Below are 223,255 nucleotides of genomic sequence, written 5' to 3' on the forward strand. Positions count from 1 at the left end.
CAGCTGCTTCTCGCCGGCGCTGACGCCGGTGCCCTCGTCGTCGATGACGGTGTCGTAGCCGTCCGGGAGGGTGCGGACGAAGCGGTCGACGTGGGCGGCCTTGGCGGCTTCGACGACCTGTTCGCGGGTGGCGCCCTGGGCGCCGTAGGCGATGTTGTCGGCGATGGTGCCGCCGAACAGCCAGGTGTCCTGGAGGACCATGCCGATGCCGGAGCGCAGGTCCTCGCGGGACATCGCGGAGATGTCGACCCCGTCGAGGGTGATCCGGCCGGAGCTGACCTCGTAGAACCGCATCAGCAGGTTGACCAGGGTGGTCTTGCCGGCGCCGGTGGGGCCGACGATGGCGACGGTCTGGCCGGGTTCGACCTTGAGGGAGAGGTCCTCGATGAGCGGCTTGTCGGGGTCGTAGCGGAAGGAGACGTCCTGGAAGGCGACCCGGCCGTGGACGGTGTCGGGCTTCTCGGGCATGGCGGGTTCGGGGCTCTGCTCGGGGGCGTCGAGGAGTTCGAAGACGCGCTCGGCGGAGGCGACGCCGGACTGCACCAGGTTGGCCATGCTGGCGACCTGGGTGAGCGGCTGGCTGAACTGCCGGGAGTACTGGATGAACGCCTGGACGTCGCCGATGGACAGCGCGCCGCCGGCGACCCGCAGGCCGCCGACGACGGCGACCAGCACGTACTGCAGGTTGCCGATCAGCATCATCGCGGGCTGGATGATCCCGGAGATGAACTGGGCCTGGTAACTGGCTTGGTAGAGCGCTTCGTTGTGCTCGCGGAAGGTGGCGGCGGCCTCGCGCTGGCGGCCGAAGGCCTTGACCAGGGTGTGGCCGGTGTACATCTCCTCGATGTGGGCGTTGAGCTGGCCGGTGGACTTCCACTGCTGGACGAACTGCGGTTGGGCCCGCTTGCCGACCCGGGTGGCGACGACCACCGAGAGCGGGACGGAGACGAGGGCGATCACGGCGAGCAGCGGGGAGATCCAGAACATCATCGCGAGCACGCCGACCACGGTGAGCAGCGAGTTGACGACCTGTCCCATGGTCTGCTGCATGGACTGGCCGATGTTGTCGATGTCGTTGGTGACCCGGCTGAGCACTTCGCCGCGGGGCTGCTTGTCGAAGTAGCTGAGCGGGAGGCGGGCGAGTTTGGCCTCGACGTCCTGGCGCAGCCGGTAGCTGGCACGCTGGATGGCGGTGGTGGCGAGCCGGCCCTGGAGGATGCCGAAGACGGCGGAGGCGACGTAGATGCCGAGGACCCAGAGCAGGACGGAGCCGATGGCGTCGAAGTCCATGCCCTGGCCGGGGGTGAAGTCGACGGCGGCGAGCAGGTCGGCGATGCCGTTGTCGCCGTGGGCGCGCAGGCCGTCGATAACCTGGGCCTTCGTGGTGCCGGGGGCGAAGCGGGCGCCGACGACGCCGGCGAAGATCAGGTCGGTGGCGTCGCCGAGGATCTTGGGGCCGATGACGGCGCAGCCGATGCCGAGGACGCCGAGGAGCAGGACGCCGAGGAGGATGGTGCGTTCGGGGCGCAGCAGGCCGAGGACGCGTTTGCCGGAGCCCTTGAAGTCCATGGACTTCTCGGCGCCCTGGCCGCCCATGAAGCGGCCGGGGCCGGCGGGGCCGCGGCGGGCGGCGGCGGCTTGGGAGTCGCTGGGCAGTTCGGTGTCGGGTTCTCTCCGGTCGGTCCTTCCGCCGCTCTTGTGCAGGTCGGCTTTCCCACCGCTCTTGTGCAGGTCGGCTTTCCCGCCGTGCTGGTGGGGGCCGGCCTTCGGGGTGTCCGTCGGGGGCTTTCCGGGGGTGGTCACGCCGCCTCCTGCTCGGTGAGCTGGGAGAGCACGATCTCCCGGTACGTCGGGTTGTCGGCCATCAGTTCGTGGTGGGTGCCGGTGCCGACGACGGCGCCTTCGTCGAGGACGATGATGCGGTCGGCGTCGCGGATGGTGGACACGCGCTGGGCGACGATGAGGACGGTGGCGTCGGCGGTCTCGCGGGAGAGGGCCTTGCGCAGTCTGGCGTCGGTGGCGTAGTCGAGCGCGGAGAAGGAGTCGTCGAAGAGGTAGACGGAGGGTTTGCGGACCAGGGCGCGGGCGATGGCGAGGCGTTGGCGCTGGCCGCCGGAGACGTTGCTGCCGCCCTGGGCGATGGGGGCGTCGAGGCCTTCGGGGAGTTTTTCGACGAAGTCCTTGGCCTGGGCGATCTCCAGGGCGTGCCAGAGTTCCTCGTCGGTGGCGTCGGGCCGGCCGTAGCGGAGGTTGCTGGCGACGGTGCCGCTGAAGAGGTAGGGCTTCTGGGGGACGATGCCGACGGTCTCGGCGATGGTGTCGGCGGCGAGTTCGCGGACGTCGACGCCGTCGAGGAGGACCTGGCCGGAGGTGGCGTCGAAGAGCCGGGGGACGAGGCCGAGGAGGGTGGACTTGCCGCTGCCGGTGGAGCCGATGATGGCGGTGGTCTCGCCGGGGCGGGCGGTGAGGTCGATGCCGCGCAGGACGGAGGCTTCGGCGCCGGGGTAGCGGAAGTCGACGTCGCGCAGTTCGAGGTTGCCGCGGCGCAGGACCTCGGTGACGGGTTCGGCGGGCGGGACGACGCTGGAGTGGGTGGCGAGGACCTCCTGGACGCGCTCGGCGCAGACTTCGGCGCGGGGCACCATCATGAACATGAAGGTGGCCATCATGACGCTCATCAGGATCTGCATGAGGTAGGAGAGGAAGGCGGTGAGTCCGCCGATCTCCATGTCGTGGCTGTCGATGCGGTGGGCGCCGAACCAGAGCACGGCGACGCTGGAGACGTTCACGACGAGCATGACGGCCGGGAACATGACGGCCATCAGCCGGCCGACGCGGCGGGCGACGGCGGTGAGGTCCTCGTTGGCGCCGGCGAAGCGGGCCTGCTCCTGGTCGTCCTTGACGAAGGCGCGGATGACGCGGATGCCGGTGATCTGTTCGCGCAGGACGCGGTTCACGGTGTCGATGCGCTCCTGCATGCTGCGGAACTGGGGGCGCAGCGCGCGGACCAGGAGGATGACGACGACGGCGAGGGCGGGGATGACGGCGAGCAGCAGGCCGGACAGCGGGACGTCCTGGTTGAGCGCCATGATGATGCCGCCGACGCACATGATGGGGGCGGCGACCATGAGGGTGAAGCTCATCAGGGCGAGCATCTGGACCTGCTGGACGTCGTTGGTGGTGCGGGTGATCAAGGAGGGGGCGCCGAACTGGCCGACTTCGCGGGCGGAGAAGCTCTGCACGCGGTCGAAGACGGCGGCGCGGACGTCCCGGCCGAAGGCCATGGCGACGCGGGCGCCGATGTAGACGGCGCCGATGGAGCAGGCCGCCTGGACGAGCGTGACGCCGATCATCACCGCGCCGATGCGCAGGATGTAGCCGGTGTCGCCCTTGACCACGCCGTCGTCGATGATGTCGGCGTTGAGTGTCGGCAGGTAGAGCGCCGCGAGGGTGGACACCAGCTGGAGGGTCACCAGCAGGGTGATCGGTCGGGAGTAGGGGCGCAGGTACGCCCGCAGCAGTCTGATCAGCACTAGCACACTCTTGTCGTCGCCGGTCGGGTTCGCACCCCAATTCTCGGTGTTCTGTAGCGTCGTACAGGCCATTCGGCGTGCGGGAACCGGAGGTTTGCCGGGCTTTTGCCGTACGGTCCGATTGGTCGCCGGGCGGTTCGGCGCGCAGTTCGTCCGTGCTTCGCCCGGGGCGCCTCACGGGGTGTGCCGGCCGGTGCGGCGCGCCCCGCGGGGCGGTCACCCCGGCGGTGGGGGCGTGCCGACCGGCTCCGCCCCCTTACGGAATGACCGGTTTCCCCCTAGGCTGCTGGTTGCCCCCTTGTTACTGACCGGTACCGTTCAGGTGAACCGGGGCCCGGCGACCGCCCCCACGGCCGCCGCGACATTCCCTCAGACGGCCACCCGCCCCCGGAGGTCCTCGTTGAGTTCCGCGCAGTCCCTGATCGACTCCGGCAGGCCCGACCTCGTCGCCGGGCGCCCCGCCTCCGTCGCCCACCTGTTCCTGGAGCGGGTCGCCGCGACCCCGAACGCCGAGGCCTACCGCCACCCCGCCCCGGTCGACGAGCACGCCGCGGACGGCGCGCCCGGCGCCGAGCAGTGGCGTTCGCTGACCTGGGCGCAGACCGCGACCCGGGTGAAGGCGGTGGCGGCCGGCCTGATGGCGCTCGGAATCCAGCCGGAGGACCGGGTCGCCCTGGCCTCCTCCACCCGGATCGAGTGGATCATCACGGACCTGGGCGCCATGTGCGCGGGCGCCGCGATCACGACCGTCTACCCGAGCACCAACGCGGACGAGACCGCCTTCATCCTGTCCGACTCCGGCTCCCGGGCGCTGTTCGCGGAGAACGCCGCCCAGCTGGCCAAGGCCGTCGAGCAGCTCGACCGGCTGCCCGGGCTGCGCACCGTGATCCTCTTCGACGCCCCGGACGGGGCCCCGGAGGCGCCCGGCCTGGACGTGATCACCCTCGCCGAGCTGGAGCGCCGGGGCACCGAGTACCTGGAGCAGCACCCGGACGCGGTGGAGAAGGCCGTCGACGGGCTCGGCAAGGAGCAGCTGGCGACCCTGATCTACACCTCCGGCACCACCGGCCGCCCGAAGGGCGTGCGCCTGGTGCACGACTGCTGGGCGTACGAGGGCCGGGCGCAGGAGTCCAGCGGGCTGCTGCGCTCCGACGACGTGCAGTTCATGTGGCTGCCGCTGTCGCACGTGTTCGGCAAGACGCTGATCTCCGGGCAGATCGCGACCGGGCACGTGATGGCGGTGGACGGCCGGGTGGACCGGATCATCCACAACCTGCCGGTGATCCGGCCGACGATCATGGCCTCGGCGCCGCGCATCTTCGAGAAGGTCTACAACGGCATCGCGGGCAAGGCCCGGGCCGAGGGCGGCGCCAAGTACAAGATCTTCCTGTGGGCCGCCAGGGTCGCGCGCGAGCACGCCCGGGCGGTCCAGGAGAGCCGGGTCGCCACCGGCACCGGCACCGCCCCGCTGGGCCTGCGGGTGCAGCACGCGCTGGCGGACCGGCTGGTCTACGCGAAGATCAGGGCGGCGTTCGGCGGGCGGCTGCGCGGCGCGGTCTCCGGCAGCGCCGCGCTGGCCCCGGAGATCGGCTTCTTCTTCCTCGGCGCCGGCGTGCCGATCCTGGAGGGCTACGGCCTGAGCGAGACCAGCGCCGGTTCCTGCGTCAACCGGGAGGAGGACGTGCGGATCGGCACGGTGGGCCGGCCGCTGCCCGGCACCGAGGTGCGGATCGCCGAGGACGGCGAGATCCTGCTGCGCGGCCCGGGCGTCATGCGCGGCTACCACAACCTGCCGGAGAAGACCGCCGAGGTGCTGGAGGCGGACGGCTGGTTCCACACCGAGGACATCGGCGAGCTCAGCGCGGACGGCTTCCTGCGGATCACCGACCGCAAGAAGGACCTGTTCAAGACCTCCGGCGGCAAGTACGTGGCGCCCAGCGAGGTGGAGGGCAAGTTCAAGGCGATCTGCCCGTTCGTCAGCAACATCCTGGTGATCGGCAACGGCCGCAACTACTGCACCGCGCTGATCGGCCTGGACGAGTCGGTCCTGCTGCCGTGGGCCGCCGAGCACGGCCTGGCCGGCAAGTCGTACGCGGAGCTGGCCGCCGAGCCGGCCGTCCACGAGCTGATCGAGGGCTTCGTGAAGCGGCTCAACGCGGGGCTGCAGCGCTGGCAGACGATCAAGAAGTTCCACCTGCTGCCGCGCGACCTCGACATCGAGCACGGCGAGCTCACGCCGAGCCTGAAGATCAAGCGCCCGGTGGTCGAGCGGACCTACGCGGACGCGGTCACCGCGATGTACGCGGGCGCCAACGAGGCCTGATCCGCCCCGCTCCCGTACGGCTCACCGGTTCGGGTGAGCCGTACGGGACAATGGGGTCATGCCCTCCGCACTCCCCGACGGCGAACCGGTGCCGTCCGACGGTTCCCTGCCCGCGCACGCCCTCGACGGGCTCGGCGGCCGGCCGTTCGGTTTCTACCTGCACGTGCCGTACTGCGCCAGCCGCTGCGGCTACTGCGACTTCAACACCTACACCGCCACCGAGCTGCGCTCCTCCGGGGCCGTCGCCTCCCAGGAGACGTACGCGGACAACGTGGTCGCCGAGGTCCGGCTGGCCCGGAAGGTGCTGGGGGACGCCGACCTGCCCGTGCGGACGGTGTTCCTCGGCGGCGGCACGCCCACCCTGCTGCCCGCCCGGGACCTGGTGAAGATGCTCGCCGCGATCCGCGAGGAGTTCGGGCTCGCCGACGACGCCGAGGTCACCACCGAGGCCAACCCGGAGTCGGTCGACCCGGCGTACCTGGCCGAGCTGCGCGAGGGCGGCTACAACCGGATCTCCTTCGGCATGCAGAGCGCCCGCCCGCACGTGCTGCGGCTGCTCGACCGCCACCACACCCCGGGCCGCCCCGAGGCCTGCGTGGCCGAGGCCCGCGCGGCCGGGTTCGAGCACGTCAACCTCGACCTGATCTACGGCACCCCGGGCGAGTCCGACGACGACTGGCGGGCCTCCCTGGACGCCGCCATCGGCGCCGGGCCGGACCACGTCTCCGCGTACTCCCTGATCGTCGAGGAGGGCACCCGGCTGGCCGCCCGGGTCAAGCGCGGCGAACTGCCGATGATCGACGACGACGTGCACGCCGACCGCTACCTGATCGCCGAGGAGGCGCTCGCCGCCGCCGGCTACTCCTGGTACGAGGTCTCGAACTGGGCCACCACCCCCGAGGGCCGCTGCCGCCACAACGAGCTGTACTGGACCGGCGCCGACTGGTGGGGCGCGGGCCCCGGCGCCCACAGCCACGTCGGCGGCGTCCGCTGGTGGAACGCCAAGCACCCCGCCGCCTACGCCCGGGCCCTCGCCGAGGGCCGCACCCCGGCGCTGGGCCGCGAGGTCCTCGAGGAGGAGGACCGCCGGGTGGAGCGCATCCTGCTGGAACTGCGCCTGGTCGACGGCGTCTCCCTCGACCTGCTCACCGGCACCGGCCGCGAGGCCGCCGCCCGCGCCCTCGCCGACGGCCTGCTCGCCCCCGGGCCGTACGCCGACGGCCGCGCCGCGCTCACCCTCCAGGGGAGGCTGCTGGCGGACGCCGTCGTACGTGACCTGGTGGACTGAGTGTCGTTAACGTGGTGTCAGCCGTCGGAGGGAGCGCGCAATGACCGCCATCGATGACCGGGTGACGGGGATCTTCGAGAACCTGGAGGTCCCCGAAGGCTTCAAGGCCGAGCTCATCAGGGGGGAAATCGTGATGACGGCCGGGCCGGACATGGTCCACAACCTCATCATCCGGGCCATCCAGCACCAGGCTCCGTACGCCCGGTGGAATGCTCTGACCACTCAGGATCTGGCTTTTTCCGGCGATGCCAGCGAGCCCCAGCCGGACCTGGTCGTGTTCGAGCGTGGGGCGGTCGAAGAGAGCGGCCGGTTGCTGCCGGCACCTGCGGTCACTCTGGTGGTCGAGGTGGTGTCGAAGACCAGCGTGCTCCGCGACTACCGGACCAAGCGGGAGCTGTATGCCGAGGGCCCGATTCCCGCCTACCTGATCGTCGACCCGATCAAGGGGCTCTGCGTGCTGCTCACCGAACCCGGTCGATCGGCCGCGTCGGGGCTGCCGGACTACGCCGTGGAGCGCACCGCCAAGTTCGGCGAGCCCGTCCCGCTGGATCTGCTCGGCATCACGCTCGACACCTCGGAGTTCCGGACCTACTCCTGACCCGGCAGGGCTACGAAGTCGATCAACTCCTCCACCCGGCCCAGCAGTTCGGGCTCCAGGTCCTTGTAGCTGTCCACCTTCGACAGGATGTGCTTCCAGGCCGCCGGGGTGTCCACCGGCCAGCCGAGGCGGCGGCAGGTGCCCTCCTTCCAGTCCTCGCCGCGCGGCACGGCGGGCCAGGCGGGGATGCCGACGGAGGCGGGCTTCACGGCCTGCCAGACGTCGATGTAGGGGTGGCCGACGACGAGCACCGACTCCCCGGTGACCTGGGCGGCGATGCGGTGCTCCTTGGTGCCGGGGAGCAGGTGGTCGACCAGGACGCCGAGGCGGCGGCCGGGGCCGGGGGCGAAGTCGGCGACGATCGCCGGCAGGTCGTCGATGCCGCGCAGGTACTCCACGACGACGCCCTCGACGCGCAGGTCGTCGCCCCAGACCCGCTCGACCAGTTCGGCGTCGTGGCGGCCCTCGACGTAGATCCGCGACTCGCGGGCGACCCTGGCGCGGGCGCCGGGCACGGCGATCGAGCCGGAGGCGGTGCGGGCCGGGGTGCGGGGGGCCGCCGGGCCGGCGGGGCGGACCAGGGTGACGACCCGGCCCTCCAGCAGGAAGCCGCGCGGGACCAGCGGGAAGACCCGGTGCTTGCCGAAGCGGTCCTCCAGGGTGACGGTGAACCCCTCGGCGGTCTTCTCGCAGCGCACCACCGCCCCGCAGAAGCCGGTCGTGGCCTCCTCGACCACCAGGTCCCGCTCGGCGGGCACCTCCGGGGCGGGCGTCCGCTTCTTCCACGGCGGGGTCAGGTCGGGTCCGTACTGGCGGCTGCGCATACGGGTGATCATAGGGACGGCGGACGGGCCGTCAGAGGCCCGGCGCGCCCCACACCGGGAACCAGCGGCTCAGGTCCTTCTCCAGCCGCAGGTCGTTCCCCAGCATCGCGTTGACCTGCAGCTCCAGCGGGCTGTTGCGCTTCTCCCCGCCACCGGGCACCGGGGCGAAGGGGTAGAAGGTGCCGCGCTTGTAGAGGTAGACCAGCGCCAGCGACTGCCCCTCGGCGTCGCGGAAGCCCACCAGCGAGCAGAGCAGCTGCGGCCCGAAGCCGTTCGCCTCCAGCTCGCTGTTGACCGCGTGCAGGTCGTTGACCAGCTCCGGCAGCTCCTCGGGGGTGTGCCGGGCGAGCAGCCAGGAGTACCCGTAGTCGTCCTTGGAGGCCTCCACCGGGACGCCGCCGCGCTCGGTGTCGGCGTCCAGCAGGGCCCGCACCTGCTGTTCGACCTGGACGAAGGCGGCGCCCTCGACGGCCGCGAAGCACACCGAGCCGAGCCCGGTCGGGGTGAAGCCGGCGCCGGCCTCCAGGGTGAGCGCGGCGGACGGCACGCCGAACAGCTGGTCGAGGTCGGGCCTGACGGGCTTGGTGCGGCCGAACAGGGCGTCCAGGAATCCCACGGCGGTCCTCTCGGGTCACGTCATCGGGTCGGTCACGTCATCGGGTCGGTCACGTCATCGGGTCGGTCACCGCGAGGGGCTCGGGCTCAGCGGCCGAGCTGCGCGGAGATCCTCGCCAGCTGCTCCAGCCGCTTCTCCAGCGTCGGGTGCGTGGACAGCAGCTGCGAGGCGGTCTCCCGGGCGCTCAGCGCGGGGGCGAAGTAGAAGGCGTTGTACGGCTGCGCCTGGCGCAGGTCCTTGCTGGGGATGGCGGCGATCTGTCCGGTCACCTTGGTCAGGGCGGAGGCGAGGGCGCTGGGCCGTCCGGTGAGCTGGGCGGCGGCGCGGTCCGCGGCCAGCTCGCGGTAGCGGGAGAGCAGCCGGGTGAGCAGGAAGCTGATCGCGTAGACGACCATCGAGACCAGCGGGATGAGCAGCGCGACGATGGCCGCGTTCTGGTCGTTGTTGTTGCGGCCGCCGCCCATGAAGCCGCCGTACACGGCGATCCTGGTCATCGCGCCGGCGAGCACCCCGAGGAAGCCGGCGATGGTCATCACCGCGACGTCCCGGTGGGCGACGTGGGACAGCTCGTGCGCGAGGACGCCCTCCAGTTCCTCCGGCTCCAGCCGGCGCAGCAGGCCGGTGGTCACGCAGACCACCGCGTTCTGCGGGTTGCGGCCGGTGGCGAAGGCGTTGGGCATGTCGTTGTCGGCGACCGCCACGCGGGGTTTGGGCATGTCGGCCAGGGCGCAGAGCCGGTCGATCGTGCCGTGCAGCTGGGGGAACTCCTCCGGGGACACCTGGTGGGCGCCCATCGCCCGTTCGGTGATCTTGTCGCTGAACCAGAACTGGGCCACGAACAGCCCGCCGGAGATCAGGACGATGAGCGGCCAGGCGCCGCGCAGCAGCGCGATCAGCAGACCGGTGAAACCGACGTACAGCAGCCCGATCACGAACATCGTCGCGACCATGCGGCCGGTCAGGCCGCGATCGGGTGCGAAGCGGGTGTGCTGGCCCGAGCTCGACATCGCTTGCTCCTCCATTCGCCGTCGCCTTCGATGCTGCCACCCGGACGGCCCGGGGGCACCACCCCCGCGCCCGGGAACCGTGAACGGTCGCCGCCGTGCGGGCCGTACCCGGAACTGCGGGAAGGATCACCCCGGTCGGGCCGTTCCTGCCGTAGGACCCGGGCCTTACACTGGCAGGTACGGTTTTGGCACTCGCGTGTTCAGAGTGCCAAGGGCGGGGCCTCCCGGAGCGGCCCCCGCCAGGACAGGCAGTACCAGAGGGACACAGACGGACAACGTGCGAAGACGGAGGTGCGTGCCCCATGGCCGGTGAGGTCCGCCAGCTGGACGATCGCAAGCTCGCCGTGCTCCGTGCGATCGTGCAGGACTACGTCGGCACCGAGGAGCCGGTCGGCTCCAAGGCCCTGGTGGAGCGGCACAACCTCGGGGTCTCGCCGGCGACGGTCCGCAACGACATGGCGGCGCTGGAGGAGGAGGGCTACATCCACCAGCCGCACACCAGTGCGGGGCGCATCCCGACCGACAAGGGGTACCGCCTCTTCGTCGACAAGCTCGCCGAGATCAAGCCGATGAGCGCCCCCGAGCGCCGGGCGATCCGGCACTTCCTGGACGGCGCGGTCGACCTGGACGACGTGGTGGCGCGCACCGTGCGGCTGCTCGCCCAGCTGACCCGGCAGGTCGCGGTGGTCCAGTACCCCTCGCTGACGCGCTCCACGGTGCGGCACATCGAGCTGGTGGCGCTGGCCCCGGCGAAGGTGATGCTGGTGCTGATCACCAACACCGGCCGGGTCGAGCAGCGGATGGTCGACTGCCCGGGCACGGTCGGCGAGACCGTCCTGGCGGACCTGCGCACGGCGCTCAACGCCAGGGCGGCCGGCCGCCTCCTGCCGGAGGTCCCGGGGCTGCTGGAGGAGCTCCCGGCGACGTTCGAGGAGGCCGACCGGCCGATCGTGGCCACCGTCCTGGCGACGCTGTTCGAGACGCTCGCGGAGCAGAACGAGGAGCGGATCATGCTGGCCGGCACGGCCAACCTGACCCGCTTCGGCCACGACTTCCCGCTCACCATCCAGCCGGTGCTGGAGGCGCTGGAGGAGCAGGTCATCCTGCTCCGCCTCCTGGGTGAGACCAACGACGCCGCGATGACGGTCCGGATCGGGCGGGAGAACGCCTACGAGGGGCTGATTTCCACCTCGGTCGTCTCGGTCGGTTACGGTTCGGGGGACGAGAGCGTGGCCAAGCTGGGCGTGATCGGCCCGACCCGGATGGACTACCCGGGCACAATGGGGGCGGTGCGGGCGGTGGCGCGGTACGTGGGCCAGATCCTGGCCGAGTCGTAGCAATACGACCGCGCGCCCCACCGGTGACGCGCGGTGACCAGTCGCAGCACTACTACAGGCGGAACAAGCGGAGCATTTGGTGGCCACGGACTACTACGCGGTACTCGGCGTCCGACGGGATGCGGGGCAGGACGAGATCAAGAAGGCGTTCCGGCGCCTGGCACGCGAACTGCACCCGGACGTCAACCCGGACCCGAAGACGCAGGAGCGGTTCAAGGAGATCAACGCCGCCTACGAGGTGCTCTCCGACCCGCAGAAGCGCCAGGTCTACGACCTCGGCGGGGACCCGCTGTCCCCGGGCGGCGGTGGCGGTGCGGGCGGCTTCGGGGCCGGTGCGGCGGGCTTCGGCTTCTCCGACATCATGGACGCCTTCTTCGGCGCCGCGGCCGGCCAGCGCGGCCCGCGCTCGCGCACCCGCCGGGGCCAGGACGCCATGATCCGGCTGGAGATCACCCTGGAGGAGGCCGCGTTCGGCACCACCAAGGAGCTCCAGGTCGACACCGCCGTCACCTGCACCACCTGCAGCGGCGAGGGCGCGGCCCCCGGCACCTCCGCGCAGACCTGTGACATGTGCCGCGGCAAGGGCGAGGTCTCCCAGGTCACCCGGTCCTTCCTGGGCCAGGTCATGACCTCCCGCCCCTGCCCGCAGTGCCAGGGCTTCGGCACCGTCGTGCCGACCCCGTGCCCGGAGTGCGCGGGCGACGGCCGGGTCCGCGCCCGCCGCACGCTGACCGTGAAGATCCCGGCCGGTGTCGACAACGGCACCCGGATCCAGCTGGCCGGCGAGGGCGAGGTCGGCCCCGGCGGCGGCCCGGCCGGCGACCTGTACGTCGAGATCGCCGAGACCACCCACACGATCTTCCAGCGGCGCGGGGACGACCTGCACTGCACCGTCACCATCCCGATGACGGCGGCCGCGCTCGGCACCCAGGTGCCGCTGCAGACCCTGGACGGCCTGGAGGAGGTCGACATCCGGCCCGGCACCCAGTCCGGCCAGTCGATCCCGCTGCACGGCCGGGGCATCACCCACCTGCGCGGGGGCGGCCGGGGCGACCTGATAGTGCACGTCGAGGTGAAGACGCCCACCAAGCTCGACGCCGAGCAGGAGGAGCTGCTGCGCCGCCTCGCGGTGCTGCGCGGCGAGGAGCGGCCCTCCGGCCAGTTCGCGCCGGGCCAGCAGGGCCTGTTCTCCCGGCTGAAGGACGCCTTCAACGGCCGGTAGCCGTCCGCGCGGGGGTGCCGGGGGCCGACCCCCGGCACCCCTTGCGCGTCTCCTCCCCGCCGCGGCCGCGCGCCGGCGGGGCCCCCACCGGAAAGGTTCCTCCGCATGACCGCGCCCGTCTTCGTCGTCGACACCGAGCGGATCGCCGCCGCCGCGCCCGGCAGCGTGGTGCGCCTGGACGGCCCGGAGGGTCGGCACGCCGCCGCGGTGAAGCGGCTGGAGGCGGGCGAGGCGATCACCCTGGCCGACGGGCTGGGGCTCGGCGTGGACGGGACGGTCGCCGAGGTGCTCGGCAAGGACGCCGTCGACGTGACGGTCGCCGCGGTGCGCCGGGAGCCGCGGCCCGCGCCGCGGATCGTCGTCGTCCAGGCGCTGCCCAAGGGCGACCGCGGCGAGCTGGCCGTGGAGACCATGACCGAGGTCGGCGTGGACGTGGTGATCCCCTGGTCGGCGTCCCGCTGCATCACCCAGTGGAAGGGCGAGCGCGGCGCCAAGGCGCTCGCCAAGTGGCGGGCCACCGCCCGCGAGGCCGGCAAGCAGTCCCGTCGGCTGCGCTTCCCCGAGGTGCGGGACCCGATGACCACCAAGCAGCTGGCGCCGCTCCTGGCGGGCGCCGCGTTCGCCGCCGTCCTGCACGAGGAGGGCGCCGAGCCGCTGGCGCACGCCCCGCTGCCCGCGGACGGGGACCTGGTGCTGGTGGTCGGCCCGGAGGGCGGGGTCTCCCCCGAGGAGCTGGCCGTCTTCGCCGCCGCGGGCGCCGAGCCGTACCGTCTGGGCCCCTCGGTGCTGCGCACCTCCACCGCCGGGGTGGCCGCCGGGGCACTGCTGCTGGGCCGCACCGGCCGCTGGGCGTAGGACCTGGCCCGGACCGTCCCCGGACCGTCCCGGGAGCGGCCCGTACTACGGCGCGGCGCGAGGGTCCAGCGGGCTCGCCCGGGGAGCCCGACTCTGCCGAAAAGCGCGGCGGCCCGTCCGCGCGGGTGCCTACGCTGGCCGCGTGACGGACTCCCTGAGCACCTCCGCGGGCGCCTACCTGCGCCACCCCCACCTGCACGGCGACCTGGTCGCCTTCGTCGCCGAGAACGACCTCTGGCTCGCCCCGCTGGACGGCGGACGGGCCTGGCGGCTCACCGCCGACCACCGGCCGGTGCACGATCCCCGGTTCTCCCCGGACGGGCGGCACATCGCCTTCACCTCCACCCGGGACGGCGCGCCCGAGGTGCACGTGGTGCCGGTGGACGGCGGACCGTCCCGCCGGCTCACCCACTGGGGCGGCGGCCAGACCCGGGTGCAGGGCTGGACGCCCGACGGCCGCCCGGTCGCCACCACCGCGGCCGGGCAGGCGACCTTGCGCCGCACCTGGGCGCACGCGGTGCCGCTGGACGGCGGCGAGCCGGTGCGGCTGCCGTACGGGCCGGTCGGCGGGATCGCCTTCGAGCCGGGCGGCGAGCGGGTGCTGCTGGCCAGCGCCGCGATCCCCGAACCGGCCTGGTGGAAGCGCTACCGGGGCGGCCGGGCCGGCAAGCTGTGGCTGGGCCGGGACGAATTCGCCCGGGTCCACGAGGAGTTGGACGGCCAGCTGTCCTCACCGCTGTGGGTGGCCGGTCCGGACGGCGGACCGGGCGCCCGGATCGCCTTCCTGTCGGACCACGAGGGCGTCGGCGAGCTGTGGTCCAGCCTCCCGGACGGGTCCGACCTGCGCCGCCACACCACCTGCGCGGACGGCTTCTACGCCCGCAACGCCGCCACCGACGGCACCCGGGTGGTCTACCACCGGGCCGGTGACCTCTGGCTGCTGGAGGACCTGGCCGGCGCCGAGCCGCGCCGCCTGGACGTCCGGCTGGCCGGACCGCGCAGCGGCCGCCGCCCCCGCCCGGTGACCGCCGCGCACTGGCTGGAGTCGGTCGCCCCCGACCGCACCGGCCGGGCCGGCGCCGTCGTGGTGCGCGGCAGCGTGCACTGGCTGACCCACCGCGAGGGCCCGGCCCGGGTGCTGGACGAGACGCCGGGCGTGCGCGGGCGCCTGGCCAGGGTGGTGCAGGGGGAGGACGGCGCCCAGGGCGTGCTGTGGGTGTCCGACGCCGAGGGCGAGGACGGCCTGGAGTACGCGCCCGCCGTGCACGGCGCCGAGCGGCGCCGGCTGGCCGCCGGGCAGCTCGGCCGGGTCAACGCGCTGGCCGTCTCCCCGGACGGCAAGCAGGCCGCGCTCGGCGTCCACGACGGCCGGGTGCTGCTGGTGACGCTCGCCGACGGCACCGTGCACGAGCTGGAGCGCAGCACCGACGGCGAGGTCAGCGGGCTGGTGTTCAGCCCGGACTCGGCCTGGCTGGCGTGGTCGCGCCCGGTGCCGGGGCTGGGCCCGTACTCGCTGCGCCAGATCGTGCTGGCCAACCTGGCCACCCGCACCGTGAGCGAGGCGACCCAGCAGCGCTTCATCGACACCTCGCCGGCCTTCACCGCCGACGGCCGCTACCTGGCGTTCCTGTCGGTGCGCAACTTCGACCCGGTGTACGACTCGCACGTCTTCGACCTGTCCTTCCCCAACGGCTGCCGCCCGTACCTGATCACGCTGGCCGCCGACACCCCGTCCCCGTTCGGGCCGCAGCGCGCCGGGCGACCGCTCGGCGGGGAGGAGGACGAGCCGCGGGCCAAGAAGGCGGACGGCGAGGAGGGCGGCGACGCGGCCGCGCCGGTGACCAGGGTGGACCTGGACGGCATCGCGGACCGGATCGTCCCGTTCCCGGTGGAGGGCGGGCTGTTCGGCACCCTGCGGGCGGCCAAGGACGGCGTGCTGTGGACCAGGGTCCCGCTGCTCGGCGAACTCGGCGACGAGGCGGCCTCGTTGGAGGACGAGCGGCCCCGGCCGGTGCTGGAGCGCTTCGACCTGCGGAAGCGTCGGGTCGAGCAACTGGTGCACGACGTCGACGGGTTCGCGGTCAGCGGGGACGGCAGCCGGGTCGCCGTGCTGGACGAGGGCGAGCTGCGGATCGTCCCGGCCGACCACAAGGCCGGCGGCGAGGACGACGAGGTCACCGTGGACCTCGCCCGGCTGCGGGTCACCGTCGACCCGGCGGCCGAGTGGCGGCAGATGTACGCCGAGAACGGCCGGCTGATGCGCGACAACTTCTGGCGCCCCGACCTCTCCGGCGTCGACTGGGCCGGCGTCCTGGAGCGCTACCGGCCGCTGGTGGAGCGGGTCGGCTCGCACGACGACCTGATCGACCTGCTGTGGGAGGTGCACGGCGAACTCGGCACCTCGCACGCCTACGTCGTCCCGTACGGCCCGCACACCGAGCCCGCCCGGCGCCAGGGCCTGCTCGGCGCGGACCTGGTCAAGGAGGGCGGGCAGTGGCGGATCGCCCGGATCCTGCCCGGGGAGTCCTCCGACCCGAGGGCCCGCTCGCCGCTGGCCGCGCCCGGCGCCGCGATCCGCCCCGGCGACGCCGTCCTGGCGGTCGACGGCCGCCCGGTGGACCCGGTCACCGGGCCGGCGCCGCTGCTGGCCGGCACCGCCGGGCAGCCGGTCGAGCTGACCGTGGCCGGCAAGGACGGCACCGACCGGCGCCACCCGGTGGTCGTCCCGCTCGCCGACGACGAGGCGCTGCGCTACCACGACTGGGTGTCCGGGCGGCGGGCCGCGGTGCGCGAGCTGTCCGGCGGGCGCCTCGGCTACCTGCACGTCCCCGACATGCAGACCACCGGCTGGGCCCAGATCCACCGCGACCTGCGCTCGGAGATGGCCAAGGAGGGCGTGATCGTCGACATCCGGGAGAACCGCGGCGGCCACACCTCGCAGCTGGTGATCGAGAAGCTCGCCCGGCGGATCGTCGGCTGGAACGTCAGCAGGGACACCGACAGCCCGGTCCCGTACCCCGGCGACGCCCCGCGCGGGCCGGTCGTCGCGCTCGCCGACCAGGACTCCGGCTCGGACGGCGACATCGTCAACGCGGCCATCCAGGCGCTGGGCATCGGCCCGGTCGTCGGCACCCGCACCTGGGGTGGGGTGATCGGCATCGACAGCCGCTACCGGCTGGTCGACGGCACCCTGGTCACCCAGCCCAAGTACGCGTTCTGGCTGGAGAACTACGGCTGGGGCGTGGAGAACCACGGCGTCGACCCGGACGTCGAGGTGCCGATCGCCCCGCACCACTGGGCGGCCGGCGAGGACCCGCAGCTGGCCGAGGGCGTCCGGATCGCCCTGGCCGCGCTCGCCGAGACCCCGGCCCGCACGGCGCCGCCGCTGCCCTGGCGCTGACGGCCGCGCCCGCACGGGAAGTCGGACGGGCCGACTTCCCGTGCCGCGGCCTGGGTAGGATGCGGGGCTGTTTCTTGATCCACAGCTCACGGGGGAACCACCATGGCGCAGGGCTACCCGCCGCCGCAGTACGGCCAGAACCCTTACGCACAGCCGCAGTCACCACCGCCGGCCCCGCCGCAGCCGCAGGCGTACCCGCCGCCCCCGCCGTACGGGCAGCCGCAGGGCCACGGGCAGGGGTACGGGCAGGGGTACGCGCCGCAGCCGGCCCAGCCGTACGGGCAGCCGCAGCCGTACCCCCACCCCTCGGCGCAGCAGCCGCCGTACGCGCAGCAGGCCCCGCGGCCGCAGCGCGCCGCGTTGCCGCCGTGCCCCAAGGAGGCGGGCGGCGGCCGGCGCTTCCTGGCGATCGTGCTGGACTTCCTGTTCGCCGTCACCCTCGGCTTCGCCGCCGCCAACGCCGCCGGCCGGCCGAAGGTGCGGCAGGCGGCCGGGCACACCGTGCACAGCGGCGGCCCGGCGGTGCCGTACTTCGTGGCGCTGGTCGTCGTCGGCCTCCTCGCGTCCTTCCTCAACCAGGTGGTGCTGGCCCGGCTGACCGGCTTCAGCGTCGGCAAGGGGATCCTGGCGATGCGGGTGGTGCGCCGCAAGGGCGTGATGCGGCCCAACACCTGGCGGCTCACCAGGCGCTGGCTGATCGGCTTCGTCATCCTCGCCGTCGCCTTCCTCACCGAGGACTACGACACCGACGACGGCGACGTCGTCGGCATGCGCGCGGTGCGCTGGAAGCACCTGCGGCAGTACCAGCAGGCCGTGGCCGGGCTCGGCTAGGCTGCGCCCGTACGGCCCCACCCACCCGACGCACCGATCCCGAGGAGAAGCCGATGGCCGGTGAGCCGCAGCCCGACTGCCTGTTCTGCAAGATCGTGGCGGGCGAGATCCCGGCGACGGTCGTGCGCAAGACCGAGCGCACCCTCGCCTTCCGCGACATCGCCCCCAAGGCGCCCGTGCACGTCCTGGTGATCCCGCACGCCCACTACCCGAACGCGGCCGCGCTGGCCGCCGCCGAGCCGGAGGTCGCCGGCGAGCTGCTCGCCGAGGCGGGCCGGGTGGCCGAGGACGAGGGCATCGCCGACTACCGGCTGATCTTCAACACCGGGGCGGGCGCCGGGCAGACCGTCTTCCACGCCCACGTCCACGTGCTCGGCGGCACGCACATGACCGAGAGCATGGTCTGATCCCAGGTGTCCCAGCGCGAACTCGTCGTCCTCGGCACCGCCAGCCAGGTGCCCACCCGGCACCGCAACCACAACGGCTACCTGCTGCGCTGGGACGGCGAGGGCCTGCTGTTCGACCCCGGCGAGGGCACCCAGCGCCAGATGCTGCACGCCGGGGTCACGGCCACCCAGATCACCCGGATCGCCGTCACCCACTTCCACGGCGACCACTGCCTGGGCCTCGCGGGGGTGATCCAGCGGATCAACCTGGACCGGGTCCCGCATCCGGTGGACGTCTACTTCCCGGCCTCCGGCGAGGTCTACTTCGAGCGGCTGCGGCACGCCACCGCCTACCACGAGACGGCCGTCCTGCGGCCCCGGCCGATCGACGAGCCGGGCCCGCTGCCCGCGCCCGGCGCCCGCTTCGCGCTGGACGCGGTGCGCCTGGACCACCCCGTGGAGTCCTTCGGCTACCGGCTGTCCGAGCCGGACGGCCGCCGGCTGGTGCCCGAGCGGCTCGCCCGGCTGGGCGTCCGCGGCCCGGCGGTGGGCCGCCTGCAGCACGAGGGCGCGGTCGAGGTGAACGGCCGCCGGGTCACCCTGGACGAGGTCAGCGAGCCCCGGCCGGGCCAGAGGTTCGCCTTCGTGATGGACACCCGGCTCTGCGAGGGCGTGCACGCGCTCGCCGAGGGCACCGACCTGCTGGTCGTCGAGGCCACCTTCACCGACGCCGACGCCCGCCTCGCCGAGGAGCACGGCCACCTCACCGCGGGCCAGGCCGCCAAGGTCGCCGCCGAGGCCGGTGCGCGCACCCTGGTGCTGACCCACTTCTCCCAGCGCTACCCGGACCTCGGCCAGCACCTCGCGGACGCCCGCAAGCACTTCGACGGGGAGCTGGTGCTGGCCGCCGACCTCGCCCGGGTGCCCGTGCCCGCGCGCAGCCGGCCGTGAGGCGCCCGGCGGTGGGACCGGCCGTCCCGGGTACCCGCGGGAAAAAGGGTTCGCGCCGTCCCCCGAACTGCCGCAGCATCGACGGGTGCGGCCCCGCCGCCCGCCGCGGCGATCACGCTCGCGGCGTACCCTGGTGCCCCGGACAGACCGAGCGGCACACGACACCACGGATGGGATGAGGCAGGCCCCAGCGCCGACCTATGAGTGACACATCGCAGACCCGTACCGACGGACAGTCGCGCCCCGAACCGGCCGAGGACGGCCGTGTCAGCGCCCGGATCGTCATCCCCGAGAAGCATCCGATGGTCACCCTGCTCGGCACCGCGGACTCGCTGCTGCGCGTGATCGAGCGGGGCTTCCCCGCCGCCGACATCCACGTCCGCGGCAACGAGGTGACCGCCACCGGGGAGCGGACCGAGGTCGCCCTCGTCAAGAAGCTGTTCAACGAGATGATGCTGGTGCTGCGCACCGGCCAGCCCCTGACGGAGGACTCCGTGGAGCGCTCCATCGCCATGCTCCGCAGCCAGGAGCAGGACCCGGACAGCCCGGCGCCGTCCGAGGTGTTCACCGCGAACATCCTGTCGAACCGGGGCCGCACGATCCGCCCCAAGACCCTCAACCAGCAGCGCTACGTCGACGCGATCGACAAGCACACGATCGTCTTCGGCCTCGGCCCGGCCGGCACCGGCAAGACCTACCTGGCGATGGCCAAGGCCGTCCAGGCCCTGCAGGCCAAGGAGGTCAACCGGATCATCCTGACCCGTCCGGCGGTCGAGGCGGGGGAGCGGCTGGGCTTCCTGCCCGGCACCCTCTACGAGAAGATCGACCCGTACCTGCGCCCGCTCTACGACGCGCTGCACGACATGATGGACCCGGACTCCATCCCGCGCCTGATGGCGGCCGGCACCATCGAGGTCGCGCCGCTCGCGTACATGCGCGGCCGCACCCTCAACGACGCCTTCATCATCCTCGACGAGGCCCAGAACACCTCGCCCGAGCAGATGAAGATGTTCCTCACCCGCCTCGGGTTCAACTCCCGGGTGGTCGTCACCGGCGACACCAGCCAGATCGACCTCCCGGGCGGCACCAGGAGCGGCCTCAAGGTCGTCCAGGAGATCCTGGCCGACGTGCCCGACATCCACTTCTCCGTCCTCACCAGCACCGACGTGGTCCGCCACAAGCTGGTCGGCCGGATCGTGGACGCCTACGAGCGCTGGGACGCCCGTCAGGAGGCCGAGGAGCCCTCCCCGGCCGCCCGCAAGCCCGCCCAGCGGCGCCCGGGCAAGACGACCGCGCCCCGCGCACCCCGACAGTCCCACCGCACCGAAAGCTGAGCACACAGCCCGTCATGTCGATCGACATCGCCAACGAGTCCGGTTGGGAGGCCGACGAGGAAGCCATCCTCGACGTCGCCCGCTTCGCGCTGGACAAGATGCGGATCCACCCGCAGTCCGAACTGTCCGTGATCCTGGTGGACAGTGCGGCGATGGAGGAGCTGCACATCCAGTGGATGGACCTGCCCGGCCCCACCGACGTGATGTCCTTCCCGATGGACGAGCTGCGTCCCGGCAAGGAGGGCGAGGAGCTGCCGCAGGGCCTGCTCGGCGACATCGTGCTGTGCCCCGAGGTCGCCGAGCAGCAGGGCAAGGCCGCCCCCTCCCAGCACTCGATGGACGAGGAGCTGCAGCTGCTCACCGTGCACGGCGTGCTGCACGTCCTCGGCTACGACCACGAGGAGCCCGAGGAGGAGGAGGAGATGTTCGCCCTCCAGAAGCGCATCCTGGACGACTGGCGGGCGGGCCGCGGCCTCGGCGGCATCTCCCCGGCCCCCACCACCCACTGAGCGCGGAGCCCGAACCCCTGTGAGTGGTGAGAGTACGAGCTTCATCCTCGGTGCCGTCCTGCTCGTCGTGCTCGGCTGGCTGGCCGCCTGCGCGGAGGCGGGCATCTCCCGGGTCTCCCGGTTCCGGGCGGAGGAGGCCGTGCGGGTCGGCCGGCGGGGCTCCGCCCGGCTGCTGACCCTCGCCTCCGACCCGATCCGCTACCTCAACCTGGCCACCCTGATCCGGGTGGCCAGCGAGATGGCGGCGGCCGTCCTGGTCACGGTGGTGTGCGTGCGCAACGTGACGCCGACCTGGCAGGCCGTCCTGCTGGCGTTCGGCGTGATGGTGCTGGTGTCCTTCGTCGCGGTGGGGGTCTCGCCGCGCACCATCGGGCGCCAGCACCCGCTCACCACGGCGACCGCGGCCTCCTTCGTGCTGCTGCCGCTGGCCGCCGTGCTCGGTCCGATCCCGCGGCTGCTGATCCTGCTCGGCAACGCGCTGACCCCGGGCAAGGGCTACCGGGAGGGTCCGTTCGCCTCCGAGGCGGAGCTGCGGGCCCTGGTGGACCTCGCCGAGAAGGACGACCTGATCGAGGACGAGGAGCGCCGGATGGTGCACTCGGTCTTCGAGCTGGGCGACACCATCGTGCGCGAGGTGATGGTGCCGCGCACCGACCTGGTGATGATCGAGCGGCACAAGACCGTCCGGCAGGCCCTCACCCTGGCACTGCGCTCCGGCTTCTCGCGGATCCCGGTGGTCGGCGACAACGAGGACGACGTGGTCGGCATCGTCTACCTCAAGGACCTGGTCCGGCGCACCCACATCAACCGGGAGGCCGAGGCCGAGGAGGTCGGCGCGGTGATGCGCCCGGCCGTCTTCGTCCCGGACTCCAAGCCGGCCGGCGACCTGCTGCGCGAGATGCAGCAGCGCCGCTCGCACGTCGCGATCGTGATCGACGAGTACGGCGGCACGGCCGGCCTGGTCACCATCGAGGACATCCTGGAGGAGATCGTCGGCGAGATCACCGACGAGTACGACCGGGAGATCGCGCCGGTGGAGGACCTCGGCGACGGCTCGTACCGGATCACCGCCCGCCTCCTGGTGGAGGACCTGGGCGAGCTGTTCGGCATCGAGCTGGAGGACGAGGACGTCGAGACCGTCGGCGGCCTGCTGGCCAAGCACCTCGGCCGGGTGCCGATCCCCGGCTCCGCCTGCGAGATCCCGCTGCCGGAGCCGGTCGAGGACGGCCTGACCGGCATCCTGCTGACCGCCGAGTCCTCGGCCGGCCGCCGCAACCGGATCGGCTCCATGGTCGCCTCCCCGGTCCGCGCCACCGACGCTCCCGAGGAGCCCGCGGGCGAGTAGCGGGTGGGCGGTCGCCGAGCGACCATGGAGGGCATGACGCACAAACTTCGCGCGGAGTACGGCCCGCAGGGGGCGGCCGGCGGAGTCAAGTCCTGGCACGTGGTGCGGGACGAGGACCCGTCGACGGCGCTCTGCGGCCGGACCATGACCGACGACGCCGAGACGCGGCCCGAACAGGAGTGGGGGACCGGGCTGCGCTGCTGCCAGCAGTGCGGCTCGCTCTACCTGCACGAGACGCCCCACATGCAGGGGAGCCATCCCTACAGCTAGGCCGTGGCTGAGCTCTGGAGGTCGCCATGAAGCTGCAAGACGAACTGCCCCTCGACAACCGGCTCGTCACGGTGTGGCGGATCGGGGCGGGGCTCGGAGGGATCTTCCTGATCGTGTTCGGCTGCCTGGGGCTCGCCGACCACCCGGGGTTCCTGGACACGCAGGGTGATCGGATCGCGGGGCTGTCGACCAACGGCGCGCTGGCCATCCTGTCCATCGTGGCGGGCGCGATCCTGGTCCTCGGGGCGGTGATCGGGGGCAACTTCGCGTCCAACCTGAACATGGCGGTGGGCGTGCTGTTCGTCCTGTCCGGCTTCTACGGCCTGACGGTGCTCGGGCGCCCGGACGCCAACATCCTCAACTTCCGGATGTCGAACGTGCTGTTCGCGTTCGTCTTCGGGATCATCCTGACCACCTTCGGGATGTACGGCCGGGTGAGCGGCCATCTGCCGCACGACAACCCGTTCTGGCGGCGGCGGATCGAGCGCGAGGAGCCGCTGCCGTCCGGGCCGAAGACCTTCGTGAAGGTCATGAACCCGAACCGGGGCCGGACCCACCCGGTCGGCCACTGAGGGGGCCGGGGTGCCTATGCTCGGCGGCATGAGTGACATCGTCGAGCTCGACCCCGAAGACAAGAAGATCATCACCCTGGCCCGCTCGGCCCGCGCCCGCAACGGCGTGGCCGAGGGGGCCGCGGTGCGTGACGAGACCGGCCGCACCTACGTGGCCGGGACGGTCGCGCTGGAGTCGCTGCGGCTGAGCGCCCTGCAGACCGCGGTGGCGATGGCGGTGGCCAGCGGTGCCCGGTCGCTGGAGGCGGCGGCCGTGGTGAGCGAGGCGGAGCAGCCGACCGAGGCGGACCTGGCGGCCGTGCGGGACCTGGGCGGTGCGGGGACCCCGGTGCTGCTGGCCGGTCCGGACGGGGTGCTGCGGCTGGCCGCGCAGGCGCGCTGAGGGGCGGCGGGCGGTCGGGGCCGCGGTGGGGCGCTTCCCGGCCGGGTGGCCCGGCGTGGTCGCCCCCCAGGGTTCTGCACCACGGTTCTGCAGATAATCTCACCGGGGGAGTGGACTCGGTGAGGGGGGCTGGGGCATGGGGGCGGTGGCGTTCTTCGCCGGGCTGCTGCTGTTCGTCATGGGACTGGGCAAGTGGCAGGAGACCGGTTCGCCGGTCTGGTTGTTCGGCTCGCTCGGGTTCCTGCTGGTGCTGGTGGTGGTCTCGCTGATCCCCGGGAACGGCAAGGGCGGCAAGTAGCGCCGGGCCCCCGCGAGGCCCCTCGGGCGACCCCGGGCGGCGGGGCTCCTGTGATCAGGGAGAATGGAGCCCATGAATGCCCCTTCCTCCTCGTACCGCTCCGGGTTCGCGTGCTTCGTCGGCCGGCCCAACGCGGGCAAGTCGACCCTGACCAACGCCCTGGTGGGGACGAAGGTCGCGATCACCTCCGACCGCCCGCAGACCACCCGGCACACCGTGCGCGGCATCGTGCACCGCCCGGACGCCCAGCTCGTGCTGGTCGACACTCCCGGTCTGCACAAGCCGCGCACCCTGCTCGGCGAGCGCCTCAACGACCTGGTCCGCACCACCTGGGCCGAGGTCGACGTGATCGGCTTCTGCCTTCCCGCCGACCAGAAGATCGGCCCCGGCGACAAGTTCATCGCCAAGGAGATCGCCGGGATCAAGAAGACCCCGAAGGTCGCCATCGTCACCAAGACCGACCTGGTGGACTCCAAGCGCCTGGCCGAGCAGCTGATCGCCATCCAGCAGCTCGGTGTCGAGCTGGGCTTCGAGTGGGCCGAGATCATCCCGGTCTCCGCCGTCGGCGACAAGCAGGTCGACCTGGTCGCCGACCTGCTGACCAAGCTGCTGCCGGAGGGCGACCAGCTCTACCCGGACGGCGACCTCACCGACGAGCCCGAGCAGATCATGGTGGCCGAGCTGATCCGCGAGGCCGCGCTGGAGGGCGTGCGGGACGAGCTGCCGCACTCGCTGGCCGTCGTGGTCGAGGAGATGCTCCCGCGCGAGGGCCGCCCGGCCGACCGGCCGCTGCTGGACATCCACGCCAACGTCTACATCGAGCGGCAGAGCCAGAAGGCGATCGTGATCGGCGCCAAGGGCTCGCGGCTCAAGCACGTCGGCACCACCGCCCGCAAGCACATCGAGGCACTGCTCGGCACGCCGGTCTACCTCGACCTGCACGTCAAGGTCGCCAAGGACTGGCAGCGCGACCCGAAGCAGCTGCGCAAGCTCGGCTTCTGACACGGGAGTTCGAGCGCCCGGGGGAGAAGGACCGGGACGGCCGTGGAAAAACGGGGGCCCGTCCGGACGCGCGGCGTCCGGACGGGCCCCCGTTCGTGGAGGAGGGTGACACCGCGTCAGGCGGTGCGCGGGGCGGCTGAGTCGGCTTCCGCGGGTGCCGGATCCGGCGTCGGGGTCAGGCACCCTCGCGCAGCACCAGGGACACCAGCTCCCGCTGCGAGTCGGTGAGCTTGGGGTCCGCGCAGTGCACCGTCCGGCCGTCGACGGTGATCTCGTAGTGGAAGCCGTCCGGCACGCCGTACGACGGGGCGCGCAGCCCGCCCGCGACGGCCTCGCGGGCGAGTGCGTGGACGTGCGGGGCGTCCGTGCGCTCGGCGGTGTCGAGTTCCGCGTGGCGGACGATTCCCGCGAAGCCGCCGGTCCGGGTCACCTGGATACGCATGGTGTCCATGGTGCTACCCGGGGAAGGCCCGTGCGGCGCTTTTCCCGGACCGTGACCTCACGCGCCCCCCGACCCGGTCCGACCGGTGCCGAGCAGGGCGTGCGGCGGGACGGCGGAGCGGAACGGCGGTCGGCGGGTGACCGGGGGTGAGGGCCCGGTGGCCGCCTGCCACGGATCGGGCGTGCCCGGTCGGCGTCTCAAGGAGTGGAACGGAAGCCCGGATCACTTCGGGGGCGCGCGGCCCTGGGTTACGCTGGCTCTCATCATGCGCAACGGGCTGCTTCTTCTTAGCTGCCGCGTCGAGGGCCTGTAGTCCACGGGGGCCGGCTCCCTCGCCGCGGGGAACGAGCTGTGCGCGAATTCGGCGATCCGACGGCGGGTCGCGAGCGGCAGCCGAGGCCGGCCAGTCGGTGTTGATCCCTCCCGACCCGCCCGCTACCCAGCATCCACAGGAAGCCGAGAGTCATTTCCATGACCGAGCAGACCTCCGCCGCGTCCATCCCCGCCGCTCGCCCCTTCGTCGACCGGCCCACCCCGATCACCGCCGCCTCCGTGCGCCAGCGGCCCTCCGGCATGCGGTACGGGCGCTACCTGCCGTTCGGCACCGTGGAGCTGCCGGACCGCACCTGGCCGAGCAAGGTGATCACCAAGGCGCCGCGCTGGCTCTCGACCGACCTGCGGGACGGCAACCAGGCCCTGATCGACCCGATGTCCCCGGCCCGCAAGCGCAAGATGTTCGACCTGCTGGTCGCGATGGGCTACAAGGAGATCGAGGTCGGCTTCCCGTCCTCCGGCGCCACCGACCACGCCTTCGTGCGGTCGCTGATCGAGGAGGGGGCGATCCCCGAGGACGTCACCATCTCGGTGCTGACGCAGGCCCGCGAGGAACTGATCGAGAAGACCGTGGAGTCGCTGGTCGGCGCCCCGCGCGCGACCGTCCACCTGTACAACGCGACCGCGCCGCTGTTCCGCCGGGTGGTGTTCCGCAACGACAGGGCGGCCACCAAGGCGATCGCCACCGAGGGCACCCGGCTGGTGATGGAGTACGCCGAGAAGCTGCTGGGCGAGGACACCGTCTTCGGCTACCAGTACTCGCCGGAGATCTTCGTCGACACCGAGCTGGACTTCGCGCTGGAGGTCTGCGAGGCGGTCATGGACGTCTGGCAGCCGGGCGAGGGCCGCGAGATCATCCTGAACCTGCCGGCCACCATCGAGCGGGCCACCCCCAACGTCCAGGCCGACCAGTTCGAGTGGATGTCGCGCAACCTGTCGCGCCGCGAGTTCGTCTGCCTGTCGGTGCACCCGCACAACGACCGCGGCACCGCCGTCGCCTCCGCCGAACTGGCCTACATGGCGGGCGCGGACCGCATCGAGGGCTGCCTGTTCGGGCAGGGCGAGCGGACCGGCAACGTCGACCTGGTGACGCTGGGGATGAACCTGTTCTCGCAGGGCATCGACCCGCAGATCGACTTCTCCGACATCGACGAGGTGCGCCGCACCGCCGAGTACTGCAACCAGATGGAGGTGCACCCCCGCCACCCGTACGCCGGCGACCTGGTGTACACCTCCTTCTCCGGCTCGCACCAGGACGCCATCAAGAAGGGCTTCGACGCCCTGGAGGCGGACGCGAAGGCGGCGGGCGTACCGGTGGAGGAGCACACCTGGGGCGTGCCGTACCTGCCGATCGACCCGAAGGACGTCGGCCGCACCTACGAGGCGGTCATCCGGGTCAACAGCCAGTCCGGCAAGGGCGGTGTCGCGTACGTCCTGAAGAACGACCACAAGCTGGACCTGCCGCGCCGGATGCAGATCGAGTTCTCCCGGATCATCCAGGCCAAGACCGACGCCGAGGGCGGCGAGGTCACCCCGGCGGAGATCTGGCGGGTCTTCGCGGACGAGTACCTGCCGACCACCGACAACCCGTGGGGCCGCCTGTCGCTGAGCGGCTCGCGCACCCTGACCACCGAGGACGGCCGGGACGCGCTGACCGCCGAGGCCCTGGTGGACGGCGCGCCCGTCACCCTGAGCGGCACCGGCAACGGCCCGGTCTCGGCCTTCGCGGACGCGCTGGCCCGGATCGGCTTCGACGTCCGGGTCCTGGACTACGCCGAGCACGCGCTGAGCGAGGGCGGCGACGCCCAGGCCGCCGCGTACGTGGAGTGCGCGGTGGACGGCAAGGTGCTGTGGGGCGTGGGCATCGACGGCAACACCGTGCTGGCCTCGCTGAAGGCGATGATCAGCGCCGTCAACCGTTCGCAGCGCGGGTAGTTCGTACGAGTGGCACGCGGCGGGGCCGTCCTGCGGGGCGGCCCTTCGCCGTGCCCCGGCACTCCGGCGGGGGTGCTGTGGCCTGCGCCACATTTTTTGGGATCGGAAGCCGTTCGAGGTACTGACACGTGCCGGTAACCGTGGCAACATCGATCCACCGGAAAGCCGGGTCGGTGGGACGGCCCGTCGTCCGGTCGCGTGACCTGCCCAGTGTCGAGCAGGCCGCCTGCCATGTCTGGGGAGTGGCGCCGTGACCAGGTTGTGGGGTGTTCGCCCGCGGTGGCGGACTGACGTTCTCGGTGACTTCTTCTGCCCGGGCTGCGGCGGGGACCGCAACTACCGCCGGCAGCACGGCCGGCGGTGGCTGCGGTTGCTCGGGACCCCGGTGGTCCCGCTCGGACCGGTGATCGGCAGCGTGCAGTGCACCAGCTGCCACGGCCGGTACGGCGTCGAGAGCCTGGAGCAGCCCACCTGCGTGCGGCTCGGCGCGATGCTGCGGGACGCCCAGTACACCATCGCGCTGGCCCTGCTCGCGGCCGGCGGCACCGCCCACCGGGCGGCCCGCGAGGCGGCGTGCGCGGCGGTGCGCGAAGCCGGGTTCGAGGACTGCGGCGAGGCCCAGGTGCTGGCCGCGCTCGCCGCGCTGTCCGGGCTCGGCGGCGAGCTCTACGACGCCCACGGGATGGCGGGCGGCCTGGCCGTCGAACTGCACGCGGTGCTCGAACCGCTCACCCCCCACCTCGCCCACCAGGGCCGTGAGCGGCTGCTGCTGCAGGGCGCGGCGATCGCGCTGGCCGACGGGCGCTACCTGCCGCAGGAGCGCGAGGCGCTGGCCGCGGTCGGGCGCTGCCTGGACCTGCCGCAGGCGCGGGTCGGGGCGCTGCTGGAGGCGGCGACCAGGACGCCGTACAAGTAGCCGTCGCGCCGGGAGGCGCCGGCCGCCGTCGGCGGACCCCCTTCCTGGAGCCCCTTCCTGGACCGCCTCCCCTTGACGCCCCGAAGACCTGGACCGCCTCCAAAGCGCCGGACCGTCTCCGAGACCCCCACAAAACGGGCCCGACCCCCTCCGGGCCCGCCGTGACCCGCACCGCTTGGGTCCTCCCCCACGGCCCCGGTGCGGGCAACACGGCTGTCCGCCGCTGGGGGAGAATGGTCTGCATGAGTCTTTTCCGGGACGACGGCGTCGTGTTGCGGGCGCAGAAGCTCGGCGAGGCCGATCGGATCATCACCCTGCTGACCCGCCAGCACGGCAAGGTGCGCGCGGTGGCGCGCGGGGTGCGGAAGACCAAGTCCAAGTTCGGTGCCCGCCTGGAGCCGTTCTCGCACGTGGACGTGCAGTTCTTCAGCCGGGGGAGTGAGTTGGTCGGCCGCGGGTTGCCGCTCTGCACCCAGGTGGAGACCATCGCGCCGTACGGCGGTTCGATCGTGACCGACTACGGCCGCTACACCGCCGGCACCGCGATGCTGGAGACGGCCGAGCGCTTCGCCGAGAACGAGGGCGAGCCCGCCGTCCAGCAGTACCTGCTGCTGGTGGGCGGGCTGCGGACGCTGGCGGCCGGCTCGCACGAGTCGCACCTGGTGCTGGACGCCTTCCTGCTGCGCTCGCTCGCGGTGAACGGGTACGGCGCGAGCTTCACCGACTGCGCCAAGTGCGGCCTGGAGGGGCCGAACCGTTTCTTCTCGCTCCCGGCGGGCGGGGTGCTGTGCACGGACTGCCGAGTGCCCGGATGTGCCGTACCCTCCCCTGAGACACTGGTACTGCTCGGGGCGCTGCTGTCAGGGGACTGGCGGACGGCCGACGCCTGCGAGCCGCGGTACTGGCGGGAGGGCAGCGGCCTGGTCGCGGCCTATCTGCAGTGGCACCTGGAGCGGGGCATCCGCTCGATGAGATACGTGGAGAAGTGAGCACATGGCAGCGCGACGGCTCTTCGGCGGCGGCAAGCAGCGGGCGTACGCGCCCCCGACCCCGCACCCCACCGGTGCCCAGCCCCCGAAGATCCCCGGCGAGCTGGTCCCGGGCCACGTCGCCATCGTGATGGACGGCAACGGCCGCTGGGCCAAGGAGCGCGGTCTGCCGCGCACCGAGGGCCACAAGGTCGGCGAGTCCGTCGTGCTGGACGTCCTCGCGGGCGCCATCGAGCTCGGGGTCAAGAACATCTCGCTGTACGCCTTCTCCACCGAGAACTGGAAGCGCTCCCCCGACGAGGTGAAGTTCCTGATGAACTTCAACCGGGACGTCATCGCCCGCCGCCGCGACGAGATGGACGCGATGGGCGTGCGGATCCGCTGGGCCGGCCGGATGCCCAAGCTGTGGAAGAGCGTCGTCCAGGAGCTGCAGGTCGCCGAGGAGCAGACCAAGGGCAACGACGCCGTCACGCTCTACATGTGCGTCAACTACGGCGGCCGGGCCGAACTGGCGGACGCGGCGCAGGCGATCGCGCGCGATGTCGCGGCCGGGAAGCTGGACCCGAAGAAGGTCAGCGAGAAGACCCTCTCCAAGTACATGTACCACCCGGACATGCCGGACGTGGACCTCTTCCTGCGCCCCAGCGGCGAGCAGCGCACCTCCAACTTCCTGCTCTGGCAGTCGGCTTACGCCGAGTTCGTGTTCCAGGACGTGCTCTGGCCGGACTTCGACCGCCGGGACCTGTGGCGCGCCTGCGAGCAGTACGCGATGCGTGACCGGCGCTTCGGCGGGGCGATCCCGAACGAGCTCCCGGGGCAGCGGCCGTCCCAGCGCTGACGAACGCCCGACCGGGCCGCCGGTCCGGCCGGGCCGCCGGTCCGGCCGGGCCCGACCACGCGAAGGACCCACCGGGACGTGCCCGGTGGGTCCTTCGCGTTGCTCCCGTCGCCCGTGGCGAAGCGCGGCCGGTTCAGGCCTTCTTGGCGCACTCCGCGCAGGTGCCGAAGATCTCCAGCGTGTGCGCGATGTCGCTGAACCCGTGCTCGGCGGCGACCGAGTTGGCCCAGCGTTCCACCGCGGGGCCCTCCACCTCGACGGTGGCGCCGCAGTGCCGGCAGACCAGGTGGTGGTGGTGTCCGCTGCTGCACCGGCGGTAGACGGCCTCGCCGTCCGCGGTGCGCAGCACGTCCACCTCGCCGGCGTCCGCGAGCGACTGCAGGGTGCGGTAGACCGTGGTCAGACCGACGGAGTCCCCGCGGTGCTTGAGCAGGTCGTGGAGCTCCTGCGCGCTGCGGAAGTCCGCGATCTCGTCCAGGGCCGCCGAGACGGCGGCACGCTGCCGGGTCGAGCGGGCGCGCGGCGACGGGCCTGCGGTGGTCACCGTGGGTCCTCCTGGGGTCGTGGGCGTCTCGCACATCATTGTGCCAGTCCCGCCCGCCCCTCAGGCGTGCTCGTGTCAGAGGAAGTCCGCTCCGGTGACTGCGACGGCAGCCGGACGTCGCAGACCCGGGGTCCGTGCTCGGTGTCGCCGCGGTGGCGGCGCCGGGCGAGCGGTGCGGCGAGCGCGCTGAACACCGCGAAGACCGCGATGGCGAGCAGCACGATGGCCGGGCCGGAGGGCACGTCGAGGTGGTAGGAGCCGGTGACGCCGGCCAGCGAGACCACCACGCCGAGCGCGATCGAGGCGGCCTGGGTGGCCGCGAAGGAACGGGTGAGCTGCTGGGCGGCGACCACCGGGACCACCATCAGGGCGCTGACCAGCAGCAGCCCGACCACCCGCATGGCGACGGTGACGGTGACCGCGGCCATCACGGCGAGCAGCAGGTTGAGGGTGCGCACCGGCAGGCCGGTGACCCGGGCGAAGTCCTCGTCCTGGCAGATCGCGAAGAGCTGGCGGCGCAGGCCGACGGTGACCGCGATGACCACCGCGCCGAGCACCGCGATGGCGGCCAGGTCGGCGGGGGCGACGGTGAGGATCGAGCCCCACAGGTAGCTCTCCAGCGAGCCGGCGCCGGCCTGGGCGGAGAGCGAGACGAGCAGCTTGCCGCAGGCCATGCCGCCGTAGAAGAGCATCGCGAGGGCGATGTCCCCGCGCTGGTTGCCGCGCGAGCGGACCAGCTCCATGGTGACGGCGCCGAGCACGCAGACCAGCACGGCCATCCAGACCGGGCTGGTCTGGAAGATGAAGCCGAGGCCGACGCCGGTCATCGCGACGTGGCCCATGCCGTCGCCCATCAGGGCCTGGCGGCGCTGCACCAGGTAGATGCCGACGGCCGGGGCGGTGATCCCCACCAGGACGGCGGCGAGCAGGGCGCGCTGCATGAAGTCGTAGGACAGCATCTCGGTCATGCGAGCAGCCTCGGCGGGGTCAGGTCGGCGTGCGGGTGGACGTGGTCGTGGCCGGGCAGCGCGTGCAGGCCGGTGTTGGGCACGGGTGGGCCGTCGTGGGCGACGCAGCCGTCCCGCAGCACCACGGCGCGGTCGATCAGCGGTTCCAGCGGGCCGAGTTCGTGCAGCACGAGGAGGACGGCGGCGCCGCGGCCGACCTCGGCGCGCAGGGTGTCGGCGAGCACCTGCTGGCTGGCGGCGTCCACCCCGGCCATCGGCTCGTCCATGATCAGCAGGTCGGGGGTGCCGACCAGGGCGCGGGCGATCAGCACCCGCTGCTGCTGGCCGCCGGACAGGTCGGCCACACCGTCCCCGGCCCGCTCCAGCATGCCGACGGCGGCCAGCGCGCGGTCCACCGCCGCGCGGTCCTTGCGGCGGAACGGCAGCAGCCGGTGCTGCGGCAGCCGTCCGGTGGAGACCACCTCGCGGACGGTGGCCGGGACGCCGGAGGCGGCGGTGGTGCGCTGCGGGACGTACCCGATGCGGTGCCAGGCGCGGAAGGAGCCGTACGGGGTGCCGAACAGCTCCAGGGTGCCGCGTTCCAGCGGGACGGAGCCGATGACGGTCTGGACGGTGGTCGACTTGCCGGAGCCGTTGGCGCCGAGCAGGGCGACGACCTCGCCGGGGCGGACGGTGAGGTCGACGCCGCGCAGCACCGGCCGGCCGCCGCGCGCGGCGACGGCGTCACGGAGTCGGACGGCCGGGGGTATCGGGTGGGTCATGGTGTTCCGTCCCGTCAGCTGGTGGCGGCAGGGGTGGTGGCGTCGGGGGTGGCAGGGGCGGTGGCGTCCGGGGTGGCCGGGGCGGCGTCGGGGGAGCCGAGGGCGGCCCGGAGGTTGGCCAGGTTCTGCTTCATGACGGTGAGGTAGTCGTCCTTGGCGGGGTCCTTGACGCCCTCCAGCGGGTCCAGCACGGCGGTCTTGAGGCCGAGGTCCTTGGCGACGGTGTCGGCGAGCTTGGGGCTGACCAGGGTCTCGAAGAAGACGGTGGTGACGCCGTTGTCCTTGGCGGCCTTCTGCACGGCGGCGAGGCGGGCCGGGGTGGGCTCGGAATCCGGGTCGACGCCGTTGATGGCGACCTGGGTGAGGCCGTAGTGGTCGGCGAGGTAGCCGAAGGCGGCGTGGCTGGTGACGAAGGTCTTGGTCCGGGTGGACTGCAGACCGGTCCGGAAGTCCTGGTCGAGCGCGGTGAGCTTGGTGACCAGTTCGTCGGTGTTCTTGCGGTAGTCGGCGGCGTGGGCCGGGTCGGCCTGGGCGAACGCGTCGCCGACGCTCTGGGCGATGGCCGCGTAGCGGGTCGGGTCGAGCCAGATGTGCGGGTCTCCGGCCGGGCCCTCGTGCTTGTGGCCGCCGTCGGAGCCGTGGCCCTCGCTCTCGGTGCCCTCGTCGAGGTGGTGGTCGACCAGCGGGCTGGCGGCGGTGGCGTCGATCTTGTGCTTGCTGGACGACTGCGCGACGGCCTGGTCGACGGTGGGCTGCAGGCCCTTGAGGTAGACGATCGCGTCGGCCTTCTGGACGGTGCCGACCTGCTTGGCGGTGAGCTCCAGGTCGTGCGGCTCGACGCCGGCGGCGGTGAGGTCGGTGACCGCGACGTGCTCCTTGCCGATCTGCTGGGCGAGGAACTCCATCGGGTAGAAGGAGGCGACGACCTTCAGCTTGCCGTTGCCGCTGTCGGCGCTGCTGCTGCCTCCGCAGGCGGTGAGGGCGAGGGACGAGGCGAGGGCGGAGGCGGCGAGGGCTATGGAGCGGAGGGTTCGGCGGCGAGCAAGTCCGATCATCATGACAATCATTCTCATCTCAGATGGAAATGATTGTCAACTCACTCGAATGGGTGAACAGAGGGTGACGATGGGTGGGGGCGGCCGGACGATACCGATTTGAATCACGTACCCATATGGCCGGTAACCTGAGGTATTCGGGTACGCGCAACCAGCCGTGCCCTGACCGTGCCGTACGTACTGAAGAGAGCACTGTGGCCGCCGACAAGATCGACACGATCGTCAGCCTGAGCAAGCGCCGTGGCTTCGTCTACCCCTGCAGCGAGATCTACGGCGGCACGCGTGCCGCCTGGGACTACGGGCCGCTGGGCGTCGAGCTCAAGGAGAACATCAAGCGCCAGTGGTGGCGCGCGATGGTCCAGGCCCGTGAGGACGTCGTCGGACTCGACTCGTCGGTGATCCTCGCCCGCGAGGTCTGGGAGGCCTCCGGCCACGTCGCCACCTTCAACGACCCGCTGACCGAGTGCCTCTCCTGCCACAAGCGCCACCGGGCCGACCACCTGGAGGAGAAGTACGAGGCCAAGCACGGCTTCCCGCCGCCGAACGGCCTCAAGGACGTCAACTGCCCCGACTGCGGCACCAAGGGCCAGTTCACCGAGCCCAAGGACTTCTCGGGCATGCTGAAGACCCACCTCGGCGTCACCGAGGAGGCCAGCGGCCTGGCGTACCTGCGCCCCGAGACGGCCCAGGGCATCTTCACCAACTTCAAGGCCGTCCAGACCACTTCGCGCAAGAAGCCGCCGTTCGGCATCGCCCAGACCGGCAAGAGCTTCCGCAACGAGATCACGCCCGGCAACTTCATCTTCCGGACCCGCGAGTTCGAGCAGATGGAGATGGAGTTCTTCGTCAAGCCCGGCGAGGACGAGCAGTGGCACGAGTACTGGCTGCAGCAGCGCTGGGACTGGTACGTCGACCTCGGCCTGCGCACCGAGAACATGCGCTTCTTCGAGCACCCGAAGGAGAAGCTGTCCCACTACGCCAAGCGCACCGTGGACATCGAGTACCGCTTCAACTTCGGCGGCTCCGAGTTCTCCGAGCTCGAAGGCATCGCCAACCGCACCGACTACGACCTGACGGTGCACAGCAACGCCTCCGGCCAGGACCTGAAGTACTACGACCAGGAGAGCGGCGAGCGGTACTTCCCGTACGTCATCGAGCCGGCGGCCGGTCTCAACCGCGCCATGCTGGCCTTCCTGATCGACGCCTACTTCGAGGACGAGGCGCCCAACGCCAAGGGCGTCATGGAGAAGCGCGTCGGCATGCGGCTCGACCCGCGCCTGGCCCCGGTCAAGGTCGCCGTCCTGCCGCTGTCGCGCAACGCCGAGCTGTCGCCGAAGGCCCGCGGCCTGGCCGCCGACCTGCGCACCGCGTGGAACGTCGAGTTCGACGACGCCGGCGCCATCGGCAAGCGCTACCGCCGCCAGGACGAGATCGGCACGCCGTTCTGCGTCACCGTCGACTTCGACACCCTCGAGGACAACGCGGTGACCGTCCGCGACCGCGACACCATGTCGCAGGAGCGCGTCTCGCTGGACCAGGTCAAGGCGTACCTGGGCGCGCGTCTGATCGGCTGCTAGGCCGGGCCTTCCCGGCCGGGGAGCCCCCGTCCGCCCTCGAAGGGGCGGACGGGGGCTCCCCGTCGTTCCGGCGCGTTGTCGTTCCGGCACGTCGGCACGTCGGCGCGTCGGCGCGCCGGGACGCGGTCGCGGTTCGGCTCCGGCGGGGGCGACGGCGGTCTGCGGTTCGGCCGCGGTAGGGCGAGGTGGGGGCGCGGTGGGGTCTGCGGTTCGGCCTCGGTAGGGCCGCTACCTCCGGCCCCAGCGGGAGCGGGGGGCCGTGGGCGGGGCGGTCGGCAGGCCGGCCGCGCGGAGGGCGGCGAGGGTGGTCCGGTGCCGGGCCTCGTCGACGAGCAGCGCGCCCAGCAGCTGCCCGTACAGGTCCCGGCTGCCGGCGCCGTCCAAGGCGGACGCCAGGCGGACCAGTTCGACGGGCGGGCGGAGGGCCACCAGTTCGTGCAGCAGGGCGGTGGCGAGTGCGGGCGGCAGCTCGGCCGCGAGCGCGGTGAGGTCCGCGGTGGGCCGGCCCGCCGCCTGGCGCAGCAGGGTCCGGACGTCGCCGTTGCGGCCGTGCTGCTGGAGGCAGGCGGCCAGCGAGGTCAGTTCGGTCGTCGGTGCCGAGCCCCACTCCCACAGGAGAGTCGCTCCGTCGGCGTTCTGCCCGGCCCGCTCCAGTGCCGAGAGCAGCCCGGGCACGGACGCGGCCGGGTAGGCCCAGAAGGCGTGGAACAGTTCGGCGGCCTCCTCGGCCAGGCCCAGTTCGCGTAGCTCCGCCAGGACGGCCGCCGCCTGGTCGGGGGCAAGCCGGGCGGCGTTGCGGGCGAGGTGGAGCGAAGCGCCGGTCGGGCCGTACTGGGCGAGCATGCCGACCAGCAGCCCGGTGTCGGCGGGGGCGAGGAGGGCGGCGGCCTGGTCGAGCAGCGTCGTGGCCTCGGCGAGGGCGCCGGTGCGGTGGAGGGTGGTGATCCGCTCGGTGAGGGCGCCGATGTCCGGGCGGGCGGGGGGTGGCGGGGCCGGCTGGGGCTCGGGCTCCGGCCGGTGCTGTGGGGGCTGTGGGTGCTGTTGGTGTGGGTGGTGCGGCGGTGGCTCCTGCTGCTCGTGTCTCAGGCGTGTCTCCAACGCCACCAACCGGTCGCTGAGTTGGCGGCACCGGGCGGCCAGTCCCTCGCGGAGGGTGCGGGCCTGGGCGAGCTGCCGCAGCAGATCGCCGTCCGGCCGCCGGCGCCCCGGGCTCGCCCGGATCGCCTCGTTCAGTCGCCGTTCACGCTGGCTCGCGTAGCGGCTCGCACGGAGTAACTCGTCCAGCTCTGCGCGGAGTTCGGCGGCTTGTCGCTCGCCCTCCTGCTGCTGGCCTGCGGATTGTGCCGTCGGCCGCATGCGCATGATCGCCCCAACCTGTCCATCCAGACCCTGACTGCAGGACATCCTGGCGTCGTCATGTGGCTGGCGAGTTAAGAGCGCACGACCAGTCGTGCCCGAGTGGTGTCAAGGAGCGCGCAGAGGGCGGTCGCGGCGAGAAGTGCGCCGGTCGCGCTCCGGAGGAGCGTGGCCTCGCCGGCGGGGCCGGGGGCGAGCGCGGCCTCCGGTGCGAGGACGAGGGGCGCGACGGCCGAGACCGGCACCGTCCCGTCCAGCAGTGGTGCGACCGTGCTCATGCGCTCAGCCGGGCCCGCGCCTCCATCAGTGCGAAGCCCAGCAGGTTCAGCCCGCGCCACTCGGAGGGCTGCTGCGCCCGGATGTCGTCGGCCGCGAGCCCGATGCCCCAGATCCGGTCCACCGGGCTGGCCTCGACCAGCACCCGGCTGCCGGTGCCCAACAGGTACGCGCGCAGCGCCTCGTCCTGTCCGAACTTCGCCACGTTGCCCGCCACGACCAGCTCGAACCGCCCGGCCACCCAGGTCTCGTCGTCGAAGCCCTTCACCAGGCGGCCCAGCTTCTTGGCCTCGGCCGGCGTCCGGGCCGCCAGCACCCGCTGCGCGATGTCCTCGTCCCCGAACATCCGGGCCTTGCCGGCCATCATCCAGTGCTCGGCGGAGGCGTACGTCACCCCGTCGACGGTGAACTCCCCGGGCCACCACTGGCTCAGGCACTCCTGGCGGTGGCCGCCACCCTTGCGGGCCGTGTGCCCCCAGAACATCACCCACTTCGGGTGCACCCCGTCGGCCATCAGCGCCGCCAGCTCCTCGCGGCTGCGGACGGCGGCAGGGTCCCCCACATGCATCTCGCTCATATCGTCATAGTGACACAAAGGGTCGCGGGGCCGCGAACCGATTCCCCGGCCGTTCGGCGCCTGGTCCTCGGCGTACGGCTCGGGCCGGCGTCGCGCCGTTCCCGCCGGACGCGGCGCCGGCCCCCGTACTGCGCCCACCGGTTCAGGGCCCGAGGGGCTGGGGCCGGTAGTACGTCTCGATCGGCTGCCGGGCCTCCTCGTACAGCGCCGGCCCCTCCGTCGGCACCGCCGGCCAGGCGCCCGACTGCGGGTTGAGGGCGACGAGTTGCTCCGTCGACAGCGCGTACACGACCCGGCCCAGGCCGGAGCGGACGATGCCGCCGTGGCACATCCCGCAGGGCTGGCAGCTGGTGTACATCGTGGTGCGGGCGGCGGTGTCCGGGTCGAGTTCGCGGGCCGCCCAGCGGGCGAGCTTCAGCTCCGGGTGGGCCGTGATGTCGTCGTCGCGCCGGACGGTGTTGTGGGCCTCGGCGAGCACCTCGCCGTCCGGGCCGGCCAGCAGGGAGCCGTACGGGGCGTCGCCCAGGGTGACCGCGGTCGCGGCGATGGCGATGGCGCGGCGCAGCAGGGTCCGGTCGGCGTCGGTGATCAGGTCGTGCACGCTGTCCTCCAGTGGGTGGCCACGGTGGTGAGGGCCTGCCGGGCCGTCCGCGGGTGTCGGGTCTCCTCCGGATCCCCGTGGTAGGGGTCGAACACCACGGTCTCGGCGCCGAGGTCGCGCAACTGCCGCAGGTCGTCCAGGACTTGTCCGACGGTGCCGACGCCGGCCGGGCGTTGCGGATCCTCGATCGGGGCGGTGGTGAGCCGCAGGGCGATGCGGGGCGCGAAGCCGGGCACCGGGTGTTCGGCCAGGACCGACCGCATCCGGGCGACCGGCAGCCGCAGCGGGTGCCAGGCGTCGCCGAAGCGGGCCGCGCGGCGGAGCGCCGCCTCGCTGTGGCCTCCGATCCAGACCGGTACGGCCCGGCCCCGCTCCTGCCACGAGCCGCGCAGCGCGGCCAGGTACTCGTCGGTCAGCCGGCCGCGCGCGGCGAACGGCACGCCGAGGGCGTCGAACTCCTGGCGCGCCCAGCCGACTCCGACCCCGAGGACGAACCGGCCGTCGCTGAGCCGGTCGAGGGTGTCGGCCATCCGGGCCACCAGCAGCGGGTTCCGGTAGGGCAGCACGAGGACGGTGGTGCCCAGCCGCAGCCGGGTGGTGATCCCGGCGAGCCAGGACAGCGTGGTGAACGGCTCGTAGAAGGGCTCCGGGTACCGCTCGGCCACGTCCGCGGTGACCGCGACGTGGTCGGAGACCATGAGCAGGTCGAAGTCGAGGTCCTCCGCGGTCCGGGCCCAGTCGCGCAGGGTGCCGGGGTCCGTCCCCGGGCCGAAGTTCGGTACGTTGAGGCCGAGTTGCATACCCCGAGGCTATCCCCGTGATCATGGCGGTCGGAACCCCGTCTTCCCGCCGTGAGGGGTGACCGGCCGTGGTTCTCCCGGTAGATTCGCGGAATGGCCGTGAATCTCGACGACACCGACTGGGCGATCATCGAGCAGCTGCAGCGCGAGGCCCGGATCTCGCTCAGCGAGCTCGGGCGACGGGTGAACCTCAGCCCCTCCGCCACCACCGAACGCGTCCGCACCCTGGAGTCGCTGGGCGTCGTCACCGGCTACCACGCCTCGGTGGACCTGGCGAAGGTCGGCTACCCCGTCCTCGCCGTCGTCCGGCTGAAGTACCCGGGCAGCCGCCACGAGCCGCTGCGCCGACTGCTCGCCGAGCGGCGCGAGATCCTGGAGTGCCTGCGCACCACCGGCGAGGACTGCTACACCCTGAAGCTCGCGGCCACCTCCATGGAGCACCTGGAGACCCTGGTCGACGAGCTGGCCGGCTTCGGCAGCACCACCACCAATGTCGTCTACAGCCGGACCCTGCCGCTGCGCGGGCCCGCCCGGCCGTAGGGGCCGTCGCCGGACCCTCGACCGCGGGGCGACGCCGGGCTCGTGCTCTCAGGCGGGGGTGCCCGCGCCGGTGGCCGCCGCGGCGTTCGCGCGCTCGGTGACCAGGGCCAGCACCCGGCCGGCGGCGGCGAGGTCCTCGGCCGGGATGCCGGCGTAGAGGCGGGCGGTGATCTCCGCGGTCTCGGCGGTGGTGCGCTCGTACCGGTCGCGCCCGGCCTCGGTGAGCCGCAGCCCGGAGGCCTGCGCCGGGTCGTCCGCCAGCAGCTGCCCGGCCGTCAGCTCGTCGATCACCGTGCGGACGGCCCGCGCGTCGGCCTTGAGCGAGCCGGTGACGTCCCGGACGAGCTCCTCCCGGGCGATGGAGCCGCCGGCCACCGCGACGGCCCGCAGCACCACGCTCTGGTGGAACGTGAGGCCGTGGCGGTCCAGCACCTTCTCCAGGAGGGCGCGCGCGGCGTAGTGCGCCAGGGCGATGACCCGGCCGTTCACGGTGGGGGTGGGGGCGGTGGTGCTCATGGTTGCTCCTCGTCGTTCTCGGTGGGCGGATCAAGGGGTGCGTCGAGCAGGGCGGCGAGTTCGGCGGTGAACTGCCGTGCGCGCGGGCCGTCCTGGCCGCCGAGCGGCTCCAGCAGCCGGTCCAGCAGGCCCTGGACCACGGTGATCGCGCGGCCGGTGACCTCGCGGCCCTGCTCGGTGAGCGCCAGTCGCATGGCGCGGGGGTCGTGCGGGTCCCGGGTGCGGGCGACGAGCCCGTTGGCCTCCAGGGCGCGGGCCAGCTTGGAGACGTACAGCGCCTCCAGTCCGGTGTGGTCGGCGAGTTCGCGCTGACTGGGCCGCAGCCCGGAGCGCGCCATGCCGTACAGCGACGCCATCACCGCGTACTGGGCGTGGGTCAGTCCGAGCGGCGCGACCGCCCGGTCGACCGCCACCCGCCACTTCATCGACAGGCGCCAGACCAGGAACCCCGCCGTCGCTCCCTCGGCCGTCGAACTCGCTTCCGTTGTGCTCACGGGAAATACAGTACATGGCTACTATGTCCATGGCTACTGTTTCCCGCGCGAGGGACCGCGGCCCGTTCGTCCGAAGCCGGTGGGCCCGGTGCCCGGACGCCGACGGCCCCGCGATCGACGCGCGATCGCGGGGCCGTCGGCCGCCGCCCGGGGCCGGAGGCCCGGCCGGTCAGCCGATGGAGCGGGGGAGGCGGGTGGTCAGGTAGAGGATGGTGAACGAGCCGAGGAGCTGGATGCCCAGGCAGAGGGCGAGCGCGCGGTCCATGCCCAGGCTGGGGGAGAGCGACAGGTACAGGGTGCCGAGGGTGGCCACGCCGAGGGCGAGGCTGGACTGCTGGCCGGTGGCGAGGACGCCGCTGCCGACGCCGGCCCGGGCGGCGGGCACCTTGGAGAGGACGACCCGGAACAGCGGGGTGCCGATCAGGCCCTGCCCGATGCCCGCGAGGGCGACACCGGGAGCCATCCGCAGCGGGGAGAAGTGCGCCCAGTCGGCGAGGACGGTCACGGCGAGGGTGGCGAGGCCGAGCGCCTGGACGACGGCGCCGGCGCTGAGCACCCGGCTGCCCCAGCGCCCGATCAGGCGCGGACCGGCGAGCGAGGCGCTGAAGTAGCCCACCGCCATCGGGACGAGCGCCCAGCCGGCCGCGACCGGGCCGAGCTCCAGACCCTGCTGGAGGGCGACCGCGATGACGAACATGAAGCCGCCGAAGCCCGCGAAATAGGGGAGGGCGATGCCGAGGCCGCGCCGCATCTCGGGGATGCGCAGCAGGGTCGGCGGCACCAGCGGGGTGTCCCCGCGCCGCTCGGCGCGGCGCTCGACCAGGGCGAAGGCGGCGGCCAGGAGCGGGAACAGCCCGAGCAGCACCCAGGACCAGAGCGGCCAGCCGGCGGCCCGGCCCTCCATCAGCGGGATCAGCAGGGAGAGCAGCGTGCCGGTGAGCAGCACGGTGCCCGGCACGTCGACCCGGGCGGCCTCGGTGGCCCGGCTCTCCGGGACGTAGCGGATCGCGAGCACCACGGCGAGCAGGGCGAACGGCACGTTCAGCAGGAACACCGAGCGCCAGCCGGTGCCGAACAGGTCGGCGGCGACCAGCATCCCGCCGAGCACCTGCCCGATCACCACCGAGATCCCGCCGACGGCGCCGTAGACGCTGAGCGCGCGGCCGCGCCGGGCGCCGTCGGTGGCGGCGGTGATGGTGCCGAGCACCTGCGGGATGAGGAGCGCGGCCGAGGCGCCCTGGGCGGCCCGGGCGGCGACCAGGGACCACGCGTCGGGGGCGAGTCCGCAGGCCAGCGAGGTGAGGGCGAAGGCGGTGGCGCCGACGACGAAGAGCCTGCGCCGGCCGAAGCTGTCGCCGAGGCGCCCGCCGAGGACGAGCAGGACGGCGAAGGCGATGCCGTAGCCGGCGGCGACCAGTTCGAGGACGGCGGGCCCGGCGGCCAGGTCCTTGTCGATGGTGGGCAGGGCGACGTTGACGATGAAGAAGTCGAGCATCGGCAGGAAGGCCCCGAGCAGGACGGTGACCAGACCGGCGGTGCCGAGGGCGGGGGTACCGGGGGCGGGGGCGGCGCCGGCCGCGGTGCCGGGGGTGGTGGCGGTGCGGCGCGGGGCGGGGGCGACGGCGAGTTGTTGGGTCACGGGTCCTACGATCCGCCGCTCCGTACCCTGGTACCAGAGTGTGGTTATCCAGGTATGAGAAGTACCTGGCAACAGGCTGGCGACTGCCGCATGCTGGGAGCATGAGCCTGATGACCCCCGCCGGACAAGCCCGTACGGCCCCCGCGAGCCCGGCCACGCCCGGTGACGCCCGCCGGCACGAGCTGGCCGCGTTCCTGCGCAGCCGCCGTGAGCGGATCGCGCCCGAGCAGGTGGGCCTGCCGATGACCGGCCGCCGCCGTACGCCGGGGCTGCGGCGCGAGGAGGTCGCGCAGCTCGCCGCGGTCGGGGTGACCTGGTACACGTGGTTGGAGCAGGGGAGGGACATCCAGGTGTCCGCCCAGGTGCTGGACGCGGTGTCCCGGGCGCTGCTGCTGGACCCGAGCGAGCGCGCGCACCTGTTCACCCTGGCCGGCGCGGACGATCCGTCGCCGGTGCGGGAGTGCCCGTCGGTGACCGCGAGCGTGCGGCTGCTGCTCGACCAGCTGGCGCCGATCCCTGCCGTGGTGGCCAACTCCCGCTACGACGTGCTGGCGTACAACGCGCCGTACACCGGGATCGTCGGCGACCTCGACGCGATGGCGCCCGAGGACCGGAACCTGATGTGGCTGGCGTTCACGCCCTCGCGCTTCCGCGAGGTGCTGGTGGACTACCGCACCGAGCGCCTCGGCATGGTGGCCCGGTTCCGCTCCGCGATGGCCGACCACAGTTCGGAGCCGGCCTGGAAGGCCCTGCTGGCGCGGATGCTCAAGGCCTCGCCGGACTTCGCCGAGCTCTGGCAGCGGCACGACGTGATGCGGCCGGGCAACGGCGTCAAGCGTTTCCAGGTGCCCGGTGTGGGGCTGCTGAGCTGCGAGTACACCAACTTCTGGCTCAGCCCCCAGCTCGGTACCCGGATGATCACCTACACCCCGCTGGACGACGGGACCCGCGCGCTGATGGAGCGGCTCCCGACGAACGCCCGGACCCGTACGGCCGGTTGAGCCTGCAGGCCGGTTGTACGGCCGGTCGGGACCGCCCGGCCGACCGAGCCCGTGCGGCCGACTAGACCCGGACCGCCGCGTCCTGGCCCGCCGCGTCCCGGCCGAGCAGCAGGCACACCGCCGCGAGCGGCAGCTCGACGCAGCCCGCCATGACCAGCGCCGCGAGCACCGCGTACCCCGGCCCGGCGCAGGCGATGTCGGCGAGCGCGTCCCCGGTGAGCAGCACGGCCACCGCCGCGCCCGCCCACAGCGCGGCGGGGCTGCGCCGGCGCAGCAGCGCGTCCAGCGCGAGCAGGGCGGAGAACTCCACCAGGTCGAGCACGACCCACGGGGTCTCGTGGCAGACCGCGAGGACGGTCAGCCAGGGCAGCAGCGCGACCGCCGCCAGGACGGGCACCCGGGCGAAGCGCGCCGGCAGGACGGACGGGAAGCCGAGGGAGCCGAGCGAGGCGGGGAACGCGGGGGCGGACGGCGCGGACCGGGCGGAGAGGACGGCGGCGCTCACGCCGCACCCCCGGCCGGCCGCGCGGCGACCCGCTCCAGCGGCAGCCGCTCGGCCGGGCCGCCCGCCGGGTGCTCGACCAGCACCGCGTCGACCGGCCCCTCGGCCCAGGCCAGCCAGAACCGCCCGGCCACCGTGACCACCTCGGCCGCGACCCGGTACCCGCGGGGCCGCAGCCCCCGCCGCCCGGTGAACACCACCGCGGGCGCCGTACCGTCCTCCGCCAGCCGCCCCCAGGCGAGCGCGTGCCGGCGCCGCCCGCCGGACGGGCTGCGCCGCGCCCCGCGCAGCAGGTGCGGGGCGAGCCGGGCGGCGACCAGGACGTCGGCCAGCTCGCCGTGCTGGTAGAGCTCCAGCGCGGCCCGGCCGCGGCCGGAGCCGACGCTGCGGACCGACCAGGGCCCGGGCCCGGCCGACAGCGTCCCGTCCGGCTCCGACGCCGGGCGGAGCGCGCCCCCGGGAGCACCCCCGTGGTCCCCGGGGCCGGGCCGCCCGTGCGGCGGAGTGGCGGAGTGCGCTGCGGTGATCGTCATGGCTCAAGCTTTCCTCCGCGGCCCCCGTCCTGTCGGTGGTGTCCCGCCCCGAATCGGGGGTGTAGCCAGGTACACCCCCGGCGGGCACCCCCCTTCATGGCGGCCGGTGATCATCGGGCCCTACGCTGTCGGCCATGCCCTCCACCACGCTGCGCCGAGCGCTCGTCAGGAGCCTCCGGCGTCCACCGTGGTCGCCCGAGGTCTGGCGGGACGTCCGCTTCATATCCGCCGGAATACCCCTGGCCCTGCCGGTCTGGCTGGCCGTCACCGAGTCCAAGATGCTCTTCCTGGTGCTCGCCGCCGTCCTGCTCTGCACCCGGCCGCTGACCGCTCTGCAGCGCGGCCGGCTACGCGCCCTGTACGGGGTGGAGATCCCGCCGCCGCGGCCGGTCACCGGACGCCGGATCCTGCTGCTGGGGGTGACCTGGCGCCAGGTCCTCCACCACCTGCTGGTCGGCCCGCTGCTGGCGGCGGCCGCCCTGTCCGTGGTGTACGCCGCGGCCGGCGCCCTGGTGCTGGTGACCCTGTACGGCTGGATCTGGTTGATGCCGCCCGGCACCGAGCTGCGGTCGGACCTGGCGGGGCTGGACGTCGGGCTCACCGTCGCCGGGGCGCTGCTGCTGGTCGCGGCGCCCTGGGCGGCGGCACTGACGGCCCGGCTGGAGGTGTGGGCGGCGCAGCGGCTGCTCGGCCCGGACCGCGCGGAGGCCCTGGAGCGGCGGGTCGAGGAGATCGCCGAGAGCCGGGCCGGACTGGTCGACGCGGTGGACGCCGAGCGCCGCCGGATCGAGCGCGACCTGCACGACGGCGCCCAGCAGCGCCTCACCTCGCTGGCGATGAACCTGGGCCTGGCCCGGCGCACCCTCAAGGACGTCCCGCCCGAGGTCATGCAGGTGATCGTGGACGCGCACGAGGAGGCCCAGGCGGCCATCGACGAACTGCGCGACCTGGTCCGCGGCCTGCACCCGGCGGTCCTGGAGGACCGCGGCCTGGACGCGGCGCTGTCCGGCGTCGCGGCCCGCGCCCCGCTGCCGGTGCGCCTGGACGTCGAGCTGTCCGAGCCGGTGGCCCCGACCGTCGAGGCGGTGGCCTACTTCACCGTCTCCGAGGCGCTCACCAACGTGGCCAAGCACGCCCGGGCCAGCCGGGTCGACCTCTCGGTGCGGACGGTCGGCGGCCGGCTGTGCCTGGTCATCAGCGACGACGGCGTGGGCGGCGCCGACCCCTCGCGCGGCACCGGGCTCACCGGGCTGCGCAAGCGCACCGCCTCGGTCGACGGGACGCTGTCCGTTCTCAGCCCCCTCGGGGGGCCCACCACCATCACCGTGGAGTTGCCGTGCGCGCTGTGATCGCCGAGGACTCGGTCCTGCTGAGGGTCGGCCTGGTCAAGGTCCTGGAGGCGGTGGGCTTCGAGGTCGTGGCCGCCGTCGGGGACGCCACCGAACTGCTGGCCGCCGTCGAGGAGCACCGCCCCCAGGTGGTGGTCGCGGACGTCCGGATGCCCCCGGGCTTCCACGACGAGGGCGTGAAGGCGGCGATGGTGATCCGCCGGCAGTGGCCGCAGACGGCCGTCCTGCTGCTCTCCCAGTTCGTGGAGGAGCGTTACGCCGCCGACCTGCTGTCGACCAACACCAGCGGCGTCGGCTACCTGCTCAAGCAGCGGGTGGCCAACGTGGACGACTTCCTGGACGCGCTGCAGCGGGTCGCCGAGGGCGGCACCGCGCTGGACCCGGAGGTGGTCGCCCAGCTGCTGGTGCGCCGCCACCGTGACCCGCTGGAGAAGCTGACCCCGCGTGAGCGGGACGTGCTCGCGCTGATGGCGGAGGGCCGCTCCAACGCCGCGATCGCGGCCTCGCTGGTGGTCAGCGACAGCGCGGTGGCCAAGCACATCAACGCGATCTTCACCAAGCTGGACCTGCCGCCGGCCGAGGACAGCCACCGCCGGGTGCTGGCGGTGCTGCGCTTCCTGGAGGTCGGGTGACGGCGGGCACGGCCAAGGGCTGGCGGATCACCGGGTCGGTCGCGGCCGTCCTGGTCATGATCGGCGGCGGACTGCAGACCTGGTCGACGGTGGCGCAGCAGCGGTCGACCGGCTCACGGTCGTACGACCGGCCGGTCCACCGGCTGAAGCTGCAGACCGGCACCGCCGCGGTCACGGTGCGGGCCGGGCGGGCGGACCACGTGGTGGTCCGCCAGCGGCTGGAGTGGATGGTGCGCAAGCCGGTGGTCTCGACCGTCTTCACGGACGACCTCGTCACCGTCGGGGTGCAGTGCCGGCGGCTGGTGCCGGTCGTGGACTCCTGCGGGGCCGAGATCGAGGTGGACGTGCCGGCCGCGACCGAGGTGTCCGGGTCGGTGGGCTCCGGCTCGGTCCAACTGGAGGGCCTGAGCGGGGACGTGGACATGCGGATCACCTCCGGCGAGCTGCTGCTGGTCGACGTCTCCGGGGACGTCTCCGCGCGCGCCACCTCCGGGCTGGTCCAGGGCAGGAACCTGCACGCGCGGCGGGTGGACGTCCAGAGCACCTCGGGCTCGACGGAGCTGGCCTTCACCGACGCCCCGCAGCAGGTGACGACCAGCGCCACCTCGGGTTCGGTGACGATGACCCTGCCGCGGGGCAGCCGCTACGCCTTCTCCAGCGACACCGGCTCCGGCAACGGCCGGATCGACCCGGACCTGGCCGACTCCGACAGCCCGAACCGCATCCACGCGACGGTCACCTCGGGGTCGATCAGCGTCAATCCGTCGTAGCCGGGGCCCGGCGGGACTCCGCGGCCCCGGTCGCAGCGCGGGCCGCTCACCCGGGTGGGGGACAATGGAGAGTCCCGTCCCCCTACCCGAGGTCAGCCGCGCATGACAGCCACGCCCGCACCCACCGCGCCCGACACCGAGTTCGCGCCGCTCGACATCGGCCCGATCCGGGTCTGGCCGCCCGTCGTGCTGGCGCCGATGGCCGGCATCACCAACGCGCCGTTTCGCACCCTGTGCCGGGAGCAGAGCGGCGGCAAGGGCCTGTACGTCTCGGAGATGATCACCACCCGGGCACTGGTCGAGCGCAACGCCAAGACCATGCAGCTGATCAAGTTCGACCCGAGCGAGAAGCCGCGCTCCATCCAGCTGTACGGCGTGGACCCGGTGACGGTGGGCAAGGCCGCCCGGATGATCGCGGACGAGGGCCTGGCCGACCACATCGACCTCAACTTCGGCTGCCCCGTGCCCAAGGTGACCCGCAAGGGCGGCGGCTCGGCGCTGCCGTACAAGCGCAACCTGCTGCGCGAGATCCTGCGCGAGGCCGTGGTCAACGCGGGCGACCTCCCGGTGACCATGAAGATGCGCAAGGGCATCGACGACGACCATCTCACCTACCTGGACGCCGGCCGGATCGGCGCGGAGGAGGGCGTGGCCGCGATCGCCCTGCACGGTCGCACCGCCGCCCAGCACTACGGCGGGACGGCCGACTGGTCGGCGATCGCCCGGCTGCGCGAGTCCGTCCCGGCGCACGTCCCGGTGCTGGGCAACGGGGACATCTGGTCGGCCGACGACGCCCTGCGGATGATGCGGGAGACCGGCTGCGACGGCGTCGTGGTGGGCCGCGGCTGCCTGGGCCGGCCGTGGCTGTTCAAGGACCTGGTCGCGATCTTCGAGGGTGACGTCGACTACGCCCGTCCGGACTTCGGCTACGTGGCGCGGGCGATGGTGCGCCACGCGCAGCTGCTGGGGGAGTGGATCGGGGACGAGGCGCGCGGCGTGATCGACTTCCGCAAGCACGTCGCCTGGTACACCAAGGGCTTCTCGGTGGGCTCCGAGCTGCGGGTGCGGCTCGCCAACTCCTCCTCTTTGGCCGAACTGGCCGAAACCCTGTCCGAGGTGGAGCAGTCCCAGGGCTGGCCGGCCGGTGCGGACGGCCCGCGCGGCCGGACCAGCGGCAACAACCGGGTGGTCCTGCCGGAGGGGTGGTTGGACGATCCGTACGACTGCGCCCGACCGGGTGAGGACGCCGAGTCGGACACCTCTGGCGGATGATCTATACGGACCGTAGAAATCGGCCCTCGCGGGCCGATGGCCACCAGGTCCCGGCCCTCTTGTCCATTCTGGACAGGGGGGCTCCTTTTCGGCCTACGAATGTCACGGAGCGAGCACGTTTCTGGACGCTGTGCGACGATCGGCGGAGGCGGTCTACGCCCGACCGATGAGATGCGCTGGTGACGCTTGCCACATGCTTCGCGGACTGACGCCGGGTCAGTGGACGAAATGGACAGGTCGGTCGTGGATCGCTTCCCGAAGCCGGTCGGCCGGGGATGGGGCGATCCGGGTGCAGGAAATCAAGCCGGGGCAACGCGACGGAAGCGCGACCGCTACCGAGCGTCCGGATCGTGTGATCTTCGCGTTTCTTTGCGTTCAAGAGTTGAACGCTTGCTCGCGTCAGGCGGACGATTTCACCAACAGAGGTGAACGCCTTTATGTGCATTCGATCTAGCGGGTTACCGCTCGGTACCGGCCTCGGGTGGCCTATTCAGGGCAGAGAAGTGCCTTCGAAATGGGTATGTTCTCCGGCGTCAGGGCAACCGCGTACGAGGAGACCGACCCGTGCCGTCCCAGCAGAAGTTTGTTTACTCCTTCACCGAAGGAAACAAGGACCTCAAGGATCTTCTTGGCGGCAAGGGCGCGAACCTGGCCGAGATGACCAATCTGGGGCTCCCCGTCCCTCCGGGGTTCACCATCACCACCGAGGCCTGCAAGGTCTTCCTGGAGACGGGCAGCGAGCCCACCTCGCTCCATGAGGAGATCAGCGCCCACCTGGACGCCCTCGAGGCGGAGATGGGCAAGAAGCTCGGCCAGGCCGACAACCCGCTGCTGGTCTCCGTCCGCTCGGGCGCGAAGTTCTCCATGCCCGGCATGATGGACACCGTCCTCAACATCGGCCTCTCCGACGCGTCGGTGGCCGGCCTGGCCGCCCAGTCCGGCAACGAGCGCTTCGCCTGGGACTCCTACCGCCGCCTGGTCCAGATGTTCGGCAAGACCGTGCTGGGCGTCGACGGCGAGCTGTTCGAGGAGGCCCTGGACGAGGCCAAGCACGCCAAGGGCACCGTCAACGACCTGGACCTGGACGCTTCCGACCTCCGGGAACTGGTCGAGGTGTTCAAGGGCATCGTCGAGCGCGAGACCGGCCGGGCCTTCCCGCAGGACCCGCGCGAGCAGATGGACCTCGCCATCCACGCCGTCTTCCACTCCTGGAACGGCGACCGCGCCCGGCTGTACCGCCGCCAGGAGCGCATCCCGAACGACCTCGGCACGGCGGTCAACGTCTGCACCATGGTCTTCGGCAACCTCGGCGAGGACTCCGGCACCGGTGTCGCCTTCACCCGTGACCCCTCCACCGGCGCCCAGGGCGTCTACGGCGACTACCTGTCCAACGCCCAGGGCGAGGACGTCGTCGCCGGCATCCGCAACACCCTGCCGCTGGCCGAGCTGGAGAAGCTCGACAAGAAGTCGTACGACGAGCTGATGGCGATCATGCAGAAGCTCGAGAACCACTACCGCGACCTCTGCGACATCGAGTTCACCATCGAGCGCGGCAAGCTCTGGATGCTGCAGACCCGCGTCGGCAAGCGCACCGCCGCGGCCGCGTTCCGGATCGCCGTCCAGCTGGTCGACCAGGGCCTGATCGACCTCGACGAGGCCCTGATGCGGGTCACCGGCGGCCAGCTGTCCCAGCTGATGTTCCCCCGATTCGCCCCGAACGCCGAGTCGCGCCAGATCGCCTGGGGTCTCGCCGCCTCGCCGGGCGCCGCGATCGGCAAGGTCGTCTTCGACTCGTACACCGCCGTCAAGTGGTCGCGCTCCGGCGAGAAGGTCATCCTGGTCCGCCGCGAGACCAACCCGGACGACCTGGACGGCATGATCGCCGCCGAGGGCATCCTCACCTCGCGCGGCGGCAAGACCTCGCACGCCGCCGTCGTCGCCCGCGGCATGGGCAAGACCTGCGTCTGCGGCGCCGAGGAGCTGGAGGTCGACACCAAGGCCCGCCGCTTCACCACCGCCGACGGCCTGGTCGTCCACGAGGGCGACATCGTCTCCATCGACGGTGCCACCGGCAAGGTCTACCTCGGCGAGGTGCCCGTCCTGCCGTCCCCCGTGGTCGAGTACTTCGAGGGCACCCTGCACGCCGGCGCCGACGTCCAGGGCGGGCTGGTCCAGGCCGTCCACCGGCTGATGTCGCACGCCGACGGCCGCCGCCGGCTGGCCGTGCGCGCCAACGCCGACAACGCCGAGGACGGCTCGCGCGCCCGCCGCTACGGCGCCCAGGGCATCGGCCTGTGCCGCACCGAGCACATGTTCCTCGGCGAGGAGCGCCGCAAGGAGGTCGAGCACCTGATCCTCGCGGACAACGACAAGGACCGCGAGCTCGCCCTGTCCACCCTGCTGCCGCTGCAGAAGGGCGACTTCCTGGAGCTCTTCCAGGCGATGGACGGCCTGCCCGTCACCGTGCGCCTGCTCGACCCGCCGCTGCACGAGTTCCTGCCGGACATCACCGAGCTGTCGGTGCGCGTCGCCCTCGCCGAGGCCCGCAAGGACCCGAACGAGAACGACCTGCGCCTGCTCCAGGCGGTGCACAAGCTGCACGAGCAGAACCCGATGCTCGGCCTGCGCGGCGTGCGCCTCGGCCTGGTCATCCCCGGCCTGTTCGGTATGCAGGTCCGCGCCATCGCCGAGGCCGCCGCCGAGCGCAAGCTGGCCGGCGGGGACCCGCGCCCCGAGGTGATGATCCCGCTCGTCGGCACCGTCCAGGAGCTGGAGCTGGTCCGCGACGAGTGCGAGCGGGTGCTCGCCGAGGTCGCCCACTCCACCGGCGTCCAGCTGGACATCAAGCTCGGCACCATGATCGAGCTGCCGCGCGCCGCGGTCACCGCCGGGCAGATCGCCGAGGCCGCCGAGTTCTTCTCCTTCGGCACCAACGACCTGACCCAGACGGTCTGGGGCTTCTCCCGGGACGACGTGGAGGCCTCGTTCTTCACCGCCTACCTGGAGAAGGGCATCTTCGGGGTCTCCCCGTTCGAGACCATCGACCGCGACGGCGTCGGCTCGCTCGTCAAGCACGCCGTCGAGGCCGGCCGGGCCACCCGCCCCGACCTCAAGCTCGGCGTCTGCGGCGAGCACGGCGGCGACCCGGACTCGGTCCACTTCTTCCACGAGGTGGGGCTGGACTACGTCTCCTGCTCCCCCTTCCGGATCCCGGTGGCGCGCCTGGAGGCCGGCCGCGCCGCCATCGAGTCGGCGGGCAGCGACTCGCGCTGAGCGAGGGAGGCATCCCCTCCTCACGCGCGGGCACGACTGACCGCTCCCCCTCCCACCGGGAGGGCGTACACCGGAGCTCGGCGCAGGAGAACCGGCGTACGTGACACGGCAGGGCGGGAACGGACAACGGCGTCCGTTCCCGCCCTGCCGTACGTCCGGCGTCCGCGGACGGCAGGGCGGACGACAGGGCGGACGACAGGGCGGACACAACGGCGGGCCGGCGGGTGTGTGGCCGCTGCCACGCCGGCCGTTCGCGCGAGCGGGCCCGGCCGCCTGCCAAGCTGGGGCGCATGACCAGTCGCAAGAACCCGCTCGTCGTCGTGGCCGTGCTGATCCTGGCGCTGCTGGCCGGGGTCGGGTACCTCCTCGCCGACAAGGGGAGCAGCCACCCCAAGGCCACCGCCGGCCCCACCGCGGCCGCCACGCCGGGCTCTTCGGCGCCCAAGCCCTCCGCCCCCAAGCCGTCCGCGCCCGCCGGGGGCGCCACCGCGGCGGCCGGCACCTGGGTCCCCGCCGACCCCGCGCTCGCCGACGTCTGCCGCACCAAGCTCCCCAGCCAGGCCCAGGACACCCTCGGCCTGATCGCCAAGGGCGGCCCCTACCCGTACAGCCGGGACGGCATCGTGTTCGAGAACCGCGAGAGCCGCCTCCCCAAGAAGGCCGACGGCTACTACCACGAGTACACCGTCGTCACCCCGGGCTCCAACGACCGCGGCACCCGCCGGGTGGTCACCGGCAACGCCGGCGAGCAGTACTGGTCCGCGGACCACTACGCGACCTTCCAGGAGATCGACCCCCGCTGCTGAGCCGGCCACCCCGGGCTCCGGGCGGATCCGCTGCGCTCCCCGCACGGGCGTGCTTCCCCACCGCCCGGCGCCCCGTCACCGCGCCCGTCACCCCGTCACCGCGCCCGGCGCCAGGTGATCCTGGAGTGCGGGCCGTGGGGGCCGGTGGTGACCAGCGCGGTCAGTTCGTGCAGGACCGGGGCCGGGTCGCGGCGGAGCTGGACCGGGGTGGTGCGGACCACCGGGAGGCCCGCGGCGGTGAGCCGGTTGGCGCGGGCCAGGCCGCGTTCGTGGTCGGCCGGGCGCAGGTGGTAGGCGCGGGAGTCGATCTCCAGGGCGACGCAGGCGTGCGGCCAGTAGGCGTCCGGGACGGCGAGGAAGCGCCCGTCCAGGAAGAGCACCGGGTTCCACAGCGGTTCGGGCAGGCCCGCGTGCGCCAGCAGTTCGCGGGTCTCGCCCTCGACCACCGAGCGCACCCCGGCGGTGAGGTCCTCCACCACCCGGGCCACCTGCGGCAGCCCGAGCGCTCCCGGCCTGGCCAGCAACTGGTCCAGCAGCTCGCCGAGTTCGCAGTGCCTGCGCTGGACGGCCTCCGCGCACAGCGCCCGGAACCGGCGCTGCCCGGTCTCCCTCGGCGCGAGGTCCGCCAGCGCCCGCGCGACCGTGGTGCTCCACAGCCCGTCGTCCCGCTCGAAGCCGCCCGGCAGCACCCCGCTCGCCCGGTGGATCCGAACGAAATCCCTTTCCCTCACCCGTCGTTGACGGGGGATCAGGACGTCGACGGCATCGAGGTCGGCCGGGTGCCCGGCGCTCGGCAGCCCGGCGTCGGCGAGCACCGTGAAGCCGGTCAGCAGCACTTCCCCGGCGCGCGGCTCGCGCCCCTTCGGCGTCGCGTAGGCCAGGGCGGCCCGCAGTCTCTGATGGACCGTCAACCGCCCGTTCTGCAGGCAGATCACCCGGGGCAGCACCTGTTGCCAGGGCCCGCCCGGCCGCAGCCGGTGGGCGATGGTGCCGGAGGGCACGCCGAGCCGGCGCAGCTGCGCCCGGGTGGCGATGTGCTGCTGGTCGGCGCCGAGCAGGGCGACCGGGTCGAGCGGGTTCGCGGGGGTCATGCCGGGTGTGCTGCCCACCCGGATCGGAGGTATGCGAAACATCCCCAGTCGGGGGCCTCCCGGCAAACGTGTTGACGAGGGGCGGGCCGAGCGGCTGAGCTGGGGCCCATATGACGACTCCGCACCCCGGCCCCGCGCTCGACGCGCTGCAGGGCCTCTCCGTCGGCGACGCCCTCGGCGCCCAGTTCTTCGTCCCCGAGACCGCCCGGGCCCACCTCGACGCCCGCACCGACCCGCCCGGCCCCTGGCCGTGGACCGATGACACCGAGATGGCCTGCTCGGTGTACGCCGCCCACACCGAGCGCGGCACCATCGACGCCTTCGACCTCACCCACGCCTTCGCCGACCGCCACGACTTCGACCGCGGCTACGGCCCGGCCGCCAACCGGATGCTCCGGCTGATCCGCGAGGGCGGCGACGCCCGGGCGCTGGCCGCCGAACTCTTCGACGGCCAGGGCTCGTACGGCAACGGCGCCGCGATGCGGGTCGCCCCGCTGGGCGCGGCGCTCGCCGGGGACCCGGACGAGGTGGTCCGGCAGGCCGCCCGGACGGCGGTGGTCACCCACACCCACCCGCAGGCGGTGGACGGCGCCGTCGCGGTGGCCGTGGCGGCGGCGATCGCGGTGCGGGCCAGGAGCGCGGAGGTGACGCCGGCGTCCTTCCTGGGGTCCGTCCGGCACCACACTCCCGCCGGCGCCGTCCGCGACGGCCTGGACGAGGCGATCGACCTGCTCGCCGAACCGGACCTCCGGGCCGCCGCCCGGGTGCTCGGCAACGGCAGCCGGACCTCGGCGGCCGACACCGTCCCGTACGCGCTGTGGTGCGCGGCCCGGAACCTCACCGACTACCGCGCCGCCGTGTGGGAGGCGATCGCGGCCGGCGGCGACATGGACACCGTCGCCGCGATCACCGGCGGCGTGGTGGCCGCCCGCACCGGCGCCGGGGGCATCCCGCCCGCCTGGCTGGCCGCCCGCGAGCCGCTGCCCGGCTGGGCCTTCCCGGAGCCGGGCGGGGTCGCGGCCGGCGTCGGCCGGGAGGAGATGCTCCTGCCGCGTCCGCACCCCGTTCCCGACGTGGTCTGGACGGACGCGCAGTGGCGGCGGATGCGCACCGGCCCGTCCCTGGCCGCGGTGGACGCCCGCCTGGCGGACGTCCACATCCGCGAGGGCACCGTCCGGATCCGCCACCGGCGGGGCCACGCCGTCTGGGAGCTCGCCGTCCGCCGGGTGCGGCACGGCTGGCGCCCGCTCTCGGCCGTGGTGGAGGCCGCCGGCACCCGCGGGCTCCTGCCCGCGGCCGCGGACCTCGACCACCTCGCCCGCCTGCTGGACCACGCCGCGGGCGGGCCTCCGGCCGAACGGTGACCCGGTCAGGCCGTGATCATCAGCTGCCCGGCGCCGCTGCCGCCTTGTCTAAGGCACTCCTGGTTGATCGCCGGGTCCGGCGCGCTCGGCGAGGTGGCGGCGGCGATCCGCAGCTCGATGATGTCCCGGACGGCGGGCCACTCCTCCCGGAGGATCGAGTAGAACGCGGTGGACCGGACCACCCCGTCCAGCCCGCGCGAGTGGGCCCGGCGCACGCCCTCGGCGGTCGCGCCGAGCCGCTCGATCGCGGCGCGCGAGCGCATGTTGCGGGCGTCCGCGCGCAGCGAGATGCGCTGCACGCCCCAGGTCTCGAAGGCGTGGCGCAGCATCAGCAGCTTGGCCTCGGTGTTGATGCCGGTGCCCTGGGCGCGCGGCGAGAGCCAGGTGTTGCCGATCTCGGCGGCGTCCGGCACGGCGGTGGCCGGATCGCCGAACGGGACGCCGGGCACCGGCGGCCACACCATCGGGCCCTGCCAGTAGTCCAGTTCCAGGAAGCGGGTGGAGCCGACGACCCGGCCGTCCGCGACGTTCACCGTCGCGAACGGCAGCGACCGTCCGGCGGCCTGGTCCGCGAGGGCGCGCGCGATGTAGTCGCGGGCCGCTTCCAGGCCGTGCGGGACGGGGGTGAAGGCGTAGGTCGTACGGTCCTCGGCGCCGGCCTCGGCGATGGCCTCGGCGTGGTGCGCGGCGAGGGGCTCCAGCCGCACGGTGCGGCCGGTGAGGATGACAGGTACGGGCACGGAACCTTCGGTCCTTCATCGGTCGGAGGATGCCTCCCGCGCCGGGGTGCGGCACGGGGTGCGGTGGACTGTTTCGCCCCGGCCCCGACCGTCCGCCGGGTAGCCGTGCACGCCGGAGGATTCCGGTCGGGCGGGGCGGGGGCGGCGGCCCGGAACGGGCGGCGCGGGTGCCGGAACGGACACGGGTCCTCGGACCGGTCCGGCGGGAAGAGCGAGGGGACAGTGTGCGTCCGCGAAATGGCCGAGAAGGAAACGAGAGCGCGAAGGGAAGCAGGCGGCCAGGTGAAGGCAAGATGCGTCGTGGGTGGCTGGCCGAGCACCGGACCGGGACGTGGCCGACGGCGTTACGGGACGACGTGACGACGACGCGACGATGCGAGGCAGCGAGAGGACGATACCCGCCAGAAGGCGGTGCGTCACTTCGCGGCACGCGAATGGCCGCGCGGCCCGCTCCACAGGGCCCGCGAACACGCTACCGCAGGCCTGTGACCAGGGGCTCTTCGGTCGGATGCGATCATGGTCCGGAGCGGTCGGCCACGGCTGTCGGACGAGTCGTCCGGCGTGGCGGGAATTCCGTCGGGGCCCCGCGCGCTGGAGAGGGCGAGAAGCCGGTCGGCCGGGACGAGCAGAGAACGGGGTTGGGTGCGCGGTGCGTGACTTCCAGGCGTTGTACGAGCTGGATCAGCAGGGCGTGGCCGCGGTGGCCGCCGCCACCGAGCAGTTGCGCGACACCGGCGCCGGCCTGGTGCTGCTCCAGCACTTCGAGGGCTTCATGGACGCCGGGGACGCCGGCGGCCAGGTGGTGGCCCACCTGCTGGAGACGGGATCGCCGCAGGTGGTGGCCCGATTCGACCACGACCGCCTGGTGGACTACCGCGCCCGCCGCCCGTCGATGCTCTTCGACCGCGACCGCTGGACGTCCTACGACCCGCCGGAGATCCTGCTCCAGCTCGTCCACGACGCCGCCGGCGCGCCGTTCCTGCTGCTCAGCGGCCCGGAGCCGGACGTCGAGTGGGAGCGCTTCGCGCGCGCCGTCCGCGAGCTCGTGGAGCGCTTCGAGGTCCGCCTGTCGATCGACTTCCACGGCATCCCGATGGGCGTGCCGCACACCCGCCCGGTCGGCCTGACGCCGCACGGCAACCGGCTGGACCTCGCGCCCGGGTACCCGCAGTGGTTCGAGCAGGCGCAGGTCCCGGGCAGCGCTCAAGCGCTGCTGGAGTACCGCCTGGCCGAGGCCGGGCACGACGTCCTGGGCTTCGCCGTGCACGTGCCGCACTACGTGGCCCGCTCGGCCTACCCGGCGGCGGCCGTGCTGATCCTGGAGGCGGTGCAGTCCGCCACCGGGCTGGTGCTGCCCGGCACCCGGCTGCGCGAGCGGGTCGGCGAGGTCTACGCCGACATCGAGGAGCAGCTGACGGGCGGGGACGGCGAGTTGCGCTCGGCGATCCGCGGCATGGAGGGCCAGTACGACGCCGTGGCGGGCGCGGACGGCCGGGAGAGCCTGCTGGCCGAGCCGGCGGACCTGCCCTCGGCGGACGAACTGGGCCGGCAGTTCGAGCAGTTCCTGGCCGACCACGAGCGCGGCGCGGAGTAGCGCGCGGCAGGTCCGGAACGCCCCTCCCGTCGGACGGAGCCACCCCCGCGGGGGTGGCGGGTCCCCCCTTGGGAGGATGTCGCGCAGGCGGGAGTCATCGGGGGCGACCGCTCGTTGGAGCCTGAGGTGCCCGGGGGACGGGCCGCCGTGAGGAGCCGACCGTGACCCGTCACACCCCCGGGGGGATGCCATGTCGAGGACCACACGCCCGGCCGTCGCCGTGACGGCCGGGCTGACCGCGCTGCTGCTGGCCGGATGCACGGGCGGCGGCGGTTCGGACGGCCAGGGGAAGGGCTTCGCGGGCGCGGTGCCCGGCCGCGCCCAGCCCGGCGCGACCGCGTCGCCGACCCCCACGCCGCCGCCGACCACCGGGCCGTACGTCGCGCTCGGCGACTCGTACACGGCCGGGATGCAGCTGCCCCCGCAGACCGGCGAGCCGCGCGGCTGCTCCCGCTCCGGGGCCGACTACCCGTCCCTGGTGGCCAGGGGCCTCGGGATCGCCCCCGGGCAGTTCCGGGACGTCAGCTGCACCGGCGCCACCACCGTGGACCTCACCGCGCCGCAGGACACCGGCAACGGCACCAATCCGGCCCAGCTGGACGCGCTGGGCCCGGACACCCGGCTGGTCACCCTCGGGATCGGCGGCAACGACGCCGGTTTCACGGAGGTGGTGGTCGAGTGCGCCAGGGACAACCTGGTGGACGCGGTGAAGAGCGTGATCAAACCGACCCGCGCCACCTCGCCCTGCCGAGAGCACTACGCCGCCGACGACGGCACCGACCGGGTCCAGCGCAAGGTGGACGAGGCGGGCGACCGGCTCGGCAAGGTGCTCCAGGACGTCAAGCGGCGCTCTCCGCAGGCCCGGGTGTACGTGATCGGCTACCCGGCGCTGTTCCCGGCCGACCCGGCCGGCTGCCTCCCGGTGCTCGGCACCACGGTGGCCGCCGCCGACCTGGGCTTCCTCGCGGAGAAGGAGCGGCAGCTCAACGGGATGCTGCGGCAGCGCGCGCAGGCGGCGGGCGCGGTGTTCGTGGACACCGCCGGCCCCTCGGCCGGGCACGACATGTGCGCGGGCGCGGAACAGCGCTGGATCGAGCCGCCGTTCCCGGCGCGCGGCCTGGCGCCGATCCACCCCAACGCCAAGGGTCAGGAGGCGGTGGCCGGCCTCGTGCTCAAGGCGCTCAGGGGCTGACCGGAGGCGGCCGGCGGGTCGGCGGGACGGCGCGCGGAGCTACGCCGTCCAGGTGGGCCCGGGGCGCCGGAGCGGGCACCGTGGTGCCGCGCAGCGTTCACGCCCCGGCCCGCGCCCCTTCGCGCGCGGCACACCCCGGGTGTCGGGGGCGCGGCGTACCGTGAGGGTCATATGGATGACACCACGCACCGCCTCGCCGCCCCGATCCCGTACGACCACACCGCCGAGGCCCGCTGGGTCCCCGAACCCGACAAACGCCCGGGCCGTACGGCGTTCCAGCGCGACCGCGCCCGGGTGCTGCACTCGGCGGCGCTGCGGCGGCTGGCCGGCACCACCCAGGTGGTCGCCCCGATGCGCAGTGACTTCCCGCGCACCCGGCTCACCCACTCCCTCGAATGCGCCCAGGTCGGGCGGGAGTTGGGCGCGGCCCTGGGCTGCGACCCGGACCTGGTGGAGACGGCCTGCCTGGCCCACGACATCGGGCACCCGCCGTTCGGCCACACCGGGGAGGAGGCCCTCGACCAGGCCGCCGAGGCGTGCGGCGGCTTCGAGGGCAACGCCCAGTCCCTGCGCATCCTGACCAGGCTCGAACCCAAGCGCTTCGCCCCCCAGGAGGAGCCGTCCACCCGGCTCGCGCCCTGGCCCGGCCGCAGCGTGGGCCTCAACCTGACCCGCGCCGCGCTCGACGCCGCCACCAAGTACCCGTGGACCAGGGGCGCCCACCCGACCGACCCGGCCTCGCCCAAGTACGGCGTCTACGCCGACGACCTGCCGGTCTTCCGCTGGCTGCGGGCGGGCTCCCCGGCCGGGCGCAAGTGCTTCGAAGCCACCGTGATGGACTGGTCCGACGACGTGGCGTACTCCACCCACGACGTCGAGGACGGCCTCCAGGCCGGCCACATCGACCCGGCCGCGCTGCGCGCCCCGGGCGAGCGCGCCGAGCTCTTCAAGGTCGCCGAGCGCTACGCCCGCGACGCCGAGCCGGAGGAACTGGCCGCCGCGCTGGACCGGCTGCTCGGCCAGGAGTGGTGGCCCCGTTCGTACGACGGCACCGCCCGCGCCAGGGCCGGGCTCAAGGACCTCACCAGCCAGCTGATCGGCCGCTTCTGCCTGGCCGCCGAGCAGGCCACCCGGGCCCGCTACGGTCCCGGCGGGCTGAGCCGCTACGGGGCCGAGCTGGTGGTGCCCCGGGACGTCCGGCTGGAGTGCGCGGTGCTCAAGGCGGTCGCCGTCCGCTTCGTCATGCAGCGCGACGAGCAGGCCCAGCTGCGGGCCCGCCAGCGGATCGTGATCGCCGAGCTGGCGTACGTGCTCACCCAGCGCGCCCCCGAGGGGCTGGACCCGGTGTTCGCCGCGATGTACCACGAGGCCGAGGACGACGGCGCCGCCGTGCGCACGGTCATCGACCAGATCGCCACCCTCACCGACGCCTCGGCGCTCGCCCTGCACGCCAAGCTGGTCGGCGCCGCCTGGGCGTGAAAGGCGGCGGCCCGCGCCCCGGCCGCCCCAGTAGACTTCCGGGGTGGCCGGGCGGATCAGGGACGAAGACGTGCAGGCGGTGCGCAGCGCACTGCCGATCGACGCGGTGGTCGGCGACTACGTACAGCTGACCAACGGTGGCGGCGGCGAGTACAAGGGCGTCTGCCCCTTCCACGACGAGAAGTCCGCCTCCTTCTACGTGAACCCCGCCAAGGGCGTCTTCCACTGCTTCGGCTGCCAGGAGAACGGCGACACCATCGCCTTCCTGATGAAGATCGAGCACTTCACCTTCGCCGAGGCCGTCGAGCGGATGGCCGCCCAGGCCGGCATCACGCTGCGCTACGAGGAGGGCGGCTACAGCCCCCGCCACCAGCAGGGCGAGCGCACCCGGCTGGTCGAGGCGCACAAGGTGGCCGCCGCCTACTACCAGGAGCAGCTGGCCTCGCCGGAGGCGGAGATCGGCCGCCGCTTCCTGGCCGAGCGCGGCTTCGACGAGGAGGCGGCCAAGGCCTTCGGCGTCGGCTACGCCCCGGCCGGCTGGGAGCACCTGGTGCGCTACCTGCGCGGCAAGGGCTTCACCGACAAGGAGATCCTGCTCGGCGGTCTGGCCTCGCAGGGCCAGCGCGGCGGCCTGATCGACCGCTTCCGGGGCCGGCTGGTCTGGCCGATCCGGGACATCGCGGGCGAGGTGATCGGCTTCGGCGCCCGCCGCCTGCGCGAGGACGACAACGGGCCCAAGTACCTGAACACCCCCGAGACGCCGATCTACAAGAAGTCCCACGTGCTGTACGGCATCGACCTGGCGAAGAAGGAGATCGCCAAGTCGGGCCGCGCGGTGGTGGTCGAGGGCTACACCGACGTGATGGCCTGCCACCTGGCCGGGGTCACCTCCGCGGTGGCCACCTGCGGCACGGCCTTCGCCGAGGACCACATCAAGATCATCCGCCGGCTGCTGATGGACACCTCCCAGTACCGGGGCGAGACGGTCTTCACCTTCGACGGCGACGCGGCCGGCCAGAAGGCCGCGCTGCGCGCCTTCGAGGACGACCAGAAGTTCGCCGCCAAGACCTCCATCGCGGTCAGCCCGGGCGGCATGGACCCGTGCGAGCTGCGCCTGGCCCAGGGCGACGAGGCGGTCCGGCAGCTGATCGACAACCCCGTCCCGCTGTTCGAGTTCGCGCTGAGCACGGCGGTGTCCAAGCACCGGGTCGAGACGCCCGAGGGGCAGGCCGCCGCCATGGAGGAGGCGGCCCTGATCGTGGCGAAGATCAAGGACCCGTCGATCCGGCACGGCTATGCGATCCGTCTGGCCGGCATGCTCGGCGTGAACCCCGGCGACGAGCAGTTCGTGGTCCGCCGGATCGCGCAGCTGGCCCGCTGGGAGCGCGAGAAGCAGCAGAACCCGCGCGGCGGCCGGCAGCGGCACACCGAGCAGCCGGTCGCCCCGGTCCGCCCCGCGCAGCCCGCCTTCCGGCTCAACCCGCGCGACCCGGCCCAGTTCGTCGAACGCGAACTGCTCAAGCTGGCGCTGCAGCACCCGGACCTGGTCAGCCCGGCCTTCGACCACTACGGCGAGGACGAGTTCCCGACCCCGCCGTACACCGCCGTCCGGCAGGCCATCGCCAAGGCCGGCGGCGCCGCGTACGGGGCGACCCTGCCCGACTTCACCAGCGTGGTGCGCGAGGCCGCCCCGGACGACCAGGTGCGCTCGCTGGTCACCGAGCTGACCGTCGAGCCGGTCCGCTCGCTGCGCAAGGCGGACGCGGTCTACGCGGGGGAGTTCCTGGTCAAGCTGCGCCTGCTGGCGGTCGACCGCCGGATCACCGAGGTCCGCGGCTACCTCCAGCGGCTCGGTCCCCGGGCCGACGCCGAGCAGCTGCACGCGGTGCAGACCGAGCTGTGGCAGCTCCAGCAGTACGGGCAGCAGCTGCGCAGCCGGGGCGCCGCGGCCCTGTAGGGCTCGCCGGAGCGGCCGCCGCACAGAAAGTCGGCGCACGAGTCTCGGCCACGGAGCGTGGCGTACCGCACACTGGAGGGCGTCCCACCTCCGTTCAGCGCGGGTCCGCCAGAGTCGCGCCCGCCCCGAGGGGATGCCCGTGGAGCAAGGCCTCGTCGCAGCGACCACCAGTACGAGAGCGGTCCCCGCCGGATCGGCGGGGGAGCGGGAGACCGACCACGGCCGGGCCGGGGCGGCGCCCCCGGACGGCGCGCGGGTCCCCGCACAGGGCCCGGCGGAGGGCCACCCGGACAGTCCCGAGCCCGGACTCGGAGCCGAAGCGGAATTCGACGGCGGCCCCGGTCCCGAAGGCAGCCCCGACGGTGACACCGATGCCGAAGCCGAAGCCGACGGCGACGGCGGCTCCGACGCCGACGCGGCGGACGAGCGCCCCGAGCCCGCCGGGAGCGGCGGACCGGCCGCCGACCTGCTGCGCCAGTACCTGCGGGAGATCGGCCGGATCCGGCTGCTGACCGCCGCCGAGGAGGTCGAGCTGGCCCGCCAGGTCGAGGCCGGCCTGTTCGCCGAGGAGCGGCTGAACGGTTCCCCGCCTCCGCCGGACCCGCTGGCGGGCGAGCTGGACACCCTGGTGGTGCGGGGCCGGATCGCCAAGCGCCGACTGATCGAGGCCAACCTGCGCCTGGTCGTCTCCGTCGCCAAGCGCTACGTCGGCCGCGGGCTGACCCTGCTGGACCTGGTCCAGGAGGGCAACCTGGGTCTGATCCGGGCGGTGGAGAAGTTCGACTACACCCGGGGCTACAAGTTCTCCACGTACGCGACCTGGTGGATCCGCCAGTCGATGAGCCGGGCGCTGGCCGACCAGGCCCGGACGATCCGGGTGCCGGTCCACGTGGTCGAGCTGATCAACCGGGTGGTCCGGGTCCAGCGCAGGCTGCTGCAGGAGCGCGGGCTGGAACCCACGGCGGCCGAGGTCGCCGCCGTCCTGGAACTGACCGAGGCGCGGGTGCGGGAGCTGCTCCGGCTGGCCCAGGAGCCGATCTCGCTGCACACCCCGGTCGGCGAGGAGGACGACGTCGCGCTCGGCGACCTGATCGAGGACGCCGACGCGGCCTCGCCCGCCGAGTCCGCGACCTTCCTGCTGCTGCGCCGGCACCTCGACGCGGTGCTGGCCACCCTGGGCGACCGGGAGCGCCAGGTCGTCCAGCTCCGCTACGGGCTGGACGACGGCCGCCCGCGCACGCTGGAGGAGATCGGCGCGCTGTTCGGCGTGACCCGGGAGCGGATCCGCCAGATCGAGTCGAAGACGCTGGTCAAGCTCCGCGACCACGCCTTCGCCGAACAGCTGCGCGGCTACCTCGACTAACGGTTAGCCCGGCTGGGTGGGCTGGGCCGGCGTGGTCGGCGAACCGGCCGCCGGCTGGGCGGGCGTGTCCGTCGGTGCCGGGGTGGCCGTCACCGCGCCGGCGCCGGTGCCCGGTGGCGGGGAGGCGGGGCCGACCGGGATCGGGGTCGAGGCGACCACGCCCGCCAGGTCGTAGATCTCCGGGGTGCAGCGGTCCCCGGCCGGCTGGTGCCCGCAGACGCGGAACCCGATCGTCGGGTCCGCCGCCGTGAGCATGTTCGAGTAGTTGTCGTAGCCGTAGTGGATGAGGCCCTGCTCGCTGTCACCGGTGCTGTTGACGATCGTGGCGAAGTCGCCCGGCTCGCCCTCGGTGATCGCCGCCCAGGCGGCCCGGCAGTTCTGGCTGTACCGGAGGTAGATGACCACCTTGCCGATGACCTCGGTGTACAGGGTGCGGGCGTCCTTGCCGCAGGCGCTGTACTTCGGGTCCTTGTGGTCGCAGCCGAGGGCCTGGCAGGTCGGTTCGGCCGGGATGGGCCGGGCACTGGTGCTGGTGGGGACCGGGGCGGGGACCGGGGCCGTGGTCGGCGCCGGAGCGGCGAGCGGCCCCGTCGTGCCGTCGTGCCGGGTGGCGCGCAGGCCGGCCAGCACCAGCAGGACCGCCAGCACCGCCGCCCCGGAGACCAGCACCGCCGGGCGCCGCCACCAGGCGACGGGGGCGGGCTCCGGCGCCTGACCCATCACCAGGGCCTCGTCCGCTTCGTCGGCGGGGGGCTCGTCGAGGGACGGCTCGTGGGCCGACAGCTCGTCGGCGGACGGCGCGTCGGCGGACGGCTCGTCAAGGGCCGGCGCCCTCGGCCCGTCGAACGCCGGTCCGTCGGCCGAGGAGCCCCGCACCGGCGGCTCCACCGGGCTCCCGGGGGCCCCCGGTTCCTCCGGTGCCGCCACGGCCCGCTGCCACAGCGCCCGCAGCGCGGCCCCGTCGCAGTCCACCGCCCCGATCAGGGCGTCCAGCGCCTGCTCGGTGACGATCCGCTTGCCGTTCAGCCAGCGCTCCCAGGAGGCGCGGCTGTAGTGGGTGCGAGCGGCGAGTTCGGACAGTGAGAGCCCGGCGGCGTCCTTGATGGCCCGGAGCTCCTCGGCCAGGCGTCTGGCGGGCTCGGGCAGCTCCTCGGGCAGGTTCTTCCAGGCGGAACCCATGCGGCCTTCCAAGAGTGGGGGAACAGGGGGACGGGGACGGCGGAAGGGGCTCCGGCCCGGGCCGTTCGGGTGACTCCGCGTCTCCAACCTCATCGGCCGGGCGTCTCAATCCCCAGGTCATGGCGCTGAGACGGACGGAAGTGTCTCACAAGCCCCTGGGCCGCTCGAACATCCGCGGGATGGTCGGGCAGAGTTCTCTGGTCGGAGCGGCCAGCCGCTCGGCCGGTTCGTTCGGAAACCGGACGGTTACCCACCGTTTCTTCCGAATTCCGTCCCGGCTCCCCCCACGGAGCCGGGGCAGCCTCGCGGGGGGAGGCTGCCCCGGCTGTTCCGGGACGTCCGGCGGGAGGGCGCTTCACCGCGCCCTCCCGCCGTGACCATTCCTCGCGCGCCCTTCCCCGCGCGGCCCCACCTCACACGGCCCCTCCTCAGTGGTGGAAGCCCGAGCGGGCCGGCACCCCGAGCTCCTTGAGCGGGACGGGCTGGCGCAGCAGCTCCGGCAGCAGCCGGTCGAGGTCGGCCAGCAGCAGGTCGGCGAGGTCCCGGGAGAAGCCGTTGCGGCAGACCACCCGGAGCACCGACAGGTCCTCCCGGTTCGCCGGGAACGTGTACGCGGGCACCTGCCAGCCGCGCTCGCGCAGTCGGCGCGAGACGTCGAACACGTCGAAGGGGACGTCCCCGTCGGTGGTGAAGGCGAACACCGGCACCTGGTCGCCGCGGGTCAGCAGCCGGAAGCAGTCCAGCTCCCCGATCCTCCCGGCCAGGTAGGTGGCGACCTCGCGGCAGGCGCCCTGGACGGCCCGGAAGCCCTCCCGGCCGAGCCGGAGCAGGACGTAGTACTGGGCGATCACCTCGGCGCCCGGCCGGGAGAAGTTGAGCGCGAAGGTCGGCATCTCGCCGCCGAGGTAGTTGACCCGGAAGACCAGTTCCTCGGGCAGCGCCGCCCGGTCGCGCCACAGCGCCCAGCCCACGCCCGGGTAGACCAGGCCGTACTTGTGCCCGGAGGTGTTGATCGAGGCCACCCGGGGGAGCCGGAAGTCCCAGAGCAGGTCGGGGTCCAGGAAGGGAGCCACCATGCCGCCGGAGGCGGCGTCCACGTGCACCGGGACGTCGATCCCGGTCCGCTCCTGGAAGGCGTCCAGGGCCGCGCAGATCTCCGCGACGGGCTCGTACGAACCGTCGAAGGTGGAGCCGAGGATGCCGACCACGCCGATGGTGTTCTCGTCGCACAGCGCGACCGCCCGCTCGGCGTCGAGGTGGAAGCGCTCGCCCTCCATCGGCGCGGTGCGCGCCTCGATCTCCCAGAAGGTGCAGAACTTCTCCCAGCACACCTGCACGTTGACGCCCATCACCAGGTTGGGACGGGCCCCGGCCGCGTAGCGCTCGGGGTTGCGGCGCATCCAGCGGCGCTTGAGCGCCATGCCGGCGAGCATGCAGGCCTCGCTGGAGCCGGTGGTGGAGCAGCCGACCGCGGCGTCCGGGTCGGGGGCGTGCCAGAGGTCGGCGAGGATCGCCACGCAGCGCCGCTCCAGTTCGGCGGTCTGCGGGTACTCGTCCTTGTCGATCATGTTCTTGTCGAGGCACTCGGTCATCAGCCGGGTCGCCTGGGTCTCCATCGACGTGGTGACGAAGGTCGCCAGGTTGAGCTTGGCGTTGCCGTCCAGCATCAGTTCGTCGTGGATCAGCTGGTACGCGGTCTCGGCGGGCACCGGGCCCTCGCCGAGCCGGTGCACCGGCGGGGCCAGCTCCATCGCGCCCAGCGGGTCGGCCGTGGCCGCGAACGGACCGATGCTCAGCCGGCGGTCCCCGCCGGCCCCCTTGTGCAGCGCCATGGCGTCCTGCCGCCCTTCGTCGGTGGCCGTGTCCGGTCCCACGCTGCCACCGGGCGCCGGGTGACGCATCTTCACCGGGGGCGGGCCGCGTGACCCGGATGCCGGAGCCCCGTCGGCGTCCCCGGCGTCAGCCGGCCGCCGCCTCCGGGTGGATCTGGTCCCGGGCGGCCCGGTACTGCTGGCGCACCGCCGAACCGATCGCCAGGTCCTGTTCCCCGTCGGGCTCGACGGTCTCGGCGTCCGGCAGCTCCCACGCCGGCGGCTCGGGGGTGCCGGCCAGCGCCCACGCGGCCTGCCGGGCGGCCCCGCGGGCGGCGTGCGCGCCCGGCGGCGGCACCACGACCGGGACGCCGAACAGCATCGGTGCGACGTGCCGGACGGCGGGCAGCCGCCCGGCCGTGCCGAGCAGGAAGACCCGCTTGATCCCGACGCCCCGGGCGCGCAGCACGTCCAGCGCGTCCGCGATGTTGCACAGCATGCCCTCGACGGCGGCCCGGGCCAGGTGCTGGGGGGTCATCGCCTCGGCCCGCAGGCCGGTCAGGGTGCCGGCCGCGTGCGGCAGCGCCGGGGTGCGCTCGCCGTCCAGGTACGGCAGCAGCACCAGCCCGTACGAGCCGGGGGAGGAGTGCAGCGCGAGGTCGCTCAGACCCTCCAGGTCCCGGCCGAGCATCGCGGCGGTGGAGAGCAGGACCTGGGCGGCGTTGAGGGTGGCGACCATCGGCAGGTGGCGGCCGCTGGCGTCGGCGAAGGAGGAGACCAGGCCGGAGGCGTCCACCACGGCCTCCTCGTGCACCGCGAAGATCGTCCCGGCGCTGCCGAGCGAGACCACGGCGTCGCCCGGGCGCAGGCCGAGGCCCAGCGCGGCGGCCATGTTGTCGCCGGTGCCGGCCGAGATCAGCAGGCCCTCGGGGGTGTGCCCGGCGGGCTCGGCGGGGCCGAGGACGTGCGGCAGGCTGAGCGGGTGGCCGAGCGCCAGCTCGACCAGGTCCTGGCGGTACTCGCCGGTGATCGGCGACCAGTAGCCGGTGCCGGAGGCGTCGCCGCGGTCGGTGGTGCGGCGCTTGGGGTGGCCGAGCAGCTGCCAGACCAGCCAGTCGTGCGGCAGCAGCACCTCGGCGACCCGGCGGGCGTTGGCCGGCTCGAACTCGGCCAGCCAGCGCAGCTTGGCGATGGTGTACGTCGGGGCGGGCACGGCGCCGATGGCGGCCGTCCAGGCGGCCGGGCCGCCGAGGGCGTCCAGCAGCTTGGCGGCGGCGCCGCTGGACCGCGGGTCGTTCCACAGGATCGCGGGCCGGACCTGCACCCCGCCCGCGTCCAGGCCGATCATGCCGTGCTGCTGGGCGCTGACGCCGATCGCCCGGACGCCCTCCAGCAGGCCGCCGGCCGCGGCGTCGCCGAGCGAGTGCAGCCAGACCTGCGGGTCGGCCTCGCCGGGGCGCAGGTCCTGGTCCTCGGGGACGGGGTGCGGAGCCTTGCCGGAGCGCAGGACGGCGCCGGTTTCCGCGTCGCACGCGACGATCCTGGTGCGGCTGGTCGAGCTGTCTATCCCCGCGACGATGGCCATGTCGAGATCATGCCTCAGCCCGGCCCGGGACGCGTCCGGGCCGGGTGAGCCGTTGCCGCTTCGCGACCCCGGGGCGGGCCGTTCTCGCCGTGCCGTCACCGTGCCGCCGCCGCGCCGTCACCCAGCGGTCACGGGCGGAAGGTACCCCAGCCGTCGTCCTCCGTCCGGGCCCGGTTGAAGTACGGCACCCGGTCCGTGACGGCCGACGGCAGCCGGTCGCCGACCCGGTCCGCGACCGCGCCCGCGGCCTTCCCGGCGACCGCGCCGGCCTGCTGCCGGGCCCGTTCGGTCGCCCCCTGCACCGCGGGGTTCCGGGCGATCTGCCGGGAGACCTTGGCGATCTGCTCGTAGCGCTCGCGTCCGGCCCGCGAGCCCAGCACGTAGCCGGCCGCGAAGCCCGCGGCCAACGACAGCTTCCACATGATCGGATCCACCCTCTCCTGGCGGCCTTCTGCCGCATTGCCCTACCCGTCCGTCGGGACGGCGAACCGTCCGCGCCCCCAGCATCCCCGGGTGCGGGGCCGGGCGCGCGCCGGGCACGCCGGTCGGCAGCCCCGGGGCGACCGGGGAAAGCGATTGGCGGACCACCCCCCCGAGTGCGCTAATGTATGTCCCGCAGCGAGCGCCGCGGAGCCCGGGAAACCCGGGGCCCGGGGCGGAAGCCGATCCCCCATAGCTCAATTGGCAGAGCAGCCGACTGTTAATCGGCAGGTTATTGGTTCGAGTCCAATTGGGGGAGCTCGGGACGAGGCCCTTCGGGGGCTCGCTTCCCGTGCGTGGTACGGAGGTCGAGTACCGCGATCCCGCATAGCTCAATTGGCAGAGCAGCCGACTGTTAATCGGCAGGTTATTGGTTCGAGTCCAATTGCGGGAGCTGCACCGGGTCCGCCCGGTGACTGCTCAGAGCGAAGGCCCCCCGGTCGACCGGGGGGCCTTCGTGTTGTGGCCGCGCGGGGCCGGCGTCGCCGTACGGTGTCGTGTGCGTCACGCCGGGGCCCCGCCCCCGTGCCGACCGGGAATCAGGTGGTCGCCTTCCGGTAGAGGTCGGCGACCCGCTGGTCGAAGGCGACGCTGTACGAGGTGCTCGGGGTCTCCCCGCCCTCCTGGTAGCCGCCGATCACGCCGACCACCGAGCCCTTCTCGGTGACCCAGGGGCTGCCGCTGGTGCCGTCGGTGTAGCCGCCGCAGTCGAAGCGCTCCTGGGTGGCGCCCTGCGAGCGGGTCCGGACCGAGCAGGTGATCGGCTCGTCGCTGTCGTTCGGGTAGCCGGTCACCGAGACGGACAGCCCGAAGCCCTGCCCGGTGCCGAGCGGGTTGCCGCCGACCGCGTCCTCGATCTGCCGGCCGTCGACCGTGCCGACGGTGACGAACGCCACGTCGTACTCCGGGTCGTCGTCGGTCGCCCAGTGCGGGTCGACGGTCACCGACTGCACCGGCCAAGTCCCGTACGGGGTCGAGCCGTTGCGGTAGCCCGGGGTGAACACCAGGCCGTCCAGCAGGCCGATCCGGCGGCTCTGCACGCAGTGCGCCGCCGTCACCAGCAGGTTGCGCCGGGGGCTCTGCACCACGCTCGCGGTGCACGCCCGGGGCCCCTGCGCGGTGTGGATGGAGAGCGTGCCGATCCGGTCCCGGGCCGGGCTCCGCTGGGCGACCTCGGCGGTGGGCGCCCCGCCCTGGCCTCCGCAGGCGGTGCCGACGGCGAGCAGCAGGGCGGCCAGGGCGGCCGTACGTGCCGTGCGCGCGGTCGGTGCCGGGCGGGGGGCCATCGGGGCTCCGTCTCGTTCCTCGGGGCGGACACCGGGAGGGGTGCGTTCCGCCGTTCGTGAGGAAGATCTACCAGGCTGTGCCGGGCGGCGCCACTGCCGGGTGCGCGCCCGCCCCCGGTCAGCCGGTGGCGCGGTCGTACAGCGCCTGGACGCGGTCGCCGAAGTAGCTGCTGTAGGAGGTGTCCGGGGTGTCGCCGCCCTCCTGGTAGCCGCCGATCACGCCGACCACGGTGCCGGTCCTGGTGGTCGGGTCGAAGTCGGTGACCCAGGGGCTGCCGCTGGTGCCGCCGGTGTAGTCGGGGCAGTCGATCCGCAGCTGGGTGGGGCTCTGCTCGGAGGTGGTGTTGGAGCAGGTGATCGGGACGTCGCTGCTGCCGGGATAGCCGGTGACCTTCACGGGCAGCCGGTAGCCGCGGTTGACGCCCAGTCGGTTGGCGCCGAGCACCTGCTGGACCTGCCGGCCGTTCTGGGCTTGGACGACCGCGAAGGCGACGTCCATGTCCGGGTCGGCGTGGTCCTTCCAGCCGTCGTCCACGGTGACCGCCAGCAGCGGCCAGACGCCGCTGGGGGTCTCGCCGTCCCGGTAGCCGGGGACGAAGACCAGGTCGCCGCGCTGCCCGAGCTTCGGGTCCCAGACGCAGTGCGCTGCGGTGACGATGAGGTTGAGCCCGGCGCTGTCGACCACGCTGGCGGTGCAGAAGTGGTCGCCGTCGGCGTTGCGGGTGAACACCGCGCCGACCAGGCCGTTGAGCACGGTGGGCTTGGCGGTGCGGGTGACCCCGGTGTGGCGGCCGACCGCGCCCTTGAACCGCTGTCGGGTCCAGCCGTGGCTGTCGCCCGAGCCGCCCGCGCCCGCCGAGCCGGACGCGGCCGCCGTGGCCGGCGCCGAGGTGACCGTCGGCGCGCCCCCGCCGGGCCCCGCCGCCGTCGTGCAGCCCGCCGCCGGCACCACCGCCAGCACCGCCGCCAGCACCCCGGCCGCTGTCCCCCTACGTGTCGTCATCCGCCCAGGCTGCCCCGGGCGGGCGCCCCGCCGCCACCCGGGCTGGGCCGCCGGGAGAGGCGCGCACGGTCGCGCACCCAGGTGCGCCCCCGGCGCGCACCACGGGTGATCGACCGGCTATGCTGCCCGGGACGGCCTCGCAGGGGCCGTCTGCTGCTGCCGTGGCGGATCACCGGCGCGCGCGGCGAACCGGGGCGGTAGCTCAGCCGGTTAGAGCAGGGGACTCATAATCCCTTGGTCGTGGGTTCGAGTCCCACCCGCCCCACCTTCTCGTCGCGCGGACGAGGGTCGTACGGACCGTCCGCGGGCAGGCCCCGGAGCCGGAGCTCCGCCGCCTGCGACGACGCAGAGTCTAGGGCGCGGCCACCTCCTTCCCCGTGTGGCGCGCCGGAATTCACCCGCCCGTGGTCATCGGCCCCGGCGTTCCCTGACGGCCCTGCGGCCCCCTGTCGTCGGCCTCCCCGCCGCCTGCCGACCCCTGGTGCTCCGCGCGGAAAAAGTGATATCACTTTGCCATCGGTACGGACGCTCGCTGGAGGAGTCGCTCTCATGCCCACACCGCACATCGCCGTCGAGGACGGCCCTGTCCTGGACCTTCCGGTCCCCAAGATCACCGAACGGGTCATCACCGGTGCCGCCGGGCTGCCGGTGCTGTTCGGCTCGCTGCTCGGCCTGGTCGCCGGGGCCGGGGCGATCGTCGCCGGTGGGGTCCGACTGGCCGGGCACGACCAGGTGTCGGGCGCCGTGCTGATGACCGCCGGGCCGGTCCTGGTGCTGGGCTCGCTGCTGCTGCTGTGCGGGCTGACGGTGATCTCGCCCGGCCAGGCCCGGGTGGTGCAGCTGCTCGGGCGCTACCGGGGCACCATCCGCGCCGAGGGCCTGACCTGGCTGAACCCGTTCACCCGCCGTCGGCCGATCTCGCTGCGGATCCGCAACCACGAGACCGAGACCACCAAGGTCAACGACGCGGACGGGAACCCGATCGAGATCGCCGCCGTGGTGGTCTGGCAGGTCGAGGACACCGCGATGGCGGTGTTCGAGGTGGACGACTACACCGACTTCGTCGCCATCCAGACCGAGACGGCCGTCCGGCACATCGCCACCAGCTACCCGTACGACGCCCACCACGAGGGGCAGTTGTCGCTGCGCGACGGCGCGGACGAGATCGCCCGCAAGCTCTCGGCGGAGATCGCCGCCCGGGTCGCCTCGGCCGGCGTGCGGGTGGTCGAGTCCCGGATCACCCGGCTCGCGTACGCGCCGGAGGTCGCCCAGGTGATGCTGCAGCGTCAGCAGGCCGGGGCCGTGGTGGCGGCGCGCAGGCTGATCGTCGAGGGCGCCGTCGGTATGGTCGAGGAGGCGCTGGACCGGCTCGCCGAGCGCGACGTGGTGGAGTTGGACGAGGAGCGCAAGGCCGCCATGGTCAGCAACCTCCTGGTGGTGCTCTGCGGCGACCGCGGCACCCAGCCCGTCGTCAACACGGGCTCCCTCTATCAGTAAGGCGCGGCAGTGGCGACGGAACGGAAGAAGATCCTGTTGCGACTGGACCCTTCAGTTCACGACGCGCTCGCCAGATGGGCCGCGGACGACCTGCGCAGCACCAACGCGCAGATCGAGTTCCTGCTCCGCCGCGCCCTCACGGACGCGGGCCGGATGCCCAGCGGTGCGAACCGGCTCCCCCGGCGCGGACGCCCGCCCAAGGAGGGCCCGGAGAGCGGCGGTCCCGCGGAGGACTGACCGGCGGCCGGGCACGCGAAGACCTTCGGAGACCGACATGGACCAGCCCGCCACACTTCCCGAGAAGCTCTACCTGCTCGCGTACGACCCGGGGCGCGGGCGGATCACCGCCACCGACCGGCTCGACCTGGTGATGCGGGCGGCGGCGCTCGCCGAGCTCCTGCGGCGCGGACTGATCCGCGAGGACGGCCGGTACCCGGCGGCCGTGGACGGGGGGAAGACCCCCGGCCTCGACCCGCTCACCGCCGCGCTGCTGGCGCAGATCCGGCAGGAGCGCCGACGCTCCTGGCAGAGCTGGATCGGCCGGAACCGGGGCCCGACCGCGCGCGCCGCGCGCGTGGTCCGGGGCGGCCTGGCGGCGGCCGGCCGGATCCGGGTCGAGGAGCACCGGGTGCTCGGACTGTTCCCGCGGGCCCGGGTCACCCTCCCGGAGACCCGGCTGCGCACGTCGCTCGTGCTGTCGGTCGCCTCGGCGCTCGACGGCCCGTTCAGCCGGGTCGACCCGGCGGACGCCGTCCTGGTCGCGCTGCTCGACGCGGCCCGGCTGGGCTCGGCCCTGACCTGGCGGCAGCGGCGCGAGTTCCGGAGCAGGATCGACAAGCTCGCCCCCGCGGCCGGTCCCGTCCCGCGCGCGCTGCGCCGGGCCGTGAACGCCGGCCGGGCGGACGGCGGGGCGGCCTGAACCGCCCCCCCCGCGGCACCTCCGGCGACAAGGCCGGCCGACCCCGAGGCAACCGGGCTCCGTCCGCCAGGGACGCCCCCGCTGCCGGGGCGGATCGGCGGCGGCCGGGCGGGCCGTAAGCTGGCCGGATGCTCGAACCCGCCCTACTGCCGACCCCGCTGGTGGACTGCACCGACGGGTTCCTCGCCCGGGCCGGGGTGGAGCTGCGGCTCAAGCGGGACGACCTGCTGCACCCGACCGTGCCCGGCAACAAGTGGCGCAAGCTCGCGCCCAACCTGGCCGCCGCCGTCGAGCGGGGCCACACCCGGCTGCTGACCTTCGGCGGGGCGTACTCGACCCACCTGCGGGCGGTCGCGGCCGCCGCCGGGGCGCTGGGACTGGAGAGCGTCGGCCTGGTCCGCGGCGAGGAGCTGGCCGAGCGGCCGCGCAACTGGTCGCTGCGGGCCGCCGAGGCGGCCGGGATGCGACTGGAGTTCCTGACCCGGGCCGCGTACCGGGAGGCCACCGGCCGAGCCGCCGGCGAGGGCACCGGGGAGGCCGCGGCCGAACTGCAGCGCCGCTGGGGCCCCTGCCTGGTGCTCCCGGAGGGCGGCTCCAACGCCCTGGCCGCCGTCGGCGCGGCCGCGATCCCGGCCGAACTGCCCGACCTGGGCGAGCGTGACGTGGTCTGCTGCCCGGTCGGCACCGGCGGCACCCTGGCCGGCATCGCGGCGGGCCTGCCCCCGGGCGCGCGAGCGCTCGGCGTGGCCGTGCTGCGCGGCGGCGAGGGCTACCTGGAGGCGGAGGTCGCCCGGCTCCACCGGGCCGCGTACGGACGCGAGTTCGACGGCTGGCGGATCGACCACGCGCACCACGGCGGCGGCTACGGCAAGGTGCCGGCGGAGCTGGCGGCCTTCGCCGAGCGCTTCGAGCGGCGGCACGGCATCCCGGTGGAGCGCCGCTACGTCGCCAAGTTGCTGGCCGCGCTGTTCCAGCTCGCCGGGGCGGGTGCCTTCCCGCGCGGCACCCGCCTCACCGCCGTGGTCACCGGGGTGCCCGACCCCGCGTAGCCGGTGTGCGCGGCGCGGGGCCGGTCCCGGTCAGCCGAAGGTCAGGTTGGCGCACGGGTCGGTGTCGGCGTTGCGGGTGTTCTCCGCTATGCCGGTGGGGATGCCGTTGTTCGGCGTGGCTCCGGACGTGGCTCCGGACGTGGCTCCGGGCGTCGCACCGGGCGTGCCGTCGGCCGCCGTGCCGGGCACCGGGCTCGGGGAGGACACCGAGTCGATCCGGGTGCCGGCCGGCCGGTAGTCGGCGCCGAGCGTGACGGTGATCGACTCCGTGCCGGGCTCCTGGACCGCCTGGGCGCCGGGGAAGAGCGCCACCACCTGGTCGGCGGCGGTCTTCAGGGCGGGGTCGTACGCGACCCGGGTGGTCTGGTGCCCGGGGGAGTTGCTGCCGAGCGTGATGTTCCGGAAGCCCCGGCCCTTGAGCGTCTCCGAGCCGGAGCCGGCCAGGCCGGGGGTGCCGACGCCGTTGACCACGGTGATCGGCGCCGCGGCCTGCTCGGGGCTGAGCGGGGTGTCGGCGCCGGCGCCCGGGGTCGCGCCGGGGGAGGTGGTGACCTGGCCCGTCCCGGCGGTGCTCTGCCCGTCCAGGGTGCGGTCCTCGCGCAGCAGCTTCCAGAGGGTGTCGGCGTCCGGCTGGACCAGCCGGACCCGGTCGCCGGCGAAGCGCCACGGCGCGGTGACGAAGGTGACGTCGGAGAGCTTGATGTCCTGCACCGAGCGGGCGAAGTCCACCAGCTTCATCGCGGTGCCCAGCCCCTCGTCCACGGTGAGCGACTTGGTGGCCGCGTCCGCCAGCGGCAGCAGGGTGGGCAGCGAGAACCCCTGGCTCTGGACCTTCTTGATCATCGAGGAGAGGAAGGCCTGCTGGCGCTTCATCCGGCCTATGTCGGAGTTGTCGCCGATGCCGTGGCGGGCCCGCAGGTAGTCCACCGCGGACTGTCCGGACAGCTTCTGCAGGCCCTTCTTCAGGTGGATGCCGTACTCGTTGACGTCGTTGGGCACGCAGGCCTCCACGCCGCCCACGGCGTCGGCCATCGCGGCCGCGCCCTTGAAGTCGACCACGACGGTGTGGTCGATCCGCAGCCCGGTGAGCTTCTCCACGGTGTTCTGGGTGCAGGCGGGGTTGCCCTTGGGGGCGTCGCCCACGGTGAACGCCGAGTTGAACATCTGGTCGTTCCTGGGGGCCGTCCAGGTGCCGCTCGGCAGCCGGCAGGACGGGATGGTGACCAGGGTGTCGCGGGGGATGGAGACGCCGACGGCGTGCTTGTGGTCGGCGTAGATGTGCAGCACGATCGCGGTGTCCGAGTGGCCGACGCCCTCGTCGCCGCCGCCCAGCGCGTTGTTGCCGTCGTCGCGGGTGTCCGAGCCGAGCAGCAGCACGTTGACCGGGACGGAGGCGCCCGGGCTGGCCGGGACGGGCGCCGGCGGGCGTTCGGTGGCGACGCCGCCGGCGTCGAAGGTGGTGATGTTGCTGTCCAGCCGGTGGTAGAACCAGGCCCCGGCTCCCACGACCGACAGCACCAGAACGGCGGCCAGGCCGATGGCGGTCCGCAGGTACCGGCGCCGGCGCGTGCTGGTGCTCATCCTCCGTGCCCCCCGTTTCAGGTTTCCAGCGTTCGATGATTCGAACGTTAGACGTTCGTGGGGGCGGTTCGGTTACCCCCGATGGGCGAACGGATCGCCCGCCGGGCCTGTGATGCTGGTCACGCCCCGGGTCCGGAGGCGCCCGCGAGCATCCGCCGGAGGAGGTCCCGCAGGACCGTCCGCTCGTCCGGGCCGAGCGCCGCCAGCGGCTCACGGGCGAAGTTCAGCGACTCGCGCAGCTCCGCGGAGGCGGCCGAGCCGGAGTCGGTGGCGGCGACCAGCTTGACCCGGCGGTCCTGCCGGTCGGCTTCCCGGGTGACGAAGCCGCGGGTCTCCAGCCGGTCGACGATGCCGGTGATGTTGGACGGCTCGCAGCTGAGCGTCTGGGCGATCTGGCGCATCGGCATCGGCCCGCGCCGCAGCAGCGCGAGCACCTTCGCCTGGGCGCCGGTGAGCGAGCGGGCCGCGGCGGCTTCCTCGTACTCGCGGTGGAAGAGCGCGACCAGGTTGGCCATCAGGTCGACGACCTCGCGGGTGATCTCGTCGGGCTGCGGCGTGGCGTCCTGGGCCGGCTGAGTGTCCATGCGGAAGAGTCTACCTGAAAAGTTGACAAGGTGAACCTTTTATGTCCATCGTTACTTCAGTTTCTCAACCTTTCATGCGCCTGAATCACAAGGAGCAGCCCATGGCAGAGCAGGCCACCCCCGCGACCGCCCGTGAATGGCACCTCGCCGCCCGTCCGCAGGGCTGGCCGGTGCCGAGCGACTTCGCCCTGGTCGAGGCCCCGGTCCGGACCCCGGGCCCGGGCGAGATCCTGGTCCGCAACGTCTACCTCTCGGTGGACCCGTACATGCGCGGCCGGATGAACGACGTGAAGTCCTACCTCCCCCCGTTCTGCCTCGGCGAGCCGATGGACGGCGGCGCGGTCGGCTACGTGGTGGCCTCCGAGGCCGAGGGCTTCGCTCCGGGCGACGCCGTGCTGCACGGGCTCGGCTGGCGCGAGTACGCGACCCTGGACGCCAAGCGCGCGGTCAAGGTCGACCCGTCCGCCGCCCCGCTCTCCGCCTACCTCGGCGTCCTCGGCATGACGGGCCTCACCGCCTACGCCGGACTGCTCGCCGTCGGCGGCCTCCAGCAGGGCGACAAGGTCTTCGTCTCCGGCGCGGCCGGCGCGGTCGGCTCCATGGTCGGCCAGATCGCCAAGCTCAAGGGCGCCTCCCTGGTGGTGGGCTCGGCCGGCTCGGCGGAGAAGGTCGCCAAGCTGGTGGACGAGTACGGCTTCGACGTCGCCTTCAACTACAAGGACGCCCCGGTCCGCGAGCAGCTCGCCGCCGCCGCCCCGGACGGCATCGACCTCTACTTCGACAACGTCGGCGGCGACCACCTGGAGGCCGCGATCGGTGCGCTGAACGTGCACGGCCGTGCGGTGCTCTGCGGCGCGATCGCCCAGTACAACGAGACCACCGCGCCCGCCGCCCCGCGCAACCTCGCGCTCGCCATCGGCAAGCGGCTGCGCCTGGAGGGCATGCTGGTCGGCGACCACAGCGCGCTGCAGCCGCAGTTCGTCGCAGAGGTGGCCGGCTGGCTGGCGTCCGGCGAACTGCGCCACGAGGAGACCGTGGTGGACGGCTTCGAGAACACCGCCGAGGCCTTCCTCGACCTGCTGCGCGGCGTCAACACCGGCAAGATGGTCGTCCGACTTGACGGCTGACGCTGCGTCAGGATCTTGTGTCCGGAAACCGACCGCCCCGCCGCCCGACCCGGGCGAGCGGGGCGGTTCGTCATGGGAAGGTTCGCGGTCGGGCGCGGGGCGCCCGCTCGCACTACCGCATTCCGGCCGGATCCGAAAGTGCGTCAGCCAACCTGCGGGGCGGCGCGGTACGGTGGTCCCGCCCGGCGATGGGGCCGTTCGGGGGAGAGATCCCACCGAGGGGTAGACCTCGTTGCGGATTCGACTAGCATTGAGCGAAAGCCTGTCCGTTTTGCTCAATTTAGTGGCTTAATGTCGGCTAACGTGGGTAACTGTGGATCAACTGCAGGCACGAGGCAGCTGGGGAAGGCGACCCTCGTCCACAGCCTGGAGGTCCCGGTGACGACACGTGGAGTTCTCTACATCCACTCCGCGCCCCGCGCGCTGTGCCCGCACGTCGAGTGGGCCGTCGCGGGGGTGCTCGGTGTGCGGGTGAGCCTGGACTGGATCCGCCAGCCGGCCGCACCCGGGCATTGGCGTGCCGAACTCTCCTGGCAGGGGGAGCCCGGTACGGCCTCGAAGCTCGCCTCCGCCCTGCGCGGCTGGCAGCTGATGCGGTACGAGGTGACCAGTGAGCCCTGCGCCACGGCGGAGGGCGAGCGCTACAGCAGCACGCCCTCGCTGGGCATCTTCCACGCCGTCACCGGCATCCACGGCGACATCCTGATCCCCGAGGACCGGCTGCGCGCCGTCCTGCTGCGCGCCCGCAGCGAGGGGGCCGACCTGGAGGCCGAGATCGCCCGGCTGCTCGGCAAGCCCTGGGACGACGAGCTGGAGCCGTTCCGGTACGCGGGCGAGGGCGCGCCGGTGCGCTGGCTGCACCAGGTGGTCTGACGACGGAGGCACGACGAAGGGGCCGGCGCTCACGCGGAGCGCCGGCCCCTTCGTCGGCCGTGCCGGGCGGGTGGCCTCAGCGGGTGCGGAAGGCCAGCACCACGTTGTGGCCGCCGAAGCCGAACGAGTTGTTCAGCGCCGCGATCCGGCCCTCGGGCAGCTTGCGGGCCTCGCCGCGCACGATGTCCGCGTCCACGTCGTCGTCCAGGTCGTCGACGTTGATGGTCGGCGGGGCGAGCCGGTGGTGCAGGGCCAGCACGGTGGCGACGGTCTCGATACCGCCGGCGCCGCCCAGCAGGTGACCGGTCATCGACTTGGTGGCCGAGACGGCGATGTGGTCGAGGTCCTCGCCGAGCTCCTTGCGGAGCGCCTTCAGCTCGGCGGTGTCGCCCTGCGGAGTCGAGGTGGCGTGCGCGTTGACGTGCACGATCTCGGCCTTGTCCAGCTCGTTGCGCTCGAACAGGTCGGCCAGCGCACGGGCCACGCCGGCGCCGGTCGGCTCGGGCTGGGCGATGTGGTGGGCGTCCGAGGACAGGCCCTGGCCCACGGCCTCGCAGTAGATGCGGGCGCCGCGCGCCTCGGCGTGCTCGATCGACTCCAGGACCACCACGCCGGCGCCCTCGCCGAGCACGAAGCCGTCGCGGGCCTTGTCGTACGGGCGGGAGGCCTGCTGCGGGGCGTCGTTGTTCTTGGACATCGCCATCATGCTGGCGAACGCGGCGATCGGCAGCGGGTGGATCGCCGCCTCGGTGCCGCCGGCCACCACGACGTCGGCGCGGCCGGTGCGGATCATCTCGATCGCGTAGCCGATCGCCTCGGCGCCGGAGGCGCAGGCGGAGACGGGGGTGTGCACACCCGCGCGGGCGCCGACCTCCAGGCCGACGTTGGCCGCCGGGGAGTTGGGCATCAGCATCGGGACGGTGTGCGGGGAGACCTTGCGGGCACCCTTCTCGCGCAGCACGTCGTACTGGTCCAGGAGGGTGGTCACGCCGCCGATGCCGGAGGCGATGACGGTGCCCAGGCGCTCGGGGGCGAGCTTGGAGGACTCGTCGGTGGCGGGGGTCTCGTAGCCGGCGTCGGCCCAGGCCTCGCGGGCCGCGATCAGGGCGAACTGGGCCGAGCGGTCCAGCTTGCGGGCCAGCGGGCGGGGCAGGATCTCGCCGGGCTCGACGGCGGTGCGCGCGGCGATCTTCACCGGCAGCTCCTCGGCCCACTCCTCGGTCAGGGCCGCCACACCGGACTTCCCGGCGACCAGGTTCTCCCAGGTGCTGGCGGCGTCGGCGCCCAGCGGCGTGAAGGCGCCGATACCCGTGACGACCACGGTGCGGTTTTCAGCGGTCACTGGTTTCTTCTTCTCTCACGTGTGCGGGGGTCGGCGGGAGCCGAGGAAGGGCCCGGCCGGGCGCCCGCTTGGGGCGTCCCGGCCGGCTGGCCGGCCCGGCTCGGTGGGAGCCGGGCCGACGGGTCAGCCGTCGGTGGCGTGCGGGACGCCGGACGGGCTGGCCGAGTCGAACGATGTGATCGCTCAGGCGTTGGCGAGGATGTAGTCCACCGCGTCGCCCACGGTCTTCAGGTTCTTCACCTCGTCGTCCGGGATCTTGACGTCGAAGCGCTCCTCGGCGGCCACGACGACCTCGACCATGGACAGCGAGTCGACGTCCAGGTCATCGGTGAAGGACTTGTCGAGCGCGACATCCTCGGTCGGGATACCGGCGATCTCGTTGACGATCTCCGCGAGACCATCCAGGACCTCGTCCTTGGTAGCCATACTGGCTGCTCCTCTTCCGTGTTGAACGTGTCCGGCCGGCGGCCGGGCACAGGCTTGTGGATCAGTGGGGCGAAACGCGCCTAGGGGAGCGTAACGACTGCCGCGGCGTACACGAGACCCGCCCCGAACCCGATGATCAGCGCCAGGTCGCCGCTGTGGGCCTCGCCGCTCTCCAGCATGCGCTCCATCGCCAGCGGGATGGAGGCCGCGGAGGTGTTGCCCGTCTCCGCGATGTCACGGGCGACGGGCACCGACTCCGGCAGCTTGAGCGCCTTGATCATGGCGTCGGTGATCCGCATGTTGGCCTGGTGCGGGATGAACGCGCCGAGCTGGTCGGCGGTCACCCCGGCGGCGTCCAGCGCCTGCTGGGCGACCTTGGCCATCTCCCAGACCGCCCAGCGGAAGACCGGCTGGCCGTCCATCCGCAGGTACGGCCACTTGGTCTCCTCACCCGGGCCGTTGATGGCCGCGGGCTTGGCGAACGCGGTGTCCCAGGCCTCGGTCTGGGTGATCACGTCGGCCTGCGAACCGTCCGAACCCCAGATCAGCTTGCCGATGCCGGGGGTGTCGGACGGGCCGACGATCGCGGCGCCGGCGCCGTCGCCGAAGATGAACGCGGTCGAGCGGTCCGACTGGTCGGTCAGGTCGCTGAGCCGCTCGACGCCGATCACCAGCACGTACTCGGCGTTGCCGCCGCGGATCATGCCGTCCGCCAGTCCCAGGCCGTAGCCGAAGCCGGCGCAGGCGGCCGAGATGTCGAACGCCGGGGCGGTGCCGCAGCCGAGCCGCTCGGCGATCTCGGTGGCGATCGCGGGGGTCTGCTTGAGGTGCGAGACGGTCGCGACGATCACGCCGCCGATCTGCTCCGGGGAGATGCCGGCGTGGGCGATGGCCTTTCCGGCGGCCTGCACCGACATCTCGGCGACGGACTCCTCCGGGCCGGCCCAGCGGCGCGCGGTGATGCCGCTGCGGGTGCGGATCCACTCGTCCGAGGAGTCGATCCACTCCAGGACCTCGGCGTTGGGAATCACCCGGACCGGGCGGTAGCCGCCGACGCCGTGGATGCGCGAGTACTGCGCACCCGAGGCGGGACGGATCTGGGGCTTGGTCATGCGGTGAACTCCTGGTCCTGACCGCCGTGCTCCGCGACGAGCTCGCGGGCCTTGTCCAGATCGGCGGGCGTCTTGAGGGCGAGCGTGGCCACACCCTTGAGGTTGCGCTTGAGCAGACCGGTGAGGGTGCCCGCGGGGGACAGCTCGATCACGGCCGTCGCGCCCAGCTGCCCGAGGGTCTCCATGCAGAGGTCCCAGCGGACCGGGTTGGACACCTGCGACACCAGGCGCGCCAGCACCTCGGCACCGGACTCCACGACCGCGCCGTCCTTGTTGGAGACGTAGCGGACCAGCGGGTCGGCGGCGGTCAGCGTCGGGGCCAGCTCGGCCAGCCGCTCGACGCCGGGAGCCATGTGCTCGGTGTGGAACGCGCCGGCCACCTTCAGGGCGATCAGCTTGGCGCCGGCCGGCGGGTCCGCCCTCAGCGCCTCCAGCTGGGCCAGCGTGCCGGCCGCGACGATCTGGCCCCCGCCGTTGTTGTTGGCCGCGGTCAGGCCGTGCTCGGCCAGCTTGGCCGCGACGACCTCGGCGTCGCCGCCGAGGACCGCGATCATGCCGGTCTCGGTGGTGGCGGCGGCCGCGGCCATGGCCCGGCCGCGCTCGCGGACGAAGGTCAGGGCGTCGTGGGCGCTGAGCACCCCGGCGCCGGCGGCGGCGGTGATCTCACCGACGCTGTGGCCGGCGACGGCGCCGACCAGCTTGCGGGCGGCGTCCTCGTCCGGGAACAGCGCCCGGGCGGTCACCAGACCGGCCGCGACCAGCAGCGGCTGGGCGACGGCGGTGTCCTTGATCTCCTCGGCGGACGCCTCGGTACCGGCGTGCACCAGGTCGAGCCCGGCGACCTCCGACCAGCCGCGCAGGCGGTCGGCGACACCGTCGAGCTCCAGCCAGGGGCTGAGGAAACCGGGGGTCTGGGCACCCTGTCCAGGGGCGACGATTACGAGCACGGTTCAACCCTCTCTCGCCAGGCGCCCAGGGGCGGGTAGGCGACGGTAACGAAGAAAACCATCCGGGATTGTATGGTCCCTACACTCCGGCTCAGCCGGGCTCCCCCGCGGCATCCAGCCGGCCGAGGGCCAGTGCGATCCGCAGAGTGAACGCCGAACGTACGTCGGACGGCGCGTACCCCGTGACGTCGGTCACACGTCGTAGCCGGTAGCGCACCGTGTTGGGGTGGACGAAGAGCATCCGCGCCGCCCCCTCCAGCGAGGAGGCCTGCTCCAGGTAGACGCTCAGCGTCTCCAGCAGGGCGGAGCCGGCCTCGTCCAGCGGTGTGTAGATCTCCTCCACCAACTGGCGGCGGGCGGCCTGGTCACCGGCCAGCGCCCGCTCGGGCAGCAGATCGTCGGCCAGCACCGGGCGGGGCGCGTCCGGCCAGGCCGCGCAGGCGCGCAGACCGGCCGCGGCGGCGTGCGCCGACCGGGTCGCGGAGAGCAGGTCGGGCACGGTCGGGCCGACCACCACCGGGCCCGGCGCGAACTGGCCGATCAGCGCCCGGGCGGCGTGCACCGGCTCCTTGTCGCCCCCCACCACGACCACCAGACGCTTGCCCAGCACCCCGGTCAGGACGTTCAGCTTCGCGTACCGGGCGGCCCGGCGGATCGCCTCGACCACCAGCTCGCTGTCGCCGTCCGGCGCGCTGCCCATCACCACCCGGACCTGGCTGGGCTGGCCCCAGCCCAGCGCCGCGGCCCGGGAGAGCACGCCCTCGTCGGCGTCGCCGGACAGCAGGGAGTTGACCACCAGCGCCTCCAGCCGGGCGTCCCAGGCGCCGCGCGCCTCGGCCGCCTGGGCGTACACCTGGGCGGTCGCGAAGGCGATCTCCCGGGCGTAGACCAGCACCGACTCCCGCATGTCCGCCTCGTCGCCCGGGGCGGCCACCTCCTCGATGGCCTCCTCCATCACCTCGATCGTGGTGCGGATCAGCTCGACGGTCTGGCGCAGGGTGATCGCCCTGGTGAGCTCGCGCGGCGCGGTGCCGAAGACGTCGGTGGAGATCGCCTGGGCCGTGTCGGGACGGCGGTACCACTCGGTGAAGGCCGCGATGCCGGCCTGGGCGACCAGACCGATCCAGGACCGGTGTTCCGGGGGCATCCGCCGGTACCAGCCGAGCTCGTCGTCCATCCGCGAGATCGCCGCGGTGGCCAGCTTCCCCGAGGACTTCTCCAGCCGCTTGAGCGTCGCCGCCCGGCGCTCGGCGCGCTCGGCGGCGTTTCTGCGCTCCTGCGCCGTCAGACGGGGCGCCGCGCGGCCGGGGCGGTCGCGCCCCGCCCGGGGAGCCGGACTCTTCCCGGTCGGTTCGGGTACGGGACTGGGCTCGCTCTTGGAGTTCGAGGAAACGGCTGGCACAAGGACAAGACTGCCTCACGCGAGTGAGTGCTCGTGCACACCCCCCGGCGGGAGCGGCGCGGTGGCAAGGGCCGCTCCCGCTACGGTGCGGCCCGCACCGACTACCGTGGGGCGCGTGACCGACGCCGCTGACCGCCCCCGTGCCGACCTGCGCCGCACCGCCGAGCGCTACCGCTCCACCCCGGCCGAAGGCATCGAGACCCGCCACGCGTTCTCCTTCTCCGGCCACTACGACCCGAAGAACACGCACTTCGGCGCGCTGCTCGCGTGCAACGAGGAACTCCTCGCCCCCGGCTCCGGGTTCGAGGAGCACAAGCACCGGGACACCGAGATCCTCACCTGGGTGCTGGAGGGCGCGCTCGCGCACCGCGACTCCCACGGCCACCACGGAGTGGTCCGCCCGGGGATGGTCCAGCACCTCAGCGCGGGCTCCGGGGTCACCCACACCGAGCGCAACGTCGGCGGCGCCACCGGCCCGGTGCGCTTCGTCCAGATGTGGCTGCAGCCGGACGAGTTCGACGCGGCCCCGGCGTACGGGCTGCGCAAGGTGGAACCGGCGGACGGCGGGTTGACGCTGCTCGCCTCCGGGATGGCGCGCGACGCCGGGACGGACGCCCTGCGGCTGCGCCGCAGCGACGCCGCGCTCTGGCTGGCGACCGCCGGGCCGTGGCAGCCGCTGCCCGAACTGCCCGCCGCCCCCTGGCGGTACGCCCACCTGACGGCCGGCTCGCTCGGGTACCGGACGATCCCCGGGCCCAAGGGCGGCGGGCGCTCGATGGCCCCGGGCGACAGCGTGCGGATCACCGGCGAGGCCTTCGCCGATCCGTCGGCGGGCGAGACCGGCGCGCAACTCCTGCTGTGGGAGATGCACTCGCCGGTCTCGTACGGCTGAGCGGGCCTACCGGAGTTCGGCGAGCACCGCGTCGGAGAAGGCCGGCCAGGCCTCGACCGCCCACGGGCCGAAGTCCCGGTCGGTGAGCGCCACGCAGGCCGCGCCGGCCCGCGGGTCGACCCACAGGAAGGTGCCGGTCTGGCCGAAGTGGCCGAAGGTGGCGGGGGAGTTGGCGGCGCCCGTCCAGTGCGGGGTCTTGCCGTCGCGGATCTCGAAGCCGAGGCCCCAGTCGTTGGGGCGCTGGTGGCCGTAGCCGGGCAGCACCCCGCCGGTGCCGGGGAAGGCGACCTCGCGGGTGGCCCGCCGGACGGTGGACGGGTCCAGCAGCTTGGGGGCCTGCAGCTCGGCGGCGAACCGGGCGAGGTCGGCGACGGTGGACAGGCCGCCGGCGCCGGCCGGGGACTTGTGCGCGGTGTTGATCAGGGTGTCGGCCATCCCCAGCGGCTCGAACACGGCCTCGGCGACGTAGCGGGAGAACTCGATCCCGGCGGCCTCGGACAGCGCCGTCGCCAGGGCGTCGAAGCCCGCGTTGGAGTAGAGGCGGCGCTTGCCGGGCTCGCCGAACACCCGGTCCTCGTCGAAGCCCAGGCCGGAGGTGTGCGCCAGCAGGTGGCGGACGGTCGCACCGGGCGGCCCGGCCGGGTCGTCCAGCTCGAACACGCCCTCCTCGACCGCGACCAGCGCCGCGTACGAGGTGAGCAGCTTGGTCACCGACGCCAGCGGGAACAGGTGCTGCTGCGGGCCGTGCGCCCCCAGCACCGCGCCGTCCGCCCCCCGGACCACCGCCGCCGCGGCGTGGGGCACCGGCCAGTCGTCGATCATGCGCAAGCTCTCCATGGACGTCGACTGTAGTCGGGGCGGGAGGGCGCCGGCGCGGGACCCCGCTGTTCAGCCGGGTGGCGGGGACACCCGGCTGCCGGGCCGGCCGGGCTTGCTTGGAGTGCACTCCAACTCGGTAGCGTCGGTCCCGTCGCGAAGGACCGTCGCGAAGGACCGTCGAGCCGGACGGCCGCGCAGGACAGGGGGAGACGTCCGATGGCCACACCCGCACGGGTCGAGATCGACCTGCGCAGCTGCTCCGAGGTGTTCAACCGGGCGCCCGGCGGCGATCCGGACCGGACCCCGCGGCACACCATCAGCGAGGTCGCTGCGGCGAGCGGACTGACCGCCCACACCCTGCGCTGGTACGAGCGGATCGGCCTGCTGGACCCGGTCGACCGGGCCGCCGGCGGCCAACGCCGCTACTGCGACGCCGACCTGCACCGGCTGGCCTTCCTCGGCCGGCTGCGCCTGACCGGCATGTCGGTGGCGGACATGCTCAAGTACGTCGACATGGCCCGTCAGGGCGAGGGGACGTACGAGGACCGCCGGCAGCTGCTGGTCGACCAGCGCGAGGAGGTCCGGCAGCGGATCGTCGATCTCCAGGCCACCCTCGCCGTCCTCGACTACAAGATCGACCTCTATGCCGGGAAGCTCGCCGACACCGCCGGCGCCCCGGCCGAATGCCGGTACCGCGAAGAGGAAGACCAGAGCGCTTGACATCAGCGCGACGAGCCGATCCGTTCCCCGACCCCGGTCGGGATCCTGTGGAGGTATCCATGACGCACCCCGTCCTCCCCACCGCCGAACTCGGCACCGCCGGCCCGCCGGTGGGCGTCCAGGGCCTCGGCTGCATGGGCATGAGCGAGTTCTACGGGCCGACCGACTCCGACGAGGCGCTCGCCACCCTGGGTGCCGCGCTGGACGCGGGCGTCACCCTGTTCGACACCGCCGACGCCTACGGCTACGGCCGCAACGAGGAGTTCATCGGCCCCTTCGTCCGGGCCAACCGGGACAAGGTGGTGCTCGCCACCAAGTTCGCGCTCGTCCGCAAGGAGGAGGACCCGGGCTACCGCGGCATCAGCAACGACCCCGCGTACATCCGGAGCGCCGTCGACGCCTCGCTGCGCCGCCTCGGCGTGGACGAGATCGACCTCTACTACATGCACCGCCGCGACCCGGCCGTGCCGCTGGCCGACTCGGTCGGCGCCATGGCCGAGCTGGTCGAGGCCGGCAAGGTGCGCCACCTCGGCCTGTCCGAGGTGACGGGCGCCGAGCTGCGCGAGGCGCACGCGATCCACCCGATCGCGGCGGTGCAGTCGGAGTGGTCGGTGTTCGCCCGGGACGTCGAGCGCTCGGTGGTGCCGGCCGCGGCCGAGCTGGGCGTCGCCTTCGTGCCGTACTCGCCGCTCGGCCGGGGCTTCCTGACCGGCGCCTTCCAGGCCGCCGAGCAGCTCGCGGCGGACGACGTCCGGCGCACCCAGCCGCGCTTCACCGGCGCCAACGCGGCGGCCAACACCGGACTGCTGGCGCCGATGCGGGAGATCGCGACGGCCCGCGGGGTGACCCTGGCCCAGGTCGCGCTGGCCTGGGTGCACCAGCGGGCCGAGGTGCACGGACTGACCGTCGTGCCGATCCCGGGCACCCGCAGGCGCGGCCGACTCGCCGAGAACGTCGCGGCGGCGACGCTGCGGCTCTCCGCCGAGGAGCTGGCACTGCTGGAGCCGGTGGCCGGCGCCGTGGCGGGGGACCGCTACCCGGACATGGCCTTCACCTCGGTCGGCCGGGAGTAGCCGACGGTAGCCGGGAGCGGCCGGACGGGCCCGGGGAGTCGGCTACTCCCCGGGCCCGCCGGCGCGTCGTGTTCCCGGGCTCAGACCGCGCGGCCCGTGAAGGCGGCCAGCCGGGTGTGGACGTCGGAGTCCTCGGCGACCGGCTGCACCGGGCCGAACGGGACGCCCTCGACCCGGCCCTCGGGCGGCAGCACGGCCTGGGCGATGCCCAGCGCGGTGTGCGCCAGGGCGTCGTCCAGCACGAAGCCGTTGTCGAGGCTCTGGGCGATGTCCCAGGCGTGGGTGGTCGCCTCCATCACGTAGCCGCCGACCACCATGCCGCCGGGCACCTCGCCCCAGGGGGCGAAGGTCGGGCGGGCCAGCTTGGCGTCGTCCGCCCAGGCGGCCGTGGCGCGGGCGCTCGCCCGGGCCAGCGCGTCCGACCAGCCCTCGTCGGACGGGTCCTCGATGCCGGGCAGGATGTCCGCGGCGCGGCCGCCCTCGCCCATGTACGCGAGGCGGTGGACGCCGCCGACCACGTGGTTGAGCAGCCCGCGCAGGGTGAACTCGGGGCAGGGGGTGGGCCGGTCGAGGTCCTCCGGGGTGATCGTGGCGAACAGCTTCTCCAACTGGCCGAGGGCGAGCAGGTACTGCGGGCGGGCGTCCTGGACGGCGTTCATGGGCGGTCGACTCTCCGTGGTCGGGCGGTGTTTCGGACTCGGAACGCAATCTCCCAGTAAAACCTGACAAGTGCCGTCAGGATTACTGGGATTCTTGGCCCATGAAGGCCGACCGCCTGCTCTCCGTCCTCCTGCTGCTCCAGACCCGCGGCCGGGTGTCCGCCACCGAACTCGCCGAACGGCTGGAGGTGTCCGTCCGCACCGTCTACCGCGACGTGGAGTCGCTCTCCGCCGCCGGGGTGCCGGTGTTCACCGAGCGCGGGCGGCACGGCGGCATCGGCCTGCTGCCCGGCTACCGGACCGACGTCACCGGCCTGACCGCGGACGAGGCCAGGGCGCTGTTCGTGCTCTCCGCCCGGGGCGCGCACAGCGACCTCGGACTGGACGGCGCACTCGGCTCGGCGCTGCGCAAGGTGATGGCGGCGCTGCCGGCCCCGCACCGCCCGGAGGCCGAGCGGATCAGCGAGCGGATCCTGGTCGACCCGGTCCGCTGGATGCACCAGGGCGGGGCGGCCGGCACCGCCGCCGGGCCGGACCTGGGCGAGCTGCAGTACGCGGTCTTCGCCGACCGGCGGGTGCGGCTGCGCTACCGGCACAGCGGCACGCCCGCGCCGGTGGACTACACCGTCGACCCGTACGGGCTGGTGTGCAAGGCGGCGGTCTGGTACCTGGTGGCCGACCTGCACGGCGAGCCGCGGCTGTTCCGGGCCGACCGGGTGCTGGCGGTCGAGACCGCGGAGGAGGCGGTACGGCGCCGGGCCGGGGTGGGCCTCGGCGACGTGTGGACGGTGCTGCGCGAGCAGGTGGAGCGGCTGCCCAAGGAACTGCCGGTACGGGTACGGGTCCGGCGCGGCCGGCTGGACGTGTTCCTGCGCATCCACGGCGGGCGGGTCACCGCGCCGCCGGCGGAGTCGGGCGTCGGGGCGGCCGAGGACTGGGTCGAGGTGGCGATGGCCTTCCCGGCCCCGGCGGCCGTCCGGTCGCTGCTGGCCTTCGGCGCGGACGCCGAGGTGCTCGCCCCGCCGACCGCCCGGCGCGAACTGGCCAGGGCGGCGGCGGAGGCCTTGCGGCTGTACCAGGACCAGCCGCTGTAGGCCGTGCGGACCCTACGAGCCGGGGGTGGTGCGGACGACGGCCTGGTAGTGGCCGAGGGAGATCGCCGCGAAGTTGTGCAGGCTGTCGGTGCCCTCGGTGAAGTAGCCGTTGTGGCCGACCGCGCGGGCCGAGGAGATCTGCTCGGCGCCGAAGCCGCCGCCGGTCGGGTCGGCGCCGTGGCCGAGCTTGCCGACCTCCAGGAACGGGACGTTGCCGATCCAGTCGCTGGGGTTGCGGGCGGCCCAGACGTGGACGCCGTCGCCGAGTTCGGCGGCGCTCTGCACGCCCATGCCGGGGCTGCCGAACACCATCATGTCGGTGATGCCCGAGGTGTCGGACGGGGAGGCCGCCGCGCGCGGGATCTTCGGGGCGGCGGTGCCGCAGACCACCGAACCGTACGAGTGGCAGAGCAGTGACGGGGGCGCGTCCGGGCGGGTGGTCTCCTTGAGCCCGGCGAGCAGCCGCTCCAGCCGGGGCGCGGCGACGTCGGCGAGCCGGGAGGTGGCCGCGTCCGGGCCGAGGCCGGAGGGGGTGACGTAGCCGGTCCAGGAGACCACGGCGGTCCGGGTGCCGGGGGCCTGGCGCTGCTCCTCGGCGTAGAGGGCGCGGGCCATGCCGGCGGGGGAGCGCAGCGGTTCGGCGGTCTGGTCGAAGTGGCCGAGGTCGGCGTCCGAGCCGGGCACCAGGACGGAGATCCGCTCGGCGTCGGCGAGGTCGCCCCAGACCTCGGTGACCAGACCGCGGCCGCGCGGGTCGAAGGCCAGGATCTGCCGGCCGGGGGCGAGCAGGTGCTCGACGTCGTTGGCGCGGGAGACGGCCAGCGCGCGGGTGTCGGAGTCGAGTTCGCGGTCCTGGGCGCGGGCCCGGGCCTTGTCGCGCTCGGCGGCCAGGGCGATCCGGTTGGCGCGGTAGCGCAGGTCCAGCGGGGCGCCGTCGTAGTTGCCGACGACCAGCGGGTAGGCCTGGACCAGCCGGTCGAGCTCGGTGGGCGCCAGCGAGGCGAAGAACTCGGCGGCGGCGGCCGGGGTGGTGGTGGCCGGGTCGGGCAGGGAGCGGCCGAAGGAGTGGTCCTGGACCCAGGCGGCGCTGCCGGCCGGGGGCGTGGAGATCGCCAGCTGCTCGGAGGAGACCGCGGCGGCGGCCGCCGAGGCGCCGGCGTCGGCGAGCACGGCACAACCCGCGAACGCCCCGACCAGTACGCGCTTCCAGCGTCGACGGTTGCGCACCGCACCAACTCCCTTGGGGCCCGTCACCGTTTCACGGGCGGTGCCCGGAGGGTGCGATATGAACTGCTGACTTCCCTGCGCAAGCCTAGGGGGCCCGAAGAGGCCGCGGGCACGCCCAAACTGTGGGATGGATCACATGAACCGGGGGTGTCCTGGCGGCGTCTTCCCGTGGTTGGCGGCGGCCCGTGCGGCCGGGCGCTCAGGAGTCGAACTCGCGCACGAGCCGCTTGGGCGCCGTCCGCCGCCACGCCTCGGTGACCAGGTCGCGCAGCTCCTCCCGGTCCACCCGGTCCAGCCGGACGCTCACCCAGCCGTGCCGCCCGACGTAGGGGGCCGAGGAGAACACCTCGGGCTCGGCGGCGAGGAGTTCGGCCTGGTCCTCGGGGGAGGCCTTGACGGTGACCCGGTCGCCGTCGGGGGCGCCCATCGCGAAGATCCTGCTGCGCACCCGCAGCGTCTCGATCTCCCAGGTCGGCTCCTGGACGGCCTCCGGCAGGGCCAGGGCCATCGCGCGGAACTCCTCGAACGTCACCATGGCGGCAGGTTAGAGCAGGGGGACGACAGCGCGCCTCCGGCGCGCGCGGGGGCGCACCGGGGGCGCGTCGATCGGCGGGGCGGTCCGGCCTGTCGAAGGCCGGGGCGGGTGTCCGGAGCGCGTGGTGGTTCGCAGGCGGATGCACCTCCTCGGGGAAGCGCTCCGGCCGGGGGCGGCGTTCCGGCCGGGGGCGGTGGTCCGGCCGGTCCGGGTCACACCACGCCCAGCGCGTAGGCCGCGAACAGCGCCGACGCGGCGCCGGCCGCCGCCTTGCCGGCCCGGGAGAAGGACGTCCACGGCCCGTCGAACCGCCGGGTGAACCACCCGATCGCCACCAGGGCGCCCGCGAACAGCGGAAGCAGCGCCAGCCGGGCGGCCACCCAGCCGAGCGAGTCCGGCGCGGTGGTCAGCCCCGGGACGGCGCCGAGGCCGGCGGCCCCGGGCACCGCCACCGCGAGCATCGCGCTCTGGTGCCAGCAGAAGATCGTCATCGCCGACAGGTTGACCACCACCACCGGCAGCCACAGCAGCGGACGGCGCGTCAGCAGTCGGCCCAGCCGCTCCCGCAGCAGCACCGCGGCGCCGCACTGGAACGCCGCCAGGGCGAGCACCAGCAGGGACGGCGGGTGCGAGTTGGTGCGCTCGGCCCCGGGCACGCCGACCATGCTGGCCGGGTAGTGGAACACCAGCAGCAGTGCGGCGAACAGCGCCCCGCCGCCGACCAGCAACGCCCGGGCGGCCGGCCGTCCGAGTCGGCCCTGCGCCCAGAGCACGCCGAGCTGGTAGCCGAACAGCCAGCCCGGCAGGATGTTCAGCAGCGCGACCCAGGACGGCACCGCCTGCGCCCACGGCCCGTACCGGAGCAGGTCGACGGCGGCGACCGAGGCCACCAGGAGGCCCGCCGACCAGCCGCCCAGCCGGCGCCCTGCGGCCACGCAGAGCGGGGTCAGCGCGGTCAGTCCCAGGTAGACGCCGATGTACCAGAGCGGCTGCACGACCAGCGTCGCGCCGGTGCGCAGGGTGTCCGCGGGCACGCCGAGCGCGGGCAGCAGCGGGAGCAGCAGCGCCCACACCGCCGTCACCCCGAGCACCGGGCGCAGCAGCCGGACGCTGCGGGCGCGCAGCCAGCCCCCGTACGTCGCGCCCCGGGCGCGGGCCCGGTCCAGCGAGCGGACCGAGGAGTGGCCGCCGACCAGGAAGAACACCCCGAGCATCTGGAGCACCCAGCTGGCCGGGGCGAAGAAGCCGAGCGAGGAGAGCGGGCTGGCGTTGTGCAAGGCGCCGTCGGGGGTGCGGGTGAGGCCGCCGAGCATCCAGTGCCCGACCGGGACGGCGAGCAGGGCGAGGGCGCGCAGCCCGTCCAGGGCTCGGTCGCGGGTGGCGGGCGTCCGGGCGTCGACCTGCCGGGCGGCGTGCCGCAGGGCGGTGAGGGGGTGGGCCATGGTGGTGCTCCTTCCGGTACGGGCGGTGCCGGGGGTGGTGTCGGCGGGAGGGGCGGCGGGGTGATGTCGGCGGGGTTATGTCGGCGGGAGGTGCGGCGGGGTGCCGCCGGTGGGAGGGGCGGTGAGGTGGTGCCGGTGAGGTGGAGGTGGCGGGGCGGTGCCGGCGCGCGGGGCGGTCAGGCGCGGCCGAGGGCGACGGCGGCGTAGGCGGCGAGCGACGTGGTGCCGGGGGCGAAGTAGCCGGTGTGGCCGTGGGATCCCGTGGCGGGCAGCGGGCGGGCGCCGAAGCCGGGGGCGGTCGGATCGGTGCCGTGTCCGAGGCCGAACAGCCGGACCTTGGGCACCTCGCCGATCCAGTCGGAGCCGTTGCGGGCGGTGGCCCAGAGCGGGACGCCCGGGTCGAGCTCGGCGGCCGAGCGGACGCCCATGCCGGGGGAGCCGAGCACCACCACGCCCGAGGCCCGGGCGGGGGTGGGGCGGGCCAGGCCGCAGACCACCGAGCCGTAGCTGTGGCAGTAGAGGGTGGGCGGGGCCTGCGGGCGGGTGGCGGCGGCGAGTCCGTCGAGCAGCCGGGACAGGCGGTCGGCGCCGGCCCGGGCGAGGTCTTCGGTGGCGGCGTCCAGGCCGAGGCCGACCGGGGTGGTGTAGCCGGCCCAGGCGATCACGGCGGTCTGCCGGCCGGTGGCCTCGTACAGCGCGCGGGCCATGCCGGCCGGGGCGCCGTACGGGTCGGCGGTGCGGTCGAAGTCGAGCAGGTCGATGTCCGAGCCGGGCACGATCACGGCGGTGCGGTGGGCGGCGGCGAGGTCGCCGTACACCTCGGCGACCTGGCCGCGGCCGCGCGGGTCGAAGGCGAGGATCTGCTGGCCGCCCTCCAGCAGGGTGCGGTAGCGCTCGGCGCGGGTGCGGGCGGCCGCGTGGTCCTGCGGGGTGCGGGCGGGGTCGGTGGCCAGGGCGAGTTCGCGGGCGCGTTCGGCGGCCAGGGCCAGGGTGTTCGCGCGGTACCGGAGTTCGACCGGGGCGCCGTCCAGGTTGCCGACCACCAGCGGGTGCCGGGCCGCCAGGGTGTTCTGCTGGTCCGAGGTCAACTGGGAGAAGAACGAAGCTACTTGGCCCGGTACGGCGACGGCCGGGTCGGGCAGCGGCAGGCCGAGCGAGGTGTCGGCCGTCCAGGCGGCGCTGCCGGGCGGCGGGCCGGTGAGCGGGGTCTGGGTGTCGGCGGCCCAGCCGCCCGCGCCGAGCACCGCCGCCAGTGCCAGCGCCCCGGCGGCGATCGCGCGTCCGGCCCGGAATCTGCGCATGTCCCTGATCTCCCTCGTCCGTTCGGTCGGTGACGGAGAGGAAGGTAGGAACGCGAAGGCCCCGCGGGCGTCACCCCGCGGGGCCAACTCCCCTGTGGTACCGGGGTATCAGGAGGTTCTCCCTCCTGTCGGAAGGGGGGATAACCCCCGTCCGTCGGGAGGGGAGGGCCGGATCACTGACCGGGGGTCACCAGGCCCGACTCGTAGGCCAGGACCACCGCCTGGGCGCGGTCACGCAGGTCGAGCTTGCCGAGGATGCGTCCGATGTGGGTCTTGACGGTCTGTTCGGCGAGCACCAGCTTCGCGGCGATCTCCTGGTTGGACAGGCCGCGGGCGATCAGCTCCAGCACCTCGGTCTCGCGCGGGGTCAGGCCGTTGAGCCGCACCCTGGGGTCGTGGCGCTTGGGCGGGCGGGTGCGGGCGAAGTCCTCGATCAGCCGCCGGGTCACCGAGGGGGCGAGCAGCGCCTCGCCGGCCGCGACCACGCGGACCGCGGCGATCAGGTCGGCCGGCGGGGCGTCCTTGAGCAGGAAGCCGCTGGCCCCGGCGCGCAGCGCCTCGTACACGTAGTCGTCCACGTCGAAGGTGGTCAGCATCAGCACCTTGGGCCGGTGGGCGCCCGGGACGGCCGGGTCGAGCAGCCGTCGGGCCGCTTCCAGACCGTCCATCACGGGCATCCGGACGTCCATCAGCACCACGTCCGGGTGGGTGCGGCCGACGACCTCCAGGGCCTGGGCGCCGTCCGCCGCGTCCCCCACCACGTCGATGTCGGTCTGGGCGTTCAGCAGGGCGGCGAAGCCCGCGCGCACCATGGCCTGGTCGTCGACGATGATCACGCGGATGGTCATGCGGTGGTCTCCCGGGGAAGGTCGAGGGGCAGGACGGCGGCCACCTTGAAGCCGCCGTCCGGCAGCGGGCCGGTGTCCAGCCTGCCATCCACGAGCCGTACGCGTTCCCGCATGCCGACCAGGCCGTGACCGGTGCCCTCGACCGAGGCCTCCAGCGACTCGGTGCGCTGCGGCGGAGGCGCGTTGACCACGGTCAGCCGCAGCTCCGGGCCGTCCGCCGAGAGCGACACCCAGGTCCGCGCGCCGGGGGCGTGCCGCACCACGTTGGCCAGCGCCTCCTGCACGATCCGGTAGACGGACAGGCCGACGGCCTGCGGCACCCGCTCGGCCAGCCCCTCGTCCACGGCGAGTTCGGCCGGCACCCCGGCGCGTCCCACCGTCTCGACCAGCTGGGCGAGTTGGCCGACCCCGGGCTGCGGGGCCCGCTCCCCGCCGGTCTCCTCGCTGCGCAGCACGCCGAGCAGCCGGCGCATCTCGGCCAGCGACTCGCGCGCGGTGCCGGCGATCGCGGTGAACTCCTCGGCGGCCTCCGCCGGCACCGCGGGGATGCGGTACGGCGCGCTGGCGGCCTGCACCGCGATGACCGACATGTGGTGGGCCACCACGTCGTGCAACTCCCGGGCGATCCGGGCGCGTTCCTCCAGCAGGGTGCGCCGCTCGCGCTCGACCTCGCTGATCTGCTCCTGCTCGGAGAGCAACCGGCGGGCGATGGCGCCTTCCCGGAGGGCGCCGCCGAGGACGAGGACCGCGCCGGTCAGGGCGATCACCAGCAGGCTGTTGTCCCCGCCCCAGTCCCGGACCGAGCCGACCACCGAGAAGACCAGGCTCGCACCGGCGGTGGCCAGCCAGACGGCGATCAGGGTCCGCCGGGGTTCGCGGAGGGCGAGCGGCAGCACCAGCAGCAGGTAGCCGACCACGCTCGTGGCGGGCCAGGGCCAGGAGGGAGAGGTGTTCCGGCCGGTCGTGAGCACCAGCGCGAAGGTCAGCAGGTTCGTCAGCCCGATCATCCACCAGGCGGGCAGTGGCCGGGTGGGCGCGAGGAGCAGGGGCGCGGTCAGGGCCACCGAGAGAGCCGCGGCGAGCCCGGTGTCGAGCCCGTAGTCGTGGGCCAGCACGTTGATCGAGCTGGGTAGCAGTGCCGCGATCGCCGCGACCGCTGCGACGTAGGGCACGTGGCGGAGCCAGGAGATCCGGGACTGCGCCAGCAGCGGGGTGTGGTCGCCGGACGGGTGCAGCAGCGGGGCGAGCAGGCTGCGCGGGGACCGGCCGCGGGGCTGCCCGGTGGACGCGTGGATCATCCCGTCAGCGTAGGGGTGGGCGGCCCGGACGGGATCCGACCGCGGGGCCGGATCCCGGGTAGTACCGGAGTACTACTCCTGCGGCCGCCAGTGGCCGGCCAGGGCGGGGCCGAGCTGGTCGAAGTAGCGCTCGATCACGGCGACCATGCCCTCGGGGCCGGCCGGTTCGTGCTCGGCGGTCCAGGACAGGTGGGCGGAGCGCAGCAGGCTGCCGAAGACGGCGGCGAGCACGACCGGGCGCAGGTCGCGGTCCGGGTCCAACCCCTCGCGTTCGGCGAGCACCCGGCCCACCAGCCGCTCCTGCTCCGTGACCCGGCGCAGGTGGGCGGCGAGCAGCGCGGGCGTCTCCTCGATGATCCGCAGCAGTTCCAGGGCGCTGCTGATCGAGCCGGGGCCGGAGGTCCGGGCGTTCCCGAGGTCGCGCCAGGCCTTGACGATCGAGGCGCGCAGGGCCTCGAGCGGGGTCTCCTCGGCGGGGCGGTTGCGCAGGCACTCGATGAAGTAGTCCTCGGCCTCGGCCATCACGGCGAGTGCGACCTCGTCCTTGTTGGCGAAGTAGCGGAAGAAGGTGCGCTGGGAGACGTCGACGGCGGTGGCGATCTCGTCGACGGTGGTCCGGGCGAAGCCCTGGCTGAGGAAGAGCATGTGGGCGGCTTGGACCAGGGCGTCCCGGGTCTGCTGCTTCTTGCGCTCGCGCAGTCCGGGTGTCCGCCCGAGGTCCTCCGGGGTGCCGGTGGGGCGGGGGGTGTGAGCGGCCATGGCGGGGCCTTCCGGAGCGCGGGTGTGGGCGGGTGGGAGCACAACCTTAGCGTTCTGACAAATGTCAGCCGTGGCCAGAAGTCACTGTTTGCCGAATGTCAGTGGCTGACATAATCTGCCGCGAGTGGCGCCCGTCGGGCCGGGGCACCTGTGGGGACGGGTGGGCCGGGGCGCCACGACCACGTTCCGCACGAGCCACGCCCCCGGAGGGCCCAGATGAGCCAGTCCGTCGTCAAGAACTCCGAGGCGGACGCCCCGCCGCCGACGTCACCGTCCGGGGGCCTCAAGGGGCACCCCTGGCTGACCCTGCTGACCGTGGCGGTCGGCGTCATGATGGTCGCGCTGGACGGCACGATCGTCGCCATCGCCAACCCGGTGATCCAGGAGAAGCTGCACGCGGCGCCCTCCGAGATCCAGTGGGTCACCAGCGGCTACCTGCTCGCCCTGGCGGTCTTCCTGATCACCGCCGGCAAGATCGGCGACCGGTTCGGCCACAAGAACACCTTCCTGGTCGGCGCGGTCGGCTTCGCCGCCACCTCGGCCGCGATCGGCTTCGCGGGCAACATCCAGACCGTGATCGCCTTCCGGGTGCTCCAGGGCCTGTTCGGCGCGCTGCTCCAGCCGGCCGCGCTCGGCCTGCTGCGCGGGGCCTTCCCGGCCGAGCGGCTCAACATGGCGATCGGCATCTGGGGCGGCGTGATCGGCGCCTCCACCGCGGCCGGCCCGATCGTCGGCGGATTGCTGGTCGAGCACGTCAACTGGGAGTCGGTGTTCTTCATCAACGTCCCGGTCGGCCTGATCGCGCTGGCGCTGGGCCTGTGGATCCTCAAGGACGTACGGGCCGAGAACGCCGCCAAGTCCTTCGACGTGCCCGGCATCCTGCTGCTCTCGGCCGGGATGTTCGCGCTGGTCTTCGGCATCATCAAGGCCCCCGAGTGGGGCTGGGGCGACGCCAGGACGCTGCTCCTGCTGGGCGGCGCGGTGCTGCTGATGGTGCTGTTCGCGCTCTGGCAGGGCAAGGCCCGCGAGCCGCTGATCCCGCTCAGCCTGTTCCGCTCGGTGCCGTTGTCGGCGGGCGTGCTGCTGATGGTGCTGATGGCCTTCGCGTTCTTCGGCGCGATCTTCTTCGTGACCTTCTACCTGCAGAACGTGCACGGGATGAAGCCGGTCGAGGCCGGCGTCCACCTGCTGCCGATGACCGGGATGATGATCGTCGGCTCGCCGGTGGCCGGCCTCGCGATCGGCAAGCTCGGCCCGCGGATCCCGATCGTGGCCGGCATGCTGATCACCACCACCGCGATGTTCGGCATGTCCACCCTGGACACCGGCTCCGGCACCGGCGTGATGTCGCTCTGGTTCGTCCTGATGGGCCTCGGCATCAGCCCGGTCATGGTCGGCGCCACCGAGGTGATCGTCGGCAACGCCCCGCTGGAGCTGTCCGGCGTGGCCGGCGGGCTGCAGCAGTCCGCGATGCAGGTCGGCGGCAGCCTCGGGACCGCGGTGCTGGGCGCCCTGATGGCCGCCAAGGTCGGCGACGTGCTGCCCGGCAACTGGGCCGGGGCCGGTCTGCCGCCCGTCCAGGGCGCCGAGGCCGAGGGCCTCAAGCAGGCCGCCCAGCTCGGCATCGCCCCGCCGGCCCCGGCCGGCACCCCGCAGCAGGTGGTGGACGCGATGGCCGGCGCCGTCCACGAGTCCTTCGTCAGCGGCATGTCGCTGGCCTTCGCGGTCGCCTCCGTGGTGGCCTTCGCCGCCGCCGTGCTGGGCCTGCTGACCCGCCGCGGCACCACCGACGCGGGCCCGGCCGTGCACATCTGACGGCCGCCCGCACGCCACGGCCCCGGACTCGGCGGAGTCCGGGGCCGTCGTGGTGCCCGGGGACGGGCGGGTTCCCGGACGGGGCCGTCGTGGTGCCCGGGGGCGTGCCCGCTCGCGGGCGGGGCCGGTGCGCGGGGGGACGACGACGGGCCGGACTCCCCCCGGGGGGAGTCCGGCCCGTCAGTGCCTACCGGCCGATCAGGCGTCGCCGCCGGCGGCGCCCGGGTCGGCCGCCGCGACGTCCAGCAGCTGGTAGCGGTCGATCGCGTCCTTCAGCGCCGAGCGGTCGATCTTGCCCTGCTTGGCGAGCTCGGTGAGCACCGCCAGGACCACCGACTGCGCGTCGATGTGGAAGAAGCGACGGGCCGCGCCACGGGTGTCGGCGAAGCCGAAGCCGTCGGCGCCCAGCGACTGGTACTGGCCCGGGACCCAGCGGGAGATCTGGTCCGGCACCGCGCGCATCCAGTCGGACACCGCGACGACCGGGCCCTCGGCACCCTGGAGCTTCTGGGTGACGTACGGCACGCGCTGCTGCTCCTCGGGGTGCAGCAGGTTGAACTCCTCGGCCTCCACCGCGTCGCGGCGCAGCTCGTTCCAGGAGGTCGCGGACCAGACGTCGGCCTTGACGTTCCACTCCTCGGCGAGGATGCGCTGGGCCTCCAGGGCCCACGGCACGGCCACGCCGGAGGCGAGGATCTGGGCCGGGATCTGGCCGGCGGTGCCCGGAGCGTACTTGTACAGGCCCTTGAGGATGCCCTCGACGTCCACGTTCTCGGGCTCGGCCGGCATCTTGATCGGCTCGTTGTACACGGTGAGGTAGTAGAAGACGTCCTCGCCGTGCGGGTGCTCGGCGCTGGAGCCGTACATCCGGCGCAGACCGTCCTGGACGATGTGCGCGATCTCGAAGCCGTACGCCGGGTCGTACGCGACGACACCGGGGTTGGTCGAGGCCAGCAGGTGCGAGTGGCCGTCGGCGTGCTGCAGGCCCTCACCGGTCAGCGTGGTGCGGCCGGCGGTGGCGCCGAGCACGAAGCCGCGGGCCAGCTGGTCGGCCATCTGCCAGAACTGGTCGCCGGTGCGCTGGAACCCGAACATCGAGTAGAAGACGTACACCGGGATCAGCGGCTCGCCGTGGGTGGCGTAGGCCGAGCCCGCGGCGATCAGCGACGCGGTGCAGCCCGCCTCGGAGATGCCGTCGTGCAGCATCTGGCCGGTCGGGGACTCCTTGTAGGCGAGGAGCAGGTCCCGGTCGACCGACTCGTAGGTCTGGCCGAGCGGGTTGTAGATCTTCGCCGACGGGAAGAGCGAGTCCATGCCGAAGGTGCGGTACTCGTCCGGCGCGATCGGCACGAAGCGGTTGCCGATGCCCTTGTCCCGCATGAGGTCCTTGAGCAGCCGGACGAACGCCATGGTCGTGGCGATGGTCTGGTTGCCGGAACCCTTCTTGACCGCCTTGTACGCGTCGTCGCCGGGCAGTTCCAGCTTCCGCGGGCGGACCTTGCGGGTCGGCACGTAGCCGCCGAGCTCCTGCCGGCGGTCGTGCATGTACTGGATCTCCTCCGAGTCGCGGCCCGGGTGGTAGTAGGGCGGGTAGCCCTCCTCGAGCTGCTTGTCGGTGATCGGCAGGTGTAGCCGGTCGCGGAAGCGCTTCAGGTCCTCGACCGTCAGCTTCTTCATCTGGTGGGTGGCGTTGCGGCCCTCGAAGTTGGGGCCCAGCGTCCAGCCCTTGACCGTCTGGGCGAGGATGACCGTCGGCTGGCCCTTGTGCTCGCGGGCCGCCTTGAACGCCGCGTAGATCTTCTTGTGGTCGTGGCCGCCGCGACCCAGGTGCTGGATCTGCTGGTCGGTCATGCTCTCGACCATCTTGCGCAGGCGCAGGTCGGAGCCGAAGAAGTGCTCGCGGATGTACGCGCCGGACTCGGTGGCGTAGGTCTGGAACTGGCCGTCCACCGTGGTGTTCAGCTTGTTGACCAGGACGCCGTCGCGGTCCTGCGCGAGCAGCGGGTCCCAGCTGCGGTCCCAGATGAGCTTGATCACGTTCCAGCCGGCGCCCCGGAACTGGGACTCCAGCTCCTGGATGATCTTGCCGTTGCCGCGGACCGGGCCGTCGAGGCGCTGCAGGTTGCAGTTCACCACGAAGGTCAGGTTGTCCAGGCCCTCGCGGGCGGCCAGGGAGAGCTGGCCGAGCGACTCGGGCTCGTCCATCTCGCCGTCGCCGAGGAAGGCGTACACCTGCGAGTCGGAGGTGTCCTTGATGCCGCGGTGCTCCAGGTAGCGGTTCATCCGGGCCTGGTAGATCGCGCCGAGGGGGCCGAGGCCCATCGAGACGGTCGGGAACTCCCAGAAGTCCGGCATCAGCCGCGGGTGCGGGTAGCTGGACAGGCCGTACGGGGCCTTCGACTTCTCCTGGCGGAACGCGTCGAGCTGCTGCTCGGTGAGTCGGTCCAGCAGGAAGGCGCGGGCGTAGATGCCGGGGGAGGCGTGGCCCTGGAAGAAGATCTGGTCGCCGGACTCGCCCTCGGCGTCCTTGCCGCGGAAGAAGTAGTTGAAGCCGACGTCGTAGAGCGACGCGGAAGAGGCGAAGGTGGCGATGTGGCCACCGACGCCGATGCCCGGGCGCTGCGCCCGGGAGACCATGACGGCCGCGTTCCATCGCGTCGCGTTCAGGATCCTGCGCTCGATCTCCTCGTTGCCGGGGAAGAACGGCTCGTCCTTGGTGGCGATGGTGTTGACGTAGTCCGTGCTGCGCATCTCGGGCACGGCGACACGCTTCTCGCGGGCGCGCTCGATCAGCCGCAGCATCAGGTAACGGGCACGCTCACGCCCCCGCTCGTCGATGGCCGCATCGAGCGACTCCAGCCATTCCGCGGTCTCCTCGGGATCGAAGTCCGGGACCTGACTCGGAAGGCCGCCAATGATGATCGGGTTGCGATCGGATCCGGAAGCCACGCTGTTCCTTCACTGTCGGTCGAAACTGAGGTGTGTCGCGCCGCCTCCATCGTGCTACCGCGCTCGGAGATCCGTCATCTCTACCGATCGGTAACCGTTCCGCCTGGTGGGCGGGCCGGTCTGGCGGTGCGCTGCGCGGGCGTCTTCGTCCGCTCGCACACCCCCGGGTGTTACGAAAAGAGGTGGTCCGACCTGGTGTCCCGTCCGCCCGATGGCGGGCGGCCGGGGTGAGGGCCAACAGGAGACTCTACGCCCGCGCACGCGCGGACCCCGAATGCCGTTCGCATCTCGGGCACGCGTGCGGCCTGTGGGCCGGGACCACCCGAAGCATCCTTGTCCCACGCAGAGAAGGGCAAATCGGTGTGATTCCCGACACGTGGAAGCGGCGTGTCCCGGTGCGACACGTCAACCTTTGGAGGGGATCGGGGGTCGGGTACTTGCGCGAACCGCCGCGCCCGTGTGGACTACGGCCACAGCCTCGGCACGGACGCCGAGCCGAATACTGGAGGTTATTCCCGTGAGCGCGACCGCGGACCCCGCGGACAAGTCCAACCCGGCAACCCGTCTGGGCTTCGAAGAGGGCCAGATCATCCAGGAGCTGGGGTACGACGAAGACACTGACCAGGACCTCCGCGAGGGCATCGAGGAGATCACCGGGACGGATCTCGTCGACGAGGACTACGACGACGTCGCGGACGCCGTCCTGCTGTGGCACCGCGACGATGACGGGGACCTCACGGACTCCCTCGTCGACGCCCTGGAGTACCTGGCCGAGGGCGGCATCATCTGGCTGATGACGCCCAAGACCGGGCGGGACGGCCACGTCGAGGCCTCCGAGATCAACGACGCGGCCAAGACCGCCGGCCTCTCCCAGACCAGCTCGATCAACATCGTCAAGGACTGGGCGGCCACCCGGCTCGCGACCAAGTCGACGGCGAAGCCGGGCAAGCGCTGAACGGAACCCGAAGACCCGCGCCGGGCCCCGTCGGAGTCACGCTCCGACGGGGCCCGGCGCTTTGCGGTCGCTGCTCACCGGTGGGCCCGGCCGGCCCCCTCCGGGAGTCCGGACGGGGGTTCTTCGCGCCGGGGCCGGGCCGAGGGCCGGGCTGAGAGGCCGGGCTGAGAGGCCGGGCTGAGAGGCCGGGCTGGGGGCCGGAGCGCCGCCCCGTCGCGTTCGCCCAGGGCGAAAGTGATCGGGTGCCGGGCGGGGCCGCGTCATCCGTTCGGCCGAACGGCCGTGAGGGAATGCGAGGATGAGTCCGGCCGCGCCCGCCGCGCGGCGCGGTCGCGTCAGAAAGGTCCCGCCCATGGCCGTCGAGGTCGGCACCCAGGCTCCGGACTTCGAGCTCACCAACCAGCACGGGGAGTCGGTCCGGCTCGCCGACTTCCGCGGCGAGAAGAACGTCGTCCTGGTCTTCTACCCGTTCGCCTTCACCGGCGTCTGCACCGGCGAGCTGGGCGCGATCCAGCGCGAGCTGGCCGGGCTGCAGAACGAGGACGTCCAGGTGCTCGGCCTCTCCTGCGACTCGCAGTTCTCCCAGCGCGTGCTGGCCGACCGGGAGGGTCTGGAGTTCCCGCTGCTGGCCGACTTCTGGCCGCACGGCGAGGTCACCCGGGCGTACGGCGTCCTGGACGAGGAGCGGGGCTGCCCGCTGCGCGGCACCTTCGTGATCGACCGGGCCGGCGTGGTGCGCTGGAGCGTGGTCAACGGCCTCCCGGACGCCCGGGACGAGCAGGAGTACCTCAAGGTCCTCGCCGGGCTCTGAGCCGCCCGGCCGACGCCTCGTGCCGGCGCCTCGTGCCGACGCCTCGTGCCGACGCCTCGTGCCGGCGCCTCGTGCCGACGCGGGGCGTCTGGGCGCCGGGCGGGGGTGCGGCGCGGGGCGGGGGCGATGGGGGCGTCGGCCCGCGGCGCGGGGAGATGGGGCGTCGGCCCGGGGCGCCGGGGGTGCCGCCGCCCGTCCGCCCACGTCCGGCCGGGTGTCGAACGGCCGTGTCCGACCCGAACCGCGCTGCGGACGGGAACCGCGTACTACGCTCGGGCCGTTGGCGGAGTGGGGCGCGGGAGCCGATTCGTCTCCCGGAGTCCCGGACCGCACCACCGGGGGCACCGTGACAGGACGTGCCTCCCGATTCTTGGAGGACACGTGGGAGTCAGCCTCAGCAAGGGCGGCAACGTCTCGCTCACCAAGGAGGCCCCCGGCCTCACGGCCGTGGTCGTGGGCCTGGGCTGGGACGTCCGGACCACCACCGGCGCGGACTTCGACCTGGACGCCAGCGCACTGCTGTGCAACGCCCAGGGCAAGGTCGCCTCGGACGGCAACTTCGTGTTCTTCAACAACCTGAAGAGCCCGGACGGCTCGGTCGAGCACACCGGCGACAACCTCACCGGCGAGGGCGAGGGCGACGACGAGGCCATCAAGGTCAACCTGGCCGGCGTCCCGGCGGACGTCGAGAAGATCGTCTTCCCGGTGTCGATCTACGACGCCGAGACCCGCGGCCAGAACTTCGGCCAGGTGCGCAACGCCTTCATCCGCGTGGTGAACCAGGCTGACAACACCGAGCTGGCCCGCTACGACCTCTCCGAGGACGCCTCCACCGAGACGGCGATGGTCTTCGGCGAGCTGTACCGCAACGGCGCCGAGTGGAAGTTCCGCGCCATCGGCCAGGGGTACGCCTCCGGCCTGCGCGGCATCGCGCAGGACTTCGGCGTCAACGTCTGAGTCCTCGTCGGCGTCCTCCGGCGCCCGTCGGCGTCCTTCGGCACGCGGCGGCATCGGCATCCCGGGGCGGCCCCGGACCACTGAGGTCCGGGGCCGCCCCGGTTCCGTGCGGCGGTCGTTCGTACGATCGGGGTTCGTGCCGTCGGTGTTCGTGCGACCGCTGCTCGTACGGCTGGTGTTCGTACGCCCGGTGTCGTATGCCCGGTGTTCGTCCGGCCGGTGTTCGTACGGTCGGGCGCGGGCCGGTCGGGGGTTCGTCCGATCCGGTGCCGCGGGGGTCCGCCACGCTGCGAGGATGTGAGTTCAGGAAGTTCAGCCGACCAAAGCCGGTCGGCCGGGGGCGCGGGGCATTACACCTGGAAGGCGCGCCCCGGGAGAAGCAAGGGAGGAAGAACGTCATGGTGGTCACGCTCGCCAAGGGTGGCAACGTCTCGCTCACCAAGGCCGCGCCGAACCTGACGCAGGTCCAGATCGGCCTCGGCTGGTCCGCCCGTTCGACCACGGGCGCCCCGTTCGACCTCGACGCGAGCGCCCTGCTCTGCGGTGGCGGGCGAGTGCTCGGTGACGAGTACTTCGTCTTCTACAACAACCTCAAGAGCCCCGAGGGCTCGGTGGAGCACCAGGGCGACAACCTCACCGGCGGCGAGGACACGGGCGACGACGAGGTGGTCCTGGTCAACCTGGAGCTCGTCCCGGCCCAGGCGGACAAGGTCGTCTTCGCGGTCTCGATCTACGACGCCGAGGCGCGGCTGCAGAACTTCGGGCAGGTCCGCAACGCCTACATCCGGGTCGTCAACTCGGTCGACGGCCAGGAGATCGCCCGCTACGACCTGTCCGAGGACGCGTCCGGCGAGACCGCGATGATCTTCGGTGAGCTGTACCGCTACGGGGGCGAGTGGAAGTTCCGCGCCGTGGGCCAGGGCTACGCCTCCGGCCTGCGCGGGATCGCGCTCGACTTCGGCGTGAACGTACAGTAAGGGCGGAAATCGGACCATCGCACCCGACCCGACCATGAGAACCAAGGGCAGTGCGGGGGTGACCTGACCGGGCCGGGCCCGGTCAGGGCGTCTCGGGGACGAGGCCGCCCCCGGCACGGCCAGAACCCGAAAGGTAGCCAACTCCCGTGTTCCTCCGCACATTCGGCTGGTCGTTCGCGATCACCGTCATCGGCCTGATCGCGGCCGGCCTGATCTGGGGGGCTGAAGGCTTCGGCATCGTGCTGATCCTCTCCATCCTGGAGATCTCCCTGTCGTTCGACAACGCGGTGGTCAACGCCACGGTGTTGAAGCGGATGAACCCGTTCTGGCAGAAGATCTTCCTGACGGTGGGCGTGCTCATCGCCGTCTTCGGGATGCGACTGATCTTCCCGCTGCTGGTCGTCGGCCTCACCGCGAAGCTCGCCCCCGCGACCGTCATCGACCTCGCGCTGCACTCCGACAAGACGTACGAGGGCCTCACCTACGCCCAGTACCTGGAAGCGGCCAACCCGGCCATCGCGGCCTTCGGCGGCGTCTTCCTGCTCATGATCTTCCTCGACTTCATCTTCGAGGAGAAGGACTACAACTGGCTGTCCTGGATCGAGCGCCCGCTGGAGAAGGTCGGCAAGCTGGAGGCCTTCTCCACCGTCGTCGCCCTGGTCGCCCTGCTGCTGGCGTCCAACTTCTTCGCCGGGGAGCACGCCGAGACGGTGCTGCTCGCGGGCGTCCTCGGCCTGGTCACCTACCTCGCGGTCAACGGTCTCTCCTCGATCTTCGAGTCGGGCCTGGAGGCCGAGGAGGAGCGTGAGGAGGAGGCGGAGAAGGCCGGCAAGTCGATCGTCCAGGTCGGCGGCAAGGCCGCGTTCTTCCTGTTCCTCTACCTGGAGGTGCTGGACGCCTCGTTCTCCTTCGACGGAGTGGTGGGCGCTTTCGCCATCTCCAGTGACATCTTCCAGATCACCCTGGGCCTCGGCATCGGCGCGATGTACATCCGCTCGCTGACCGTCTTCCTGGTCCGCAAGGGCACCCTGGACGACTACGTCTACCTGGAGCACGGCGCGCACTACGCCATCGGCGCGCTGGCGGCGATCCTTCTGATCGGGATCAAGTACCACATCCCGGAGATCGTCACCGGCCTGATCGGGGTCGCCTTCATCGGGCTGGCGCTCGGCTCGTCGATCCTGCGCAACCGGCGCGAGGGCTCGGACGAGGAGCGGGAGTTGGTCGGCAGCGGGCAGTAGCCCGTACGGCGAGCGGCTTGCCGGCGAGTGCTTCGCCGGGCGAGTGGCTTGCCGGGCCGACGGCTTGCCGGCGAGTGGCTTTCCGGGCCAGTGGCTTGCCGGGCGAGTGGCTTGCCGGGCGAGTGAGAACGGCCGCCTCCGGGGTTTCCCGGGGGCGGCCGTTTCCGTTGTTCCGGCGCGGCGGCGAGCGTCAGCCGAGCTGCTGCTCGATCGCGCGCAGCTTGCGCTCCAGCGAGTCCAGCTTCGGCATCGACAGGGTGTCGTCGTCGGCCGTCAGGTCGATCGACGAGCCGCGGCGGGAGGAGCCGAGGAGGTCGGACGAGGAGGACGAGGAGGACGAGGAAGCCGACGAGGAGGGAGCGGACGTGGAGCTCGACGCGGACGCGTAGGTCGAGGGCGAGGAGTAGGAGGAGTACGAGGAGCCGACGGCGGCACGGGGGCGGCGGCCGGAGTCCAGGGCGGCGGGCTCCAGCGAGGAGGTGCCGGCCGTCGAGGTGGGCGAGGTCGAGGTGGTGGCGTCGGACCCCGTGGCTAGGGCAGGCTCCGTAGCGCTCGGGCCGTCTCCGGCAGCCGTGAGGGCGGGCACCTGGCGGCCCCCGCGGGCCCGGGCCAGCATGCCGCCGCCCTGGCGGGAGATGGCCTTCAGTTCGGCGCGCTCGCGGCGGTCGGCGGTGCGGGCGCGGGCCTTGGCGTCCAGCTTCGCCTGGCGCTCCTCGCGCACCTCCTCGACCGCCTCGTCCAGGCTGCGGACGTTCTCCAGGAGCATCAGCGACCAGGCCGCGTAGGTCTCGCGCGGGGCGCGCAGCCAGCGGACGATGCGGATCTGCGGCAGCGGGCGGGGCACCAGGCCCTGCTCGCGCAGCGCCGCCTTGCGGGTCTGCTTGAGCGCCCGGTCGAACAGGATCGCCGCCGAGATCGACATGCCGGAGAAGAACTGCGGGGCGCCGGCGTGGCCGAAGCCGCGCGGGGCGTGCACCCAGTTGAACCAGGCCGAGGCGATCGCGAACACCCAGACCAGCAGGCGGGAGCCGAGCGCGGCGTCACCGTGGCTGGCCTCGCGGACGGCGAGGACCGAGCAGAACATCGCGGCGCCGTCCAGGCCGAACGGGACGAGGTACTCCCAGCCGCCGGACAGGCCCAGGTTCTCCTTGCCGAAGCCGACCAGCCCGTGGAACGACAGCGCGGCGGCGACACCCGCACAGCAGAACAGCAGCGTGTAGGAGGAGATGCCGTAGATCATCTCCTTGCGGCGCCGACGCTCCTCGCTGCGCTCCCAGGAGTCGGTGGACTCGTCCTTCTTCGAGTTCTTGAAACGCAGCGTCGCCATCAGGACGGCGACGAACAGCAGGGCTGCGCCGCCGACGACGGTCCAGACCAGCTGTATGGAGGTCAGGTTCATTGCGGGTCGGGCCTCGGGTTTCCGAAGGGGACAGGTTCACGGTGCGACACAGGCGGTCAGGTCCCGCCGGGTGGGCACTGCCTGACGGATCGTTCGTCACCGCACGGAGTGCCGACCGCGCCCGCGCAGGGGCGGACGGGACACCTGTGCGGCTAGACGATATCGCGTCCGAAGGGGCGGCATGTTACGGGAGGGCGGTCGAACGGGGCCAATCGACCCGCCCGTTCGTCTCCGGTTCTCCCGTGGTTCGCCTGCCAGTTCGGCTCTCGGGCGGGTGGTCGGGGTGGTCGGTCGGGCCGGGGGCCGGTCCGGTCGTCCGGTTGTCTCCGCTGTCGGGCGGGTGGCGGGCTCGGCTGTCCGGTGGGCCGGCCCGGTGCCCGGTCGAGTGCCCGGTCCGTGCCCGCTCGGGATAGGGCGGGGACGGACGGGGTATCGGTCGGCCGGGCGGATGCCCGATCATTGGTCGGCGGACCGTCAGATCGCCTGGCGGGAGCCGGGGGAGGGGAGAAGCCGGGATGGTCTCGATCTGGGAGTACCTGCGCGGGGACCGGAGCTACACCTTCGACAACCCCGGCGGTCAGCACAAGGTCATACTCACCAAGTCGACCCCGCAGCACGCGATCACCGGGTCGGCCGCCACCACCGGCTACCTCTACGTCAACCTGCACTGGTCGATGCGGGCGGGCTCCGGTCGGCCGAGTACCCGGGAATCGCTCAAGCGGTTCTTCAGCCCGCGGATCCTCAGCCCGCTGGAGCCGGACTCGCCGCAGGGCAACGAGCCGATGAACGTCGACCTCGACCTCGCGTGCATGTACGAGCTCTCCGACGGCTCCACCGGCGTGGTGCAGCCGCTCGGCGGTCTCTTCGGTGACCTCCAGAAAGCGCCGTACATCAAGCTGAGCGGCGACGACCAGTACGGGGCGCCCTCGGGCGAGACGATGTACGTCAACCTGGAGAAGAAGGACAAGTTCAAGCGTCTGTTGATCTTCGTCTACATCTACGACGGCACACCGGCCTTCGAGCAGTCCCAGGCGGTCGTGACGATCGTGCCGCAGACCGGGCCGCGGATCGAGATCAAGCTGGAGGAGCGGGCCCGAGCGGCCCGGTCCTGTGCCGTGGTGCTGATCGAGAACGCGGGGGACAACCAGCTGACCGTGCGCCGCGAGGTGCGGTACGTCAACGGCTTCCAGGCCGACATCGACCGGTTGTACGGCTTCGGGATGCAGTGGCAGCGCGGTTACAAGAACCAACCGGGCGGCGGCGACTGACGCTCGTCGGGTGCCCGCCGCCCGGGTGCCCGCCGCCCGGGTGGGTGCCGTCCCGGGTGGGTGGTGTCAGCCGGCGTGTGCGGTCCCGGGCGGGTGGTGTCAGCTGACGGCTGCTGTCAGCGGGGCTGGAACTGCGGGCCCTGCGGGGGCAGGGCGAACTCCTCGCCGGTGGGCGCCGGCGGCTGGGCCGTCGGGGGCTGGGGCGGGACGGGCGGCTGCTGGCCGGTGCCGGGCTGCTGCGGGTAGCCGTAGCCGCCCGGGTGCGGCGGCTGCTGCTGCGGCGGGACGGGCTGGTTGGGCTGGGGGTAGCCGTAACCGGTGCCCGGCTGCTGCGGGTACGGCTGGGTGGGCTGCGGATAGCCGTAGCCCGCCCCGGGGTGCTGCTGCGGATAGCCGTACCCCGTGCCGGGCTGCTGCTGGGGGTAGCCGTAGCCGGTGCCGGGCTGGTGGGCCGGCGGCTGGGCGGGCGGGACCGGCGGGGCGGTCGGGGGCACCGTCGGCGGAGCCGTGGGCGGCGGCGGGGTCGGCGGCGTGGCGGGCGGGGGGCTGGCCGGGGCGCCCGTCCGTGCTCCCGTCGGGCCGCCGGTGGGGGCGGCGACCGGGGCCGGGGCGGTCGGCGCCGGGGCGGCCGGGGAGGGCGAGGGCGGCTGGGGGACGGCTGGGGCCAGGGTGAAGGTGCCCGGCTCGGGGGCGGACGAGCGCGGGTCCGGCAGCGGGGTGCTGCGCGGGTCCACGGCGCCCGTGGGCGAGGTGGTGGCCCGCGAGCCGGTGGAGGCGGGAGCCGGGGTCGGCGCCGGGGCGGGCGCGGAGTCAGCCGCCTCGTCCTCGACGGTGATGCCGAAGTCGGTGGCCAGGCCGATCAGCCCGGAGGTGTAGCCCTGGCCGATCGCCCGGAACTTCCAGGACCCGGCCCGGCGGTACAGCTCACCCGCGACCAGTGCGGTGACGCTCTCGGCGTCGCTGATCTCGAACTCGGCCAGCGCGGGTGCGCCGTCACCGGCGGTGGCGTCGAACAGCAGCAGCCGCAGGCCCGGCACCATCCGGAACGGCCCGCCCTCGGAGGAGCCGGCCAGTACCACGCGGTCCACGTCGGCGGGCAGCTTGCCGAGCTCGACCTCGATCGTGTCGGTGATCTCGGCGCCGCCGGGGGTCTGCTGCTTGGGCAGGTGGCGGACCAGGCCGGACGGGTGGCGCGGCTGGTTGTAGAAGACGAAGTCGGCGTCCGAACGGACCCTGCCGTCGGCGCCGAGCAGCAGCGCGGACGCGTCCACGTCCGGCGCACCGGGCGCGGCGCTCCAGCGCAGCACGGCGCGGACCGCCGCCGCCGGCAGTGCGATGTTGGCGCCCTTGGCCATCACGTGCGTCATAGCGGACCATCCTGCCTGTTCGCCACCCCTTCGGACAACGTGACCGGACCGGTCCGCGCCGTGGTGGACTTTGCCAAGACTTGCGCTTCGCGGGGTTTGCCGATGCAACCCCCGTGATCGACCAAGTGGACCGGGATGTTCCGGGAGTTCAGTGCCGGGGAACCGGGGACGGCCGGATCCCGTCCGTACGATGGGCGGTCGAGAGGCCCGCCGGGGGTTCGGCAGAGGGGCGCCGACCGGTTCGCACGGCGGGCGTCGACGGCCCGGTGGGACGGCGCCGGCCCGGTAGGACGGTGTCCACCCGGGGGCGGCGCCGGGGGCGTCCACGGCACGGGCCGCAGGCCCGTTCACTTCCTGGAGGAGAGCACCTTGCGCCATTTCGGCCACCTCGCCGAGGACGTACGCGGCCGACTCTTCCTGGAGCAGCCGCGCCCCTTCACCGCGCGCAGCGGGCCCGAAGTGCTCGCCACCGCGCTCGGCGGCACCCTCTACAGCCCCGCCACCAGGCCCGCCCTGGCCGCCGACATCCGCAAACAGGCAGCTCGCGGCGTGGTGTCGATGGTGCTCTGCCTGGAGGACGCGATCGCCGACCACGAGGTGGGCGCCGGGGAGCGGAACCTGGTCGATCAGTTGACTGACTTGGTCAAGGACTTCACCGACTGCACACAGGGCCATCCATTGCTCTTCATCAGAGTCCGCACGGCCTCCCAGATCCTCGACCTGGCCGAGCGCCTCGGACCGGCCGTCGAGCTGCTCAGCGGCTTCGTGCTGCCGAAGTTCACCCCGGAGAACGGCGCCGACTACCTGGCCGCGCTCGCCTCCGCCGAGGCCGCGACCGGACGGCGGCTGTTCGCCATGCCCGTCCTGGAATCGCCCCAGCTCGCCCACCTGGAGACCCGGCGTGAGCAGCTCTTCGGCATCGCCGAACTGCTCGCCGGGCACCGGGAACGGGTGCTCGCCGTCCGGCTCGGCGTCACCGACCTCTGCTCCGCGTACGGCCTGCGGCGCTCGCCCGACCTCACCGCGTACGACGTCGCGCTGGTCGCGGCGGTGATCGGGGACGTGGTCAACGTGCTCGGCCGGGCGGACGGCACCGGGTACACCGTCACCGGACCGGTCTGGGAGTACTTCCCGGTGCAGGAGCGCATGTTCAAGCCGCAGCTGCGCCGCACCCCGTTCGCCGGGGCCTCGCTCACGGCCGCCGGGACGGTCCGGGCCTCCGGCGAGGAGATCCGCCGGCGGATCATCGAGCACGACCTGGACGGGCTGATCCGCGAGGTCGAACTCGACCGGGCCAACGGCCTGCTCGGCAAGACCTGCATCCACCCCAGCCACGTGCCCGCCGTGCACGCCCTGTCGGTGGTCACGCACGAGGAGTACTGCGACGCCCGGGACATCCTCCGGCAGGAGCAGGACGGGGGCGGGGTGCTGCGCTCGGCGTACACCAACAAGATGAACGAGGCCAGGCCGCACCGGGCCTGGGCGGAGCGGGTACTGCTGCGGGCGGAGGTGTTCGGGGTGGCCAGGGAGGACGTGAGCTTCGCCGAGCTGTTGGCGGCCTGTCTGTGCGGGTGAGGTTGGGCCGCCGAGCGGGCGGGCGGGCGAGGTTGGGGCGCCTGTGTGTGCGGGTGAGGTTGGGTCTCCGAGCGGGCGGGCGGGTGGGTGGCCGGTGAGGCCGGGGCGCCGAGCGGGTGGGTGGGCGGGGCTGCGCGGCCGATTCCCCGGGGGAGCGGGGCCTGTTCGTGCGGCCGAGGCCGGCCCGTTCCTCCCAGTTCCCGTACGACCGATAAGACGAACGAACGCACCGACGCACCACCGAAAGCAGGACCAGCAGTGACAGTGACACCGCAGACGTGGACCGGACGATGGGTCGCCGACCGGGCCGGGATCGTGCTGACCGGCTCCGAGCGCCTCCCCGAACTCGTCGGCCTCGCGCTCCGGGAGAACGGCAAGCGCGCCCACCTGCTGGTCTCCAACGTGCTCGGCAAGCACGTGCCGCAGCTCCCCTCGGTGGTCCACGGCGCCGGGGTCGACCTCGGTCGGCGCGTCCGCGAGCTGCTCGGCGAGGCGGCGGCCGCCCGGGCCGTCGTACTCGGCTACGCGGAGACCGCCACCGGCCTCGGCCACAGCGTCGCCGACGGACTCGACGCCCCCTACCTGCACTCCACCCGCCGTCCGGTGCCCGGGCTGACCCCGCTCGGCGGCTTCGAGGAGGAGCACTCGCACGCCACCTCGCACCTGCTGCTCCCCGCCGACCCCGGACTCCTGGCCGGGGACGGGCCGCTGGTGCTGGTGGACGACGAGTTCTCGACCGGGCGGACGGTGCTCAACACCATCCGCGAACTGCACGCCCGCCACCCCCGCGACCACTACGTCGTGGTCGCCCTGGTCGACCTGCGCTCCGCCGCAGACCGGAACACGCTCGACGAGGCCGCCGCCGAACTCGGCGCCCGGCTCGACCTGGTCGTCACCGCCAGCGGCGGCGTCGAGCTGCCCGAGGACCTGCCGGCCCGGGCCGAGCGGCTGATCGCCGAGGCGACGGGCGGGAGCGCGGCCTCTCCGGCGGACACCGCCGGGCAGGGGCCCGCCCCCGCGCCGCTGGTCCGGGTCGCGCTGGACTGGCCCGTCGGGCTCCCGGACGGCGGCCGGCACGGCTTCACCGTCCACGACCGCGCCCGGCTGGACGCCGCGCTGCCCCGGCTGTCCGGGCAGCTGGCCGAGGCACTGCCCGCCGGGGCGCGGCGGGTGCTGGTGCTCGGCTTCGAGGAGCTGATGTACACGCCGCTGCGCCTGGCCGAAGCCCTCGCCGAGCGCCTCGGCGACGACCGAGTCCGCTACTCCACCACCACCCGCTCGCCCGTCCTGGCAGTGGACGACCCCGGCTACGCCATCCGCACCCGGCTGGTCTTCCCCGCCCACGACGACCCGCAGGACGACGCCTCGCGCGAGCGCTACGCGTACAACGTCGCCCCCGGCAGCGACCCGGCTCGGCGCTTCGACGCGGTGGTGCTGGTGGTCGACGACCTCGCCGACACCCCGGCGTTGCACGAGGGCGAGCGGGCACTGCTCGGGCAGCTGCGGGGGGTGACGGACCGGGTGGTGCTCGCGGTGGTGCCGTCGCACCGGCCGGTGCCGGTGGCGGGGGCGGTGGGGGCTCCGGCGGCGGCGTCCGCGGGGGTTCCGGTGGGGGCGGCGTCGGCGGGGGAGGTGGCGGCGGCATCCGCTTCCGAGTCGGCGCTGGCCGTGCCGTCGCTGCCCGTGCGGTCGCTGCCCGTGCCGCTGTACGGGCCGGGGTTCTCGTCGTACCGCGCCGAGGAAGTGGCCTGGTTGCTGAAGGACCTCTCCGGGGTCGCGCTGGAGGCGCCCACCGAAGAGCGCGAGGAGGCCGTCCAGAGCGGCGGTGCGCACTACGCGGAGTCGCTGCCGGTCGAGTACCAGCCCAGCGCCGACTACCAGGAGCTGTTCCACCAGGCGCTGAACGGCTCCTCCCGTCGGATCGCGCTCGCCGTCGGCACCGTCGCCGAGACGCTGCTGCGCGAGCGCGGTCCCGAGCTGGTGCTCGCCTCGCTGGCCCGGGCCGGCACACCCGTCGGCATCCTGATCCGCCGCTGGCTGGCGTTCGCCCACGGCCTGTCCGTACCGCACTACGCGGTCTCGATCGTGCGCGGCCGGGGCATCGACCCCGTCGCGCTGCGCTACCTGGCCGCACACCACCGCGCCGCGGACGTGGTCTTCGTGGACGGCTGGACGGGCAAGGGCGCGATCACCCGCGAACTCGCCGACGCCTTGGCCGGCACCGGCTTCGACCCCGGGCTCGCGGTCCTCGCCGACCCGGGCCGCTGCGTCCGAACGTACGGCACCCGGGACGACTTCCTGATCCCGTCCGCCTGCCTCAACTCCACGGTGTCCGGGCTGGTTTCGCGCACCGTCCTGCGGGCCGGCCTGATCGGGCCGGACGACTTCCACGGGGCCAAGCACTACGCCGAGCTGGCCGGGAGCGACGTCTCCGCGGTCTTCCTGGACGCCGTGGCCGCCTGCTTCGAGGAGGTGCGGGAAACCGCGGTCGAGGGCGCCGACCGGCTGGCCGCCGACCCGGACCGGACGCCGGACTGGGCCGGTTGGGCCGCCGTCGAGCGGATCAGCGCCGAGTACGGCATCGACAACGTCAACCTGGTCAAGCCCGGGGTCGGGGAGACCACCCGGGTGCTGCTGCGCCGCGTGCCCTGGCGGATCCTCGCCCGGCGCGGGGCGGGCGCGGACCTGGACCACGTCCGGCTGCTGGCCGCCCAGCGCGGGGTCGAGGTCGAGGAGGTGGACGGCCTGCCGTACACCTGCGTCGGCCTGATCCACCCCCGCTACAGCCGCGGGGCGACCGGGGCCGACGGGCGGTCGGCGGTGGCCGGGGGCGGGGCGGCTGCGGAGCGGTCGGCGGTGTCCGAGCGGCTGGCGGTGTCGGACGGGCCTGCGGTATCCGAAGGGGCTGCGGTGTCCGAAGGGGCTGCGGTGTCCGAAGGGGCTGAAGTGTCGAGACGGACCGAAGTGGCCGGAGGGACTGGGGTGTTCGTTACGGGGAGGGAATCCTGATGGGTGTTCTGGTGGCCAGCGATCTCGACCGGACGCTGATCTACTCCGACCGGGCCCTCGCCCTGGACGTCCCCGACGGGCTGGCGCCGCGGCTGCTCTGCGTCGAGGTGTACCAGGGGCGGCCGCTGTCCTTCATGACCGAACGGGCCGCCGGGCTGCTGGCCGATCTCGCCCGGCAGACCCGCTTCGTCCCCTCCACCACCCGGACGCCGGAGCAGTACGGGCGGGTCAAGTTGCCCGGGCCGACGCCGGGTTGGGTCCCCGAGTACGCGATCTGCGCCAACGGCGGGCAGCTGCTGGTGGACGGCGTTCCGGACCCGGACTGGCGCACCGAGATCACCGCGCGGATCGCCGCCGACTCGGCCCCGCTGGAGGAGGTCGTCCGGCGGCTCGCGGTGTGCGCCGACCCGGAGTGGACGCACAAGCGGCGCATCGCCGACGAGCTGTTCGCCTACCTGGTGGTCGAGCGCGCCGCCCTGCCGACGGGCTGGCTGGAGGAGCTCACCGGCTGGTGCGCCGAGCGCGGCTGGGCGGTCTCGCTGCAGGGCCGCAAGGTGTACGCCGTACCGGCGCCGCTCACCAAGAGCGCCGCGCTCGCCGAGGTCGTGAAGCGCTGCGGGGCCACCACCGTGCTCGCCGCCGGGGACTCGCTGCTCGACGCGGACCTGCTGCTCGCGGCGGACGCGGGCTGGCGGCCCGGGCACGGCGAACTCGCCGACAGCGGCTGGACGGCCCCCGGCGTCACCGCCCTCGCGGAGGTGGGGGTGACGGCCGGGGAGGAGATCGTCCGGCGCTTCCTGGCGGGGGTCGTGGCGGGTCAGCCCTGACGGGTCGCCCCCCGGGCCTCGGGCGGGGGTGGGCCCCCGGGCTCTGAGCGCGGGTCGGCCCTCGGGCTCTGAGCCCCGGGGTTCGGGCGGCGTGCCGGCGGGGTCGGTCGGGATCAGCCGCAGCAACCGCCGCCGCAGCAGCCGCCTCCACCCCCGCCCCCGGCGGCCGGGCTCGGCCGGGAGGCGGCGGTCGCGCCGGTGACGGCGACGGTGGACAGCAGCTTCACGGTGTCCTCGTGGCCCTGCGGGCAGACGGCGGGGTCGTTGGCCTGCGCCATCGGGCGGCGGAGCTCGAAAGTGGCGCCGCAGGAACGGCAGCGGAAGTCGTAGCGTGGCATACCCGCAGGGTACCGAGCGGGCCCGTCCGGGCGCCCGCCCTCCCGACTGCTGGGGGCTGTTCCTCGTGGTGGCGGTCTTCGCGGTGGCCGTTCCTTGCGGTCACCTGGGCCGGCGCTGGCCGCCCCTGGCGCTGGTCGTCCCCATCGGTGGTCGTTCCTCTCGGTTGCCCGCCCTATCGGTGGCCGTCCCTATCGGTGGCCGCCCAGGTCGCCGCGGATCAGCCCGATCACCCGCGCCGCCGTCTCCCGTACCGCCGCCAGCTCGGTGAGGAAGGCCCAGTAGTCGGGGTGCCGGCCCGCCGCCTCCAGGGTGGCGACCGCGCGGTCCAGCCGGGCCACCGCCTCGTCCAGCGGGGCGGCGTGCCGCGGGTCCGGCGCGCTGCGCCCGGCCATCGCCAGCCGCTGCGCGTCCCGGATCGCGAAGCGGGTGCGCTCGATCTCCCGGTGGGGGTCGTGCTGCACCTCGTTCAGCTGCCGCAGCCGGTCGTTCACCACCGCCACCGAGCCGTCCGCGGTCTCCAGCAACGCGCGGACCGTACCGATCGCTGCGGTGGCGTCCGCCCAGCGCTGCTCGTCCCGGGCCCGGGCGGCCTCGGCGAGCTTGCGCTCGGCGGCGCGCCCGGTCTCGGCGACCTGGTCCGGCACCCGCTGCAGGTCCTGCCAGCAGGCGGTGCTGAACCGGCGGCGCAGCTCGCTGAGGGCGGGCTCGACCGTCGCGGCCTTGGTCTCCAGCGCCTGGATCCTGGTCCGCAGGCTCGCCACCCGCCGGTCGATCTCCCGTGCCCGCTCCGGCAGCTGCCCGGCATCGGCGGCGATCGCCTCGGCGCGCTGCTTCACGTCCTCGGCACGCTGCAGGGTGGCGGCCACCCCGTGCCGGGCCGGCCCCTCGTTCAGCCGGCCGAGCTCCGGCGCCAGCTCGGCCAGCCGGGCCGCCAGGTCGTCCGCCCGCAGGCCGGCGCCGCGCGCCTCGTCCAGCGCGTTGGAGGCCGTGAGCAGCGCGCGCTTGGCCTGCTCGACCGCCGGGGTGACGCGCATCAGCTGCTGCTCGGCATGCTCGACCGTCGGCTGCAGCCGGCGCAGGAAGTCGTTCAACTCGGCGCGCGCGGAGCCGAGCTGGCCCTTCACGTCCTCCAGCCGGTGCTTGGCCTGCGCGGCCGCCCCGACGTCCAGGGCCTCGCTGTCCAGGTTGTGGGCGTCCAGCGCGCTCAGGTAGTTCACGGTGACCTGGTCGACCCGTCCGGAGATCGCCGCCAGGTCGGCCAGCGCCCGCTGCGCCGTCGGCCCGTCCTCGGCCGCCCGGACGGTCTCCAGCGCGAGCTGCACCTCGCGCTGGGTCTCCTCCAGCTCGTAGAACGCCTCCTGCGCCGCGGCCCTGGCCTCCCTGGCCCCCGCCCGTACGCCCTCACCACCGCCGCGCCGACCCCACCAGCCACCGTTCCCGGCCGACGCCAGGCCGACCGCGCCCAGCGCACCCGCCAGCACCACGGGCAGCACCAGCGCGTCCGCCAGCGCACTCCCCGCCCGACGCCGCCCCCGCCCGCTCCCGCCGGCACCCGTCACTGCGCGCTCCCTGCTCCGACCCGCTGATCCGCCCCCATTCTCCCCGATCACCCCGCCGGCCCGTCACCCCCTCCCACCCCTCCCGTCCCGCGCCCGGCCCCCACCACCCCCCGGGACCAGGTACCCTAGGCACTCGTCGTGCGCCCACCGGGCCACGCACGGGGGCGCGTAGCTCAGCGGTAGAGCGCTGCTCTTACAAAGCAGATGTCGGCGGTTCGAAACCGTCCGCGCCCACAGCTGAACCGAGGGCCGGTCCGGGAGATGCGTCTCCCGGACCGGCCCTCGGTCGTTTCCGGGGATGTTCGGCGGCTCTCATCTCCTGAAAACCTCCCGCACGATCATGCCCGTTGGTCCGTGGTGGTCCGGGCGCCTGCGGGCCGCCCCCGGTCGGAACGGGCGGCGGAGCTGGGGGAGGGAGCAGGGGCGCCGGCGTGGGTGCCGGAGCGGAGCCTGTTCGCCGACGACGGGCGGGGTGCCGGGTTGGCGGGGGCGTGGGGGGTAGGTGAGGATCGGGAGGAACCCGTGAGTGTGGATGCCTGAGGGCGGTGGACGGATGGCTGAGCAGGTCGGGGAGTCGCGGGCGGAGTTGTCGGCGCGGCTGAACTGGTTGCGGGCGGCGGTGCTGGGGGCCAACGACGGGGTGGTGTCGACGGCGGGCATCGTGACCGGGGTGGCGGGGGCGAGCGGTTCGCGGACCGCGTTGCTGGCGGCGGGGGTGGCCGGGCTGTTGGCCGGGGCGATGTCGATGGCGGCGGGGGAGTACGTGTCGGTCAGCACCCAACGGGACACCGAGCGGGCCGCGTTGGCGAAGGAGCGGCGGGAACTCGCGGAGGACCCGGAGGGGGAGCTCGACGAACTCACCGACTACTACCGGGGCAGCGGGCTGACGGACGACCTGGCCCGGGACGTGGCGGTGGCGCTGACCGAGCGGGACGCGCTCGGGGCCCACGCGCAGACCGAACTCGGCATCGACCCCGAGGCGTTGACGAATCCGTGGGAGGCCGCTCTGGCCAGCGCCGCCGCGTTCACGCTGGGCGCGTTGGTGCCGCTGCTGGCGGTGCTGCTGCCGCCGGAGTCGTGGCGGCTGGCGGTGACGGTGGTGTCGGTGGTGGCCGCGCTCACCCTGTCGGGCTGGGCGAGCGCCCGGTTGGGCGGGGCGGGGCCGGCGCGGGCGGTGGCGCGCAACGTCGCGGGCGGGCTGCTGGCGATGGCGGTGACGTACAGCGGTGGTGTGCTGCTGGACCGGTTCACGGGTTGACCGGTCCACCGGTTCACCGGCGGAATGCGGCCGGGCTCGACAGGCGGGGTGGTGCGGCCTGTGTTTGTGTGGCTGCAAACCGCTTGGGAGAGGTGAACCGCCGTGACCATGCCCCCGTTCGGATCGAGCGATCCGTTCTCCGATCTGCTCAGCCGGTTCTTCGGAATGAGCCCGATGGCCTCTCCTCCCGCCGTTCAGCGGGTGCCGATCGGGCGGTTGCTCAGCGAGTCCTCGCAGGAGCTGCTCGCGCTGGCGGCGCGGCGCGCGTCCGAGGACGGATCCAGCGACCTCGACACCGCCCACCTGGCTTGGGCGGCCACCCGGGTGGAGCCGTCACGGCGGATGCTGGAGCGGGCGGGGATCGATCCGGACCGGCTGTCCGGAGACCTGGAGCAGGCCCTGCCGTCCGGCAGTCCCGACGCGGTGGACGGCCAGCCGGCGCTGACCCCCTCGGCCAAGCGCGCCCTGCTCGCCGCGCACGCCCGCTCGCAGGAGGCCGGCGCCTCGTACATCGGCCCGGAGCACATCCTCGGCGCGTTGCTGGACCAGGAGCGTTCGGGCGGGGCGGTGGCGATGCGCAACGCGGCGCCCTCGCAGGAGGCGTTGAAGTCGGTGCTGGAGGGGCGTGGCACGGGCGGCGAGCGCGGCGGCGCGGGCGGGCACCCGAGCGAGACGCCGACCTTGGACGAATACGGGCGCGACCTCACCGAGGAGGCGCGTTCGGGCCGGCTGGACCCGGTGGTCGGGCGGGCCGAGGAGATCGAGCAGACCGTCGAGATCCTCTCCCGCAGGACCAAGAACAACCCGGTGCTGATCGGTGAGCCGGGCGTCGGCAAGACCGCGATCGTCGAGGGCCTGGCGCAGCGGATCGTCTCCGGGGACGTGCCGCAGAGCCTCAAGGACAAGCGGGTGGTCGCCCTCGACCTGACCGCACTGGTGGCCGGCTCCAAGTACCGGGGCGAGTTCGAGGAGCGGCTGAAGAGCGTGATCGACGAGGTCACGGCGGCCGAGAAGAGCGTGATCCTCTTCCTGGACGAGCTGCACACCGTGGTCGGCGCGGGCGGTGGCGGCGAGGGGTCGATGGACGCCGGCAACATCCTCAAGCCGGCGCTGGCGCGCGGTGAGTTGAGCGTGGTGGGCGCGACGACGCTGGACGAGTACCGCCGGCACGTGGAGAAGGACGCCGCGCTGGAGCGCCGCTTCCAGCCGGTGCTGGTGCCCGAGCCGAGCGTCGCGGAGACCGTCGAGATCCTGCAGGGCCTGCGGGACGCCTACGAGGCGCACCACCAGGTGCGGTTCACCGACGAGGCGCTGGACGCGGCGGCGGCGCTCTCGGACCGCTACGTCAGCGACCGCTTCCTGCCGGACAAGGCGATCGACCTGTTGGACCAGGCCGGCGCGCGGGTGCGGCTGCGCAGCCTGAGCGGCTCCACCGAGGCGACCGGGGTGCAGGACCGGATCACCAAGCTGAAGCGGGAGCTGGAGGAGGCCGTCGCGGACGAGGAGTTCGTCCGGGCCGCCAACCTGAAGACCGAGCTGCGGCGGACCGAGGACGAGCTGGCGGCGATCGCCGAGTCCCGCGAGGAGGTCGTCGAGGTGACGGCCGACGACATCGCGCAGGTGCTGTCCTCCCGCACCGGGATCCCGGTCGCGGAACTGAACGCGACCGAGAAGGAACGGCTGCTCAAGCTGGAGGACCACCTGCACGAGAAGGTGATCGGCCAGGACGAGGCGGTCACCGCCGTCGCCCAGGCGGTGCGCCGCGGCCGGGCCGGGATGGGCGATCCGGAGCGGCCGACCGGCTCGTTCCTCTTCCTCGGGCCGACCGGCGTCGGCAAGACCGAGCTGGCGAAGGCCCTGGCGGCGCTGCTGTTCGGCGACCCGGACCGGATGATCCGCTTCGACATGAGCGAGTTCCAGGAGAGGCACACCGTCTCCCGGCTGGTCGGCTCCCCGCCCGGGTACGTCGGCTACGACGAGGCCGGGCAGCTGACCGAGGCGGTGCGCCGCAAGCCGTACAGCGTGCTGCTCTTCGACGAGGTGGAGAAGGCGCACCCGGACGTCTTCAACCTGCTGCTCCAGGTGCTGGACGACGGGCGGCTCACCGACTCCCAGGGGCGTACGGTCGACTTCCGCAACACCGTGGTGATCATGACCAGCAACATCGGCTCGCAGCGGATCCTGGACCGCGCGGGGAGCATGGACGCCCGGAGCGGGGTTCCCGACCAGGCCCTGCGGGACGAGCTGATGCGCGACCTGCGGCAGCAGTTCCGGCCGGAGTTCCTCAACCGGATCGACGAGGTGATCGTCTTCCACGGGCTCACCCGGAAGGACCTGCTGTCGGTGGTGGACCTGCTGCTGGAGCGCAGTCGGCGTCGGCTGCGGGCGCAGGACGTCCGGCTGGAGGTCACCGAGGCGGCCAAGGAGTACCTGGTCAACCGCGGCTACCAGCCGGAGTTCGGGGCCCGGCCGTTGCGCCGGACGATCCAGTCCGAGTTGGACAACCGGATCTCCAACCTGCTGCTGGACGGGTCCGTACGGGAGGGGGACACGCTGATCGCGGACGTCAGCGACGGCGAGCTGGTGGTGACGCTGGCGCGGCCGGAGGCCTCGGCGACCTTCGAGGAGGCGGAGGAGAAGGCGCGGGACGCCGCTGCGGGGAGTTGACGGGAGTGGGGCCCGGGGCGGGGCGGGCGTGCTCCGGTCGGTCTCGGGCGTCCCTCGGGTGGGGCGTCCTTGGGGCCGGGGCGGCCTAGTTCGGGTCGGGGCGGGCGTACTCCAGCGGGAGTACGCCCGAACGCCACTGGTGGAGGACGCGCCGGGGCGGAACGCGGGTCTAGCGTTTCGGGCATGATGCCGCCCATGTCCCCGTCACCGGAGCCGTCGGAACCGTCGGAGCCGTCGGAGCCGTCGGTGCGGCCTGGCCCGTCGGTGCGGCCCGGCCCGTCGGCGCGGCGCGAGCCGTCCGAGCCGCCCGAGCCGCCCGAGCCGTGGCGCCCGCCGTGGGTGGGGGCCGGCTTGCCGGTGGGGCTGGCGGCGGCCGTCGCGGTCGTCCAGGTGGTCGGCTCGACCTTCGCCGCGCACACCCAGCCGGGGCGGGCCCCGCTGGACGCCTTCGGCTACGTGCTGCTGCTGCTCGGGCCGGCCCTGCTGGTGCTGCGCAGGCGCCGGCCGATCGCGGTGGTGGCCGGCACCTCGCTGGCGACCGCGGCCTACCTGGCCGCCGGGTACCCGTACGGGCCGGTGTTCCTGAGCTGGCTGATCGCCTGCGGCGTGGCGATCGGCTCCGGGCACCGGCGGGCGGCCTGGGCCGGTCTGGCCGGGGTGTACCTGGTGCACGTGCTGGTGACCTTCGTGCTGCCGGAGAGCTGGCAGCGGGCGCCCTCGCGCGGCGTCGCCTGGCAGGCGGAACTCGGGCTGCTGGCCTGGCTGGCGCTGGTCATGGCCGGTGCCGAGATCGTCCGCTTCCGGCGCGAGCGGATGGCCGCCCACCGGGCCTACCGGCAGCAGCTGGAGGAGCGCCGGGCCAACGAGGAACGGCTCAAGATGGCCCGGGAGTTGCACGACATCCTGGCGCACAGCCTGTCGCTGATCAACATCCAGGCGGGGGTGGCGCTGGCCCTGCTCGACCGGAGGCCGGAGGAGGCCCGCACCGCGCTGGTCACCATCAAGTCGACCAGCAAGGAGGCGCTCGGCGAGGTCCGCCAGGTGCTGGCGACGCTGCGCGGACCCGGGGCGGCCCCGCGCGGGCCTGCCCCCGGGCTGGACCGGCTGGACGAACTCACCGAGCAGGCCGACCGGGTGGGGCTGGAGGTCGAGGTGCTGGAGCGCGGCGAGCGCCGCGCGCTGCCCACCACCGTCGACCTCACCGCCTTCCGGATCGTCCAGGAGGCGCTCACCAACGTCGTCCGGCACTCGGTGGCCCGGCAGGCGGTCGTGGTGCTGGACTGGACGGACCCGGCCCTGCTGGTGGTCCGGGTCGAGGACCCGGGGCCGGCCGTGCTCGGGGACGCGGGCGGTTCGGGCAGCGGGCTGGTCGGGATGCGGGAGCGGGCGGCCGCGTCCGGTGGCACCATCACGGCGGGGCCGGTGCCCGGCGGCGGCTTCCGGGTCCGGGCGGAGCTGCCGACGGCGAAGGCGGGGAGCGAGTGATCCGGGTACTGCTGGCGGATGACCAACTGCTGGTCAGGGCGGGCTTCCGGGCCCTGCTGGACCTGCAGGACGACCTCACGGTGGTCGGCGAGGCGGACGACGGGGAGGCGGCGCTGCAGCTCGCCCGCGAACTCGTGCCGGACGTCGTGCTGATGGACATCCGGATGCCGCGGATGGACGGCCTGGAGGCGACCAGGAGGATCGCCCAGGACCCCGCGCTGTCCTCCGTACGGGTGGTCGTGCTGACCACCTTCGAGCTGGACGAGTACGTCTTCGAGGCGCTGCGCTCGGGGGCGTCGGGCTTCCTGGTCAAGGACACCGAACCGGCCGACCTGCTGCGGGCCGTCCGGGTCGCGGTCGCCGGGGACGCGCTGCTCTCGCCGGGGGTGACCAGACGGCTGATCGGCGAGTTCGCCGCCCGTTCCAAGGCGCCCGAGGCGGCGTCGGAGGGGCTCCCGGACATCTCGGTGCTGACCGAGCGGGAGCGCGAGGTGCTGGCGCTGGTCGGGATGGGGCTGACGAACGAGGAGATCGCCCGGCGGCTGGTGGTCAGCCCGCTGACGGCGAAGACGCACGTCAGCCGGGCGATGGTGAAGCTCGGCGCGCGGGACCGGGCGCAACTGGTGGTGCTGGCCTACGAGTCGGGGCTGGTGCGGCCGGGCTGGCTGGGCTGAGGGAGGGCGGGGTCCGGGCCGTGTTGGCCGGCTCGCGTCGGTGGGTACCTGCTGCCGTGCTGTCCGGCTCGCGCTGCCCGGTGCGTGCTGCCCGGCTCGCGTCGGCCGACTCGTGTTGCCCGCTTCGGGGGACCGGGCCCGGGTGCGGCTGCTTCCGGCCGTGGGGCGTCTGTCTCCGGTCCGGAGGTGGGTGCCTACTTCCGGCCCGGCGTGTCGCGGGCCGCCCGTACTCTCCCGGGAGTACCCCAACTGCCGCTGCTGGGAGGACGCGTGATGAGACCTCTCGGCGGGACGCTCTGGTCACCTCGGGAACCACCCGGGGTCTGGAGGCCCACCGCCGAGGAGATGACCCACCATTTACACGCAGCTGGCCGACTGGCACGGCCCCGGGCCGTGGATCCTGCTGGTCCCCCTGATCTGGATCACCGTGGTGTTCCTGGTGATCCTGGCCCTGCGCCGGACGGTCTGGCGCCGCCGCGGCTGCGGCTTCGGGTACGGCTACGGGGCCGGATCCGCCGCGGAGCACCCGCTGGCCGTCCTGGGCCGCCGCTACGCGGAGGGCGACATCGACGCCGAGGAGTACCGCGCCAAGCGGGCCGTGCTCAGCGAGCCGCACCGGGACGACGCCCGGGGAGGTGGCGCCGCGTGACCACCCTCGACGTCGTGCGCGGCACCGCCGCGCGGGTCGCCGACGCCGTGAAGGTCCACGGCGTCGGCCGCACCGAGGTCCGGGCGCTGGACCACGTCACGGTGGAGTTCCCCGCCGGGCGGTTCACCGCGATCATGGGGCCCTCCGGCTCGGGCAAGTCCACCCTGATGCACTGCGCCGCGGGGCTGGACACGCTCACCGCGGGCCGCGCCTGGATCGGCGACACCGAGCTCGGTCCGCTGAGCGATCGGAGGCTCACCCTGCTGCGCCGGGAGCGGGTCGGCTTCGTGTTCCAGGCGTTCAACCTGGTGCCCACGCTCACCGTCCGGGAGAACATCACCCTTCCGCTCGACCTGGCCGGAGCCGTCCCCGACCAGGCCTGGCTGGAGACGCTGATCGACGTCGTCGGCCTCGGCGACCGGCTGGGGCACCGCCCGAGCGAGCTCTCCGGCGGCCAGCAGCAGCGGGTCGCCGTCGCCCGGGCGCTGGCCGGCCGGCCCCAGGTGGTCTTCGCCGACGAGCCCACCGGCAACCTCGACTCCCGCAGCGGTGGCGAGGTACTGGGCCTGCTGCGCCGCTCGGTGGACGAGATGGGGCAGGCGGTGGTCATGGTCACCCATGACCCGACGGCCGCCGGCTGGGCCGACGAGGTGCTCTTCCTCGCCGACGGCCGGCTGGTCGACCGGATGGACCGGCCCGGCCCCGGGCTGGTGCTGGACCGGATGAAGGCCTTCGAACGGGGGCGGTCATGACGTCCGCCACCCTCCGGCTCAGCCTGCGCTCGCTGCGCGCCCACAAGCGCCGGCTGGCCGGGACCTTGCTGTCCATCCTGCTCGGGGTGAGCTTCCTGACCGGCACGATGGTGCTCGGCGACACCCTGCGGGCCAACTTCGACACCCTGTTCGCCGACGCCAACGCGGGCACCGACGTGGTGGTCCGCAGCGCCGACGTGCTGGACTCCCCGGGCACCGCCGGCGGGGTGCGGGCGCCGGTGGAGGCGGCGCTCGCCGACCGCTTGCGCGCGATCCCCGGAGTTGCGGCCGCGGAGCCGTCCGTCCAGGGCGCGGGCCAACTCATCGGCGGCGACGGCAAACCGATCGGCGGTCAGGGGCCGCCCACCCTGGCGGGCAACTGGCTCGCAGACGGCCGGCTCAACCCGTACCGGCTGGCCGAGGGCCGGGCGCCGGCCGCCCCGGGCGAGGTGGTGGTGAACCGGGGCGCGGCGAAGGCGGGCGGGCTGCACCTCGGCTCGACCACGGTGCTGCGCACCCCCGATCCGGTGCCGGTCACCGTGGTCGGCATCGCCACCTTCGGGGCGAGCGCGGACGGCATGGGGCCGAGCACCTTCACCGCGATGACCTTCGCGGACGCCGAGCGCCACCTCACGCCCAAGGGCGAGGGGCAGGCCAGTTCGATCCAGGTCCGGGCGACGGCCGGGGTCTCCCAGCGGGAGCTGGTGGACCGGATCGCGCCGCAGCTGCCGGGCGGCGTCCAGGCGATCACCGGGACGGCGGCCACCCAGGAGTCCACCCAGCTGCTGTCCGGGCGGTTCCTCACCATGTTCACCACGCTGCTCCTGGTCTTCGCCGGGATCGCGCTGCTGGTGGCGACGTTCACCATCCACAACACCTTCGCCATCGTGGTCGCCCAGCGCAGCCGGGAGAACGCGCTGCTGCGGGCGCTCGGCGCGGTGCGCGGGCAGGTGCTGGGGGCGACACTGGCCGAGGCGCTCGCGGTGGGCCTGATCGCCTCACTCGGCGGGCTGCTCGGCGGGATCGGGGTGGCCGCCGGGCTCAAGGCGCTGTTCTCGGTGCTCGGCTTCGCCCTGCCGACCGGCGGCATGGTGATCAGCGCGGCCGCCGTCCTGCTGCCGCTGTCGGTCGGGACGCTGGTCGCGGTCGGCTCGGCGCTGCTGCCGGCCGTCCGCGCCGGGCGGACGGCGCCGCTGGCGGCCCTGCGGGAGACCGCCGTCGACCTGGCGGCGCGGGGGCGTGCGGGCACCGTCCGGGTGGCGCTCGGCGGACTGCTGCTGGCCGGGGGCGTCCCGGTGGCCGTCCTCGGCGCGACCGTCGGCCCGTCCGTCCTGCTCACGGCGGTGGGGGCGCTGGCGGTGCTCGCCGGCACGGTGGTGCTCGGGCCGGTCGCCGCCGTCTTCGCGGTGCGGACGCTCGGTGCGCCGCTGCCCACGCTGCGCGGGGTCTCCGGGGTGCTGGCCCGGCGCAACGCGGCCCGCAACCCGCGCCGGACGGCGGCCACGGCGAGCGCGCTGATGATCGGGGTCGCCGTGGTCACCCTGTTCACCGTCTTCGGCGCGTCGATCAAGGCCACCCTGGACGACACCGTGAGCACGTCCTTCGCGGGCGATCTCGCCGTCACCACCGCCTCGTTCGGGGCCGGTGGCAGCGGGATCAGCCCCAAGGTGGCGGACGCCCTGGCCGGCCTGCCCGAGGTGCGGCAGACCGTCGGACTCGGCCGGGGCGTCGCCCGGATCGACGGACACGGGCGGACGCTGGACGTCACCGACCCGGCCCGGCTGCCCGGGATCGTCGACCTCGGCCGGATCGACGGGAGGCTGGACGCGCTCGGCACGGACGGACTGGCGGTCTCCCGCAGCGAGGCGCAGCAGCACGGCTGGCGGCTCGGACAGACCGTCACCGTGGCCTTCACGGACGGGGCGAGCGGTCCGTTCACCATCCGCGCGCTCTACGGGGGCGGTGGGCTGGCGGGGGACTACCTGATGACCAGGCAGGCCTGGGCGCCGCACCGGGGGCAGGACGCCGACACCATGGTCGCGGTCGGGCTGCGCGTCGGTGTCTCACCGGCCGCGGGCAAGGCGGCGGTGGAGAAGGCGCTGGTCCCGTTCGGGAGCCCCCAGGTCCAGGACCGCGCCGAGTACTCGAAGAGCGCCGCCTCCGGCGTCGACATGATGCTCTCGGAGGTCTACGCGCTGCTGGCACTGGCGGTGCTGATCGCACTGCTGGGCATCGCCAACACGCTGACGCTGGCCGTCCACGAGCGGACCAGGGAACTGGGGCTGCTCCGGGCCGTCGGCCAGACCAGGGCTCAGCTGCGCGGCATGGTCCGCTGGGAGTCGGTGCTGGTCGCGGCGTTCGGGACGGTCGGCGGGCTGGGTCTCGGGGCCTTCCTCGGCTGGGCCCTGGTGCGGGCCTCGGACAGCGCCGGGACGGGATCGTTCGCGATACCGCCCGTGCAGCTGGCCGTGGTCCTGGCGGCCGGACTGCTGGCGGGCGCGGTGGCCGGCCTGCGCCCGGCGGGGCGGGCGGCGCGGCTGGACGTGCTGCGGGCGATCGCGGCGGAGTAGCGGCCAGACCAGGCCAGACCACGTCACGCCCGGCCATGCCGTGCCAGACCACGTCACGCCCGGGTCGGGTGGGCGCAGGTGGGCCCAGGTGGGCCCGGGTCGGGTCGGCAGGTCAGCAGTCAGCGGGGAAGGAGGGAGGACGACCAGGCGGAGAAGGAGAAGGGAGTCAGTTCGCGGCCTGCGGGAACACCTCGCGCAGCAGTGGGTTCGGCAAGCCGCGCTTGCGCCACTCGCGCGGGTAGCCCAGCGAGACCTCCTCGAAGGGCACGCCGTCGTAGCGGGTGCGGCGCGGGATGTGCAGGTGGCCGTAGATCATCGCCGCGGTGTTGTAGCGGCGGTGCCAGTCGGCGGTCAACTCGGTGCCGCACCACTGGGCGAACTCGGGGTACCAGAGGACCTCGGTGGGGTGGCGGACCAGCGGGTAGTGGTTGACGAAGACCAGCGGGACGTCCGGGTCACAGGCCGCCAGCCGCTCCTCGGTCAGCCGGACGCGCTCGCGGCACCAGGAGTCGCGGTCCGGGAACGGGTCGGGGTGGAGCATCCGCTCGTCCGCGCAGACGATGCCGCTCTCGTAGGCGACCGCCAGGGACTCCTCCTTGGTGGTCGTACCGGGCGCACGGAAGGAGTAGTCGTAGAGGAGGAAGAGCGGGACGATGCGGACCGGGCCGTCCGGGCCCTCCCAGACCGGGTAGGGGTCCTCGGGCGTCAGGACGCCGAGTTCGCGGCACCGTTCGACCAGGTGCTCGTAGCGGGCCACGCCGCGCAGCTGGAGCGGGTCCTCGGGGTGCGTCCAGAGCTCGTGGTTGCCGGGCACCCACACCACGCGGGCGAAGCGCTCGGCGAGCAGGCCCAGGGCCCACTCGATGCTGGTGGCGTGCTCGGCGACGTCACCGGCGACGAGCAGCCAGTCGTCGGGGTGGGTGGGCTGGATCTTCTCCACCAGGTCGCGGTTCTCCTGGTAGGAGATGTGCAGATCGCTCACGGCGAGCAGCCGGCCACCGGTCGGGGCGGGCCGCGCCGGCCGTGCGTCGCTGCGGTTGTCCGTAGTCACTCCTGCCCCCTGGGGTCGCCCGGCCGATGGGGCCACCCTACGTGGCGGGCCGTGGCAGCGGGGCGGGTTGACGGGATCAGGCGTTCGACGTTCGAGGGGGTGGGGGCGGCCGAAGGCGGTCGGGAGGCGGACCCTGCGTGCCCGGTCGAGGACCGGGTGCGGCTCAGGACCGGAAGTCCATCAGCACGCCGTGCGAGGTGGCGGTGGTGACGGCGAGGATCACCAGCGAGGTGACGCCGAGCACCAGACCGAGGGCGGCGCGGCCGCGGCGGCTGGTGCCGCGGACGAGGGCGAGGGTGGCGAGGGTGATGGCGATCGGGCCCAGGACGATGTTGAAGAGCAGCAGGCCCGGGAGGCCGAGCAGGAAGGAGGCGATGGCCAGGTTGTCGGCCTCGGCGGTCTCGCGGCGGGCGGCGCCCTGACGGGTGCTCCCCTGACCGGCGGTGCCCTGATGGGTGGTGACGGTGCTCATGGCTGTACGAGTCCTCTCGGTGAGTGGACGCGGGTGCGGTCCGCGGAGTTCGAGGGTCGGCGGAGTGCGCAGCTCGGGCGGAGTGTGCGGCCGGACGGAGTGTGCGGCTCAGCGGCGGCGCAGGCGGGCGATGCCCTCGCGGGCGCCGAAGGCGAGCAGCCAGGCGGTGATGGCGGCGGAGGCGGCGAGGAAGACCGGGAACGAGGTGTGGGCGGCGGTACCGATCAGGACGGCCATGGCGACGAGGGCGGAGAACAGGATCACGACTGACTCCTTCGACTGCGGCTGTGGGTGCGCCGATTTCGGTTGACAACTGTTCACTGACTTCGACAGCACTCTACTCGGGCTGGCCAAGTTCGGCAAACGAATGTTTACTGAATGGCGTGAGTCACACCGTAGGGGCCAGACAGGCCCAGAAGCAGCAGAGTCGGCGGGCGTTGCTGGACGCGGGTCTGCACCTGCTGGCCGATCAGAACCTGGCGAGCCTGGGGGTTCGCGAGGTCACCCGCGAGGCCGGGCTCTCTCCGGCCGCGTTCTACCGACACTTCCCGGACCTGGCCGGTCTCGGTGTCGCGCTGGTGGAGGAGTCGCTGGCCAGCCTGCACGTGATGATCCGTTCCGTGCTCACCGAGGCCGGCGGTGCGGAGGAGCTGATCGACCGCGCGGTGGACGTGATCGAGCGGCACGTCCGCGAGCACCGGCCGCACGTCCGCTTCCTGGCCCGCGAGCGGCACGGCGGGGTCCGGCGGGTGCGCGAGGCGATCGACGCCGAGCTCGACCGTTTCGCCGCCGAGGTGGGTGCCGCGCTCGCCCTGCAGCCGGTGTCGGACGGGTGGAGCGAACGGGACCTGCGGATGCTCGCCGAGTTGTACGTCGACCACATGGTGTCGACGGCCTCCGCCTTCCTGGAGGCGCTGGAGACCGACCCGGCCCGGGAGCAGCGGATCGCCGCCACGGCGCGGCTGCAGTTGCGTCTGATCAGCCTGGGGCGGAGGCACTGGCAAGGGAGTTGACCGCGCGCCGGGGCGCCGTGGGGGTGGTAACCGGCCAATGCGATCGCGAGGCTCCCTCGGCCCTGCGGTGACTCTTGACAGTGGGTCATGTCCGCGACAGCTTTGGTGGACCCCCACATCGAGAGGTCTCTCATGAAGAAGCCGCTCATAGGAATGCTCGCCACGCTCCTGGCCGCCGGGGCCACCACCCTCGCCGGCGCGTCCCCGGTCCAGGCCGCCCCCACGGCCGCCCCCACGGCCGCGATCCAGACCGCGACCCCGGCCACCACCGGCGGCACCGTCCAAGCCGCCGTCACCCTCGCCGGAGCGGTCGCGCTCAGCAACTGCTCCGGCTCGCTGGTGCGGATGCCCGGCTCCGCCGCGAGCGACCCGGCGCTGGTCCTCTCCAACGGCCACTGCCTGGAGAGTGGCATGCCGGGCCCCGGCCAGGTGGTCCTGAACCAGCCGTCCAGCAGGACGTTCACCCTGCTCAGCGCCACCGGCGGCCGTCTCGCCACACTGCGCGCGACCAAGGTGGTCTACGGCGCGATGACCGACACCGACGTGTCGATCTACCAGCTGAACACCAGCTACTCCTCGATCCAGTCCCGGTACGGGATCGCCCCGTTGACCGTGGCCGCCACCCACCCCGTCCAGGGCACCTCGATCCGGGTCGTCTCCGGGTACTGGAAGAAGATCTACTCCTGCTCGGTCGACGGCTTCGCCTACCGCCTGAAGGAAGCCGACTGGACCTTCAAGGACTCGGTCCGCTACACGTCGGCCTGTGACGTGATCGGCGGCACCTCCGGCTCCCCGGTGGTCGACGCCTCGTCCGGCCAGGTGGTCGCCGTCAACAACACGACCAATGAGAACGGCGAGCGCTGCACCCTGGACAACCCCTGCGAGGTCGACCAGAACGGCGTCGTGACGGTGCGCCAGGGCATCGGCTACGCGCAGGAGACGTACGGGATCCCGGCCTGCTTCGCCGCCGGAAACCGGTTCGACCTCACCCTCCCCGGCTGCGTCCTGCCGCGCCCGTAGGCACCCCCGAGCCGGCCACCACACCCCGCGCCGCCACCGCACTCCGAGCCACTGCAACCCGGCCGACCACCGCACCCCGGCCGACACACCGCACTCCGAGCCACCACCGCACCCCACAGGACCGCGCGAACCCCGATGACCAGCACCTTGACCCCGATGGGCCATCCGCCGACGGCGGATGGCCCATTCGGCCGTCCGCCGGGCGGCCGTGGCATCACCCGCACCGCAGAGTTGTGCCCACGAGGCGGCAGTCATGTCCGTTGACCAGATGGAGAGTTGATGACCACCACGCTGAGAAGGCTGCTGGTTTCCACCCTGCTGATACCGCTGCTCGCGTTCGGCGGCCTGGCCGCCCCGGCGCTGGCCGCCGACGGCCGGGGCGCCGGCGTGGCGGGGGAGGCCGGGGCGGCCCACGGCCGGAGCCCCGCCGACGACCCGAACGCCGACATCAAGACCCGGCTGGCGGCGATCCCCGGGGTGACCATCACCGAGGAGAAGCCGACCGACGCCGACCACCGCTACTTCCTCGCCACCTACACCCAGCCGATCGACCACTTCCGCCCGTGGCTGGGCACTTTCCAGCAGCGTTTCAGCGTGCTGCACCGCGGCTACGACCGCCCGACGGTCTTCTACACCAACGGCTATACCCTGGGCACCAACCCGTCCCGCACCGAGCCGACCCGGCTGGTGGACGGCAACCAGGTGTCCATCGAGTACCGCTACTTCACCCCCTCGCGGCCCGAACCGGCCGACTGGTCCAAGGCCGGCATCCGCCAGCAGGCCGCCGACTCGCACAAGCTGGTGACCGCGCTGAAGCGGATCTACCAGCAGGAGTGGCTGTCCACCGGTGCCAGCAAGGGCGGCATGTCCTCGACCTACTACCGCCGCTTCTACCCGGACGACGTGGCCGGCACGATCGCGTACGTCGCGCCGAACAACACCGACGTCACCGACTACGCGGCGTACACCCGGTTCTTCCAGACCGTCGGCACCGCCGAGTGCCGGGACCGGCTGAACGCCGCCCAGCGCGAGCTGCTGGTGCGGCGGGACCGCCTGGAGGCCCGCTACGTCGCGGACAACAAGGCGGCCGGGTCCACCTTCACCACCCTGGGCACCCCGGACCGGGCGTACGAGGCGGGCGTGCTGGACGTGGTCTGGGCCTTCTGGCAGTACAGCCTGGAGTCGGACTGCGCCAAGGTCCCGGTGGCCGCCACCGCGACCGACGACGAACTCTACGCCTGGTTCGACGCGCAGTCGGGCATCACCGGCAACAGCGACCAGTCTCTGGCGAAGTACACCGCGTACTACTACCAGGCCGCCACCGAGCTGGGCGCGCCGTTCTTCGACGTCTCGCACCTGAAGGACCTGCTGCACTACGACTACCTGGAGCTCTACGCGCCCCGCAGCTACGTGCCGAAGGAGATCCCCACCGTCTTCAACCCGTACGCGATGCCCGACATCGACCGCTGGGTGAAGCGCGAGGGCGAGCGGATCATGTACGTCTACGGCGGCAACGATCCGTGGGGTGCCAAGCCGTTCCGGCTCGGCCGGGGCAGTGAGGACAGCTACGTCTACACCGTGCCCGGCGGCAACCACGGCTCCAACATCGGCAAGCTGCCCGCCGCGCAGTCGGCGGAGGCCACCGCCAAGGTGCTGGAGTGGGCCGGTCTGGGCGACCAGGCCGCTGCCCGTTCGCTGGCCGAGTCGCCGCGGGCGACCCCCGCCTTCGGCCCGCTGGACGTGGAGGGCCAGCGGCTGGAGCAGGAGCGCCGGCCGCTCTGAGCCCGTCGCGCCGCCCGGTCGGACCGGGCCCCGTGAACAGGAGGCCGCCCCGCTGCCCGGGGCGGCCTCCGCCCGTTCGGCAGGGAGCGTCCGAGGCGCGCGGGCCCTCTCCCCGAAGCGCTGAATCAGTGCTTCAATGCTTCCCATGGCCTACCGACGCACGCCCGCCGTACAAGCCCGCCTGGACGCCCAGCGCGAGGCCGTGCTGCAGTCCGCGGTCGGCCTGCTCGCCGAGCGCGGCTACGGCGGCTGCACGATGGCCGCGGTGGCGGACCGCGCCGGGATCGCCACCGGCAGCCTCTACCAGCACTTCGCCAACAAGGCCGAACTGTCGGTGCAGCTGTTCCGCCGGGTGGTCACCCGCGAGATCGACGCGGTCAACGCGGCCGTCGCCCGCCGGGACACCCCGCGCGATCGGATCGCCGCCGTGGTCGAGACCTTCGCCGCCCGCGCCCTGCGCGCGCCCCGGCTGGCGTACGCGCTGCTGGTCGAACCGGCCGACGCGGTGGTGGACGGTGAGCGCCTGGTGTTCCGGCGGGCGTTCCGGGACGTGATCGCCGCCGAGATCGCCGCGGCGGTGGCGAGTGGCGAACTGCCCGAGCAGGACCCGGTGCTGACCGCCGCGGCCCTGGTCGGCGCGGTCGGCGAGGCGCTGGCCGGCCCGCTCGCCGGCGAGTCCGCCGCCTCCCCCGCCGTTGCGGAACCCGCCGTGCCCGCCGTGGCTGCTGGGCCCGGCGTGGGCGCGGAGCCCGCCGTGCCCTCCGCCCCCGCACCGCCACCAGCGCAGGGCGGCCCCTCCGGCCCCTCCGCCCCCGCCCCGCCATCAGCGCAGGGCGGCCCCTCCGGCCCCTCCGGCCCCACCGATTCCCGGGAGGCCACCGCCGAGGTGGTCCCCGCCCTGGTCTCCTTCACCCTGCGTGCCCTGGGAGGACGCGATGACAGCGACGCATGAGGTCACCAACCAGGTGCCCCTGCCGTACGGACACGACACCGCCGCCGACCCCGCCCTGCTCGCCGCCGTGGAGCGGGCCGGCGCGGGCTGGGCGGAGCCCGAACTGCGCGAGCTGGGCCGGCTGGCGGGCTCCGAGCAGGCCGCCGAATGGGGGCGGCTGGCCAACGAGAACCCGCCGGTGCTGCGCACCCACGACCGCTTCGGCCACCGGATCGACGAGGTCGAGTTCCACCCGTACTGGCACGAGCTGATGCGCACCGCCGTCGCCCACGGCCTGCACGCCGCGCCCTGGCGGGACGAGCGGCCCGGCGCCCACACCGCCCGCGCCGCCAAGTTCTTCGTCTGGGGCCAGGTGGAGGCCGGCCACACCTGCCCGATCTCGATGACCTACGCCGCCGTCCCGGCGCTGCGCGCGAACCCCGCGCTGGCCGGGGAGTTGGAGCCGCTGCTGGCGGCCAAGGAGTACGACTACGGGCTGCGCGAGCCGCGCACCAAGCGCGGGCTGATCGCCGGCATGTCGATGACCGAGAAGCAGGGCGGCTCGGACGTCCGCGCCAACACCACCGCGGCCGCCCCGCAGCCGGACGGCAGCTACCGGATCACCGGCCACAAGTGGTTCACCTCGGCGCCGATGTCGGACCTCTTCCTGACGCTCGCCCAGGCGCCGGGCGGGCTCAGCTGCTTCGTCCTGCCGCGGATCCTCCCGGACGGCAGCCGCAACCGGCTGCACCTGATGCGGCTCAAGGACAAGCTCGGCAACAAGTCCAACGCCTCCGCCGAGTTGGAGTACGACGGCGCGGTCGGGTGGCTCGTCGGCGAGGAGGGCCGCGGGGTGCCGACCATCATCGAGATGGTCAACATGACCCGGCTGGACTGCACCATCGGCGCCGCCTCCGGCATGCGCTACGGCGCCACCCGGGCCGTCCACCACGCCCTGCACCGGCGGGCGTTCGGCAAGGCGCTGGTCGACCAGCCGCTGATGCGCAACGTGCTCGCCGACCTGGTGGTGGAGTCCGAGGCGGCCACGACCGTCGCGATGCGGCTGGCGCAGTCCACCGACCTGGCCCTGGCCGGGGACGAGAACGAGGCGCTGGTACGGCGGTTGGGCCTGGCGGTGGCCAAGTACTGGGTGTGCAAGCGCGGTCCGGCACACTCCGCCGAGGCGCTGGAGTGCCTGGGCGGCAACGGCTACGTGGAGGAGTCCGGGATGCCCCGGCTCTACCGCGAGGCCCCGCTGGTGTCGATCTGGGAGGGCTCCGGCAACGTCGCCGCCCTGGACGCGCTGCGCGCCATGGCCAAGCGCCCGGAGAGCGTGGAGGCCTTCCTGGGCGAACTCGACGCCGCCGCGGGTGCGGACCGCCGGCTGGACGCGGCCGTCGCCGGGCTCCGCAAGGAACTCGGCGACCTGACCGACCTGGAGTACCGCACCCGCCGACTGGTCGAGTCGATGGCCCTGGCCTTCCAGGGATCGCTGCTGGTCCGGTACGGCGATCCGGCGGTGGCCGACGCGTTCTGCGCCGGCCGGCTGGGCGGCGACCGCGGGGCCGCCTTCGGCACCCTGCCGACCGGGATCGACACCGGGGCGATCATCGACCGCGCCCGCCCGGTGCCCGCATGAGCGGCCCCGAGGACGGACAGTCGCCGGCCGACCGTCAAGAGGCGCGGGAGATCCGGGCGTTCTGGACGTCCCTGGGCCTTCCGGGGCTGGTCGACGTGCACACCCACTTCATGCCGAAGAGCGTCCTCGACAAGGTGTGGGCGTACTTCGACGCGGCCGGTCCCCTGGTGAACCGGCCGTGGCCGATCACCTACCGGGAGGCCGAGGACCGGCGGGTCCGGCGGCTGCGGGAGTTCGGGGTGCGGGCGTTCACGTCCATGCTCTACCCGCACAAGCCGGGCATGGCCGCCTGGCTGAACGCCTGGGCCGCCGGCTTCGCCGCCCGCACCCCGGACTGCCTGCACACCGCCACCTTCTTCCCCGAGCCCGAGGCGCCCGAGTACGTGGCCCGCGCGATCGAGGACGGCGCCCGGGTGTTCAAGGCCCACCTGCAGGTCGGCGGCTACGACCCGACGGACCGGCGGCTGGACGCGGTCTGGCGGCTGCTCGCCGAGACCGGCACCCCGGTGGTCACCCACTGCGGTTCCGGCCCGGTGCCCGGCCGCTTCACCGGGCCGGGGCCGATCGGGGCGGTCCTGGAGCGGCACCCCGGACTGGTGCTGGTGGTCGCCCACCTCGGCATGCCCGAGTACGCCGACTTCCTGGACCTGGCCGAGCGGTACCCGGCCGTCCGCCTGGACACCACCATCGCGTTCACCGACTTCGCCGAGGTGGACGCGCCGTTCCCGCGCGAGCACCTGCCGCGCCTGCGCGGGCTGCGGGACCGGATCCTGCTGGGCAGCGACTTCCCCAACATCCCGTACCGGTACGTCCACCAGCTGGAGGCGCTGGCCGGGCTGGGGCTGGGGGAGGACTGGCTGCGGGCGGTCTGCCACGACAACGCGGCCGCCCTGTTCAAGCTCAGCTGACCCTCGGCGGGCGCCCCGTAGGCCACGCGCGGGGCCTGCGGACCGTCGCGCGAGGCCTGCGCGTGTGCTCAGCCGACCGCCCGCGCGAGCCCTGCGGACCGCCCGCGCGAGCTCAGCCGACCGTCCGCAGGACCTCCCGCGCCCGCGCGTGCAGCTCGGGCGCGGCGGCGAGGAAACTGTCGGCGCCGGCCGTCCAGGCCGCTCCGGCGGCGTCCGTCACCGCCGCGCCCGCCTCGCTCGCGATCAGCGCGCCGGGGAGCAGGTTGCCCGCGTCCCGCCCGTACTCCCAGAACAGGGCCAGGTGCCCGGAGCCGACCTGCGCCACCTGCAGCGCGGTCGGGCCGAGGTTGCGCACCGCCAGGACGGCGCCCGCCATCGCGGACAGCGACTCGCCCGCCCGGCGCAGCGCCACCGGGTCCCCGGCGACCCGCGGCGGCTGGCTGGTGGCGGCGACGGTGATCGCCAACTCCCGCTCCAGCGGGGCGATCGGACGCCCGTCCAGCTCGGCCCCGCCGCCCAGCACCGCCCGGTAGGTCCGGCCGCCGTCCAGCTCCGGGGCGTGCACCACGGCCAGCACCGCGGCGCCGTCCCGGACCAGTGCGGCGGTGACGGCCCAGTGCGGGTGGCCGAGCAGGTACTGCACCGCTCCGTCGGTCGCGTCGCAGAGCCACCACTCGCCCTCCGCGGGCACCGAACCGTCGAGTTCCTCCGGCACCCAGCCGGCCCGCGGGTGGAGTGCGGTCAGCCGCTCCCGCAGCTCGGCGGCCGCCGGCCCGTCCAGCTCGGCGAACCGGGCCCGGGCGTCCTCGGGGGTCCGCGCGGTGAGGGGTTCGGTGGACCGGCGGGCCGCCAGCTTCGCGCCGACCTCGCGCACCGCGGCCTCCACACCCCGCGCCAACGTCCACAGCTCGTTCGTCACGGTGACTCCATCCCTGCTCCCGGGCCGGTCGTTCCGGCCGCGCAGGACAAGGAGTACCGTCCGTGCTGCCGAACAGGACGCTCAAGCAGCCACAGATGACGGGAATCGGACACCATGGACCTTGCCGCTGCCGATCCGGACACCGTGCTGGACCTGCTCGACCGCCGCCTGGTCTGCGCCCTCCAGGTGGACGGTCGGGCCGAGCCCGGCCGGATCGCCGAGGTGCTGGGCGTCTCCGCCCGCACCGTCACCCGACGGCTGACCCGGCTGCGGCAGGCCGGTGTGCTGCGGGTGGTCCGGATGCCCGACGTCGAGGACGCCGCGGTCGGCGCGCTGCTGCTGCGGGTCCGGGTGCTCAGCGGTCGGATGGACGCCATCGCGCAGGCCCTCGCCGACCGGTCCGACGTGCCCTTCGTCGACGTGATGCTCGGCGGCCACGAGGTCGGCGCCGTCATGCTGACCGATGCCGGGGCCCGCGACCGGCTGCTGTACGGTCAGCTGCCCGCGACCAGTGCCGTCACCGAGACCACCACCCACGCCGTGCTGCACGCCTTCGCCGACGCCGGGCAGTGGCGGGCCGGCCAGCTCACCGAGGAGGAGGCCGCCGCGCTCGCCCGGCCCGCCGTCCCGCGCCCCGCCGTGCCCCCGCCGCTGGACGCCCTCGACCGCGCGCTGCTGGAGCGGCTGGGCGAGGACGCCCGGCAGTCCCACGCCGTTCTGGCCGCGGCGGTGGGCGCGCCCGAGTCGACCGTGCGCCGCCGGCTGCACCGGCTGGACGAGTGGGGACTGCTGCGCACCCACGCCACCGTCGACCCGCGGCTGCTCGGCATGGCGGTGGACGCCAACCTCTGGCTGGACGTGCCGCCCGGCCGGCTCGCCGAGGTCGGTGCGGCGCTGGCCCGGCACCCGCAGGTGCACGGGGTGTTCGCCACCAGCGGCCCGACCAACCTGCTGGCCACGCTGTTCTGCGCGGACCACGGCGAGCTGTACCGCTTCCTCACCGACACCCTCGGCCCGCTGGGAGCCGCCCGGGTCGAGACCACCATCACCGCGCGAGCGGTGAAGCGGGCGGGCGTGCTGCTCCGGCAGCCACCCCGGCGGTCCTGACCGGAAGCGGCCCCGGGCCGGGCGCCGGACGGCGCTCTCTCCGGGAGCCGTCCCTGCCCGAGCGGCGTCCGACCGGGAGCCGTCCCTGTCCGCGTAGCGCCCTGCCCGAGCGGTGCCGTGCCCGAGTGGTGCCGTGCCCGAGTGGTGCCGTGCCCGAGTGGTGCCGTGCCCGAGCGGTGCCCTGGCCGGGAGGACCCTGAGCGGCAGCGGGCTCGTTACCTGCGGGGTCATCGACACCCGCCGCCGGGCCGGGGTGGAGCCACCCCGGCGAGGCCGCCACGGCCCCGGGAGCCCACCCCCGACAGGAGGCGATCCGCCATGTCCGCCCACGCGAACGCCCTGACCCCCGCCCGGCCCGGCTCGGCCTTCTCGCCCCGGACGGTGCGCGGCACGCTCACCCTGGACGCCCTGGTCACCGCCGGCAACGGCCTGGCCTACCTGGCCTTCTCCGGCCCGCTCGGTGACCTGCTCGGCGCCGGCCGTGCCACCGTGCTCGACCTCGGGCTGCTGCTGACCGGCTACGCCGTCGCCGTCGGCGTGCTGGCGACCCGCCGGCAGCCGCCGGCGCTCGGCGTGCGGGCGGTGATCGACGTCAACCTCGCCTGGGTGGTGGTCAGCCTGGTGGCGATGGGGGTGTGGTTGGAGCCGACCACCGCCGGGTTGGTCTGGATCCCGCTGCAGGCCGCGGCCGTGGGCCTGTTCGCCGTCCTACAGTTCACGGCCTTGCGCCGGAGCGGCCGCTCCCGGCGGCAGCGGGCCTGACGGGCTGTCGGCCCCGAGGATCTGCCGTTCTCAGCCCTGACGCTCCGGTCCGACCGCGGACTGCAGGTACCGGACCGTCTCCGCGTCGGCCGGGAGGAAGGTCTCCATGGCCAGTTCGGACACGGTCACGTCCAGCGGCGTGTTGAAGGTCGCGATGGTGGAGAGGAAGGAGAGCACCCGACCGTCATGGCGGATCCGCATCGGCAGCGCGAACGGGAAGGCCTCCGCCAACGGACCGTCGGCCGGGCCGTCCGCCGGTTCGCCGGCCGGCTCCGGGTAGCCGCGGACCTCCTCGTACAGCCGGCGCAGCGGTTCGGCGCGGACCAGCTCCAACCGGTGCTCCATTCGCTCCAGCAGGTGGCGCCGCCACTGCCGCAGGTTGACGATGCGCGGCGCCAGCCCGTCCGGGTGGAGGGTGACCCGGATCGCGTTGAGCGGTGCCTCCAGCAGGTGCGGGGCGACGCCGTCCAGGAGCAGGCCGATCGAGCGGTTGGCCGCCAGCACCCGGAAGCTCCCGTCGACGACGATCGCGGGGTAGGGGTCGTGGGCGGCGAGCAGCCGCTCCATGCCGCCGCGCAGCGCGTCCATCGAGGGGTCGTCCAGCGGGGTCTCCGGGTACTGCGGGGCGTAGCCGGCCGCGAGCAGCAGGGTGTTGCGCTCGCGCACCGGGACGTCCAGGTGCTCGGCCAGCCGCAGCACCAGCTCCCGGCTGGGGCGGGAGCGGCCGTTCTCGACGAAGCTGAGGTGGCGGGCCGAGGAGTCCGCCCGCAGCGCCAGCTGCAGCTGGCTGAGCTGCCGTCGTTCCCGCCAGCCGCGCAGCAGTGGGCCGACGCCGGTTCCGGTGGGGCTGCCCATGCCCGCCATGATCGTCATGGCCCAGGACGGTACTCGAACGAGCCCGGTCCGCGGGAGGGGGCCTCGAGGGTCGGAGGACCTCCGGTCAGCGGCCTCGGGGGTCAGGGGCGGGAGACCGGCGGTGTCGGGACGGGAGGCGTCGGGACCTGGGGGCGTCGGGACCTGGGGCGTCGGGACCGCGGGGCGTCCGGGAGCGGGGGCGGCGCGGGTGCGCGGGGGATCAGACGCCGGTGCTGGAACCCGGCCGGACGACCATCAGCACCACGACCACGGCCCACAGCAGGTTGAACACCCCGGCCGTCATCGGCAGCAGGAGCAGGCCGTTGACGGCCTTGGCGCGCTGCTCGTCCGCCGGGTCGAGGGTGAGCGCGTCCACCGCGGCCTGCTGGCCGGGGAGCACGAACAGCAGCAGGGAGAGCGCGGCGAGCGCGGTGAGCACCATCGAGACGATCAGCCAGGACTGCCCGAGCACGTCCATCACCTGGGCCAGGCCGATGCCCAGCACCGGTACGGCGACCCCCAGGAGCGCGTAGACCTGGGTGATCCGGTGCAGGACGCGCAGCACGCCCGCGTCGGCGGCCTGGTCCGGCCCGGCGGCGAGCGCGGCCTTCGCCCGGCGCGGGAACATGCTGACGGCCACCGCGACCGGGCCTATGAACAGGACCGAGGCGAGGACGTGCAGGCTCAGCAGGAACTTGGCCATGGCGGGGCACCCTTGGAATCCGGTGGGGCAGCGGGGTCGACAGGCGCGCGCGATCGGCGTGCCCACGACCAGGCACGCTAACACCGCTTATGCACGGGCCCGCCGCGCGGGTGGGCTCGAACGGGGCCCGGGGGGTCCGGGGGTCCGGGGGCCGCCGAGGAGGGCTCCAGCGGCGACGGCGCCGAAGGTGGGCCGCCGTCGGCTCCGGGAGTGCCGCTCAGCGCGCCGCCGCGGGCTCCACGAGGGCCACGATCCGCGGTGGCGCGGTGCTGACGGCCGCGACGGCGGCGCCGTGCTCCGGGTCGGTCCAGTCGATCAGGTGCAGGTCCTCGTACCGGCTGCGGACCGCGGTGCCCGGCGGTACGGCGAGCGGCAGGGCGGAGAGGTCGATCCCGCCGAGGGTGTCCAGGGTGGCCCGGCCGATCTTGATCAGTGACTCCTTGCGCACCCACTGCCGCAGGAACGCCCGGTCCGGCTCCGGGGCCGCCTCGACGGCCGCGAGTTCGGCCGGGGCCAGCACCCGACGGGCGACCGCATCCAGCGAGCCGCCCCGCGCGGAGAGCTCCACGTCCACGCCCACCGGCCGGTGTCCGGCGCCCGCGGCGACCACGCCCCGGGTGTGCGAGAGGCTTACGTGCACCCCGGGGTGGTCGGGCAGGTACGGCTTGCCGTGGTCGGCGAGCCCGCAGTCCGGGCACTGCTGGGCGAGCACCAGTCCGGCCACCGGGACGCCGAGCAGCCGGGCGGCGCAGAGCCGGACGAGCAGGTGCCCGGCGGTGAAGTCGATCCGTCCGGACGCGTGCCGGAAACGGCCGACGCGTTCCTGTTCGAGGGCGGTCAACAGGTGCGCGCCCACCTCGGGGTGCCGCAGCACGGCGTCGGCGGAGGCGACGGCGACGATCGGCGCGCCCCGGTCGCCGTCGTCACCGTCGTCGCTGTGGTCCTCGCTCCGGATCCGGCCCTCGGTGGTCATGGCTCCAACCTAGGGCCTGGCGGGCAGCGGAGCGTACCCGGGAGGTCGCTGAGCCGTTCGTGGGGATTCCGGAGCCGATCTGAAGGTCCATAGGGTGTGAATCGCCACCTTTGCGGTTGTATGTCCCGAATTTGTGGGATCGGCAGCAGATAACACGGAACGCGGCAGGTCGTTCGGCCTGCCCTTTTCTCTGCGCGGAGGAATTGTCGATGGATCAGGCCACCGGTTCACCGGATCACCGAACGACCGTCGCGAAAGCCCCCGTCACCCGAGGCCGCCGCGCCGTACGGGTGGCGGTGGCGACCGTCGTCGCCGCACTGCCGCTGGCGGCCGTACTGACGGTCGGTTCGGCCGCTCCGCTGGCCCCGCCGCTCGGCGCCTGCGGCGGGCCCGACTGCCCCGCCACCTGGCCTCCGCCGAACAACGGAGACTTCACCGGGCGCGACACCACCATCAACGTCTTCACCGGCGGCGACTACACCGTGAACGGCCGCGCCGCCGAGGCCGAGGGCAAGATCGTCGCGCTCGGGAAGCTGACCGTCGACAAGAACGGCGGCGGTGTCTACAACATGGGCGTCGTCGGGGTCGGCTCCCGGGTCCCGCCGCCCAACGGCAGCGACTTCGTGACCACCGGCGGCAAGGTCGACGTCACGACCGGCAACCGCATCCTGATCGGCGGCAGCGACTCCAAGGGTCAGGCCTTCGGCAACCTCCGCCACGCGGACACGGTCACCGGCACGGTCGTCATCGACCCCACCGGCCGGTCGATCCCGGACGCCGACGCCGCCGCGCCGTACCGGGACGTCCTGGCCCGGATCGAGGAGGTCTCCGCCTGCGTCGGGCGGTCCGCCCCGACCGGCCAGGTGACGATCGCCTTCGGCACGGCGACCTTCACCGGCGACGGGACCAGCATGCGGCAGGTCTTCAACGTCACCCAGGACCTCGCCTCGCCCACCGGCGGACAGATCGGCCTGGCCTTCACCGGCATCCCGGCCGGCGCCACCGTCGTGGTGAACATGCTCGGGGACAACCCGGTCATCAACACCTACACGGGCACCGGTCTGGCGGGCGACCAGACCACCGGGATGCGCTCCAAGCTCCTGTACAACTTCCCGACCGCTACCTCGGCCCGGATCCTCGGCAGCGCCCAGTTCCAGGGGTCGGTGCTGGCCGGCAATCCGGGGGGCACCACGACCATCGCCCAGGCGGGCATGAACGGCCGGGTGTACCTGGCCGGCAACCTGATCCACACGGGGACGGGCGGCTACGAGATCCACAGCTACCCGTTCGACGGGGACCTGCCGGAGTGCACCGTGTCGCCGAGCCCGTCGCCGACCTCCTCCTCGCCCTCGTCGTCCCCGTCGCCGTCGCCCTCGCCGACGTCTCCCAAGCCCACCTCGCCGTCGCCGACCTCGCCCTCGTCGACCTCGCCCTCGCCGACGTCCCCGAGCCCGACCTCGCCCAAGCCCACCTCGCCCTCGCCGACGCCGACTTCTCCGACGCCGACCTCGCCGTCGCCGACCTCGCCGTCGCCGACGTCCCCCAAGCCCACCTCGCCGTCCCCGAGCCGCCACTCGCCGTCGGCCAGTGCGTCGACGTCCAGCGCGCACCCGGCCCCGACCAGCGAGCACCCGACCGGCCACCCCAGCAGCCACCACCACGGTGGTGGCGGTGAGCTGCCGTCCACCGGCGCGGGCAACGCCCCGGTGGTCTTCGGCCTCGCTGGCGTCGGCCTGCTCGGCCTCGGCGGTCTGGCCGTGATGGCCGCCCGTCGGCGCGGTCGCCACAGCTGAGTCGTGACCGGCTGAACACCTGAACGCCCGACGGCTGAACAGCCTCCTGAACAGCCCGACGGCCGACCAGCTCACCAGCTCACCAGCGGCCCGGGCCGCCCGGGTCCACCCGACCGGGCGGCCCGGGCCGTAGCCGGGCCGCGCGCCGAGCAGGAGGGAAGGGGGGATCCCGTCGGGCCGCCCGGTGGGATCAGCGCGGCGCCGGGTAGTGGGCGAGGCCGGTGGTGAGGAGGCCGAAGGCCCGTTCCACCGCCGTTTCGATCCGGGGCCGCACCTGCTCGGCCGGTTCGCCGGCCACCACGGCGCGCCGGATCTCGCCGAGGACCGCCCGGTGGGCGCCGGCGATGGCCCCGGCCAGGACGCGGGGGAGCGGGTCGTCGTCGGCGGCTCCCGACTCCTCGGCCAGGACGGCCGCGAGCGCGGCTTCGGCCCGTTCGCCCAGTTCGAGCAACCGGGCGCGCAGGGCCGGGCTGTCGGTGACGATCCGCCAGAAGTCGGCCATCCGGGGGTTGAGCCCGACGGTCGGCTCGCCGTCCGCGATCGCGGTCAGCAGGTCGGCCCGGACGGCGTCCGCGGCGGAGGCGCCGGGCGGGCGGTGGCGGACCACCTCGGCCAAGTGGGCGACCACGGCGTCCTGCCGGTCGAAGAACAGGTCCTCCTTGGTCGGGAAGTAGTTGAAGACGGTGTTCGGCGAGACCCCGGCGGCCCGGGCCACCTCGACCACCGTGACCCGGTCGAAGCCGCGCTCGGCGAACAGGCCCATGGCGGTGTCGGCCAGGAGGTCCCGGGTCCGCTGCTTCTTGAGTTCGCGAAGTCCCATGGCGGAATCCTACGGCAGAGTCATGGAGTCACCTCAAACTTGCAGTGACACCAAAAATATCGGCTACGGTGTCGGCATGACGTTCACCTTCGGCATCTATCCGGGCGGCGCGCTCGGCGACGACAGCGGCGTGCTCCTGCCCGTCCGCCCCGACGACCCGGCGCGGATCACCGAGGCCCTGCGCGAACTCCAGGGCCGTGCCGGCGAGTTCCTGGTCCGGGCCTACCGTTCCTACGCCGAGCCGTGGCGAGCCCCCGAACGGCCCGAGCAGTACGTCGGCGAGGGGCGGAAGTCGGAGCTGGTCCTCCAGTACCGGGACCGCAGCGGGGAGTTGGCGGGCTGGCTGGACTTCGTCCGGCACACCGTGCGGACCGAGGGGCATCGCATCGCGCTGCTCCAGATCTGCGAGGAGCCCAACCTCGACCTGCCGCCCGTGGACGGCGGCGTGCCGAACGTCCGCCGGGCGGTGGTCGAGGGCGTGGTCGCCGCCAAGGAGGAGGCGCTCGCTCACGGGTACGGGGAGCTGGCCGTCGGCTTCAACGCGGTGCCGTCCTTCGACCCCCGGGACACCTTCTGGTCCGAGCTCGGGGAGCTCGCCGACGAGCGTTTCCACCGCGCGCTGGACTACGTCGGCCTGGACTTCTTCCCGGACGTCTTCCGACCCGTCCCGCCCGGCCGCCTCGCCGACGCGGCGAGGACGGTGGTCGCCGCGTTCCGGCGGGAATGGCTGCCCCGGGCGGGCATCGGGCCGGACGTTCCGCTGCGGGTCTGCGAGAACGGGTGGCCCACCGGCCCCGGGCGGAGCGAGGTGCGGCAGGCCGAGGTGGTCGAGGAGCTGGTCCGGGCGGTCGTCGGACTCTCCGCCGAACTCACCGTGACCGGCTACGCGTTCTTCGCCCTGCGGGACGCCGACAGCGCCGGCCCGGGGCTGTTCCACCACTTCGGCCTGCTGCGCGACGACTACACGCGCAAGCCGGCCTTCGACGTCTACCGCCGCCTGGTCGGAGAACTGACCAGGTAGGAACGTCCGTTCGCGGCGACGAAGCGGTCCACCGCACGGCGCCGGGCGGCGACGGCGCGGACCCGGCGGCGGGCGGCCCGGTCCGTGCGCAGGCCCTGCGCGCGGACCGGGCGATCGCCGCCGCGCGCTCAGGTCACCTCGCCCCGGCGGGAGAAGCGCTCCGCCCGCCACTCGCCGCCGGCCAGCACCTCGGCCAGCTGCCGGGCGGCGTCCCAGACCTCGGTGTAGGAGAGGTAGAGCGGGGTGAAGCCGAAGCGCATCAGGTCCGGGGCGCGGAAGTCGCCGATCACCCCGCGTTCGATCAGCGCCTGCACCACCGGGTAGCCGTCGGAGTGGCGCAACGCGACCTGGCTGCCGCGCCGGGCGTGCTCGCGCGGGGTCACCACCTCGATGCCGTCCAGGTCCTCGGTCAGCTCGATGAACAGGTCGGTCAGCGCCAGGCTCTTCGCCCGCACCGCCGCGAGGTCGGCGCGCTCCCAGACGTCCAGCGAGGCGTCGAGGGCGGCCTGGCCGAGCAGCGAGGGCGAGCTGGTCAGGAAGCGGCCGATGCCCGGCTTGGGGTCGTACCCGGGCTCGAAGGCGAACGGGCGGGCGTGCCCGAACCAGCCGCTCAGCGGTTGCAGCGGACCGGCCGCCAGGTGCCGCTCGGCGACGTACAGGAAGGCCGGCGAACCGGGGCCGCCGTTCAAGTACTTGTAGGTGCAGCCGATGGCGAAGTCCGCGTGGGCGGAGCCGAGTTCGACCGGCAGCGCGCCGACGGCGTGGCACACGTCCCAGATCATCAGCGCGCCCGCGGCCTGCACCCGGGCGGTGATCCCGGGCATGTCCAGCAGCTCGCCGGTGCGGTAGTCCACGTGCGAGAGGACGACGGCGGCGACGTCCGCGTCCAGGTGCCGGTCCAGCTCGTCTGGCCGGATCAGCGCGCTGCGGGCGCCTTCGACCAGGCCGGTCACGCCCTCGGCGATGTAGAGGTCGGTGGGGAAGGCCGCGGCGTCGCCGAGCACGGTGCGCCGGCCGGGGCGCAGCCGCAGTGCGGCCGACAGCACCTTGAACAGGTTGACCGAGGTGGTGTCGCACACGACGACCTCCGCCGGGTCGGCGCCGATCAGCGGGGCGATCCGCCGGCCGAGCCGGTAGGGCTGCTCGAACCAGCCGGCGTCGTTCCAGCTGCGGATCAGCTCCCGGCCCCACTCCTCCTCGACCACCTGGCGCACCCGCTCGGGTGTGCGCACCGGCAGTGCGCCCAGCGAGTTGCCGTCCAGGTAGATCACCCCGTCGGGCAGGGCGAACTCCTTGCGGAACGCCGCCAGCGGGTCGACGGCGTCCAGCGCCGCGCACTCCTCGCGCGTGGTCGTGCCCATGGCCTCGTGCTCCTCGTTTCCCTCGTCCGCCCGGTTCCGCCCGTGCGCCCGGTTCACAGCTCGTCCCGGATCGTCCACAGCTCCGGGAAGACGTCCTGCTCGGCCGACTTGCGCAGCCAGGTCAGCCCGCTGGAGCCGCCGGAGCCGGGCTTGCCGCCCATGGTCCGCTTGACCGCGGACAGGTGCCGCTGGCGCCACCGGGTGACCCGCTCGGCGACGTCCAGCAGGGCCTCGCCGAGCGGCTGCAGCGCGGCGAACTCCGGCTCGGTGTACACCCGCCGCCAGGCCGCGGCGACCTCCTCGGACGGGCGGTAGCGCTGCTCGGAGGGCACCGGCCGCGGCGCCAGGCCGCGCCGCGCCAGCAGGGCCAGCGCCTCGTCGTACAGACCGGGCGAGCGCAGCGCCTCGACCAGTTCGTCCTGGGTCTGCGGCATGCCGTCGTACATCCTGAGCAGTGCGGCGTTCTTGTTGCCCAGCATGAACTCCAGCCGCAGGAAGGCCGCGGACTGGAAGCCGGAGGCCTCGCCGAACAGTGCGCGGAAGGAGTTGAACTCCTGCGGCGTCATGGTGGCCAGCAGGCCCCAGGACTCCACCAGCACGTCCTGGGCGTGGGTGCCCCGGCGCAGGGCCGCGAGCGCGGCGGGCAGGTCGTCCTCGCGCAGGGACTGCCGGGCGATCGTCCACTCGTGCCACACCAGGTCGAAGAGCAGCTCCATCACCTGGGTGGTGACGATGAACGACAGCTCGGCGGGCTCCTTGCTGAGCGGGTGCTGCAGGCTGTGCAGCTCGTCCAGTCGCGCGTACTCGGCGTACGGGGTGCTCCGACCCGGCGCCCCGCCCCGACCGAACGACAGGTTGGGTGTCTCCACCGTGTCGTGCCCCATTCCCGATCCTCCTGATCCGCTCGGGCCCGTCGCCCGCTCCGGTGCACCAGGCGGACCGCCCGGTTCCACGGGATGCCATTGTGCGGCGGTGGTGGCCCCGGCTTGAATGGTCGACGGACACCGCAACCGCCGTCGGAGCTGTCGTTCGCAAGGCGTTCGGCGGGTTCGGTTTACGAATGAAAATCCCATGATCCCGAATGCCTGGAGAGCCGCCATGGACGCCGTCGACCGCCGCCTGCTGGCCGAGCTGCAGGCCGACGCCCGGCTCTCGTACAACGAACTCTCCCGCCGGGTGAGCCTGTCCGCACCCGCGGTGGCCGAACGGGTCCGCCGCCTGGAGGCCGACGGGGTGATCAGCGGCTACCACGCGCACGTGGACCCCACCCGGGCCGGGCTGCCGATCACCGCGCTGGTGCAGATCCAGTGCTACGGCCCGCGCTGCGTGCTGCGCGACCCCGAGGTGGCGACCTGGCCGGAGGTGCTCCAGCTGCACCGGGTCACCGGCGGGGCCTGCTGCGTGCTGCTGGTCGCGGTGCCGACGATGGCCGAGTTCGAGGCGCTCTGCGACCGGCTCGGCGGCTACGGCCAGCCGGCCAGCTCGATGATCCTCTCCAGTCCGGTGCCCTGGCGGCCGCTGGCGCCGCGCTGAGCGGGGCGGCCGACCGGCCGACCGACCGACCGGCCGACCGGCCGGTGGACCGGGGACTGGTGGACCGGCTGGCCTTGACGCGGACGTCAAGGAGTAGGTTCCGGCCCATGTCGAACGAGCGCCACATCCTGCTGCTGCCGGGGAGCCTGCGGGCGGGCTCCACCAACGAGACCGTGCTGCGCACCGCGGCCGAGCTGGCCGCCGCCGCCCCGGGCCTGCGGACCGCCTACTACACCGGGCTGGCCGGCCTGCCGCACTTCAACCCGGACCACGACCGGGATCCGCTGCCGGAGCCGGTGGCCGGGCTGCGGGCCGCGATCGAGGCGGCCGACGCGCTGCTGGTCTGCACCCCCGAGTACGCCGGGACGCTGCCGGGCTCCTTCAAGAACCTGCTGGACTGGACGGTCGGCGGGGTGGAGATCTCGGACAAGCCGGTCGGCTGGATCAACGCGGCCAACCCGGGCCGCGGCGGGGGCGCCGAGGCCACCCTGCGCACCGTCCTCGGCTACACCGGCGCGGCGGTGGTGGAGGGGGCCTGCGCCCGGATCCCGCTGGGGCGCGGCGCGGTCGGCCCGGACGGGCTGGTCGTCGACCCGGTGGTGCGGGAGCGGATCGGCGCGGTGCTGGCCGCACTGGCCGCCGCCTGAGGCCCGGCCGCGGCGGCGGCCGGCCGGGTTCGGCGCCGGTTCAGTGCCCGGCGTAGGGCAGCGGCACCCCGAGCCCGGACAGGCCCTCCAGGACCAGCTCCACGCCGACCGCCGCCAGCAGCAGCCCGAGCAGTCGGGACAGCACCTCCAGCGAGGTCCGGTGGGTGCGCCGCATCAGCGGGGCGAGCACGGCGACGCAGACGTAGTTGATCACCGCGACGGCCACGTACGCCGCGGCGACGGTGGCCTTCCAGGCCAGACCGCTCCGGTTGAGCGAGGCGACCAGGACGGCGCTCACCGCGAGCGGGCTGGCGATGTAGGGCAGCAGCAGCTCGCGGATGCCGTCCACCATCGGGTTCGGCAGGTGCTCGTCCTCCTCGTCGGCCCCGCTGCCGAGGTGGACGCCGAAGACCAGCGCCACCGCGTAGACGAAGAAGATCAACCCGCCGGCGAGCTGCAGCGACTGGTCGCTGATGTGGAACAGCGAGGTGACCCAGTCCGCCGAGAACCCGAGCACCAGGCCGATCACCGACGAGATGACGGTGCTCCAGGCCGCCAGCCGGCGCAGGTCCCGGGTGCTGCGGGTGGTGGCCAGCCGGGCGAAGGCCAGCAGGGTCTTCGGCGGGCCGACCACCGCGAAGAAGGTGATGAAAGCGCTGCTCAGGTTGAAGACGAACATGGGCCAAGCATGACCACGGCGCCGCGGGCCGCCGGTCCGCCACGCCCCGGGCCGGGCGTGGGCTGCGTCTCCCCGGTTCGGGATCCATTCCCGGTCGTCGGCGAATTCGCCCGGATGGCGGCCCCGGCTCGAACGGGTGGGCGGTCTCGGTTGCTATGGAGGCAGGCCCGCCACGCCGGCGGGCCCACCGGCACCGACACCGGCACCGGCGCTGACACCGGTGGGGCCGCGCCGGGCAGGACCGCTCCGGCCGGGACCACTGCGCCGCGGAAACGAGGATGCGACATGTGCCTGAACCGTAAGGACCTGGGCCTGTTGGCCCTGCGCAGCGCGGTCGGCGGGGTGCTGATCGCGCACGGCACCCAGAAGCTGTTCGGCTGGTTCGGGGGCGGAGGCCTGGAGGGCACCGCCCAGGCGATGGACGCGATGGGCTTCCACCCGGCCCGGCAGAGCGCGATCGCGGCCGGCGCCGGGGAGGCGGGCGGCGGTGCGCTGCTGGTGGTCGGGCTGGCCACTCCGGCGGCCGGCGCGGTGGTGGCCGGGACGATGGCGGGCGCGGTGGCGGTGCACGCCCCGGCCGGATTCTTCGCCATGTCCGGCGGCTACGAGTACCCCGCCTTCCTCGGCGCGACCGGGCTGGCGATCGGCCTGGCCGGGGCCGGGCGGTACTCGCTGGACCACCTGACCGGGCACGTCTTCGACCGTCCGTGGGTCGGCCTGGCCTCCTTCGTGGCGAGCGCGGCCGGCGCGTACGGCGTGGTGGCGAGGCGCCGGCACCTGGTGCGGCTGCGCGAGGAGCGGGCCGCGGTGGAGGCGGACGAGCAGGAGGGCTCGGGGCTGTCCTGAGTCCCTCCGGGGGCGGCCCGACGGCCCCGGGGCGGTTCACCCGGAGGCAGCAGCCCTGCTGGCGCCCGCGTCCGGCCCCCCGGAGGGTGGGCGGCAGGCGCGCCGGGCAGCCCGGCGCCGACCGGAAACGAGGAACCGCATGGACCGCCAGCCGCCCACCCGGGTCACTCCGCCGCGCGCGAGGGTCACCGCGCAGGACCTGGACGCGCCGCCGGTGCGCCGCCGACTCCGCGCCGCGGCAGGGGTGCTGACCGCGGCGGCGGTCGGTGCGGCGGCCCTGGCGGGCTGCTCCTCGGGCAGCAGCGCGAGCAGTGCGGCCTCCGGGGCGGCGTCCGCCGTGGAGAAGGGCGCGAGCGCCGCCGCCTCGGCCGCCTCGGCACTGGCCTCGGCCGCGGGCGGGGCCGGGTCGGCCTTGGCCTCGGTGGCGGGCGGGGCGAGTTCGGCGCTGGCGTCGGCGGAGGCCCGGGCGTCGGCGGCGGTCTCCTCGGCCTCCTCGGCGGTGGCCGGGATCAAGGGCGGGCTGGACGCGAAGGGGGACGTGACGGTCGGGGCGGTGACCACGGGGACGGACGACAAGGCCCAGGTGCAGCTGACCGTCACCAACCACGGGCAGCAGTCGTACCGGTACGTGATCCAGGTGAACTTCACCGACGGGAGCGGCAACGTCCTCGACGCCACCGCGGTGACCGTCCAGGACCTGGCGGCCGGGCAGAGCACCCAGGCCGCCGCGCGCAGCAACCGGGCGCTCTCGGGCACCGTCAAGGCCGAGGTGCCGAACGCCGTCCGCTACTGAGCCGCCGCGGCGGCCCGCGGGACCGGCGACGGACGGGCGCGGGACCTCCCGCGGGCCGCGGCGCGGAACCTTAAGCGGGTCTCAAGGCCCAACGGGACCCCTTGACGGGCGAGTTGGTCTAGTCCATTTTTATGCCCAGGTGCAGGGAGCCCCTGAACCGGCGTCCACGGCCTCGTGCCGGGGGCGCCGGTTCGGCGCATCCCGGTGTCCGTCATGGTCTGATCCGCTCGATTCCCCACCCTTTCCTGTCATGTCCCGGTCGTCCGGCCCCACCCTGGACGCACCTCCCCCGGGACGGCGGCGGGAACCCCCACAACCAGGAGTCACGCACCCATGCTGCGCTCACCCATCGAAAGGGCCGGGGCCCCGGCTCCGCAGGGCGGCCGTCGACGCCGTCCGAAGAGCCTGGCCGCCGTCGCGGCCGGCACCGCCGCCTCCCTGCTGCTCGGCGCGGGCCTCGCGCTGTCCGGCGGCGGCGCGGCCAACGCCGCGACCACCAACAGCACCGGCGCGCCCGCCACCAGCGGCGGCATCAAGGTCGCCTACTTCGACCAGTGGTCGGTCTACGCCAACGGGTACTACCCGAAGACCATCCAGGACACCGGCGTCGCCGGGAAGCTGGACTACCTGATCTACGACTTCGCCAACATCCACCCGAGCGACCTCGGGTGTTTCGAGGCCACCAAGGCCGCCGACACCAACGACAACAACCCCAACGCCGGTGACGGCGCGGGCGACGCGTTCGCCGACTACCAGAAGAGCTTCGGCGCGGACATCGCGGTCGACGGCGTCGGCGACGTCTGGAACCAGCCGATCGCGGGCAACTTCAACCAGCTGAAGAAGCTGAAGGCGAAGAACCCCAACCTCAAGGTCCTGATCTCGCTGGGCGGTTGGACCTACTCCAAGTACTTCTCGTCGGCGGCCGCCACGGACGCCTCGCGCAAGCACCTGGTGTCGTCCTGTCTCGACATGTTCATCAAGGGCAACCTGCCGAGCCAGGCCGGCTACGGCGGCCCGGGTTCGGCGGCCGGCGTCTTCGACGGCGTCGACATCGACTGGGAGTACCCGGGCGGCGGCGGCCACACCGGCAACATCTCCAGCCCGGCCGACAAGCAGAACTTCACGGCGCTGCTGAAGGAGTTCCGCACCCAGCTGGACGCGCAGGGCAAGGCCGACGGCAAGACCTACGCCCTGTCGGCGGCGGTCGGCGCCGGCCAGGACAAGATCATGAACGTCGAGACCGACAAGATCGGTCAGTACCTGACCTTCCTCGACGTCATGACCTACGACATGCACGGCGGTTGGGACCCGCAGGGGCCGACCAACCACCAGGCGCCGCTCTACTCCGGCCCGAACGACCCGTCCACCCCGGCCAAGCCGGGCAACGGCAAGTACTCGATCGACAACGCCATCAAGGCGTGGACGGTCGGCGACGCGCAGTACGGCATCCCCGGCGGCTTCCCGGCCAACAAGATCAACATGGGCGTGCCGTTCTACTACCGCGGCTGGACCGGCGTGCCGAACAACGGCAAGAACGGCCTGTTCCAGTCCGCCACCGGCCCGGCGGCCGGCGCGGCGATGTCCGGCAACGTCCCCGGCATCCAGATGTACAAGGAGCTCGCGGGCTTCGTCGACAACCCGTCCAAGACCTTCTGGGACGACGACGCCAAGGCCACGTACTTCTACGACGGCACCACCTTCTGGAGCGGTGAGGACGCCAGGTCGATCCAGGCCAAGCTCGACTACGCGCACTGCAACGGCCTCGGCGGTTCCTTCGCCTTCTCGCTGTACGACCTGGGCACAAAGACCGCCCTGTTCGACACGATGGTGACCGCCACCAACGGCTCCGCGGCCGGCTGCCCGGCCCCGCCGACCGGCACGCCGACCCCGACCCAGACCCCGACCCAGACGCCGACCGGCACCCCCACCGGCACGCCGACGGGCACCCCGACCGGTACTCCCACCGGCACCCCGACCACGCCGGCCGGCTGCTCGGCCGCCCCGAGCTGGGACCCGAACACCACCTACGCGGCCGGCGGCACGAAGGTCTCCTGGAAGGGCCACTACTACACCAACAAGTGGTGGACCAAGGGCGAGGACCCGACCCTGAGCGGCCAGTGGGGCGTCTGGGCCGACAACGGCCCCTGCTGACCCCCGCACCTCCGGGGCCCGACGGGCCCCGCGCCGGACCCGGGCGGCCCCGGACGAGCACTGATCTCGTCCGGGGCCGCCCGTCGTGTCCGTCCGCTCAGACCTTGGCGTAGAAGACGGAGATCGAGGTCGGCGAGCTGGTGATCACCAGGTTGTGCTCGCCCTTCTCGGCCAGGCCCCCGCCGTCGCCCGTGGAGGTCACCTCGAAGCCGGCGGCCTTGAGCGCCGCCGTGTACGTGGCGTAGTCGCCGGGGGCGGCCTCGCAGGTGATGAGGTAGCCGCCGGTCGTGCCGTTGACCACGGTGATCTTCCCCGGCGGGAGCGGGACGTCGGCGGGCAGGTCGGCCGGCCGGGTCGTGCCGCCGTGAATCACGGTGGTGGGCGCGGCCCCGCCCGGCGCCGGAGCGGCCGGGGGGGTGCTCGGGGCCGCGGCCGTCGGCGCGGTGGCGCTCGGAGTGGCCGTCGCGGTGGCGCCGGGGGTGGCCGTCGCGGTGGAGGAGGCGGCGGGGGAGGCCGCCGCCGCGCTGCTGGTGGCGGCGGTCGGGGCGGCTCCGGACGAGCTGTCGTCGTTGCAGGCGGTGAGTCCGAGGCCGGCCACGACGACGGTGGCGAGCAGCGCGGAGGTGCGCTTGAGCGGTATGAGCGGCATGGAGGAGCCAATCTGGTGACGGCGTGCCAGTGATCTTCGGGCGCCCCGCAGATTGGCACAGGAAAGGCCGGATGCCAACGGAATTTCGCCGACCCGGACCCGCAGCCGCCGGTCCGGGTCGGCGGTCTCGCGCTCGCGCTGTCAGGCCAGGTCGGCGGTGCGGCCGAGGGTGTCGGGCCGGGTGTCCTCGATCCGGCGGAGCATCCGGGCGAGGAGGGCGGCCAGGGCGGTGCGCTCCTCGCCCACGACGTCCTGGAGCAGCTCCTCCTCGAAGACCGCCGCCATCCGCATCGACTCCAGCCACTTGTCGCGGCCGGTCTCGGTCAGCTCGATGATCACCCGGACCCGGTTGGACTCGTCCCGCTCGCGGGTGACCAGGCCGTCGGCCACCATCCGGTCGATCCGGTGCGTCATCGCCGCCGGGGTCAGCCCGAGCCGCTTGGCCAGCTCGCTCGGCCCCAGCCGGTACGGGCTGCCGGCCACCACGAGGGCCTTGAGCACCTCCCACTCGGCGGAGGTGATTCCGAGCACAGTCAGTTGGCGGTCGTATGCCACGCCCATCCGCCGGGAGACCCGGTTGAGGGTCTGCACGATGGTCTCCACCTGGGGGTCGACGGTGGGGAATTCCCGCTGGTAGAGGGCCACCTGCTCGGCGATTCCGAGTTCCAGGGGGGTGGCCGGGGCGGGCTTGTCGGCAGCCGGCGCCGGCTTGTCCGTAGTCATGCGGACCAGTGTCGCACGAGGGTGCACCCCTTAAGCCTTTGACTCCACAGCCTTCTGGTGCTAAGACTTTATCTCGTCAAACTTTAGCTCTGAAATCTTCTGGACTTAAGAGTATCCAGTCGAAACCAGGAAGGGATGTGCACGGTGGCCGGCACGGTGAAGCAGCAGAGGCAGCGGCGTGGAGCGGGCGGCCCGCTGCGCCGCGTCCAGATCGGCAACGCGCTCAGCGCGTTCGGCAGCGGGTTCACGATGCCGTACATGTTCGTGTACGTGGACCAGGTGCGCGGGCTGGGCTCGCTGGCGGCCGGGATGGTGTTCACCGTCTTCGCACTGGCGGCGCTCGCCGTCCTGCCGTTCACCGGGCGCGGCATCGACACGTACGGTCCCCGTCCGGTGCTGCTGGCCGGTACGGCGCTCGCCGCCACCGGTGCGTTCGCCTTCGGCCACGCCACCGGTACCCCGGCCCTGCTGGTCTCCTCCTTCCTGTTCGGCGCGGGCGTCACCACCTGCCAGCCGGCGCTCGCCACGATGATCGTCCGCTGCTCTACGGCGGCGACCCGCTCGCACGCCTTCGCGCTGCAGTTCACCCTGGTCAACCTGGGCATGGGCATCGGCGCGCTGGTCGGCGGGCAGATCGTGGACGTCTCCGACCCGGCCAGCCTCACCCGGCTGTTCACCATCGAGGCGGCGACGTTCCTCGGCCTGGCGCTGGTCACCGGCACCGCCCGGATGCCGCGGTTCCAGCTGAGCCCGGTCCACGAGAAGGGCGACGGCCCGACCGGCCTGCGCGCGCTGGTCGCCGACAAGGCGATGCTGCGCCTCTGCCTGCTCGCCGGGCTGATCTTCTTCACCTGCTACGGCCAGTTCGAGTCCGGGGTCGCGGCCTTCGCCACCGACACCGTCGGCACCGCGCCGTCCACGCTGGGCTTCGCCATCGGCGCCAACGCGCTGACCATCGTGCTGCTGCAGATGTTCATGGTGCGGATCACCGCGCGCCGCCGCCGCACCACCGCGATGGCCGCGGCCGGCCTGGTCTGGCTCGGCGCCTGGGCGATGGCCCTGCTGGCCGGTCTGATCCGGACCGAGACCATGGCCGCCACCGTCGCCATCGTCTCGATCTACGCCCTGTTCGGCGTCGGCGAGTCGCTGCTCGCGCCCACCATGGGCCCGATGGTCGCCGACCTCGCCCCGGCCCGACTGCTCGGCACCTACAACGCCGGGTACGCCCTGGTGAAGCAGATCGCCATCGCGGTCGGCCCGGCCGTCGGCGTGCTGCTGGTCGGCTCCGGCACCTGGCCGCTCTACCTGGCGGCGATGGCGGGCTGCACGCTGCTGATCGTCACCCTGGCGCTGCGGCTGCGCCGGCACCTCACGCCGGAGCAGGACAACGCCGCGCCGGTCGTGGTCCGCACCGCCCCGGTCCGCGAGCTGCAGACCGCCGCGTAGGGCGGGAGCGGGCCAACGCGCGAAACGGGCGCCGACCGGGTCACCTGGTCGGCGCCCGTCGCGCTTGGCTTCACGAGCACCGCCACATAGTGTCAGTGGCTGTTGACCGCCCGGATCCGGCCACGGCGCCCGGGCCCGGGCAGAGCAGACTGGCGAATCGGCGAGGCTATGACGCAAGCGGCCCTCACGCACCCCCCGGCGGCCCCGGCCGCCGAGGCCCCCGCACCGGCCCCGCGCGGGGGCCTGGTCCGCTGGGCGGCCGACCACTCCGGCTGGCTCGGCCCGATCGGCGTGGCGCTCTTCGCGGGTCTGCTGCGGTTCTGGCACCTCGGCTACCCCAACGCCTTCGTCTTCGACGAGACGTACTATCCCAAGGACGCCTGGTCGCTCCTGCGGCAGGGCTACGAGGGCAGCTGGCCCGACCACGCCAACGCCGACATCCTGGCCGTCCCGCAGTCCGTCCCGCTCGGCTCCGCGCCCGAGTTCATCGCTCACCCGCCGCTCGGCAAATGGGTGATGGCGATCGGCGAGCAGCTGTTCGGACTGCACCCCTTCGGCTGGCGGTTCATGACCGCCCTGCTCGGCACCGTCACCGTGCTGATGCTGGCCCGGATCGGCCGCCGGCTCTTCGGCTCCACCCTGGTCGGCTGCACCGCCGCGCTGCTGATGTCGGTGGACGGCCTGCAGCTGGTGATGAGCCGGGTCGGCCTGCTCGACGGCATCCAGATGTTCTTCGTGCTCGCCTCCTTCGGCAGCCTGCTGATCGACCGGGACCACGCCCGCGCCCGGCTCGCCGCGGCGGTGGACGGCGACCGGGTGCGGCTCGGGTGGCGGCCCTGGCGGATCGCCGCCGGGGTGTTCATCGGCGCCGCCTGCGCCGTCAAGTGGAACGGCGCCCCGGTCCTCGCCGCCTTCGGCGTGCTGACCGTCCTGTGGGACCAGGCCGGCCGTCGCGGGGCCGGCGCCCGCCACCCCTGGCGCTCGATGCTGCGCCGGGACGCCGTACCCGCCCTGCTCGCCATGGTCGGCTCCGCCCTGGTGGTGTACGTGGGCGCCTGGGGCGGCTGGCTGCTCAGCGGCGGCAACGGCGAGGGCGGGTACGACCGGCACTGGGCCGACGGCCGGGCCGGGCTCTCCCCGGACAGCTTCCTCGGCATCCCGCTGCCGCAGGTGTCGATGAGCTGGGTGCCCGCGCCGCTGCGCAGCCTGTGGCACTACCACTCGCAGATGTACGACTTCAACACCGGCTTGAGCACCCCGCACACCTACCAGTCCAACCCCTTCGCCTGGCTGGTGGACGGCCGCCCGGTCTCGATGTACTGGGAGCAGGTCCCGAACGGCACCCGCGGCTGCACCTCCTCCGGCGGCTGCGCGGCGCAGATCCTCGGCCTGGGCACGCCGTTCCTCTGGTGGGCGGCCTGCTTCGCGCTGGTCTACCTGCTGTGGCGCTGGTTCTTCCGGCGGGACTGGCGCTCGGGCGCGGTGCTGTGCGCGGTGGCCGGGATCTACCTGCCCTGGTTCCGCTACCAGGAGCGGACGATCTTCTCCTTCTACATGGTCGTGCTGGTGCCGTTCCTGTGCCTGGCCGTCGCCCAGATGCTCGGCGCGATCCTCGGCCCGCCCGGATGCAGCCCCGAGCGCCGCCGGATCGGCGCGATCGGGGCAGGGGCGGTCGTGCTGGCGATCGTCGGCTGCTTCGCCTTCTTCTACCCGCTGTACACGGCGGAGGTGATCCCGATGTCGTCCTGGCAGGACCGGATGTGGTTCACCAGCTGGATCTGATGGAACCAGCGGCGCCGGAGCCGGGGCTGACGCCGGTGTCGGCGTCCGGGGCGGCATCCATATCGGTGTCCGGCGCGGTGTCCCTGGCGGCGTCCGGCGGGCAGCTGCTGCCGGTCACCCCGCTGCTCGGGGTGGTCACCGCGGTCCTGCTGCTGGCCGCCGTCGCGGTGGCGGGGCGGGGACGGCTCGGTCACGGGCCCGCGGTGCTGCGGGCCGGGCTGCGGGCCGTGGTGCAGCTGGCGGCCGTCGCCGCGGTGATCACCTGGGTGGTCGGCTCGCTCTGGTGGTCGGCGCTGTTCGTCGTGCTGATGTTCTCGGTCGCGGTGCGCACCGCGGGGCGCCGGATGACGCCCGGGCCGGGGTGGGCGTGGGCGGCCGCCCCGATCGGCGCCGGGGTGCTGCCGGTGCTCGCCCTGCTGCTGGCGGTCGGGCTGCTGCCGCCCGAGGGCCTGTCGGTCATCCCCGTCGCGGGCATCCTGATCGGGGGTGCGCTCACCGCGACCTCGCTGGCCGGTCGGCGCGCCCTGGACGAGCTGCGGCAGCGGCGCGGCGAGGTGGAGGCGGCGCTGGCGCTGGGCTTCGAGGAGCGCGAGGCGCGGCTGGAGATCTGTCGCACGGCCGCGGCGACCTCGCTCGTCCCGGCCCTGGACCAGACCCGTACGGTTGGCCTGGTCACCTTGCCCGGGGCCTTCGTGGGGATGCTGCTCGGAGGGGCCTCGCCGGTGCAGGCGGGGGCGGTGCAGCTGTTCGTGCTGATCGGGTTGCTGGCGGTGGAGTCGGTGGCGATCGTGGTGGTGCTGGAACTGGTCGGCCGGGGAAAGGTGCCGGTCGGGCCACCCGACGCCGTCCGGTAGGCTGGCGGGCGTTGAAGGGGAGTAGCCCTCCACCGGACCGTCGACATACTGGCCCCCAGGGGCCCGGCGCCCGGGGCACCGCTCGCGGAGCGTTGCCGGCGAGACCTTCGGCCGCAGTGCTGTGACCATGACCAGTGCTGTCGGGCCGAAGCGTCCCCTGACGGAGCTGCGGAGGCCGGGCAGCCCGACCGAGGAATCCAACCCCTGATGAGTCTGACCGTTGCCGCGTTGACCTTCGGCATCATCTTCCTGGCCGAACTGCCGGACAAGACCGCGCTGGCCAGTCTGGTGCTCGGCACCAAGTACCGGGCGAGCTACGTCTTCGCGGGCATCGCCGCCGCGTTCGCCCTGCAGGTGGGCATCGCGCTCGTCGCCGGGCACCTGCTGTCGCTGCTGCCGCACCGCTGGGTGGAGGGCGTCACCGGCGTGCTCTTCCTGGCCGGTGCGGCGATGCTGCTGTTCCACGGCGGCGGGGACGAGGACGGGCACGCGGCCAAGGAGCCGTCCTCGAACAGCTTCTGGAAGGTGGCCGGGGCCAGTTTCGTGGTGGTCGCGATCGCCGAGTTCGGCGACCTGACCCAGATCATGACCGCCAACCTGGCCGCCAAGTACGCCGACCCGCTGGCCGTCGGCATCGGCTCCTGGCTGGCGCTGTGCGCGGTCGGCGGGATCGCCATCGTGGGCGGGCAGAAGCTGCTGAAGCACGTGCCGATGAAGCTGATCATCCGGGTGGCGGCGTCGATCATGGTGGTGCTGGCGGGGGTCAGCATCTTCGGGGCGATCACCGGCTGACGGCCGGGGAGCGGTGAACGGGTGGTGCCCGCCGAGCGGCGGGCACCACCCGTTCGCGCGTGTCCGGGCGCGGGTCAGCGCGCGGGTCTGGGGTGGGCCGGGGTCAGCAGCCGGGGTCGGCGGCGAGGAAGGCCTGGGTCTTGGGACCGTAGACGCCCTTCTCGCCCTTGATCTGGTTCTCGGCCTGGTAGGTGCTGAGCACCGACTCCGTCCAGTAGTCGAAGGTCCCGGTGATGATCGACTTGTCGACGAATCCGCATTCGGCGGCGTACAGACGCTGCTGCATGGCCAGGACGTCGGGCCCGCTCATCCCGCGCTTCAGCACGCGCGGGGCGGGCGGCGGTGTGGTCGGGGCGGCGGTGGGCGTCGGCGTCGGGGTCGGGGTCGGCGCGGGCGTCGGCACCGGCGGCGGGGGCACGGTCGGCGTGGGGGTCGGCGTCGGGGTGGCCGTCTTCGTCGGCGTCGGCTTGCGGGAGGGCGTCGCCGACGGGCTGGGGGCCGAGCCGGACGGTGCCGGCGCGGTGGCGGTGGGCACGGCCGCGGGGCTCGGGTCCACCGGGGCCGGTGCCAGGGTGGTGGTCGGCAGCGGCTGCGCCTGCTTGGCGTCGGGCTCGGAGGAGGGGGTCACCGCGTACGCGAGGCCGATGGTGAGCGCCACCAGGGCGGCGCCGACCCCGGCCAGCAGCCCCTTGCGCCCGGCCAGCGGGTTGCCGGAGCCCTGCTCGGCCGCCCGTCGCGCGGCCCGGCCGCCGGCCGGAGGGCCGGGGTCGGCCGGGCCGTTGTCGAAGGGGAAGAGCCCGATCTCGCCGTCGGCGGGGTGCTGCGGCGGCCCTGCGCGGTAGGCGCCCGCCCCGGAGGGCGGCGGCACCGGCGGCAGCACCGTGGTGGCGTAGGAGTCGGCATCCGGCCCCAGCGGGGGCTGCCCCGTCGGGACGGGCGGCAGCACGGTGGTGGCGTACGCGTCGGCGTCCGGGCCGAGCGGGGGAGCGACCGGTCCGCCGGGCGCCGTCGGCTGTCCCGGGGCGACCGGGGGCAGCACGGTGGTCGCGAAGGGGTCCACGCCCGGTGCGTCCGCTGGCGCTCCCCCGGCCACCTGGTCCGCGGCCTGCGGCACGTAGGGGCGGACCAGCGGCGGGCCCTCCAGATGGGGGAGGACGGCGGTCTCGGTGAGGCTCGGGTCCGGGACGCAGCCGCACCCGGTCGAGCGTGCGGTGCCGCACGTCGGGCAGTGCTGGTCCGGCATCGGCCGGTCCTCCTCGGCTTCGCGTCGGTCTCGTGACGGTCTCGGCGGCTCCGGGGGCGGGCCCGGGCGCACGATCGCGCCTGATTATGCAGGACGGTCCGGGGGGTGGACAGGGTCGTCCGGCGCCGGGCGGGGGTGTTGTGCCGGTTGGTGCCGATTGGCTCCGCCGGGAACGTCCGGGAGGCCGTCGACGGGGCCGGTGGTGACGTTCGGCTCAACCCGGAGGAACAAATGCGGACGAATCTGCCAGCATGGGTGAGCTGGGAGTGATCATCCGCGCGGGTCCGTCTGCCGGACCCACGCCCCACGGACCCACGACCCACACGGACCCGCGACCCACTCGGACCCGCCGCCCCGCGGACCCGCGACCCCCACGGAGACGCCATGCCCACGGAGACGCCATGACGGACCCGCTCGCCGCGTCCGGCCGGAGCCCGGCGGACCGGCCCGGTCCGCCGGCCACCGCCGCCCGAGGGCTCTGGGTGCCGATCGGCGCGCTGCTGTTGGCGATGCTGCTCGCCGCCCTCGACCAGACCATCGTCTCGACCGCGCTGCCCACCATCGTCAGCGACCTGGGCGGTCTGGAACACCTCTCCTGGGTGGTCACCGCCTATCTGCTGGCCTCCACCGCCGCGACCCCGCTGTGGGGCAAGCTCGGCGACATGTACGGCCGGAAGCGCTTCTTCCAGGCATCCATCGTGATCTTCCTGCTCGGCTCGGTGCTGTGCGGGATCGCCGGGAACATGGGCGAGCTGATCGCCTTCCGGGCCGTGCAGGGGCTGGGCGGCGGCGGGCTGATCGTGCTCTCCCAGGCGATCGTCGGCGACCTCGTCCCGCCCCGGGACCGCGGCCGCTACCAGGGCCTGTTCGGCGCCGTCTTCGGCGTCACCAGCGTGCTCGGGCCGCTGCTCGGCGGGCTGTTCGTCGACCACCTCAGCTGGCGCTGGGTCTTCTACGTCAACCTGCCGATCGGCGTGGTCGCCCTGCTGGTGATCGCCGCCGCGCTGCACGGCCGGGAGGTGCGGCGCGAGCACCGGATCGACTACCCCGGCACCGTCCTGATCGCGGCCGTCGCCACCTGCCTGGTGCTGATGACCTCGCTCGGCGGCACCACCTGGGCCTGGAGCTCCTGGCAGATCGTCGGGCTCGGCGTGCTCGGACTGGTGCTGCTGCTCGCCTTCGTCGCGGTCGAGCGGTCGGCGGCGGAGCCGGTGCTGCCGCTGCGGCTGTTCCGCTCGCGGACCTTCAGCCTGGTCGCGGTGATCTCCTTCGTGGTCGGGTTCGCGATGTTCGGCGCGCTCACCTACCTGCCGACCTTCCTCCAGGTGGTCAAGCAGGTCTCGCCGACCATGTCCGGCATCCACATGCTGCCGATGGTGCTGGGCATGCTGGTCACCTCGATCGGCTCCGGCCAGATCGTCGCCCGCACCGGGCACTACCGGGTCTTCCCGATCGCCGGGACGGCCGTGACGACCGTCGGCCTGCTGCTGCTCTCCCGGCTGGACGAGCACAGCAGCACCGCCGAGATGAGCGGCTGCTTCCTGGTGTTCGGCCTCGGTCTGGGCCTGGTGATGCAGGTGCTGGTGCTGATCGTGCAGAACTCCGTCGGCTACGAGGACCTCGGCGTGGCCACCGCGGGCGCGACCTTCTTCCGCTCCATCGGCGCCTCCTTCGGCGTCTCCGTCTTCGGAACGGTCTTCGCGAGCGGCCTGAACAGCCGGCTCGCCGACGCCCTCGCCGGGGTGCCGCTGCCGCCCGGCTTCCGGCCCGAGGCCATCACCTCCGACCCGCGGGTCGTCTCCCGGCTGCCGGCCGCCGTCCAGGACGGGGTGCACCACGCCTACGCCGAGTCGATCACCCGGGTCTTCCTGTACGCGGCACCCGTCGTGATGGTCGCCTTCGTGCTGTCGCTGTTCCTGCGGGAGCAGAAGCTGCGCACCACCGTCACCGCCCCGGACCTCGGCGAGTCGATCGGACTCAACCCGGTCGAGCGCAGCTCCCTGGACGAGATCGCCCGCGCGCTCTCGGTGCTGAGCAGCCGCGAGGCCCGGCGCGACCTCTTCCGGCGGATCACCGCCACCGCCGGGCTGGACCTGCTGCCGGCCTCCAGCTGGCTGCTCCTGCAGATGCACCAGCACGGCTCGGTCGAGCCCGCGGAGCTGGCCGAGCGGCGGATCGTGCCGATCGCCGTCGTCGAGGAGGCCGTCCGGGAGGTCGAGGGCCGGGGGCTCGCCGCGCGGAGCGGCGGGCTGCCGCTGCGGCTCACCGAGGCGGGCGAGCAGGCGGCGCTGCGGCTGGTCGCCGCCCGGCGCACCCAGCTCTCCGAGCTGCTCGGGGACTGGGACGAGGAGCAGTACGCCGACCTCGCCGAGCTGCTGACCAAGCTCAGCTCCACGCTGGGCGCCGACCGGCGGGACCGGCCCGACCCGGTCGGCCCGGAGCCGCCGCACCGGGCCGAGGGCCGGTCGTTCTGACGGCGGGGCGGGTGAGCGGAGCGGCGGGGGAGTCGGAGCGGGAGTCGGTGCGGGAGTCGGTGCGGGAGTCGGTGCGGGAGTCGTCGGAGCGGGGGGAGGCGGCCTCGGGCCGTCCGGGCGCCGGGGCGCTGCCGGGTGACGTATCGTCGCGTACCGGTCCCGGCCGCGCGACCGCTGCCGGGGAGAGCGTCGAAGGGATGCGGCATGCCGCTCGAGATCGAGCGCAAGTTCCTGGTGGACTCCTTCGAGCCGCCGGCGACGGCGGTGCGACAGCCCATCGAGCAGGGCTACATCGCGATCACGGACGACGGCACGGAGGTGCGGCTGCGGCGGATCGGCGGCAGCCGCGTCCTCGGCGTCAAGCGCGGCAAGGGGGAGGGCCCGGCGGTCCGCGTCGAGGTGGAACGCGAGCTCGACGAGGAGGAGTTCACCGGGCTCTGGCCCGGGACCGCCGGTGCCCGGCTGGCCAAGGACCGCTACACCTTCGACGCGGCGGGCGTCACCGTCCACCTCGACGTCTACCAGGGCCGGTTGGCCGGGCTGCGCACCGTCGAGGTGGAGTTCGACTCGACCGCCGAGGCCGAGGGCTTCACCCCGCCGGACTGGTTCGGCACCGAGATCACCGGCGTCAGGGCGTACAAGAACCAGACCCTCGCGACGCGCGGACTCCCCGGGGAGTGATCCGGTGCGGTGGGGCGCGGGGCGTGCGGACCGGCCCCGCGCCGGCTCACGGCGCGCCGAACCAGCGGGGGGTGTCGAGCCGGAACGGGTCGCCGGGGGCGAGCCGGCGCAGGCCGTCCTCCACCTGGCGCAGCTGCTCCTCGCCGAGCACGGCGGACCACTCGGCGCGCAGCTCGTCGAAGATCCGGGCCGACCGGACCAGGCAGTCCACCCCCCGGCCGGTGAGCCGGACCACCTTGCGCCGGGCGTCGGCCGGGTCACTGCCGCGCTCGACGTAGCCCGACTGCTCCAGGCCCTCGATGGTCTTGCCCGCCGCCTGCTTGGAGACGCCGAGGCGGCGGCCGAGTTCGACGGCGGTGGTGCCGTGCGGCCCGATCGCCTGGAAGACGAAGCCGTGCATCGGACGGAGGTCCGGATGCCCTTCGCGGGCGATCCGCTCGTGCAGCTCGTCGATGATCGTTCGGAAGGCGAACAGCAGGCGCAGCGGCAGTTCGAAGCCCGGCGGGGGCAGTTCGCTCGGCTCACGCGGCTCACTTGACACGATAGACAACCTCATTGACCATATAGACAACTTCATTGTCCATCTTAGGGGGTCCCTCCGCCATGTCCGTGATCCGCCTCTCCGACGCCCGCCGCTCCGAGACCCCGAACGCCGTCATGACCACCTACGCCTCGCCCACCCAGGGCTCGACCTCGCTGGCACTGTGGCGGGTCGAGATGCGGGCCGGCGCCCAGGGGCCGCTGCACGCCATGGAGGCCGAGCAGATCTGGACCTTCCTCAGCGGGTCCGCCTCGGTGGACCTGGCCGGAGAGGCCCTCGCCGTCGGCGCGGGCGACACCCTCGTCCTCCCGGCCGACACCGCCCGCCAGGTCTCCACCGCCGAGGGCTTCACCGCCGTCGTCGCCTCCACCTCCCCCTCCCGTGCCTACAACCCCGACGCCCGCACCCCCGACGGCGCCTGCGCCCTCGCCCCGCGCGACGCCGACCGCGTCCTCCCGGCCTGGATCGCGTGAACCACCGGGTGTGAGGTGTAGGAGACTGCTCGCAGTGACCGAGCCGGCGCCCGCACGCGCGGCCCCGGCGAACCAGTGAGGAGCGGCATGTCCGTCGTCAAGATCAACGTGCTGACGGTTCCGGCCGAGCAGCGCGAGGTGCTGGAGCAGCGCTTCGCCTCCCGGGCCGGCGCGGTGGAGAACTCGGACGGCTTCGAGTGGTTCGAACTGCTCCGGCCGGTCGAGGGCACCGATCAGTACCTCGTGTACACCCGTTGGCGCAGCGAGGAGGACTTCACGGCCTGGATGGAGGGCCCGATGAAGGCGGCCCACCAGAACGGTGCTGAGGGCGAGGCTCCGAAGCGGCCGGCCGCCTCCGGGTCCACCCTGTGGTCCTTCGAGGTCGTCCAGTCGGCCGGGCCGAAGGGCGACTGAGCCGGTACCCGGCGCGGGCTGCGCGTGCGGCGGGCCCCGTCCCTCCTGCGGGAGGGGCGGGGCCCGTGGTGCGTGGCGGCTCGGGCGGGGCGGTGCCGTGGGGCTGGCCGGGGGGAGTTCAGGCCGAGGCGGCGTGGAGGACCTCGCGCAGGCCCGGGACGGTCTCGCGGTCGGCCCGCCAGACCAGGCGCAGGTGGAGCGGCGGGGTGTCGAGGGGGAGGCGGACCAGCGTGCCGGCGGCGAGCTGGTCGTGGACGGCGAACGCGGGCAGGAGGGCGATGCCGAGGCCCTGTTCGGCGCAGGCGCGGGTGACGGCCACGCCGCCGGTGCGGACCCGGTCGACGTCCTGGCCGAGCAGCCGCTCCCCGGCGAGGTGGAAGGAGCAGGCGGGGGAGTTGACGAGGAGTCGGCGACCGCGCAGGTCCTCGCGGCTGAGCGGGGTGACACCGGCGAGCGGGTCGGTGGGGGCGGCGACCAGGACGAGTGGGACGTCCTCCAGGTCCACGTGGTCGAGCGGGGCCGGCGGCAGGTAGAAGCCGAGCTCGCCGAGCGGACCGGCGGTGTCCAGGATCAGTGCCGCCTCCAGCGCCCCGGCCGCCACCCCGCCGAGCAGGCCGTCCCGGGCGGTGTCGGTGTGCAGGGATATCTCCAGGTCGGGCCGGCGGTCGGCGAGGCGGGCCAGCACGGCGGGCACGTGGGTGGCCGCGATCGTCTCCAGCGCGCCGAGCCGCAGCCGGGCGCGGGCCGCGACCACCTCGCGCCGTGCCTGCTCGGCCTGGTCCAACAGCCGCCGGGACCACGGCAGCAGCCGCTCCCCGGCCGCGCTGAGGGTCAGGCCGCGCGGGGCCCGCTCGAACAGCCCGGTGCCGAGACTCCGTTCCAGCGTGCGGATCTGCTCGGAGACGGAGGACGGGGCGAGCCCGAGCGCCACCGCGGCGCCGGTGACGGTGCGGTGGGCGACGACGGCCTCGAAAACGCGCAACTGACCTAGTTCCACTGGTTTCCCCGACTCCCGGCCGCCCTCGCGTGTCCGTGTTGCGGGACAGCGTACGGGGGCGCCGCGTCCGCCTGCGCGGCCGCCGGCGGCGATGCGCGGCCGGGAGACCCCGCCGTCCGCTCGGCGGATCCCCCGCGCGGGCGGACCACTCGCGGGCACTCCGCTCAGCGGCCCACCGCTCCGAGGCTCACCGCCGTCTCCCGGGTCATGTGCGTCAGCTTCTCCGGGTTGCGCACCGAGTAGATGCCGGTGATCCGCCCCTCGTCCAGCCGCATCGCCACCACCACGTCGATCTCGCCGTCGACCCGCAGGACCAGCGCCGGGTGGCCGTTGACCTGGGCCGGCTCCGCCGTGCCCGTCGGGCCCCACACCGCGATCCCGGCGGACAGCAGGCGGCCCACCCGCTCGGCGCCGACGGTGGGCCGGGGCATCGCCTGCTTGATGCCGCCGCCGTCGCTGAGGGCGACCACGTCCGGGGCGAGGAGGTCCAGCAGCTCCTGCAAGTCGCCGGTCTCGACGGCTCGTTGGAAGGCGGCGATGGCCGTCCGGGCCTCGTCCGCCGAGACCGCGCCGCCGCGCGGCCGGCGTGCCGCGACGTGGGCCCGTGCCCGGTGGGCGATCTGGCGGACCGCGGCCTGGGTCTTGTCGACGGCCTCGGCGATCTCGTCGTACCCGAGGGCGAACACCTCCCGCAGGACGAACACCGCCCGCTCGGTGGGTGCGAGGGTCTCCAGGACCATCATCATCGCCATCGAGATGCTGTCGGCCAGCTCGACCTGTTCGGCCACGTCGGGCGAGGTGAGCAGCGGCTCGGGCAGCCACGGGCCGACGTACGACTCCTTGCGCCGGCCGAGTGTGCGCAGCCGGCCGAGCGCCTGCCGGGTGGTGATCCGGACCAGGTACGCGCGGTGGTCGCGGACGGTGGCGAGGTCGACGCCCGACCAGCGCAGCCAGGTCTCCTGCAGGACGTCCTCGGCGTCCACCGCCGAGCCGAGCATCTCGTAGGCGACGGTGAACAGCAGGTTGCGGTGGGCGACGAACGCGTCGGTGGCCGGGTCGGGACGATGGCCGTCCTCGCTGCTCATCTCGGTCTCCTTCGGATCGGGTGCGCTGTCCACAGGACGCCGGACCCCGCCGTTCCGTGACACGCCGCGAGGGGTGACCCGCCTCACACCCCGCGCGGTGTCACGGCCCGCGGTCCGCCGGCATCTCCTCGGCGACCGATCGCACCGGCAGGGAGGCCGCAATGAGGACAGGGCCCGAGACGAGGGTCGTCGTGGTGGGAGCCGGGTACGCGGGGATGCTCGCGGCCAACCGGGTCACCCGCAAGGTGAGGGGCGCCGAGGTCACGGTGGTCAATCCGCGCCCCGACTTCGTGGAGCGTGTCCGGCTGCACCAGCAGGTGGCCGGGACGGCCGTCGCCGCGACGCCGCTGGCGTCCATGCTGCGCGAGGGGGTCACGCTGAGGGTCGGTGCCGCCGAGCGGATCGGCGACGGGCGGGTGGTGCTGGAGGACGGCACGCGCCTGGACTTCGACTGGGCGTTCCTCGCCGTCGGCAGCACGGTGCGGCCGCTGCCGGGCACCGTGCCGGTGGGCACGTGGGAGGGGGCGGAGCGCGCGCGGACGGCGCTGGCCTCGCTGTCGGCGGGCGGCACCGTGACGGTCGTCGGCGGCGGCGCGACGGGGGTCGAGACGGCTGCGGAGGTGGCCGAGGCGAGGCCGGACCTGACGCTGCGGATCGTCGGGCCGGCGGTCGGGGACACGTTCTCCGGCCGGGCGTACCGCAAGGTGCGCGCCGGGTTGGAACGGCTGCGGGTGGAGATCGTGGACGACGGGGTGACCGGGGCGGGCGAGGGCGTCGTGCACCTGCGGTCGGGCGTGGCGCTGCTCTCCGACCTCACCCTGTGGGCGATCGTCTCCGGTGTCCCCGACCTGGCGACGCGCAGCGGCCTCACTGTCGACGGGGACGGCCGCGCCGTCGTCGACACCGCGCTGCGGAGCGTCGATGACGAACGGATCTTCGCCATCGGGGACTGCGCGGCCGTCCCCGGCGCCCGCTTCGCCTGCGCCGTCGCCGGCCCGCAGGCCGTCCACGCCGTCGACACCATGGCCCGTCTGATCGCCGGCCGCACCCCCGAGCCGTACCGCGTGCGCTACCTCGCGCGGGCCGTCACCCTCGGCCGCAACGACGCCGTCGGTCAGTTCACCCACCGCGACGACACCCTCCGGAGCGCTCATGTCAGCGGCCGAGCCGGGGTCATGATCAAGGAACTCGCCTCCCGCGGCGGCATGTTCGGCGCCCGGACGGGCCACGGCGGCTGACCGGACGTCATGCGGCCGGTGCGCCGGCGGCCGGCCGCCGTCCCCGTGTGACCGGTGCCGCCGGCGCGGCGGCGCACGGCGCACGGCGCACGGCGCACGGCGCACGGCGCGCCGGAAGCGCCGGTCACCCCTCCGGCGGGCGGAAGCTCACCGGCGCGTCGAAGGCGGCGCGGCGGGTCGCCCGGCGCAGGGCGCGCAGCACGGGCGTGCCGAGGGTGAGGCACAGGACGACGGTCAGGGCGGCCCTCGGCAGGTCCCACCCCAGCGAGGTGGTCAGGCAGTAGGCGGCGAAGCGGACCAGGTTGGCGCCGACCGGGTCGCCCGGGACGAAGGAGATGGAGCCCGCGAGCCCGCCGATGTACGGCCAGCCCTGCAGGTTCATGACGGTGCCGTAGAGGACCGACGCGAGAGCGCCGTACCCGGCGAGCAGCAGCAGTTCGCGGCGGCCGCGCAGCGTGGCGGGGCCCGGCAGCAGCCCGGCGCCGAGGCATACCCAGCCCATCGCCAGCATCTGGAACGGCAGCCACGGTCCGACCCCGCCGGTGAGCAGGGCGGAGGCGAACATCGACAACGAGCCCAGCACGAAGCCGAATCCCGGTCCGAGCACCCGCCCGGACAGCACCATCAGGAAGAACATCGGCTCCAGGCCCGCCGTGCCCGCGCCGAGCGGGCGCAGGGCCGCGCCCGCCGCGGCCAGGACGCCCAGCAGCGCCACGGACTTGGCGTCCAGCCCGGGCGCGCCGCCGCCCGCCTCGCGCCCCTCGGAGATCTGCGCGACGACCACGGCGAGCAGGAGCGGGAGCAGGAGCGCGAACAGCCAGGGCGCGTCGGCCGAGTGGCCCACCAGGGCGGACCCGGTGGAGGCGAGCAGCGGCCAGCCGAAGGCGGCGACACCGACGGCGGAGACGAGCAGGAGCGTCGCGATGGAGCGACGGCCGAGCGGGACCGGTCGGTTCATGCGTCCAGAGCCTCCGCGACCTGTCCGACGGTGAGCCACGGTCCCGGGGCCAGCACCTTGGCGACCTGCGGGGCGAAGGCGGGCGAGGAGACCACCACCTCCGCGGTCGGGCCGTCCGCGACGACCTCCCCCTCGGCCAGGATCACCGTGCGGTGGGCGAGTTCGGCCGCGAGCTCGACGTCGTGCGTGGCCAGCAGGACGGCGTGCCGCTCGGCGGCGAGGCCGCGCAGGACGTCCACCAGTCGGGCCTTGGCGGCGTAGTCCAGGCCACGGGTCGGCTCGTCGAGCAGCAGCAGCGGGGGACGGGCCGTGAGCACGACGGCGAGCGCGAGGGTGAGCCGCTGGCCTTCGGAGAGGTCGCGCGGGTGGGCGGTGTCCGCGAGGCCGGGCAGCAGGCGCTCGACCAGCGCGCGGCAGGTGCCCGGGGCGGCGTCCGCGTCCGAGTCCGCGGCCGCGCACTCGGCGGCGAGCGATTCGCCGTACAGCAGGTCGCGCGGGTCCTGCGGGACGAGGCCGACCGCGCGGATCAGCTCCGCGGGCCGGGTGCGGTGCGGGACGCGGCCGCCGACCCGGACGCTGCCGGAGGCGGGGGCGTGCAGGCCGACCAGGGAGCCCAGCAGGGTGGACTTGCCGGCGCCGTTGCGGCCCATCAGGGCGGTGATCTCGCCGGGGCGGAGGGCGAGGTCGACGCCGCGCAGGGCGTGCACCGGGCCGCGCCGCACGGCGAGGCGGTCGGCGACGGCGATCGGCTCACCGGTAGGGGCGGGCGCAGAAGCGGGCGCAGGGGCGGGGGCAGGCGCAGAAGCGGCGGCGGGGGCGGGCGCAGAAGCGGGGGCGGGGGCAGGCGCGGCAGCGGGCGCCCGGCCGTCGAGCCGTTCCCGGAGCGCGCCGGCCTTGCGCCGGGCGTCGCGCACCGACAGCGGCAGCGGCCGCCAGCCCGCAAGTCGGCCGAGGCCGACGACCGGCGGGTGGACCGGGGAGTGCGCCATCACCTCGGCCGGCTCCCCCAGCACCGGGGGCGCGCCCGGGGTCAGCAGCAGCACCTGGTCGGCGTACTGGACGACCCGCTCCAGCCGGTGCTCGGCCATCAGGACGGTGGTGCCAAGGTCGTGGACCAGCCGCTGCAGGACGGACAGCACCTCCTCGGCCGCGCCCGGGTCGAGCGCCGAGGTCGGCTCGTCCAGGACCAGCACCCGCGGGTGCACGGTGAGCACCGAGCCGATCGCGACGCGCTGCTGCTGGCCGCCGGACAGCGAGCCCAGTGCGCGGTCGCGCAGGTCGGCGAGGCCGAGCAGGTCGAGGGTCTCCTCGACCCGGCGGCGCATCACGTCGCCCGGCAGGCCCAGCGACTCCATGCCGTAGGCGAGTTCGTCCTCGACGGTGTCGGTGACGAAGTGCGCCCGCGGGTCCTGTCCCACCGTGCCGACCAGGTCGGCGAGTTCGCGCGGCCGGTGCTCGCGGGTGTCCCGGCCGCCGACGGTGACCCGGCCGTGCAGCACGCCGCCGGTGAAGTGCGGCACCAGGCCGCTGACCGTGCCCAGCAGGGTGGACTTGCCGGAGCCCGACGGGCCCACCAGCAGGCAGAGTTCGCCCTCGGGGACGGTGAGGTCCACGCCGGCCAGGACGGGCGCGGCCGAGTCCGCGTACCGGACGGAGACCTGCTCGAAGGTGATCACGATGCCCTCCGGGGCGGGGTCGGGGTGGCGAACGCCGGCACCAGGCCGAGCAGCGCGGTCAGTACGGCGGCGAGCGGCAGGACCGGGACGGTCGGCGGGACGACGGTGGGGGCGAAGGCGGCCGGGTCCTGTGCGGCGAGGTAGCCGGTGAGGGCCGCCACGGCGGCGCCGGAACCGGCGGTCAGCCACTCCGGCAGCGCCCAAGGGTCGGGCCGATACCGGGTTCTGACGGTGCGTCGGCCGCCGAGCAGTAGTCCGACGAAGGCGGCGGCCAGGCCGAGCGCCAGCACGGGCAGCGCCCAGCCCGCGCCGCCGGCGGTCAGCAGGCCGTACGCGGCCAGGCAGACCCCGAGCAGTCCGGCCAGGGTGAGCGCGGCCGTCACCCGGGCGAGCCGGCGCGGCACGTCGGCGGTCCGGCCGAAGCCGCGGGTGTCCATGGCTGCCGCCAGCGCGATCGACCGCTCCAACGCGCCCTCCAGTACCGGCAGTCCGACGCTCAGCACGGCGGCCACGCCCTTGTCCGTACGGCCTCTCAGTCGGCGTGCGGCGCGCAGCCGGCGGACGTCGGCGACCAGGTTCGGGGCGAAGGTCATCGCCACCACCACGGCGACGCCCGCCTCGTAGAGCGCGCCGGGCAGGGTCCGCAGCAGCCGGGCCGGGCTGGCCAGGGAGTTGGCGGCGCCGACGCAGATCAGCAGGGTGGCCAGCCGCAGCCCGTCGTACAGCGCCGCGAGCAGGCCCTCGACCGTCACCCGGCCGCCGATCCGCACCCCCTGCGCCCAAGCGGGCAACGGCACTTCGGGAAGGGTGAACAGCACATGGGTGCCGGGGATCGGCGAGCCGAGGAAGACGGCGAACACCAGCCGGATGCCCAGCACCAGCAGCCCCAGCCGCAGGAACGCCCCGTACGACCGCGACCAGGGCGCGTCGCCGCGGCGCGCCGCGACCACGTACCCGGCGACGGCGGCGAGCAGCAGCAGGATCGCCGGGTTGGTGGTGCGGGTCGCCGCCGCGCCCAGCCCGAGCGCCCACAACCACCAGGCCCCGGGGTGCAGCTGGCGGGGACCGGTGGGCGTTCGGGGGCGGCGGCGGGTGGTGCGGCTCACGGAGACGTTCCTGGATCGGGTGCGGCCTGGCTGGGGTTCACGACGTCACGGCTTCTCGACCTCGCGGCTTCACGGCTTCTCGACGTCAAGGGTTCAAGGGCTCACGGCGTCACGGCTTCTCGACCTCGCGGCTTCACGGGGCGCGACGGCGGCGGCGTGCCTGCCAGACGGCGCCGCCGGCGAGCACGGCGACCAGCGCGCCGCCGGCGATCAGCCCGACGTCCGGGCCGCCGCCGTGGTCGGCGGAGGAGGCCGTGGCGCCCGGCGCGGCGGCGCCCGCCGCACCGACCTGGTCGGCGCAGCCCGCCGACGGGTACCCGGCGATGGCGCACAGCAGTCCGTTGGTGTCGTACCGCAGCGGCGGCGCGACGGCGGCCAGCACCTCGGCGGAGGTGGCCCGCGGTGCGACGGCGGCACAGGCGGTCCGCGGCCCGGGCACCGTCGCCCCGGTTGCCCCGGCGTCCTCGGCGGTCCCGAAGTCCAGTACGACGGCCACTCTCTTGCGGCCCTCCTGCGGGGGCGTCTGCGCGCAGATGTCGGCGAAGCTCCCGGCCGTCCGCGGCTTGGCGGCGTCCTGCCCGCCGTCCGGACTCACCGCGAACCGCCACCCGTCCACGGCGCCGTCCGACGGCACCGCGATCGCGGGGCCCTGCTGCTGGTACGCCCAGCTCCCGCTCCCGGCACCGCGCCAGAACGACCAGTACCGGTACCCGGCGGCCTCGGCGGGCGCCGCCCCGGCGACCACCAGCAGCACCCCGACCAGCGGCACCCCGAGCAACGGCAGCAGCAGTCCGGCGAGCCGGCCGCGGGTACCGGCGCCACACCGGGCGGCACGGGCGGAACGGGCGGCACGGGTGCTACGGCCGATGGCGTGCGCCTCGGGCCGGTGGCCGCGCGGGGCGGGTACGGCGGCGCGGGCCGCCCCGCCCGAAGACGGCTGGGCGGGGCGGGTGCGGGTGGTCGGCGGCATCAGAGGTTCGGGTTGCGCTTGCGCTGGAGGCTGAGGAGGAGCCCGCCGCCGATGCCGATGAGGAGGCCGACGCCGATGATCCAGTACTGGCTGATCCCGTCGGTCTTCTTCTTGGCCGGGGTGGCCTCGTCCGTGGTGGCCGGGGCAGCCTTGGGGGTGGGGCCGAGGGCGGTCAGCTTGCCGGTGAGGTCGGCGGTGGAGCGGTGGTCGGCCTGGGCGACGAGGAGCAGGGTGGCGGTGGCGCCGGCGTCGGTGCCGTTCTTGGTCCAGGTGTCCGCCTGTGCGTCCAGCCAGTCGACGGCGTTGGTGGCCTGCTCGGGGTGGCCGCTCTGGATGAGGGAGAGGGCGGCCCAGGCGGTCGCGGTGTAGTCGGGGCTCGGCGCGGCGCCCGGGGTGGTGAGGGTGAGGTGGTTGTCTCCAGCCGTGAGCTGGGCGGTGAGGTAGGCGCCGACGGCCTCGCCCGCCTCGGCGTGCGGGACGGTGGCGGGCGCGGAGCCGTCGGCGCAGGCGAGCGGCTTGGGCGGGGTGTCGGCGCGCACCGAGTTGGCGGCCGGCAGGTGTCCGCCGGCGGCGGCGAGCGCGGCCTGGCCGCTGGCGAGGCCGTTGGGGGCGAGGGCGCCGGTGGCGGTGTCCGGCTGGTAGGCGAAGGCGCCGCGCTGGTCGGCGGGGGCGGTGCAGCCGAGCTGGAAGCGGGCGAGGCCGTCGAAGGCGTTCTTGCCGGCCTTGGTGACGCCGGCCGGATCGGTCCTGGCGGCGAACAGCGCGTTGACGGCGAGTCCGGTGGAGTTGGCGTCGCCGGGGCTGCCGGGGTTGTAGGCCCAGCTGCCGTCGGTGTTCTGGTTGGCCTTGAGCCAGGCGACGCCCTTGTCGACGGCGGGCTGGTGTCCGCCGAGGGCGACCAGGGCCTGGATGGCGACGGCGGTGGCGTTGCTGTCCTCGGTCTTGGGGTCGCAGGGCGCCCCGGCCGCCCGGTAGGAGGGCCAGCCGCCGTCCTCGCACTGCTGGCCGGTGAGCCAGCCGACCGCCGAGTCGGCCGGGGTGACCTTGGCAGCGGTGAGCGCGGTGAGCGCCAGCGACTGCCGCCACACGCCGTCGTACGTCGGGTCGCTCTTCCCGTACAGGCCGTCGGGGACGGCGGCCGGGGTGGGGGCGGGGCTGTCGGCGAGGGCCGGGCCGGCGGCGATGCCGGCGAGCAGCGCGGCGGACAGGGCGGCGGCGCCCAGGCGGGCGGCGGTGAGCATGGTGCGGTCGTGCCTTTCGGTGAGCGGTGGTGGCCCTGGCGGGGGCCGTTCCGTAGTCCTCGACGGTGCCGGGCGCGCGCGTCCGGACGGGCCGCTCGCCCCGCCCCGGGTGCTCCGACTCGTCCGGCGGCCGTGGCGGCCGGGACTCACGGTTGCGGGTCAGCGCCGGATTCGCACCGGCTTCCCCCGGGGGAGGAGCGGGATGGAGTTGTGCTGCCCGTCGACTCTAGCCGCCGGAGCGCCGCCGCCACCCCCACCGGTACCCCCGCCGGTATCCCGGCCGCCACAGGAACAGGTTCCAGTCGGCGCGGGCCGGGCAGGCGGGCTCACGGCAGGGTGAGCAGCCGCGCCGCGGTGTGCAGGTCGGCCCGGACCTCGGCGATCGAGGCGCGTCCGGACAGCCAGGCCACGAGCGCCGAGTGCCAGGTGTGCTCGATGACCCGGACCGCCGCGCGCTGGCTCTCGCTGGGTGGCCCGGACTGGCCGATCGCGTCCAGGATGAGCTGCCCGGTGGCCACGCTGACCTGGTCCACCTCGGCGCCGACCGAGCGGTCCGCGAAGGACAGCGCCCGGACCATCGCCTCGGCGAGCAGCGGTTCGCGCTGCAGCGCGTGGAAGGCCCGGGTGAGGGTGTCGGCGACCCGCAGGGCGGGCTCGGGGTCGGTCGGCGGATGCCGCCGGATGTGCTCGTGCAGGCCCTGGAGCTGCTCCAGCATCACCGCGACCAGCAGGTGCACCTTGGAGGGGAAGTACCGGTACAGCGTGCCCAGCGCGACCTGCGCGCCCTCCGCGACCTCCCGCATCTGCACCGCCTCGTACCCGCCGCGGGCGGCCAGCGCGGTCGCGGCCCGCAGGATCCGCCGGCGCCGTTCGGCCTGGCGGGTGGTCAGCGGCAGCACACCGGGCCGGGGTGCGGCGGGCGCCGGGGACAGGGGCTCGGTGGACGGCGGCAAGGGTGCTCCCGGGCGGGCGAGAGTGGCGAGGTGCTCCACGTGGTGGGCAGGGGCGGCTGGATCGGCGTGGCGGGAATCACCAGCCCTGGCTCCTGAGGAGAAGCTACGGGCCGGTATCTTCGAGGTCTCTCATTGTTCACGTGGTCGATGACGAGTTCCACAGCCGCTGAAACCTGATCTACTTTAGCGACCGGAAGCACCGACCGGCAGCTCAGATAGCAGCTAGAGAAGAGGGCCCAGGATGACCGCGCAGCCGCTGCGGATTGCCCTGCTGTCGTACCGCGGGGACCCCTTCTGCGGCGGTCAGGGCGTGTACGTACGGCACCTCTCGCGTGAGCTGGCCAGGCTGGGACACCACGTGGACGTGATCGGCGCCCAGCCGTACCCGGTGCTGGACGAGGTCGAGGGCCCCGGCTCGGTGCGCCTGGTCGAGCTGCCGAGCCTGGACCTCTACCGCGCCGACGACCCCTTCCGCACCCCCGCCCCCGGCGAGTTCCGCGGCCCGGTGGACGTGCTGGAGTTCGCCACCATGCGCACCGGCGGCTTCCCCGAGCCGCTGACCTTCTCGCTGCGCGCCCGCCGGTACCTGGCCGCCCACAAGGGCCGCTACGACGTGGTGCACGACAACCAGACGCTCGGGTACGGCCTGCTGGGCCTGGCCCGGCACGGCTTCCCGCTGGTCACCACGATCCACCACCCGATCACCGTGGACCGGCAGTTGGAGCTGGACGCGGCAGCCACCCGGCTCAAGCGGCTGTCGCTGCGCCGCTGGTACGCCTTCACCCGGATGCAGCGCCGGGTGGCCGCCCGGCTGGACCGGGTGATCACCGTCTCCGGCACCTCGCAGCGCGAGATCGCCGAGCACCTGGGCGCCGCGTCCGGCGCGATCTCGGTGGTGCCGATCGGCGCCGACACCCGGCTGTGGTCCCCCTCGGACGCGGTCGAGCGGGTGCCCGGCCGGATCGTCACCACCTCCAGCGCGGACGTCCCGCTGAAGGGCCTGGTGTTCCTGGTCGAGGCGCTCGCCAAGGTCCGCACCGAGCGGGACGCCCACCTGGTGGTGGTCGGCAAGCCGCAGAAGGAGGACGGGCCGGTGGCCGAGGCGGTGCGCCGGTTCGGGCTGGCGGAGCACATCGAGTTCCGCAGCGGACTGACCGACGAGGAACTGGTCGACCTCTACCGCTCGGCCGAGGTGGCCTGCGTCCCGTCCCTGTACGAGGGCTTCTCGCTGCCCGCCGCCGAGGCGATGGCCACCGGCACCCCGCTGGTGGCCACCACCGGCGGGGCGATCCCCGAGGTGGCCGGGCCGGACGGGGAGACCTGCCTGGCCGTACCGCCGGGGGAGGCGGACGCGCTGGCCGCCGCGCTCGGCCGGCTGCTGGACGACCCGCAGCTGCGGGCCGAGCTGGGCGCGGCCGGACGGGAGCGGGTGCTGGCCCGGTTCACCTGGGAGCGGGCCGCCGAGCTGACCGCCGAGGCCTACCGCGCGGCGATCGCCACCGGCGTGGGCGCCCGGGCCCGCTCCGGGCCCGGCTGGCGGTACGTGGCCTAGCCGCGGCGTCGGCCGCCCGGCAGGGTGCGCCGACGCGGACCGCCGCCCCGGGCGCGCGCCGCCCGACGAAGCGTGACGAAGCGTCAAGGACGCTTGGTAGCAATAGGAATGGGAGTCCTGCAGTGCTGACCGTCGATTTCTCGCGCTTCCCGCTCGCCCCCGGCGACCGGGTGCTCGACCTGGGCTGCGGCGGGGGCCGGCACGCGTTCGAGTGCTACCGCCGCGGCGCCAACGTGATCGCCCTCGACCAGAACGCCGAGGAGATCGCCGAGGTCAGGAAGTGGTTCGCGGCGATGGAGCAGGCCGGTGAGGCCCCCGAGGGCGCGTCGGCGGTCGCGATGGAGGGCAACGCGCTGGCGCTGCCGTTCGAGGACGAGTACTTCGACAAGATCATCATCTCCGAGGTGATGGAGCACATCCCGGACGACAAGGGCGTGCTCAACGAGATGTTCCGGGTCCTCAAGCCGGGCGGCCTGCTCGCCGTCACGGTGCCGCGCTGGCTGCCCGAGAAGATCTGCTGGGCGCTGTCCGACGAGTACCACGAGGTCGAGGGCGGCCACATCCGGATCTACCGGGGCGACGAGCTGCTCGGCAAGCTCAAGGACGCCGGCCTGGAGCCGTACGGCACCCACCACGCGCACGCGCTGCACTCGCCGTACTGGTGGATCAAGTGCGCGGTCGGCGTGAACAACGACAAGGCGCTGCCGGTCAAGGCCTACCACCAGCTGCTGGTCTGGGACATCGTCGGCACCCCGGTGATCAGCACCCTCACCAAGGCCGCCGAGCGCGCGCTCAACCCCGTCATCGGCAAGAGCTTCGTCGCGTACGCCTCCAAGCCGAACCGCGCCCCGGGCGGCGCGGCGTGACCGCCGCCGTCCCCGAGGTGCTGCTCCTCGACGGCGTGCTGGACGCCGAGCAGGCCGCCGCCACCGTGCGCAGCATCCTCGCCGAGCAGCGGCCGGACGGCGCCATACCGTGGTTCGCCGGGCACCACCTGGACCCGTGGGACCACACCGAGGCCGCGATGGCGCTCGACACGGCCGGCGAGCACGCCGCCGCCGAGGCCGCCTACCGCTGGCTCGCCGCCACCCAGAACCCGGACGGCTCCTGGTACGCCGCGTACACCGACGGCGTGGTCACCGACCGGGCCAAGGAGAGCAACTTCTGCGCCTACGTGGCGGTCGGCGTCTGGCACCACCACCTCAGCGCCGGCGACGACGCCTTCCTGGAGTGGATCTGGCCGGTGGTCCGGCGCGCCCTGGACTTCATCGTCTCGCTGCGGCTGCCCGGCGGCCCGATCGCCTGGCGGGTCGACGAGGACGGCGGCGCCACCGACGAGGCGCTGCTCACCGGTTCGTCCAGCATCCTGCACGCGCTGCGCTGCGGGCTGGCCATCGCCGACTACCTGGAGGAGCCGCAGCCCGACTGGGAGCTCGCGGCCGGCCGGCTGCGGCACGCCATCACCCACCACCCCGAGCGGTTCCTGGACAAGGACCGCTACTCGATGGACTGGTACTACCCGGTGCTCGGCACCGGCCTGCGCGGCGACGCCGCGGTGGCCCGGATCGAGCGGGACTGGGAGCGCTTCGTCGTCCCCGGCCTCGGCGTGCGCTGCGTCAGCGACCGCCCGTGGGTGACCGGCGGCGAGAGCGCCGAACTCGCCCTGGCGCTCTGGGCGATCGGGCAGTCCGACCGCGCGGTGGACATCCTGCGCTGGATCCAGAAGCACCTGCGGCACGAGGACGGCTCGTACTGGACCGGGTACGTCTTCGAGGACGACGCGATCTGGCCGGAGGAGCGCACCACCTGGACGGCCGGGGCGCTGCTGCTCGCGGTGGCCGCCCTCGGCGGGGACCCGGCGACGGTCGCGGTCTTCGGCGGGGACCAGCTGCCCGCCGGGCTGGTGGTCCAGGACTGCTGCTGAGCGGGGCGGCCCCGGACCGCCGCCGACCAGGGTGGTCCGGGGCCGTCGCCGAGCGGGGTGGGTGGTCCGGGGCCGCCGCCGAGCGGGGTGGGTGGTCCGGGGCCGCCGCCGAGCGGGGTGGGTGGTAAGGACCACCGCCGAACGTGGCGGGTGGTAAAGGACCCCCGCCCGAGCGCGGACACGCGGAAGGGGGCGGGACCGGTTCTCCGGTCCCGCCCCCTTCTCCGTCGTGCCGTCGGCCGCGTCCGGGACGTCAGCCGCGCTGCAGGCCGGTGGTGTCGTTCAGCAGGCCCTGGGTGCCGTCCGCCAGCTGGGCGACCAGCGCCGTGCCGCGCTGCTCGACGGCCAGGTACCAGGTGCCGGGCACGACCTCGCCGACCGGGGCACCGGCCGGGTTGTCCTTCGGGGCGAGCTGGCGCGGCGCCGGGACGGCGAACCAGTACGGCTGGAAGTCCGCCGCCGGGGCGGCCGCGGCCGGCTGCGGGGCCGGCGCGCCGGCGTCCTGCGGCTGACCGGGCTGGACCGGCTGACCGTGCTGCGGCTGGCCGCCGGCCGGGTAGCCGTAGCCGCCGGCCGGCTGGGCGCCGAACGCCGGGTCGTGGCCCTGCGCCGGGTAGCCGTACTGGCCGGGCTGACCGGGGGCACCCGGGTGGCCGGGCTGGCCCGGCACGGGGTAGCCGCCCTGGTAGGGCGCGGCCGGGCGGTCGGTGACCAGCGGGGCCTTCAGCGCGGGGACCAGCGGCCCGGCCGCGGCGGCACCGGCCAGCACGATCAGCGAGATGAAGCCGAGCCAGGCGCCGAAGCCGTGGCTCAGGCGGGAGCCGGAGGGGCCGCCGCCCAGCGCCCAGATCGCGGTCCACAGCGCCGCCACCGCGAAGGCGATGCCCCACTGGTCCAGCCGCAGGCCGAGCACCTGGCGGTTGGCGCCCGCCGGGCCCTGGAAGCGCTGCACCAGGATCAGCACGGCTGCGGCGATGCCCAGCAGGTAGATCGAGGGCAGGATGGGGAACAGCTGGGTGCTCCACGCGTTCTGCGAGGTGTCCCCGCAGTACGGACCGCTGCAGTCCACGGTCCAGTAGGGCAGGAAGGAGGCGATGAAGAGCAGGACGGCCGCGCCTGCGACGGCGGCGTCTCCCCTGGTGAGAGCGCGCAGATTCACTAACGTTCCCCTCGTTGACGTGTCGTGGACGGTGCTTCGTGCGGTCGGGCTGACCGGCCGAAACTCCCGAACGGACCAGAAGCCTAGGCCCAACCGTCCTGCCGGTGCACGGCGGGACCCGGGAATGGGGCGAAGTCGTTGCAAACCGCGCGGGCCGGGCGGAGCTCGTCCGCCGGGGTCTGCGGCTCGACTTCCGTACTGGGTCGTCGAGTTCTTATGGAGTCGTCAGGTACGCGGTCAGCGCGTCGGCGATCCCCTGGGCCGCCTGCCGGCGCCACTGAGGGTCCGTCATGCGCTTCGCGTCCGTCGAGTTGCGCATGTTACCGCACTCGATGAACACCTTGGGGACGGTCGACAGGTTGAGGCCGCCCAGGTCGGAGCGGGTGTCCAGGCCCTGGTCGGCGATGTAGTCGGCGTACGGCTCGCCGGTCGCGGTGCGGAAGTGATCGCGCAGCAGCAGGCCCAGCCGGTGCGAGGGTTCGACGATCGCGGTGGTGTTCGCCTTCCCGGCCACCACCGTGGCGGGCATGATCACGTGGAAGCCGCTGCCGCTCGCCGGGCCGCCGTCCGCGTGCACCGAGACCGCGACGTCGGCGTGCGCGTCCGCACCGGCCCGGGCGCGCTCGTCGATGCACGGGCCCCAGGGGCGGTCGCCGTCCTGCGTCAGCACCACCGTGGCGCCCCGGGCGGCCAGGATCTCGCGGGCCCGGCGGGAGACGTCCAGGGTGTACTCGGCCTCGGTGTAGCCGGCGTTGGTCTCCGTCCCGGTGGTGTCGCACTCCTTGCGGGCGTTGCCGATGTCCACCTGACGGTTGATCTCGGCGGAGTGCGCGGCGTTGCCGGGGTTGTGCCCGGGGTCGAGCAGGACGGTGCGGCCGGCCAGGCTGTTCGCCGCCGCGGCGGTCGGGGTGGGGGTGGCGCCGGCGGTCGGGGTGGGGGGCGCCGTCGGCGCGGGCGCGGACGTCCCGGCCGCCGGGGCGTCGGTGGTGGGCGGTGGGGCGACGGGCGGCAGCAGCGGGGAGGCGCCGGGGTCGGCGCCCGCGGGCGTGCCGGTGGCGCCCGCCGTGGCCGGGGCGGGGGAGACGGCGGTCGTGGCGCCGGCCGGGCCGGAGTGGTCCAGGGCCTGCCAGCCGAACCAGCCCGCCGTGCAGAGCGGTACGGCCGCGGCCACCACGGTGGCGACGCGCAGCGGGGCGGAGCGGCGGGGCGGTCGGGGGGCGGTGCCGGTCACGGGTGGATCAGATCCTGTCCTGGGTGCGCGGGGTCAGGCCGAAGCTGGTCGCGATCGGGTTCCACTTGGTCATGAAGTCCGTCTTCGCCTGGGTGGCCTGCGGGTTGAGTTCGTCCGCGTGCTTCTTGTCCTGGGTGGTCGGGGCCCGCCCGGAACAGCCCTGGGCGGCGACGGCGCGCGCCCAGGCCGCGTACGCCTTGTCGATGTCGGCGGACAACTGCCAGGCGGACTTCAGCGAGTTCACCGCCTCCGCCCCGCCCGGTACGTCCGAGACGCTCAGCTGGCCGAGCTTGGTCAGCAGCGTGGTGCGCTGGGTGGCACCGCTGTCGAACACCTGTGCCGCGCTCTCGATGTCGGCCTTCGACGGGCAGCTGCTCACCTTGGCGACGGCGCTGCCGATCGGGGCCTTGGCGTTCTCGCCCTCGCTCAGCAGGCCGTCCAGCGCCTGCGCCTGGGCCTGGGCGTTGGGCCCGGCCCCGGTCGCCGTCGGCGACGGCGTGGCGGTGGGCGAGGCCGGGGCGCTCGCGGCGCCGCTCGGCGCGGTGTCCGTACCGGTGGGCGCGGGCGGCGGAGCGCCGGAGCCGTTCGCCGGGGTGCCGGCGGGGGCCGGCGCGGCCTGACCGTCCTTGGCACCGCCGTCCCTGGCGGCGAACACGAGGCCGCCGCCGATCGCCAGCACCAGCAGCAGCGCGAAGCCGATCAGCAGCGGGGCCTTGCGGTTGGCGGGGCGGTCCTCGTCGTCGCCGTCGGCGGTGGTGTAGGCGGAGGGGTAGTCGGCGGGGTGGCCGGCCGGGTGCTCCGGTCCGCCGCCGTACGGGGCCTGCGGCGGGGCGGCGGGCGGCTGGGGGTAGCCGTAGCCCTGGGACGGCTGCTGCTGCGGGGCCGGGAAGGGCGGGGCCTGGAACGGCTGGGTCGGGTGCTGCGGAGCCTGCGGCTGGGCGGTCGCGTGCGCGGGGAACGGCGAGGCCGCGGGCGGGGCGGCCGGGGGAGGCGTCGCGCCGCGGGGGATCGGCGCGGTCGGCGGGTCGTAGCCGGGCGCGGTGGCCAGGTACGGGCGGGCGCCCGGCGGCGGGCCCTGGTCGCCGAGCCCACCGGGCGGGGGTGGTGGGGCGACCATGCCGAGACGGGGGTCGACGGGTGCCTGCGGTGCGGCGGGCGGCTGGGGGCTCGCGGCCGTCTCGGGGGCGGGTCCGTCCCCGGCCGGGCGCTGCGGGTTGCGCACCCAGCCACCGGCACCGCCGCGCGCCGTGGGGTCCCAGACCGCCGGAGCGGTGTTCTGCTGGTCCGTCATGTCGCTGCTGGCCCCCACCGTCCGCCGATGCTCTGCCTGGTGCTGCGCGGCCACCGTACCGTTCGGTCCCCCGACCGACAGCCCCGGCACGACGTTAGAGCATCGGCACCGGGCGGTGGGGCGGCTCGGCGGATCCGTGCGGTCCGGTTCCTCGGCGGGGTCTGGCCGGGGCGGTTCGGGCGTCCGGCGGGCGGGTGCGGGGCGCGGGGATCAGGGGACGGGGAGAGTGGGCGGGGCTCAGCGGGTGGAGCGGCGCAGGACGCGCAGGGAGCCGGTCACCGAGACCTCCTCGAAGCCCTCGGCGAGCGCCCGCAGGTACACCCGGTACGGGGCCTGGCCGCCGTCCGCCGGGTCCGGGAAGACGTCGTGCACCACCAGCAGGCCCTCCGGCGCCAGGTGCGGCACCCAGCCCTCGTAGTCGCCGGTCGCGTGCTCGTCGGTGTGCCCGCCGTCGATGAACACCAGGCCGAGCGGACGCCCCCACAGCGCGGCGATCCGCGGCGAGCGGCCGACCAGCGCCACCACGTGCTCCTCCAGCCCGGCGGCGTGCAGGGTGCGGCGGAAGCGGGGCAGGGTGTCCATCAGGCCGACCTCCGGGTCGACCAGGGAGGTGTCGTGGTACTCCCAGCCGGGCTGCTGCTCCTCCGAGCCGCGGTGGTGGTCCACGGTCAGCGCGACCGTCCCGGTCTCCCGGGCCGCCGCCGCCAGCAGGATCGCCGAGCGGCCGCAGTAGGTGCCGATCTCCAGCACGGGCAGGCCGGTGCCGCGGGCCGCCGTCACCGCGGCCGCGTACAGGGCGAGCCCCTCGTCCACCGGCATGAACCCGGTGGCCGCCTCGAACGCCGCCAGCACCTCGGGCGCCGGGCGGGCGCTCTGCAGCAGGTCGGACATGCGGTGCTCCTCGGGGTCGGGCCGGACCGGGCCGCAGCGGGCCGGCCGGGTCGAGTGTCGTGGACGGACGTGCTGGGACCCTACTCGACGGTAGTGGCGGGAGGCGCGGGTGGCCCCGGGAGACCGGGAGCATCAGGGCGGACCGGGCTGCGGGCCCGGTGCCGTGCCGGGTGGAACCCGTTCTCCTGGCGTGCGGAGACCGTGCCAGAATCGGCCCCGTCCGAGGATCCACTCCGCGTCACACGATGCCCCCGGGGAGCAGCACCATGCGCGCAGCCATCCTGCACGAGACCGGCCAGGCGACCCTCGACGTCCGCTCGGACGTGACCGCGGTCGGCTTCGGGAGCGGCAGCGTCCGGGTCCGGATGCGCGCCGCCAGTCTCTGCCACTCCGACCTCTCCGCGATGAGCGGCGTCCTGCCCCAGCCCGCTCCGTTCGTCCCCGGCCACGAAGGGGCCGGGGACGTGGTCGAGGTCGGCGAGGACGTGACCGGCTTCGCCGTCGGCGACCGCGTGGTGCTCTGCTGGATGGCCCCCTGCGGGCACTGCGACCACTGCGTACGGGGCCGCGGACACCTCTGCGTCGCCAGCCTCCGCCGGCTCGGCGCCCCCGGCTTCCGGATCGAGGAGGGCGGAGTGACCGCCTCCGGCTTCTACGGCACCGGTGCCTTCGCCGAGGAGGTGGTGGTCCCCGCCGACGCCCTCATCCCGGTGCCCGCCGACCTCCCGTACGAGGTCGCCGCGCTGATCGGCTGCGGCGTCACCACCGGCGTGGGCGCCGCCGTCAACACCGCCGAGGTCGAGCCCGGTGCCTCCGTCGCCGTGATCGGCGCGGGCGGCGTCGGCATCGCCACCGTGCAGGGCGCCCGGGTCTGCGGCGCCGGCCGGATCACCGTCGTCGACCCGGTCGCCTCCCGCCGTGAGCGCGCCCTCGCCTTCGGCGCCACCGACGCGATCGCCCCCGAGGACCTGAAGGCCGTCGCCAGGAAGCTGCCCGGCGGCGGCTTCGACTACGTCTTCGAGGCCGTCGGGCGCGCCGCCACCGTCCGGGCCGGCTACGACGCGGCCCGCCGCGGCGGAGCCGTGGTCGTCATCGGCGCGGGCGCGCAGGACGACCTCGCGCAGTTCACCATGGGCGAGCTGTTCTTCAACGAGAAGCGCCTGCTGCCCTCGCTCTACGGCGGGGCGACGGTCGGCCGCACGGTCGCCCTCGTCGTGGACCTCTGGCGGGCCGGGCGGATCGACCTCGACGGCATGATCACCCACCGGGTGGGCCTGGCGGACGTCAACGACGCGATCGCGCAGATGCGCAGCGGCGAGGCGCTGCGGACCGTCGTGACGATGGGCTGAGGGCCGGCCCGGCGCCCCGGGCGGCGACGCCGAGGGCCCGCCGGGGGAGTGCTGCTCCCCTCGGCGGGCCCTCGTGCGCGTGCGCGACGTCCGCGGTGTTCGCGCGGTCGGATCAGCCCTGCGCCGCGGCCGCGCGGTGGCGGCCGTGCGGGTCGGCTTCCGGGCTGTCGTCGGCGGCGGACCGGCCGCGGTGACGGCCGTGCGCGCTGTCCCCGGCCGTCTTCTCGTCGGCGTCGGTCCCGGTGAGCGCCGGTCCGGTGGTGTCGGTGAGGGTGTCGGACATGAGAAATCGTCTTTTCCGTGCGGAGGGTGCAGGTCATCGGCGCCCGTCCGGCACCGGTGGCGCTCGGCTGGGTCCCCGATCGGGCGCTCGGTACGCGCCCGTAGCCGGTGATCGCGGCCCGTGCCCCGGCCACCCTAACGGCCGGAACGGACGAGATCCTATCGAGATCATGATGCGAGCCCGGCGCCGGTCCGGGGCACGAACGGCGCGGCCGGCGCGGGCGGTACGGACAGGACGAACGGTACGGACGGCGCGGGATCGACGGAACCGATGCGGTCGGCGGTGACCGCCGTCCTCCCCGGGCGGCCGGCGAAGGCCCGTTGCTCCGCTCCACCCGCTCCACCCGGTCCTCCGCCGACGGCGTCCGGGTGACGGGCGCCCGGACCGGCGCGGGCGAGCGGTCCGTCCGCACCGGCGCCGACAACTGACCTCCGCCTGCCGGGATTTCACCCGGACCGAGGAGCAGGGCCACCCGTGGCGGCGCGAGCCCGCAACCGAACGAGGCGGGTGCCGTCCCCGCCTGTCCGGACAGGCGGGGACGGCACCGGATGGCTACCGCCCGATCGGCCGTCGGCCGAGCCGGTGGCTCGGCTGCCGGAGGCTCAGCTGACCGTGAAGAGCAGGCAGGTCAGGATGAGACAGGTGTACTGGCAGCCGTTGCCGTGGCCGGTCAGCTCGACGGACTCGGTCTCCGGCAGGTCCTGCAGCGCCGCGAGGTCGGTCTCGAAGTCCACCGTGTGCTCCATGGTCGGTTCCTCCCCTTGAGGTCGCGCCCGCCGCGATCTGCGGGCGGGCGCCGGGTTTCGCACCCCGGGCGGCCTCCGTCCACCGCCTCGGGGTTGGTGCCCCGGGCCGCGTCGGCCCGGGAGTCTGGGAAAGGTGCGGCGGGCGCTCGGCCCGCCCGGGCGGTGCCTGCCGCCGGTGGGCCGCTCGGCCCGGCGTCCGCGGGGACGCGGGGACGCCGGGCGGCTCAGCCCGGCCGGCCGGTGCGCAGGAACGCGGCCAGCAGTTCGTGGAGGACGGCGGCGCCCTCCTCGGCGAGCACCTCGTGGCCGGACCCGGCCGCCTCGACGTAACGGAAGTCCTCGCCCTCGATCCGGCCGATCCGCAGCAACTCGTGCCGCAGCGAACGGGATTGGCTGACCGGTACGACCTCGTCCCGGTTGCCGTGCACCACCAGCAGCGGCGCGCTGAGCCGGTGCGCCAGCTGCAGGACGTCGCGCGGCCCGCGGGCGTCGGCGATCGGTTCGCCGCCGCCCAGCCGGGTGGTCAACGCCCTGACGGGGGGCGCCGCTTCGGCCAGCAGCCGGGCCCCCGACAGGAAGGGGGCGACCACCGCGCAGCGGGCGACCTGGTCGGCCGGCGCGTGCGCGGCCGCGAGCAGGGCCAGGAACGCGCCGTAGCTGACCCCGAAGAGCGCGGGCGGCTCCAGGCCGAGCGCCGCCCGCTGCCCGGCGATGCCGTCCAGCAGGTAGAGCACGTCGTCCAGGTCGGGCCCGCCCCAGGCGCCGCGGATGGCCAGGGCGTGCGCCACGCCGTAGCCGGTGGAGCCGCGCTGGTTGGGCGCGACCACGGCCAGCCCCTCGGTGGCCATCCGCTGCAGGGTGGGGTCGAACTCCAGTCGCCAGGCGTCGGCCGGGCCGCCGTGCAGCGCCAGTACCAGGTGCGGGCTGCTCAGCCAGGCGTCGCCGCCGTACACCACCGCTTCCAACGGGCCGGCCGGGCCCGCGAGTTCGAGGCTCTGGGCGGACTTCCAGCGGCCGCCCTCGCCGGGCGGGGTGCTGCCGTCCAGCCGCCAGCCGGACGGCGGGGTCCGGACCGGGCGCACCCCGCCGGGGTGCCAGGGCAGGACGGTGTCCCGCCAGGGACCGGGCAGTCCGGAGGAGAGCGGCGCGAGTTGGAGCGGCAGGGGCATCGGGGCCGCCTCGGCCGGCAGCGGGCCGTGCGCCAGCAGCGCGTCCACGTCCAGGGTGGCCAGCGCCGCCGGGTGGTCGGGCGAGGAGTAGGGCATCCGCAGGCCGGCGGCGTCCCAGTGCCCGACCGCGCCGAGGCGTCCGGGCGGCACCGGCAGCGGGTCCAGCCGCCCGGCGGCCGGCCGCCACAGGGCGAGCGCCGACCCGGCGCCGTGGTCGATCTGCACCGCGACCCGGGGGCCGTCGGCCGCCTGCCGCAGCGCGACCGGCCGCAGGAACATGCCCGCGACGTGCAGGCACTCCGGGAACCGCAGCGGCTCGCCGCCGCCGAGGACGCCCCAGCCGAGCCGGTCGGTGCCGGGCGCGTCGCTGCGCACCATGGCGAACCGGCTGTCCGGGTCGAAGAGCACCAGGCGGTCGTTGCTGTGCTCGCCGATCTCCAGCAGCGGGGTGGCGGTGCCGCTGCGCAGGTCGAGCACCACGCTGCGGACCAGGCCCGCGGTCACCCGGTCCAGGGCGAGCAGGGCGCCCGCGCGGTCCAGCCAGGCCCCGCCGCCGTGCAGGCCGGGGATCTCGGCGACCCGTTCGGGCTCGCTGCCGTCCGTCCGGACCAGCCAGGCGGTGGTCGCCGGGCGGGTGTCGGTGCCGAGCGCGACCGCCACCGGGGTCCGGGGGCCCGCGCCCTCCGGCACCGGGAGCGGCAGCAGGCGCAGTCCGGGCATCCGCAGGGAGCCCAACGGCTGCTCCGCGGCCGCGGTTTCGCCGTGCGGGGCGGACGACTCGGGCACGCCGTACAGCCCGTTCGCGCCGCCGACGCCGTACAGCCCGCCCGTGCCACCCCCGCCGCCCGATCCGTACGGCCCGGGCAGGAGGCGGACCAGGTCGTGCCGCTCGCCGTCGTGCCGGCAGACCAGCACCGAGCCGTCCGGCAGCGCGACCAGCTGCGAGCGCAGGCTCTCCGAGCGGTTGCCGGACAGCGGCAGCGCGAGCGGCACGGCCGGGGCGCCGTCCTGCGGCAGCCGCCAACTCTCCACGTACCAGCCGCTGTCGGCGGAGGCGGCCAGGCAGGCGGCGTGGCCGCCGTCGGCGGCGAAGGTGAAGCTGAGCCGGCGCAGCGCCTGCGGCACGGTCCGGGTGGCCACGTTCACGACCCGTTCACCCCGCTCGACGGGGGAGGCAGACGGCGGACCGAGGGCGGGAGCGGGTCCAGCCAGAGCCGGGGGCCGCCGTGGCGCAGCCGCAGCAGGAAGGCCAGCGGGCCTGCCGTGCCGGTGCCGTAGGCGGGGGCGCAGCCGGTGCCGGTCTCGTCCGGGAGGACCAGGAGTCCGTCGCGCAGGGCCGCGCGGGCGGCGAGGAGCGCGGCCAACTGCTCGGCGCCGGAGCGGAATCCGGGATCGCCGGTGGCCTCGGCGAGGTCCAGCAGGTACTCGCCGTCGCCGGCCAGTCCGTGGCAGGCGCTCGCCCCGCCGTGCCAGCGGCCGGCCAGCACGGCCCGGCCGGCCGCGCGGGCCAGGTCGAGCGCTTCGGTGTCGCCGGTGGCGCGCCAGAGCCGCAGCAGGAAGCTGCCGGCGCCGGAGGAGCCGCTGCACCAGTGCGCGAGCCGGATGTGCTCCGGATCGCCCGCGCTCTGCGGCCACCAGGCGGTGGGGCCGCCCGGGTGTGCGGCACCCCACCGTACGGTCGCGGCGAGCGTGTGCCCGGCCTCGGCGGCGCCGGCGAGCAGGGCGCGGTCGCCGGTGGCCCCGGCGGTGGCCAGGAGGAAGGCGCCCACCCCGGCCACACCGTGGGCGAAGCCGAGGTGGGTGATCCCGGCGAGCGCCGAGTCGAAGTCCTGCGGCACCGGCCAGACGGTCCCGTACGGCTCGCGGCGGGCGGCGGCGAGCAGGGCGCGGGCGCCGTGCGCGGCCCGTTCGAGGAACTCCGTGCCGGCGAAGTCGTCCGCGGCGAAGCGGAGCCGGGTGAACCCGGCGCCGGCCGCGCCGTGGCACACGTCGGGGTTGGGCCACCGGACGGCGATCCGGCGGGCGAGCCCGGCGGCCCGGTCGGCCAGTGCGGCGTCGCCCAGCGCGCGGGCGGCGTCCAGCAGGGCCCAGGCCGTCCCCGACCGTCCGAAGTGCAGTCCGGGCAGCACCACCGGTTCGGCGGCGACGCGCCGCTCGATCCAGTCGGCGGCGGTCCGGGCGGTGCGCGCGGCCCGCGCCCGCACCTCGTCGGGCAGCCGCTCGGCGGTGACCGCCCGGGCCAGCACGGCCAGCACCCCGGCGGCGCCGTGCTGCACGTTGCACGGATCGGTCCGTTCGCCGGCGGGCACCACCGGCCACAGCCGGTCCCGCCGCTCCGGCGTGGCGGTGGCGGCGACGTGCCGCAGGCCGTCGTGCAGCAGGCGGTCGAGCGGCGGGCGGTCGACGGGCGGGGCGGCGTCGCCCGGGGTGGCCGGTCGGGGGGCCTGCGGTCGGCCGGCCTGCGGTCGCGCGGTCCCCGGGGGTGCGGGCTCCACGTCCGCGCCCCGGTGGGCGGGGACGTGCCAGAGGGGGGTGACGACGGCGGGTCGCGCGGCGCCGCGGGGCGGCGCCGCGTCCGCCCGCAGGGCCTCCCGCACCCGGGCGATCGCCCACCGCCGCTCGGGTGCCTCGGCGCGGAGCCCGAGTATCGCCGGTGCCAGCCGGGCCGCCGTCGTCCCGTACCGCGCCGCGAGGGCGAGCCAGCGGCCGAGGCGCTCGGCGACCGGGCGGGCCCGTGGGAGGTCCTCGGGCAGCAGCGGGTCATGGCCGGTGGCCAGCAGGAAGAACAGGCCGCCGAGGGCGTACAGGTCGACGGCCGGGTCGGCGAGGCAGGTGCCCGCGGCGGCGAGCCGGCCCGGCCCGTGTTCGGGGGCGCGGTAGCCGGGGGTGCCGGCCGATCCGGCGGACCGGCCGGCCTCGGCGGCGAGTTCGAGGTCGACCAGCCGCAGGGTGCCGTCCGGGCGGACCATGACGTTGCCGGGGGAGAGGTCGCGCAGCACCAGCCCCTGGGCGTGCACCCGCTCGACCAGGTCGAGGAGGGCGTGCGCGAGCGGTCCGGCCTCGGCCCAGTCGACGTCGGGGTGGCCGTCGCGCCGCAGCCGGGCGGCGACCCAGCTGCTGAGCGGCTGTCCGGCGATTCGTTCCTGCACCAGGAAGACGGAGTCGTCCTGTTCGATCACATCGAGGGCGCGCGGCGCCAGGTCCTGTCCGCTCAGCCGGTCGAGCAGCGCGGCCTCGTGGCGCAGCGCGTCCCGGGCGTCGGTGCCGGCCCGGTCGACCTCGATGTGCGCCCGGGCCTGCTTGACCACGACCTCGGCGCCGCTCGACGCCTCCCGCCCGAGGAACACCCCGCCCTTGGCGCCGTGCCGCACGGCGGCGGTCACCGCGTACCGTCCGGCCAGCAGCACCCCACCCTTCCGCCGCCCCGAAGCCGAAGCAGACACCGGGGCCGAAGTGGAGGCCGAAACCGAAGCCGGGGCCGACTCCCCGCCCGCGCCCGTGACCGCAGCGGAGCCCGCACCGGGGGCCGACCCCACCCCGCCCCGCAGCGGATCCCGCGCCCACCCCGGCGCCCGGTACGACCCCCCGCGCAGGTCCTCGGCCCGCTCCCCGCCGGGCCCGCGCAGCACCGACCGGTACTCCCCGTCGTTGCCCAGCTCCGCCGGCAGCGCGAACGCGCCGTACCGGTAGTGCACCCGGCTCCCGGGCCGGTACGGCCGGTCGGAGAGCACCACCGGCCCCGGCAGTCCGGCGGTGGCCCGGTCGAGCTCGGCCGCCAGCCGCTGGAACTGCGCGTCGTCCAGCGGATAGACGGTGATGAACTTGCCTGCCGAACCGCGGTCGCTGTTGCGGGAGTTGAGTTCCCGCAGCCGTTCCTGCGCGGCGGCGAACTTGAAGCTGCACGGGTCCTCCGCGAGCACCCGGACGACGGCCGAGAGCACCTCCTCGCCCACCACCGACGCCGCGCTCACGTGGAGCTTCCACCCCTGTGCGGGCGGGGTCGAGGACGCGGACGGCCTGGCCGTGCACCAGAAACCACCGACGGTGACGTCCCAGTCACCGCGGCCTCCCCGGTCGCCGGCGCCGGCCAGGGCCGCCCGCGTCGTCTCCGGCCACGAACCGGCCGCATCCGGTCCGCGCCCCACCGATCCCCTGTCCCCGGCCGTACGCAGCGATGTGCCCGCCCCCATCCGCCACCACATCCCTTCGTCCCGGCCGCCGCCTCCGGGTGCCCGCTGCTCGGGCACCCCGGCCTCCGGCCCGGCCTGATCGGTTTCCTGTCGCGCCCCGCCCCGGGGGCCCGGACCGCTCCGGTCCGGCGGGCCGCGCCCACGCCGTGCCGCCCGTACACGGGGCTACTGGCGGGGCAACTCCCGTTCGCAGGACTGAAGTTAGTTTCGAGAAAACCGAAGCCTCAACGCCGGGCCGGTCACTTCACTCGTAAGGGTGATCCAAGCGCGGTTTCGAATTCGTACGAGAACCCTGCTGTGAGTAACGGGCGCCGGGCGCACCGGAGCGCGCGGCCCGCGCGGGCCGCCCCGCACGCCTCCGCCGCAGGTTGACGCGCATCCGTACGCCCGCGGCACCCCCGTCCGAACGGCCGCGCCGGGTCGCGGCGGGCCGCACCGACCGCTGCGCCGACCCGTGCGGCGAACGGCCGAGGCCCGACCGCCCCCGCGCGCACGGTAGTCTCGACAGGTGCCGAAACTGTCCGACGTCATCACCGCGCTCGAAGAGGTCTACCCCCCGCAGTGGGCGGAGTCCTGGGACGCCGTCGGCCTGGTCTGCGGAGACCCTCAGGCCGAGGTCGACCGCGTGCTCTTCGCCGTCGACCCCGTGCAGGCGGTCGTCGAGGAGGCCGTGGAGTGGGGCGCCGACCTGGTGGTCACCCACCACCCCCTCTACCTGCGCGGCACCACCAGCGTGGCGGCCACCACCTTCAAGGGCCGGGTGGTGCACACGCTGATCACCCACGGCATCGCCCTGCACGTCGCCCACACCAACGCCGACCACGCCGACCCGGGCGTCTCGGACGCGCTCGCCGAGGCCGTGGGCCTGCGGGTGACCGGTCCGCTCGTACCGGACCCGACCGACCCGCTGGGCCGCCGCGGCAGCGGCCGGATCGGCCTGCTGGAGCCCCCGCTGACGCTGTCCGCGTTCGCCGCGCAGGTCGCCGCGGGTCTGCCGGCCACCGCCGCCGGCGTCCGCGTCGCGGGCGACCCGAACCGGCTGGTCAGCCGGGTCGCGGTGTGCGGCGGCTCGGGCGACAGCTTCTTCGCCGACGTCCGGGCGGCCGGCGTGGACGCCTACGTGACCGCCGACCTGCGCCACCACCCGGCCTCCGAGGCCGCCGAGGCGGCGCCCGTCGCGCTGATCGACGCCGCCCACTGGGCCACCGAGTGGCCCTGGCTCGGCCTGGCCGAGCGCGCCCTGCAGTCCGCCGCCGACAAGCGCGGCTGGACCGTGGAGACCAAGGTCTCCCACCGGGTCACCGACCCGTGGACGGCGCACGCCCCCATGTCCTTCACCGCCTGACCCGATTCACAGGAGCTCTCCGCTTGAACGCCGCGCCCGCCGACCAGAACCGCCTGCTCGACCTCCAGGCCATCGACTCGAAGCTCGACCAGCTGGCCCACCGGCGCCGGACGCTGCCCGAGCACGCCGAGATCGACCGGGTCTCCGCCGACCACACCGCGCTCAAGGACCTCGTCGTCGCCGCCGAGGCCCAGAAGGGCGACACCGCCCGGGAGCTGGCCAAGGCCGAGCAGGACGTCGAGCAGGTCGTCACCCGTGCCGCCCGCAACCAGCAGCGCCTGGACTCCGGCGCGATCACCTCGCCGAAGGACCTGGAGAACCTCCAGCACGAGATCGGCTCGCTCGCCAAGCGCCAGGCCGACCTCGAGGAGGTCGTGCTGGAGATCATGGAGCGCCAGGAGAGCGCCAACACCCGGGTCGAGGAGCTGTCCGCCCGCCTGGAGCACTCCACCGTCGTCCTCACCGAGGCCGAGGGCCGCCGCGACGCCGCCTTCGCCGAGATCGACGCCGAGGCCGAGAAGGTCAAGCGCGACCGCGAGGCCGTCGCCGCCGTCATCCCGGCCGACCTGCTGAAGCTCTACACCAAGCTGCGCGAGACGCAGGGCGGCGTCGGCGCGGCCCGCCTCTACCAGCGCCGCTGCGAGGGCTGCCGCACCGAGTTCTCGATCACCGAGCTGAACGCCATCAAGGCCGAGCCGGCCGACAAGGTGGTCCGCTGCGAGAACTGCTCGCGGATCCTGGTCCGCACCGCCGACTCGGGCGTCTGAGCCGGTGGCGGCGCGCTTCATCGTCGAGGCGGACGGCGGGTCCCGGGGCAACCCGGGGCCGGCCGGCTACGGCGCGGTGGTCCGTGACGGGGACACCGGGCAGATCGTCGCCGAGGCCGCCGCGTTCATCGGCCACGCCACCAACAACGTGGCCGAGTACCAGGGGCTGATCGCCGGGCTCAAGGCGGCCCGCGGGCTCGACCCGGACGCCTCGGTGGACGTCCGGATGGACTCCAAGCTGGTGGTCGAGCAGATGTCCGGGCGCTGGAAGATCAAGCACCCCGACATGCAGCCGCTGGCCGCCGAGGCGCGGACCGTCTTCCCGCGCGGCCGGGTCACGTACACCTGGATCCCGCGCGAGCGGAACAAGGACGCCGACCGGCTGGCCAACGAGGCGATGGACGCGGGCAAGGCCGGGCGCCAGTGGGAGCCCAAGCCGAAGGTCCCGGCCTCCGCATCCGCCGCCTCCGCATCCGCCGCCTCCGCATCCGCCGTCGACGAGCCGCCGCTGCGGACGCCCGCCCCCAAGGCCGGCTGGGCCGCCCCCGCCGACCTCGGCACCCCGACCACCTTCGTCCTGCTGCGCCACGGCGAGACCCCGCTCACCCCGGAGAAGCGCTTCTCCGGCAGCGGCGGCAGCGACCCGGAACTCTCCGACAAGGGCCGCTGGCAGGCCGAGCGGGCCGCCGAGGCGCTCGCCGCGCGCGGCAGCATCCAGGCCGTGGTCGCCTCCCCGATGCGCCGCACCCGGCAGACCGCCGAGACCGTCGCCGCCCGGCTCGGCCTGGAGGTCCGGTACGAGGACGGGCTGCGCGAGGTCGACTTCGGCGACTGGGAGGGGCTGACCTTCGCCGAGGTGCAGGAGCGCCACCCGGAGGACCTGGCGGCCTGGCTCGGCTCCGCCAAGGCCAAGCCGACCGGCAGCACCGAGAGCTTCACCACCCTCACCCACCGGGCGGGCGTCGCCCGGGACAAGATCATCGCCCGCTACGCGGGGAAGACCGTGCTGGTCGTCTCGCACGTCAGCCCGATCAAGACGCTGGTCCGGCTGGCCCTCGGCGCCCCGCCGGACTCGATGTACCGGATGGAGCTGAGCGCCGCCTCGATCTGCGCCGTCCAGTACTACGCGGACGGCAACGCCTCGCTGCGGCTGCTCAACGACACCTCGCACCTGCGCTGACCGGCCCCGGGGTGCCGCTCAGTGCACCTCGGTGACCACCACGTCCAGCTGCCACGGCTTGCGTGCCGTGCCCTCGGCGGCGAGCTCCACGCGGTGGCCCAGCTCCAGCAGCGCGTCCATCAGCTCGCCGGGGGTCTTCGGCTCGGCCCCGGCGACCAGCAGGTCCCGGACGAGCCGGCCCTTGGTCGCCTTGTTGAAGTGGCTGACCACGGTGCGCTTGCCGTTCCGCTCCTGCAGCACCCGGACGGTCGCCGTCCGGGAGGCCACCTCGCCGGCCGGCTTCCAGGCCGCCGCGTACGCGGAGCTGCGCAGGTCCAGCACCAGCCCGTCCGCCACCTCGGGGAGCACGGCGGTCATCGCCCTCCGCCAGTACGCCCCGAGCGCCCCCAACCCGGGCAGCTTGACGCCCATCGAGCAGCGGTAGGAGGGGATCCGGTCGGAGACCCGCACCGCGCCCCACAGGCCGGAGAACACCAGCAGCGAGCGCTCGGCCCGGCCGTGGGCGGCGGGGTCCAGGGTGGCCAGGCCGAGGTTGTCGAACAGCACCCCGGTGTACACCTCGCCCGCCGGACGGGCACCGGCGGTCGGCAGGCCCGCGTTCTTGGCGATCTCGCCGCGCAGCCCCGGGGAGAGGCCCAGCACCTCGGCGGCGGTGTCCTCGTCACCCCGGCAGAGGCCGACCAGCGCGTCCAGCACCGCCCCGCGCGCCGCCGTCAGCCCGGGCAGCGACAGCCGGTCCAGCGCCACCGGCCCGCCGTCCCCGGACCCGGCCTTGCCCTCCGAGGGCGGCAACAGCACCAGCACAGCGGACTCCTCAACAGTTTGTGGCGGACGAACCCCGCCACCCTACTGCGGCCGCTCCGGCCCCCAACGCCAGGCAGAGGGGCGAGTAGTACCGGCGGTCCAGCCGCCGGAACCGCTCCGAGCGCTCGATCACCCCGCCGAACAGCGCCAACCCGCCCACTCCGCGCGCCAGCATCACCCCGGCCACCGTCCGCACCCCGGCCCGCCGCAACCGTTCCGGCCCCACCCCCGGGAGCACCCCGGCCTCCGACCCCACCAGGTACGCGGCCGTTCCGAGCAGCCCGGCCACCCTGACGCAGGCCGCCGCCGACGGCACCCCCTCGCCCGCCCCCACCACGGCGTCCGCGAACTCCTCCGGCGTCCTCAACGGCCACGGCGTCACCGCCCACAGCACGTGCAGCGCCCCGGTCGCCGCCAAGGCCCCCGCCACCACGGTTCCGACCGCCCGCACCCCACCACTCGTCACCGAACCTCCTCCGCCCCGGGCCACGTGCTCCACCGTACGAGCCCTTACACCCGCCCCCGCCGGGAGCGCCCGACCTCCCCGCCCCCGCCGGGCGGCGCGCGGTCGCCGCCGATCCGTCCCCATCCGCACTGATCCGCCCTGATCCGTACCGATCCGCGCCGATCCGGGGCGGCACGCCGAGCCTCCGTCCGGAATCACCCGATTCGCCCTACGCTGCCTCCATGCCTCGCCGAAAACTGCACGTCAAGGCCGCCGACTCGGCCCGGATCAACACCGAGCTGACCGAACTCCGCGCCCGCCTGGAGATCCACACCGAGTGGCCGGAGGCGGTGCTGGCCGAGGCGGAGGAGGCGGCCGAGCGCCCCCGGCTGCCCGAGTACGACGCCACCGACCTGCCGCTGTTCACGGTCGACCCGCCCGGCTCGCGCGACCTCGACCAAGCCATGCACCTCGCCCACCGCGCCGGCGGCGGCTACCGGGTGTTCTACGCGATCGCCGACGTCGCCGCCTTCGTCCGCCCGGGCGGTGCGATCGACGCCGAGGCGCGCCGCCGGGTCGAGACCCTGTACTTCCCGGACCACCGGATCCCGCTGCACCCGGCCCGGATCTCCGAGGACGCCGCCAGCCTGCTGCCGGGCGAGCCCCGGCCCGCCCTGCTCTGGCAGCTGGACCTGGACGCCGACGGCGCCGTGGTCCTCGCCGACCTGCGCCGCGCCCTGGTCCGCTCGCACCGCCGCCTGGACTACGCCGCCGTCGAGCGCGCGGTGGACCTCGGCGGCGCCGACGAGCAGCTCGCCCTGCTCGCCACCGTCGGCCGGCTGCGCGAGGAGCAGGAGCGCGCCAGGGGCGGGATCAGCCTGCCGGTGCCCGAGCAGGAGGTCGAGGAGACCCTGCACGGGTACGTCCTCGGCTTCCGCGCGCCCGGCCCCGCCGACGGCTGGAACGCCCAGATCTCGCTGCTCACCGGGATGGCCGCGGCCGAGCTGATGCTGGACGCCGGCGTCGGCCTGCTGCGCACCCTGCCCGCCGCGCCGGCCGGTGCCTACGAGCGGCTGCGCCGGATCGCCGTCGCGCTGGACGTCGACTGGCCGCAGGCGCTCCCGTACCCGGAGCTGATCCGCTCGCTGGACCCGGACGTGCCGCTGAACGCGGCCTTCCTCAACGCCTGCACGGGCCTGCTGCGCGGCGCCGGGTACCACGCCTTCGACGAGTCCCGCGGCCTGGCGGCGCCCGCCGCGCCGGACCACGCCGCGCTCGCCGCCCCGTACGCGCACTGCACCGCGCCGCTGCGCCGGCTCGGCGACCGCTTCGCGCAGGAGGTGTGCGCGGCGGTGGCGGCGGGGGAGGACGTGCCGGACTGGGCGCGCGAGGCGCTGCCGGAGCTGCCGGCGCTGATGGCGAGCGGGGACCGCCGGGCCGGCGAGGTCGAGCGCGCCTGCGTGGACCTGGTGGAGGCGGAGCTGCTGGCGGGCCGGGAGGGCGAGGACTTCTCCGCCGTGGTCATCGACGTGGACGAGAAGCGGCCCGCCTCCGGCACCGTCCAGCTGCGCGACCCGGCGGTCCGGGCACGCTGCGACGCCGGGGGCGGGACGGCCGGGGGGACGGGCGGCGCCGCGGATGGCGCGGCCGTCGGCCGACTGCCGCTCGGCCAGGTGATCGACGTCCGGCTGACGAAGGCCGACCCGGCCACCCGGACGGTCCGCTTCGCCGCCGTCTGATCCGCGCCCGACCGCCCGCCTCCGCGCCACCCACGGCCGCGCCGACCGCCCGCCTCCGCGCCACGCACGGCCGCGCCGCCCGCCCGCCGACCGGTCGCCACCCGTACGGTCCGCCCCTCTCCCCGCCCGCGCGCCGTGATGGGAGGATCGGTCCGTGTCCGAAGCCCTGTCCCTCCCCGCCGTGTCCGAGCCCGCGACCGGGCGGCGCCGCCGGCTGCTCGTGCTGGCGATCTGCTGTCTGAGCCTGTTCATCGTCGGTCTCGACAACACCGTGGTGAACATCGCCCTGCCCGCGATCCAGCGGGACCTGCGCGCCCCGGCCTCAGGGCTGCAGTGGATCATCGACGCCTACACCCTGGTGCTGGCCTCGTTGCTGATGCTGTTCGGCTCGGTGGCCGACCGGTTCGGCCGCCGCAAGGTGTTCCAGACCGGACTGGTCTGCTTCGCGCTCGGCTCGCTGCTGTGCAGCCTGGCGCCGAGCCTGGAGTGGCTCGTGGCGTTCCGGGCGCTGCAGGCGGTGGGCGGGTCGATGCTCAACCCGGTGGCGATGTCGATCATCACCAACACCTTCACCGATCCGCGCGAGCGGGCGCAGGCGATCGGCGTCTGGGGCGGTGTGGTCGGCATCTCGATGGCACTCGGCCCGCTGCTCGGCGGCTTCCTGGTGGACGGCGCGGGCTGGCCGTCGATCTTCCTGATCAACGTCCCGGTCGCGCTGGCGGCCATCGCGCTGACGGCCCGCTACGTCCCGGAGTCCCGCTCGCCGCGGCCGCGCCGGCTGGACCCGGTGGGGCAGGTGCTGATGGTCGTGCTGCTGGGCTGCGGCACCGCCGCGATCATCGAAGGCCCGGGCCACGGCTGGACCTCCCCGCTGATCCTGGCGCTCGCCTCGGCCGCGGTGGCCGCGCTGCTCGCCTTCCCGCTCTGGGAGCGCCGGGTGGCCGAGCCGCTGGTGGACCCGCGGTTCTTCGCCAGCGCGCCGTTCACCGGGGCGACCGTGACCGCGGTCTGCGCCTTCGCCGCACTCGGCGGCTTCCTCTTCCTCAACACCCTCTACCTGCAGGACGTCCGGCACTACGGCCCGGTCGAGGCGGGCCTGTGGACGCTGCCGATGGCCGGGATGATGCTGGTCTGCGCGCCGCTGTCCGGACGGATCGTCGGCAGCCGCGGGCCGCGCCTGCCACTGGTCGCGGCCGGCCTCGGGCTGGCCGCGAGCGGGCTGCTGCTCACCCGGCTCGCCGCCGACTCCCCGCCGGCGCTGCTGCTGGGCGCGTACGCGCTGTTCGGCTTCGGCTTCGGCATGGTGAACGCGCCGATCACCAACGCCGCCGTCTCCGGCATGCCGCGCGCCCAGGCGGGCGTGGCGGCCGCGGTCGCCTCGACCAGCCGTCAGGTCGGCCAGTCGCTGGGCGTCGCGGTGATCGGCACGGTCGTCACCTCGGCCGTGGTCGGCCCGGTGGCCGGCGGCTTCGCCCCGGCCAGCCGCGCCGGCTGGTGGATCCTGGTCGCTCTCGGCGGCGCGATCGTCCTGCTCGGCCTGGTCACCACCACGGCCTGGGCGAGCGCGACGGCCGCGCGGGTGGCCGCCCGCCTCGGCGGCGAGCCGCCGGCCGTCCGGTCCGGTGTACGGGAGGCACCGCCCGAGCGGCTACGATGACCACTACGGCGGAAGAGCCGGCCGGGCGGTCGCGACGGGTCTGCGGACCCGCCGAGGAACGTCCGGGCTCCACAGAGCAGGGTGGTGGGTAACGCCCACCCGGGGTGACCCGCGGGACAGTGCCACAGAAAACAGACCGCCCACCGCTTTTCGGGGTGGGTAAGGGTGAAACGGTGGTGTAAGAGACCACCAGCGACCGGGGTGACCCGGCCGGCTAGGTAAACCCCACCTGGAGCAAGGTCAAGATCGGCGCCCTCGGGCGCCGTGCGCGGACGATTGAAGGCTGCTCGCCCGAGTCCGCGGGTGGACCGCACGAGGCTGTCGGCAACGGCAGCCCTAGATGGATGGCCGCCTCCCCGGGCCGCGCGAGCAACCCGGGAGACAGAACCCGGCGTACAGGCCGACTCTTCCGCCCCCTCCCCGTCCGCGACCGGGCGGGACGCCCCGCGACGGCGGGGGCTTCCCCGCGACTACGCGGGATGCGCGCCGACGGCGTCGCGGATCTGCTCGCCGAGGCCGCCGTTGACGCGGGCGCAGTTGGCGCAGCAGAAGAACATGCCGGCCACCTCGACGCCGTGGCCCACGATCCGGACGTTGCACTGCTCGCAGCGCGGCGCGAGCTTCTCCATCGCGCACTCGAAGCTGTCGAAGGTGTAGGTGTCGCCGGTGACCGTCTTGATCTCGAAGGCCAGCCAGTAGTCGTTGCCGCAGGTGACGCAGATGGCCATGGCGGCCGTCTCCTTCCGCTGGGGCCGCGCCCGGCGGGGCGGCTCACTCCCCAGTGTCGAAGGCCCGGTCGGAGGCGGCCACCCGGCGGGACTGTCGGGCGGACCGGGGCGGCGGACCGGGGCGGCGGACCGAGGTGGTCCGCCGCCCCGGTCCGCCGCGTCAGGCCGAGCGCTCGGAGAGCTCCTCCAGGGCGCGGACGGCGCGTTCGGCGTCGTCGGCGGCGACGAACAGGTGGTCGTGGTGGAAGCCGGCCACGACGTTGCAGCTGATTCCGTCCTCGGCCAGGCGCCCGGCCACGGCGGCGGTCAGCCCGACGGCCTCCAGCGCCGAGTGGATCCGCAGGGTGATCCAGGCCGCCACGTACCTGTAGCGGAGCCCGAGCGCGTCCGCCTCCTCCTGGGGGACCACCACCGTGACCCCCTCGGGTTCGGCGACGGTCACCACCGGCCGCATGCCGGCGGGCACCTTCGCGGGGAGGGTGCAGTAGACGTACCGCCCCGGGTTGAGCAGCGGGCGCATCCCGCGCAGCAGCGTCGCAAGATCTCGTTCTCCGGCCATGCCCGCCACCGTAGCGGCTGGGCGGTGGGCGGGCCCGGGCCCTGCGCGTGTCTCGCGGATCAGTCGGCGGGCTATCGGCCGACCGTTGACGAGCGACAGTCACCGATATATCGTCGAACTATCGAGACAGTAACTCGACTGTTTCGGCGAACCAGGAGGTGAGCGTCATGCGCTCAGGAAAGCGATTTCGTGGAGAGGTCCCGGGCGGCGGTCGGCGCCGCGGGCCGGGGCCGGAGTTCCGGGGCATGCCCGGGGAGGGCTTCGAGAGCCGGGCGGCGTTCGGCGGGTTCGGTCCGCCGTTCGGCGGCGGCGGTCCCGGCCGGCCGATGGGCGGCCCGTTCGGGCACGGCTTCGGCGGGCACGGCGGCCGGCGCGGCGGGCCGCACGGACGACGTGGCGGCCGGGCCAGGCGCGGTGACGTCCGCGCCTCGCTGCTGGCCCTGCTCAAGGAGCGGCCGATGCACGGCTACGAGATGATCGCCGAGATCACCGAGCGGACCGGCGGGGCCTGGCGGCCCAGCCCGGGCTCGATCTACCCCAACCTCCAGCTGCTGGAGGAGGAGGGCCTGATCGTCGCGGAGGAGGTCGGCGGCAAGCGGCTGGTCTCGCTCACAGAGGCGGGCCGGGCCGAGGCCGAGGCCGGGCCGGCGGAGCCGTGGGCGGAGGCGGGCCGGGAGGTCGACTGGGAGGCCGTCCAGGAGGTGGGCCAGGCGCTCGCCGCGGTCGACCAGGCGATCCGTCAGGTCATGGCCACCGGTACCGAGGCGCAGCGCGCCAAGGGCCTGGCCGTGCTGACCGAGGCCCGCAAGAAGCTGTACCTGATCCTCGCCGAGGATGACTGACCGGCGCGGGGGGAGAAGCACGGCGGGCGGTGCCGCCGCTCACGGTCGGACCACGAACAGGCCCACGCAGACCAGCAGCAGCACCGCCCAGCCGAGCCACAGCCAGCCGTCGGGCCCGATCGTCACGGTGTAGAGGCTCACCACCAGCAGCAGCACCCCGGTGACCCAGGCGACCTGGCGGTTGTGGTGCGCGACGGAGTCGGACCGGCTCCTCGGGTGCCGTACCGTCCTGGCCATGCCGACCTCCCGGGAAGGCGATGGGGAGCGGGCGGCCCGGCCGGCCGGAGGCCGTCGGCGGGACGCCGTCAGCCGGAGGCCTTGGCGGTGGCCGCCTCGTCGTACTCGTAGCGCCAGAACCAACTCAGGCCCCGTACCTGCTTGGCCCGGACGTACACCAGTGTGCGCGCGGCGGCGTCGCCGTGCGCGGGGACCGGGACCTTGTACGTCTTGGGCACGCCCAGCATCGGCCCCAGCGGGATCGGCAGGACCGTCCCGTCCAGGGGTCCGCCGACGAATTCGGTGTCCGCGCTCTTCATTCCTCCAGGGTCTCACCTCCGCGCATCCGCTCCGGGCGTCTCCCGGGGGGCCGGGAACGCCCGGGTGGGAAGGGGAGCGGGAGGCCCGGTGAGGGCCGAGTGCCGGGAATGTGCCCGGGGTGCGCTCGGGAGTGTGACCGGAGAGGCACCGCCCCCGGTCATCCGCAGGGCCCGCGCACCCCTATCCTTTCCTGTACGCCCTCGGGGTTCACCCGGGTCAGCGGGCCCCGTACGGGCCGGGCGGGGCGCGGATCCGCGCGCCCTCCGGCCGCTCCGGCGCGGACAGCGTGCTGCCGCGACTGCGTACCGTGACCCGGGCGTCGGCCGTCCGGTGACCCCGGGACGCGGTCGGCAGGGCGCGGACGGCAGGGCCGAGCACCCCGGGAAGCAGCCGGGCGCGCCGCGCGTTGCGTCGGAGTGGAACGTCGAACGCTGTGTCGCACCAGGCACGGCAGTTGCGCGGAAGGGGCCCGATGGAAGCCGGCGGCAGGTGGACGACCTGGTGGCAGAAACGAGAGCGTCAGCGGGCCCGTGCGGGGGGTGCGGACGGCCCGGCCGAAGGGCTGGACCAGCTGCTCGGCGCGGTGAACGCAGGCTTCCCGCTCGCGCCGGCCGCCCATCCGACCGGCCACCGCTGTTCCTGTGACCGGGTGGCCTGTCCGGCCCCGGCCCAGCACCCGGTCTCCTTCGCCTGGCAGACCCAGGCCACCACCGACCCCGAGCAGCTCACCCGCTGGCTCGCCCGCGACCCGCGGGCCAACTTCATCACCGCCACCGGCCGGGTGCACGACGTGCTGGACGTCCCGGCCGAGGCCGGCCGGCTGGCGCTGGAGCGGCTCACCGCGCTGGGCGTCGTGGGCCCGGTCGCCGCCGTCGGCGAGGACCGCTACCTGTTCTTCACCGCCACCCGGGGCACCCCGCAGGACGAGGACGAGTGGTGGCCGAGCGCGCTCGACTCCACCCCGGACACCATGTCCGAGCACCCCGGCCTGCGCTGGCACTGCCGCGGCTCCTACACCCTGCTCCCGCCGGCCGCCCTGCCGGACGGCTCCCGGGTGCGCTGGCTGCGCGGGCCCGAGCAGCCGCTGCCGGACCCGCTGCGCGTCCTGGACGTGCTGACCGACGCCTGCACCGAGGTCGGCGCCGTCGCCGAGGAACAGTGGCTCATCGGCTGACGACGCCCCTGATCGTCAAGGCGTCACGGGTTCACGGCCACGGCGTCACGGGTTCACGGCTTCACGGGAGGGTGAGGATCTCCGCGCCGTCCGCCGTGACCACCAGGGTGTGCTCGAACTGGGCGGTGCGCTTGCGGTCCTTGGTGACGACCGTCCAGCCGTCCTCCCAGATCTCGTAGTCGTACGTCCCCAGGGTCAGCATCGGCTCGATGGTGAAGGTCATGCCGGGCTTCATGACCTCGGTGGCCCGCTCGCTGTCGTAGTGCGGGATGATCAGGCCGGAGTGGAACGACGTGTTGATGCCGTGCCCGGTGAAGTCCCGCACCACGCCGTAGTCGAAGCGCTTGGCGTAGGACTCGATGACCCGCCCGATGACGTTGATCTGCCGGCCCGGCTTGACCGCCTTGATCGCCCGGTTGAGGGATTCCCGGGTGCGCTCGACCAGCAGCCGGGACTCCTCGTCCACGTCGCCGACGAGGTAGGTGGCGTTGAGGTCGCCGTGCACCCCGTGGATGTACGCGGTGGCGTCGATGTTGACGATGTCGCCGTCCTGCAGCACGGTCGAGTCCGGGATGCCGTGGCAGATCACCTCGTTGATCGAGGTGCAGACGGACTTGGGGAAGCCCCGGTAGCCGAGGTCGGACGGGTAGGCGCCGTGGTCGCACATGTACTCGTGGGCGACGGCGTCCAGCGCGTCCGTGGTGACGCCGGGGGCGATCAGCTTGGCCGCCTCCTCCATCGCCCGGGCGGCGATCCCGCCCGCGATCCGCATCTTCTCGATCGTCTCGGCGGTCTGCACCTCGGGCCCGGTGTACGGCGTCGGGGCGGGCCGCCCGACGTACTCGGGGCGCGCGATGTGCGCCGGGACCTTGCGGGTGGGGGACTGGATGCCGGGTACGAGAGCCATGGCCGCGAGTCTAGTCGCCGGGCTCCGCGCGGACGGGCGGTGTGCGGAGCCGGACGGGCCGGGGAATGATCGGTACGACTCATCCGACCGAACGGGAGGACGCCATGCCCCTCGGATTCCACCGCACGCCGACCGGGAAGCCCGGCGAGTGGTTCTACTGCATCAAGCACGCCAAGGTCGAGGAGGGCCCGGAGTGCCCGGCGAAGGACCGCCTGGGCCCGTACGGCAGCCCCGAGGAGGCGGCCCAGGCGCTGCAGATCGCGGACGAGCGCAACCGGGAGTGGCAGAACGACCCGCGGTGGAAGGACGAGCCGAGGGACCCCACCGAGTAGCCCCCGGGCCACGGGACGTCGTCCGGGGGCTGCCCGGGGGCGTCAACGCGGCTCGGGACCGGTGAAGTACTCCTCGTCCACGCTCAGCACGACCAGTCGCCGCCCGCCCGCGGCCGCCTGGGCGGCGGCCTGCTCCGCCGGCACCGCGGGCCGGGAGCCGCGGTCGGCCCAGACCGTGGCGGCCGCGTTCGGCGCGGGGAGCGCCCGGGGCGGGCCCGCGCCCGGGGCGGCGGGGGCGCTCGGATCCTTCCGGTCGTCGAAGGCCAGGGTCACGCCGAGCAGGTCGTGGTCGCCGTCGCCGCGCGGGAAGCCGTACCAGAGCCCCTCGCCCGGACGGGGTGAGGCGTTGGTGTCGGCGCCCTGGGCGCCCTGGGCGGTCATCGCCGGCTCCCAGCGTGCCCTGGCCTCGGCCGGACTCCCGCTCACCGCGAGGTACTTGACGACCTGTCGGCGGCAGGTCGGCGCCGTCCAGCGCGCCCCGGAGCCGTCGGACGGGGCCGGGTCCACGCCGCAGCCGTCCTGGACGCCCTCGCCGATCACCTGGGCGCCGGAGAGGGCCGGCAGCAGCGCGGCCAGCCGGCGGTCGATCTCGGCGGTGAGGGCCTGGTCGGCCGCGGTCACCTCGGCGGAGGCGGCCAGTGCGGCGACGTCCGGCGCCGGCGGTTTGGGCGGGGCCGCCGCCGTGGCGCCCGTCGTGGCGCCGGCCGTGCTGCCGGTCGTGGGGCGGGCCCGGTCGGCCACGCCGTCGCCGGCGTGCGACAGCGCCCAGCCCAGCGCGCCGACCAGCGCCGCCGTCACCACGACCAGCACGGCGGTCCACTGCTTCCAGCCCCCGGCGTTCATGCCGGGCAGTCTGTCACAACGCCGGTGCCGCACCCGCGGATTCGGCTGTCCCGGCTGCTTCGGCGGCCCTGGCGGCCTCGGCGGCCCGCTCGTGCCCGGCGCGGACGGCGGCGGCGTTCGGGTCGGTGCGGTCGTCGTAGGCGAGCAGCCGGGGCAACGCGGTGGCGACCGCCAGGACGGCCAGCACGCAGGCGACACCGCCGGTCCAGACGGCGGCCCGCACCCCGACCAGCCCGGCCATGGTGCCCGCCCGGACCTGTCCGAGCTGCGGGCCGACGGAGTAGCTCAGCAGCTCGACGCCGGCCATCCGGCCGCGGACGTCGTCCGGGATGGACTGGTTCCACATGGTCGAGCGGGCCAGCCCGCTGATCTCGTCGGCGCCACCGGCGAGCGCCAGTCCGAACAGCACCAGCCAGATGCTCCCGGACAGTCCGGCCAGCGCCATCGCCGCGCCCCAGCCGACGGCGGCGGCCAGCAGCAGCCGACCGTGCCGGTGGATCCGGGACGTCCAGCCGCTGGTCGCCCCGACCAGCAGGGCGCCGAGCGCGGAGGCCGCGTACATCGGGCCGAGCGCCCAGTCCGCGCCCAAGTCCGAGGCTAGGAAGGGGAAGACGGCCACGGGGTAGGCGAACAGCATGGCGCAGAGGTCGATCGCGTAGGTGCCGAGCAGGTCCTTGCGGCTCCACGCGTACCGGACACCGGTGAGCACCGCCCGGACTGACGGCCGCTCGGCCCCGGTGGCGGGCGGGACCGCCCGGATCCTGGCGAGCAGCAGCAGCGACACGGCGAAGGTGAGCACGTCCAGCGCGTACGCGGTCTGCACCCCGGCGAAGGCCACCACCACGCCGGCCAGCGCCGGCCCGGCCACCGAAGCGGCGTTGTGGTACAGGGACTTGAGGGCGAAGGCGGCGGTCAGGTGCTGGTGCGGGACGATCCGCGGGGTGAGCGAGTCCAGGGCCGGGCGCTGCAGCCCGTCGGCCGCCGCGACCAGCGCGGCTACCACGTAGACCGGCCAGAGCAGCGGGTGCGGCAGCAGGGCGTTGAGCAGCAGCAGCCCGGCCAGCAGGCCCAGTGCGGCCTCCGCCCGCAGCACCAGCTTCCGGCGGTCCAGGGCGTCGGCGAGGGCGCCGCCCCACAGGCCGAAGACGATCAGCGGAACGAGTTCGACGGCGCCGATCAGCCCGACCGCGAAGGAGGAGCCGGTGAGCTCCTTGATCTGCATCGGCACGGCGACCAGGGTCAGGAAGCTGCCGAAACTGGTCACGCAGCCTGACGTCCAGAGGTACCGGAAGTCCCGCGACGCCCGCCAAGGTGCCAGGTCCGGCGTCAGCGCGCGCAGCACCGCCCGGATCCGGCCGGGCGCGGGGGGATGCGGGGGTTCGTCGACGTTCACGAACCGTCATCCTCGGCCGCGCCCGTCCGCCTCCGCAAAGGGTTTTCGCGCCGGTACGGTGTGTACACCTGGTACCGGAGGTACGCTTGAGCGCATGACGCAGCCACTGCCCATAGAGTCGATCCGCGATGTCCGCGCGCACTTGGCCGAGGTCGTCGAGCGGGCCGATCGGGACGACGTCCCCACCGTGATCACGCGCCGGGGGAAGCAGGTCGCCGCCGTCGTGTCGATCGAGGTCCTCCGGAAGTACCAGGAGTGGGAAGAGCGCGAGATCAACCGGATCATCGACGAGCGCATGGCCGATCCCTCGCCGGGCATCCCCATCGAGGACGTCATGAGGGAGACACTGGCCCGCAGTGAGTGAGTACCGCACCGTCTTCCGGCCGGAGGCCCGGGACGAACTCCGGAAGATCCCCCGGGACACGGCCCTTCGCATCCTGGCCAAGTTGACCGAGCTGGAGAGCGATCCGCTCGGCTTCCACACCACCGCGCTCGTGTCGCAGCCCGACCGCAGACGCCTGCGCGTGGGCGACTACCGGATCATCTACACGATCGACAACGGACAGTTGGTGGTGTGGGTCGTCCACGTCGGCCACCGGTCCACGGTCTACGACGCGGGGTGACGCGGCCTCCGGTGTCCGGCGTCCGGGGCCGGACGGGCGCGGACCGGCCTACCAGCGGGTGATCGGGGGCGGGGACGCCAGGCGGGCGGCGAGGGTGGCGAGGCGGGTGAGGCGGGAGCGGCGTACGGTGCCGGGGGCGCCGGCGGCGGCGCTGACCAGGTGTTGGGCGAGGTCGAAGGGCTCCTCGGCGGCGGTGCCGACGGACAGGCGCTCATGGGCGAGTTCGGCGAGTTCGGCGAGGTCACCCGGGGCGCTGGGGGCGGCGCCGTCCAGGGCGAGGACGGTCGCGCCGTGCCGCCGGGCGTCCTGCACCCGCTCCAGCAGGGGGGCGCCGGCCGCGTCCGGGGCGACCACCAGGACGGTGGCGCCGCGCCCGGCCTCGGTCAGGCGTCGCAGGCCGTGGGCCAGATGGCCCGGGGCGCCGGGCGCCGGGCGGTGCCGCAGCAGGGTGGGGGCCAGCCGGGGGACGGCCGACCAGGCGGCCTCGTCCGCCAGGTGCGCGGCCAGGTGCCAGGGCTCGTACGCCTCGGTGCCGACCAGCAGCAGCCCGTCAGACCCGCGCCGCTCCACCGAGCGCCGCAGCGACCCGGCGAAGCCGCCGACCGCCTCCCACCATCCCGTGCCCGCCAGCCGTTCCCGGAGTGCCGAAACTCTCACCGCGTCCATGCGGGCCAGAATGTCGCGTCGGGCCCGGGGTTTGGCAGGATCGGCCCATGACTTCCCTCGATTCAGCGACAAACCCGGCCCACGACCTGCCGGACGTCTCGCAGCTGGTGGTCGGCGTCCTCGGCGGCACCGGCGACCAGGGGCGGGGCCTGGCCCTGCGGCTGGCCAAGGCCGGCCAGCAGGTGATCATCGGCTCCCGCGACGCCGCCCGGGCCGAGGCCTCGGCCGCCGAGCTGGGCCTCGGCGTGCGCGGCACCGACAACGCCACCGTCGCCCGGGAGAGCGACGTGGTGATCATCGCGGTCCCGTGGGACGGTCACGCCGCCACGCTGACCGCGCTGCGCGAGGAACTCGTCGGCAAGATCGTCGTCGACTGCGTCAACCCGCTCGGCTTCGACAAGCAGGGCGCGTACGCGCTGAAGCCCGAGGAGGGCAGCGCCGCCGAGCAGGCCGCCGCCCTGCTGCCGGACTCCCGGGTCACCGCCGCGTTCCACCACCTCTCGGCGGTGCTGCTGCAGGACGAGTCGGTGGAGGCGATCGACACCGACGTCATGGTGCTCGGGGAGGACCGGGACGCCACCGACATCGTGCGCGCCCTGGCCGCCCGGATCCCCGGCATGCGCGGCATCTACGCCGGCCGGCTGCGCAACGCCCACCAGGTCGAGGCGCTGGTCGCCAACCTGATCTCGGTCAACCGCCGCTACAAGGCCCACGCGGGCCTGCGGATCACCGACGTGTGACCTCGGGGAGCCGTGTCGACCTCACCCCTGGACCCGCTCCGGAGGTGAGGTCGGCGACAATGGGTGCCGGCCGCGACCCGGCCCGGCCGCACCCGTTCCATCGGCCGTACCCGTCCTAGGAGCCTCCCGCCATGCCCCGCACGTCCCTGCTCGCCCTGATCGTCGTCGTCCTCGCGCTGGCGGCCGCCGTCTTCTCGCTGACCCAGGGCCTGTGGCTGGGCCTGATCTGGCTGCCGCTGGCGGGCGTGGCCAGCAACGTGCTGTGGCTGAACCGCCGCCGGGCGAAGATCGCCGAGGCCGCCGCCACGGCCGCCGAGCAGGGCTAGCGGGGCCGGCGGGGCACGCTAGCCCTCAGTTCTTCCAGAAGCTGAACAGGTACCGGCCGAGCGTCGCGTAGTCCTGGTCCACGCCGAACAGGTTCATCAGGCCGTGGACGATCCCGAAGAAGAACGAGTTCACCGAGGGCTGCCACAGCAGCGCGAACACCGCGAGCATCCCGTACGGCGCGAACGGCTCGACCGCGCGCCGGGTCTTGTACGACAGCCAGGGCTCGACGATGCCGTAGCCGTCCAGGCCGGGCACCGGCAGCAGGTTCAGCACGGCCGCGCTGAGCTGGAGGAAGCCGAGGAAGCCGAGCGCGCCGGAGAACGGCGAGATGGTCAGCTCGTAGCCCTGCCAGAACGCGTGCACCGTCGGGTCGTCCAGCCAGCCCGCGCCGATCGGGACCAGCAGCACGGCCGCGAACAGCAGGTTCACCAGCGGACCGGCCGCCGAGATCAGGCTGTGCTTGAGCCGGCCCTGGATCCGGTGCCGCTCGATCCACACCGAGCCGCCGGGCAGGCCGATGCCGCCGAGGATCACGAAGACGATCGGCAGGACGAAGCTGAGCAGCACGTTGGCGTACTTCAGCGGGTTGAGCGTCAGGTAGCCCTTGGCGCCGACGGTGATGTCGCCGCCGTGCAGCGCGGTGCGGGCGTGCGCGTACTCGTGCAGGCAGAGCGAGACCATCCAGCCCGCGACCACGAACAGGAACACCCCGAACGAGGTGTTGCCGTAGCCCGAGTACACCGCCCAGCCGGAGGTGCCGAGTATGGCGAGGAGCACCCAGAACACCGGGCTGATCCGGCGGTCCTCGCTGCGGGAGCGCGGCGTGGCGGCGAAGGTCATGGTCTGGGTGCTCCGTGGGCAGAGGGGGCGGGACTCGGGCCGGGGTCGATCATGCCGGGCGGGCCGGTGACCGGACAAGCCGCTCCGGGTGAACGTCCGGGCGCCCGGACGCGTTCCTCCGGCCCCACGGCGGCGGGGCGGGTGTGAGGGCGGGCGAAGGCGGCGGACGAGGGGAGGGCGAGGGGGGCGGAGGCCGGGCGGACGGGGCGTGCGGGAGGACGGCGGGTCGGAGACGGAGCGGAGGCCTGCACAATTGTGCGGCCGCACCCGCGCCCATCGACCAGAATGGTCCGGTGCACTACGGCATCCTCGGGACGACCACGGCCCACCACGACGACGGAACCCCGGTGCCGCTCGGCGGCGCCCGCCTGCGGGCGCTGCTCACCGCCCTGGCCCTGCGGCAGGGCCGCCCGGTCCCGGCCGACCTGCTGGTGGACGAGGTGTGGGACGCCGATCCGCCGCAGGACTCCTCCGCCGCGCTGCAGACCCTGGTCGGCCGGCTGCGCCGCACCGTCGGCCGGGACGAGATCGGCTCCGGCCCGGCCGGGTACTGGCTCACCGGCCCGGGCACCGACCTCGCCGACTTCCAGCGGTTGAGCGCGGAGGGCCGCCGCGCCCTCGACGCCGGGGACCACGCGGTCGCCGCCGAGCGGCTGCGCGCCGCCCTGGCGCTGTGGCGCGGCCCGGCCCTCGCCGATCTGCCGGACCGCACCGGCCCGGCCGCCCGGCTGGAGGCCCAGCGCGAGGAGGCCCGCCGGCACCGGATCACCGCCGACCTCGGGCTCGGCCGGGCGCCCGAGCTGGTCGCCGAGCTGGCCGAGCTGTGCGAGCGGCAGCCGCTGGACGAACCGCTGCAGCTGCTGATGCTGCGGGCGTTGCACGAGAGCGGCCGGACGGCCGAGGCGCTGCGGCACTACGAGCGGACCAGGCGCGCCCTGGCCGACGAGCTCGGTGTCGACCCGGGCCGGCAACTCCAGTCGTTCTACGGGGAGTTGCTCGCGCCGGTGGTCGAGGCGCCGAAACGCCGGCCCGCCCCCGCCCCCGCCCCCGCCCCCGCACCCGTGCCCGCCCCCGCCCCCGCCCCCGCGCCGGAGTCGGCCGGGCCCGCTTCCGCCCCTCAACTCCCGCGCCCCGGCGGCAACCTGCGTGGGCGGCTGACCAGCTTCGTCGGCCGCGAGGCCGATCTCGCCGTGCTGCGAGGCCTGTTGACGGAGCGTCGGCTGGTGACCCTGACCGGCCCCGGCGGCTCCGGCAAGACCAGCCTCTCGGTCGAGGCCGGACGAGCCGAACAGTCCGCCGGGAGCTGGCCGGACGGCGTCTGGGTGGTCGAACTCGCCCCGCTGGAGAGCCCGGACGCGGTGCCCGCCGCGGTGGTCTCCGCGCTCGGTCTGCGCGAGATCGTGCTGCACAGCGCCAACGTGGTCGCCGAGGTGATCGAGAAGCGGGTCGAGGACCCGGTGCGCCGGCTGGTCGAGCACTGCGGCCACCGTCGGATGCTGCTCGTCCTGGACAACTGCGAGCACCTGATCCAGGCCGCCGCCGAGCTGGCCGACGTACTGCTGGCCGAGTGCCCCGGCCTGACCGTCCTCGCCACCAGCCGCGAGCCCCTCGGTGTGCCCGGCGAGACGGTGCTGCCGGTCGAGCCGCTGCCGGACCCGGTCGCGCTGCGGCTGTTCGCCGAGCGCGCCGCCACCGCCCGTCCCGGCTTCGACCCGCAGGCCGACCCGGAGGCCTGCGCGGAGATCTGCCGCCGGCTGGACGGGCTGCCGCTGGCCATCGAACTGGCCGCCGCCCGGCTGCGGGTGATGACGCCGCGCCAGATAGCCGACCGGCTGGACGGCCGGTTCGCACTGCTCACCGCGGGCAGCCGCACCCTCCTGCCGCGCCAGCAGACCCTGCGCGCGGTGGTCGACTGGAGCTGGGACCTGCTGGGCAAGCGGGAGCGCGCGGTGCTGCGCCGGCTCTCGGTGTTCGCGGGCGGCTGGCAGCTGGAGGACGCCGAGGCGGTCTGCGCCGACGGCACCGACGTGGCGCCCGGCGAGGTCGCCGACCTGCTGCTCTCGCTGGTCGACAAGTCGCTGCTGGTCGCCGACCTGGAGGGCGGCAGTCTCCCGCGCTACCGGATGCTGGAGACCATCCACGAGTACGCGGCCGAGCGCCTCGCCGAGTCCGCCGCCGAGCGCGCCGCCACCGAGGCCCGCCACCTGGCGCGCTTCCGCGCCCTGGTCGCCGAGGTCGACCGCCACATCCACGGCCCCCGGCAACTGCACTGGCTGGCGGTGCTGGAGCGCGAGAAGGACAACATCAGGGCGGTGCTGCGCCGCGCGATCGACCTGCGCGACGAGGAACAGGCGCTGGTGCTCGTCCTCGGCATGCACTGGTACTGGTCGCTGCGCGGCTACAGCATGGAGGCCCGCGGCTGGTACAACGCGGTCGCCGCCCTGGGCCCCGACCCGCTCGCCGAGGACGCCCCGCCGCCGCTGCCGTTGGAGCGCGGTGTGCTGGCGTACGGCGTGCCGATGCCCGAGGGCGTGGTGGAGGAGGCCCGTCGGCTGCTCGCGATCTACCGGCTGATCGCGCTGTTCGAGGGGAACCTGGACGTGCTGGGCGACCAGGAGGCGATCAGGACCGCGAACCGGTTGCTGGACGTCTACACCCCGGAGCTGCCGCAGGCCTACCGCTTCCCGGCGCTGATGCGGGTGTTCGGCGCCTTCCTGTCCGGCCGGCTGGAGCGGATGAAGGACCTGCTGGACGACGCCGTGGCCGGCTGCGAGCGGTACGGCGACCCGAGCGACCTGGCGTTCATCCTGCAGGTCCGGGCCAGGATGCTGAACGACTGGCCGCTCGGCGCCGAGCAGAGCATCGCGGACGGCGAGCGCTCGCTGGAACTGTACGAGCGAGACGGCAACCTCTGGGGGATCTCCCAGGCGCTGGCCGCCCACGGCGAGGCCCTGGCCAACCGGGGCGACTCCGCGGCCGCCGCGGCCGCGTACGCGCGGGCGATCGAGCTGGCGGAGGAGCTCGGGGCGCCGCAGGAGGTCCCGGCGCTGCGGGTGCACCTGGGCACCGCCCTGCTGGAGCAGGACATGGACCGCGGCGAGCGGGTCATCAGGGAGGCGCTGGCCTCCATCGAGTCCCCGGGCGCCGACCAGTCCGCCACCGGCGCCCTGATGTTCGGCCACCTGACGCTCTGCGGGATCCACGCGCAGCGCGGCGAGTACGGGCGGGCGCTGGCCGAGCTGGACGCGCTCGACGTGGTCAGGGCGGGCGGCTTCGCGCCGAACGTCGTGGCCGGGCTGCTGACCAGTGCCAGGGGTTGGATCACCGCCCGGGCCGGTGATCCTGACCGGGGCCTCGCCCTGCTGCGCGAAGGTCGTCGGGTGCTGCGCTCGACGGCGGCCGGCGTCGGCTTCGCCGAGCACATGACGGTGATGGTGGTCCCCGCCGTGGCCGGGGTGCTGTGCACCTTCGCCCAGCGCGACGGCGACCTGGACCGGGCCCGGACGGCGGCCGTGCTGATCGGGGCGCACGGCGGTCTGCACGGCCCCAAGGGCGGCTACCTGGACCGGGTCGAGCAGATCCGCGTGTCGGAGGTCCTGCGCGGGCTGCTCGGGGACGAGGTGTTCGAGGCGGCCCGCGCCGACGGCACCGGGATGTCCCAGCAGGAGACCTACCGGCTGCTGGAGGAGCTGATCGGCGAGGATCCGGCCGAGGCCTGACGGGGCGGGGTGCTCGGCGGGCCCGGTGGGCCGGTGTCCGTCCCCAGGTCACCGGCCCACCGGGCCCGTACGACGGCCGGCGCCTGTCCCGGGCGGCCGGCCGTCCCGTCCGCCGGCCCTCCCCCGCGGAGGGCCGACGCGGTCCGCGGTCAGGTCCGCTTGCGGAAGCGGGCGACCGCGAGCGGGGCGAAGACCGCGGTGGCGGCCACCGACCAGACCAGGACGATCATCACGGGGTGGGCCACCGCCCCTTCGCCGTTGAGCAGCGCCCGGGAGGCGTCGGCCAGTGCGGAGAGCGGGTTGACCTCGGTGAAGGAGCGCAGCCAGCCGGGCATGGTGCTGGTCGGCGCGAAGATCGAGCTGCCGAACTGCAGCGGCATCAGGACCAGCATGGCCACGCCCTGGACGGCCTGGGCGCTGCGCAGCGACATGCCCAGCAGCATCGAGACCCAGACGATCGACATGCCGAAGAGCAGCGACAGCCCGACGGCCGCGAGCACCTCCAGCGGGCCGGTCCTGACCTCGAAGCCGATGCACATCGCGAAGCCGATCAGGATCGCGAAGGAGAGCAGCGCCCGGCAGGTCTCGGCGGCGATCTTGGAGAGCAGGACGGCGGAGCGGCCGATCGGCAGGGTCCGGAAGCGGTCCATCACACCGGTCTGGAAGTCGCTGTTCAGGCCGGTGCCCACGGCCATCGCGAGGGTGAGTCCGGTCTGCCCGAGCAGGCCGGGGACCATGTACTGCTTGTAGGCGTCCTGGTTGCCGGAGACGGCGCCGCCGAAGACGTAGACGAACAGCACGGTGAAGATCACCGGCATCAGCACGGCGTCGAACATCGACTCCGGGTCGGCCTTGATCCGCATCAGGTTGCGCCGGGTCAGTGCGCCGACGTGGCGCAGGGTTCCGGACAGCCCGATCCGGGAGTCCTCCACCCGGGTGGGGGCGGGCGTGGCGGTGGTCATGCGACGGGCTCCTTGACGGGGCTGGGGGCGGCGTCCGCCGGGGCGGGCTTGCCGGTGATGGCGAGGAAGACCTCGTCGAGGCTGGGCACCTTGGTGTCGATGCCGGCGATCGCGAAGCCGCGGCCGCCGAGCACCGCGATCACGGCGGTCAGCTGCTCGTCGTCGGTGATCGGCACGGCGAGCAGGCCGGTGTCGGCGGAGAAGGTGGCGGTGGTGACGCCGTTGTCGTGCAGGCAGCGGGCCATCTCGGGGAGTCCGGCCGGGTCGACCGGGCGGACCTGCAGGGTCTGGCCGCCGACCTTGGCCTTGAGGTCGGCGACGCCGCCGTTGGCGATCACCTTGCCGCGGTCGATGACGGTCAGCTCGTTCGCGAGCTGCTCCGCCTCCTCCATGTACTGGGTGGTGAGCAGCACGGTGCTGCCCTCGGCGACCATCCGCTGCACCTCGTCCCAGACCTCGTTGCGGGTGCGCGGGTCCAGGCCGGTGGTGGGCTCGTCCAGGTAGAGCACCCGGGGGCGGCCGATCATGCTGGCGGCCAGGTCGAGGCGGCGGCGCATGCCGCCGGAGTAGGTCTTGGCGGGCCGCTTGGCGGCCTCGGTGAGCGAGAAGCGCTCCAGCAGTTCGGCGGCGCGGGACTTGGCCTCGCGGCGCGGGAGGTCGAGCAGGCGGCCGATCAGGTAGAGGTTCTCGTACCCGGACAGCAGCTCGTCGACCGAGGCGTACTGGCCGGTGAGGCCGATCGTGCGGCGCAGCTGCTTGGGCTGGCGCAGGACGTCGTAGCCGCCGACGAAGGCGGTGCCCGCGTCCGGCTTGATCAGGGTGGACAGGATCCGGACCAGGGTGGTCTTGCCCGCGCCGTTGGGGCCGAGCACGCCGAGGACGGTGCCCTCCTTCACGGTGAGGTCGACCCCGTCGAGGGCCTTGGTGGCGCCGTAGTGCTTGACGATGCCGCGGACCTCGACGGCGTTGCCGGCGGCGGCTCCCCGGTCGTTCGGGGCGGTGGCGATTCGTGTCATGCCCCCAAGGTTGTCCGCCCGGCCTGTCAGCCCCCTGTCGGCCCGGTGCCCGCCGCGGCGGGCCGCTGCCAGGCGGCTGTCACCCCGCTGTCACCGGTGGCCGGGCACGACAGCGCCCCCGCTCCGGAACTCGGAACGGGGGCGCGGAACGGGGGCGCGGGCGGGCTCAGTGGAAGCTGTGCTCCTCCGCCGGGAAGGCGCCGCCGCGGACGTCCTCGGCGAAGGCCCGGGCGGCGTCGCCCAGGACGGTCCGCAGGTCGGCGTACTTCTTGACGAACTTCGGCACCCGGCCGGCCGTCATCCCGGCCATGTCGGTCCAGACCAGGACCTGGGCGTCGGTGCCGGGGCCGCCGCCGATGCCGACGGTCGGGATCGCCAGCTGCTCGGTGACCTGGGCGGCCAGCTCGGCCGGCACCGCCTCCAGCACCACGGAGAACGCGCCCGCCTGCTGGACGGCCTTGGCGTCGCGCAGCAGCTGGTGCGCCGCCTCGTCGCCGCGGCCCTGGACCGGGTAGCCGCCGAAGGCGTGCACGGACTGCGGGGTGAGGCCGATGTGCGCCATCACCGGGATGCCGGCCTCGACCAGCAGCTCGATCGAGCGGGCGCTGCGCTCCCCGCCCTCCAGCTTGACCGCGCCGACCCCGGCCTCCTTCATCAGCCGGGCCGCGTTGTGCATGGCCTGCGCGGGGGACTCCTGGTACGAGCCGAACGGCAGGTCGGCGACGATCATGGCGCGCTTGGTGCCGCGGACGACGGCGGCGGAGAGCATCACCATCTGATCCATGGTCACCGGCACGGTGGTCTCGTAGCCGAGGTGGCAGTTGCCCGCCGAGTCGCCGACCAGCAGGACCGGGATGCCGGCCTCGTCGAACACGCCCGCGGTCAGGGCGTCGTAGGCGGTGAGCATCGACCACTTCTCGCCGCGCTGCTTGGCGGAGGCGAGGTCGCGGACGGTGACGCGGCGGCTGGTGACCCCGCCGTAGAGGGTGCTGGTCGACGCCTGGTTCTGGGCAGGCGAAGGCGAAGAAGCGTTCATCGAACGGACTCCTGAAGGGTTGTCGTCTCGTGGCGCCGTGCGGCGTCCCCGGATCACCTCCATGCTTGCACGCCCCGGCGTGCGCGCAAAGAGGCGTGCGCTCGCCCGGGTGCGATCCACGCCACACGGCGTGACCGGAGGCCGTGGACGGAGGCCGGCTTTGCCTCGTTTTTACGAAACGGGGTCGTCTCGTATCGTATTCCCCGCTACTCTGGTGCGGGGGGTTACGAGACGGATCCGGCTCGGAATTGCCCGCCAGTGCCACACCACCACGGACGGGAAGACCAATGACCACCGCAGCCGCGCCACCCCGTGTGCCGGAAGCCATCCACCGTCGGCGCTGGGCGATCCTCTGCACCCTGGTGCTCGCCCTGCTCGTCGTCGTCCTCGACAACTCGATCCTCAACGTCGCGATGAAAACCATCGCGACCCCCGCTCCGGTCGGCCTCGGCGCCACCCAGAGCGACCTGGAGTGGTCGATCAACTCCTACACCCTGGTGTTCGCCGGGCTGCTGTTCACCTCGGGCCTGCTCGGCGACCGGTTCGGCCGCAAGCTCGCGCTGCTGGCCGGCATGGTGGTCTTCGGGATCGCCTCGCTGCTGTCCTCGATGGCCGGCTCGCCCGGTGAACTCATCGGCTTCCGCGCCCTGATGGGCGTCGGCGCCGCGCTCGCGATGCCCGCCACCCTGGCGATCATCATGAACGTCTTCGAGCGCTCCGAGCAGCCCAAGGCGATCGGCATCTGGGCGGGCGCGGTCGGTCTGGCCATCGCCATCGGCCCGATCACCGGCGGTCTGCTGATCGAGCACTTCTGGTGGGGCTCGGTCTTCCTGATCAACGTCCCGATCGTGATCGTCGCGGTGATAGCGATGGCGGTCCTGGTGCCGGAGTCCAAGGACCCCAACCCGGGCAAGCTCGACCCGGTCGGCGTCCTGCTGTCGATCGTCGGCCTGGTCGCGCTGATCTACGGCATCATCAAGGGCGGCGAGCTGGCCGACTTCACCGCCGCCGAGGCCTGGGTGCCGACCCTGGTCGGCGTGCTCGCCCTGGCCGCCTTCGTCTGGTTCGAGCGTCGCACCGCGTCCCCCGCGCTGGACGTCACCTGGTTCCGCAACAAGGTGTTCAGCGCCTCCGTGGTGGTCGTCGGCGTGATCTTCTTCGCGCTGATGGGCGTCTCCTTCTTCGGTGTCTTCTACATCCAGAGCGTGCGCGGCTACAGCGCGCTGCAGGCCGGCCTGCTGATGCTGCCGCTGGCCGTGGCCCAGCTGCTGTTCGCGCCGCGGGCCCGGCTGGTGGTCGACCGCTTCGGCGTCGCCGCCACCGCCGCCGCCGGCATGCTGCTGGTCGCGATCGGCTTCGTCGGCTACACCGTGCTGACCGCCACCACCCCGATCTGGGTGCTGATCGTGCTCGGCCTGGTGATGGGGGCCGGCATGGCGCACGTCATGCCGCCGGTCACCGTCGCGATCATGGGCTCGCTGCCCCGCGAGAAGGCCGGCGCCGGCTCGGCCGTCAACAACACCTTCCGCCAGGTCGGCGGCTCGCTCGGGGTCGCCGTGCTCGGCGCGGTGCTCTCCACCGTCTACCGCGACGGGATGTCCGACACGCTGAACCAGCTGCCGGAGAACCTGCGCGACAAGGCGGGCGAGTCGCTGGAGGCCACCCTGGCCATCGCCGACCGGATCCCCGGCGGCCGGGCGCTGATCGGCCCGGCGAACGACTCCTTCATCCACGCCATGCACGTGGTCGCCTCGCTCTCGGTGGGCATCTCGGTGATCGGCGCCCTGGTCGCCTGGTTCCTGCTGCCGCGCCGCTCGGCCGCCCCCGCCGGCCCGGCCGGCCCGGGCCCCGAGCAGCAGGGCGAGCCGCTCGTCGAGACGGCGGCCGCGGACGCCTGATCCGCGCCGGGGCGGGCCGGACCGGCCCTCCGGGGCCGGACCGGCCCTCCGGGGCCGGACCGGCCCGGGCGAGGGATCACGACCGAGGGACAATGGCCCTGTCACTCCGGGTGTGCCCGAGGTGACAGGGCCTCGGTCCGGGGGCGGCCCGCCCGCCCCCGGACCGCCAACGACACGCACGGCGCCCGCGCGCCCGGGCAAGCGAGGGAGAACAGCGGGGATGAAGACGGACACCCCGACCGCCGACACCGGGCAGGACTGCGCCCCGGACAGCGGCCAGGCCTGCCCCGCCGCACGCCGCGGCCGCCCCCGCAGCGAGGCCGCCGAGCAGGCCATCTTCACCGCGGTGGTGGACCTGATGGCGGGCGGCACCACGATGTCCGAGCTCACCATCGAGGGCATCGCCACCGCCGCCGGCGTCGGCAAGGCCACCATCTACCGGCGCTGGCCCAACAAGGAGGCCCTGCTGGTCGACGTGGTCGGCAAGCTGGAGGTCCCGATGCCCGAGCCCACCGGCCGCGGCGCCCGGGCCGACCTGATCGAGATGATCGACTACATGCGCCGGCGCGGCCTCGCCAAGCGCACCCGCTGGGTCCTCAAGGCCGCCCTCGGCCAGATGCACGGCCTGCCCGAGCTGCACAACGCCTACCGCGAGCGGGTGGTCAAGCCGCGCCGCGAGGCCGGACTGAAGCTGATCCGACGCGCCATGGACGAGGGCGTGCTCCGCTCCGACCTCGACCTGGACCTGCTCGGCGACCTGCTGATGGGCCCGATCCTCTACCGCAGCATCCTGTGGGACGACTCCGACCTGGAGGACCCGGACCTGGCCCGCACGATGGTGGACTCGCTGATCGAGGGCCTCGGGCCGCGCTGACCCCGGCCGCCCCCGCACTGACCCCCGCGCTGACCCGGCCGACCCCGGCGCGGAGCGGGGCCGGCCCGCGGGCCTTCCGGTCGGACGTGGTCTAACTCACCAAACCGGGCCACGCCGGAACCCGCTCCGGGGGAGTGACGTCTGTCCCGGCATAGGCTGAGCCGGGCGTCCGATCGAACCGGCACCGGTCCGGTACCGCGCCCGTTCCCCCGGGCCCCGGAGCGGCGGGCGGCACGAAAGAACGGGAGCCAGGGATGACGCAGGCGGACAGGACCGAGCGGACCGCGGCCCCCGGAGGTGCCGAGGACCCGGCCCCCGCGGCCCGGTCCGGCGGCTTCCTCGGCCTGCGGGACTGGGGCCGGGACGCCCGCGGCGCCACCACCTGGCGGCGCGGCCTGGTGATCGCCGCGCTGGCCGTGCTCACCGCGGCCCTGTTCGCCTTCCATGCCGACGTGCCCAACGGCGTGGGCAACCTCGGCAGCCTGCTGGAGACCTTCCTGCCCTGGGTCGGCCTGGCCGTCCCGGTGCTGCTGGTGCCCGCGCTGCTGCGCCGCTCCGCCACCGCGCTGATCGCCCTGCTGCTGCCCGTCGTGCTCTGGGTCAACCTGTTCGGCGGCCTGCTGAGCGACAAGAACGGCGGCCAGGGCGACTGGACGGTGGTCAGCCACAACGTGGCGGCCGCCAACACCGACGTGCCGGCCACCGTCCGGGGGCTGGTCGCCTCGGGCGCCCAGATCGTCGCCCTGCAGGAGCTGGCCGGCAAGGCGCTGCACGCGTACGAGACCGGGCTCGCCGAGGCGTACCCGTACCACACGGTGGAGGGCACGGTCGGGCTCTGGTCGAAGTACCCGATCCGCGCAGCCGCGCCGGTGGACCTCAAGATGGGCTGGACCAGGGCCTTCCGGGCCGAGGTCGGCACCCCGCAGGGCCCGGTCGCCGTGTACGTCGCGCACCTGCCGTCGGTGCGGCTGAAGGCCGAGGGCGGCTTCACCGTCGACCAGCGGGACGTCAGCGCGCAGGCGCTCGGCGACGCGATCGAGGCCGAGCCGGTCAAGAAGGTGCTGCTGCTCGGCGACCTCAACGGCACCATGAACGACCGCAGTCTGGCGCCGATCACCTCGCAGATGCGCTCGGCGCAGGGCGCCGCCGGGGACGGCTTCGGCTTCAGCTGGCCGGCGGCCTTCCCGATGGCGCGGATCGACCAGATCATGAGCAAGGGCGGGCTGAAGCCGGTCGACTCCCGCACCCTGCCCCGGGACGGCAGCGACCACCTCGCGGTGGCCGCCACCTACCGGTTCTCGTCCTAGCCGTAGCCCAGGCCCAGGCCCTGGCCCTGGCCCTGGCCCGGGCTCAGCCCCGGCGCCAGCGGTTGGTGATCGGCAGGCGGCGGTCCCGGCCGAAGTTCTTCACCGAGATCTTCGGGCCCGGCGGGTACTGGCGCCGCTTGTACTCCGCGGTGTCGACCAGGCGCACCACCCGGTCCACCACCGCCGGGTCGAAGCCGGCCGCCACGATCGCGTCCCGGCCCTCGTCCCCCTCGATGTAGCGGGCCAGCACGCTGTCCAGCAGGTCGTAGTCCGGCAGCGAGTCGGTGTCCTTCTGGTCCGGCCGCAGCTCGGCGGACGGCGGCTTGACGATGGTGTTCTCCGGGATCGGGGGCACCTCGCCGCGCCGCTCGGCCTCCTCGTTGCGCCAGCGGGCCAGCCGGAAGATCAGCGACTTGTAGACGTCCTTGATCGGCCCGAACGCGCCCACCGAGTCGCCGTACAGGGTCGAGTAACCGACCGCCAGCTCGCTCTTGTTGCCCGGCGCGAGCACGATGTGCCCCTCCTGGTTGGAGATCGCCATCAGCAGGGTGCCGCGCAGCCGGGACTGCAGGTTCTCCTCGGCCAGGCCGGTCAGCTCGGTGGCCGCCAGGTAGGCGTCGAACATCGGGGCGATGGAGACGGTGCGGAAGTGCAGACCGGTGCGGCGGGCCAGGTCGGCCGCGTCGTCCTTGGAGTGGTCGGAGGAGTACCGGCTGGGCATCGAGACGCAGTACACGTTCTCGGCGCCGATCGCGTCCACCGCGATCGAGGCCACCAGCGCGGAGTCGATGCCGCCGGAGAGGCCGATCAGGACCGACCTGAAGCCGTTCTTGGCGACGTACGCCCGGGTGCCGGAGACGAGGGCGGCCCAGATCTCGGCCTCGTCGGACAGCCGCGGCGCGACCTGCGCGGTCAGCGGCTCGGCGGGCGCGGGCAGGGCCCCGCCGTCCAGTTCGGTGCGGACCAGGTGGAGTCCGTCGCTCAGCAGCAGGCCGTCGGTGTGGTCGCTGCTGGCGGCCGGCAGGTCGAGGTCCAGCACCAGCAGGTGCTCCTCGAACTGCGGGGAGCGGGCGAGGACCTCGCCGTCCGCGCCGACCACGATCGAGTCCCCGTCGAAGACCAGCTCGTCCTGGCCGCCGACCATGTTGACGTACGCCAGGGTGCAGCCCGCCTCGGCGGCCCGGCGCCGGACCAGCTCCAGCCGCTGGTCGTCCTTGTTCCGCTCGTACGGCGAGCCGTTGACCACCAGCAGCAGCCCGGCCTCGGCCTCACGGGCCGCGGTGACCCGGCCGCCGTCCTGCCAGATGTCCTCGCAGATCGCCAGCGCGACGTCCACCCCGTGCACCCGGACCACCGGCAGCTGGTCGCCCGGGACGAACCAGCGGAACTCGTCGAACACGCCGTAGTTGGGCAGGTGGTGCTTGGCGAAGCGGGTCACCACCTCGCCCCGGTGCAGCACGGCGGCGCAGTTCTGCGGGGACCCTGCCGGGCGGTTGAAGCGCGGCGAGGGGTGCTCGGAACGCCCGAGGTAGCCGACCACCACCGGCACCTCGCCCAGCCCGTCGGCCGCCAGCCGGCCGGCCAGCTCGACCAGCGCGCCGCGGGAGGCCTCGACGAAGGAGCGGCGCAGGGCGAGGTCCTCGACCGGGTAGCCGGTGAGGGCCATCTCGGGGAAGGCGACCAGCTGCGCGCCGGCCTCGACGGCCTGCTTGGTCCAGCGCACCACCTCATCGCTGTTGCGGGCGAGGTCACCGACCCAGGGGTCGATCTGGCTCAGGGCGAGACGGAGATTGGGCATGCCCCCGAGTGTAATCGTCTATCTGACGCAATGTCCCGCGAGGGGGTCGCTCCCGGGGTCGGCACCGGGGTCGTACCGGGGTCGGTACGGGGGCGGGTCCGGGGGCCGGTCCCGGGGGTTCCTCCCCGTCGGCCGTCCCACCGGCCGTCCCCCCGCCCTTCCCGGGGGTCGGCACTGCCGAGTCGCGCGCTGATCGGCCATGATGGGGGCATTCGCTCACAGGGTCTTCCGGAGGCCTTCCGGGCGTAACACGAGCGTAAAGAGCAGAGGTGAGACTGTCCCCATGGGCAAGCAGCAGCAGTTCGTGCTTCGGACGCTCGAAGAGCGTGACATCCGGTTCGTCCGGCTGTGGTTCACCGACGTGCTCGGGTTCCTCAAGTCGGTCGCGGTGGCTCCGGCCGAGCTGGAACAGGCCTTCGAGGAGGGCATCGGGTTCGACGGCTCGGCGATCGAGGGCTTCGCCCGGGTGTACGAGTCCGACATGATCGCCAAGCCGGACCCGACCACCTTCCAGATCCTGCCCTGGCGCTCGGAGACCCCGGGCACCGCCCGGATGTTCTGCGACATCCTGATGCCGGACGGCTCGCCGTCCTTCGCCGACCCCAGGTTCGTGCTCAAGCGCACCCTGGAGAAGGCCTCCGACCTGGGCTTCACCTTCTACACCCACCCGGAGATCGAGTTCTTCCTGCTGAAGAACCTGCCCGGCGACGGCACCGCACCCGTCCCCGCCGACCAGTCCGGCTACTTCGACCACACCCCCCGCGGGGTGGGCCACGACTTCCGCCGCCAGGCGATCACCATGCTGGAGTCGATGGGCATCTCGGTCGAGTTCTCGCACCACGAAGGCGCCCCCGGCCAGCAGGAGATCGACCTGCGCTACGCCGACGCGCTCTCCACCGCCGACAACATCATGACCTTCCGTCTGGTCATGAAGGAGGTCGCGCTGGAGCAGGGCGTGCACGCGAGCTTCATGCCCAAGCCCTTCTCCGAGCACCCCGGCAGCGGCATGCACACCCACGTCTCGCTGTTCGAGGGCGACCGCAACGCCTTCCACGAGTCCGGCGCCGAGTACCAGCTCTCCAAGGTCGGCAGATCCTTCATCGCCGGCCTGTTGAAGCACGCCGCCGAGACCGCCGCCGTCACCAACCAGTGGGTGAACTCCTACAAGCGGATCTGGGGCGGCTCCCAGCGCACCGCCGGCGCCGGCGGCGAGGCGCCGTCCTACATCTGCTGGGGCCACAACAACCGCTCGGCGCTGATCCGGGTGCCGATGTACAAGCCGGGCAAGCAGGGCTCCACCCGGGTCGAGATCCGCTCCCTCGACACCGGCTGCAACCCCTACCTCGCCTACGCCGTCACCCTGGCGGCCGGCCTGAAGGGCATCGAGGAGGGCTATGAGCTCCCGC

204 protein-coding genes, 4 tRNA genes, 1 other RNA gene and 1 riboswitch (2 of these 210 cut by a window edge) are annotated in these 223,255 nt (G+C 74.0%); of the genes, 114 read left to right on the forward strand and 95 right to left on the reverse strand.

What is annotated here, in order from left to right:
* Both ACZ6Y7_RS15945 and ACZ6Y7_RS15950 read right to left on the reverse strand, forming a co-directional pair.
* Positions 1–1,596 carry the 5' portion of an ABC transporter ATP-binding protein gene (locus ACZ6Y7_RS15945; protein WP_465758781.1) on the reverse strand. The gene continues 303 nt to the left of window position 1, outside the view, so only the first 1,596 of its 1,899 coding nucleotides appear in the window; the start codon lies at positions 1,594–1,596; its stop codon lies beyond the left edge, outside the window.
* 203 nt (positions 1,597–1,799) lie between these two features.
* Positions 1,800–3,533 carry an ABC transporter ATP-binding protein gene (locus tag ACZ6Y7_RS15950; RefSeq protein ID WP_465758475.1) on the reverse strand — a complete coding sequence of 578 codons (1,734 nt, stop codon included), beginning with the start codon at positions 3,531–3,533 and terminating at the stop codon, positions 1,800–1,802.
* A gap of 400 nt (positions 3,534–3,933) precedes the next feature.
* Here ACZ6Y7_RS15950 and ACZ6Y7_RS15955 point away from each other — a divergent pair, with 400 nt between their 5' ends.
* Genes ACZ6Y7_RS15955 through ACZ6Y7_RS15965 form a run of 3 tightly spaced genes read left to right on the forward strand, consistent with a single transcriptional unit; the run spans position 3,934 to position 7,742 of the window.
* Entirely contained in the window at positions 3,934–5,856 is a 1,923-nt protein-coding gene (locus tag ACZ6Y7_RS15955; protein WP_465758476.1) for an AMP-dependent synthetase/ligase, read from the forward strand.
* A gap of 58 nt (positions 5,857–5,914) precedes the next feature.
* Positions 5,915–7,144, forward strand: a complete 1,230-nt coding sequence (hemW, locus tag ACZ6Y7_RS15960) for a radical SAM family heme chaperone HemW (protein WP_465758477.1) — start codon at positions 5,915–5,917, stop codon at positions 7,142–7,144.
* Between the two features lie 40 nt (positions 7,145–7,184).
* Positions 7,185–7,742 (forward strand): Uma2 family endonuclease, encoded by a 558-nt coding sequence (locus ACZ6Y7_RS15965; protein WP_465758478.1) that lies wholly within the window; start codon positions 7,185–7,187, stop codon positions 7,740–7,742.
* Here the strand turns inward: ACZ6Y7_RS15965 and ACZ6Y7_RS15970 are convergent.
* The 3 genes from ACZ6Y7_RS15970 to htpX form a co-directional block, all read right to left on the reverse strand.
* Positions 7,733–8,566, reverse strand: a complete 834-nt coding sequence (locus ACZ6Y7_RS15970; protein ID WP_465758479.1) for a DUF3097 domain-containing protein — start codon at positions 8,564–8,566, stop codon at positions 7,733–7,735. The two genes, ACZ6Y7_RS15965 and ACZ6Y7_RS15970, sit on opposite strands and share 10 nt — an antisense overlap.
* 31 nt (positions 8,567–8,597) lie before the next feature.
* Positions 8,598–9,182, reverse strand: a complete 585-nt coding sequence (gene pspAB / locus ACZ6Y7_RS15975) for a PspA-associated protein PspAB (protein ID WP_465758480.1) — start codon at positions 9,180–9,182, stop codon at positions 8,598–8,600.
* Between the two features lie 86 nt (positions 9,183–9,268).
* Positions 9,269–10,189, reverse strand: coding sequence for a zinc metalloprotease HtpX (gene htpX / locus ACZ6Y7_RS15980; RefSeq protein ID WP_465758481.1), 921 nt, complete (start codon positions 10,187–10,189; stop codon positions 9,269–9,271).
* 302 nt (positions 10,190–10,491) lie between these two features.
* Here htpX and hrcA point away from each other — a divergent pair, with 302 nt between their 5' ends.
* The 15 genes from hrcA (at position 10,492) to era (ending at position 24,883) form a co-directional block, all read left to right on the forward strand.
* A complete protein-coding gene (gene hrcA / locus ACZ6Y7_RS15985; protein WP_465758482.1) occupies positions 10,492–11,526 on the forward strand; it encodes a heat-inducible transcriptional repressor HrcA in 1,035 nt (344 codons plus the stop codon).
* Between the two features lie 79 nt (positions 11,527–11,605).
* Complete coding sequence (gene dnaJ / locus ACZ6Y7_RS15990; protein WP_465758483.1) at positions 11,606–12,748, forward strand: molecular chaperone DnaJ; 1,143 nt, start codon at positions 11,606–11,608, stop codon at positions 12,746–12,748.
* Between the two features lie 105 nt (positions 12,749–12,853).
* Complete coding sequence (locus tag ACZ6Y7_RS15995; protein ID WP_465758484.1) at positions 12,854–13,603, forward strand: 16S rRNA (uracil(1498)-N(3))-methyltransferase; 750 nt, start codon at positions 12,854–12,856, stop codon at positions 13,601–13,603.
* Between the two features lie 142 nt (positions 13,604–13,745).
* Positions 13,746–17,003, forward strand: a complete 3,258-nt coding sequence (locus tag ACZ6Y7_RS16000; protein ID WP_465758485.1) for a S41 family peptidase — start codon at positions 13,746–13,748, stop codon at positions 17,001–17,003.
* Positions 17,004–17,105: 102 nt separating this feature from the next.
* Positions 17,106–17,834: an RDD family protein gene (locus tag ACZ6Y7_RS16005; protein WP_465758486.1), complete on the forward strand. Its 729-nt coding sequence runs from the start codon at positions 17,106–17,108 to the stop codon at positions 17,832–17,834.
* Positions 17,835–17,887: 53 nt separating this feature from the next.
* Positions 17,888–18,241, forward strand: coding sequence for a histidine triad nucleotide-binding protein (locus ACZ6Y7_RS16010; RefSeq protein WP_465758487.1), 354 nt, complete (start codon positions 17,888–17,890; stop codon positions 18,239–18,241).
* Positions 18,242–18,247: 6 nt separating this feature from the next.
* Positions 18,248–19,171: a ribonuclease Z gene (locus tag ACZ6Y7_RS16015; protein WP_465758488.1), complete on the forward strand. Its 924-nt coding sequence runs from the start codon at positions 18,248–18,250 to the stop codon at positions 19,169–19,171.
* A 302-nt stretch (positions 19,172–19,473) separates the two neighbouring features.
* Positions 19,474–20,505, forward strand: coding sequence for a PhoH family protein (locus tag ACZ6Y7_RS16020; RefSeq protein WP_465758782.1), 1,032 nt, complete (start codon positions 19,474–19,476; stop codon positions 20,503–20,505).
* 14 nt (positions 20,506–20,519) lie between these two features.
* Positions 20,520–21,014 (forward strand): rRNA maturation RNase YbeY, encoded by a 495-nt coding sequence (gene ybeY / locus ACZ6Y7_RS16025; RefSeq protein ID WP_465758489.1) that lies wholly within the window; start codon positions 20,520–20,522, stop codon positions 21,012–21,014.
* A 19-nt stretch (positions 21,015–21,033) separates the two neighbouring features.
* Positions 21,034–22,359: a hemolysin family protein gene (locus ACZ6Y7_RS16030; protein ID WP_465758490.1), complete on the forward strand. Its 1,326-nt coding sequence runs from the start codon at positions 21,034–21,036 to the stop codon at positions 22,357–22,359.
* A gap of 33 nt (positions 22,360–22,392) precedes the next feature.
* Positions 22,393–22,629: a hypothetical protein gene (locus ACZ6Y7_RS16035; protein WP_465758491.1), complete on the forward strand. Its 237-nt coding sequence runs from the start codon at positions 22,393–22,395 to the stop codon at positions 22,627–22,629.
* A 26-nt stretch (positions 22,630–22,655) separates the two neighbouring features.
* Positions 22,656–23,201, forward strand: a complete 546-nt coding sequence (locus tag ACZ6Y7_RS16040) for a DUF4383 domain-containing protein (protein WP_465758492.1) — start codon at positions 22,656–22,658, stop codon at positions 23,199–23,201.
* A gap of 28 nt (positions 23,202–23,229) precedes the next feature.
* Positions 23,230–23,583, forward strand: coding sequence for a cytidine deaminase (locus ACZ6Y7_RS16045; protein ID WP_465758493.1), 354 nt, complete (start codon positions 23,230–23,232; stop codon positions 23,581–23,583).
* Positions 23,584–23,719: 136 nt separating this feature from the next.
* Positions 23,720–23,881 carry a hypothetical protein gene (locus tag ACZ6Y7_RS16050; RefSeq protein WP_402215840.1) on the forward strand — a complete coding sequence of 54 codons (162 nt, stop codon included), beginning with the start codon at positions 23,720–23,722 and terminating at the stop codon, positions 23,879–23,881.
* A 72-nt stretch (positions 23,882–23,953) separates the two neighbouring features.
* Positions 23,954–24,883, forward strand: coding sequence for a GTPase Era (gene era / locus ACZ6Y7_RS16055; protein WP_465527177.1), 930 nt, complete (start codon positions 23,954–23,956; stop codon positions 24,881–24,883).
* A 175-nt stretch (positions 24,884–25,058) separates the two neighbouring features.
* Here era and ACZ6Y7_RS16060 read toward each other — a convergent pair whose 3' ends face one another.
* Complete coding sequence (locus ACZ6Y7_RS16060) at positions 25,059–25,325, reverse strand: protealysin inhibitor emfourin (protein ID WP_363570514.1); 267 nt, start codon at positions 25,323–25,325, stop codon at positions 25,059–25,061.
* Positions 25,326–25,796: 471 nt separating this feature from the next.
* Here ACZ6Y7_RS16060 and leuA point away from each other — a divergent pair, with 471 nt between their 5' ends.
* The 4 genes from leuA (at position 25,797) to ACZ6Y7_RS16080 (ending at position 30,336) form a co-directional block, all read left to right on the forward strand.
* Positions 25,797–27,593: a 2-isopropylmalate synthase gene (gene leuA / locus ACZ6Y7_RS16065; RefSeq protein ID WP_465758494.1), complete on the forward strand. Its 1,797-nt coding sequence runs from the start codon at positions 25,797–25,799 to the stop codon at positions 27,591–27,593.
* Positions 27,594–27,843: 250 nt separating this feature from the next.
* The gene (locus ACZ6Y7_RS16070) at positions 27,844–28,509 is read left to right on the forward strand and encodes a TerB family tellurite resistance protein (protein WP_465758495.1); all 666 of its coding nucleotides are present in this window, start codon (positions 27,844–27,846) and stop codon (positions 28,507–28,509) included.
* A 242-nt stretch (positions 28,510–28,751) separates the two neighbouring features.
* A complete protein-coding gene (gene recO / locus ACZ6Y7_RS16075; protein ID WP_402215850.1) occupies positions 28,752–29,498 on the forward strand; it encodes a DNA repair protein RecO in 747 nt (248 codons plus the stop codon).
* Between the two features lie 4 nt (positions 29,499–29,502).
* The gene (locus ACZ6Y7_RS16080; protein ID WP_465758496.1) at positions 29,503–30,336 is read left to right on the forward strand and encodes an isoprenyl transferase; all 834 of its coding nucleotides are present in this window, start codon (positions 29,503–29,505) and stop codon (positions 30,334–30,336) included.
* A gap of 133 nt (positions 30,337–30,469) precedes the next feature.
* Here the strand turns inward: ACZ6Y7_RS16080 and ACZ6Y7_RS16085 are convergent, their stop codons facing one another.
* From ACZ6Y7_RS16085 to ACZ6Y7_RS16100, 4 genes are read right to left on the reverse strand one after another with little or no spacing between them, the layout of a single operon-like run.
* The gene (locus tag ACZ6Y7_RS16085) at positions 30,470–30,880 is read right to left on the reverse strand and encodes a Fur family transcriptional regulator (RefSeq protein ID WP_189918013.1); all 411 of its coding nucleotides are present in this window, start codon (positions 30,878–30,880) and stop codon (positions 30,470–30,472) included.
* Positions 30,881–30,915: 35 nt separating this feature from the next.
* A complete protein-coding gene (locus ACZ6Y7_RS16090; protein WP_465758497.1) occupies positions 30,916–31,848 on the reverse strand; it encodes a metal ABC transporter permease in 933 nt (310 codons plus the stop codon).
* Positions 31,845–32,609 carry a metal ABC transporter ATP-binding protein gene (locus tag ACZ6Y7_RS16095; protein ID WP_465758498.1) on the reverse strand — a complete coding sequence of 255 codons (765 nt, stop codon included), beginning with the start codon at positions 32,607–32,609 and terminating at the stop codon, positions 31,845–31,847. The genes ACZ6Y7_RS16090 and ACZ6Y7_RS16095 overlap by 4 nt, the downstream gene beginning before the upstream one ends.
* A 14-nt stretch (positions 32,610–32,623) precedes the next feature.
* Positions 32,624–33,667, reverse strand: a complete 1,044-nt coding sequence (locus tag ACZ6Y7_RS16100) for a metal ABC transporter substrate-binding protein (RefSeq protein ID WP_465758499.1) — start codon at positions 33,665–33,667, stop codon at positions 32,624–32,626.
* A gap of 191 nt (positions 33,668–33,858) precedes the next feature.
* Between ACZ6Y7_RS16100 and ACZ6Y7_RS16105 the strand changes: the two genes are divergently transcribed.
* A complete protein-coding gene (locus ACZ6Y7_RS16105; protein WP_465758500.1) occupies positions 33,859–35,241 on the forward strand; it encodes a glycine--tRNA ligase in 1,383 nt (460 codons plus the stop codon).
* 228 nt (positions 35,242–35,469) lie between these two features.
* On the opposite strand, the gene ACZ6Y7_RS16110 is transcribed toward ACZ6Y7_RS16105, so the two are convergent.
* From ACZ6Y7_RS16110 to ACZ6Y7_RS16130, 5 genes are all read right to left on the reverse strand, one after another.
* The gene (locus ACZ6Y7_RS16110; RefSeq protein ID WP_465758501.1) at positions 35,470–36,603 is read right to left on the reverse strand and encodes a hypothetical protein; all 1,134 of its coding nucleotides are present in this window, start codon (positions 36,601–36,603) and stop codon (positions 35,470–35,472) included.
* Between the two features lie 68 nt (positions 36,604–36,671).
* The gene (locus ACZ6Y7_RS16115; protein ID WP_465758502.1) at positions 36,672–36,875 is read right to left on the reverse strand and encodes a hypothetical protein; all 204 of its coding nucleotides are present in this window, start codon (positions 36,873–36,875) and stop codon (positions 36,672–36,674) included.
* Positions 36,872–37,450 (reverse strand): NADAR family protein, encoded by a 579-nt coding sequence (locus ACZ6Y7_RS16120; RefSeq protein WP_465758503.1) that lies wholly within the window; start codon positions 37,448–37,450, stop codon positions 36,872–36,874. Before ACZ6Y7_RS16120 ends, ACZ6Y7_RS16115 begins: the two co-directional genes overlap by 4 nt.
* Positions 37,451–37,592: 142 nt before the next feature.
* A complete protein-coding gene (locus ACZ6Y7_RS16125) occupies positions 37,593–38,042 on the reverse strand; it encodes a nucleoside deaminase (protein WP_465758783.1) in 450 nt (149 codons plus the stop codon).
* Positions 38,039–38,851 carry an LLM class flavin-dependent oxidoreductase gene (locus ACZ6Y7_RS16130; RefSeq protein ID WP_465758504.1) on the reverse strand — a complete coding sequence of 271 codons (813 nt, stop codon included), beginning with the start codon at positions 38,849–38,851 and terminating at the stop codon, positions 38,039–38,041. The genes ACZ6Y7_RS16125 and ACZ6Y7_RS16130 overlap by 4 nt, the downstream gene beginning before the upstream one ends.
* 93 nt (positions 38,852–38,944) lie before the next feature.
* Here ACZ6Y7_RS16130 and ACZ6Y7_RS16135 point away from each other — a divergent pair, with 93 nt between their 5' ends.
* Positions 38,945–39,391 (forward strand): Lrp/AsnC family transcriptional regulator, encoded by a 447-nt coding sequence (locus ACZ6Y7_RS16135; protein ID WP_465758505.1) that lies wholly within the window; start codon positions 38,945–38,947, stop codon positions 39,389–39,391.
* Positions 39,392–39,439: 48 nt separating this feature from the next.
* On the opposite strand, the gene ACZ6Y7_RS16140 is transcribed toward ACZ6Y7_RS16135, so the two are convergent.
* The 3 genes from ACZ6Y7_RS16140 to ACZ6Y7_RS16150 all read right to left on the reverse strand — a co-directional run bounded on the left by ACZ6Y7_RS16140 (position 39,440) and on the right by ACZ6Y7_RS16150 (position 42,040).
* Positions 39,440–39,907, reverse strand: coding sequence for a MarR family transcriptional regulator (locus tag ACZ6Y7_RS16140; protein ID WP_465758506.1), 468 nt, complete (start codon positions 39,905–39,907; stop codon positions 39,440–39,442).
* Positions 39,904–40,332: a MarR family winged helix-turn-helix transcriptional regulator gene (locus ACZ6Y7_RS16145; protein ID WP_465758784.1), complete on the reverse strand. Its 429-nt coding sequence runs from the start codon at positions 40,330–40,332 to the stop codon at positions 39,904–39,906. The genes ACZ6Y7_RS16140 and ACZ6Y7_RS16145 overlap by 4 nt, the downstream gene beginning before the upstream one ends.
* A gap of 238 nt (positions 40,333–40,570) precedes the next feature.
* Positions 40,571–42,040: an MFS transporter gene (locus ACZ6Y7_RS16150; RefSeq protein WP_465758507.1), complete on the reverse strand. Its 1,470-nt coding sequence runs from the start codon at positions 42,038–42,040 to the stop codon at positions 40,571–40,573.
* A 101-nt stretch (positions 42,041–42,141) separates the two neighbouring features.
* Between ACZ6Y7_RS16150 and ACZ6Y7_RS16155 the strand changes: the two genes are divergently transcribed.
* Entirely contained in the window at positions 42,142–43,041 is a 900-nt protein-coding gene (locus ACZ6Y7_RS16155) for a helix-turn-helix transcriptional regulator (RefSeq protein WP_465758508.1), read from the forward strand.
* Between the two features lie 61 nt (positions 43,042–43,102).
* On the opposite strand, the gene ACZ6Y7_RS16160 is transcribed toward ACZ6Y7_RS16155, so the two are convergent.
* Together ACZ6Y7_RS16160 and ACZ6Y7_RS16165 are read right to left on the reverse strand one after the other, a co-directional pair.
* The gene (locus ACZ6Y7_RS16160) at positions 43,103–43,546 is read right to left on the reverse strand and encodes a hypothetical protein (protein ID WP_465758509.1); all 444 of its coding nucleotides are present in this window, start codon (positions 43,544–43,546) and stop codon (positions 43,103–43,105) included.
* Positions 43,543–44,076 carry a hypothetical protein gene (locus ACZ6Y7_RS16165; protein WP_465758510.1) on the reverse strand — a complete coding sequence of 178 codons (534 nt, stop codon included), beginning with the start codon at positions 44,074–44,076 and terminating at the stop codon, positions 43,543–43,545. Before ACZ6Y7_RS16165 ends, ACZ6Y7_RS16160 begins: the two co-directional genes overlap by 4 nt.
* A 134-nt stretch (positions 44,077–44,210) precedes the next feature.
* Here ACZ6Y7_RS16165 and ACZ6Y7_RS16170 point away from each other — a divergent pair, with 134 nt between their 5' ends.
* The 6 genes from ACZ6Y7_RS16170 to ACZ6Y7_RS16195 all read left to right on the forward strand — a co-directional run bounded on the left by ACZ6Y7_RS16170 (position 44,211) and on the right by ACZ6Y7_RS16195 (position 52,178).
* Positions 44,211–45,425 carry a sensor histidine kinase gene (locus tag ACZ6Y7_RS16170; protein ID WP_465758511.1) on the forward strand — a complete coding sequence of 405 codons (1,215 nt, stop codon included), beginning with the start codon at positions 44,211–44,213 and terminating at the stop codon, positions 45,423–45,425.
* Positions 45,413–46,057, forward strand: a complete 645-nt coding sequence (locus tag ACZ6Y7_RS16175; protein ID WP_465758512.1) for a response regulator — start codon at positions 45,413–45,415, stop codon at positions 46,055–46,057. The genes ACZ6Y7_RS16170 and ACZ6Y7_RS16175 overlap by 13 nt, the downstream gene beginning before the upstream one ends.
* On the forward strand, positions 46,054–46,827 hold the full coding sequence (locus tag ACZ6Y7_RS16180; RefSeq protein ID WP_465758513.1) for a DUF4097 family beta strand repeat-containing protein: 774 nt from the start codon (positions 46,054–46,056) through the stop codon (positions 46,825–46,827). Before ACZ6Y7_RS16175 ends, ACZ6Y7_RS16180 begins: the two co-directional genes overlap by 4 nt.
* 102 nt (positions 46,828–46,929) lie before the next feature.
* The gene (gene dusB, locus ACZ6Y7_RS16185; RefSeq protein WP_465758514.1) at positions 46,930–48,099 is read left to right on the forward strand and encodes a tRNA dihydrouridine synthase DusB; all 1,170 of its coding nucleotides are present in this window, start codon (positions 46,930–46,932) and stop codon (positions 48,097–48,099) included.
* Between the two features lie 564 nt (positions 48,100–48,663).
* Positions 48,664–51,372: a pyruvate, phosphate dikinase gene (gene ppdK, locus ACZ6Y7_RS16190; protein WP_465758515.1), complete on the forward strand. Its 2,709-nt coding sequence runs from the start codon at positions 48,664–48,666 to the stop codon at positions 51,370–51,372.
* Positions 51,373–51,662: 290 nt separating this feature from the next.
* Positions 51,663–52,178, forward strand: a complete 516-nt coding sequence (locus ACZ6Y7_RS16195; protein WP_465758516.1) for a ribonuclease — start codon at positions 51,663–51,665, stop codon at positions 52,176–52,178.
* A gap of 95 nt (positions 52,179–52,273) precedes the next feature.
* On the opposite strand, the gene ACZ6Y7_RS16200 is transcribed toward ACZ6Y7_RS16195, so the two are convergent.
* Positions 52,274–53,269 (reverse strand): hypothetical protein, encoded by a 996-nt coding sequence (locus ACZ6Y7_RS16200; protein WP_465758517.1) that lies wholly within the window; start codon positions 53,267–53,269, stop codon positions 52,274–52,276.
* A gap of 110 nt (positions 53,270–53,379) precedes the next feature.
* Here ACZ6Y7_RS16200 and ACZ6Y7_RS16205 point away from each other — a divergent pair, with 110 nt between their 5' ends.
* Positions 53,380–54,633, forward strand: coding sequence for an ADP-ribosylglycohydrolase family protein (locus tag ACZ6Y7_RS16205; protein WP_465758518.1), 1,254 nt, complete (start codon positions 53,380–53,382; stop codon positions 54,631–54,633).
* A gap of 5 nt (positions 54,634–54,638) precedes the next feature.
* Here ACZ6Y7_RS16205 and ACZ6Y7_RS16210 read toward each other — a convergent pair whose 3' ends face one another.
* Positions 54,639–55,373 carry a GNAT family N-acetyltransferase gene (locus ACZ6Y7_RS16210; RefSeq protein WP_465758519.1) on the reverse strand — a complete coding sequence of 245 codons (735 nt, stop codon included), beginning with the start codon at positions 55,371–55,373 and terminating at the stop codon, positions 54,639–54,641.
* A gap of 649 nt (positions 55,374–56,022) precedes the next feature.
* Here ACZ6Y7_RS16210 and ACZ6Y7_RS16215 point away from each other — a divergent pair.
* The 5 genes from ACZ6Y7_RS16215 (at position 56,023) to ACZ6Y7_RS16235 (ending at position 62,958) form a co-directional block, all read left to right on the forward strand.
* Complete coding sequence (locus ACZ6Y7_RS16215) at positions 56,023–56,967, forward strand: PAC2 family protein (RefSeq protein WP_465758520.1); 945 nt, start codon at positions 56,023–56,025, stop codon at positions 56,965–56,967.
* A gap of 190 nt (positions 56,968–57,157) precedes the next feature.
* On the forward strand, positions 57,158–58,159 hold the full coding sequence (locus ACZ6Y7_RS16220) for an SGNH/GDSL hydrolase family protein (RefSeq protein WP_465758521.1): 1,002 nt from the start codon (positions 57,158–57,160) through the stop codon (positions 58,157–58,159).
* A gap of 171 nt (positions 58,160–58,330) precedes the next feature.
* Positions 58,331–59,638 carry a deoxyguanosinetriphosphate triphosphohydrolase gene (locus ACZ6Y7_RS16225; RefSeq protein WP_465758522.1) on the forward strand — a complete coding sequence of 436 codons (1,308 nt, stop codon included), beginning with the start codon at positions 58,331–58,333 and terminating at the stop codon, positions 59,636–59,638.
* Between the two features lie 43 nt (positions 59,639–59,681).
* Positions 59,682–61,595, forward strand: a complete 1,914-nt coding sequence (gene dnaG, locus ACZ6Y7_RS16230) for a DNA primase (RefSeq protein ID WP_465758523.1) — start codon at positions 59,682–59,684, stop codon at positions 61,593–61,595.
* Positions 61,596–61,728: 133 nt separating this feature from the next.
* Positions 61,729–62,958: an RNA polymerase sigma factor gene (locus tag ACZ6Y7_RS16235; protein WP_465758524.1), complete on the forward strand. Its 1,230-nt coding sequence runs from the start codon at positions 61,729–61,731 to the stop codon at positions 62,956–62,958.
* Positions 62,959–62,961: 3 nt separating this feature from the next.
* On the opposite strand, the gene ACZ6Y7_RS16240 is transcribed toward ACZ6Y7_RS16235, so the two are convergent.
* From ACZ6Y7_RS16240 to ACZ6Y7_RS16255, 4 genes are all read right to left on the reverse strand, one after another.
* Positions 62,962–64,137 (reverse strand): helix-turn-helix domain-containing protein, encoded by a 1,176-nt coding sequence (locus tag ACZ6Y7_RS16240; protein ID WP_465758525.1) that lies wholly within the window; start codon positions 64,135–64,137, stop codon positions 62,962–62,964.
* Between the two features lie 428 nt (positions 64,138–64,565).
* Complete coding sequence (locus ACZ6Y7_RS16245) at positions 64,566–65,969, reverse strand: glutamate decarboxylase (protein WP_465758785.1); 1,404 nt, start codon at positions 65,967–65,969, stop codon at positions 64,566–64,568.
* 127 nt (positions 65,970–66,096) lie between these two features.
* Entirely contained in the window at positions 66,097–67,533 is a 1,437-nt protein-coding gene (locus tag ACZ6Y7_RS16250) for an FGGY family carbohydrate kinase (protein ID WP_465758526.1), read from the reverse strand.
* Positions 67,534–67,661: 128 nt separating this feature from the next.
* On the reverse strand, positions 67,662–67,958 hold the full coding sequence (locus ACZ6Y7_RS16255; RefSeq protein WP_465758786.1) for a hypothetical protein: 297 nt from the start codon (positions 67,956–67,958) through the stop codon (positions 67,662–67,664).
* Between the two features lie 241 nt (positions 67,959–68,199).
* Between ACZ6Y7_RS16255 and ACZ6Y7_RS16260 the strand changes: the two genes are divergently transcribed.
* Together ACZ6Y7_RS16260 and ACZ6Y7_RS16265 are read left to right on the forward strand one after the other, a co-directional pair.
* A tRNA-Asn gene (locus ACZ6Y7_RS16260) sits at positions 68,200–68,272 on the forward strand.
* Between the two features lie 62 nt (positions 68,273–68,334).
* Positions 68,335–68,407 (forward strand) — tRNA-Asn (locus tag ACZ6Y7_RS16265).
* Positions 68,408–68,552: 145 nt separating this feature from the next.
* On the opposite strand, the gene ACZ6Y7_RS16270 is transcribed toward ACZ6Y7_RS16265, so the two are convergent.
* Together ACZ6Y7_RS16270 and ACZ6Y7_RS16275 are read right to left on the reverse strand one after the other, a co-directional pair.
* Complete coding sequence (locus tag ACZ6Y7_RS16270) at positions 68,553–69,299, reverse strand: trypsin-like serine peptidase (protein ID WP_465758527.1); 747 nt, start codon at positions 69,297–69,299, stop codon at positions 68,553–68,555.
* Positions 69,300–69,417: 118 nt separating this feature from the next.
* Positions 69,418–70,302: a trypsin-like serine peptidase gene (locus ACZ6Y7_RS16275; RefSeq protein WP_465758528.1), complete on the reverse strand. Its 885-nt coding sequence runs from the start codon at positions 70,300–70,302 to the stop codon at positions 69,418–69,420.
* Positions 70,303–70,493: 191 nt separating this feature from the next.
* On the opposite strand from ACZ6Y7_RS16275, the gene ACZ6Y7_RS16280 reads away from it, so the two are divergent.
* The 5 genes from ACZ6Y7_RS16280 (at position 70,494) to ACZ6Y7_RS16300 (ending at position 73,767) form a co-directional block, all read left to right on the forward strand.
* A tRNA-Ile gene (locus tag ACZ6Y7_RS16280) sits at positions 70,494–70,567 on the forward strand.
* A gap of 284 nt (positions 70,568–70,851) precedes the next feature.
* Positions 70,852–71,799, forward strand: coding sequence for an SPFH domain-containing protein (locus ACZ6Y7_RS16285; RefSeq protein WP_465758529.1), 948 nt, complete (start codon positions 70,852–70,854; stop codon positions 71,797–71,799).
* Positions 71,800–71,808: 9 nt separating this feature from the next.
* The gene (locus ACZ6Y7_RS16290) at positions 71,809–72,036 is read left to right on the forward strand and encodes a type II toxin-antitoxin system antitoxin (RefSeq protein ID WP_465758530.1); all 228 of its coding nucleotides are present in this window, start codon (positions 71,809–71,811) and stop codon (positions 72,034–72,036) included.
* Positions 72,037–72,073: 37 nt separating this feature from the next.
* On the forward strand, positions 72,074–72,718 hold the full coding sequence (locus ACZ6Y7_RS16295) for a GOLPH3/VPS74 family protein (protein WP_465758531.1): 645 nt from the start codon (positions 72,074–72,076) through the stop codon (positions 72,716–72,718).
* Positions 72,719–72,846: 128 nt separating this feature from the next.
* Entirely contained in the window at positions 72,847–73,767 is a 921-nt protein-coding gene (locus ACZ6Y7_RS16300) for a 1-aminocyclopropane-1-carboxylate deaminase/D-cysteine desulfhydrase (protein ID WP_465758532.1), read from the forward strand.
* A gap of 30 nt (positions 73,768–73,797) precedes the next feature.
* Here the strand turns inward: ACZ6Y7_RS16300 and ACZ6Y7_RS16305 are convergent, their stop codons facing one another.
* Positions 73,798–75,348 carry an LCP family protein gene (locus ACZ6Y7_RS16305; protein ID WP_465758533.1) on the reverse strand — a complete coding sequence of 517 codons (1,551 nt, stop codon included), beginning with the start codon at positions 75,346–75,348 and terminating at the stop codon, positions 73,798–73,800.
* A gap of 119 nt (positions 75,349–75,467) precedes the next feature.
* Positions 75,468–75,932 carry a MarR family winged helix-turn-helix transcriptional regulator gene (locus ACZ6Y7_RS16310; RefSeq protein WP_465758534.1) on the reverse strand — a complete coding sequence of 155 codons (465 nt, stop codon included), beginning with the start codon at positions 75,930–75,932 and terminating at the stop codon, positions 75,468–75,470.
* 101 nt (positions 75,933–76,033) lie between these two features.
* On the opposite strand from ACZ6Y7_RS16310, the gene ACZ6Y7_RS16315 reads away from it, so the two are divergent.
* Entirely contained in the window at positions 76,034–77,059 is a 1,026-nt protein-coding gene (locus tag ACZ6Y7_RS16315) for an NADP-dependent oxidoreductase (RefSeq protein ID WP_465758535.1), read from the forward strand.
* A gap of 378 nt (positions 77,060–77,437) precedes the next feature.
* On the forward strand, positions 77,438–77,932 hold the full coding sequence (locus ACZ6Y7_RS16320; RefSeq protein WP_188296478.1) for a DUF3145 domain-containing protein: 495 nt from the start codon (positions 77,438–77,440) through the stop codon (positions 77,930–77,932).
* Between the two features lie 76 nt (positions 77,933–78,008).
* Here ACZ6Y7_RS16320 and fabF read toward each other — a convergent pair whose 3' ends face one another.
* The 5 genes from fabF to ACZ6Y7_RS16345 all read right to left on the reverse strand — a co-directional run bounded on the left by fabF (position 78,009) and on the right by ACZ6Y7_RS16345 (position 83,047).
* Entirely contained in the window at positions 78,009–79,274 is a 1,266-nt protein-coding gene (gene fabF / locus ACZ6Y7_RS16325) for a beta-ketoacyl-ACP synthase II (RefSeq protein WP_465758536.1), read from the reverse strand.
* A gap of 183 nt (positions 79,275–79,457) precedes the next feature.
* Positions 79,458–79,700, reverse strand: a complete 243-nt coding sequence (locus tag ACZ6Y7_RS16330; protein WP_402215953.1) for an acyl carrier protein — start codon at positions 79,698–79,700, stop codon at positions 79,458–79,460.
* A gap of 80 nt (positions 79,701–79,780) precedes the next feature.
* Positions 79,781–80,812 carry a beta-ketoacyl-ACP synthase III gene (locus ACZ6Y7_RS16335; protein ID WP_465758537.1) on the reverse strand — a complete coding sequence of 344 codons (1,032 nt, stop codon included), beginning with the start codon at positions 80,810–80,812 and terminating at the stop codon, positions 79,781–79,783.
* Positions 80,809–81,759 carry an ACP S-malonyltransferase gene (locus ACZ6Y7_RS16340; protein WP_465758538.1) on the reverse strand — a complete coding sequence of 317 codons (951 nt, stop codon included), beginning with the start codon at positions 81,757–81,759 and terminating at the stop codon, positions 80,809–80,811. The genes ACZ6Y7_RS16335 and ACZ6Y7_RS16340 overlap by 4 nt, the downstream gene beginning before the upstream one ends.
* A gap of 91 nt (positions 81,760–81,850) precedes the next feature.
* Positions 81,851–83,047: a PucR family transcriptional regulator gene (locus ACZ6Y7_RS16345; RefSeq protein WP_465758787.1), complete on the reverse strand. Its 1,197-nt coding sequence runs from the start codon at positions 83,045–83,047 to the stop codon at positions 81,851–81,853.
* Between the two features lie 229 nt (positions 83,048–83,276).
* Between ACZ6Y7_RS16345 and ACZ6Y7_RS16350 the strand changes: the two genes are divergently transcribed.
* Entirely contained in the window at positions 83,277–84,053 is a 777-nt protein-coding gene (locus ACZ6Y7_RS16350) for a pirin family protein (protein ID WP_465758539.1), read from the forward strand.
* 6 nt (positions 84,054–84,059) lie between these two features.
* Here ACZ6Y7_RS16350 and ACZ6Y7_RS16355 read toward each other — a convergent pair whose 3' ends face one another.
* On the reverse strand, positions 84,060–84,890 hold the full coding sequence (locus tag ACZ6Y7_RS16355) for a serine hydrolase domain-containing protein (protein WP_465758540.1): 831 nt from the start codon (positions 84,888–84,890) through the stop codon (positions 84,060–84,062).
* A 198-nt stretch (positions 84,891–85,088) separates the two neighbouring features.
* On the opposite strand from ACZ6Y7_RS16355, the gene ACZ6Y7_RS16360 reads away from it, so the two are divergent.
* Positions 85,089–85,592, forward strand: coding sequence for a MerR family transcriptional regulator (locus ACZ6Y7_RS16360; RefSeq protein ID WP_465758541.1), 504 nt, complete (start codon positions 85,089–85,091; stop codon positions 85,590–85,592).
* Positions 85,593–85,651: 59 nt separating this feature from the next.
* Positions 85,652–86,665 carry an aldo/keto reductase gene (locus ACZ6Y7_RS16365; RefSeq protein ID WP_465758542.1) on the forward strand — a complete coding sequence of 338 codons (1,014 nt, stop codon included), beginning with the start codon at positions 85,652–85,654 and terminating at the stop codon, positions 86,663–86,665.
* Positions 86,666–86,745: 80 nt separating this feature from the next.
* On the opposite strand, the gene ACZ6Y7_RS16370 is transcribed toward ACZ6Y7_RS16365, so the two are convergent.
* Complete coding sequence (locus tag ACZ6Y7_RS16370; protein ID WP_465758543.1) at positions 86,746–87,324, reverse strand: TIGR03086 family metal-binding protein; 579 nt, start codon at positions 87,322–87,324, stop codon at positions 86,746–86,748.
* 101 nt (positions 87,325–87,425) lie between these two features.
* Here ACZ6Y7_RS16370 and ACZ6Y7_RS16375 point away from each other — a divergent pair, with 101 nt between their 5' ends.
* Positions 87,426–88,418 carry a helix-turn-helix transcriptional regulator gene (locus ACZ6Y7_RS16375; RefSeq protein ID WP_465758544.1) on the forward strand — a complete coding sequence of 331 codons (993 nt, stop codon included), beginning with the start codon at positions 87,426–87,428 and terminating at the stop codon, positions 88,416–88,418.
* A 12-nt stretch (positions 88,419–88,430) separates the two neighbouring features.
* Here ACZ6Y7_RS16375 and ACZ6Y7_RS16380 read toward each other — a convergent pair whose 3' ends face one another.
* From ACZ6Y7_RS16380 to ACZ6Y7_RS16410, 7 genes are all read right to left on the reverse strand, one after another.
* Positions 88,431–89,645 carry an alpha/beta hydrolase gene (locus ACZ6Y7_RS16380; protein ID WP_465758545.1) on the reverse strand — a complete coding sequence of 405 codons (1,215 nt, stop codon included), beginning with the start codon at positions 89,643–89,645 and terminating at the stop codon, positions 88,431–88,433.
* A 199-nt stretch (positions 89,646–89,844) separates the two neighbouring features.
* Positions 89,845–90,180, reverse strand: a complete 336-nt coding sequence (locus ACZ6Y7_RS16385) for an MmcQ/YjbR family DNA-binding protein (protein ID WP_465758546.1) — start codon at positions 90,178–90,180, stop codon at positions 89,845–89,847.
* 212 nt (positions 90,181–90,392) lie between these two features.
* Positions 90,393–91,622 (reverse strand): acyltransferase family protein, encoded by a 1,230-nt coding sequence (locus ACZ6Y7_RS16390; RefSeq protein WP_465758547.1) that lies wholly within the window; start codon positions 91,620–91,622, stop codon positions 90,393–90,395.
* A 176-nt stretch (positions 91,623–91,798) separates the two neighbouring features.
* Positions 91,799–92,923: an alpha/beta hydrolase gene (locus ACZ6Y7_RS16395; protein WP_465758548.1), complete on the reverse strand. Its 1,125-nt coding sequence runs from the start codon at positions 92,921–92,923 to the stop codon at positions 91,799–91,801.
* A 173-nt stretch (positions 92,924–93,096) separates the two neighbouring features.
* Positions 93,097–93,771, reverse strand: coding sequence for a response regulator (locus ACZ6Y7_RS16400; protein ID WP_465758549.1), 675 nt, complete (start codon positions 93,769–93,771; stop codon positions 93,097–93,099).
* The gene (locus tag ACZ6Y7_RS16405; RefSeq protein WP_465758550.1) at positions 93,768–95,069 is read right to left on the reverse strand and encodes a sensor histidine kinase; all 1,302 of its coding nucleotides are present in this window, start codon (positions 95,067–95,069) and stop codon (positions 93,768–93,770) included. The genes ACZ6Y7_RS16400 and ACZ6Y7_RS16405 overlap by 4 nt, the downstream gene beginning before the upstream one ends.
* Positions 95,070–95,141: 72 nt before the next feature.
* Positions 95,142–95,828 carry a TetR/AcrR family transcriptional regulator gene (locus ACZ6Y7_RS16410; protein ID WP_465758551.1) on the reverse strand — a complete coding sequence of 229 codons (687 nt, stop codon included), beginning with the start codon at positions 95,826–95,828 and terminating at the stop codon, positions 95,142–95,144.
* A gap of 216 nt (positions 95,829–96,044) precedes the next feature.
* Between ACZ6Y7_RS16410 and ACZ6Y7_RS16415 the strand changes: the two genes are divergently transcribed.
* Positions 96,045–97,643: an MFS transporter gene (locus tag ACZ6Y7_RS16415; protein WP_465758552.1), complete on the forward strand. Its 1,599-nt coding sequence runs from the start codon at positions 96,045–96,047 to the stop codon at positions 97,641–97,643.
* 198 nt (positions 97,644–97,841) lie between these two features.
* On the opposite strand, the gene aceE is transcribed toward ACZ6Y7_RS16415, so the two are convergent.
* Entirely contained in the window at positions 97,842–100,592 is a 2,751-nt protein-coding gene (gene aceE, locus ACZ6Y7_RS16420) for a pyruvate dehydrogenase (acetyl-transferring), homodimeric type (protein ID WP_465758553.1), read from the reverse strand.
* Positions 100,593–101,109: 517 nt separating this feature from the next.
* Here aceE and ACZ6Y7_RS16425 point away from each other — a divergent pair.
* The 5 genes from ACZ6Y7_RS16425 (at position 101,110) to ACZ6Y7_RS16445 (ending at position 105,533) form a co-directional block, all read left to right on the forward strand.
* Positions 101,110–101,547, forward strand: coding sequence for a DUF3052 domain-containing protein (locus ACZ6Y7_RS16425; protein WP_465758554.1), 438 nt, complete (start codon positions 101,110–101,112; stop codon positions 101,545–101,547).
* Positions 101,548–101,899: 352 nt separating this feature from the next.
* The gene (locus tag ACZ6Y7_RS16430; protein WP_465758555.1) at positions 101,900–102,358 is read left to right on the forward strand and encodes a peroxiredoxin; all 459 of its coding nucleotides are present in this window, start codon (positions 101,900–101,902) and stop codon (positions 102,356–102,358) included.
* 381 nt (positions 102,359–102,739) lie between these two features.
* On the forward strand, positions 102,740–103,315 hold the full coding sequence (locus tag ACZ6Y7_RS16435; RefSeq protein ID WP_402216004.1) for a TerD family protein: 576 nt from the start codon (positions 102,740–102,742) through the stop codon (positions 103,313–103,315).
* A 398-nt stretch (positions 103,316–103,713) separates the two neighbouring features.
* A complete protein-coding gene (locus ACZ6Y7_RS16440; protein ID WP_465758556.1) occupies positions 103,714–104,292 on the forward strand; it encodes a TerD family protein in 579 nt (192 codons plus the stop codon).
* Between the two features lie 146 nt (positions 104,293–104,438).
* Entirely contained in the window at positions 104,439–105,533 is a 1,095-nt protein-coding gene (locus ACZ6Y7_RS16445) for a DUF475 domain-containing protein (protein WP_465758557.1), read from the forward strand.
* A 190-nt stretch (positions 105,534–105,723) separates the two neighbouring features.
* On the opposite strand, the gene ACZ6Y7_RS16450 is transcribed toward ACZ6Y7_RS16445, so the two are convergent.
* The gene (locus tag ACZ6Y7_RS16450; protein ID WP_465758558.1) at positions 105,724–106,932 is read right to left on the reverse strand and encodes a DUF2637 domain-containing protein; all 1,209 of its coding nucleotides are present in this window, start codon (positions 106,930–106,932) and stop codon (positions 105,724–105,726) included.
* Between the two features lie 515 nt (positions 106,933–107,447).
* Between ACZ6Y7_RS16450 and ACZ6Y7_RS16455 the strand changes: the two genes are divergently transcribed.
* On the forward strand, positions 107,448–108,200 hold the full coding sequence (locus tag ACZ6Y7_RS16455) for a Tellurium resistance (RefSeq protein ID WP_465758559.1): 753 nt from the start codon (positions 107,448–107,450) through the stop codon (positions 108,198–108,200).
* A gap of 116 nt (positions 108,201–108,316) precedes the next feature.
* On the opposite strand, the gene ACZ6Y7_RS16460 is transcribed toward ACZ6Y7_RS16455, so the two are convergent.
* Positions 108,317–109,567 carry a TerD family protein gene (locus tag ACZ6Y7_RS16460; RefSeq protein WP_465758560.1) on the reverse strand — a complete coding sequence of 417 codons (1,251 nt, stop codon included), beginning with the start codon at positions 109,565–109,567 and terminating at the stop codon, positions 108,317–108,319.
* A 369-nt stretch (positions 109,568–109,936) separates the two neighbouring features.
* Here ACZ6Y7_RS16460 and ACZ6Y7_RS16465 point away from each other — a divergent pair, with 369 nt between their 5' ends.
* From ACZ6Y7_RS16465 to ACZ6Y7_RS16475, 3 genes are all read left to right on the forward strand, one after another.
* Complete coding sequence (locus ACZ6Y7_RS16465) at positions 109,937–111,142, forward strand: HpcH/HpaI aldolase/citrate lyase family protein (protein WP_465758561.1); 1,206 nt, start codon at positions 109,937–109,939, stop codon at positions 111,140–111,142.
* A 258-nt stretch (positions 111,143–111,400) separates the two neighbouring features.
* The gene (locus ACZ6Y7_RS16470; protein WP_465758562.1) at positions 111,401–114,151 is read left to right on the forward strand and encodes a phosphoribosyltransferase; all 2,751 of its coding nucleotides are present in this window, start codon (positions 111,401–111,403) and stop codon (positions 114,149–114,151) included.
* Positions 114,151–114,978, forward strand: a complete 828-nt coding sequence (locus ACZ6Y7_RS16475) for an HAD family hydrolase (protein ID WP_465758563.1) — start codon at positions 114,151–114,153, stop codon at positions 114,976–114,978. The genes ACZ6Y7_RS16470 and ACZ6Y7_RS16475 overlap by 1 nt, the downstream gene beginning before the upstream one ends.
* Before the next feature lie 113 nt (positions 114,979–115,091).
* Here the strand turns inward: ACZ6Y7_RS16475 and ACZ6Y7_RS16480 are convergent, their stop codons facing one another.
* Positions 115,092–115,316: an FmdB family zinc ribbon protein gene (locus tag ACZ6Y7_RS16480; RefSeq protein ID WP_465758564.1), complete on the reverse strand. Its 225-nt coding sequence runs from the start codon at positions 115,314–115,316 to the stop codon at positions 115,092–115,094.
* Between the two features lie 189 nt (positions 115,317–115,505).
* Positions 115,506–116,876 (reverse strand): coiled-coil domain-containing protein, encoded by a 1,371-nt coding sequence (locus tag ACZ6Y7_RS16485; protein ID WP_465758565.1) that lies wholly within the window; start codon positions 116,874–116,876, stop codon positions 115,506–115,508.
* Between the two features lie 162 nt (positions 116,877–117,038).
* On the opposite strand from ACZ6Y7_RS16485, the gene ACZ6Y7_RS16490 reads away from it, so the two are divergent.
* The 8 genes from ACZ6Y7_RS16490 (at position 117,039) to ACZ6Y7_RS16525 (ending at position 126,931) form a co-directional block, all read left to right on the forward strand.
* Positions 117,039–117,110 (forward strand) — tRNA-Val (locus ACZ6Y7_RS16490).
* Between the two features lie 319 nt (positions 117,111–117,429).
* Positions 117,430–118,134: a VIT1/CCC1 transporter family protein gene (locus ACZ6Y7_RS16495; RefSeq protein ID WP_465758566.1), complete on the forward strand. Its 705-nt coding sequence runs from the start codon at positions 117,430–117,432 to the stop codon at positions 118,132–118,134.
* 108 nt (positions 118,135–118,242) lie between these two features.
* Entirely contained in the window at positions 118,243–120,801 is a 2,559-nt protein-coding gene (locus ACZ6Y7_RS16500) for an ATP-dependent Clp protease ATP-binding subunit (RefSeq protein WP_465758788.1), read from the forward strand.
* A gap of 357 nt (positions 120,802–121,158) precedes the next feature.
* Positions 121,159–122,286 carry a sensor histidine kinase gene (locus ACZ6Y7_RS16505; protein WP_465758789.1) on the forward strand — a complete coding sequence of 376 codons (1,128 nt, stop codon included), beginning with the start codon at positions 121,159–121,161 and terminating at the stop codon, positions 122,284–122,286.
* The gene (locus tag ACZ6Y7_RS16510) at positions 122,283–122,960 is read left to right on the forward strand and encodes a response regulator (RefSeq protein WP_465758567.1); all 678 of its coding nucleotides are present in this window, start codon (positions 122,283–122,285) and stop codon (positions 122,958–122,960) included. The genes ACZ6Y7_RS16505 and ACZ6Y7_RS16510 overlap by 4 nt, the downstream gene beginning before the upstream one ends.
* Before the next feature lie 430 nt (positions 122,961–123,390).
* Complete coding sequence (locus ACZ6Y7_RS16515) at positions 123,391–123,609, forward strand: SHOCT domain-containing protein (protein ID WP_465758568.1); 219 nt, start codon at positions 123,391–123,393, stop codon at positions 123,607–123,609.
* Complete coding sequence (locus ACZ6Y7_RS16520) at positions 123,606–124,361, forward strand: ABC transporter ATP-binding protein (protein WP_465758569.1); 756 nt, start codon at positions 123,606–123,608, stop codon at positions 124,359–124,361. Before ACZ6Y7_RS16515 ends, ACZ6Y7_RS16520 begins: the two co-directional genes overlap by 4 nt.
* A complete protein-coding gene (locus ACZ6Y7_RS16525) occupies positions 124,358–126,931 on the forward strand; it encodes an FtsX-like permease family protein (protein ID WP_465758570.1) in 2,574 nt (857 codons plus the stop codon). Before ACZ6Y7_RS16520 ends, ACZ6Y7_RS16525 begins: the two co-directional genes overlap by 4 nt.
* 166 nt (positions 126,932–127,097) lie before the next feature.
* Here ACZ6Y7_RS16525 and ACZ6Y7_RS16530 read toward each other — a convergent pair whose 3' ends face one another.
* From ACZ6Y7_RS16530 to ACZ6Y7_RS16540, 3 genes are all read right to left on the reverse strand, one after another.
* Entirely contained in the window at positions 127,098–127,982 is an 885-nt protein-coding gene (locus ACZ6Y7_RS16530) for a metallophosphoesterase family protein (RefSeq protein ID WP_465758571.1), read from the reverse strand.
* Positions 127,983–128,145: 163 nt separating this feature from the next.
* A complete protein-coding gene (locus ACZ6Y7_RS16535) occupies positions 128,146–128,454 on the reverse strand; it encodes a DUF4190 domain-containing protein (protein ID WP_465758572.1) in 309 nt (102 codons plus the stop codon).
* Positions 128,455–128,562: 108 nt separating this feature from the next.
* On the reverse strand, positions 128,563–128,718 hold the full coding sequence (locus tag ACZ6Y7_RS16540; RefSeq protein WP_465758573.1) for a hypothetical protein: 156 nt from the start codon (positions 128,716–128,718) through the stop codon (positions 128,563–128,565).
* Positions 128,719–128,837: 119 nt separating this feature from the next.
* Between ACZ6Y7_RS16540 and ACZ6Y7_RS16545 the strand changes: the two genes are divergently transcribed.
* The 6 genes from ACZ6Y7_RS16545 (at position 128,838) to ACZ6Y7_RS16570 (ending at position 135,747) form a co-directional block, all read left to right on the forward strand.
* The gene (locus ACZ6Y7_RS16545) at positions 128,838–129,467 is read left to right on the forward strand and encodes a TetR family transcriptional regulator (protein WP_465758574.1); all 630 of its coding nucleotides are present in this window, start codon (positions 128,838–128,840) and stop codon (positions 129,465–129,467) included.
* A gap of 132 nt (positions 129,468–129,599) precedes the next feature.
* Positions 129,600–130,487 (forward strand): S1 family peptidase, encoded by an 888-nt coding sequence (locus tag ACZ6Y7_RS16550; protein ID WP_465758575.1) that lies wholly within the window; start codon positions 129,600–129,602, stop codon positions 130,485–130,487.
* A 279-nt stretch (positions 130,488–130,766) separates the two neighbouring features.
* Complete coding sequence (locus ACZ6Y7_RS16555) at positions 130,767–132,269, forward strand: S28 family serine protease (protein ID WP_465758576.1); 1,503 nt, start codon at positions 130,767–130,769, stop codon at positions 132,267–132,269.
* A gap of 145 nt (positions 132,270–132,414) precedes the next feature.
* Positions 132,415–133,221, forward strand: coding sequence for a TetR/AcrR family transcriptional regulator (locus ACZ6Y7_RS16560; RefSeq protein WP_465758577.1), 807 nt, complete (start codon positions 132,415–132,417; stop codon positions 133,219–133,221).
* Positions 133,205–134,839 (forward strand): acyl-CoA dehydrogenase family protein, encoded by a 1,635-nt coding sequence (locus ACZ6Y7_RS16565; protein ID WP_465758578.1) that lies wholly within the window; start codon positions 133,205–133,207, stop codon positions 134,837–134,839. Before ACZ6Y7_RS16560 ends, ACZ6Y7_RS16565 begins: the two co-directional genes overlap by 17 nt.
* A complete protein-coding gene (locus ACZ6Y7_RS16570; protein WP_465758579.1) occupies positions 134,836–135,747 on the forward strand; it encodes an amidohydrolase family protein in 912 nt (303 codons plus the stop codon). Before ACZ6Y7_RS16565 ends, ACZ6Y7_RS16570 begins: the two co-directional genes overlap by 4 nt.
* Before the next feature lie 112 nt (positions 135,748–135,859).
* Here ACZ6Y7_RS16570 and ACZ6Y7_RS16575 read toward each other — a convergent pair whose 3' ends face one another.
* Positions 135,860–136,666, reverse strand: coding sequence for an inositol monophosphatase family protein (locus ACZ6Y7_RS16575; RefSeq protein ID WP_465758580.1), 807 nt, complete (start codon positions 136,664–136,666; stop codon positions 135,860–135,862).
* Between the two features lie 114 nt (positions 136,667–136,780).
* Here ACZ6Y7_RS16575 and ACZ6Y7_RS16580 point away from each other — a divergent pair, with 114 nt between their 5' ends.
* Both ACZ6Y7_RS16580 and ACZ6Y7_RS16585 read left to right on the forward strand, forming a co-directional pair.
* Positions 136,781–137,773, forward strand: coding sequence for an Lrp/AsnC family transcriptional regulator (locus ACZ6Y7_RS16580; RefSeq protein WP_465758581.1), 993 nt, complete (start codon positions 136,781–136,783; stop codon positions 137,771–137,773).
* Between the two features lie 318 nt (positions 137,774–138,091).
* Positions 138,092–138,535, forward strand: a complete 444-nt coding sequence (locus ACZ6Y7_RS16585; protein ID WP_465758582.1) for a hypothetical protein — start codon at positions 138,092–138,094, stop codon at positions 138,533–138,535.
* A 30-nt stretch (positions 138,536–138,565) separates the two neighbouring features.
* On the opposite strand, the gene ACZ6Y7_RS16590 is transcribed toward ACZ6Y7_RS16585, so the two are convergent.
* The 3 genes from ACZ6Y7_RS16590 to ACZ6Y7_RS16600 all read right to left on the reverse strand — a co-directional run bounded on the left by ACZ6Y7_RS16590 (position 138,566) and on the right by ACZ6Y7_RS16600 (position 141,066).
* Positions 138,566–139,408, reverse strand: coding sequence for a helix-turn-helix domain-containing protein (locus ACZ6Y7_RS16590; protein WP_465758583.1), 843 nt, complete (start codon positions 139,406–139,408; stop codon positions 138,566–138,568).
* Between the two features lie 202 nt (positions 139,409–139,610).
* Positions 139,611–140,093, reverse strand: a complete 483-nt coding sequence (locus tag ACZ6Y7_RS16595) for a DUF2269 family protein (RefSeq protein WP_465758584.1) — start codon at positions 140,091–140,093, stop codon at positions 139,611–139,613.
* A gap of 217 nt (positions 140,094–140,310) precedes the next feature.
* Positions 140,311–141,066 carry a 4'-phosphopantetheinyl transferase family protein gene (locus ACZ6Y7_RS16600; RefSeq protein ID WP_465758585.1) on the reverse strand — a complete coding sequence of 252 codons (756 nt, stop codon included), beginning with the start codon at positions 141,064–141,066 and terminating at the stop codon, positions 140,311–140,313.
* A gap of 209 nt (positions 141,067–141,275) precedes the next feature.
* Here ACZ6Y7_RS16600 and ACZ6Y7_RS16605 point away from each other — a divergent pair, with 209 nt between their 5' ends.
* Positions 141,276–142,859: a choice-of-anchor A family protein gene (locus ACZ6Y7_RS16605; RefSeq protein WP_465758586.1), complete on the forward strand. Its 1,584-nt coding sequence runs from the start codon at positions 141,276–141,278 to the stop codon at positions 142,857–142,859.
* Between the two features lie 190 nt (positions 142,860–143,049).
* On the opposite strand, the gene ACZ6Y7_RS16610 is transcribed toward ACZ6Y7_RS16605, so the two are convergent.
* Complete coding sequence (locus tag ACZ6Y7_RS16610; RefSeq protein WP_465758587.1) at positions 143,050–143,679, reverse strand: TetR family transcriptional regulator; 630 nt, start codon at positions 143,677–143,679, stop codon at positions 143,050–143,052.
* A gap of 76 nt (positions 143,680–143,755) precedes the next feature.
* Here ACZ6Y7_RS16610 and ACZ6Y7_RS16615 point away from each other — a divergent pair, with 76 nt between their 5' ends.
* A complete protein-coding gene (locus tag ACZ6Y7_RS16615; RefSeq protein WP_465758588.1) occupies positions 143,756–144,700 on the forward strand; it encodes a hypothetical protein in 945 nt (314 codons plus the stop codon).
* A 128-nt stretch (positions 144,701–144,828) separates the two neighbouring features.
* Here ACZ6Y7_RS16615 and kynU read toward each other — a convergent pair whose 3' ends face one another.
* Together kynU and ACZ6Y7_RS16625 are read right to left on the reverse strand one after the other, a co-directional pair.
* On the reverse strand, positions 144,829–146,061 hold the full coding sequence (kynU, locus tag ACZ6Y7_RS16620; RefSeq protein ID WP_465758589.1) for a kynureninase: 1,233 nt from the start codon (positions 146,059–146,061) through the stop codon (positions 144,829–144,831).
* A gap of 53 nt (positions 146,062–146,114) precedes the next feature.
* A complete protein-coding gene (locus tag ACZ6Y7_RS16625; RefSeq protein ID WP_465758590.1) occupies positions 146,115–146,945 on the reverse strand; it encodes a tryptophan 2,3-dioxygenase in 831 nt (276 codons plus the stop codon).
* Between the two features lie 214 nt (positions 146,946–147,159).
* Here ACZ6Y7_RS16625 and ACZ6Y7_RS16630 point away from each other — a divergent pair, with 214 nt between their 5' ends.
* Complete coding sequence (locus ACZ6Y7_RS16630; protein WP_350523224.1) at positions 147,160–147,594, forward strand: Lrp/AsnC family transcriptional regulator; 435 nt, start codon at positions 147,160–147,162, stop codon at positions 147,592–147,594.
* 107 nt (positions 147,595–147,701) lie between these two features.
* Positions 147,702–148,241 (forward strand): NADPH-dependent FMN reductase, encoded by a 540-nt coding sequence (locus ACZ6Y7_RS16635; protein ID WP_465758591.1) that lies wholly within the window; start codon positions 147,702–147,704, stop codon positions 148,239–148,241.
* Positions 148,242–148,281: 40 nt separating this feature from the next.
* On the opposite strand, the gene ACZ6Y7_RS16640 is transcribed toward ACZ6Y7_RS16635, so the two are convergent.
* Positions 148,282–148,920, reverse strand: a complete 639-nt coding sequence (locus ACZ6Y7_RS16640) for a MarC family protein (protein ID WP_465758592.1) — start codon at positions 148,918–148,920, stop codon at positions 148,282–148,284.
* Positions 148,921–149,205: 285 nt separating this feature from the next.
* On the opposite strand from ACZ6Y7_RS16640, the gene ACZ6Y7_RS16645 reads away from it, so the two are divergent.
* The 3 genes from ACZ6Y7_RS16645 to ACZ6Y7_RS16655 all read left to right on the forward strand — a co-directional run bounded on the left by ACZ6Y7_RS16645 (position 149,206) and on the right by ACZ6Y7_RS16655 (position 152,710).
* Positions 149,206–149,766 (forward strand): DoxX family protein, encoded by a 561-nt coding sequence (locus ACZ6Y7_RS16645; protein ID WP_465758593.1) that lies wholly within the window; start codon positions 149,206–149,208, stop codon positions 149,764–149,766.
* 139 nt (positions 149,767–149,905) lie between these two features.
* Complete coding sequence (locus ACZ6Y7_RS16650) at positions 149,906–150,559, forward strand: FxLYD domain-containing protein (protein WP_465758594.1); 654 nt, start codon at positions 149,906–149,908, stop codon at positions 150,557–150,559.
* Between the two features lie 333 nt (positions 150,560–150,892).
* Positions 150,893–152,710: a glycosyl hydrolase family 18 protein gene (locus tag ACZ6Y7_RS16655; RefSeq protein WP_465758595.1), complete on the forward strand. Its 1,818-nt coding sequence runs from the start codon at positions 150,893–150,895 to the stop codon at positions 152,708–152,710.
* 97 nt (positions 152,711–152,807) lie between these two features.
* Here the strand turns inward: ACZ6Y7_RS16655 and ACZ6Y7_RS16660 are convergent, their stop codons facing one another.
* Together ACZ6Y7_RS16660 and ACZ6Y7_RS16665 are read right to left on the reverse strand one after the other, a co-directional pair.
* Positions 152,808–153,359 carry a hypothetical protein gene (locus ACZ6Y7_RS16660; protein ID WP_465758596.1) on the reverse strand — a complete coding sequence of 184 codons (552 nt, stop codon included), beginning with the start codon at positions 153,357–153,359 and terminating at the stop codon, positions 152,808–152,810.
* Between the two features lie 141 nt (positions 153,360–153,500).
* Positions 153,501–154,082, reverse strand: a complete 582-nt coding sequence (locus ACZ6Y7_RS16665; RefSeq protein ID WP_465758597.1) for a MarR family winged helix-turn-helix transcriptional regulator — start codon at positions 154,080–154,082, stop codon at positions 153,501–153,503.
* Positions 154,083–154,238: 156 nt separating this feature from the next.
* Between ACZ6Y7_RS16665 and ACZ6Y7_RS16670 the strand changes: the two genes are divergently transcribed.
* The 4 genes from ACZ6Y7_RS16670 (at position 154,239) to ACZ6Y7_RS16685 (ending at position 158,956) form a co-directional block, all read left to right on the forward strand.
* Positions 154,239–155,528: an MFS transporter gene (locus tag ACZ6Y7_RS16670; RefSeq protein WP_465758598.1), complete on the forward strand. Its 1,290-nt coding sequence runs from the start codon at positions 154,239–154,241 to the stop codon at positions 155,526–155,528.
* A 168-nt stretch (positions 155,529–155,696) separates the two neighbouring features.
* Positions 155,697–157,310 (forward strand): dolichyl-phosphate-mannose--protein mannosyltransferase, encoded by a 1,614-nt coding sequence (locus ACZ6Y7_RS16675; protein ID WP_465758599.1) that lies wholly within the window; start codon positions 155,697–155,699, stop codon positions 157,308–157,310.
* Entirely contained in the window at positions 157,289–158,164 is an 876-nt protein-coding gene (locus ACZ6Y7_RS16680; protein WP_465758600.1) for an ABC transporter permease, read from the forward strand. Before ACZ6Y7_RS16675 ends, ACZ6Y7_RS16680 begins: the two co-directional genes overlap by 22 nt.
* 204 nt (positions 158,165–158,368) lie before the next feature.
* Complete coding sequence (locus tag ACZ6Y7_RS16685; protein WP_465758790.1) at positions 158,369–158,956, forward strand: TMEM165/GDT1 family protein; 588 nt, start codon at positions 158,369–158,371, stop codon at positions 158,954–158,956.
* Positions 158,957–159,059: 103 nt separating this feature from the next.
* Here the strand turns inward: ACZ6Y7_RS16685 and ACZ6Y7_RS16690 are convergent, their stop codons facing one another.
* Positions 159,060–160,199: a peptidoglycan-binding domain-containing protein gene (locus ACZ6Y7_RS16690; protein ID WP_465758601.1), complete on the reverse strand. Its 1,140-nt coding sequence runs from the start codon at positions 160,197–160,199 to the stop codon at positions 159,060–159,062.
* A 401-nt stretch (positions 160,200–160,600) separates the two neighbouring features.
* On the opposite strand from ACZ6Y7_RS16690, the gene ACZ6Y7_RS16695 reads away from it, so the two are divergent.
* Together ACZ6Y7_RS16695 and ACZ6Y7_RS16700 are read left to right on the forward strand one after the other, a co-directional pair.
* A complete protein-coding gene (locus ACZ6Y7_RS16695; RefSeq protein WP_465758602.1) occupies positions 160,601–162,673 on the forward strand; it encodes an MDR family MFS transporter in 2,073 nt (690 codons plus the stop codon).
* 204 nt (positions 162,674–162,877) lie between these two features.
* A complete protein-coding gene (locus ACZ6Y7_RS16700) occupies positions 162,878–163,354 on the forward strand; it encodes a CYTH domain-containing protein (RefSeq protein WP_465758603.1) in 477 nt (158 codons plus the stop codon).
* 46 nt (positions 163,355–163,400) lie between these two features.
* On the opposite strand, the gene ACZ6Y7_RS16705 is transcribed toward ACZ6Y7_RS16700, so the two are convergent.
* A complete protein-coding gene (locus ACZ6Y7_RS16705) occupies positions 163,401–163,895 on the reverse strand; it encodes a MarR family winged helix-turn-helix transcriptional regulator (RefSeq protein WP_465758604.1) in 495 nt (164 codons plus the stop codon).
* Between the two features lie 62 nt (positions 163,896–163,957).
* Between ACZ6Y7_RS16705 and ACZ6Y7_RS16710 the strand changes: the two genes are divergently transcribed.
* Positions 163,958–164,368, forward strand: coding sequence for a cupin domain-containing protein (locus ACZ6Y7_RS16710; protein WP_465758605.1), 411 nt, complete (start codon positions 163,958–163,960; stop codon positions 164,366–164,368).
* Positions 164,369–164,455: 87 nt separating this feature from the next.
* Entirely contained in the window at positions 164,456–164,782 is a 327-nt protein-coding gene (locus ACZ6Y7_RS16715; protein WP_465758606.1) for an antibiotic biosynthesis monooxygenase family protein, read from the forward strand.
* Between the two features lie 118 nt (positions 164,783–164,900).
* Here ACZ6Y7_RS16715 and ACZ6Y7_RS16720 read toward each other — a convergent pair whose 3' ends face one another.
* Both ACZ6Y7_RS16720 and ACZ6Y7_RS16725 read right to left on the reverse strand, forming a co-directional pair.
* On the reverse strand, positions 164,901–165,764 hold the full coding sequence (locus tag ACZ6Y7_RS16720; RefSeq protein ID WP_465758607.1) for a LysR family transcriptional regulator: 864 nt from the start codon (positions 165,762–165,764) through the stop codon (positions 164,901–164,903).
* Between the two features lie 179 nt (positions 165,765–165,943).
* Entirely contained in the window at positions 165,944–166,864 is a 921-nt protein-coding gene (locus tag ACZ6Y7_RS16725) for an RNA polymerase sigma-70 factor (protein WP_465758608.1), read from the reverse strand.
* Between the two features lie 161 nt (positions 166,865–167,025).
* Between ACZ6Y7_RS16725 and ACZ6Y7_RS16730 the strand changes: the two genes are divergently transcribed.
* Positions 167,026–168,102, forward strand: coding sequence for an NAD(P)/FAD-dependent oxidoreductase (locus tag ACZ6Y7_RS16730; protein ID WP_465758609.1), 1,077 nt, complete (start codon positions 167,026–167,028; stop codon positions 168,100–168,102).
* A gap of 124 nt (positions 168,103–168,226) precedes the next feature.
* Here the strand turns inward: ACZ6Y7_RS16730 and ACZ6Y7_RS16735 are convergent, their stop codons facing one another.
* The 6 genes from ACZ6Y7_RS16735 to ACZ6Y7_RS16760 all read right to left on the reverse strand — a co-directional run bounded on the left by ACZ6Y7_RS16735 (position 168,227) and on the right by ACZ6Y7_RS16760 (position 175,006).
* A complete protein-coding gene (locus ACZ6Y7_RS16735; RefSeq protein WP_465758610.1) occupies positions 168,227–169,060 on the reverse strand; it encodes an ECF transporter S component in 834 nt (277 codons plus the stop codon).
* Positions 169,057–170,736 carry an ABC transporter ATP-binding protein gene (locus ACZ6Y7_RS16740; RefSeq protein ID WP_465758611.1) on the reverse strand — a complete coding sequence of 560 codons (1,680 nt, stop codon included), beginning with the start codon at positions 170,734–170,736 and terminating at the stop codon, positions 169,057–169,059. The genes ACZ6Y7_RS16735 and ACZ6Y7_RS16740 overlap by 4 nt, the downstream gene beginning before the upstream one ends.
* Positions 170,733–171,842 (reverse strand): energy-coupling factor transporter transmembrane protein EcfT, encoded by a 1,110-nt coding sequence (locus ACZ6Y7_RS16745; RefSeq protein WP_465758612.1) that lies wholly within the window; start codon positions 171,840–171,842, stop codon positions 170,733–170,735. Before ACZ6Y7_RS16745 ends, ACZ6Y7_RS16740 begins: the two co-directional genes overlap by 4 nt.
* Before the next feature lie 133 nt (positions 171,843–171,975).
* Positions 171,976–172,812 carry an SCO2322 family protein gene (locus ACZ6Y7_RS16750; RefSeq protein WP_465758613.1) on the reverse strand — a complete coding sequence of 279 codons (837 nt, stop codon included), beginning with the start codon at positions 172,810–172,812 and terminating at the stop codon, positions 171,976–171,978.
* Complete coding sequence (locus ACZ6Y7_RS16755; protein ID WP_465758614.1) at positions 172,812–174,053, reverse strand: prenyltransferase/squalene oxidase repeat-containing protein; 1,242 nt, start codon at positions 174,051–174,053, stop codon at positions 172,812–172,814. The genes ACZ6Y7_RS16750 and ACZ6Y7_RS16755 overlap by 1 nt, the downstream gene beginning before the upstream one ends.
* A gap of 107 nt (positions 174,054–174,160) precedes the next feature.
* Positions 174,161–174,240: riboswitch (cobalamin riboswitch) on the reverse strand.
* 139 nt (positions 174,241–174,379) lie between these two features.
* Entirely contained in the window at positions 174,380–175,006 is a 627-nt protein-coding gene (locus tag ACZ6Y7_RS16760) for a TetR family transcriptional regulator (RefSeq protein ID WP_465758615.1), read from the reverse strand.
* A 241-nt stretch (positions 175,007–175,247) separates the two neighbouring features.
* On the opposite strand from ACZ6Y7_RS16760, the gene ACZ6Y7_RS16765 reads away from it, so the two are divergent.
* The 3 genes from ACZ6Y7_RS16765 to ACZ6Y7_RS16775 all read left to right on the forward strand — a co-directional run bounded on the left by ACZ6Y7_RS16765 (position 175,248) and on the right by ACZ6Y7_RS16775 (position 178,482).
* Complete coding sequence (locus ACZ6Y7_RS16765) at positions 175,248–176,558, forward strand: glycosyltransferase family 4 protein (protein ID WP_465758616.1); 1,311 nt, start codon at positions 175,248–175,250, stop codon at positions 176,556–176,558.
* 122 nt (positions 176,559–176,680) lie between these two features.
* Positions 176,681–177,424, forward strand: coding sequence for a class I SAM-dependent methyltransferase (locus ACZ6Y7_RS16770; RefSeq protein WP_465758617.1), 744 nt, complete (start codon positions 176,681–176,683; stop codon positions 177,422–177,424).
* Positions 177,421–178,482 (forward strand): prenyltransferase/squalene oxidase repeat-containing protein, encoded by a 1,062-nt coding sequence (locus ACZ6Y7_RS16775; protein WP_465758618.1) that lies wholly within the window; start codon positions 177,421–177,423, stop codon positions 178,480–178,482. The genes ACZ6Y7_RS16770 and ACZ6Y7_RS16775 overlap by 4 nt, the downstream gene beginning before the upstream one ends.
* Before the next feature lie 253 nt (positions 178,483–178,735).
* Here the strand turns inward: ACZ6Y7_RS16775 and ACZ6Y7_RS16780 are convergent, their stop codons facing one another.
* The 4 genes from ACZ6Y7_RS16780 to ACZ6Y7_RS16795 all read right to left on the reverse strand — a co-directional run bounded on the left by ACZ6Y7_RS16780 (position 178,736) and on the right by ACZ6Y7_RS16795 (position 183,054).
* On the reverse strand, positions 178,736–179,641 hold the full coding sequence (locus ACZ6Y7_RS16780; RefSeq protein WP_465758619.1) for a hypothetical protein: 906 nt from the start codon (positions 179,639–179,641) through the stop codon (positions 178,736–178,738).
* Positions 179,642–179,855: 214 nt separating this feature from the next.
* Positions 179,856–180,872, reverse strand: a complete 1,017-nt coding sequence (locus tag ACZ6Y7_RS16785) for an N-acetylmuramoyl-L-alanine amidase (protein WP_465758620.1) — start codon at positions 180,870–180,872, stop codon at positions 179,856–179,858.
* A gap of 7 nt (positions 180,873–180,879) precedes the next feature.
* The gene (locus tag ACZ6Y7_RS16790; protein WP_465758621.1) at positions 180,880–182,163 is read right to left on the reverse strand and encodes a hypothetical protein; all 1,284 of its coding nucleotides are present in this window, start codon (positions 182,161–182,163) and stop codon (positions 180,880–180,882) included.
* Between the two features lie 237 nt (positions 182,164–182,400).
* A complete protein-coding gene (locus tag ACZ6Y7_RS16795; protein ID WP_465758622.1) occupies positions 182,401–183,054 on the reverse strand; it encodes a class I SAM-dependent methyltransferase in 654 nt (217 codons plus the stop codon).
* 266 nt (positions 183,055–183,320) lie between these two features.
* On the opposite strand from ACZ6Y7_RS16795, the gene ACZ6Y7_RS16800 reads away from it, so the two are divergent.
* Positions 183,321–184,403 carry an alcohol dehydrogenase catalytic domain-containing protein gene (locus tag ACZ6Y7_RS16800; protein WP_465758623.1) on the forward strand — a complete coding sequence of 361 codons (1,083 nt, stop codon included), beginning with the start codon at positions 183,321–183,323 and terminating at the stop codon, positions 184,401–184,403.
* Positions 184,404–184,515: 112 nt separating this feature from the next.
* Here the strand turns inward: ACZ6Y7_RS16800 and ACZ6Y7_RS16805 are convergent, their stop codons facing one another.
* From ACZ6Y7_RS16805 to lanL, 4 genes are all read right to left on the reverse strand, one after another.
* The gene (locus ACZ6Y7_RS16805; RefSeq protein ID WP_465758624.1) at positions 184,516–184,686 is read right to left on the reverse strand and encodes a hypothetical protein; all 171 of its coding nucleotides are present in this window, start codon (positions 184,684–184,686) and stop codon (positions 184,516–184,518) included.
* Positions 184,687–185,288: 602 nt separating this feature from the next.
* Positions 185,289–185,432, reverse strand: coding sequence for a VenA family class IV lanthipeptide (locus ACZ6Y7_RS16810; RefSeq protein ID WP_465758625.1), 144 nt, complete (start codon positions 185,430–185,432; stop codon positions 185,289–185,291).
* 224 nt (positions 185,433–185,656) lie between these two features.
* Positions 185,657–187,747: an alpha/beta hydrolase family protein gene (locus ACZ6Y7_RS16815; RefSeq protein WP_465758626.1), complete on the reverse strand. Its 2,091-nt coding sequence runs from the start codon at positions 187,745–187,747 to the stop codon at positions 185,657–185,659.
* The gene (gene lanL / locus ACZ6Y7_RS16820; RefSeq protein ID WP_465758791.1) at positions 187,744–190,803 is read right to left on the reverse strand and encodes a class IV lanthionine synthetase LanL; all 3,060 of its coding nucleotides are present in this window, start codon (positions 190,801–190,803) and stop codon (positions 187,744–187,746) included. Before lanL ends, ACZ6Y7_RS16815 begins: the two co-directional genes overlap by 4 nt.
* Before the next feature lie 496 nt (positions 190,804–191,299).
* Here lanL and ACZ6Y7_RS16825 point away from each other — a divergent pair, with 496 nt between their 5' ends.
* Genes ACZ6Y7_RS16825 through ACZ6Y7_RS16835 form a run of 3 tightly spaced genes read left to right on the forward strand, consistent with a single transcriptional unit; the run spans position 191,300 to position 194,083 of the window.
* Positions 191,300–192,136 carry a Nif3-like dinuclear metal center hexameric protein gene (locus ACZ6Y7_RS16825; protein ID WP_465758627.1) on the forward strand — a complete coding sequence of 279 codons (837 nt, stop codon included), beginning with the start codon at positions 191,300–191,302 and terminating at the stop codon, positions 192,134–192,136.
* A 23-nt stretch (positions 192,137–192,159) separates the two neighbouring features.
* Complete coding sequence (locus ACZ6Y7_RS16830) at positions 192,160–192,903, forward strand: zinc ribbon domain-containing protein (protein WP_465758628.1); 744 nt, start codon at positions 192,160–192,162, stop codon at positions 192,901–192,903.
* A gap of 4 nt (positions 192,904–192,907) precedes the next feature.
* Complete coding sequence (locus ACZ6Y7_RS16835) at positions 192,908–194,083, forward strand: bifunctional RNase H/acid phosphatase (protein WP_465758629.1); 1,176 nt, start codon at positions 192,908–192,910, stop codon at positions 194,081–194,083.
* A gap of 18 nt (positions 194,084–194,101) precedes the next feature.
* On the opposite strand, the gene yaaA is transcribed toward ACZ6Y7_RS16835, so the two are convergent.
* Together yaaA and ACZ6Y7_RS16845 are read right to left on the reverse strand one after the other, a co-directional pair.
* The gene (gene yaaA, locus ACZ6Y7_RS16840; protein WP_465758630.1) at positions 194,102–194,887 is read right to left on the reverse strand and encodes a peroxide stress protein YaaA; all 786 of its coding nucleotides are present in this window, start codon (positions 194,885–194,887) and stop codon (positions 194,102–194,104) included.
* 10 nt (positions 194,888–194,897) lie between these two features.
* A complete protein-coding gene (locus tag ACZ6Y7_RS16845; RefSeq protein ID WP_465758631.1) occupies positions 194,898–195,353 on the reverse strand; it encodes a DUF3995 domain-containing protein in 456 nt (151 codons plus the stop codon).
* Between the two features lie 221 nt (positions 195,354–195,574).
* Here ACZ6Y7_RS16845 and ACZ6Y7_RS16850 point away from each other — a divergent pair, with 221 nt between their 5' ends.
* The 3 genes from ACZ6Y7_RS16850 (at position 195,575) to rnpB (ending at position 199,140) form a co-directional block, all read left to right on the forward strand.
* Positions 195,575–197,071 carry an RNB domain-containing ribonuclease gene (locus ACZ6Y7_RS16850; protein WP_465758632.1) on the forward strand — a complete coding sequence of 499 codons (1,497 nt, stop codon included), beginning with the start codon at positions 195,575–195,577 and terminating at the stop codon, positions 197,069–197,071.
* A 154-nt stretch (positions 197,072–197,225) separates the two neighbouring features.
* The gene (locus tag ACZ6Y7_RS16855) at positions 197,226–198,728 is read left to right on the forward strand and encodes an MFS transporter (protein WP_465758633.1); all 1,503 of its coding nucleotides are present in this window, start codon (positions 197,226–197,228) and stop codon (positions 198,726–198,728) included.
* A gap of 13 nt (positions 198,729–198,741) precedes the next feature.
* An RNA gene (rnpB, locus tag ACZ6Y7_RS16860) (RNase P RNA component class A) lies at positions 198,742–199,140 on the forward strand.
* Between the two features lie 58 nt (positions 199,141–199,198).
* Here the strand turns inward: rnpB and ACZ6Y7_RS16865 are convergent.
* Complete coding sequence (locus ACZ6Y7_RS16865; protein ID WP_030056921.1) at positions 199,199–199,456, reverse strand: hypothetical protein; 258 nt, start codon at positions 199,454–199,456, stop codon at positions 199,199–199,201.
* Positions 199,457–199,616: 160 nt separating this feature from the next.
* Entirely contained in the window at positions 199,617–200,015 is a 399-nt protein-coding gene (locus ACZ6Y7_RS16870) for an ACT domain-containing protein (RefSeq protein WP_465758634.1), read from the reverse strand.
* A gap of 167 nt (positions 200,016–200,182) precedes the next feature.
* Between ACZ6Y7_RS16870 and ACZ6Y7_RS16875 the strand changes: the two genes are divergently transcribed.
* Positions 200,183–200,857: a PadR family transcriptional regulator gene (locus tag ACZ6Y7_RS16875; protein WP_465758635.1), complete on the forward strand. Its 675-nt coding sequence runs from the start codon at positions 200,183–200,185 to the stop codon at positions 200,855–200,857.
* Between the two features lie 39 nt (positions 200,858–200,896).
* Here the strand turns inward: ACZ6Y7_RS16875 and ACZ6Y7_RS16880 are convergent, their stop codons facing one another.
* Together ACZ6Y7_RS16880 and ACZ6Y7_RS16885 are read right to left on the reverse strand one after the other, a co-directional pair.
* Positions 200,897–201,094 carry a hypothetical protein gene (locus tag ACZ6Y7_RS16880; protein ID WP_465758636.1) on the reverse strand — a complete coding sequence of 66 codons (198 nt, stop codon included), beginning with the start codon at positions 201,092–201,094 and terminating at the stop codon, positions 200,897–200,899.
* A 68-nt stretch (positions 201,095–201,162) separates the two neighbouring features.
* On the reverse strand, positions 201,163–201,393 hold the full coding sequence (locus ACZ6Y7_RS16885; protein ID WP_465758637.1) for a hypothetical protein: 231 nt from the start codon (positions 201,391–201,393) through the stop codon (positions 201,163–201,165).
* A 473-nt stretch (positions 201,394–201,866) separates the two neighbouring features.
* Here ACZ6Y7_RS16885 and ACZ6Y7_RS16890 point away from each other — a divergent pair, with 473 nt between their 5' ends.
* Positions 201,867–202,568, forward strand: a complete 702-nt coding sequence (locus tag ACZ6Y7_RS16890) for a bifunctional DNA primase/polymerase (RefSeq protein ID WP_465758638.1) — start codon at positions 201,867–201,869, stop codon at positions 202,566–202,568.
* 61 nt (positions 202,569–202,629) lie between these two features.
* Here ACZ6Y7_RS16890 and map read toward each other — a convergent pair whose 3' ends face one another.
* On the reverse strand, positions 202,630–203,475 hold the full coding sequence (map, locus tag ACZ6Y7_RS16895; RefSeq protein ID WP_465758639.1) for a type I methionyl aminopeptidase: 846 nt from the start codon (positions 203,473–203,475) through the stop codon (positions 202,630–202,632).
* 104 nt (positions 203,476–203,579) lie between these two features.
* Between map and ACZ6Y7_RS16900 the strand changes: the two genes are divergently transcribed.
* Positions 203,580–203,807 carry a hypothetical protein gene (locus tag ACZ6Y7_RS16900; RefSeq protein WP_465758640.1) on the forward strand — a complete coding sequence of 76 codons (228 nt, stop codon included), beginning with the start codon at positions 203,580–203,582 and terminating at the stop codon, positions 203,805–203,807.
* A gap of 42 nt (positions 203,808–203,849) precedes the next feature.
* On the opposite strand, the gene ACZ6Y7_RS16905 is transcribed toward ACZ6Y7_RS16900, so the two are convergent.
* Positions 203,850–204,650, reverse strand: coding sequence for a hypothetical protein (locus ACZ6Y7_RS16905; protein WP_465758641.1), 801 nt, complete (start codon positions 204,648–204,650; stop codon positions 203,850–203,852).
* 13 nt (positions 204,651–204,663) lie between these two features.
* Entirely contained in the window at positions 204,664–206,001 is a 1,338-nt protein-coding gene (locus ACZ6Y7_RS16910) for an MFS transporter (protein WP_465758792.1), read from the reverse strand.
* Between the two features lie 136 nt (positions 206,002–206,137).
* Between ACZ6Y7_RS16910 and ACZ6Y7_RS16915 the strand changes: the two genes are divergently transcribed.
* On the forward strand, positions 206,138–206,407 hold the full coding sequence (locus ACZ6Y7_RS16915) for a type II toxin-antitoxin system Phd/YefM family antitoxin (RefSeq protein ID WP_465758642.1): 270 nt from the start codon (positions 206,138–206,140) through the stop codon (positions 206,405–206,407).
* On the forward strand, positions 206,400–206,666 hold the full coding sequence (locus ACZ6Y7_RS16920; protein WP_465758643.1) for a type II toxin-antitoxin system RelE family toxin: 267 nt from the start codon (positions 206,400–206,402) through the stop codon (positions 206,664–206,666). The genes ACZ6Y7_RS16915 and ACZ6Y7_RS16920 overlap by 8 nt, the downstream gene beginning before the upstream one ends.
* 48 nt (positions 206,667–206,714) lie before the next feature.
* Here the strand turns inward: ACZ6Y7_RS16920 and ACZ6Y7_RS16925 are convergent, their stop codons facing one another.
* On the reverse strand, positions 206,715–207,332 hold the full coding sequence (locus ACZ6Y7_RS16925; protein ID WP_465758644.1) for a hypothetical protein: 618 nt from the start codon (positions 207,330–207,332) through the stop codon (positions 206,715–206,717).
* Between the two features lie 47 nt (positions 207,333–207,379).
* Between ACZ6Y7_RS16925 and npdG the strand changes: the two genes are divergently transcribed.
* Both npdG and ACZ6Y7_RS16935 read left to right on the forward strand, forming a co-directional pair.
* Positions 207,380–208,072 carry an NADPH-dependent F420 reductase gene (npdG, locus tag ACZ6Y7_RS16930; RefSeq protein ID WP_465758645.1) on the forward strand — a complete coding sequence of 231 codons (693 nt, stop codon included), beginning with the start codon at positions 207,380–207,382 and terminating at the stop codon, positions 208,070–208,072.
* Positions 208,073–208,203: 131 nt separating this feature from the next.
* A complete protein-coding gene (locus ACZ6Y7_RS16935; RefSeq protein ID WP_465758646.1) occupies positions 208,204–208,398 on the forward strand; it encodes a hypothetical protein in 195 nt (64 codons plus the stop codon).
* Positions 208,399–208,423: 25 nt separating this feature from the next.
* On the opposite strand, the gene ACZ6Y7_RS16940 is transcribed toward ACZ6Y7_RS16935, so the two are convergent.
* The gene (locus ACZ6Y7_RS16940; RefSeq protein ID WP_465758647.1) at positions 208,424–209,239 is read right to left on the reverse strand and encodes a site-2 protease family protein; all 816 of its coding nucleotides are present in this window, start codon (positions 209,237–209,239) and stop codon (positions 208,424–208,426) included.
* A gap of 293 nt (positions 209,240–209,532) precedes the next feature.
* On the opposite strand from ACZ6Y7_RS16940, the gene ACZ6Y7_RS16945 reads away from it, so the two are divergent.
* Entirely contained in the window at positions 209,533–212,958 is a 3,426-nt protein-coding gene (locus tag ACZ6Y7_RS16945; RefSeq protein ID WP_465758648.1) for an AfsR/SARP family transcriptional regulator, read from the forward strand.
* A 149-nt stretch (positions 212,959–213,107) separates the two neighbouring features.
* On the opposite strand, the gene ACZ6Y7_RS16950 is transcribed toward ACZ6Y7_RS16945, so the two are convergent.
* The 3 genes from ACZ6Y7_RS16950 to panB form a co-directional block, all read right to left on the reverse strand.
* Complete coding sequence (locus ACZ6Y7_RS16950) at positions 213,108–213,920, reverse strand: ABC transporter permease (RefSeq protein WP_465758649.1); 813 nt, start codon at positions 213,918–213,920, stop codon at positions 213,108–213,110.
* Positions 213,917–214,936, reverse strand: coding sequence for an ATP-binding cassette domain-containing protein (locus tag ACZ6Y7_RS16955; RefSeq protein ID WP_465758650.1), 1,020 nt, complete (start codon positions 214,934–214,936; stop codon positions 213,917–213,919). Before ACZ6Y7_RS16955 ends, ACZ6Y7_RS16950 begins: the two co-directional genes overlap by 4 nt.
* A 166-nt stretch (positions 214,937–215,102) precedes the next feature.
* The gene (gene panB, locus ACZ6Y7_RS16960) at positions 215,103–215,972 is read right to left on the reverse strand and encodes a 3-methyl-2-oxobutanoate hydroxymethyltransferase (protein WP_465758651.1); all 870 of its coding nucleotides are present in this window, start codon (positions 215,970–215,972) and stop codon (positions 215,103–215,105) included.
* 287 nt (positions 215,973–216,259) lie between these two features.
* On the opposite strand from panB, the gene ACZ6Y7_RS16965 reads away from it, so the two are divergent.
* From ACZ6Y7_RS16965 to ACZ6Y7_RS16975, 3 genes are all read left to right on the forward strand, one after another.
* Positions 216,260–217,870 carry a DHA2 family efflux MFS transporter permease subunit gene (locus ACZ6Y7_RS16965; RefSeq protein ID WP_465758652.1) on the forward strand — a complete coding sequence of 537 codons (1,611 nt, stop codon included), beginning with the start codon at positions 216,260–216,262 and terminating at the stop codon, positions 217,868–217,870.
* Positions 217,871–218,090: 220 nt separating this feature from the next.
* Positions 218,091–218,744, forward strand: coding sequence for a TetR/AcrR family transcriptional regulator (locus ACZ6Y7_RS16970; protein WP_465758653.1), 654 nt, complete (start codon positions 218,091–218,093; stop codon positions 218,742–218,744).
* A gap of 254 nt (positions 218,745–218,998) precedes the next feature.
* Positions 218,999–220,051 carry an endonuclease/exonuclease/phosphatase family protein gene (locus ACZ6Y7_RS16975; protein WP_465758654.1) on the forward strand — a complete coding sequence of 351 codons (1,053 nt, stop codon included), beginning with the start codon at positions 218,999–219,001 and terminating at the stop codon, positions 220,049–220,051.
* Positions 220,052–220,094: 43 nt separating this feature from the next.
* Here the strand turns inward: ACZ6Y7_RS16975 and ACZ6Y7_RS16980 are convergent, their stop codons facing one another.
* Complete coding sequence (locus ACZ6Y7_RS16980) at positions 220,095–221,849, reverse strand: NAD+ synthase (RefSeq protein ID WP_465758655.1); 1,755 nt, start codon at positions 221,847–221,849, stop codon at positions 220,095–220,097.
* 283 nt (positions 221,850–222,132) lie between these two features.
* Between ACZ6Y7_RS16980 and glnA the strand changes: the two genes are divergently transcribed.
* Positions 222,133–223,255: the 5' portion of a type I glutamate--ammonia ligase gene (glnA, locus tag ACZ6Y7_RS16985; RefSeq protein WP_402223083.1), read on the forward strand. 239 nt of this gene lie beyond the right edge of the window; 1,123 of the gene's 1,362 nt are visible here — the first part of the coding sequence; its start codon is at positions 222,133–222,135; the stop codon falls past the right edge of the window.

It is taken from the genome of Kitasatospora sp. NPDC053308 (genome assembly GCF_055585785.1).

Bases quoted from the DNA above. Each gene is read 5' to 3' on its own strand.
- hemW (WP_465758477.1), top strand. From the start codon at position 5,915: ATGCCCTCCGCACTCCCCGACGGCGAACCGGTGCCGTCCGACGGTTCC.
- ACZ6Y7_RS15965 (WP_465758478.1), top strand. From the start codon at position 7,185: ATGACCGCCATCGATGACCGGGTGACGGGGATCTTCGAGAACCTGGAG.
- ACZ6Y7_RS15970 (WP_465758479.1), bottom strand. From the start codon at position 8,566: ATGCGCAGCCGCCAGTACGGACCCGACCTGACCCCGCCGTGGAAGAAG.
- htpX (WP_465758481.1), bottom strand. From the start codon at position 10,189: ATGTCGAGCTCGGGCCAGCACACCCGCTTCGCACCCGATCGCGGCCTG.
- hrcA (WP_465758482.1), top strand. From the start codon at position 10,492: ATGGCCGGTGAGGTCCGCCAGCTGGACGATCGCAAGCTCGCCGTGCTC.
- ACZ6Y7_RS15995 (WP_465758484.1), top strand. From the start codon at position 12,854: ATGACCGCGCCCGTCTTCGTCGTCGACACCGAGCGGATCGCCGCCGCC.
- ACZ6Y7_RS16005 (WP_465758486.1), top strand. From the start codon at position 17,106: ATGGCGCAGGGCTACCCGCCGCCGCAGTACGGCCAGAACCCTTACGCA.
- ACZ6Y7_RS16010 (WP_465758487.1), top strand. From the start codon at position 17,888: ATGGCCGGTGAGCCGCAGCCCGACTGCCTGTTCTGCAAGATCGTGGCG.
- ACZ6Y7_RS16020 (WP_465758782.1), top strand. From the start codon at position 19,474: ATGGTCACCCTGCTCGGCACCGCGGACTCGCTGCTGCGCGTGATCGAG.
- ybeY (WP_465758489.1), top strand. From the start codon at position 20,520: ATGTCGATCGACATCGCCAACGAGTCCGGTTGGGAGGCCGACGAGGAA.
- ACZ6Y7_RS16035 (WP_465758491.1), top strand. From the start codon at position 22,393: ATGACGCACAAACTTCGCGCGGAGTACGGCCCGCAGGGGGCGGCCGGC.
- ACZ6Y7_RS16040 (WP_465758492.1), top strand. From the start codon at position 22,656: ATGAAGCTGCAAGACGAACTGCCCCTCGACAACCGGCTCGTCACGGTG.
- ACZ6Y7_RS16045 (WP_465758493.1), top strand. From the start codon at position 23,230: ATGAGTGACATCGTCGAGCTCGACCCCGAAGACAAGAAGATCATCACC.
- ACZ6Y7_RS16050 (WP_402215840.1), top strand. From the start codon at position 23,720: ATGGGGGCGGTGGCGTTCTTCGCCGGGCTGCTGCTGTTCGTCATGGGA.
- era (WP_465527177.1), top strand. From the start codon at position 23,954: ATGAATGCCCCTTCCTCCTCGTACCGCTCCGGGTTCGCGTGCTTCGTC.
- ACZ6Y7_RS16060 (WP_363570514.1), bottom strand. From the start codon at position 25,325: ATGCGTATCCAGGTGACCCGGACCGGCGGCTTCGCGGGAATCGTCCGC.
- leuA (WP_465758494.1), top strand. From the start codon at position 25,797: ATGACCGAGCAGACCTCCGCCGCGTCCATCCCCGCCGCTCGCCCCTTC.
- recO (WP_402215850.1), top strand. From the start codon at position 28,752: ATGAGTCTTTTCCGGGACGACGGCGTCGTGTTGCGGGCGCAGAAGCTC.
- ACZ6Y7_RS16080 (WP_465758496.1), top strand. From the start codon at position 29,503: ATGGCAGCGCGACGGCTCTTCGGCGGCGGCAAGCAGCGGGCGTACGCG.
- ACZ6Y7_RS16090 (WP_465758497.1), bottom strand. From the start codon at position 31,848: ATGACCGAGATGCTGTCCTACGACTTCATGCAGCGCGCCCTGCTCGCC.
- ACZ6Y7_RS16095 (WP_465758498.1), bottom strand. From the start codon at position 32,609: ATGACCCACCCGATACCCCCGGCCGTCCGACTCCGTGACGCCGTCGCC.
- ACZ6Y7_RS16100 (WP_465758499.1), bottom strand. From the start codon at position 33,667: ATGATGATCGGACTTGCTCGCCGCCGAACCCTCCGCTCCATAGCCCTC.
- ACZ6Y7_RS16110 (WP_465758501.1), bottom strand. From the start codon at position 36,603: ATGCGCATGCGGCCGACGGCACAATCCGCAGGCCAGCAGCAGGAGGGC.
- ACZ6Y7_RS16115 (WP_465758502.1), bottom strand. From the start codon at position 36,875: ATGAGCACGGTCGCACCACTGCTGGACGGGACGGTGCCGGTCTCGGCC.
- ACZ6Y7_RS16120 (WP_465758503.1), bottom strand. From the start codon at position 37,450: ATGAGCGAGATGCATGTGGGGGACCCTGCCGCCGTCCGCAGCCGCGAG.
- ACZ6Y7_RS16130 (WP_465758504.1), bottom strand. From the start codon at position 38,851: ATGCAACTCGGCCTCAACGTACCGAACTTCGGCCCGGGGACGGACCCC.
- ACZ6Y7_RS16135 (WP_465758505.1), top strand. From the start codon at position 38,945: ATGGCCGTGAATCTCGACGACACCGACTGGGCGATCATCGAGCAGCTG.
- ACZ6Y7_RS16140 (WP_465758506.1), bottom strand. From the start codon at position 39,907: ATGAGCACCACCGCCCCCACCCCCACCGTGAACGGCCGGGTCATCGCC.
- ACZ6Y7_RS16145 (WP_465758784.1), bottom strand. From the start codon at position 40,332: ATGAAGTGGCGGGTGGCGGTCGACCGGGCGGTCGCGCCGCTCGGACTG.
- ACZ6Y7_RS16155 (WP_465758508.1), top strand. From the start codon at position 42,142: ATGAGCCTGATGACCCCCGCCGGACAAGCCCGTACGGCCCCCGCGAGC.
- ACZ6Y7_RS16165 (WP_465758510.1), bottom strand. From the start codon at position 44,076: ATGACGATCACCGCAGCGCACTCCGCCACTCCGCCGCACGGGCGGCCC.
- ACZ6Y7_RS16170 (WP_465758511.1), top strand. From the start codon at position 44,211: ATGCCCTCCACCACGCTGCGCCGAGCGCTCGTCAGGAGCCTCCGGCGT.
- dusB (WP_465758514.1), top strand. From the start codon at position 46,930: ATGACAGCCACGCCCGCACCCACCGCGCCCGACACCGAGTTCGCGCCG.
- ACZ6Y7_RS16195 (WP_465758516.1), top strand. From the start codon at position 51,663: ATGACCAGTCGCAAGAACCCGCTCGTCGTCGTGGCCGTGCTGATCCTG.
- ACZ6Y7_RS16200 (WP_465758517.1), bottom strand. From the start codon at position 53,269: ATGACCCCCGCGAACCCGCTCGACCCGGTCGCCCTGCTCGGCGCCGAC.
- ACZ6Y7_RS16205 (WP_465758518.1), top strand. From the start codon at position 53,380: ATGACGACTCCGCACCCCGGCCCCGCGCTCGACGCGCTGCAGGGCCTC.
- ACZ6Y7_RS16220 (WP_465758521.1), top strand. From the start codon at position 57,158: ATGTCGAGGACCACACGCCCGGCCGTCGCCGTGACGGCCGGGCTGACC.
- ACZ6Y7_RS16225 (WP_465758522.1), top strand. From the start codon at position 58,331: ATGGATGACACCACGCACCGCCTCGCCGCCCCGATCCCGTACGACCAC.
- ACZ6Y7_RS16235 (WP_465758524.1), top strand. From the start codon at position 61,729: ATGCCCGTGGAGCAAGGCCTCGTCGCAGCGACCACCAGTACGAGAGCG.
- ACZ6Y7_RS16240 (WP_465758525.1), bottom strand. From the start codon at position 64,137: ATGGGTTCCGCCTGGAAGAACCTGCCCGAGGAGCTGCCCGAGCCCGCC.
- ACZ6Y7_RS16245 (WP_465758785.1), bottom strand. From the start codon at position 65,969: ATGGCGCTGCACAAGGGGGCCGGCGGGGACCGCCGGCTGAGCATCGGT.
- ACZ6Y7_RS16250 (WP_465758526.1), bottom strand. From the start codon at position 67,533: ATGGCCATCGTCGCGGGGATAGACAGCTCGACCAGCCGCACCAGGATC.
- ACZ6Y7_RS16270 (WP_465758527.1), bottom strand. From the start codon at position 69,299: ATGGCCCCCCGCCCGGCACCGACCGCGCGCACGGCACGTACGGCCGCC.
- ACZ6Y7_RS16275 (WP_465758528.1), bottom strand. From the start codon at position 70,302: ATGACGACACGTAGGGGGACAGCGGCCGGGGTGCTGGCGGCGGTGCTG.
- ACZ6Y7_RS16285 (WP_465758529.1), top strand. From the start codon at position 70,852: ATGCCCACACCGCACATCGCCGTCGAGGACGGCCCTGTCCTGGACCTT.
- ACZ6Y7_RS16295 (WP_465758531.1), top strand. From the start codon at position 72,074: ATGGACCAGCCCGCCACACTTCCCGAGAAGCTCTACCTGCTCGCGTAC.
- ACZ6Y7_RS16300 (WP_465758532.1), top strand. From the start codon at position 72,847: ATGCTCGAACCCGCCCTACTGCCGACCCCGCTGGTGGACTGCACCGAC.
- ACZ6Y7_RS16305 (WP_465758533.1), bottom strand. From the start codon at position 75,348: ATGAGCACCAGCACGCGCCGGCGCCGGTACCTGCGGACCGCCATCGGC.
- ACZ6Y7_RS16310 (WP_465758534.1), bottom strand. From the start codon at position 75,932: ATGGACACTCAGCCGGCCCAGGACGCCACGCCGCAGCCCGACGAGATC.
- ACZ6Y7_RS16315 (WP_465758535.1), top strand. From the start codon at position 76,034: ATGGCAGAGCAGGCCACCCCCGCGACCGCCCGTGAATGGCACCTCGCC.
- ACZ6Y7_RS16330 (WP_402215953.1), bottom strand. From the start codon at position 79,700: ATGGCTACCAAGGACGAGGTCCTGGATGGTCTCGCGGAGATCGTCAAC.
- ACZ6Y7_RS16335 (WP_465758537.1), bottom strand. From the start codon at position 80,812: ATGACCAAGCCCCAGATCCGTCCCGCCTCGGGTGCGCAGTACTCGCGC.
- ACZ6Y7_RS16355 (WP_465758540.1), bottom strand. From the start codon at position 84,890: ATGGAGAGCTTGCGCATGATCGACGACTGGCCGGTGCCCCACGCCGCG.
- ACZ6Y7_RS16360 (WP_465758541.1), top strand. From the start codon at position 85,089: ATGGCCACACCCGCACGGGTCGAGATCGACCTGCGCAGCTGCTCCGAG.
- ACZ6Y7_RS16365 (WP_465758542.1), top strand. From the start codon at position 85,652: ATGACGCACCCCGTCCTCCCCACCGCCGAACTCGGCACCGCCGGCCCG.
- ACZ6Y7_RS16370 (WP_465758543.1), bottom strand. From the start codon at position 87,324: ATGAACGCCGTCCAGGACGCCCGCCCGCAGTACCTGCTCGCCCTCGGC.
- ACZ6Y7_RS16375 (WP_465758544.1), top strand. From the start codon at position 87,426: ATGAAGGCCGACCGCCTGCTCTCCGTCCTCCTGCTGCTCCAGACCCGC.
- ACZ6Y7_RS16385 (WP_465758546.1), bottom strand. From the start codon at position 90,180: ATGGTGACGTTCGAGGAGTTCCGCGCGATGGCCCTGGCCCTGCCGGAG.
- ACZ6Y7_RS16390 (WP_465758547.1), bottom strand. From the start codon at position 91,622: ATGGCCCACCCCCTCACCGCCCTGCGGCACGCCGCCCGGCAGGTCGAC.
- ACZ6Y7_RS16395 (WP_465758548.1), bottom strand. From the start codon at position 92,923: ATGCGCAGATTCCGGGCCGGACGCGCGATCGCCGCCGGGGCGCTGGCA.
- ACZ6Y7_RS16400 (WP_465758549.1), bottom strand. From the start codon at position 93,771: ATGACCATCCGCGTGATCATCGTCGACGACCAGGCCATGGTGCGCGCG.
- ACZ6Y7_RS16405 (WP_465758550.1), bottom strand. From the start codon at position 95,069: ATGATCCACGCGTCCACCGGGCAGCCCCGCGGCCGGTCCCCGCGCAGC.
- ACZ6Y7_RS16410 (WP_465758551.1), bottom strand. From the start codon at position 95,828: ATGGCCGCTCACACCCCCCGCCCCACCGGCACCCCGGAGGACCTCGGG.
- ACZ6Y7_RS16415 (WP_465758552.1), top strand. From the start codon at position 96,045: ATGAGCCAGTCCGTCGTCAAGAACTCCGAGGCGGACGCCCCGCCGCCG.
- ACZ6Y7_RS16430 (WP_465758555.1), top strand. From the start codon at position 101,900: ATGGCCGTCGAGGTCGGCACCCAGGCTCCGGACTTCGAGCTCACCAAC.
- ACZ6Y7_RS16440 (WP_465758556.1), top strand. From the start codon at position 103,714: ATGGTGGTCACGCTCGCCAAGGGTGGCAACGTCTCGCTCACCAAGGCC.
- ACZ6Y7_RS16450 (WP_465758558.1), bottom strand. From the start codon at position 106,932: ATGAACCTGACCTCCATACAGCTGGTCTGGACCGTCGTCGGCGGCGCA.
- ACZ6Y7_RS16455 (WP_465758559.1), top strand. From the start codon at position 107,448: ATGGTCTCGATCTGGGAGTACCTGCGCGGGGACCGGAGCTACACCTTC.
- ACZ6Y7_RS16460 (WP_465758560.1), bottom strand. From the start codon at position 109,567: ATGACGCACGTGATGGCCAAGGGCGCCAACATCGCACTGCCGGCGGCG.
- ACZ6Y7_RS16475 (WP_465758563.1), top strand. From the start codon at position 114,151: ATGGGTGTTCTGGTGGCCAGCGATCTCGACCGGACGCTGATCTACTCC.
- ACZ6Y7_RS16480 (WP_465758564.1), bottom strand. From the start codon at position 115,316: ATGCCACGCTACGACTTCCGCTGCCGTTCCTGCGGCGCCACTTTCGAG.
- ACZ6Y7_RS16495 (WP_465758566.1), top strand. From the start codon at position 117,430: ATGGCTGAGCAGGTCGGGGAGTCGCGGGCGGAGTTGTCGGCGCGGCTG.
- ACZ6Y7_RS16500 (WP_465758788.1), top strand. From the start codon at position 118,243: ATGCCCCCGTTCGGATCGAGCGATCCGTTCTCCGATCTGCTCAGCCGG.
- ACZ6Y7_RS16525 (WP_465758570.1), top strand. From the start codon at position 124,358: ATGACGTCCGCCACCCTCCGGCTCAGCCTGCGCTCGCTGCGCGCCCAC.
- ACZ6Y7_RS16535 (WP_465758572.1), bottom strand. From the start codon at position 128,454: ATGAGCACCGTCACCACCCATCAGGGCACCGCCGGTCAGGGGAGCACC.
- ACZ6Y7_RS16550 (WP_465758575.1), top strand. From the start codon at position 129,600: ATGAAGAAGCCGCTCATAGGAATGCTCGCCACGCTCCTGGCCGCCGGG.
- ACZ6Y7_RS16555 (WP_465758576.1), top strand. From the start codon at position 130,767: ATGACCACCACGCTGAGAAGGCTGCTGGTTTCCACCCTGCTGATACCG.
- ACZ6Y7_RS16560 (WP_465758577.1), top strand. From the start codon at position 132,415: ATGGCCTACCGACGCACGCCCGCCGTACAAGCCCGCCTGGACGCCCAG.
- ACZ6Y7_RS16565 (WP_465758578.1), top strand. From the start codon at position 133,205: ATGACAGCGACGCATGAGGTCACCAACCAGGTGCCCCTGCCGTACGGA.
- ACZ6Y7_RS16570 (WP_465758579.1), top strand. From the start codon at position 134,836: ATGAGCGGCCCCGAGGACGGACAGTCGCCGGCCGACCGTCAAGAGGCG.
- ACZ6Y7_RS16580 (WP_465758581.1), top strand. From the start codon at position 136,781: ATGGACCTTGCCGCTGCCGATCCGGACACCGTGCTGGACCTGCTCGAC.
- ACZ6Y7_RS16585 (WP_465758582.1), top strand. From the start codon at position 138,092: ATGTCCGCCCACGCGAACGCCCTGACCCCCGCCCGGCCCGGCTCGGCC.
- ACZ6Y7_RS16590 (WP_465758583.1), bottom strand. From the start codon at position 139,408: ATGACGATCATGGCGGGCATGGGCAGCCCCACCGGAACCGGCGTCGGC.
- ACZ6Y7_RS16595 (WP_465758584.1), bottom strand. From the start codon at position 140,093: ATGGCCAAGTTCCTGCTGAGCCTGCACGTCCTCGCCTCGGTCCTGTTC.
- ACZ6Y7_RS16600 (WP_465758585.1), bottom strand. From the start codon at position 141,066: ATGACCACCGAGGGCCGGATCCGGAGCGAGGACCACAGCGACGACGGT.
- ACZ6Y7_RS16605 (WP_465758586.1), top strand. From the start codon at position 141,276: ATGGATCAGGCCACCGGTTCACCGGATCACCGAACGACCGTCGCGAAA.
- ACZ6Y7_RS16610 (WP_465758587.1), bottom strand. From the start codon at position 143,679: ATGGGACTTCGCGAACTCAAGAAGCAGCGGACCCGGGACCTCCTGGCC.
- ACZ6Y7_RS16615 (WP_465758588.1), top strand. From the start codon at position 143,756: ATGACGTTCACCTTCGGCATCTATCCGGGCGGCGCGCTCGGCGACGAC.
- kynU (WP_465758589.1), bottom strand. From the start codon at position 146,061: ATGGGCACGACCACGCGCGAGGAGTGCGCGGCGCTGGACGCCGTCGAC.
- ACZ6Y7_RS16625 (WP_465758590.1), bottom strand. From the start codon at position 146,945: ATGGGGCACGACACGGTGGAGACACCCAACCTGTCGTTCGGTCGGGGC.
- ACZ6Y7_RS16630 (WP_350523224.1), top strand. From the start codon at position 147,160: ATGGACGCCGTCGACCGCCGCCTGCTGGCCGAGCTGCAGGCCGACGCC.
- ACZ6Y7_RS16635 (WP_465758591.1), top strand. From the start codon at position 147,702: ATGTCGAACGAGCGCCACATCCTGCTGCTGCCGGGGAGCCTGCGGGCG.
- ACZ6Y7_RS16640 (WP_465758592.1), bottom strand. From the start codon at position 148,920: ATGTTCGTCTTCAACCTGAGCAGCGCTTTCATCACCTTCTTCGCGGTG.
- ACZ6Y7_RS16645 (WP_465758593.1), top strand. From the start codon at position 149,206: ATGTGCCTGAACCGTAAGGACCTGGGCCTGTTGGCCCTGCGCAGCGCG.
- ACZ6Y7_RS16650 (WP_465758594.1), top strand. From the start codon at position 149,906: ATGGACCGCCAGCCGCCCACCCGGGTCACTCCGCCGCGCGCGAGGGTC.
- ACZ6Y7_RS16655 (WP_465758595.1), top strand. From the start codon at position 150,893: ATGCTGCGCTCACCCATCGAAAGGGCCGGGGCCCCGGCTCCGCAGGGC.
- ACZ6Y7_RS16660 (WP_465758596.1), bottom strand. From the start codon at position 153,359: ATGCCGCTCATACCGCTCAAGCGCACCTCCGCGCTGCTCGCCACCGTC.
- ACZ6Y7_RS16665 (WP_465758597.1), bottom strand. From the start codon at position 154,082: ATGACTACGGACAAGCCGGCGCCGGCTGCCGACAAGCCCGCCCCGGCC.
- ACZ6Y7_RS16675 (WP_465758599.1), top strand. From the start codon at position 155,697: ATGACGCAAGCGGCCCTCACGCACCCCCCGGCGGCCCCGGCCGCCGAG.
- ACZ6Y7_RS16690 (WP_465758601.1), bottom strand. From the start codon at position 160,199: ATGCCGGACCAGCACTGCCCGACGTGCGGCACCGCACGCTCGACCGGG.
- ACZ6Y7_RS16695 (WP_465758602.1), top strand. From the start codon at position 160,601: ATGACGGACCCGCTCGCCGCGTCCGGCCGGAGCCCGGCGGACCGGCCC.
- ACZ6Y7_RS16700 (WP_465758603.1), top strand. From the start codon at position 162,878: ATGCCGCTCGAGATCGAGCGCAAGTTCCTGGTGGACTCCTTCGAGCCG.
- ACZ6Y7_RS16710 (WP_465758605.1), top strand. From the start codon at position 163,958: ATGTCCGTGATCCGCCTCTCCGACGCCCGCCGCTCCGAGACCCCGAAC.
- ACZ6Y7_RS16715 (WP_465758606.1), top strand. From the start codon at position 164,456: ATGTCCGTCGTCAAGATCAACGTGCTGACGGTTCCGGCCGAGCAGCGC.
- ACZ6Y7_RS16725 (WP_465758608.1), bottom strand. From the start codon at position 166,864: ATGAGCAGCGAGGACGGCCATCGTCCCGACCCGGCCACCGACGCGTTC.
- ACZ6Y7_RS16730 (WP_465758609.1), top strand. From the start codon at position 167,026: ATGAGGACAGGGCCCGAGACGAGGGTCGTCGTGGTGGGAGCCGGGTAC.
- ACZ6Y7_RS16735 (WP_465758610.1), bottom strand. From the start codon at position 169,060: ATGAACCGACCGGTCCCGCTCGGCCGTCGCTCCATCGCGACGCTCCTG.
- ACZ6Y7_RS16750 (WP_465758613.1), bottom strand. From the start codon at position 172,812: ATGCCGCCGACCACCCGCACCCGCCCCGCCCAGCCGTCTTCGGGCGGG.
- ACZ6Y7_RS16755 (WP_465758614.1), bottom strand. From the start codon at position 174,053: ATGCTCACCGCCGCCCGCCTGGGCGCCGCCGCCCTGTCCGCCGCGCTG.
- ACZ6Y7_RS16765 (WP_465758616.1), top strand. From the start codon at position 175,248: ATGACCGCGCAGCCGCTGCGGATTGCCCTGCTGTCGTACCGCGGGGAC.
- ACZ6Y7_RS16790 (WP_465758621.1), bottom strand. From the start codon at position 182,163: ATGACGGACCAGCAGAACACCGCTCCGGCGGTCTGGGACCCCACGGCG.
- ACZ6Y7_RS16795 (WP_465758622.1), bottom strand. From the start codon at position 183,054: ATGTCCGACCTGCTGCAGAGCGCCCGCCCGGCGCCCGAGGTGCTGGCG.
- ACZ6Y7_RS16800 (WP_465758623.1), top strand. From the start codon at position 183,321: ATGCGCGCAGCCATCCTGCACGAGACCGGCCAGGCGACCCTCGACGTC.
- ACZ6Y7_RS16805 (WP_465758624.1), bottom strand. From the start codon at position 184,686: ATGTCCGACACCCTCACCGACACCACCGGACCGGCGCTCACCGGGACC.
- ACZ6Y7_RS16810 (WP_465758625.1), bottom strand. From the start codon at position 185,432: ATGGAGCACACGGTGGACTTCGAGACCGACCTCGCGGCGCTGCAGGAC.
- lanL (WP_465758791.1), bottom strand. From the start codon at position 190,803: ATGTGGTGGCGGATGGGGGCGGGCACATCGCTGCGTACGGCCGGGGAC.
- ACZ6Y7_RS16850 (WP_465758632.1), top strand. From the start codon at position 195,575: ATGCCTCGCCGAAAACTGCACGTCAAGGCCGCCGACTCGGCCCGGATC.
- ACZ6Y7_RS16865 (WP_030056921.1), bottom strand. From the start codon at position 199,456: ATGGCCATCTGCGTCACCTGCGGCAACGACTACTGGCTGGCCTTCGAG.
- ACZ6Y7_RS16870 (WP_465758634.1), bottom strand. From the start codon at position 200,015: ATGGCCGGAGAACGAGATCTTGCGACGCTGCTGCGCGGGATGCGCCCG.
- ACZ6Y7_RS16875 (WP_465758635.1), top strand. From the start codon at position 200,183: ATGCGCTCAGGAAAGCGATTTCGTGGAGAGGTCCCGGGCGGCGGTCGG.
- ACZ6Y7_RS16880 (WP_465758636.1), bottom strand. From the start codon at position 201,094: ATGGCCAGGACGGTACGGCACCCGAGGAGCCGGTCCGACTCCGTCGCG.
- ACZ6Y7_RS16885 (WP_465758637.1), bottom strand. From the start codon at position 201,393: ATGAAGAGCGCGGACACCGAATTCGTCGGCGGACCCCTGGACGGGACG.
- ACZ6Y7_RS16890 (WP_465758638.1), top strand. From the start codon at position 201,867: ATGGAAGCCGGCGGCAGGTGGACGACCTGGTGGCAGAAACGAGAGCGT.
- map (WP_465758639.1), bottom strand. From the start codon at position 203,475: ATGGCTCTCGTACCCGGCATCCAGTCCCCCACCCGCAAGGTCCCGGCG.
- ACZ6Y7_RS16900 (WP_465758640.1), top strand. From the start codon at position 203,580: ATGCCCCTCGGATTCCACCGCACGCCGACCGGGAAGCCCGGCGAGTGG.
- ACZ6Y7_RS16905 (WP_465758641.1), bottom strand. From the start codon at position 204,650: ATGAACGCCGGGGGCTGGAAGCAGTGGACCGCCGTGCTGGTCGTGGTG.
- ACZ6Y7_RS16915 (WP_465758642.1), top strand. From the start codon at position 206,138: ATGACGCAGCCACTGCCCATAGAGTCGATCCGCGATGTCCGCGCGCAC.
- ACZ6Y7_RS16925 (WP_465758644.1), bottom strand. From the start codon at position 207,332: ATGGACGCGGTGAGAGTTTCGGCACTCCGGGAACGGCTGGCGGGCACG.
- npdG (WP_465758645.1), top strand. From the start codon at position 207,380: ATGACTTCCCTCGATTCAGCGACAAACCCGGCCCACGACCTGCCGGAC.
- ACZ6Y7_RS16935 (WP_465758646.1), top strand. From the start codon at position 208,204: ATGCCCCGCACGTCCCTGCTCGCCCTGATCGTCGTCGTCCTCGCGCTG.
- ACZ6Y7_RS16940 (WP_465758647.1), bottom strand. From the start codon at position 209,239: ATGACCTTCGCCGCCACGCCGCGCTCCCGCAGCGAGGACCGCCGGATC.
- ACZ6Y7_RS16950 (WP_465758649.1), bottom strand. From the start codon at position 213,920: ATGACCACCGCCACGCCCGCCCCCACCCGGGTGGAGGACTCCCGGATC.
- ACZ6Y7_RS16955 (WP_465758650.1), bottom strand. From the start codon at position 214,936: ATGACACGAATCGCCACCGCCCCGAACGACCGGGGAGCCGCCGCCGGC.
- panB (WP_465758651.1), bottom strand. From the start codon at position 215,972: ATGAACGCTTCTTCGCCTTCGCCTGCCCAGAACCAGGCGTCGACCAGC.
- ACZ6Y7_RS16965 (WP_465758652.1), top strand. From the start codon at position 216,260: ATGACCACCGCAGCCGCGCCACCCCGTGTGCCGGAAGCCATCCACCGT.
- ACZ6Y7_RS16970 (WP_465758653.1), top strand. From the start codon at position 218,091: ATGAAGACGGACACCCCGACCGCCGACACCGGGCAGGACTGCGCCCCG.
- ACZ6Y7_RS16975 (WP_465758654.1), top strand. From the start codon at position 218,999: ATGACGCAGGCGGACAGGACCGAGCGGACCGCGGCCCCCGGAGGTGCC.
- ACZ6Y7_RS16980 (WP_465758655.1), bottom strand. From the start codon at position 221,849: ATGCCCAATCTCCGTCTCGCCCTGAGCCAGATCGACCCCTGGGTCGGT.